General features: G+C 64.4%; 234 protein-coding genes, 3 tRNA genes, 1 other RNA gene and 1 pseudogene (2 of these 239 cut by a window edge). 90 read left to right on the top strand and 149 right to left on the bottom strand.

All coding sequences use genetic code 11. The annotated features are described in order from the left end of the window. A protein-coding gene (locus tag ABG82_RS02585) for an ArsA family ATPase (protein ID WP_043078488.1) crosses the window boundary here: on the top strand, nt 1-562 show its 3' portion. Its footprint begins 560 nt before the window's first position; only the last 562 of its 1,122 coding nucleotides appear in the window; its start codon lies off the left edge, out of view; the stop codon is at nt 560-562. 94 nt (nt 563-656) lie between these two features. On the opposite strand, the gene ABG82_RS02580 is transcribed toward ABG82_RS02585, so the two are convergent. Continuing rightward, nucleotides 657-974 carry a WhiB family transcriptional regulator gene (locus tag ABG82_RS02580; RefSeq protein ID WP_005086942.1) on the bottom strand — a complete coding sequence of 106 codons (318 nt, stop codon included), beginning with the start codon at nt 972-974 and terminating at the stop codon, nt 657-659. 258 nt (nt 975-1,232) lie between these two features. On the opposite strand from ABG82_RS02580, the gene ponA2 reads away from it, so the two are divergent. From ponA2 to ABG82_RS02545, 7 genes are all read left to right on the top strand, one after another. Further along, on the top strand, nt 1,233-3,656 hold the full coding sequence (gene ponA2, locus ABG82_RS02575; RefSeq protein ID WP_043078487.1) for a transglycosylase/D,D-transpeptidase PonA2: 2,424 nt from the start codon (nt 1,233-1,235) through the stop codon (nt 3,654-3,656). Nucleotides 3,657-3,729: 73 nt separating this feature from the next. Then, nucleotides 3,730-4,692, top strand: coding sequence for a metallophosphoesterase (locus ABG82_RS02570; protein ID WP_043078528.1), 963 nt, complete (start codon nt 3,730-3,732; stop codon nt 4,690-4,692). Nucleotide 4,693: 1 nt separating this feature from the next. Continuing rightward, the gene (gene cds1, locus ABG82_RS02565) at nt 4,694-5,764 is read left to right on the top strand and encodes an L-cysteine desulfhydrase Cds1 (protein ID WP_043078486.1); all 1,071 of its coding nucleotides are present in this window, start codon (nt 4,694-4,696) and stop codon (nt 5,762-5,764) included. A 168-nt stretch (nt 5,765-5,932) separates the two neighbouring features. Further along, nucleotides 5,933-6,006 (top strand) — tRNA-Pro (locus tag ABG82_RS02560). A gap of 69 nt (nt 6,007-6,075) precedes the next feature. Then, nucleotides 6,076-6,219 carry a hypothetical protein gene (locus ABG82_RS28520; protein ID WP_005092105.1) on the top strand — a complete coding sequence of 48 codons (144 nt, stop codon included), beginning with the start codon at nt 6,076-6,078 and terminating at the stop codon, nt 6,217-6,219. Nucleotides 6,220-6,288: 69 nt separating this feature from the next. Next, nucleotides 6,289-6,876 carry a hypothetical protein gene (locus tag ABG82_RS02550; RefSeq protein ID WP_043078485.1) on the top strand — a complete coding sequence of 196 codons (588 nt, stop codon included), beginning with the start codon at nt 6,289-6,291 and terminating at the stop codon, nt 6,874-6,876. Between the two features lie 154 nt (nt 6,877-7,030). Next, nucleotides 7,031-7,747 (top strand): GNAT family N-acetyltransferase, encoded by a 717-nt coding sequence (locus tag ABG82_RS02545; protein WP_043078484.1) that lies wholly within the window; start codon nt 7,031-7,033, stop codon nt 7,745-7,747. A gap of 2 nt (nt 7,748-7,749) precedes the next feature. On the opposite strand, the gene ABG82_RS02540 is transcribed toward ABG82_RS02545, so the two are convergent. The 3 genes from ABG82_RS02540 to ABG82_RS02530 form a co-directional block, all read right to left on the bottom strand. Further along, complete coding sequence (locus ABG82_RS02540; RefSeq protein ID WP_043078483.1) at nt 7,750-8,232, bottom strand: hypothetical protein; 483 nt, start codon at nt 8,230-8,232, stop codon at nt 7,750-7,752. A 44-nt stretch (nt 8,233-8,276) separates the two neighbouring features. Further along, nucleotides 8,277-8,969 (bottom strand): Rv0518 family GDSL lipase, encoded by a 693-nt coding sequence (locus tag ABG82_RS02535; RefSeq protein ID WP_043078527.1) that lies wholly within the window; start codon nt 8,967-8,969, stop codon nt 8,277-8,279. A 72-nt stretch (nt 8,970-9,041) separates the two neighbouring features. Beyond that, entirely contained in the window at nt 9,042-10,277 is a 1,236-nt protein-coding gene (locus tag ABG82_RS02530; RefSeq protein WP_043078482.1) for an acyltransferase family protein, read from the bottom strand. A 195-nt stretch (nt 10,278-10,472) separates the two neighbouring features. On the opposite strand from ABG82_RS02530, the gene recC reads away from it, so the two are divergent. The 7 genes from recC to ABG82_RS02495 all read left to right on the top strand — a co-directional run bounded on the left by recC (nt 10,473) and on the right by ABG82_RS02495 (nt 22,549). Continuing rightward, the gene (gene recC, locus ABG82_RS02525) at nt 10,473-13,706 is read left to right on the top strand and encodes an exodeoxyribonuclease V subunit gamma (RefSeq protein ID WP_043078481.1); all 3,234 of its coding nucleotides are present in this window, start codon (nt 10,473-10,475) and stop codon (nt 13,704-13,706) included. After that, the gene (recB, locus tag ABG82_RS02520; protein WP_043078526.1) at nt 13,703-16,948 is read left to right on the top strand and encodes an exodeoxyribonuclease V subunit beta; all 3,246 of its coding nucleotides are present in this window, start codon (nt 13,703-13,705) and stop codon (nt 16,946-16,948) included. The genes recC and recB overlap by 4 nt, the downstream gene beginning before the upstream one ends. Beyond that, on the top strand, nt 16,945-18,639 hold the full coding sequence (gene recD / locus ABG82_RS02515) for an exodeoxyribonuclease V subunit alpha (RefSeq protein ID WP_043078480.1): 1,695 nt from the start codon (nt 16,945-16,947) through the stop codon (nt 18,637-18,639). Before recB ends, recD begins: the two co-directional genes overlap by 4 nt. Nucleotides 18,640-18,706: 67 nt before the next feature. After that, nucleotides 18,707-19,591: an HNH endonuclease gene (locus tag ABG82_RS02510; protein ID WP_043078479.1), complete on the top strand. Its 885-nt coding sequence runs from the start codon at nt 18,707-18,709 to the stop codon at nt 19,589-19,591. An 83-nt stretch (nt 19,592-19,674) separates the two neighbouring features. Next, a complete protein-coding gene (locus ABG82_RS02505) occupies nt 19,675-20,280 on the top strand; it encodes a hypothetical protein (RefSeq protein ID WP_043078478.1) in 606 nt (201 codons plus the stop codon). Nucleotides 20,281-20,318: 38 nt separating this feature from the next. Next, entirely contained in the window at nt 20,319-21,143 is an 825-nt protein-coding gene (locus tag ABG82_RS02500; RefSeq protein ID WP_043078477.1) for a DNA-3-methyladenine glycosylase family protein, read from the top strand. A 92-nt stretch (nt 21,144-21,235) separates the two neighbouring features. Then, nucleotides 21,236-22,549: an HNH endonuclease signature motif containing protein gene (locus ABG82_RS02495; RefSeq protein WP_043078476.1), complete on the top strand. Its 1,314-nt coding sequence runs from the start codon at nt 21,236-21,238 to the stop codon at nt 22,547-22,549. Here the strand turns inward: ABG82_RS02495 and ABG82_RS02490 are convergent. After that, a complete protein-coding gene (locus ABG82_RS02490) occupies nt 22,546-23,244 on the bottom strand; it encodes a class I SAM-dependent methyltransferase (RefSeq protein ID WP_043078475.1) in 699 nt (232 codons plus the stop codon). The two genes, ABG82_RS02495 and ABG82_RS02490, sit on opposite strands and share 4 nt — an antisense overlap. Nucleotides 23,245-23,506: 262 nt before the next feature. On the opposite strand from ABG82_RS02490, the gene ABG82_RS02485 reads away from it, so the two are divergent. Genes ABG82_RS02485 through ABG82_RS02465 form a run of 5 tightly spaced genes read left to right on the top strand, consistent with a single transcriptional unit; the run spans nt 23,507 to nt 28,644 of the window. After that, entirely contained in the window at nt 23,507-24,550 is a 1,044-nt protein-coding gene (locus ABG82_RS02485) for a membrane protein (protein ID WP_043078474.1), read from the top strand. After that, nucleotides 24,550-25,197 (top strand): DUF4129 domain-containing protein, encoded by a 648-nt coding sequence (locus ABG82_RS02480; RefSeq protein WP_043078473.1) that lies wholly within the window; start codon nt 24,550-24,552, stop codon nt 25,195-25,197. Before ABG82_RS02485 ends, ABG82_RS02480 begins: the two co-directional genes overlap by 1 nt. Continuing rightward, nucleotides 25,194-26,333: a DUF4350 domain-containing protein gene (locus ABG82_RS02475; protein ID WP_043078472.1), complete on the top strand. Its 1,140-nt coding sequence runs from the start codon at nt 25,194-25,196 to the stop codon at nt 26,331-26,333. Before ABG82_RS02480 ends, ABG82_RS02475 begins: the two co-directional genes overlap by 4 nt. Further along, nucleotides 26,330-27,295, top strand: a complete 966-nt coding sequence (locus ABG82_RS02470; RefSeq protein WP_043078471.1) for an AAA family ATPase — start codon at nt 26,330-26,332, stop codon at nt 27,293-27,295. Before ABG82_RS02475 ends, ABG82_RS02470 begins: the two co-directional genes overlap by 4 nt. After that, on the top strand, nt 27,295-28,644 hold the full coding sequence (locus tag ABG82_RS02465; protein ID WP_043078470.1) for a DUF58 domain-containing protein: 1,350 nt from the start codon (nt 27,295-27,297) through the stop codon (nt 28,642-28,644). The genes ABG82_RS02470 and ABG82_RS02465 overlap by 1 nt, the downstream gene beginning before the upstream one ends. A gap of 3 nt (nt 28,645-28,647) precedes the next feature. Here the strand turns inward: ABG82_RS02465 and ABG82_RS02460 are convergent, their stop codons facing one another. After that, on the bottom strand, nt 28,648-29,640 hold the full coding sequence (locus ABG82_RS02460; protein WP_043078469.1) for a stage II sporulation protein M: 993 nt from the start codon (nt 29,638-29,640) through the stop codon (nt 28,648-28,650). A gap of 71 nt (nt 29,641-29,711) precedes the next feature. Between ABG82_RS02460 and ABG82_RS02455 the strand changes: the two genes are divergently transcribed. After that, complete coding sequence (locus tag ABG82_RS02455) at nt 29,712-30,500, top strand: RDD family protein (protein WP_234708040.1); 789 nt, start codon at nt 29,712-29,714, stop codon at nt 30,498-30,500. Here the strand turns inward: ABG82_RS02455 and ABG82_RS02450 are convergent. Next, on the bottom strand, nt 30,407-31,639 hold the full coding sequence (locus tag ABG82_RS02450) for a cation:proton antiporter (RefSeq protein ID WP_043078467.1): 1,233 nt from the start codon (nt 31,637-31,639) through the stop codon (nt 30,407-30,409). The two genes, ABG82_RS02455 and ABG82_RS02450, sit on opposite strands and share 94 nt — an antisense overlap. Before the next feature lie 4 nt (nt 31,640-31,643). Beyond that, nucleotides 31,644-32,018: a hypothetical protein gene (locus ABG82_RS02445; protein ID WP_043078525.1), complete on the bottom strand. Its 375-nt coding sequence runs from the start codon at nt 32,016-32,018 to the stop codon at nt 31,644-31,646. Between the two features lie 151 nt (nt 32,019-32,169). Between ABG82_RS02445 and ABG82_RS02440 the strand changes: the two genes are divergently transcribed. Next, entirely contained in the window at nt 32,170-32,895 is a 726-nt protein-coding gene (locus ABG82_RS02440) for a PadR family transcriptional regulator (protein WP_043078466.1), read from the top strand. Nucleotides 32,896-32,942: 47 nt separating this feature from the next. On the opposite strand, the gene glpK is transcribed toward ABG82_RS02440, so the two are convergent. The 8 genes from glpK to ABG82_RS02400 form a co-directional block, all read right to left on the bottom strand. After that, nucleotides 32,943-34,460, bottom strand: a complete 1,518-nt coding sequence (gene glpK, locus ABG82_RS02435) for a glycerol kinase GlpK (protein WP_043078465.1) — start codon at nt 34,458-34,460, stop codon at nt 32,943-32,945. Then, nucleotides 34,453-35,256 carry an MIP/aquaporin family protein gene (locus ABG82_RS02430; protein WP_043078524.1) on the bottom strand — a complete coding sequence of 268 codons (804 nt, stop codon included), beginning with the start codon at nt 35,254-35,256 and terminating at the stop codon, nt 34,453-34,455. The genes glpK and ABG82_RS02430 overlap by 8 nt, the downstream gene beginning before the upstream one ends. Nucleotides 35,257-35,386: 130 nt before the next feature. Next, a complete protein-coding gene (locus tag ABG82_RS02425) occupies nt 35,387-36,265 on the bottom strand; it encodes an SDR family oxidoreductase (protein WP_043078464.1) in 879 nt (292 codons plus the stop codon). 29 nt (nt 36,266-36,294) lie between these two features. Beyond that, the gene (locus ABG82_RS02420; RefSeq protein WP_043078463.1) at nt 36,295-37,146 is read right to left on the bottom strand and encodes a MaoC/PaaZ C-terminal domain-containing protein; all 852 of its coding nucleotides are present in this window, start codon (nt 37,144-37,146) and stop codon (nt 36,295-36,297) included. 16 nt (nt 37,147-37,162) lie between these two features. Beyond that, complete coding sequence (locus tag ABG82_RS02415) at nt 37,163-38,368, bottom strand: lipid-transfer protein (RefSeq protein ID WP_043078462.1); 1,206 nt, start codon at nt 38,366-38,368, stop codon at nt 37,163-37,165. 195 nt (nt 38,369-38,563) lie between these two features. Beyond that, nucleotides 38,564-39,133: a TetR/AcrR family transcriptional regulator gene (locus ABG82_RS02410; RefSeq protein ID WP_043078523.1), complete on the bottom strand. Its 570-nt coding sequence runs from the start codon at nt 39,131-39,133 to the stop codon at nt 38,564-38,566. An 80-nt stretch (nt 39,134-39,213) separates the two neighbouring features. Then, nucleotides 39,214-40,380: a hypothetical protein gene (locus tag ABG82_RS02405; RefSeq protein WP_043078461.1), complete on the bottom strand. Its 1,167-nt coding sequence runs from the start codon at nt 40,378-40,380 to the stop codon at nt 39,214-39,216. Then, nucleotides 40,377-40,676, bottom strand: coding sequence for a hypothetical protein (locus ABG82_RS02400; protein WP_043078522.1), 300 nt, complete (start codon nt 40,674-40,676; stop codon nt 40,377-40,379). The genes ABG82_RS02405 and ABG82_RS02400 overlap by 4 nt, the downstream gene beginning before the upstream one ends. A 194-nt stretch (nt 40,677-40,870) precedes the next feature. Here ABG82_RS02400 and ABG82_RS02395 point away from each other — a divergent pair, with 194 nt between their 5' ends. Continuing rightward, nucleotides 40,871-42,346, top strand: coding sequence for a glutamate-cysteine ligase family protein (locus ABG82_RS02395; protein WP_043078460.1), 1,476 nt, complete (start codon nt 40,871-40,873; stop codon nt 42,344-42,346). Here ABG82_RS02395 and ABG82_RS02390 read toward each other — a convergent pair. From ABG82_RS02390 to ABG82_RS02360, 7 genes are all read right to left on the bottom strand, one after another. Next, on the bottom strand, nt 42,343-42,894 hold the full coding sequence (locus tag ABG82_RS02390) for a hypothetical protein (RefSeq protein ID WP_043078459.1): 552 nt from the start codon (nt 42,892-42,894) through the stop codon (nt 42,343-42,345). The genes ABG82_RS02395 and ABG82_RS02390 overlap by 4 nt on opposite strands. Before the next feature lie 112 nt (nt 42,895-43,006). Further along, a complete protein-coding gene (egtE, locus tag ABG82_RS02385) occupies nt 43,007-44,095 on the bottom strand; it encodes an ergothioneine biosynthesis PLP-dependent enzyme EgtE (RefSeq protein WP_043078458.1) in 1,089 nt (362 codons plus the stop codon). Further along, on the bottom strand, nt 44,092-45,042 hold the full coding sequence (egtD, locus tag ABG82_RS02380; RefSeq protein WP_174544348.1) for an L-histidine N(alpha)-methyltransferase: 951 nt from the start codon (nt 45,040-45,042) through the stop codon (nt 44,092-44,094). Before egtD ends, egtE begins: the two co-directional genes overlap by 4 nt. 2 nt (nt 45,043-45,044) lie before the next feature. Further along, a complete protein-coding gene (egtC, locus tag ABG82_RS02375; RefSeq protein WP_043078456.1) occupies nt 45,045-45,725 on the bottom strand; it encodes an ergothioneine biosynthesis protein EgtC in 681 nt (226 codons plus the stop codon). 1 nt (nt 45,726) lies between these two features. After that, nucleotides 45,727-47,022, bottom strand: coding sequence for an ergothioneine biosynthesis protein EgtB (gene egtB / locus ABG82_RS02370; RefSeq protein ID WP_043078455.1), 1,296 nt, complete (start codon nt 47,020-47,022; stop codon nt 45,727-45,729). Next, on the bottom strand, nt 47,019-48,269 hold the full coding sequence (gene egtA / locus ABG82_RS02365) for an ergothioneine biosynthesis glutamate--cysteine ligase EgtA (RefSeq protein WP_043078454.1): 1,251 nt from the start codon (nt 48,267-48,269) through the stop codon (nt 47,019-47,021). Before egtA ends, egtB begins: the two co-directional genes overlap by 4 nt. 35 nt (nt 48,270-48,304) lie before the next feature. Next, on the bottom strand, nt 48,305-49,084 hold the full coding sequence (locus tag ABG82_RS02360; RefSeq protein ID WP_005063198.1) for an SDR family NAD(P)-dependent oxidoreductase: 780 nt from the start codon (nt 49,082-49,084) through the stop codon (nt 48,305-48,307). A 58-nt stretch (nt 49,085-49,142) separates the two neighbouring features. On the opposite strand from ABG82_RS02360, the gene ABG82_RS02355 reads away from it, so the two are divergent. Next, nucleotides 49,143-49,583 (top strand): nuclear transport factor 2 family protein, encoded by a 441-nt coding sequence (locus ABG82_RS02355; protein ID WP_043078453.1) that lies wholly within the window; start codon nt 49,143-49,145, stop codon nt 49,581-49,583. On the opposite strand, the gene ABG82_RS02350 is transcribed toward ABG82_RS02355, so the two are convergent. Continuing rightward, a complete protein-coding gene (locus ABG82_RS02350; RefSeq protein ID WP_043078521.1) occupies nt 49,552-50,439 on the bottom strand; it encodes an LLM class F420-dependent oxidoreductase in 888 nt (295 codons plus the stop codon). The two genes, ABG82_RS02355 and ABG82_RS02350, sit on opposite strands and share 32 nt — an antisense overlap. A gap of 42 nt (nt 50,440-50,481) precedes the next feature. On the opposite strand from ABG82_RS02350, the gene ABG82_RS02345 reads away from it, so the two are divergent. The 4 genes from ABG82_RS02345 to ABG82_RS02330 are packed head-to-tail and all read left to right on the top strand — an operon-like array spanning nt 50,482 to nt 54,671. Further along, nucleotides 50,482-51,876, top strand: coding sequence for a sugar porter family MFS transporter (locus ABG82_RS02345; protein WP_043078452.1), 1,395 nt, complete (start codon nt 50,482-50,484; stop codon nt 51,874-51,876). Then, nucleotides 51,861-52,763 (top strand): N-acetylglucosamine kinase, encoded by a 903-nt coding sequence (locus ABG82_RS02340; protein WP_043078451.1) that lies wholly within the window; start codon nt 51,861-51,863, stop codon nt 52,761-52,763. The genes ABG82_RS02345 and ABG82_RS02340 overlap by 16 nt, the downstream gene beginning before the upstream one ends. 14 nt (nt 52,764-52,777) lie before the next feature. Further along, nucleotides 52,778-53,791, top strand: coding sequence for an SIS domain-containing protein (locus ABG82_RS02335; protein WP_043078450.1), 1,014 nt, complete (start codon nt 52,778-52,780; stop codon nt 53,789-53,791). Between the two features lie 7 nt (nt 53,792-53,798). Further along, on the top strand, nt 53,799-54,671 hold the full coding sequence (locus ABG82_RS02330; protein ID WP_174544326.1) for an N-acetylglucosamine-6-phosphate deacetylase: 873 nt from the start codon (nt 53,799-53,801) through the stop codon (nt 54,669-54,671). On the opposite strand, the gene ABG82_RS02325 is transcribed toward ABG82_RS02330, so the two are convergent. From ABG82_RS02325 to ABG82_RS02310, 4 genes are read right to left on the bottom strand one after another with little or no spacing between them, the layout of a single operon-like run. Then, a complete protein-coding gene (locus ABG82_RS02325) occupies nt 54,668-55,303 on the bottom strand; it encodes a sensor domain-containing protein (protein ID WP_043078449.1) in 636 nt (211 codons plus the stop codon). The genes ABG82_RS02330 and ABG82_RS02325 overlap by 4 nt on opposite strands. A gap of 9 nt (nt 55,304-55,312) precedes the next feature. Then, the gene (locus tag ABG82_RS02320) at nt 55,313-55,975 is read right to left on the bottom strand and encodes a sensor domain-containing protein (protein WP_043078448.1); all 663 of its coding nucleotides are present in this window, start codon (nt 55,973-55,975) and stop codon (nt 55,313-55,315) included. Nucleotides 55,976-56,018: 43 nt separating this feature from the next. After that, a complete protein-coding gene (locus ABG82_RS02315; protein ID WP_043078447.1) occupies nt 56,019-56,945 on the bottom strand; it encodes a PfkB family carbohydrate kinase in 927 nt (308 codons plus the stop codon). 50 nt (nt 56,946-56,995) lie between these two features. Continuing rightward, the gene (locus tag ABG82_RS02310) at nt 56,996-57,658 is read right to left on the bottom strand and encodes a sensor domain-containing protein (RefSeq protein WP_043078519.1); all 663 of its coding nucleotides are present in this window, start codon (nt 57,656-57,658) and stop codon (nt 56,996-56,998) included. Nucleotides 57,659-57,804: 146 nt separating this feature from the next. Here ABG82_RS02310 and ABG82_RS02305 point away from each other — a divergent pair, with 146 nt between their 5' ends. Together ABG82_RS02305 and ABG82_RS02300 are read left to right on the top strand one after the other, a co-directional pair. Beyond that, on the top strand, nt 57,805-58,374 hold the full coding sequence (locus tag ABG82_RS02305) for a hypothetical protein (protein WP_043078518.1): 570 nt from the start codon (nt 57,805-57,807) through the stop codon (nt 58,372-58,374). An 85-nt stretch (nt 58,375-58,459) separates the two neighbouring features. Further along, the gene (locus tag ABG82_RS02300) at nt 58,460-59,074 is read left to right on the top strand and encodes a methyltransferase family protein (RefSeq protein WP_043078517.1); all 615 of its coding nucleotides are present in this window, start codon (nt 58,460-58,462) and stop codon (nt 59,072-59,074) included. Here ABG82_RS02300 and ABG82_RS02295 read toward each other — a convergent pair. Beyond that, the gene (locus ABG82_RS02295; RefSeq protein ID WP_043078446.1) at nt 59,058-60,383 is read right to left on the bottom strand and encodes an ammonium transporter; all 1,326 of its coding nucleotides are present in this window, start codon (nt 60,381-60,383) and stop codon (nt 59,058-59,060) included. The genes ABG82_RS02300 and ABG82_RS02295 overlap by 17 nt on opposite strands. A gap of 136 nt (nt 60,384-60,519) precedes the next feature. On the opposite strand from ABG82_RS02295, the gene ABG82_RS02290 reads away from it, so the two are divergent. Then, nucleotides 60,520-61,653 (top strand): nitronate monooxygenase, encoded by a 1,134-nt coding sequence (locus tag ABG82_RS02290; RefSeq protein ID WP_043078445.1) that lies wholly within the window; start codon nt 60,520-60,522, stop codon nt 61,651-61,653. A 35-nt stretch (nt 61,654-61,688) separates the two neighbouring features. On the opposite strand, the gene ABG82_RS02285 is transcribed toward ABG82_RS02290, so the two are convergent. The 5 genes from ABG82_RS02285 to ABG82_RS02270 all read right to left on the bottom strand — a co-directional run bounded on the left by ABG82_RS02285 (nt 61,689) and on the right by ABG82_RS02270 (nt 65,084). After that, a complete protein-coding gene (locus ABG82_RS02285; protein ID WP_043078444.1) occupies nt 61,689-62,339 on the bottom strand; it encodes a sensor domain-containing protein in 651 nt (216 codons plus the stop codon). Beyond that, nucleotides 62,339-62,977, bottom strand: coding sequence for a sensor domain-containing protein (locus tag ABG82_RS02280; protein WP_043078443.1), 639 nt, complete (start codon nt 62,975-62,977; stop codon nt 62,339-62,341). The genes ABG82_RS02285 and ABG82_RS02280 overlap by 1 nt, the downstream gene beginning before the upstream one ends. 62 nt (nt 62,978-63,039) lie before the next feature. Beyond that, on the bottom strand, nt 63,040-64,503 hold the full coding sequence (locus ABG82_RS02275) for a catalase (protein ID WP_043078442.1): 1,464 nt from the start codon (nt 64,501-64,503) through the stop codon (nt 63,040-63,042). A gap of 23 nt (nt 64,504-64,526) precedes the next feature. Further along, complete coding sequence (locus ABG82_RS28115) at nt 64,527-64,691, bottom strand: hypothetical protein (RefSeq protein WP_155772765.1); 165 nt, start codon at nt 64,689-64,691, stop codon at nt 64,527-64,529. 42 nt (nt 64,692-64,733) lie between these two features. Further along, a complete protein-coding gene (locus ABG82_RS02270; protein WP_043078441.1) occupies nt 64,734-65,084 on the bottom strand; it encodes a DMT family protein in 351 nt (116 codons plus the stop codon). 56 nt (nt 65,085-65,140) lie between these two features. Here ABG82_RS02270 and ABG82_RS02265 point away from each other — a divergent pair, with 56 nt between their 5' ends. Further along, complete coding sequence (locus tag ABG82_RS02265; RefSeq protein ID WP_043078440.1) at nt 65,141-65,974, top strand: alpha/beta fold hydrolase; 834 nt, start codon at nt 65,141-65,143, stop codon at nt 65,972-65,974. Here ABG82_RS02265 and ABG82_RS02260 read toward each other — a convergent pair. The 7 genes from ABG82_RS02260 to ABG82_RS02230 form a co-directional block, all read right to left on the bottom strand. After that, the gene (locus ABG82_RS02260; protein ID WP_043078439.1) at nt 65,971-67,026 is read right to left on the bottom strand and encodes a tetratricopeptide repeat protein; all 1,056 of its coding nucleotides are present in this window, start codon (nt 67,024-67,026) and stop codon (nt 65,971-65,973) included. The two genes, ABG82_RS02265 and ABG82_RS02260, sit on opposite strands and share 4 nt — an antisense overlap. Next, nucleotides 67,023-68,237 (bottom strand): ATP-binding protein, encoded by a 1,215-nt coding sequence (locus tag ABG82_RS02255; protein WP_043078438.1) that lies wholly within the window; start codon nt 68,235-68,237, stop codon nt 67,023-67,025. Before ABG82_RS02255 ends, ABG82_RS02260 begins: the two co-directional genes overlap by 4 nt. A gap of 27 nt (nt 68,238-68,264) precedes the next feature. Continuing rightward, complete coding sequence (locus tag ABG82_RS02250) at nt 68,265-68,765, bottom strand: tetratricopeptide repeat protein (protein WP_043078437.1); 501 nt, start codon at nt 68,763-68,765, stop codon at nt 68,265-68,267. A gap of 63 nt (nt 68,766-68,828) precedes the next feature. Beyond that, the gene (locus tag ABG82_RS02245; protein WP_043078436.1) at nt 68,829-69,995 is read right to left on the bottom strand and encodes a DUF4185 domain-containing protein; all 1,167 of its coding nucleotides are present in this window, start codon (nt 69,993-69,995) and stop codon (nt 68,829-68,831) included. 58 nt (nt 69,996-70,053) lie between these two features. Continuing rightward, nucleotides 70,054-70,548, bottom strand: a complete 495-nt coding sequence (locus tag ABG82_RS02240) for a hypothetical protein (protein ID WP_043078435.1) — start codon at nt 70,546-70,548, stop codon at nt 70,054-70,056. Nucleotides 70,549-70,615: 67 nt separating this feature from the next. Next, entirely contained in the window at nt 70,616-71,650 is a 1,035-nt protein-coding gene (locus ABG82_RS02235; RefSeq protein ID WP_043078434.1) for an aspartate-semialdehyde dehydrogenase, read from the bottom strand. Next, nucleotides 71,647-72,912 carry an aspartate kinase gene (locus ABG82_RS02230; protein ID WP_043078433.1) on the bottom strand — a complete coding sequence of 422 codons (1,266 nt, stop codon included), beginning with the start codon at nt 72,910-72,912 and terminating at the stop codon, nt 71,647-71,649. The genes ABG82_RS02235 and ABG82_RS02230 overlap by 4 nt, the downstream gene beginning before the upstream one ends. A gap of 85 nt (nt 72,913-72,997) precedes the next feature. On the opposite strand from ABG82_RS02230, the gene ABG82_RS02225 reads away from it, so the two are divergent. After that, nucleotides 72,998-73,600 (top strand): nitroreductase family protein, encoded by a 603-nt coding sequence (locus tag ABG82_RS02225; protein WP_043078432.1) that lies wholly within the window; start codon nt 72,998-73,000, stop codon nt 73,598-73,600. A 28-nt stretch (nt 73,601-73,628) separates the two neighbouring features. On the opposite strand, the gene ABG82_RS02220 is transcribed toward ABG82_RS02225, so the two are convergent. From ABG82_RS02220 to ABG82_RS02195, 6 genes are all read right to left on the bottom strand, one after another. Next, a complete protein-coding gene (locus ABG82_RS02220) occupies nt 73,629-74,366 on the bottom strand; it encodes a hypothetical protein (RefSeq protein ID WP_131676273.1) in 738 nt (245 codons plus the stop codon). An 86-nt stretch (nt 74,367-74,452) separates the two neighbouring features. Continuing rightward, nucleotides 74,453-74,746, bottom strand: a complete 294-nt coding sequence (locus ABG82_RS02215) for a hypothetical protein (protein WP_043078430.1) — start codon at nt 74,744-74,746, stop codon at nt 74,453-74,455. A gap of 48 nt (nt 74,747-74,794) precedes the next feature. Next, nucleotides 74,795-76,162, bottom strand: a complete 1,368-nt coding sequence (locus tag ABG82_RS02210; protein WP_043078429.1) for a flavin monoamine oxidase family protein — start codon at nt 76,160-76,162, stop codon at nt 74,795-74,797. A 70-nt stretch (nt 76,163-76,232) separates the two neighbouring features. After that, on the bottom strand, nt 76,233-76,838 hold the full coding sequence (locus ABG82_RS02205; RefSeq protein WP_043078428.1) for a TetR/AcrR family transcriptional regulator: 606 nt from the start codon (nt 76,836-76,838) through the stop codon (nt 76,233-76,235). A gap of 13 nt (nt 76,839-76,851) precedes the next feature. Then, on the bottom strand, nt 76,852-77,781 hold the full coding sequence (locus ABG82_RS02200; RefSeq protein WP_043078516.1) for a hypothetical protein: 930 nt from the start codon (nt 77,779-77,781) through the stop codon (nt 76,852-76,854). A 92-nt stretch (nt 77,782-77,873) separates the two neighbouring features. Continuing rightward, the gene (locus ABG82_RS02195; RefSeq protein WP_043078427.1) at nt 77,874-78,911 is read right to left on the bottom strand and encodes a hypothetical protein; all 1,038 of its coding nucleotides are present in this window, start codon (nt 78,909-78,911) and stop codon (nt 77,874-77,876) included. Between the two features lie 187 nt (nt 78,912-79,098). Between ABG82_RS02195 and leuA the strand changes: the two genes are divergently transcribed. Further along, nucleotides 79,099-80,925 (top strand): 2-isopropylmalate synthase, encoded by a 1,827-nt coding sequence (gene leuA / locus ABG82_RS02190; RefSeq protein ID WP_043078426.1) that lies wholly within the window; start codon nt 79,099-79,101, stop codon nt 80,923-80,925. Nucleotides 80,926-80,996: 71 nt separating this feature from the next. Here leuA and ABG82_RS02185 read toward each other — a convergent pair whose 3' ends face one another. Next, nucleotides 80,997-81,239 (bottom strand): type B 50S ribosomal protein L31, encoded by a 243-nt coding sequence (locus ABG82_RS02185; RefSeq protein ID WP_043078425.1) that lies wholly within the window; start codon nt 81,237-81,239, stop codon nt 80,997-80,999. Then, nucleotides 81,239-82,435, bottom strand: coding sequence for a ribosome hibernation factor-recruiting GTPase MRF (mrf, locus tag ABG82_RS02180; RefSeq protein WP_043078424.1), 1,197 nt, complete (start codon nt 82,433-82,435; stop codon nt 81,239-81,241). The genes ABG82_RS02185 and mrf overlap by 1 nt, the downstream gene beginning before the upstream one ends. Before the next feature lie 131 nt (nt 82,436-82,566). Between mrf and rpmB the strand changes: the two genes are divergently transcribed. From rpmB to rpsR, 4 genes are read left to right on the top strand one after another with little or no spacing between them, the layout of a single operon-like run. Next, nucleotides 82,567-82,803 carry a 50S ribosomal protein L28 gene (gene rpmB / locus ABG82_RS02175; RefSeq protein ID WP_005063156.1) on the top strand — a complete coding sequence of 79 codons (237 nt, stop codon included), beginning with the start codon at nt 82,567-82,569 and terminating at the stop codon, nt 82,801-82,803. After that, entirely contained in the window at nt 82,803-82,967 is a 165-nt protein-coding gene (gene rpmG / locus ABG82_RS02170; protein ID WP_030095992.1) for a 50S ribosomal protein L33, read from the top strand. Before rpmB ends, rpmG begins: the two co-directional genes overlap by 1 nt. A gap of 1 nt (nt 82,968) precedes the next feature. Further along, nucleotides 82,969-83,274: a 30S ribosomal protein S14 gene (rpsN, locus tag ABG82_RS02165; protein ID WP_043078423.1), complete on the top strand. Its 306-nt coding sequence runs from the start codon at nt 82,969-82,971 to the stop codon at nt 83,272-83,274. Continuing rightward, a complete protein-coding gene (gene rpsR, locus ABG82_RS02160) occupies nt 83,274-83,522 on the top strand; it encodes a 30S ribosomal protein S18 (RefSeq protein WP_043078422.1) in 249 nt (82 codons plus the stop codon). Before rpsN ends, rpsR begins: the two co-directional genes overlap by 1 nt. A 10-nt stretch (nt 83,523-83,532) precedes the next feature. Here the strand turns inward: rpsR and ABG82_RS02155 are convergent, their stop codons facing one another. The 5 genes from ABG82_RS02155 to ABG82_RS02135 all read right to left on the bottom strand — a co-directional run bounded on the left by ABG82_RS02155 (nt 83,533) and on the right by ABG82_RS02135 (nt 88,432). Beyond that, nucleotides 83,533-84,663, bottom strand: coding sequence for a serine hydrolase domain-containing protein (locus ABG82_RS02155; RefSeq protein ID WP_174544325.1), 1,131 nt, complete (start codon nt 84,661-84,663; stop codon nt 83,533-83,535). Nucleotides 84,664-84,697: 34 nt separating this feature from the next. Beyond that, entirely contained in the window at nt 84,698-85,681 is a 984-nt protein-coding gene (locus ABG82_RS02150; RefSeq protein ID WP_043078420.1) for a DEDDh family exonuclease, read from the bottom strand. Between the two features lie 35 nt (nt 85,682-85,716). Beyond that, a complete protein-coding gene (locus tag ABG82_RS02145; protein WP_043078419.1) occupies nt 85,717-86,898 on the bottom strand; it encodes an acyl-CoA dehydrogenase family protein in 1,182 nt (393 codons plus the stop codon). Further along, nucleotides 86,895-87,911, bottom strand: coding sequence for a phosphotransferase family protein (locus ABG82_RS02140; protein WP_043078515.1), 1,017 nt, complete (start codon nt 87,909-87,911; stop codon nt 86,895-86,897). The genes ABG82_RS02145 and ABG82_RS02140 overlap by 4 nt, the downstream gene beginning before the upstream one ends. Nucleotides 87,912-87,985: 74 nt before the next feature. Then, complete coding sequence (locus tag ABG82_RS02135; protein ID WP_162269181.1) at nt 87,986-88,432, bottom strand: MarR family winged helix-turn-helix transcriptional regulator; 447 nt, start codon at nt 88,430-88,432, stop codon at nt 87,986-87,988. Between the two features lie 238 nt (nt 88,433-88,670). On the opposite strand from ABG82_RS02135, the gene ABG82_RS02130 reads away from it, so the two are divergent. The 3 genes from ABG82_RS02130 (at nt 88,671) to ABG82_RS02120 (ending at nt 91,301) form a co-directional block, all read left to right on the top strand. Beyond that, nucleotides 88,671-89,246: a hypothetical protein gene (locus ABG82_RS02130; RefSeq protein WP_043078417.1), complete on the top strand. Its 576-nt coding sequence runs from the start codon at nt 88,671-88,673 to the stop codon at nt 89,244-89,246. Nucleotides 89,247-89,322: 76 nt separating this feature from the next. Next, entirely contained in the window at nt 89,323-90,591 is a 1,269-nt protein-coding gene (locus tag ABG82_RS02125) for a Mur ligase family protein (RefSeq protein ID WP_078343755.1), read from the top strand. Then, nucleotides 90,588-91,301, top strand: coding sequence for a type 1 glutamine amidotransferase (locus tag ABG82_RS02120; RefSeq protein ID WP_043078416.1), 714 nt, complete (start codon nt 90,588-90,590; stop codon nt 91,299-91,301). Before ABG82_RS02125 ends, ABG82_RS02120 begins: the two co-directional genes overlap by 4 nt. Before the next feature lies 1 nt (nt 91,302). Here ABG82_RS02120 and recR read toward each other — a convergent pair whose 3' ends face one another. Together recR and ABG82_RS02110 are read right to left on the bottom strand one after the other, a co-directional pair. Then, nucleotides 91,303-91,911: a recombination mediator RecR gene (gene recR, locus ABG82_RS02115; protein WP_005063138.1), complete on the bottom strand. Its 609-nt coding sequence runs from the start codon at nt 91,909-91,911 to the stop codon at nt 91,303-91,305. After that, nucleotides 91,904-92,248, bottom strand: coding sequence for a YbaB/EbfC family nucleoid-associated protein (locus ABG82_RS02110; RefSeq protein ID WP_043078415.1), 345 nt, complete (start codon nt 92,246-92,248; stop codon nt 91,904-91,906). The genes recR and ABG82_RS02110 overlap by 8 nt, the downstream gene beginning before the upstream one ends. 165 nt (nt 92,249-92,413) lie before the next feature. On the opposite strand from ABG82_RS02110, the gene ABG82_RS02105 reads away from it, so the two are divergent. Next, nucleotides 92,414-93,169 (top strand): Rv3717 family N-acetylmuramoyl-L-alanine amidase, encoded by a 756-nt coding sequence (locus ABG82_RS02105; protein WP_043078414.1) that lies wholly within the window; start codon nt 92,414-92,416, stop codon nt 93,167-93,169. Here the strand turns inward: ABG82_RS02105 and ABG82_RS02100 are convergent. Genes ABG82_RS02100 through ABG82_RS02090 form a run of 3 tightly spaced genes read right to left on the bottom strand, consistent with a single transcriptional unit; the run spans nt 93,166 to nt 95,675 of the window. Continuing rightward, the gene (locus ABG82_RS02100) at nt 93,166-93,606 is read right to left on the bottom strand and encodes an SRPBCC family protein (protein ID WP_043078413.1); all 441 of its coding nucleotides are present in this window, start codon (nt 93,604-93,606) and stop codon (nt 93,166-93,168) included. The two genes, ABG82_RS02105 and ABG82_RS02100, sit on opposite strands and share 4 nt — an antisense overlap. Nucleotides 93,607-93,646: 40 nt before the next feature. Further along, nucleotides 93,647-94,468, bottom strand: coding sequence for an enoyl-CoA hydratase/isomerase family protein (locus ABG82_RS02095; RefSeq protein ID WP_043078412.1), 822 nt, complete (start codon nt 94,466-94,468; stop codon nt 93,647-93,649). 13 nt (nt 94,469-94,481) lie between these two features. Then, nucleotides 94,482-95,675, bottom strand: a complete 1,194-nt coding sequence (locus tag ABG82_RS02090; RefSeq protein WP_043078411.1) for an acyl-CoA dehydrogenase family protein — start codon at nt 95,673-95,675, stop codon at nt 94,482-94,484. Between the two features lie 91 nt (nt 95,676-95,766). Between ABG82_RS02090 and ABG82_RS02085 the strand changes: the two genes are divergently transcribed. The 5 genes from ABG82_RS02085 to ABG82_RS02065 all read left to right on the top strand — a co-directional run bounded on the left by ABG82_RS02085 (nt 95,767) and on the right by ABG82_RS02065 (nt 101,413). Continuing rightward, the gene (locus ABG82_RS02085; protein WP_174544324.1) at nt 95,767-96,438 is read left to right on the top strand and encodes a TetR/AcrR family transcriptional regulator; all 672 of its coding nucleotides are present in this window, start codon (nt 95,767-95,769) and stop codon (nt 96,436-96,438) included. Then, a complete protein-coding gene (locus ABG82_RS02080) occupies nt 96,425-97,399 on the top strand; it encodes a phosphotransferase (protein WP_043078410.1) in 975 nt (324 codons plus the stop codon). Before ABG82_RS02085 ends, ABG82_RS02080 begins: the two co-directional genes overlap by 14 nt. After that, on the top strand, nt 97,396-98,670 hold the full coding sequence (gene eno / locus ABG82_RS02075; RefSeq protein WP_043078409.1) for a phosphopyruvate hydratase: 1,275 nt from the start codon (nt 97,396-97,398) through the stop codon (nt 98,668-98,670). The genes ABG82_RS02080 and eno overlap by 4 nt, the downstream gene beginning before the upstream one ends. Before the next feature lie 65 nt (nt 98,671-98,735). Then, nucleotides 98,736-100,106 (top strand): FAD-binding oxidoreductase, encoded by a 1,371-nt coding sequence (locus ABG82_RS02070; RefSeq protein ID WP_043078408.1) that lies wholly within the window; start codon nt 98,736-98,738, stop codon nt 100,104-100,106. Continuing rightward, on the top strand, nt 100,103-101,413 hold the full coding sequence (locus tag ABG82_RS02065; protein WP_043078407.1) for a class I SAM-dependent methyltransferase: 1,311 nt from the start codon (nt 100,103-100,105) through the stop codon (nt 101,411-101,413). Before ABG82_RS02070 ends, ABG82_RS02065 begins: the two co-directional genes overlap by 4 nt. Here ABG82_RS02065 and ABG82_RS02060 read toward each other — a convergent pair. After that, nucleotides 101,410-103,425, bottom strand: a complete 2,016-nt coding sequence (locus ABG82_RS02060) for a DNA polymerase III subunits gamma/tau (RefSeq protein WP_043078406.1) — start codon at nt 103,423-103,425, stop codon at nt 101,410-101,412. The two genes, ABG82_RS02065 and ABG82_RS02060, sit on opposite strands and share 4 nt — an antisense overlap. Before the next feature lie 95 nt (nt 103,426-103,520). Here ABG82_RS02060 and ABG82_RS02055 point away from each other — a divergent pair, with 95 nt between their 5' ends. Both ABG82_RS02055 and ABG82_RS02050 read left to right on the top strand, forming a co-directional pair. After that, entirely contained in the window at nt 103,521-104,255 is a 735-nt protein-coding gene (locus ABG82_RS02055; protein WP_052511041.1) for a hypothetical protein, read from the top strand. Nucleotides 104,256-104,289: 34 nt separating this feature from the next. Then, a complete protein-coding gene (locus ABG82_RS02050) occupies nt 104,290-104,946 on the top strand; it encodes a hypothetical protein (RefSeq protein WP_043078405.1) in 657 nt (218 codons plus the stop codon). On the opposite strand, the gene ABG82_RS02045 is transcribed toward ABG82_RS02050, so the two are convergent. The 9 genes from ABG82_RS02045 to ABG82_RS02005 all read right to left on the bottom strand — a co-directional run bounded on the left by ABG82_RS02045 (nt 104,943) and on the right by ABG82_RS02005 (nt 114,780). Continuing rightward, entirely contained in the window at nt 104,943-106,226 is a 1,284-nt protein-coding gene (locus tag ABG82_RS02045; RefSeq protein WP_043078404.1) for an aminotransferase class I/II-fold pyridoxal phosphate-dependent enzyme, read from the bottom strand. The genes ABG82_RS02050 and ABG82_RS02045 overlap by 4 nt on opposite strands. 49 nt (nt 106,227-106,275) lie before the next feature. Then, nucleotides 106,276-106,370: signal recognition particle sRNA small type (gene ffs / locus ABG82_RS02040), an RNA gene on the bottom strand. An 8-nt stretch (nt 106,371-106,378) separates the two neighbouring features. Then, nucleotides 106,379-107,680 (bottom strand): HNH endonuclease signature motif containing protein, encoded by a 1,302-nt coding sequence (locus ABG82_RS02035; RefSeq protein ID WP_062826678.1) that lies wholly within the window; start codon nt 107,678-107,680, stop codon nt 106,379-106,381. A gap of 76 nt (nt 107,681-107,756) precedes the next feature. Next, entirely contained in the window at nt 107,757-108,707 is a 951-nt protein-coding gene (locus tag ABG82_RS02030; protein ID WP_162269180.1) for an amidohydrolase family protein, read from the bottom strand. Between the two features lie 5 nt (nt 108,708-108,712). Continuing rightward, nucleotides 108,713-110,569, bottom strand: a complete 1,857-nt coding sequence (locus tag ABG82_RS02025; RefSeq protein WP_043080475.1) for an anthranilate synthase family protein — start codon at nt 110,567-110,569, stop codon at nt 108,713-108,715. Further along, nucleotides 110,566-111,201 (bottom strand): isochorismatase family protein, encoded by a 636-nt coding sequence (locus tag ABG82_RS02020; protein WP_043080476.1) that lies wholly within the window; start codon nt 111,199-111,201, stop codon nt 110,566-110,568. Before ABG82_RS02020 ends, ABG82_RS02025 begins: the two co-directional genes overlap by 4 nt. A 3-nt stretch (nt 111,202-111,204) precedes the next feature. Continuing rightward, nucleotides 111,205-111,963: an SDR family oxidoreductase gene (locus ABG82_RS02015; RefSeq protein ID WP_043080477.1), complete on the bottom strand. Its 759-nt coding sequence runs from the start codon at nt 111,961-111,963 to the stop codon at nt 111,205-111,207. Beyond that, complete coding sequence (locus ABG82_RS02010; RefSeq protein ID WP_043080478.1) at nt 111,957-113,138, bottom strand: 3-deoxy-7-phosphoheptulonate synthase; 1,182 nt, start codon at nt 113,136-113,138, stop codon at nt 111,957-111,959. The genes ABG82_RS02015 and ABG82_RS02010 overlap by 7 nt, the downstream gene beginning before the upstream one ends. A 16-nt stretch (nt 113,139-113,154) precedes the next feature. After that, entirely contained in the window at nt 113,155-114,780 is a 1,626-nt protein-coding gene (locus ABG82_RS02005) for a carboxylesterase family protein (protein ID WP_043080491.1), read from the bottom strand. Between the two features lie 313 nt (nt 114,781-115,093). Here ABG82_RS02005 and ABG82_RS02000 point away from each other — a divergent pair, with 313 nt between their 5' ends. Then, nucleotides 115,094-116,380 (top strand): IS701 family transposase, encoded by a 1,287-nt coding sequence (locus ABG82_RS02000; protein ID WP_043080479.1) that lies wholly within the window; start codon nt 115,094-115,096, stop codon nt 116,378-116,380. On the opposite strand, the gene ABG82_RS01995 is transcribed toward ABG82_RS02000, so the two are convergent. From ABG82_RS01995 to ABG82_RS01960, 8 genes are all read right to left on the bottom strand, one after another. Next, nucleotides 116,276-118,003 carry a helix-turn-helix domain-containing protein gene (locus tag ABG82_RS01995; protein ID WP_043080492.1) on the bottom strand — a complete coding sequence of 576 codons (1,728 nt, stop codon included), beginning with the start codon at nt 118,001-118,003 and terminating at the stop codon, nt 116,276-116,278. The two genes, ABG82_RS02000 and ABG82_RS01995, sit on opposite strands and share 105 nt — an antisense overlap. A 252-nt stretch (nt 118,004-118,255) precedes the next feature. Beyond that, nucleotides 118,256-119,638, bottom strand: coding sequence for a class-II fumarase/aspartase family protein (locus ABG82_RS01990; protein WP_043080480.1), 1,383 nt, complete (start codon nt 119,636-119,638; stop codon nt 118,256-118,258). Next, on the bottom strand, nt 119,635-121,563 hold the full coding sequence (locus tag ABG82_RS01985) for an FAD/NAD(P)-binding protein (RefSeq protein ID WP_043080481.1): 1,929 nt from the start codon (nt 121,561-121,563) through the stop codon (nt 119,635-119,637). The genes ABG82_RS01990 and ABG82_RS01985 overlap by 4 nt, the downstream gene beginning before the upstream one ends. Next, entirely contained in the window at nt 121,564-122,769 is a 1,206-nt protein-coding gene (locus ABG82_RS01980) for an FAD-dependent monooxygenase (protein ID WP_043080482.1), read from the bottom strand. Between the two features lie 34 nt (nt 122,770-122,803). Next, on the bottom strand, nt 122,804-124,369 hold the full coding sequence (locus ABG82_RS01975) for an AMP-binding protein (protein WP_043080483.1): 1,566 nt from the start codon (nt 124,367-124,369) through the stop codon (nt 122,804-122,806). Next, a complete protein-coding gene (locus ABG82_RS01970; protein ID WP_043080484.1) occupies nt 124,366-124,914 on the bottom strand; it encodes an SRPBCC family protein in 549 nt (182 codons plus the stop codon). The genes ABG82_RS01975 and ABG82_RS01970 overlap by 4 nt, the downstream gene beginning before the upstream one ends. Nucleotides 124,915-125,037: 123 nt before the next feature. Then, a complete protein-coding gene (locus tag ABG82_RS01965; protein ID WP_043080485.1) occupies nt 125,038-126,012 on the bottom strand; it encodes an NADPH:quinone reductase in 975 nt (324 codons plus the stop codon). Nucleotides 126,013-126,078: 66 nt separating this feature from the next. Further along, nucleotides 126,079-127,473, bottom strand: coding sequence for an alpha/beta hydrolase-fold protein (locus ABG82_RS01960; protein ID WP_078343750.1), 1,395 nt, complete (start codon nt 127,471-127,473; stop codon nt 126,079-126,081). Between the two features lie 117 nt (nt 127,474-127,590). Between ABG82_RS01960 and ABG82_RS01955 the strand changes: the two genes are divergently transcribed. Beyond that, on the top strand, nt 127,591-128,769 hold the full coding sequence (locus ABG82_RS01955; RefSeq protein ID WP_043080486.1) for an MFS transporter: 1,179 nt from the start codon (nt 127,591-127,593) through the stop codon (nt 128,767-128,769). A gap of 5 nt (nt 128,770-128,774) precedes the next feature. Continuing rightward, nucleotides 128,775-128,860, top strand: a tRNA-Ser gene (locus ABG82_RS01950). A gap of 263 nt (nt 128,861-129,123) precedes the next feature. Here the strand turns inward: ABG82_RS01950 and ABG82_RS01945 are convergent. The 19 genes from ABG82_RS01945 to ABG82_RS01855 form a co-directional block, all read right to left on the bottom strand. After that, a complete protein-coding gene (locus ABG82_RS01945) occupies nt 129,124-129,483 on the bottom strand; it encodes a hypothetical protein (RefSeq protein ID WP_043080487.1) in 360 nt (119 codons plus the stop codon). Then, the gene (locus ABG82_RS01940; protein WP_043080488.1) at nt 129,480-129,761 is read right to left on the bottom strand and encodes a hypothetical protein; all 282 of its coding nucleotides are present in this window, start codon (nt 129,759-129,761) and stop codon (nt 129,480-129,482) included. Before ABG82_RS01940 ends, ABG82_RS01945 begins: the two co-directional genes overlap by 4 nt. Continuing rightward, nucleotides 129,761-129,910, bottom strand: coding sequence for a hypothetical protein (locus tag ABG82_RS28515; protein WP_165589744.1), 150 nt, complete (start codon nt 129,908-129,910; stop codon nt 129,761-129,763). The genes ABG82_RS01940 and ABG82_RS28515 overlap by 1 nt, the downstream gene beginning before the upstream one ends. Beyond that, on the bottom strand, nt 129,907-130,164 hold the full coding sequence (locus ABG82_RS01935; RefSeq protein ID WP_043080489.1) for a hypothetical protein: 258 nt from the start codon (nt 130,162-130,164) through the stop codon (nt 129,907-129,909). Before ABG82_RS01935 ends, ABG82_RS28515 begins: the two co-directional genes overlap by 4 nt. Nucleotides 130,165-130,173: 9 nt before the next feature. Further along, nucleotides 130,174-132,150 (bottom strand): hypothetical protein, encoded by a 1,977-nt coding sequence (locus tag ABG82_RS01930; protein ID WP_043080490.1) that lies wholly within the window; start codon nt 132,148-132,150, stop codon nt 130,174-130,176. A gap of 1 nt (nt 132,151) precedes the next feature. Beyond that, nucleotides 132,152-132,637, bottom strand: a complete 486-nt coding sequence (locus ABG82_RS28860; RefSeq protein ID WP_234714548.1) for a hypothetical protein — start codon at nt 132,635-132,637, stop codon at nt 132,152-132,154. Beyond that, nucleotides 132,637-133,038, bottom strand: a complete 402-nt coding sequence (locus ABG82_RS28855; RefSeq protein WP_054175754.1) for a hypothetical protein — start codon at nt 133,036-133,038, stop codon at nt 132,637-132,639. Before ABG82_RS28855 ends, ABG82_RS28860 begins: the two co-directional genes overlap by 1 nt. Further along, nucleotides 133,035-133,526, bottom strand: a complete 492-nt coding sequence (locus ABG82_RS01915; RefSeq protein ID WP_043080600.1) for a hypothetical protein — start codon at nt 133,524-133,526, stop codon at nt 133,035-133,037. Before ABG82_RS01915 ends, ABG82_RS28855 begins: the two co-directional genes overlap by 4 nt. 55 nt (nt 133,527-133,581) lie before the next feature. Then, nucleotides 133,582-133,992: a hypothetical protein gene (locus ABG82_RS01910; RefSeq protein WP_043080593.1), complete on the bottom strand. Its 411-nt coding sequence runs from the start codon at nt 133,990-133,992 to the stop codon at nt 133,582-133,584. 14 nt (nt 133,993-134,006) lie between these two features. Next, a complete protein-coding gene (locus ABG82_RS01905) occupies nt 134,007-134,603 on the bottom strand; it encodes a hypothetical protein (RefSeq protein ID WP_131676377.1) in 597 nt (198 codons plus the stop codon). Between the two features lie 29 nt (nt 134,604-134,632). Next, entirely contained in the window at nt 134,633-136,504 is a 1,872-nt protein-coding gene (locus ABG82_RS01900) for an FtsK/SpoIIIE domain-containing protein (protein WP_155772764.1), read from the bottom strand. After that, nucleotides 136,504-136,833, bottom strand: coding sequence for a hypothetical protein (locus ABG82_RS01895; RefSeq protein ID WP_043080545.1), 330 nt, complete (start codon nt 136,831-136,833; stop codon nt 136,504-136,506). The genes ABG82_RS01900 and ABG82_RS01895 overlap by 1 nt, the downstream gene beginning before the upstream one ends. 711 nt (nt 136,834-137,544) lie before the next feature. Then, nucleotides 137,545-138,435 (bottom strand): DUF2637 domain-containing protein, encoded by an 891-nt coding sequence (locus ABG82_RS01885; RefSeq protein ID WP_043080543.1) that lies wholly within the window; start codon nt 138,433-138,435, stop codon nt 137,545-137,547. Between the two features lie 34 nt (nt 138,436-138,469). Further along, nucleotides 138,470-138,919 carry a hypothetical protein gene (locus ABG82_RS01880; RefSeq protein ID WP_054432145.1) on the bottom strand — a complete coding sequence of 150 codons (450 nt, stop codon included), beginning with the start codon at nt 138,917-138,919 and terminating at the stop codon, nt 138,470-138,472. 20 nt (nt 138,920-138,939) lie between these two features. Continuing rightward, a complete protein-coding gene (locus ABG82_RS01875) occupies nt 138,940-141,603 on the bottom strand; it encodes a bifunctional DNA primase/polymerase (RefSeq protein ID WP_043080541.1) in 2,664 nt (887 codons plus the stop codon). Further along, nucleotides 141,600-143,477 (bottom strand): DNA polymerase, encoded by a 1,878-nt coding sequence (locus tag ABG82_RS01870; RefSeq protein ID WP_043080540.1) that lies wholly within the window; start codon nt 143,475-143,477, stop codon nt 141,600-141,602. The genes ABG82_RS01875 and ABG82_RS01870 overlap by 4 nt, the downstream gene beginning before the upstream one ends. Before the next feature lie 86 nt (nt 143,478-143,563). Further along, entirely contained in the window at nt 143,564-143,761 is a 198-nt protein-coding gene (locus tag ABG82_RS01865; RefSeq protein ID WP_043080548.1) for a helix-turn-helix domain-containing protein, read from the bottom strand. 1,277 nt (nt 143,762-145,038) lie between these two features. Beyond that, nucleotides 145,039-145,671 (bottom strand): hypothetical protein, encoded by a 633-nt coding sequence (locus tag ABG82_RS01860; RefSeq protein ID WP_052511153.1) that lies wholly within the window; start codon nt 145,669-145,671, stop codon nt 145,039-145,041. A gap of 443 nt (nt 145,672-146,114) precedes the next feature. Beyond that, nucleotides 146,115-146,813, bottom strand: coding sequence for an MT-A70 family methyltransferase (locus ABG82_RS01855; RefSeq protein WP_078343368.1), 699 nt, complete (start codon nt 146,811-146,813; stop codon nt 146,115-146,117). An 86-nt stretch (nt 146,814-146,899) separates the two neighbouring features. Between ABG82_RS01855 and ABG82_RS01850 the strand changes: the two genes are divergently transcribed. Continuing rightward, nucleotides 146,900-147,652, top strand: a complete 753-nt coding sequence (locus ABG82_RS01850) for a sensor domain-containing protein (RefSeq protein WP_234708096.1) — start codon at nt 146,900-146,902, stop codon at nt 147,650-147,652. Between the two features lie 14 nt (nt 147,653-147,666). On the opposite strand, the gene ABG82_RS01845 is transcribed toward ABG82_RS01850, so the two are convergent. From ABG82_RS01845 to ABG82_RS01815, 8 genes and pseudogenes are all read right to left on the bottom strand, one after another. Beyond that, nucleotides 147,667-147,927 carry a hypothetical protein gene (locus tag ABG82_RS01845; RefSeq protein ID WP_043079804.1) on the bottom strand — a complete coding sequence of 87 codons (261 nt, stop codon included), beginning with the start codon at nt 147,925-147,927 and terminating at the stop codon, nt 147,667-147,669. A gap of 286 nt (nt 147,928-148,213) precedes the next feature. Then, nucleotides 148,214-149,689, bottom strand: coding sequence for a hypothetical protein (locus tag ABG82_RS01840; RefSeq protein WP_043079805.1), 1,476 nt, complete (start codon nt 149,687-149,689; stop codon nt 148,214-148,216). Between the two features lie 6 nt (nt 149,690-149,695). After that, the gene (locus ABG82_RS01835) at nt 149,696-150,007 is read right to left on the bottom strand and encodes a type VII secretion target (RefSeq protein ID WP_043079806.1); all 312 of its coding nucleotides are present in this window, start codon (nt 150,005-150,007) and stop codon (nt 149,696-149,698) included. 65 nt (nt 150,008-150,072) lie between these two features. Next, nucleotides 150,073-150,483, bottom strand: coding sequence for a hypothetical protein (locus tag ABG82_RS28850; protein WP_234708106.1), 411 nt, complete (start codon nt 150,481-150,483; stop codon nt 150,073-150,075). A 360-nt stretch (nt 150,484-150,843) separates the two neighbouring features. Further along, nucleotides 150,844-151,074: pseudogene (locus ABG82_RS29125) on the bottom strand (DNA adenine methylase); the annotation flags it as partial. Nucleotides 151,075-151,099: 25 nt separating this feature from the next. Further along, nucleotides 151,100-151,474, bottom strand: coding sequence for a hypothetical protein (locus ABG82_RS27455; RefSeq protein ID WP_131676320.1), 375 nt, complete (start codon nt 151,472-151,474; stop codon nt 151,100-151,102). 146 nt (nt 151,475-151,620) lie between these two features. Further along, complete coding sequence (locus ABG82_RS01820; protein ID WP_043079807.1) at nt 151,621-152,175, bottom strand: recombinase family protein; 555 nt, start codon at nt 152,173-152,175, stop codon at nt 151,621-151,623. A 207-nt stretch (nt 152,176-152,382) separates the two neighbouring features. Then, nucleotides 152,383-152,700: a hypothetical protein gene (locus ABG82_RS01815; protein ID WP_234708097.1), complete on the bottom strand. Its 318-nt coding sequence runs from the start codon at nt 152,698-152,700 to the stop codon at nt 152,383-152,385. 94 nt (nt 152,701-152,794) lie between these two features. On the opposite strand from ABG82_RS01815, the gene ABG82_RS01810 reads away from it, so the two are divergent. Continuing rightward, nucleotides 152,795-154,042, top strand: coding sequence for a site-specific integrase (locus ABG82_RS01810; RefSeq protein ID WP_054173164.1), 1,248 nt, complete (start codon nt 152,795-152,797; stop codon nt 154,040-154,042). Between the two features lie 211 nt (nt 154,043-154,253). Continuing rightward, nucleotides 154,254-154,916 carry a hypothetical protein gene (locus ABG82_RS01805; RefSeq protein WP_043079809.1) on the top strand — a complete coding sequence of 221 codons (663 nt, stop codon included), beginning with the start codon at nt 154,254-154,256 and terminating at the stop codon, nt 154,914-154,916. Here ABG82_RS01805 and ABG82_RS01800 read toward each other — a convergent pair. From ABG82_RS01800 to ligD, 3 genes are read right to left on the bottom strand one after another with little or no spacing between them, the layout of a single operon-like run. Further along, entirely contained in the window at nt 154,913-155,419 is a 507-nt protein-coding gene (locus ABG82_RS01800; RefSeq protein WP_043079810.1) for a hypothetical protein, read from the bottom strand. The genes ABG82_RS01805 and ABG82_RS01800 overlap by 4 nt on opposite strands. Beyond that, a complete protein-coding gene (locus ABG82_RS01795) occupies nt 155,416-156,675 on the bottom strand; it encodes a glycosyltransferase 87 family protein (RefSeq protein ID WP_043079811.1) in 1,260 nt (419 codons plus the stop codon). Before ABG82_RS01795 ends, ABG82_RS01800 begins: the two co-directional genes overlap by 4 nt. Beyond that, on the bottom strand, nt 156,675-157,703 hold the full coding sequence (ligD, locus tag ABG82_RS01790) for a non-homologous end-joining DNA ligase (RefSeq protein ID WP_043079852.1): 1,029 nt from the start codon (nt 157,701-157,703) through the stop codon (nt 156,675-156,677). The genes ABG82_RS01795 and ligD overlap by 1 nt, the downstream gene beginning before the upstream one ends. Before the next feature lie 18 nt (nt 157,704-157,721). Here ligD and ABG82_RS01785 point away from each other — a divergent pair, with 18 nt between their 5' ends. The 3 genes from ABG82_RS01785 to ABG82_RS27450 are packed head-to-tail and all read left to right on the top strand — an operon-like array spanning nt 157,722 to nt 161,139. Continuing rightward, nucleotides 157,722-158,786, top strand: coding sequence for an ATP-dependent DNA ligase (locus ABG82_RS01785; protein WP_043079853.1), 1,065 nt, complete (start codon nt 157,722-157,724; stop codon nt 158,784-158,786). Further along, nucleotides 158,783-159,649 carry a tRNA glutamyl-Q(34) synthetase GluQRS gene (gene gluQRS / locus ABG82_RS01780; RefSeq protein ID WP_043079812.1) on the top strand — a complete coding sequence of 289 codons (867 nt, stop codon included), beginning with the start codon at nt 158,783-158,785 and terminating at the stop codon, nt 159,647-159,649. Before ABG82_RS01785 ends, gluQRS begins: the two co-directional genes overlap by 4 nt. A gap of 44 nt (nt 159,650-159,693) precedes the next feature. Further along, nucleotides 159,694-161,139 (top strand): ABC transporter substrate-binding protein/permease, encoded by a 1,446-nt coding sequence (locus ABG82_RS27450; RefSeq protein WP_078343372.1) that lies wholly within the window; start codon nt 159,694-159,696, stop codon nt 161,137-161,139. Here the strand turns inward: ABG82_RS27450 and ABG82_RS01765 are convergent. Then, nucleotides 161,136-162,365 (bottom strand): cytochrome P450, encoded by a 1,230-nt coding sequence (locus ABG82_RS01765; protein WP_043079813.1) that lies wholly within the window; start codon nt 162,363-162,365, stop codon nt 161,136-161,138. The two genes, ABG82_RS27450 and ABG82_RS01765, sit on opposite strands and share 4 nt — an antisense overlap. 47 nt (nt 162,366-162,412) lie before the next feature. Further along, nucleotides 162,413-163,633 (bottom strand): tRNA guanosine(34) transglycosylase Tgt, encoded by a 1,221-nt coding sequence (tgt, locus tag ABG82_RS01760; protein WP_043079814.1) that lies wholly within the window; start codon nt 163,631-163,633, stop codon nt 162,413-162,415. A 53-nt stretch (nt 163,634-163,686) separates the two neighbouring features. On the opposite strand from tgt, the gene ABG82_RS01755 reads away from it, so the two are divergent. From ABG82_RS01755 to ABG82_RS01740, 4 genes are all read left to right on the top strand, one after another. Then, entirely contained in the window at nt 163,687-164,238 is a 552-nt protein-coding gene (locus ABG82_RS01755) for a DUF4334 domain-containing protein (protein WP_043079815.1), read from the top strand. A 47-nt stretch (nt 164,239-164,285) separates the two neighbouring features. Then, a complete protein-coding gene (locus tag ABG82_RS01750) occupies nt 164,286-164,714 on the top strand; it encodes an SRPBCC family protein (protein ID WP_078343373.1) in 429 nt (142 codons plus the stop codon). 48 nt (nt 164,715-164,762) lie between these two features. Further along, nucleotides 164,763-165,230 carry a hypothetical protein gene (locus ABG82_RS01745; RefSeq protein WP_131676322.1) on the top strand — a complete coding sequence of 156 codons (468 nt, stop codon included), beginning with the start codon at nt 164,763-164,765 and terminating at the stop codon, nt 165,228-165,230. 116 nt (nt 165,231-165,346) lie between these two features. Then, entirely contained in the window at nt 165,347-165,661 is a 315-nt protein-coding gene (locus tag ABG82_RS01740; protein WP_043079817.1) for a DUF732 domain-containing protein, read from the top strand. A gap of 237 nt (nt 165,662-165,898) precedes the next feature. Here the strand turns inward: ABG82_RS01740 and ABG82_RS01735 are convergent, their stop codons facing one another. After that, nucleotides 165,899-167,140, bottom strand: coding sequence for a site-specific integrase (locus ABG82_RS01735; RefSeq protein ID WP_054431210.1), 1,242 nt, complete (start codon nt 167,138-167,140; stop codon nt 165,899-165,901). Between the two features lie 102 nt (nt 167,141-167,242). Here ABG82_RS01735 and ABG82_RS01730 point away from each other — a divergent pair, with 102 nt between their 5' ends. The 4 genes from ABG82_RS01730 to ABG82_RS01710 all read left to right on the top strand — a co-directional run bounded on the left by ABG82_RS01730 (nt 167,243) and on the right by ABG82_RS01710 (nt 169,856). Then, entirely contained in the window at nt 167,243-167,560 is a 318-nt protein-coding gene (locus ABG82_RS01730; RefSeq protein WP_234708098.1) for a hypothetical protein, read from the top strand. A gap of 183 nt (nt 167,561-167,743) precedes the next feature. Further along, complete coding sequence (locus tag ABG82_RS01720; protein WP_016341626.1) at nt 167,744-168,307, top strand: recombinase family protein; 564 nt, start codon at nt 167,744-167,746, stop codon at nt 168,305-168,307. 183 nt (nt 168,308-168,490) lie between these two features. Then, entirely contained in the window at nt 168,491-168,850 is a 360-nt protein-coding gene (locus ABG82_RS01715) for a hypothetical protein (protein ID WP_041927473.1), read from the top strand. Between the two features lie 10 nt (nt 168,851-168,860). After that, nucleotides 168,861-169,856 carry a DNA adenine methylase gene (locus ABG82_RS01710; RefSeq protein ID WP_078343374.1) on the top strand — a complete coding sequence of 332 codons (996 nt, stop codon included), beginning with the start codon at nt 168,861-168,863 and terminating at the stop codon, nt 169,854-169,856. Between the two features lie 61 nt (nt 169,857-169,917). On the opposite strand, the gene ABG82_RS01705 is transcribed toward ABG82_RS01710, so the two are convergent. The 3 genes from ABG82_RS01705 to ABG82_RS01695 all read right to left on the bottom strand — a co-directional run bounded on the left by ABG82_RS01705 (nt 169,918) and on the right by ABG82_RS01695 (nt 173,829). Further along, on the bottom strand, nt 169,918-170,550 hold the full coding sequence (locus ABG82_RS01705) for a hypothetical protein (protein ID WP_043079818.1): 633 nt from the start codon (nt 170,548-170,550) through the stop codon (nt 169,918-169,920). A gap of 778 nt (nt 170,551-171,328) precedes the next feature. Further along, nucleotides 171,329-173,482 (bottom strand): TPR repeat region-containing protein, encoded by a 2,154-nt coding sequence (locus ABG82_RS28840; protein ID WP_234708099.1) that lies wholly within the window; start codon nt 173,480-173,482, stop codon nt 171,329-171,331. A 50-nt stretch (nt 173,483-173,532) separates the two neighbouring features. After that, nucleotides 173,533-173,829, bottom strand: a complete 297-nt coding sequence (locus ABG82_RS01695) for a hypothetical protein (protein WP_043079859.1) — start codon at nt 173,827-173,829, stop codon at nt 173,533-173,535. Nucleotides 173,830-174,961: 1,132 nt separating this feature from the next. On the opposite strand from ABG82_RS01695, the gene ABG82_RS01690 reads away from it, so the two are divergent. The 7 genes from ABG82_RS01690 (at nt 174,962) to ABG82_RS01660 (ending at nt 183,622) form a co-directional block, all read left to right on the top strand. After that, nucleotides 174,962-177,709 (top strand): phage/plasmid primase, P4 family, encoded by a 2,748-nt coding sequence (locus tag ABG82_RS01690; protein WP_054429057.1) that lies wholly within the window; start codon nt 174,962-174,964, stop codon nt 177,707-177,709. Between the two features lie 34 nt (nt 177,710-177,743). Continuing rightward, nucleotides 177,744-178,589, top strand: coding sequence for a DUF2637 domain-containing protein (locus ABG82_RS01685; protein ID WP_043079820.1), 846 nt, complete (start codon nt 177,744-177,746; stop codon nt 178,587-178,589). Nucleotides 178,590-179,265: 676 nt separating this feature from the next. Further along, on the top strand, nt 179,266-179,601 hold the full coding sequence (locus ABG82_RS01680; protein ID WP_041927452.1) for a hypothetical protein: 336 nt from the start codon (nt 179,266-179,268) through the stop codon (nt 179,599-179,601). Further along, on the top strand, nt 179,598-181,820 hold the full coding sequence (locus tag ABG82_RS01675) for an FtsK/SpoIIIE domain-containing protein (RefSeq protein ID WP_041927800.1): 2,223 nt from the start codon (nt 179,598-179,600) through the stop codon (nt 181,818-181,820). The genes ABG82_RS01680 and ABG82_RS01675 overlap by 4 nt, the downstream gene beginning before the upstream one ends. A gap of 5 nt (nt 181,821-181,825) precedes the next feature. Next, nucleotides 181,826-182,434: a hypothetical protein gene (locus ABG82_RS01670; protein WP_234708100.1), complete on the top strand. Its 609-nt coding sequence runs from the start codon at nt 181,826-181,828 to the stop codon at nt 182,432-182,434. A gap of 9 nt (nt 182,435-182,443) precedes the next feature. Next, on the top strand, nt 182,444-183,004 hold the full coding sequence (locus ABG82_RS01665; protein ID WP_043079862.1) for a hypothetical protein: 561 nt from the start codon (nt 182,444-182,446) through the stop codon (nt 183,002-183,004). A 312-nt stretch (nt 183,005-183,316) separates the two neighbouring features. After that, nucleotides 183,317-183,622, top strand: a complete 306-nt coding sequence (locus ABG82_RS01660; RefSeq protein WP_043079821.1) for a hypothetical protein — start codon at nt 183,317-183,319, stop codon at nt 183,620-183,622. 20 nt (nt 183,623-183,642) lie between these two features. Here ABG82_RS01660 and ABG82_RS28405 read toward each other — a convergent pair whose 3' ends face one another. Further along, on the bottom strand, nt 183,643-183,855 hold the full coding sequence (locus ABG82_RS28405) for a hypothetical protein (RefSeq protein ID WP_131725098.1): 213 nt from the start codon (nt 183,853-183,855) through the stop codon (nt 183,643-183,645). A gap of 112 nt (nt 183,856-183,967) precedes the next feature. Here ABG82_RS28405 and ABG82_RS28775 point away from each other — a divergent pair, with 112 nt between their 5' ends. Genes ABG82_RS28775 through ABG82_RS01640 form a run of 4 tightly spaced genes read left to right on the top strand, consistent with a single transcriptional unit; the run spans nt 183,968 to nt 186,742 of the window. Beyond that, entirely contained in the window at nt 183,968-184,147 is a 180-nt protein-coding gene (locus ABG82_RS28775; protein ID WP_043079863.1) for a hypothetical protein, read from the top strand. Beyond that, the gene (locus ABG82_RS01650) at nt 184,147-186,138 is read left to right on the top strand and encodes a hypothetical protein (RefSeq protein ID WP_234708101.1); all 1,992 of its coding nucleotides are present in this window, start codon (nt 184,147-184,149) and stop codon (nt 186,136-186,138) included. The genes ABG82_RS28775 and ABG82_RS01650 overlap by 1 nt, the downstream gene beginning before the upstream one ends. 11 nt (nt 186,139-186,149) lie before the next feature. Next, nucleotides 186,150-186,422 (top strand): hypothetical protein, encoded by a 273-nt coding sequence (locus ABG82_RS01645; RefSeq protein ID WP_043079823.1) that lies wholly within the window; start codon nt 186,150-186,152, stop codon nt 186,420-186,422. Next, nucleotides 186,422-186,742: a hypothetical protein gene (locus tag ABG82_RS01640; RefSeq protein ID WP_165589737.1), complete on the top strand. Its 321-nt coding sequence runs from the start codon at nt 186,422-186,424 to the stop codon at nt 186,740-186,742. Before ABG82_RS01645 ends, ABG82_RS01640 begins: the two co-directional genes overlap by 1 nt. A gap of 272 nt (nt 186,743-187,014) precedes the next feature. Here ABG82_RS01640 and ABG82_RS01635 read toward each other — a convergent pair. Further along, a tRNA-Ser gene (locus ABG82_RS01635) sits at nt 187,015-187,102 on the bottom strand. Between the two features lie 353 nt (nt 187,103-187,455). On the opposite strand from ABG82_RS01635, the gene ABG82_RS01630 reads away from it, so the two are divergent. Together ABG82_RS01630 and ABG82_RS01625 are read left to right on the top strand one after the other, a co-directional pair. After that, the gene (locus ABG82_RS01630; protein WP_043079824.1) at nt 187,456-187,752 is read left to right on the top strand and encodes a hypothetical protein; all 297 of its coding nucleotides are present in this window, start codon (nt 187,456-187,458) and stop codon (nt 187,750-187,752) included. Nucleotides 187,753-187,942: 190 nt separating this feature from the next. Further along, entirely contained in the window at nt 187,943-188,230 is a 288-nt protein-coding gene (locus ABG82_RS01625) for a hypothetical protein (protein ID WP_043079825.1), read from the top strand. 62 nt (nt 188,231-188,292) lie between these two features. Here ABG82_RS01625 and ABG82_RS01620 read toward each other — a convergent pair whose 3' ends face one another. Continuing rightward, on the bottom strand, nt 188,293-188,751 hold the full coding sequence (locus tag ABG82_RS01620) for a nucleoside deaminase (RefSeq protein WP_043079826.1): 459 nt from the start codon (nt 188,749-188,751) through the stop codon (nt 188,293-188,295). Continuing rightward, nucleotides 188,748-189,278, bottom strand: a complete 531-nt coding sequence (locus ABG82_RS01615) for a tRNA adenosine deaminase-associated protein (protein WP_043079827.1) — start codon at nt 189,276-189,278, stop codon at nt 188,748-188,750. The genes ABG82_RS01620 and ABG82_RS01615 overlap by 4 nt, the downstream gene beginning before the upstream one ends. 71 nt (nt 189,279-189,349) lie before the next feature. Between ABG82_RS01615 and ABG82_RS01610 the strand changes: the two genes are divergently transcribed. Further along, nucleotides 189,350-190,309, top strand: coding sequence for a prephenate dehydrogenase (locus ABG82_RS01610; RefSeq protein WP_078343375.1), 960 nt, complete (start codon nt 189,350-189,352; stop codon nt 190,307-190,309). Here the strand turns inward: ABG82_RS01610 and ABG82_RS01605 are convergent. From ABG82_RS01605 to ABG82_RS01580, 6 genes are all read right to left on the bottom strand, one after another. Then, nucleotides 190,306-190,854 (bottom strand): putative glycolipid-binding domain-containing protein, encoded by a 549-nt coding sequence (locus ABG82_RS01605; protein WP_043079828.1) that lies wholly within the window; start codon nt 190,852-190,854, stop codon nt 190,306-190,308. The two genes, ABG82_RS01610 and ABG82_RS01605, sit on opposite strands and share 4 nt — an antisense overlap. Nucleotides 190,855-190,941: 87 nt before the next feature. Beyond that, nucleotides 190,942-191,694 carry an ABC transporter permease gene (locus ABG82_RS01600; RefSeq protein WP_043079829.1) on the bottom strand — a complete coding sequence of 251 codons (753 nt, stop codon included), beginning with the start codon at nt 191,692-191,694 and terminating at the stop codon, nt 190,942-190,944. Then, nucleotides 191,691-192,344: an ABC transporter permease gene (locus ABG82_RS01595; RefSeq protein ID WP_043079830.1), complete on the bottom strand. Its 654-nt coding sequence runs from the start codon at nt 192,342-192,344 to the stop codon at nt 191,691-191,693. Before ABG82_RS01595 ends, ABG82_RS01600 begins: the two co-directional genes overlap by 4 nt. A gap of 1 nt (nt 192,345) precedes the next feature. Next, nucleotides 192,346-193,452 (bottom strand): ABC transporter ATP-binding protein, encoded by a 1,107-nt coding sequence (locus tag ABG82_RS01590; RefSeq protein ID WP_043079866.1) that lies wholly within the window; start codon nt 193,450-193,452, stop codon nt 192,346-192,348. Between the two features lie 4 nt (nt 193,453-193,456). Continuing rightward, nucleotides 193,457-194,389 (bottom strand): ABC transporter substrate-binding protein, encoded by a 933-nt coding sequence (locus tag ABG82_RS01585; RefSeq protein WP_043079831.1) that lies wholly within the window; start codon nt 194,387-194,389, stop codon nt 193,457-193,459. Nucleotides 194,390-194,452: 63 nt separating this feature from the next. Then, nucleotides 194,453-195,073, bottom strand: coding sequence for a TetR/AcrR family transcriptional regulator (locus ABG82_RS01580; protein WP_043079832.1), 621 nt, complete (start codon nt 195,071-195,073; stop codon nt 194,453-194,455). A gap of 59 nt (nt 195,074-195,132) precedes the next feature. Here ABG82_RS01580 and ABG82_RS01575 point away from each other — a divergent pair, with 59 nt between their 5' ends. From ABG82_RS01575 to ABG82_RS01560, 4 genes are all read left to right on the top strand, one after another. Continuing rightward, entirely contained in the window at nt 195,133-195,915 is a 783-nt protein-coding gene (locus ABG82_RS01575; RefSeq protein WP_043079833.1) for an SDR family oxidoreductase, read from the top strand. Beyond that, on the top strand, nt 195,912-196,994 hold the full coding sequence (locus ABG82_RS01570) for an NAD(P)H-dependent amine dehydrogenase family protein (protein ID WP_043079834.1): 1,083 nt from the start codon (nt 195,912-195,914) through the stop codon (nt 196,992-196,994). Before ABG82_RS01575 ends, ABG82_RS01570 begins: the two co-directional genes overlap by 4 nt. A 102-nt stretch (nt 196,995-197,096) precedes the next feature. Then, nucleotides 197,097-197,477 carry a LapA family protein gene (locus ABG82_RS01565; RefSeq protein ID WP_043079835.1) on the top strand — a complete coding sequence of 127 codons (381 nt, stop codon included), beginning with the start codon at nt 197,097-197,099 and terminating at the stop codon, nt 197,475-197,477. Between the two features lie 20 nt (nt 197,478-197,497). Then, nucleotides 197,498-198,799 carry a threonine/serine exporter family protein gene (locus ABG82_RS01560; protein WP_043079836.1) on the top strand — a complete coding sequence of 434 codons (1,302 nt, stop codon included), beginning with the start codon at nt 197,498-197,500 and terminating at the stop codon, nt 198,797-198,799. Here the strand turns inward: ABG82_RS01560 and ABG82_RS01555 are convergent. Then, nucleotides 198,789-200,024, bottom strand: coding sequence for an acyl-CoA dehydrogenase family protein (locus ABG82_RS01555; protein ID WP_043079837.1), 1,236 nt, complete (start codon nt 200,022-200,024; stop codon nt 198,789-198,791). The genes ABG82_RS01560 and ABG82_RS01555 overlap by 11 nt on opposite strands. 49 nt (nt 200,025-200,073) lie before the next feature. Between ABG82_RS01555 and ABG82_RS01550 the strand changes: the two genes are divergently transcribed. Beyond that, nucleotides 200,074-200,757, top strand: a complete 684-nt coding sequence (locus ABG82_RS01550) for an SHOCT domain-containing protein (RefSeq protein WP_043079838.1) — start codon at nt 200,074-200,076, stop codon at nt 200,755-200,757. Between the two features lie 17 nt (nt 200,758-200,774). Next, nucleotides 200,775-201,446: a histidine phosphatase family protein gene (locus ABG82_RS01545; protein WP_043079839.1), complete on the top strand. Its 672-nt coding sequence runs from the start codon at nt 200,775-200,777 to the stop codon at nt 201,444-201,446. Here ABG82_RS01545 and ABG82_RS01540 read toward each other — a convergent pair. The 5 genes from ABG82_RS01540 to ABG82_RS01520 all read right to left on the bottom strand — a co-directional run bounded on the left by ABG82_RS01540 (nt 201,443) and on the right by ABG82_RS01520 (nt 206,096). After that, nucleotides 201,443-201,955 carry a hypothetical protein gene (locus ABG82_RS01540; protein ID WP_043079840.1) on the bottom strand — a complete coding sequence of 171 codons (513 nt, stop codon included), beginning with the start codon at nt 201,953-201,955 and terminating at the stop codon, nt 201,443-201,445. The genes ABG82_RS01545 and ABG82_RS01540 overlap by 4 nt on opposite strands. Then, complete coding sequence (locus ABG82_RS01535) at nt 201,952-203,823, bottom strand: alpha/beta hydrolase (RefSeq protein WP_043079841.1); 1,872 nt, start codon at nt 203,821-203,823, stop codon at nt 201,952-201,954. Before ABG82_RS01535 ends, ABG82_RS01540 begins: the two co-directional genes overlap by 4 nt. Next, complete coding sequence (locus ABG82_RS01530) at nt 203,823-204,116, bottom strand: hypothetical protein (RefSeq protein WP_043079842.1); 294 nt, start codon at nt 204,114-204,116, stop codon at nt 203,823-203,825. The genes ABG82_RS01535 and ABG82_RS01530 overlap by 1 nt, the downstream gene beginning before the upstream one ends. A 66-nt stretch (nt 204,117-204,182) precedes the next feature. Next, nucleotides 204,183-205,772: a GMC family oxidoreductase gene (locus tag ABG82_RS01525; RefSeq protein ID WP_043079843.1), complete on the bottom strand. Its 1,590-nt coding sequence runs from the start codon at nt 205,770-205,772 to the stop codon at nt 204,183-204,185. Nucleotides 205,773-205,871: 99 nt separating this feature from the next. Next, a complete protein-coding gene (locus ABG82_RS01520; protein ID WP_043079844.1) occupies nt 205,872-206,096 on the bottom strand; it encodes a hypothetical protein in 225 nt (74 codons plus the stop codon). A 113-nt stretch (nt 206,097-206,209) separates the two neighbouring features. Here ABG82_RS01520 and ABG82_RS01515 point away from each other — a divergent pair, with 113 nt between their 5' ends. Then, nucleotides 206,210-206,803, top strand: coding sequence for an acyl-CoA-like ligand-binding transcription factor (locus ABG82_RS01515; RefSeq protein ID WP_043079845.1), 594 nt, complete (start codon nt 206,210-206,212; stop codon nt 206,801-206,803). Next, nucleotides 206,800-207,351, top strand: a complete 552-nt coding sequence (locus ABG82_RS01510) for a GNAT family N-acetyltransferase (RefSeq protein WP_043079846.1) — start codon at nt 206,800-206,802, stop codon at nt 207,349-207,351. Before ABG82_RS01515 ends, ABG82_RS01510 begins: the two co-directional genes overlap by 4 nt. On the opposite strand, the gene ABG82_RS01505 is transcribed toward ABG82_RS01510, so the two are convergent. From ABG82_RS01505 to ABG82_RS28835, 5 genes are all read right to left on the bottom strand, one after another. After that, entirely contained in the window at nt 207,348-207,776 is a 429-nt protein-coding gene (locus ABG82_RS01505; protein ID WP_043079847.1) for an SRPBCC family protein, read from the bottom strand. The genes ABG82_RS01510 and ABG82_RS01505 overlap by 4 nt on opposite strands. A gap of 340 nt (nt 207,777-208,116) precedes the next feature. Next, nucleotides 208,117-208,437, bottom strand: a complete 321-nt coding sequence (locus ABG82_RS01500; protein WP_043079848.1) for a hypothetical protein — start codon at nt 208,435-208,437, stop codon at nt 208,117-208,119. Then, on the bottom strand, nt 208,437-208,580 hold the full coding sequence (locus ABG82_RS28510) for a hypothetical protein (protein WP_165589736.1): 144 nt from the start codon (nt 208,578-208,580) through the stop codon (nt 208,437-208,439). The genes ABG82_RS01500 and ABG82_RS28510 overlap by 1 nt, the downstream gene beginning before the upstream one ends. Next, a complete protein-coding gene (locus ABG82_RS01495) occupies nt 208,577-208,831 on the bottom strand; it encodes a hypothetical protein (protein ID WP_234708102.1) in 255 nt (84 codons plus the stop codon). Before ABG82_RS01495 ends, ABG82_RS28510 begins: the two co-directional genes overlap by 4 nt. A gap of 5 nt (nt 208,832-208,836) precedes the next feature. Further along, nucleotides 208,837-209,526 carry a hypothetical protein gene (locus ABG82_RS28835; RefSeq protein WP_131726378.1) on the bottom strand — a complete coding sequence of 230 codons (690 nt, stop codon included), beginning with the start codon at nt 209,524-209,526 and terminating at the stop codon, nt 208,837-208,839. A gap of 235 nt (nt 209,527-209,761) precedes the next feature. Here ABG82_RS28835 and ABG82_RS28830 point away from each other — a divergent pair, with 235 nt between their 5' ends. Both ABG82_RS28830 and ABG82_RS28825 read left to right on the top strand, forming a co-directional pair. After that, entirely contained in the window at nt 209,762-210,055 is a 294-nt protein-coding gene (locus tag ABG82_RS28830; protein ID WP_234708103.1) for a hypothetical protein, read from the top strand. Between the two features lie 83 nt (nt 210,056-210,138). Next, the gene (locus tag ABG82_RS28825; protein WP_131726384.1) at nt 210,139-210,396 is read left to right on the top strand and encodes a hypothetical protein; all 258 of its coding nucleotides are present in this window, start codon (nt 210,139-210,141) and stop codon (nt 210,394-210,396) included. Between the two features lie 404 nt (nt 210,397-210,800). On the opposite strand, the gene ABG82_RS01485 is transcribed toward ABG82_RS28825, so the two are convergent. The 15 genes from ABG82_RS01485 to ABG82_RS01415 all read right to left on the bottom strand — a co-directional run. Then, nucleotides 210,801-211,280, bottom strand: a complete 480-nt coding sequence (locus tag ABG82_RS01485) for a hypothetical protein (RefSeq protein ID WP_052511118.1) — start codon at nt 211,278-211,280, stop codon at nt 210,801-210,803. Continuing rightward, nucleotides 211,280-211,486, bottom strand: a complete 207-nt coding sequence (locus ABG82_RS01480; RefSeq protein ID WP_054173166.1) for a hypothetical protein — start codon at nt 211,484-211,486, stop codon at nt 211,280-211,282. Before ABG82_RS01480 ends, ABG82_RS01485 begins: the two co-directional genes overlap by 1 nt. 197 nt (nt 211,487-211,683) lie before the next feature. Continuing rightward, nucleotides 211,684-212,166, bottom strand: coding sequence for a hypothetical protein (locus ABG82_RS01475; protein WP_043077339.1), 483 nt, complete (start codon nt 212,164-212,166; stop codon nt 211,684-211,686). 56 nt (nt 212,167-212,222) lie between these two features. After that, nucleotides 212,223-212,795, bottom strand: coding sequence for a hypothetical protein (locus ABG82_RS01470; RefSeq protein ID WP_043077340.1), 573 nt, complete (start codon nt 212,793-212,795; stop codon nt 212,223-212,225). Further along, a complete protein-coding gene (locus ABG82_RS01465) occupies nt 212,792-213,433 on the bottom strand; it encodes a hypothetical protein (protein ID WP_043077341.1) in 642 nt (213 codons plus the stop codon). Before ABG82_RS01465 ends, ABG82_RS01470 begins: the two co-directional genes overlap by 4 nt. Next, nucleotides 213,430-215,754: a P-loop NTPase family protein gene (locus ABG82_RS01460; RefSeq protein ID WP_054175737.1), complete on the bottom strand. Its 2,325-nt coding sequence runs from the start codon at nt 215,752-215,754 to the stop codon at nt 213,430-213,432. Before ABG82_RS01460 ends, ABG82_RS01465 begins: the two co-directional genes overlap by 4 nt. Further along, nucleotides 215,751-216,083, bottom strand: a complete 333-nt coding sequence (locus ABG82_RS01455) for a hypothetical protein (RefSeq protein ID WP_043077342.1) — start codon at nt 216,081-216,083, stop codon at nt 215,751-215,753. The genes ABG82_RS01460 and ABG82_RS01455 overlap by 4 nt, the downstream gene beginning before the upstream one ends. 724 nt (nt 216,084-216,807) lie before the next feature. Then, entirely contained in the window at nt 216,808-217,686 is an 879-nt protein-coding gene (locus ABG82_RS01450; protein ID WP_043077343.1) for a hypothetical protein, read from the bottom strand. Between the two features lie 34 nt (nt 217,687-217,720). Then, nucleotides 217,721-217,993, bottom strand: a complete 273-nt coding sequence (locus ABG82_RS01445; RefSeq protein ID WP_043077344.1) for a hypothetical protein — start codon at nt 217,991-217,993, stop codon at nt 217,721-217,723. Nucleotides 217,994-217,995: 2 nt separating this feature from the next. Further along, nucleotides 217,996-220,449 carry a phage/plasmid primase, P4 family gene (locus tag ABG82_RS01440; RefSeq protein ID WP_043077345.1) on the bottom strand — a complete coding sequence of 818 codons (2,454 nt, stop codon included), beginning with the start codon at nt 220,447-220,449 and terminating at the stop codon, nt 217,996-217,998. Next, nucleotides 220,449-221,123, bottom strand: coding sequence for a hypothetical protein (locus tag ABG82_RS01435; protein ID WP_043077346.1), 675 nt, complete (start codon nt 221,121-221,123; stop codon nt 220,449-220,451). Before ABG82_RS01435 ends, ABG82_RS01440 begins: the two co-directional genes overlap by 1 nt. 74 nt (nt 221,124-221,197) lie before the next feature. Further along, the gene (locus ABG82_RS01430) at nt 221,198-221,383 is read right to left on the bottom strand and encodes a helix-turn-helix domain-containing protein (RefSeq protein WP_043077347.1); all 186 of its coding nucleotides are present in this window, start codon (nt 221,381-221,383) and stop codon (nt 221,198-221,200) included. 909 nt (nt 221,384-222,292) lie between these two features. After that, a complete protein-coding gene (locus ABG82_RS01425) occupies nt 222,293-222,733 on the bottom strand; it encodes a hypothetical protein (protein WP_054431211.1) in 441 nt (146 codons plus the stop codon). Between the two features lie 138 nt (nt 222,734-222,871). Further along, the gene (locus tag ABG82_RS01420; RefSeq protein ID WP_131676246.1) at nt 222,872-224,101 is read right to left on the bottom strand and encodes a hypothetical protein; all 1,230 of its coding nucleotides are present in this window, start codon (nt 224,099-224,101) and stop codon (nt 222,872-222,874) included. 352 nt (nt 224,102-224,453) lie between these two features. Next, nucleotides 224,454-225,110, bottom strand: partial view of an MT-A70 family methyltransferase gene (locus tag ABG82_RS01415; protein ID WP_052510969.1) — the 3' portion only. 60 nt of this gene lie beyond the right edge of the window; only the last 657 of its 717 coding nucleotides appear in the window; the start codon falls outside the window, past its right edge; it ends in the stop codon at nt 224,454-224,456.

Genomic DNA, 225,110 nt, shown 5'->3' with positions numbered 1-225,110 from the left:
CGGCCTGGGCCGCATCGTCACCGGAGCTGTGGGGCTGGCGATGAAGGCCCTATCCACGGTGCTGGGCTCCCAACTGCTTTCCGACGCTTCAATGTTCGTGCAATCCCTGGACTCGACGTTCGGCGGGTTCCGTGAAAAGGCGGATCGCACCTACGAATTGCTACGTCGGCGCAGCACCCAGTTTGTTGTGGTGTCGGCCGCCGAGCCCGATGCACTGCGCGAGGCGACCTTCTTCGTCGAACGGCTCACCCAGGAGGGCATGCCGCTGGCCGGCCTCATCCTCAACCGCACCCACCCCACGCTGTCGAGTCTGACCGTTGAGCGGGCTGTCGACCTCGCCGACAATCTCGACGAATCCGGCGAATACAGCCTGCCCGGAGCGGTGCTGCGGATCCACGCCGAGCGGGCCGCGACCGCCAAGCGGGAAATTCGGCTGCTGTCGCGCTTCACCAGCGCCAACCCGACGGTGCCGATCGTCGGGGTCCCTTCGCTGCCGTTCGATGTCTCGGATGTGGATGCGCTGCGCGCCATCGCCGATCAGATCACCGGCGTCGCTTCCTAACCCGGATACACGACCCAGATACACGTCGAGTGTCGACTTTCCGGGCAGAAGTTCGTGAGAACTGCCCGGGAAGTCGACACTCGTCGGAAAAGAGTTAGACGGCGCTCTTGTGCTTGCGCTGCGCGGCGAAGAAGTCAGCCCACGATTCCACCTCGGGGTGCGCCTTCAGCATCGCGCGACGTTGCCGTTCGGTCAGGCCTCCCCAGACACCGAACTCCACTCGGTTATCCAGCGCGTCGGCGCCACATTCCATCATCACCGGGCAGTGGCGGCAGATGACCGCGGCCTTGCGCTGTGCCGCCCCTCGCACGAACAACTCGTCGGGATCGCCCTGTCTGCATCTGGCCTGGGAGACCCAGGCAATGCGAGCTTCTCCACCATCGATCGATACCGCCGTATGCAGAGCACTCATGGCTGGCCGTGAAGCTGACACTGGCAATCCCTTCTGTCACGAGTAGCCCATAAGAGGCGTGGGCCACAGTCCGCTTGGTGTGTAACTTGAATCACACCGTGAGATCAAGCTAGTGGTCAGGGGTTCTCAACGCAACACTTGATCGGAATTTTTTGGGACGGTTGTGCCGACAACGTCTTTTCATCGCCCCGCGAAGGCCCCGCGTTACCAACCAACTACCCCGCAGACACCTCTGGGGATGCCACGTACCCTGTGCCTATGCCAGAACGCCCACCTCAGGCCGTCACCCTCGCGAAGCTCGCGGGCTGCGGACTTGTCGCGGCCGTGGTCTTGGCCGGGCTGATGTTCCCCTTCGCGGGCGGGTTCGGGCTGGCCTCCAATCGCGCGTCCGATGTGGTGGCCAACGGCTCCACCCAGTTGCTTCAGGGCGAGGTGCCCGCGGTTACCACCGTGGAGGACGCCAAGGGCAACAAGATCGCCTATCTCTACACACAGCGGCGCTTCGAGGTTCCGGCCGACGAGATCGCCGACACCATGAAGCTGGCGCTGCTGTCCATCGAGGACAAGCGCTTCACCTCTCATAACGGTGTCGACTGGAAGGGCACGCTGGGCGGCCTGGCTGGATACGCGTCCGGCGACGAGGACACCCGCGGTGGTTCGACCATCGAGCAGCAGTATGTGAAGAACTATCAGCTGCTGGTGGTGGCCAAGACCGATGCTGAACGCAAGGCAGCCATCGAGACCACCCCCGCCCGTAAATTGCGCGAGATCCGGATGGCGCTGCGGCTGGACCAGACCTTCACCAAGCAGGAAATCCTGACCCGATACCTGAACCTGGTGTCCTTCGGTAACAACTCCTTCGGCGTGCAGGATGCCGCACAGACCTATTTCGGCGTCGACGCCAAGGACCTGAACTGGCAGCAAGCCGCGCTACTGGCCGGCATGGTGCAGTCCACGTCGGGGCTGAACCCCTACGTCAATCCCGAACGCGCGCTGGCACGCCGGAACCTGGTGATCGACACGATGATCGCCAACGCCCCCGAGAAGAAGAGCGAGCTGCTGGCCGCCAAGGCACAGCCCCTCGGCGTGCTGCCCCAGCCCAATGAGCTGCCTCGTGGCTGCATCGCCGCGGGTGATCGCGCGTTCTTCTGCGATTACGTCCTCGACTACCTGGCCAAGTCCGGCATCAGCAAGGACCAGGTGATGAAGGGCGGATACCTCATCCGCACCACCTTGGACCCGGACGTGCAGAACTCGGTGAAGCAGGCGGTCTCGCATGTCGCCGATCCCGGTCTCAACGGGATCGCCAACGTCATGAGCGTCATCAAGCCCGGCCAGACCAGCCATCCGATCTTGGCGATGGCCTCCAGCCGCACCTATGGCCTGGACGGTAGCGCCTTCCAGACCATGCAGCCGCAGCCCTTCTCCCTGGTCGGCGACGGCGCCGGGTCGATCTTCAAGATCTTCACGGTGGCCGCGGCCATGGATATGGGGATGGGCATCAACACCGTCCTCGACGTGCCGCCTACCTTCGCGGCCAAGGGCCTGGGCAGCAGCGACGGATCCAAGGGCTGCCCCAAGGACAACTGGTGCGTGAAGAACGTCGGCAACTACCGCTCCCCGATGAGCGTCACCGACGCCCTGGCGACCTCGCCGAACACCGCATTCGCCAAACTCATCCAGTCAATCGGCGTGTCCAAGGCCGTGGACATGGCGGTGAAGCTGGGGATGCGTTCGTACGCTGAGCCCGGAACCGCCAAGCCGTACGACCCTGAGGGCGACGAGAGCCTGGCCGACTACATCAAGAAGTACAACCTGGGCTCGTTCACGCTCGGCCCCATTCAGATCAACCCGCTCGAGCTGTCCAATGTGGCCGCCACCTTGGCGTCGGGCGGCAAATGGTGCCCACCCAACCCGATCGACAAGGTCTTTGATCGCCACGGCAAGGAAGTGCCGACGACGGTGGAGGCCTGCGAGCAGGTGGTGCCCACCGGACTGGCCAACACCTTGGCCAACGCCCTGAGCAAGGACGATCAGCCCGGCGGTACCGCCGCCGGTTCCGCCGGTTCCGTCGGCTGGAGTCTGCCGCTGTCCAGCAAGACCGGCACCACTGAGGCCCACCGGTCGTCGGCGTTCCTGGGCTACACCAGCAACCTGGCCGGGGCGAGCTACATCTACGACGACTCGACCACACCTGGCGATCTGTGCTCTTTCCCGCTGCGCAAGTGCGGTGACGGAAATCTGTACGGCGGTAACGAACCCGCACGTGCCTGGTTCGAGGCCATGAAGCCGATCGCCGACAACTACGGCCCCACCGTCCTGCCGCCCACGGAGCCGCGGTACGTCGAGGGTGGTCCGGGATCCAAGGTGCCCAGCATCACCGGCCTGCGCGAGCCCGAGGCGCGTGATGTCCTCAAGAAGGCCGGATTCCGGGTCGCCGATCAGGCCAGCTCGGTGAACAGCACGGCGCCGTTCAACGACGTCGTGGGTACCAGTCCGTCCGGGACCACCATCCCGGGCTCCATCATCACCATCCTGTTGAGTAACGGAATCCCGCCGGCTCCGCCACCCATTGTCTTCCCGGGCATGCCGGGTGCCCCACCTGGGGAAATGACCACCACCATCGTCAACATCCCCGGCTTGCCGCCCATCACGGTGCCCGTACTGGCACCGCCTCCGTGATCCGTACGAGAAATACGCCACGTTTTGTGCAGGTGATCGGGGGTCCCTCAGCTTTCAGAGTTACCCTCGGATGATGAGCACGTCGTTGAACACGGTTATCAAGCGGGCGGCCGCCTACTCGGCAGGTTCGGCCGCGCTTGGCATCGGGTACGCGTCGATCATCGAACGCAACGCGTTCACCGTCCGTGAGGCGACGATGGATGTGCTCGATCCCGGCGCTTCCCCGCTGCGGGTGCTGCACATCAGTGACATCCACATGCGGCCCGGCCAGCGCCTCAAGCAGGCGTGGCTGCGCGAGCTGGCGCAGTGGCAGCCGGACCTGGTGATCAACACCGGCGACAACTTGGCACACCCCAAGGCGGTGTCGTCGGTGGTACAGGCTCTGGGCGATTTACTTTCCGTCCCAGGCCTTTTCGTGTTCGGAAGCAACGACTACTTCGGTCCGCGCCTGAAGAATCCCGCCAAGTATCTGTACAAGAGCCACGAGCGCAAGCACGGCGAGCCGCTGCCCTGGCAAGACCTGCGGGCCGCGTTCACCGAGCGCGGTTGGCACGACATGACCCACACCCGCCGCGAGATCGAGGTCGGCGGAGTGCGCATCGCGGCAGCCGGCGTGGACGACCCACACCTGCACCGGGACCGCTACGACACCATCGCCGGCATGCCTAACCCACTGGCGACGTTGCGGCTGGGTCTGACGCACTCACCCGAACCGCGCGTGCTGGACCGCTTCGCCGAAGACGGCTACCAGCTGGTGATGGCCGGACACACCCACGGCGGGCAGCTGTGCCTGCCGTTCTACGGCGCGATCGTCACCAACTGCGAGCTGGATCGCTCCCGGGTTAAGGGCCCCTCGCGGTGGGGTTCGCATATGCAGCTGCACGTCTCGGCGGGTATCGGGACCTCGCCGTTTGCCCCCATGCGATTCTTCTGCCGTCCGGAGGCGACGCTGCTGACCCTGGTGCCGGCGCGCACCGGCGGCCACGAGGCCGACGCCGAATCCGGTGACCGGTCGCCCAGCGCCACCGTGCAGTGACGTGAGCCGCGCATGGGCCGATAACGCGGTCCGTTTGATCGAGGCGGACGCCCGCCGCAGTGCGGACACCCATCTGTTGCGGTACCCGCTGCCCACCGCGTGGGCCGACACCGTCGATGTGCAGCTGTACCTCAAGGACGAGTCGACGCACATCACCGGCAGCCTCAAACATCGTTTGGCGCGTTCACTTTTCCTCTACGCACTGTGCAACGGGTTCATCGGCGAGAACACCACCATCGTGGAGGCGTCGTCCGGATCGACAGCGGTCTCGGAGGCCTACTTCGCGCAGCTGCTCGGGTTGCCGTTCATCGCGGTAATGACCGCCTCGACCAGCCCCAGCAAGATCGCCTTGATCGAATCACAAGGCGGGCGTTGTCATTTCGTTGACGAAGCGCAGCAGGTGTATGCCGAGGCGCAGCGGCTTGCCGACGAATCCGGTGGGCACTATCTGGACCAGTTCACCAACGCCGAACGGGCGACCGACTGGCGTGGCAACAACAACATCGCCGAGTCGATCTTCACCCAGATGCATCACGAAAAGCACCCGCTGCCAACGTGGATCGTCGTCGGCGCGGGCACCGGTGGCACCAGCGCGACCATTGGCCGATACATCCGATACCGGCGCTACCCCACCCAACTGTGCGTGGTGGACCCCGACAATTCCGCGTTCTACCCGTCGTATCTCGCCAGACGTGATGTGGTGACCGGCATTTCGTCACGGATCGAAGGCATTGGGCGCCCCCGGGTGGAGCCGTCGTTCCTGCCGACGGTGGTGGACCGCATGGAGCAGGTGGCCGACGCGTACTCCGTGGCCCTCACCCGTCACGCCAGCGCGGTGCTCGGCCGCAAGGTGGGCGCGTCGACGGGAACCAACCTGTGCGGGGCGTTCCAGCTGATCTCGGAGATGGCCGCCACCGGTGTGGGCGGTTCCGTGGTGACGCTGCTGGCCGACAGCGGCGATCGGTATGCCGACACCTACTTCAACGACGACTGGGTGGCAGAGCAGGGCTTCGATCTGCTGGGCCCGTCGGTGCGGCTGGCGGAGTTCGAGGACTCCGCCCGCTGGGACTGATCCCCTCCTTAGACGGCCCCGAGCAGACGGCCCCGAGCGCCACGTTAGGCCCGCGATACACGGCGTGTTTCCGTGCGCAACGCCGCGCTCGATGGCAGGTCACAGGCCCGCTGATCAACGCATTCGCGACCAGCGGGCCCGATGCGATACCCTTGCGAGGCTTCAAAGCGGGGTGTGGCGCAGCTTGGTAGCGCGCTTCGTTCGGGACGAAGAGGTCGTGGGTTCGAATCCCGCCACCCCGACGCTAGAAGTTAAGGCCCGGCCAGGGACTCCCGGTCGGGCCTTTTTCATTGGCATGACATGGTGGGGGCATGGATGTCTCTGCACTCGCGTCGCATCCCGTTGCCCTTGCGGCGGTCGCCATCGCGTTGCTTTTCGCCTGGAAGCTGCGCAAGGCCGTGATGCTGATCGGTGTGCTGGCAGCGGTAGTCCTGCTAGTTGCCCTGTATCGGTAACAGCTAAGCCGGAGCGCGCGACATTTCTTTCGGTAAGGTTTGTCAAAACCCGACGAATGGGAGCTTTACATGAAGAAACGCCTCGTGAGCGCTGGCGTGATCGCGCTGGCCGCCGCACTCAGTGGGCCTGCTGCCCTGGCCGCCGCGGCCCCGGCCGACGAACAGCAGATCAGGGACATCGTCGCTGGTGAGGCGGCTGCCATCAAGTCGCTCGACAACGCCAAGCTCTCGACGTTCTTCTGCGACAAGTTCCGCGGCGTGGTGGCCTCCAAGACTGCCGATGATCAGATCCCCCCGCTGAGCCAGATCGCCGGCTACGGGCCCGGGATGATCAACGCCGTGGCCTCGGCCGCCGGTGTCTCCGGCCCGACCACCCAGGCACTGACCACCGCGATCCAGAACAACGACGACAAGGCTTACCGGTCGTCGTTCCACAACGCGGCCCGCGAGGTACTGGCCGGAGTGAACTACAACGTCTCCGACGTCAACGTCACCGCTCCGACGGCCACCGCGGACGTCACCGCGCAGGGTCACGATGTCACTGCGAACCAGCAGCGCGAGTTCGTGCAGGAGAGCGGGAAGTGGAAGGACTGCACCGACCCGGAGAAGCGCCCTCAGACCTCGGGCAACCCGCTGCTCACGTCGCTGCTGAACTAACGCGCTAGCAGCTAGCTCAGGCCGCCCGTGTCCGCCAGGACACGGGCGGCTTGTGTTGTCAGTGCCCAGTCAATATTCGTTGGCGCCGGCAAGGCTAGATCTCTACCCTGGATCCGTTTGTGCCATAACCGATTACCTTGAACAGATAGAGCCGATGCCCGACTTCTCCCCGATCATCACCGATTTCTGGCACGCCTACGTCGGTCGCGGCGCAGTGCTGAGGGAAAGCGCCGACTTCCGCCTTGCCGTCAGTCAGGAACTCCACGAGGACACCGAACTGATGGTGCTCCAGACGGTTGCCGGTCAGACCAGCGTCATCCTCACGCCCGAACTTGCCACGCGTGCCGGATTCAGCGAGTCCCAGCCACTTTCGGAGGCAGAATTCCGGACCAGCCTCGACAAGGCGGGTCTGGCACTGCACGGCGCGGACAACCTGTTCTACTTCACCAACGAGGCCCGCGACGCGCTGGTCGCCGAGTTTCCGACCGGTGACATCCGCCAGCTGACGGCCGACGACAAGGAAATCTTCGCGGCGTTCCAGTCGGCTGCCACCGAAGAAGATCTGGACGATGCCCAGGTGGAGTTGGATCACTGGGCCGTATTCGGGTCCTTCGACAATGGCCGCCTGGTCGGAGCATCCAGCACCTATCAGTGGGAAGACGCACCCATCATGGATCTCGGGGTGCTGACATTGCCGGTGTTCCGGGGCAAGGGGCACGCCCGACGGCTGGTGCGCGCGGCGTTTCGGTACGCCTGCACGCAGGGCTACGAGCCGCAGTACCGCTGCCAGCTCGACAACGCGGCATCGAGCGCGTTGGCTCCCGCGGCCGGACTCACCCTGTTCGGCACCTGGGACGTGATTGCCGGCTAGCGCTACCGGGCGGTCACCGGCATATCGATGGTGTCGGATTTACCGTCTCGGTCGGCGATGACCAGTTTGGTGAACTGCCACCAGCCGCTGTCATCCGGGAGCGACCGCGGCGCTTCGAAGGTCAGCATCACGTCCCGTCGGGTAGTACCGCCCGTCGCGCAGTCGGGTACACAGTCCTTTGTCGCACGCACCGCCTTCCCGGTGGCCCGCTGCTGCGTCCAGCTGTCCCAGGTGATGTCGACCAGCATGTCGCCGGCATCGGCGGGAGTCAGCACGATCTGGGCCGGTTTCTCCTCGGGCTGCCGCGTCACCGGATTCCAGTAGACGCCGCCCGGCGGGACCACTCGATGGGAAGTCTCGGGGGACGCCGCCGGGGTGGACGCGGCCGAGGTGGACGCGGACTCCTGCCCTGAAGGCGATGCGCCGCAACCCGCAAAAACAAACGCCGACAAGGCAATTCCGGTCGACAACATGAGCTGCGTCATGTTCAGACCGTACCAGCGAACTGGCGATAACTGTTGGCCCAATCTCAGAGACGGCGGGTCAGCCGGGTGCCGATGAGCGGGGCGATCTTGTCGGCCAGGTAGGCATGACCGGCATCGTTGGGGTGCACCCCGTCGGAGCCGATCAGCTCCGGGCGCCCGACGAACCACCGTTCGGCCAGTGGGTCTATCCAGGCGGCACCGACCGCGCGGGCCTGTCCGTACAGGATGTCCCGCAGCTGGGTCACCACCTCGGGAACGTCGGCTGTCGGCCAGGGCGGCCCGATGACCAGCAGCTTGGCCGCGGGCGCCATGCGCCGCGCCGACTCCAACGTGCTGCGGGTGGCCTCGGTGTACGCGTCGGGGTCGACGCCCTGATCATTGCGCGATCCGAAGAACACCACGAGCTCGTCGTCCGGATGCACGACGCGACCGGTCAGGTCGGCGAAGACGCTGCCATGGTCGCCGCGCACGCCGTATCCGGCGCGGCCCTCGGCAGCCACGTCCGCGGTGACGCGCACACCCTCACGGCCCAGAATGCGCCAGGCCAGCGACGTCCATGACTTGGCGCCAAGGCCACCTTCCTTGGTGCCTGTGGTGTAGGAATCGCTGACCACCGCGACATGGTTCAGACCCGATCCGGAGTAGGCGAGCCGATACGGCCGCACCGGCGCCGGCCGCTCTGCGACCACGCCAAAGAGAAACGCGAATGCGATGATGAACGCGGCCAGACGGACCACTGCTACCTCCACTGTCCCCAGCATTTTACGGGCACGCAAACCCGACTGCGGCACAGCGTTATTCGTTTGAAACTATCGACTCGTTACACCGGTCGACACCGGCTCCCGATCGGGATCCGTCACATCCGCGGGCACCTGGTGTTTACGGCCATTGTGCGGAACATGGTGATCGGTGATGGCGGGCTTGGTGACACCGATCATGCGGCGCATCCACCGTCGCCCAGGTTCCTCCACCCAGTGATAGAGCGCCATGGATAGTGCCACCGCCAGCGCCAGCAACCCGATGACGATCCACCCGCCGCCGGGATCGAGCAGCGAAAGCTCGAACTGCTTGGTGGCCCACGTCCAGGAGACGTGCACCAGCTCGTGGACCATGTACAGCCCGAAGGAGATCTGGCCGCCATAGACCATGACGCGGGTCGAGAGCAGGGTTGGCAGCGGGCCGATGCCCACGGACAAGGCCATCACCAACGGCACGAACAGCGCGTCCACGACGCCGCTGCTGTCAACCACGCCAGAGATCGGGTGGGCGTCCAGGAAGTACAGCGCGCCCACGATCGTCGCCACGATCAGCAGCGCGACGTAACCGGCCATGTGGCGGGAGCGGTGTGACAGCTTGAGCCGGCTCACGGCCGCGCAGGCAAGGGCACCGGCCGTGAACTGCATGACGATGCGCGGTAGCCAGCTCCATGGGGTGTAGAACTGCCCGGTCAGCAGCAGGAGCATCACCGGCGGCAGCGAGGCCAGCACGGCCAACACCATGAGGCTGCGGGCCCGGGTGGCGTGCGCCATCCGGAAGATGACCAGGACCAGTCCACCGAAAAGTAGGTAAGCCAGCCATTCGGCGCTGATGGACCAGGCCGGACCGTTCCAGCTGGATAGGTCGAAGTACGGCCGGAACCACAGCTGCACCATGAACAGCTGGCGCACGTAGTTGGTGGCGTCGAAGGTATCGATGCGTTCGGGGACGTGCCCGACGTGCATGGTGAAGATGACCCACAGCGCGGCCAGGTGCATGGTGACCAGGTAGACGGGCCAGACCCGTGCCAGCCGCAGCCAGAGGAAGTGCAGCGTCTCCCGGGTGGACCAGCGGTGGCCCATCCTGTCGAGGTAGTTCCACGTCAGCACGAATCCGCTGAGGATGAAGAACAGGTCGACGCCCTGGGCACCGCAGTTGAGGATGGGGTTCAGCGCGGACCGAAATGCTGGGGCGGCCTGTTCCAGGAGCGGGCGGAAGTGGAAGAGCACCACCCAGAACGCAGCGATGATGCGCAGACCCGTGAGGGCCTTGATCTCTCCGCCGCGCACAACTCTCTCCGTCAAGCTCGCTACCAGCTCTTTCGCGCTTCTTTGCGATCAACCGGTCGAGCACGCCTCCCCGCGACCCAATTCCGGCGTACTTCGGAGACTAACAGCGCAGGCTGCCAAAGCCTGAATCTGCGACCCGCCGCCATGGCGCACGTCCCCGCTGTCAGGTCGGTCCTGGGTTCTATCGTTGCGACGATGGCACTTCACCTGCGCCGGGCCGAGCGGACCGACATGCTCGCCGACGGGCTCGCCCGGCTGCTGTCCGAACCTGCCGCGGACCCCTTTGCGCAGGAGTTGGTGCTGGTGCCGGCCAAGGGCATCGAACGGTGGCTGAGCCAGCGGTTATCCTGTCACCTCGGGGTGTGCGCGGGTGTGCGATTCCGCAGCCCGCGCTCGCTGATCGCCGAGATCACCGGCACGGCGCAGGACGATCCATGGTCGCCCGAGGCGCTGGTCTGGCCGCTGCTCTCGGTGATCGACGAGCACCTGGATGAGCCCTGGGCGAGGCCACTGGCCACTCATCTCGGGCAGTTTGAGGCCGGTGAGGAACGTGAGCTGCGCCAGGGCCGCCGCTACGCGGTGGCGCGCCGGCTCGCCGGGCTGTTCACGTCCTATGCCCGCCAGCGCCCGGAGCTGTTGATCTCCTGGCTGGACGGCGACGCCGTCGAACCGGACCTGGCCTGGCAGCCGCCGCTGTGGCGGGCACTGGTTTCGCGTGTCGACGCCGTCCCTCCGCATGTCCGGCACGGCCAGGTACTGGCGCGCCTGCGGGAGGCACCGTCGGACCTGCCGGCACGAATCTCCCTGTTCGGGCACACACGACTCCCGGTGACCGATATCGAATTGCTCGACGCACTCTCGACGCATCACGATCTGTACCTGTGGCTGCCACATCCCAGTGACACGCTCTGGCACACATTGTGCGCGGAGCACGGCGCAGTACCCCGGCGCGAAGACACCGGGCACCGCGCGGTACGCCATCCCCTGCTGGCCACGCTGGGACGGGACGTGCGCGAGCTGCAGCGCGCCCTGCCACCGTCAGTGTCTGACGAATATCTGAGTGGCGCAACATTTTCCGACACCCTGCTGGGCTGGCTGCAATCCGACCTAGCGGCCGACCAGATCCGTCCGGAGGGGCGGGTGCTGGCTCCCGGCGACCGATCCGTGCAAGTGCATTCCTGCCACGGTCCCGCGCGTCAGATCGATGTACTGCGCGAGGTGCTCCTGGGCCTGCTGGCCGACGATCCCACGCTGGAACCCCGCGACATTCTCGTCATGTGCCCGGACATCGAAACGTATGCGCCGCTGATATCGGCCCGCTTCGGTCTCGGTGAATCGGTGCCCGGCGCCCATCCGGCCCATCAACTCCGGGTCCGGCTCGCCGATCGAGCTCTGGTGCAAACCAATCCGCTGTTGACGGTCGCCGCGCAGGTACTGGCGCTGGCCAGCGGACGGGCCACCGCGAGCGAGGTCTTGAACCTCGCGGAAACGGCGCCGGTGCGCACGCGATTTGGTTTCTCCGACGACGACCTGGACGCGATCACCGCGTGGGTGCGGGAGGCGAACATCCGCTGGGGATTCGACCCCGGGCATCGCACGCCCTACGGCGTCGATTTTCTCCACAACACCTGGCGTTTCGGTATCGACCGAGTGCTGGCCGGGGTGGCGATGTCCGAGGACTCGCACGCGTGGCTGGGCGCCACGCTGCCCCTCGATGATGTGAGCAGCAACCGGGTCGAGCTGGCCGGCCGCTTCGCCGAATTCATTGCGCGGCTCCACACGACGGTGACGTCACTGAGCGGTGCCCGGCCCCTCGATCAGTGGCTCACGGCGTTGTCCACCGGCATCGAGGCCCTCGCCGAGGACGCGGAGGACTGGCCCCGCGCCCAGATGCTGCGCGAGTTCGCCGAGATCCTTGCGCAGGCTGATCCGGTCTCGTTGCGGCTCAGCGATATTCGTGCGCTTCTGGATCGCCACCTGGCGGGCCGCCCCACCCGCGCCAACTTCCGCACCGGGACACTGACGGTCTGCACCATGGTGCCCATGCGTTCGGTTCCGCACCGGGTGGTCTGCCTGGTCGGGCTCGATGACGGCGTGTTCCCCCGGCTCGGCGCCGTCGACGGGGATGACGCACTGGCCCGTGACCCGAGGACCGGTGAGCGCGATATCCGTTCCGAAGACCGGCAATTGCTGCTCGACGCGATCGGTGCTGCCACCGAAACCCTGGTGCTCACCTACACCGGCGCCAATGAGTACTCGGGGCAGGCCCGTCCCCCGGCGGTGCCGCTGGCCGAACTGCTCGACGCGTTGGACGTCACCACCCCACAACCGGTTCGGTCGCGGGTGCACGTGACACACCCCTTGCAGCCGTTCGATATTCGCAATGTGACACCGGGCGGTGTGATTCCCGCAGTCCCCTTCACCTTCGACACCACCGCGCTGACCGCGGCCCGCGCGGCCGCGGGTGCGCGGGCGCAGCGGCCCCCGTTCATCTCCGGTCCGCTACCCGCACCGGCCGTGGCCGACGTGGCCTTGGCGGACCTCGCCACGTTTTTCAACCACCCCATCAAGGGGTTCTTCCGGGCCCTGGACTACACCCTGCCGTGGGATGTGGACGGGGTCTCCGACGATATGCCGGTCGAGATCGACGCCCTCGAAGAGTGGACGGTGGGTGACCGCATGCTGGCCGACATGCTGCGCGGCATGTCGGCCGCCGACGCACAGCAGGCCGAATGGCGCCGCGGCACTTTACCTCCCGGCCAACTCGGCTGGCGGCGCGTCTCCGAGCTGCGGGACCGTTGTGCGGCGCTGGCCGAAGTGACCAGGGGGTACCGCACCGCCGATACCCGCGCCTTCGACGTCGATATCAATCTCGGTGATGGGCGCCGCCTTACCGGCACGGTATCCCCGGTGTTCGATGAGCGGCTGGTATCGGTCACCTATTCGCGACTCGATGCCAAACATCTGCTGCAATCGTGGATTCCCCTGGTGGCGTTGACCGCCCATGACCCGCGGCCCGATTGGTCGGCGGTGTGCATTGGCCGCGCCAGGCGCGGTCCACAACCGCTGGCGCGCACCCTCGGGCGACCCGGCAACGCGGTGGACGTGCTGCGTGACTTGGTGGCTGTGTATGACGCGGGGCGCCGCGAGCCGTTGCCCTTGCCGCTAAAGACCTCCTATGCGTGGGCGCAGGCCCGCCTCGATCGCGACGATCCCGAGTTGCAGGCCGGATACCGTTGGCGTTCCGGAAACTTCCCGGGCGAGGACGCCGATCCTGCGGTCGAGCGCGCCTTCGGAAAGGGTGTCTGGTTGCGGCATTTGATGCAGCCGCTGCGGTCCGGCGAAGAGACCGAGGGCGAAACGAACCGACTCGGAGCGTATTCCGCGCGGTTATGGCTGCCGCTGCTGCGGGCGGAGCGTGGCTCATGAAGCGATTCGACCTGCTGGGGCCGCTACCCGCCGAACGTTCCACCACTGTGCTGGAGGCCAGCGCGGGGACCGGAAAGACGTTCGCGCTGGCGGGTTTGGTCACCCGGTACGTCGCCGAGGGTGTCGCAACGCTGGATCAGATGCTGCTCATCACCTTCGGACGCGCCGCCAGCCAAGAACTCCGCGACCGGGTACGCGGCCAAATCGTAGATGCCCTGCGGGCTTTCGAGGATCCGTCGACGGCCTGCACGGATCTGACGCGGTATCTGACCTTGGCCGACCAGGAGTTGAGGCAACGACGACTACGGGACGCTCTTGCGGGTTTCGACGCCGCGACCATCGCCACCACCCATCAGTTCTGCCACATCGTGCTCAAATCCTTGGGGGTCGCTGGCGACAGCGACTCAGACGTCACGCTCGTGGAGAACCTGGACGACCTGGTCTGTGAGATCGTCAACGACCGTTATCTGACGCATTTCGGCAAGGAGCGTGACACTCCGCCGCTGAGCTACCCGGGGGCGTTGCGCCTGGCCAGAGAGGTGGTGCGCAATCCGGCGACACAGCTGCGTCCGCGCGAACCCGAGGCCGATTCGTACGCACTGGCCGCGCTGACCTTCGCCCGGGATGTGCTGGAGCAGTTGGAAATCCGCAAGCGCCGCCGCGGCATTCTGGGATTCGATGATCTATTGACCCGGCTGGCCACGGCACTGGATGCCCCGGATTCGCCGGCGGGGGCACGGATGCACCAGCGGTGGCCCATCGTCATGGTGGACGAGTTTCAGGACACCGACCCGGTGCAGTGGCAGGTGCTGGAGCGGGCCTTCTCGGGCCGCTCCACGCTGGTTCTGATCGGCGACCCCAAGCAGGCCATCTACGCGTTCCGCGGCGGTGATATCGACACCTATCTGCGTGCGGCGGACACGGCCGGCGATAAGCAGACGCTAGGCACCAATTGGCGCAGCGATGCCGCGTTGGTCGAGCGGCTACAGGCGGTGCTGCGGGGTGCACAGCTCGGCGGTCCGGACATCGTGGTTCATGATGTCCAGGCGCATCACCAGGGGCATCGACTGGCGGGGGCCCCACACAACGATCCGTTCCGGCTACGGGTGGTGTCGCGAAATCGGGACGGCATCAAGGTCATTCCCATCGCCGATCTGCGGCGCAACATTGGCAAGGATCTGGCCGCCGATATCGGGGCGTTGCTGTCCAGTGGGGCGACCTTCGACGGTCGCCCGGTGCGGGCCCGGGATATCGCGGTGATTGTCGAGGCCCACAAGGATGCGCGGGCCTGCCACACCGCGCTGGCCGACGCGGGGATTCCGGCCGTCTACACCGGCGACACCGACGTGTTCAGTTCCGATGCCGCTCAGGACTGGTTGTACCTACTGGAGGCGTTCGATCAGCCGCATCGCCCCGGTCTGGTGCGCGCCGCCGCGGCGACGGTGTTCTTCGGCGCGACGGCGGAAACCCTTGCCACTGGCGGTGAATCGCTGACCGATGAGATCGCGGGAACCCTGCGAACCTGGGCGGGAAGAGCCCGCGAGCGCGGGGTTGCTGCGGTGTTCGAGGCAGCCCAGCTGGCCGGAATGGGCAGACGCGTCCTGTCGTGGCGCGGCGGTGAGCGAACCATGACCGACCTCGCTCATTTGACCGAGCTGTTGCAGGAGACGGCACACCGCAATGGTTTCGGACTGGCCGCGCTGCGCGATTGGCTGCGCACCCAATGCTCGGAGGGTGGGGCCGAGGCAGAACGCAACCGGCGCCTGGACAGCGATGCCGCCGCCGTGCAGATCATGACGGTCTGGGTGAGCAAGGGCTTGCAGTTCCCCATCGTGTATCTGCCGTTCTCATTCAATCGATATGCCCCGGAACGAGATTACGTGCTCTACCACGAGGATGGGGAACGTTGTCTGCACATCGGAGGCAGGGAGGACCCTGATTATTCGATGGCCGATCTGGCGGGCCGCACCGAGGCGGCCCGTGATGCCAGCCGGCTTACGTATGTGGCGTTGACGCGGGCACAGTCGCAGGTGGTGGCCTGGTGGGCGCCGTCCTTCGATGAGCCCAACGGCGGACTGTCCAGGCTGCTACGTGGGCGCGCTCTCGGGAATCCATCGGTGCCCGACAAGTGTTCTCCTGCCAAGATTTCCGATGTGGACGCGCTCAAGCGATTGCGGGCATGGGAAGCCGAGGGTGGCCCGAAGATCGAAGACGCTCTGGTCGCCGGATTCGTTCCCGCCGCAGCAGCATCGATTTCCGAGGATCTCGGGGTGCGGGTGTTTGATCGGCCGATCGATACCGCCTGGCGGCGCACCTCCTATTCGGGGCTGTTGCGTGCCGCCGAAGAGTCGGGGGTGTCCAGCGAGCCGGAGATCGCTGAGCTGGACGACGAGGTGGATGACATTCCGTTGCGTTCCACCCCAACCGGCGCCGACGTGCCCTCGCCGATGGCGCAGCTCCCTGCCGGGGCGGCGTTCGGTTCGTTGGTGCACGCCGTGCTGGAAACCACGGATCCGTTGGCGCCGGACCTGGTCGCGGAACTGCAGTCGCAGATCACCCGGCACGCGGAGCGATGGCCGGTGGAGGTTCCGACGGCAGAGTTGGCCGCGGCGCTGGAGCCGATGCACGACACTCCGCTGGGTCCCCTGCTGCCCGGCGTAACGCTGCGTCAGATCGGGCTGCGGGATCGTTTGTGCGAGCTGGATTTCGAGTTCCCGTTGGCCGGCGGTGACGCTGCCGGAGGATCGTTCGCGCGGCTAGCCGACGTGGGCGTGCTGCTGGGCAAGCACCTCGCTGCCGACGATCCCCTCGCGGTGTACGCATCACGTCTCACCAGCGCCGGGCTGGGAGCGCAGAGCCTGCGCGGATATCTGTCGGGTTCCGTGGATGCGGTGCTGCGGGTTGGCTCGCGATACGTGGTGGTCGACTACAAGACCAACTGGCTGGGTACCGGCGACGCTCCGTTGACGGCGGCTGATTACTCGCGACCGCGCATGGTCGAGGCCATGTTGCATTCGGACTATCCCCTGCAGGCGCTGCTGTACAGCGTGGTGCTGCATAGGTTCCTGTCGTGGCGACTACCGGGGTATCGACCGGAGGAGCATCTGGGCGGTACCGCATATCTGTTTGTGCGCGGGATGTGTGGCGCGAATACCCCGGTGGTGGAGGGGCATCCGGCCGGGGTGTTCAGTTGGCAGCCGCCCTCGGCGTTGGTGGTCGCGCTGTCGGAGATGCTGTCATGAGCTTGGTGGAAGCGTTCGGTGAGATTCTCGAACCCGCGGATGTGCATGTGGCACAGCGGTTGACGGCGTTGGCATCCGAGACCGACGAATCGGTGGAGCTGGCGATCGCGCTGGCGGTGCGGGCACTGCGCGGCGGGTCGGTGTGTGTGGACTTGCGCGCGGTGGCGGCGCAGGTGGATGTGCCCTCGCTGCCGTGGCCCGATGCGGATACCTGGTTGGCGGCGGTACGGGCCAGCCCGCTCGCGGGTGAGCCGCCCGTGCTGCGGCTTTTCGGCGAGCTGCTGTACCTCGATCGGTACTGGCGCGAGGAACAGCAGGTGTGCGAGGACGTGCAGGCCCTGATGGCCGCCGCACAACCACACTCCGAAGTGCCCACCTATGAGCGACTTTTCCCACCTGGATTCGAGGAGCAGCGCGCCGCTGCCGATATAGCGCTATCGCAGGGCCTGACCGTGCTGACTGGCGGGCCGGGCACGGGCAAGACCACCACGGTGGCGCGGCTGTTGGCGCTGCTGGCCGAACAGGCATCATCGGCGAGCGCCGCGCCGCTGCGCATCGCGCTGGCAGCACCGACAGGCAAGGCCGCGGCCCGGCTGCAGGAAGCGGTGCAGCTGGAGGTCAACAAGCTGGATGCCGTCGACCGGTCGCGGTTGGCTGGGTTGCAGGCGACCACGCTGCATCGTCTGTTGGGGTCGCGCCCCGACACGTCGTCCCGCTTTAAACATGATCGCGGAAACCGGTTGCCGCACGACGTGATTGTGGTGGACGAGACGTCGATGGTGTCGCTGACAATGATGGCGCGGTTGTTGGAGGCGGTGCGCCCGCAGGCCCGGCTGCTGCTGGTGGGTGATCCGGATCAGCTGGCCTCGGTGGAGGCGGGCGCGGTGCTGGCCGATCTGGTCGAGGGCCTGGGGTCCGAGCGAGTGGCGGCACTGCGCACGTCGCACCGTTTCGGTGCGGCGATTGGCGCGTTGGCGGCGGCGGTGCGTGACGGAGACACGGATCGTGCGCTCGAGGTACTGGCGTCTGGAGATCCCCATGTCGAGTGGTCGACGGATTCAGATGGGCTGCGCGATGCGCTTGTCCCCCATGCGCTTGCACTACGAGCGGCGAGTCAGGCGGGTGACGTCGCGGCGGCACTGGCCGTGCTCGACGAGCACCGGCTGCTGTGCGCGCATCGGCACGGACCATTCGGGGTCACGCACTGGAACCGACAGGTGGAGCGGTGGATCACCGAGGAGACGGGCGAGCCGCATTGGGCGGCCTGGTACGCGGGACGCCCGATTCTGGTGACTGCCAATGACTATGGATTGCGCCTGTACAACGGCGATACCGGCGTGACGGTGGCCGGGCCTGATGGCTTGCGCGCAGTGATCGGCACGGCGTCGTTCGCGACCAGCCGCCTGATTGAGGTGGAGACCATGCACGCCATGACGATTCACAAGTCACAAGGCAGCCAGGCGCATGAAGTGACTGTGTTGCTGCCCGCGGAGGATTCCCGACTGCTGACGCGCGAGCTGTTCTACACCGCAGTCACACGCGCCAAGGAGCGCGTGCGGGTGGTCGGGTCCGAGGCCGAGGTGCGGGCCGCGATCCAGCGGCAGGCGGTGCGCGCGTCGGGGTTGGGGCGGAGGTTGCGTGGCAGTCGGGATGTACACATCGAATCGATACACACTCGGCAGGACTCTTGATCATCCTGAAGTGCGTTAACAGTTCATCTCGACGCCATGCGACTACCACCCATGGCAGACTCTCACCATGGACAGCGAGGTGGAGCGGCATCTCCGCCAGATGATCTTTGATCGGCTTACTGAGATCACCGCCGACCGTGGCGCGATTACGCGGTCAGAGTTGGAGTCTCTAGAAGTCAGCAATCAGGTCCGACGTGTCATTGACCGTAACCGCGGCATTTGGAATCCACGGGACCTCAACGCGACCCTTTCCGTCGTATCGAATCCGAAAGGGCCATACGCGGATACACATTTTGGTGATTCCCTTTTTGGGTACGACTACGAGGCCGGTAGCACAGATGGCTCCAATCGCAAGCTGCGGCGAGCCTATGAACTGGAACTACCCATCATTTTGTTGCGTACTATCCGGGCAGGGGTATTCGTACCTGTCTTTCCCGTTTACGTCGTAGCCGACGACATGCCCAACCGCAGATTTATCCTCGCGCTGGACGAGAGTCTGCGATCCGTCCCCGACCCCCTACATCTGAGCCCTCTCGAACGCGCTTACGCCGAGAGAACTACCAAACTCCGACTTCACCAGCCCGAGTTTCGCGGAAAGATTCTGTTGGCCTATCAACAACAATGCACCGTTTGCACGTTGAGACACGGCAAGCTCCTGGACGCTGCACACATCATCGGAGATCACAAACCCAACGGATCACCGATCGTCGAGAACGGACTTAGCCTTTGCAAGCTCCACCACGCCGCCTACGACACGAACCTCTTAGGCATATCGCCCGACTATGCGGTGCGTATCAATCGTGAGCTAATGGACGAGGTGGACGGCCCTATGTTGCGGCACGGTCTTCAAGAGATGGACGGACGTACATTGGCGCTCCCGACACGCATCGTTGACTACCCGTCTAAAGATCGTCTAGCGGAGCGTTTCGACGAATTCCTCACAGCTGGCTGACCGTCAGCCCACCTCCTTCGGCCCCCATCCGGCACACTGGCATAGAACGCCATGACCGCAGCCGTGCTAGGACAGATACCCAGATGACGCAACCGCAGTACCCCCAGGGCCCGATTCAGCAGACCCAGCCGCAGCAGTACCCCACGTACCAGCAGCCCAATCCCTACGGCCCGCCTCCCAGCGGCTACGCCCCTGCTCCCAAGCCGCCCCGGCCGCCCCTGACCCCGCAGCAGAAGGCGCTGGCCATCGTCGGCGGCTCGCTCGGCGTCTTCCTGATCGCCCTGTTGGTCCTGGGCCTGACCACCAACTCCACCCCGCAGAGTGTCAGGACGCACGCCTCCGACCAGATCGTCGACTCGCCCCGCTCGTCCGGCTCCAACAACGAGCAGGACGTCAAGGCGATCAAGCAGACCATCTCCGGCATGGCCGAGGCCGCCAAGGCCAACGACTTCAAGAAGATGCTCACCTTCTTCTGCGCCAAGTACCGCGAAGCGTTCAAGGACATCGCGGGCAGCGGCCAGGCTCCCGATCTCAACGCCCTGACCAAGTCCGACAACGGGCCGTCGAAGATCACCGGCCTCGATATCAACGGCGACAACGCGGTCATCCACATCACCGACGCCAAGGGCAAACACGATATCGAGTTCAAGAAGGAGACCAGCGGCTGGAAGTTCTGCCCGAAGGCCTAGCGGCCCCACTCATCCGCGAGTGGATTCCACCGTGGCCGTTGGATATTGCCCGCACCCTCGGTATCCACCGCCGCGGCTCGGCTGACCCCACATACCGGGTCGCACCCGGCGGAGCCATCACCCGGGGCTCCTACACCCCCGACGGCCCCGGGGTGCTGACGATCTCGCGTGAAAACAAAACCGTCATCGGCCGCGCGCACGGTGACGGCGCCGCATGGCTACTCGATCGCCTGCCACGCCTCCTCGGCGCCGATGACGAGCCCGAAGCGCTCATACCCAAACACGATGTGATTGCCCGGCTGATCCAGGCCGCCAAGGGCGTCCGCCTCGGCGCGACCGATCGCGTCTGGGAGGCACTGGTACCCGCCGTCCTGGAACAGAAGGTTCCCGGCGCCGAAGCCTGGCGAGCCTGGCGGCATCTGCTCAACCACGTGGGCATCGAGCTGAACGGCGCCAAAGCGCCACCACCGCAACGGCAATGGCTCGACATCCCGTCCTGGGAATGGCACAAGTCCGGCGCCGAACCGGTCCGAATGCGCACCATCCGCGCTGCCGCGAACATCGACGTGGAGACCAAGCCCGAGCACCTGACCTCGATCCACGGCATCGGACCATGGACCGAGGCCGAGATACGGGTCCGCGCCCTGGGCGATCCCGACGCCGTTCCTGTCGGCGACTACCACATTCCCTCGCAGGTGGGCTTCGCCCTCACCGGCCACAAAACCGATGACGCCGGCATGCTGGAGCTTTTGGAACCCTATGCCGGGCAACGCTATCGAATCATCCGGCTCATCGAGCTCGTCGCGCCGAAACCCGCCCGGCGCGGGTCACGGATGCCTGTCCGCGAATACCGCAACTTCTAAGATCCGACAAGCGGTTCGGCGAATTTGTGGATAGCCATCGCGGTTGTGGATAACCCCGGCCAGCTGTCGGTCGTCGTCCATAGCCTGCAGGTATGAGTCCAATCGACGATCTACTGACGGCGGCAACGGCTGTCGTCGAGTCGTCGTTTGATGAGCTCAACAATCCCGAATTGCTCTCGGCGCTAAGGCAGCTGGAGATCGCACAGCGCAAGATCACTGCGGCCTCACACACACTCGCCGCCCGGCTAGTGCAACGCGGTTCACCGGTCGCATTGGGCGGTACGTCGTTCGCGGAAGTGCTGGCACGGCACCTCTCGATATCTACCGCAACCGCCCGGCGCCGCCTCGCTGATACCGCACATCTCGGCCCGCGGCGTGCATTGACCGGCGAGCCCCTACCACCTGCACTTCCGCATGTCGCCCACGCGTTGCGAGAGGGCCGCCTCGGTGACGAGCACGTGCGGATCATCCGCAGGTTCTTCGACGTATTACCCGACGTGGTCGACGCCGACACCCGCGAAGCCGCCGAGGAGCGGCTGGCGTCAATGGGAACCGAATTCGGCCCGGAACAACTCCGCGCGGGCGCCGATCGGATCGCCGCCCTGATCAATCCCGATGGTCAGTTCTCCGATATCGACCGCGCCCGCAGACGGGGCATATCGATCGGACGCCAGGGAGCCGATGGGATTCTGCTGGATCCAGAGACCCGGACCTATCTCGACGCGGTGCTGAGCAAGCTCGCGGCGCCAGGTATGTGTGATCCTCGTGATGAATCCCCCATGACCGAAGGTGAACCCGACTCAGCGGCTGCCGAGCGAGATACACGAACTTCCGCCCAACGAAACCACGATGGGCTGCGAGCGTGCCTGCGCAGCATCTTGGCCTCGGGCAAGCTCGGCACACACCACGGACTACCCGTCACCGTGGTGGTCTCGACAACCCTGAGTGAGCTGCAAGGCGCGGCCGGGCGTGCGATATCAGGCAGCGGCAACCTGGTACCTATCCCCGATCTGATCCGGATGGCTGCCCACGCCTTCCACTACCTCACAATATTCGGCGACGACGGCCGCCCGCTACACCTCGGGCGGTCCAAAAGGATCGCCACCCCAGATCAGCGAATCGTGCTACACGCCAAGGATCGTGGCTGTTCGGCACCCGGATGTACCGTGCCCGGCTACCTATGCCAGGTTCATCACGTCGACGATTGGCGCGACGACGGGCCGACCGACATCGACAATCTGACCTTCGCCTGCGGCCCACATCATCGGCTGCTCCAGCAGGGCTGGACCACCCGAAAACGCCGCAGTGACGGGATTACCGAATGGATTCCGCCGCCGCATCTCGATACCGGCCAGTCCCGCACCAACGACTACCACCACCCTGAGCGGTTCCTCCTGGACTTCTAGCCCGCCAGGTGCGCCGACAGCAGCCACGCGGCCACCGATGCCCGCCCATCTGGCTCGACCTCGTGCCGGGCGAAGCCCCGCGCAACACCGGGTTTGAATCCGTTGAAGTTCGCGTAGATCTTGGCCGGACGTATCTCATCGATGGACCAGTACTTCGAAACCACGTCGCGCAGTTCATTTTCGGTGACAGCATTGACGGGTGATTCCGCCGGGAAGGCCGCGCGGTCGAATACCAGCACGTAGTAACGCGCCCCAGGCGCGGCGGCACGAACGATCGAACGCTGGTAGCCCTCACGGAGCTCGACGGGCATCGAGTGGAACAGCGTCGAATCGATGATGGTGTCGAAACGCCCGTCATATCCGGTGAATGCCGAGATATCGGCCACCGCGAAGCTGGCATTCTCCAATCCGCGTTCGGCCGCATAACCTTTCGCCAACTCGATGGCTTTGGGCGAGGAGTCCAGCCCAACGGTGGTGTGCCCCACCTCAGCCAGATACAGCGAGGTCGCTGCCTCACCGCACCCGGCGTCCAACACCTCGCCACGCACCTTGCCCTCGGCGATCAACGTCGCGATCTCAGGCTGCGGCTCACCGATGCTCCACGGCGGCCGCGCACCCAGGCCGTCGGGCGACTCGCCGCGGTACGCGGCATCAAACGCGAGATCGAATTCTTCTGTGGTGGTCTTGTCAGTCATGACCCTAGAATGTCAACTCACCTGACATATGTCAATAGGCTTGACATTAAAACGGAAGGCAATTGCCAGAAACGCTCCCAGCCGCCAAAATGGAGAAATGAGCAACGACGAGGGGGGCGTCACTCCGTCTCCGCTACCCCCGGGACCCCCGGCCGCCTACCCTCCTGCGGCACCTGGCTATCCTCCTGCCGGCGCGGCTGGATATCCGCCGCCGGGGTTCGGATATCAGCCCCCGCCGCCCGGATACCAACATCCGCCGGCGGTGCCCTATTGGGTGAGGCCGGAGCCGCCTGCCCTAAAACCAGGAGTCATCCCCCTGCGGCCGCTCGACCTTTCCTCGCTGTACAACGGTGCCATCGCGGCAATCCGCGCCAATCCCAAGACCACCATCGGCCTCACCGCCATCATGGTCATCGTCAGTCAGCTGCTGATCTTCGGAATCCAGGCGGCACCGGCCACGGCCGTCCTGACCGGCGCGGCAAACTTTGATAGGAACACCGAGGACTCATTCGGCGCGGCGTTTGGCCTCGGCTACGTCGGCGGCCAGGTGATCGGCGCCGTGGTCACCTCGCTGGTCACCATCATCCTGAGCGGAATGCTGACCGTGACCATCGGCCGATCCGTCTTCGGTGAACGCACCACCATCAAGGAAGCCTGGCAGCGCGCCAAACCTCGTATCTGGGCCCTGCTGGGCGTGGCCCTTGTCGAACTGGTGCTCTTCGCGGTCGTACTCGGGTTCGGTGTCGCCATAGTGGCCGGCCTGGCGTTGACCGTGGGCCCCCTCGGCGCGATCCCCGTCGGATTACTACTGGCTCTCGGCTACTTTGCCTTCTACCTCTATTTGATCCCCGTGTTCAGTCTTGTTCCGTCAGTTCTCATTCTGGAACACCAGAGCGTGTTCGGTGCGGTCGGCCGATCAGTTTCCCTGATACGCAAGGGTTTCTGGCGCCTACTGGGCATTCTGCTGCTCACCAGTGTCATCGTGGGGTTCGTAACGACGATCATCGGAATGCCCTTCGTCCTTGTCGGGGAAGTCGCCGCATTCGCGGGCGGCGATACCCACAATCTCGGCCCCAAGATGCTGATCATCTTCGCCATGGCCGCCATCGGCGCCGTGATCGCGCAGGTCATCTCCCTGCCCTTCAAGGCGGCAGTGAACGTGCTGCTGTACACGGATCAGCGGATGCGTACCGAGGCACTGGATCTGGTGTTGCAGACCGAGGCCAGAACACGCGAACGCCTCGGCCAGCCGGGCATCGACGCCGATTCCCTCTGGCTGCCCACGCGTCCCCCGGTTCAGGTGTAATGCCGGCCATCGACATCGACCGCGACTCGGCGGCCGAAGCCGCCCAACGCGAACTCGCCAAACCGATCTACGAGCACCCCTCACCGATTGACCGCCTGATCAACTGGATCCTCGATCACCTCAACTACCTGGAGTTTCGGGCCGGTCAGCTGCCCGGCGGCTGGTTCACCATCCTCGTGACCGCACTCATCGTGATCGCGGTGGTGGTGTTGTTGATCCGCATCGCGCGCCGTGCGGTCCGAACCAAGGGAGGCGCCGACTTCGGGCTCTTCGAATCCGGTGAACTCACCGCCGCCGAACACCGGGCTACCGCGGAACTCGCCGCATCCCAGGGTGACTGGACGTCGGCCATCCGGCACCGCCTGCGTGCCGTGGCGCGCCAGCTCGAAGAGCGCACGATCCTCACCCCGGTTCCGGGCCGCACCGCCAATGAGCTGGCGACCGATGGCGCACGCGAATTGCCGTCACTGGCGGCGGAATTTCGTGCCAGCGCCGAGATCTTCAACGACGTCAGCTACGGAGAACGCCCGGGCACCGAACAGTCGTACCGCAGAATCGCCGAACTGGATGACCACATCCGCGACGCCCCGGTCCTCGTGTCCGGCGCGGAGTCCGACGCGACGACGGGCTGGGAGGCAGTGCGGTGACGACGGCTACCGCAATATCACCGCGCCTGCGGGATCGGTGGCGCACCTGGCTGTGGGTCATCGCCGCCCTGGCCGCCATCGTGATTACCGGGCTACTGCTGGCCAAATCACCTCGGCCGGAAGGCTACCTAGACCCCGAAGCCGTGACGCAGCGCGGCGGGCACGCGCTGGCGCAGCTGCTTCGTGACCGCGGTGTCACCGTCACGCGTGCCACCACCATCGACGAGGTCCGCGCCGCCATGAGTCCCGACAGCCAACTGTTGGTACTGGACAACGGGCACCTCTCCGACACCATCCTGGACGCTCTGGTAGAGCTACCGGGTGATCGCCTGATGCTGGCCCCCTACTCCGATACCCGCACGCGACTGGCCTCGCAGGTGCGCGTCAGCTCCTATCGCAGCGACGAACTCGTCGAGCCCGACTGCGATCTACGGGAAGTCCAACAGGCCGGCACGATTCAGACCTATCTTGGCCCCACATACACATTCACCAACCCGGGACCCGGCCGCGTCAGCTGCTACGGCGGCACACTGTTGCGCTACCGGGACGGCAACCGCACCATCACCGTGCTCGGTGACGACACCCTGCTGTCCAACAAGCAACTGGACAAACAGGGGAACGCCGCGCTCGCCATGAATCTGGCCGGGAGAACCTCGCATCTGGTTTGGTACATCCCCGAACGGCCCAAGGTCGGTACCAGCGCCAAACCGAAATCGATGGGCGACTTGATCCCGGACCAGGTGAGCATGGCCATCTGGCAGCTCTGCCTTGTGGTGTTACTCGTTGCCCTGTGGCGTGGCCGCCGTTTGGGTCCCGTTGTTGCGGAAAAACTTCCGGTGGTCGTGCGGGCCTCGGAAACCACCGAGGGTCGCGGCCGGCTCTATCGGTCCCGCCGCGCCCGCGACCTTGCCTCCGATTCGTTGCGCGAAGCGGCCAAGTACCGAATCGTGCGCCGGCTCGGCCTGCCGGTCGACGAGGCGCCGCAGGTGATCACCACCACCGTGGCGCAGCGAACCGGAGGCAATCCTCACGAAATCCACCATGTGCTGTTCGGCCCCGTCCCTTCGGACGATCAGCAACTCACCAATCTGGCTCGGCAACTGGATATTCTAGAAAGGCAGGTCCGCGACTCGTGACCCAGGCAACTATCACCGAAGACGCCGCACGCCATGCCCTGGCCGCATTGCGTGAACAAATCGCCACCGTGGTCGTCGGCCAGGATTCGGTGGTCAGCGGCCTGGTGGTCGCGCTGCTGTGCCGCGGACACGTACTACTCGAAGGTGTGCCCGGTGTCGCGAAAACCCTTTTGGTGCGCACACTCTCGGCAGCACTGTCCCTCGAATTCAAGCGTGTGCAGTTCACCCCCGACCTTATGCCCGGGGACGTGACCGGCTCCCTGGTCTACGACGCGCGCACGGCGGCATTCGAGTTCCGCGCCGGTCCGGTGTTCACCAACCTGCTACTTGCCGACGAGATCAACCGCACCCCGCCGAAAACACAGGCGGCACTGTTGGAAGCCATGGAGGAACGCCAGGTCACCGTCGATGGCACGCCGCGTCCGCTGCCCGATCCCTTCATCGTCGCGGCTACCCAGAACCCGATCGAATACGAGGGCACCTATCAACTGCCCGAGGCCCAGCTGGACCGCTTTCTCATGAAGCTCAATGTTTCCCTGCCCGAACGTGATCAAGAGATCGCCATCCTGGAGCGGCACGCGCACGGGTTCGATCCCCGCAACCTGTCACAGGTGACACCGGTAGCCACCGCCGCCGATCTAGCGGCCGGGCGCGCCGCGGTCGGCCGGGTTCTGGTGGCTCCGGAAGTGCTCGCCTACATAGTCGACGTGATCCGCGCGACCCGACAGTCGCCCTCGCTGCAACTCGGCGCGTCCCCGCGCGCGGCGACCGCACTGCTGGCGACATCGCGCGCCTGGGCGTGGCTTTCCGGCCGAAACTACGTCACGCCAGACGATGTCAAGGCCATGTCCCGACCGACCCTGCGTCATCGCCTCGGTTTGCGCCCTGAGGCCGAACTGGAGGGCGCCACCACCGACCGGGTGCTCGACGGCATTCTCATCACCGTGCCGGTGCCACGCTAGTGGTTCTCACCGGACGCGCGGGACTGGCGGCGTTGCTCGGCGCGCTGCTGATCCTGTTGTCTCCGTGGCCTGTTCGTTTGTTCTGGCTGTTGCTTTTGACGCTCGTACTGTTGATCGCGGTCGATATCGCCGCCGCGGCCAGCCCACGGCGACTCATCTTCACCCGGTCCGGACCCGATTCCATCCGGCTCGGCGAATCCGCCGATATCGCCTTGGCGATCCAGAACCCCGGCCTCCGGCTGCGTGGTTGGGTACGTGACAGTTGGGCGCCGAGCATGCGTGCGGCACCGCGCGCGCACCGCGTGGATCTGCGTTCCGGTGAACGCGGTCAGGTCATCACCACCCTGCGTCCCCTGCGCCGTGGCGACCACAAGCCCGCGGTCGTTACGGTGCGCACGATCGGGCCACTCGGCATCGCCGGACGACAGGGGCGCCATGATGTGCCGTGGCAGCTGCGGGTGTTGCCACCGTTCCTGAGCCGCAAACACCTGCCGTCCCGGCTGGCCAAACTACGCGAGCTTGAGGGTGCCATCCCTGTGTTGATTCGCGGCCAGGGCACCGAATTCGACTCTCTGCGTGAATATGTCGTGGGGGACGACGTCCGGTCCATCGACTGGCGCGCGAGCGCGCGCCGCAATGATGTGGTGGTCCGTACCTGGCGCCCGGAACGCGATCGGCGCATCCTCGTTGTACTGGACACCGGCCGCACCTCGGCGGGCCGCATCGGTGTCGATCCGACATCAGGCGATCCGTCGGGATGGCCCCGGCTGGATTGGGCGATGGATGCCGCCTTGCTGTTGATGGCACTGGCATCTCGCGCGGGCGACCGGGTGGACTTTCTGGCCCACGACCGCGCGGTGCGGGCGCAGGTCTCCGGAGCTTCGCGCAACGAACTGCTGCCCCTGGTGGTCAACACGATGGCTCCGCTGGAGCCCTCACTCGTCGAGTCCGACGCCCGCGACTTGGTGGCCACCATCCGCCGCAAATCCCGGCACCGCTCGCTGATCGTGCTGCTCACCGACCTGAACCCGGCCGCATGGGAGGAGGGACTGCTACCGCTGCTGCCCCAGTTGACCACTCATCACCATCTGCTGGTGGCGGCGGTCAGCGATCCCCGCGTGGAAGAGATGGCGATGCCCGAAAACTCCACGGGTCCAGGAAACATCAGATCCCTGGATGTCGAGCAGGTGTATGACGCCGCCGCTGCCGAACGGACCCGTGGTGGGCGCCGCCGCATCGTGACGCTGTTGCGGCATCAGGGCGTCGAAGTCGTCGACGCACCACCCGATGAGATCGCCCCGGCGCTTGCCGACCGTTATCTGTCGCTGAAGGCCTCGGGTCGTCTTTGACGCTCAGGAAGCCGGGGCGTAATCGGGGGCGTTCTCGATATCGCCGGATTCATTGGCGGCCACCCCGCGCCGGCCCAGGACGACCACATACGCCAGGAACAGCGCCTCGGCGCTCACACCGATTCCAACGCGCACAAAGGTCGGTAGCGGCGACGGGGTGACCAGTGCCTCGATGAGGCCGCTCACCAGCAGCACCGCTACCAGCCCGCCCGCGACCGACATCACGGCGCGGCCCTGCTCGGCGAGTACTTGGCCGCGTGGACGGTCACCCGGATCAATCACCTTCCAGCCCAGGCGCATTCCGGCGCCGGCGGCCAGGAACACCGCCGTCAGCTCCAACAAGCCGTGCGGAAGGATCAGGCCGAAGAACACGTCACCGCGTCCCGCCGCGATCATCAATCCGCCGGCCACACCCACATTCGCCGCGTTCATGAACAGGACGTACGGGATGGGAAGCCCCAACAGCACGGCAAAGATGATGCACTGCGCCGCCACCCAGGAGTTGTTGATCCATACGTGCAGGGCAAACGCCGCGGCCGGATGCTCGCTGTAATAGTTTTCGAAGTCCTCGTTGACCAGCTGCGCGATCTCATCGGGTGTGCCGATCACCGATTGCAGCTCCGCTGAATGCATCACCCAGATACCGACGGCAACGGCCACCACCATCGACGCGACCGTGGCACCCAGCCACCAACGCCAGCTGCGGTACGCGACCACCGGAAAGGACACCGTCCAAAAACGGATGAAGTGACGCCACAGCGGGGCATGCTCGCCGGTGACCGCCGACCGCGCCCGGGCAACCAATGTCGACAACCGCCCGACTAGCGCCGGATCGCCCGAGGCCGACCGCACCGTGGACAGCTGTGTCGACACCTTCTGATACAGGTCGACCAGCTCATCGATCTCAGCACCAGTCAACCTTTGCCTGCGCCTGACCAGCTCTTCCAGCCGGTCCCATGTCCCCCGATGGGTGGCGACAAATGCGTCCACGTCCATCTGGCAAATACTAGTAGTCTCGATACATGTCGGAGCTGGTGACGGGTGATGCGGTCGTCCTGGACGTCAAGGTGGCCCAGCTTCCCGTTCGGGTGGTGTCGGCGTTCATCGACATCTTCGTCCAGCTCATCGTGCTGTATGGCGGCATCTTCGTGGTCGCGTTCTCGCTCTCACAGTTCGACGTGGCGCTGGTGGGAGCGCTCAGCATCGTCTACTCCGTGTTGGCCCTGGTGGGTTATCCGGTCATCTGGGAGATGTCCACCCGCGGACGATCCCTGGGCAAGATGGCCATGGGACTGCGGGTGGTATCCGACGACGGCGGCCCGGAACGTTTGCGGCAGGCCATCATCCGGGCGCTATCGGCCGTGGTGGAGATCTTCATGTTCATGGGTGCGCCCGCGGTGATCACCAGCATGGTGTCGCCCACCGGCAAGCGGCTCGGTGACATCTTCGCGGGCACCGTGGTGATCAGCGAGCGCGGCCCCAAACTCCCGCCGCCACCGGTGATGCCACCGCAGCTGGAGCAGTGGGCGCAGAGCCTACAGCTGTCCGGGCTCACCAGCGATCAGGCCAACTTGGCCCGCCAGTTTCTCAACCGTGCCGGCCAGCTGGCGCCGCACACCCGCGATCAGATGCTCTACCAGATTTCCACCGATGTGCTCGCCAGCATCGCACCACCACCGCCGCCGGGCACCCCGCCACAGTTCATGCTGGCCGCGGTGCTGGCCGAACGACACCGCCGGGCCTTGGCGCAGCTGCAGCCGGCCTACCCCGCAGCGCCGCCGCCGCCCGCGCCACCAGCAGCACCGGAACCCTCCGAGTCATCCACGGGAACTTCGGGTTTCGCCACTCCTGACTGATTCCCGAAGGATGTCTTCGCGTACAGCGAGCCCCCGATGGTTGCCGCGGCGATTGTGACCAGTGCACCGAGGATGAGCGCGGAAGCCTCACCGTGAATCAGTGACTGCTGCTGCTCACCGATCGCTGCCGCCGCGATGGGCACTCCCAACTGCGCCGCGGCCAAGGCACCCAGGGGCAGCGGTTGACCGAAGATCCGGATAACCAGATGTGCCAGCACTGCCGCGGCCCCCAGGCCCAGCCCCAACAGGATGAGTTTGGGGTTCTCACCGAGCTCGCGCACATGCAGTGACGCTCCCAGCCACACGAAGAACAGCGGCGAGAAGAAGCCCTCAGTGAATCCGAAGAGCTGTTTGGCGAGCCGGTGCGGTTCCCCGATGCCCGCGACGACGAGGCCAAGAGCGAACCCCGCCAACATGATCGACACATGGGTCTCTACCGCCAGCGCGGCAAGCCCGAACACGATGGCCAGGCTGATGCGCAGCTCCATCGCCACCCGGCGCTGCTTGGAGTAGTCGTGGAAACGGTCCAGCTGCCCAGCCTGATCGAGTGCGCGCAGGATAACGAAGACAATGCCGGCGCACGCCGCCACCGCCACCGCACCGACCGCGGCACGAGGGGCGTGCTTGAGGTCGATCACCAAGGGCAACAAGACAATCGATGCGGTATCGGCGATCGCGACCTGCGCGGTGGTGATCAACACCTTAGGACCACCCAGGCCCAGCGAATCGATGACCGGCAGCACCAGCGCCGCCGACGAGGATGCGATGAGCACCGCGTACAACGGCGCGTGGCCGGTGTGGAAGACATTGGCCAACAGCACACCCAGCACCGCGGCCACCGCGCCCACCACCAGAGCGCGCAGCACCGCCTTCGGTAGCGAGGCCCTCATGGTCTTGTCACCCACCGGAACATGGGTGCCCGCCACGAACATGACCAGCGCAAAGCCCACATCGGCGAACATCTTGAACGTGGGGTCGAACGCGTCGATCCAGCCGAATCCCGTGCGTCCGATCACGATTCCGGCGAGCAGCTCCCCGATGACGACAGGAATACGCAACCGCGTGTTCAGCGCGAGCAGCGGACCCACCAGGCCGACGATGACAATGACCGCCAGCGTCGGAAATCCGAATCCGGTCATAGGGCTATGCCCAGGAGACCAGATGGCATGGAATATCGGTGTTTTCGTCGGTCAGATAGCTCGCGCACACCCGGTGGTAGCCGTCCGCGATCTCTAGCCGCGCCCCGATGCGGGCGTCGCCGCGCACCAGCAAGATCGGAGACAACGACTTGTCTTTGGCGATTTTGGCCAGGTCTCGGGCCACGTGGGCATTGGTTTTGGGCAGCATGTCCAGGTGCGCGGCCCGCAGGATGTCTTTGGCCTTGCGGTACTCCAGCGTCGCATTACGCAGCGCCTTGACCGTCCGCTTCACCACATCGACCTCGCCGACCAAGGTCAGGTAATCGGTGGCCGCTTGGTAGTCGTGATCCTCGGGCTTATCCAGCCAGTTCACCGTCATGGCGGTCACCCTACGGCGGCTAGCTGGGAGGAGCCCCGAAACGCCGCCAAATCCCGCCGCAAAAGTTTTCGTTGCATCACGATCGGTTCCGATATATCGTTATCTATCGAGAGGCGAGAACAGCTTCTCCCCATTACTCAAGGAGAGACACATGACTTCCCACGAAGAAAGGGCCGAACAGTTTCGGCCCGACACACCATTTGGTTTTGGATTCGGCTTTGACCCCACCGGTCGCGGATCGGGCCTACGTGGCCGCCGTCACGGCGGCCGACGGCACGAGTGCGATCCTCATGGCGAATTCCGTGAGCAGGCGTGGGCGGGCCGTCGCGGCCCCGGCGCCTTCATGGATCGCGGATTCGGACCCGGTTTTGGCCGCGGTTTCGGGCCGGGCTTCGGATTCGGTTTCGGTGAACAACCGCGTGGCCGGGGACGGGGACGTGGCCAGCGCGGCGACGTCCGGGCCGCCATCCTGGCGCTGCTCGCCGAACGCTCAATGCACGGCTACGAGATGATCCGCGAGATCGCCGAACGCAGTAACAACATCTGGCGGCCCAGCCCCGGCTCGGTCTACCCGACACTGCAACTGCTCGTCGATGAGGGACTCATCGCCGAGACCGAGGGCAGCGGCAGCCGCAAACAGTTCGAGCTCACGACCGAGGGCCGTGAAGCCGCGGACAAGCTGGACACCCCGCCCTGGGACAAGATCAACGAAGACGCAGACCCGTCGGTGCTCGATCTTCGTTCGGCGCTTGGCCAGCTGATGGGCGCTGTCGCGCAATCGGCGCACGCCGCCTCACCCGAGCAGCAGCAGCGAATCATCGAGATCGTAAATTCTGCGCGCAAGCAGGTCTACGGCATCTTGGGCGAAACCGACTAACCGCCCGCATGTTCCACCACTAGGCCCCCGGCTCAACAGGCGGGGGCCTAGTGCACGTCCACCCAGTCGAGGGTGCGTTGTACGGCCTTCTTCCATCCCGCGAAGCCCTCGGCTCGCTTCTCGTCCGTAATCGAGGAACTCCAGCGCTCGTCTTCCTGCCAGTTCCTCCGCAGGTCGTCGGCGTCCTTCCAAAAGCCCACGGCCAGTCCGGCCGCGTACGCCGCGCCCAGCGCGGTCGTCTCGGCGACAACGGGTTTGACGACATCCACGCCCAGGGTGTCCGCCTGGATCTGCATACAGAGCCGATTGGCGGTGATTCCACCATCGACCTTGAGCACCTCCATGTGCACACCCGAGTCCGCCTCCATGGCCTCGACCACTTCGCGGCTCTGGTAGCAGATCGCCTCCAGCGTCGCCCGCGCCAGATGCGCGTTGGTGTTGAAACGAGAAAGCCCCACGATCGCGCCTCGCGCGTCCGAGCGCCAGTACGGCGCAAAAAGACCCGAAAAGGCAGGCACAAAATAGACTCCGCCGTTGTCCTCGACCTGACGGGCCAAATCCTCGCTTTGTGCGGCACCGCTGATGATGCCCAGTTGGTCGCGTAGCCACTGCACCGCCGAACCGGTCACCGCGATGGATCCCTCCAGCGCATAGACCGGCTTGTTGTCCCCGAACTGATAGCAGACGGTGGTCAACAGCCCGTTGCGCGAATGCACCAGTTCTTCACCGGTGTTGAGTAGCAAGAAGTTTCCGGTGCCGTAGGTGTTCTTGGCCTCCCCGGGGCTCAAGCACACCTGGCCCACCATCGCGGCCTGCTGATCGCCGAGGTCGCCGGCGATGGGCACCTCGCCTCCGAGCGGCCCCAGCTGCGTGGTGAATCCGAAGGGCTCAACCGGTGACGACGCCTTGATCGGCGGAAGCATTTGACGCGGAATGGAAAAGAATGACAGTAGTTCGTCATCCCAGTCCAGGGTCTCCAGATTCATGAGCATGGTGCGGCTGGCGTTGGTGACGTCGGTGACGTGCACGCCGCCGCGGATGCCGCCGGTGAGATTCCAGATGACCCAGCTGTCGGGGGTGCCGAAGAGCGCGTCACCGTTCTCCGCGTCGCGCCGCACCCCGTCGATGTTCTCCAGAATCCATTGCAGCTTTCCGCCGGAAAAGTAAGTGGCAGGAGGCAATCCAGCCTTATGCCGAATGATGTCGCCGCGCCCGTCCCGGTCCAGTGCCGACGCGATCTTGTCGGTGCGGGTGTCCTGCCACACGATGGCATTGCAGTACGGCCTGCCGGTGTGGCGGTTCCACACCAGCGTGGTCTCACGCTGATTGGTCACCCCCACGGCGGCCAGGTCACTGGCCGACAGTCCGGTCACATTCAGCGACGTGGCGAGCACTGACCAGGTGCGTTCCCAGATTTCCACGGGGTTGTGTTCCACCCAGCCGGCCCGTGGCAGTAGCTGCTGATGTTCCAGTTGATGGCGACCCACCTCCTCGCCCCGGTGGTTGAAGATCATGGCACGCGTGCTGGTGGTGCCCTGGTCGATCGATGCCACGAAATCAGCCATTGGCGAACTCCTCGGGATACGACGGTGATTGGGTTACAAGATCTTCTGCGGGTAAGAACGGTTCCACCAGGTACCGGTACAGCGCGGCGCCCAACAAGCCACCTATGAGCGGCCCGATGATTGGCACCCACCAGTACTGTGCGCCGTGCTGGTCCAGGAAGGCCGTATCGAAACCGGTGAGATAGGACGCGAGCCGGGGGCCGAAGTCACGGGCCGGGTTGATCGCATACCCGGCGATGGACCCCCAGGACATGCCGAGAGCCACGACCACCGCACCGATCGCGAACGGTGTGAGGCTTTCGGGCATGCGGACATTTCGCCGATCTGTGATGGCGAAGATGAGAAACAGCAGAATGGCGGTGCCGATGATCTGATCGCGCAGCCCACCCCACAGGCTGACGTCGAGCGCACCGTTACCCGGCAGTGTCGAGAAGACCCCTTGCGTCGCAATGGTGTGCTTGGGATCAACGGCCGACAAGACCGTTCCGTAGTTCCACCGGACCAACAGCGCCGCCACGAAGGCTCCGGCGGTCTGCGCGAGGATGAAGGGAGCCACCTGTTTCCAGGGGAATCCGCGGAAGGTCGCCAGGGCCACCGTGACGGCGGGATTGAGGTGCGCGCCGGATATCCGCCCGGCGGCGAAGATGCCGAAAGTGACGCCCATCCCCCAGGCCCAGGTGATGGAGTTGTGATTGCCGTAGTCCTCATCACCCGCGGTGACCACCTGCGCGACGACGCCCACCCCGAACAGGATCAGGATCAGCGTGCCGACGAACTCCGCGGCGAGCTGGCCCATGTTCCGCATATCAACGAATCTAGGTGCGGGCCGCGCTGGGCACACCCCGAAACGCCGAACAGACGCTTACCGCGCGTGCCTTCCGGCCTTTTCGTGCGGCAAGCGTCTGTTCGCGGAAACTAGCGGTTGGCTACTTCCAGGGCTCGACGCTCTCACGTACCAGGTCGATGCTCCACGGCCCGTCGGTCTCGGCAGTGTCGGTGACCGACCAGCCCTTGAGCCGCTGAATGGAGCCACCGGTGACCTTGAACACCTGACCGGTCCACGGATTCTTCTCGGTGCTCAGGTACGCCACCAGCGGAGAGATGTTGGCGGGGCTGAACATATCGAATTGTCCCTCTTCGACGGGCGCCGCGAAGATCGCGCCCATGCCGGGGGTGGCCAGGGTCAGCCGGGTACGCGCGACCGGCGCGATCGCGTTCACCTTGACCCCGTACCGCTCCAGTTCGGCGGCCGCGACACAGGACAGCGCCGCGATACCGGCCTTGGCTGCACCGTAGTTACCCTGGCCCGGGTTAGGCAGTGTCACACCGGAATCCGACGCCGTGTTCACCACGGTGGCCTTGATATCGGCTCCGGCCTTGGCCTGGGCCTTCCAATATTCGGCGGCGTGCCGAAGCACCGCAAAGTGCCCCTTGAGGTGCACCTGAATGACCGCATCCCACTGGTCCTCTTCGAGACCGGCGATGAAGCCGTCGCGAAGGATGCCCGCGTTGTTCACAACGGCATCCAGCTGACCGAAGGTCTCGACGGCCTGATTCACCAGATTCGAGGCGCCGGCCCAGGTCGAGATGTTGTCCGTGTTCGCAACGGCTTTTCCGCCCAGAGCAGTGATCTCGTCGACCACTTCCTGCGCGGGCCCGGCGTCAGAGCCCGATCCGTCGTTGGCGCCGCCGAGGTCGTTGACGACCACCGACGCACCTTCCCTGGCGAAGAGCAGCGCATGCTCACGACCGATGCCACGTCCGGCACCGGTGATGACCGCGACCCGTCCGTCAAGTTGTCCCATGATGTCTTTCCCTCTCTTGATGCGATGACTTAAGCGATTACGGCGTGGCCGTTTTTGATGACGAGGTCCTCACCGACATTGGTCTCGTAGGAGAAGGCGCCGGCGGCACCGTTGCCCCAGAAATTGGTGGTGATGTCCTGTCCGGGCAGCACCGGCTTGGCGAACCTGACCGCCAGCTCCTTGAGACGCTCGGTGCGCGAGTCGGCCAGCTCGGTCAGGGCCGCCCACGAGGTAAATGCCATGGTGCACAACCCATGCGCGATGATGCCGGGCAGTCCGGCCGCCACCGCGGCATCGTTGTCCAAGTGGATCGGCATGGGGTCACCCGCCGCGGGCCCGTAGCGGAACGTCTGGTCGTCATCGACGTGCTGCGTCAGGGTCGCCGCGGGAGCGTTGGCCTTGACCGTCTCGTCCAGCACGAAGTTCGGCCCGAGCTCGCCCCGGGTCTCGCCCACGTCGTACTTGCGGAAGAAGAAGGTCACGTACTGTTCGTTGACCAAATCACCTGCGGCATCACGTGTTTCGGCATACACCGTGCCACGGGTGCCATTCTCCATGCCCTCGTAGCCGATCATCTTCGACTTCGCCACCAGGGTGTCACCGGGCTTGATGGGCCGGTGGAACTTGAAGAACTGTTCGCCGTGCACCACACGCGGGATCAGCTGGTAGGGCACCACACTCATGGTGGTTCCGACGAGCGACTGGAAGATCGGCACGATCGCGAAGACCGGCGCGGCCACCTCGCCCTTGCGGTGCTCTTCGATCGGGTCGTTGGTGGCCTCGGCGTAGGCGACCAGCCGGTCCTTGTCGACCTCGATGGTCTCCTCGGCACCCCACTGGTCCAGTCCGTCATTGTTGAAGGGGTACTTGGTATCAGCCATTATCTGCCAGCCCCTTTCAGCGGTTGGCCGGCTTGTACGCGGTGACCACGCAGGCGCCGCCGAGACCAAGGTTGTGCTGCAGAGCCACCCGCGCGCCGTCGACCTGACGCTTGTCGGCTTCGCCGCGCAACTGCCAGGTGAGCTCGGCGCACTGCGCCAAACCAGTGGCGCCCAGCGGGTGCCCCTTGGAGATCAAACCGCCGGACGGGTTGACCACCCAACGACCGCCGTAGGTGGTGTCGCCGTTATCCACCAACTTGCCGCCTTCACCCTCAGCGCACAGTCCGAGCGCCTCATAGGTGATCAGTTCGTTCGCGGAGAAGCAGTCGTGTAACTCGATGACATCGACATCATCGGCCGAAATCTGGGCCTGCTCATAGACTTTCTGCGCCGCGAGCTTGGCCATGTCGAACCCGACCAGCGTGATGGCCGATCCGGATTCCAGGGTTCCCGGGATATCGGTGGTCATGGCCTGGCCCACGATCTCCACCGCGCGGTCGCCCAGGCCGTTCTCCTCGACGAACCGCTCCGAGGCCAAGATGGCCGCGCCCGAACCATCGGAGGTCGGCGAGCATTGCAGCTTGGTCAGCGGGGCGTAGATTTCCTTGGCGTCCAAGATGTCCTGCAGGGTGTACTCCTCTTGGAACTGCGCATAGGGGTTGTTCACCGAATGCTTGTGGTTCTTGTGGCCGATCTTCGCGAAATGCTCGGCGGTGGTTCCGTACTTCTGCATGTGCTCACGCCCGGCAGCGCCAAACATCCAGGGCGCGGGCGGGAAAGCGAAATCAAACAGCCCGGCGAGTGCTTCGATATGCCGTTGCATCGGCTGTTCACGGTCGGTGAAAGTGGCGCCCAGCGACCCGGGCTGCATCTTCTCGAATCCGAGGGCCAGCGTGACATCGGCAAGTCCGCCACGAATGGCCTGTGCCGCGTTGAACAAGGCCGTCGAGCCCGTCGAGCAGTTGTTGTTGACGTTGGTGACCGGGATGCCGGTCATCCCGAGTTCGTACACAGCCCGCTGACCGGAGGTGGACTCGCCCGCGCAGTACCCGACATACGCGGCTTCGACCTTGTCGTAATCGATGCCGGCATCGGTCAGCGCTTTGGTGCCCGACTCCTTGGCCATGGCCGGATAGTCCCAGCCTTCACGTCGTCCGGGTTTCTCGAATTTCGTCATCCCGACGCCGATGACAAATACCTTTTCGGGGGCCTTAGAGGGCATCGTTCCAAGCTCCTTTTGCGCACTTCGATGGGGGCTCCGCCAACGTAACATACGTTCCATTCTGAATGTAAGAGTGCGATACAAACGTATCGCCTGGCTTCGGGAAAGTACGACCACTGAAACGATGTACTCGGTGAACACCCGTCAAACGCGCCCAGAACAGCGCGCCGAATTTACCTACAGTGCGGTTTGTTTCTAGGCGTCGGGCAACGGTGCGCGAAGCCGCAGCTCCAGCATCTGCTTGGCCCGCAACCAGCGACGATCACGAGTTTCCTGAGACGCGGTCAAGCTGCTGACGAGCAACCCGCGAATGATGTCCATGGCCAGCAACCCAAGGTCGCGTCGCTCTCTGGGCGAGCCCGCCTCATCGTCACCCAGCACGTTGAGGGCCGACAGATTGTGCAGCACCATCTTCTCGAACTGATCCAGATGTACACGCAGATCCGGTTCGGTCCGCGCCGCGATCAGCAGTTCCACCACCGCGATGAACAACGGCCCCTGGTGGATACGCCACAACACATCGAGATAGCGCTCGATCGGATCCGCGGACTGATCCATGGCCATCAGCTCTTCGAGTACCGCCTGGGTGCGCTTAAACGCAAGGTGGCGCACCGATTCGGCCATCAATTCCGATTTGGACTGGAAGTGATGGATCAACGCACCGCGGGTGACACCGGCACGACTCGCGATGCGCGAGGTGGTGGTGCCCGAGTACCCGAACTCGACAAGGCAATCGATGGTCGCCTCGAGTAACCGGGCCCGCATCGCCGCCGATCGCTCTTCCTGAGTGCGTCGCGGCGTGGGCATGCCCACATTGCACCACAGTCAGGAGAACCGAAAACCAGCTATCGGCCGGTGACCTGATGGAAGATCTGTGAGGCCTGCGCCTCATACTTGGCGTAGGCGTCGGGGAAGGCCGAGCGCTGAACCGCCTGCGCGGCTTGCGCAACACTCATGTCCTGCCAGCCGGAGACCTTGACCAACTGGTCGTAGAACTTACCGGCGGACCGCGACGGATCCATCAAATCGGCTGTGGCTCCCCAGCTTTGACGCTGCTGGAACGGGCCCACCGAGTCATGGTCATGTCCCACACCGTCATTGGCGAGCATCATCGAATCGGGCACGGAAGAGTTCGCGAGACTACGCAGACCCGACTCGGTGAGCGCGGTGGCCAGCGCGATCTGAATGGCCTCCGGCGAGAGTCCGCGACGCAGACCTTCTTCGATGATCTTGCGCGCGACTTCCATCTGCCCGGCGTCGAGATTCATGAACACCGATGGGCCCGAGGGACGTAGCGACGGGGCACCCGTGTTGGAGTAGCTACCGTCGGGCGCACTGTGACCGCCGCCGCCGTGACCGCCGCCGAAACCACCACCACCGTGGCCGCCCCCACTGCCGCCACCGAAGCCGCCTCCGCCGCTGCCGCCACCGAATCCGCCGCTGCCTGCGCTCATGGACGCACCCGCCGCACCCCCGCTGCTAGCGGGCATGAACGCCGCGGGCTGGGTGCTGGCCGAATTGTGTTCCGCGTCGACTCCCGCCGAGGCCTTGCGCAGATCGTTCGATGAGGCGCGATCTGATTCCTCCAGCGACTTCAGGGCCTGCCGAATCTCGTCGGTAAGCCGCCGAGCCTCGGCCTGCAGATCCCTGTTGCCTTCGGGCGCGGTGACGGTGCCGTCGTCGGCCACGTGCAGACCCTTGGAGTTGGCCTCATCCACCAGCGACATCACCTTGTCGCGGGCCGCGGTGAGCGCTGAATGCCCGCCACGGACAGCGTCGGCGACATTGCTGATCGCGAACGAGAGCCGGTTCGTCGAGGACTGTTCGTTCGACGCCTGGTCGTAGGCGGATTGGAAGGCCTTGCCCTTCCAGAACGACTCGGCCGAATCCAGATCTCGGACGACTCCGTCGATGGACAGGTCAAGATTCTTACTGGCGTCCTCGATGGCTTTGGCGGCCGCGTCCAAGTTCGCGACATCCCATCCGCGCAGCTGCGAAATTGTCGGTCTCACAGCCGGACCTCCCCGGCCCGGGCTACCCGCTTGCCGTTGACGGCGTCCTGACCCGTCAACGAACCCGAGCTGCTCTGCACAAAGTTCGAGATGCTCTCGATGCGTTGAGACGCGCCGCCGCCGGCGCGCTTGAGCGCAGCACTGACCGCCCGCAGCACCTCGGCGAACTCGGTGCCGGCCACCGCGTTGGCTGCCGCCTCGAAGTCGACCTCGGGAAACGCGTCCTTGGCACGGCCTGCCACGCGGCTTGCCAGCCGTGCCATCTCAGCACTGTTGGCCTTCATGGTGTCGTTCATAGATACCTCCCCAAGGAACCGGTCCTGCGCGCACGTGACGGCGCGGTTCATCGCCGGAATGTGCCTCTGATCAGATACGACGGCCCTAGTGCTGATTCGGTTCCATGTTTTTCAACCTTTTTTCGGCAAATCCGCGGGGGCCGTCTACGAGCAAATCACCAGGTCCAGGTCCCGGTGTAAGGAACAATACGGCCATGGGCGACGAAGTCGCGCACACCCAGTTCACCGGTGAGCACCGCCGGGCCTATCGCACCAAGGTGCAGAACTGCCTGGACGTGTTCGAGACCATGCTCGCCGAGTCCAGATTCGACGTCGAGCGGCCGCTGACCGGCATGGAAATCGAGTTCAACCTCGTCGACGCCGACTATCAGCCGGCAATGACGAACACCGACGTCCTCGCCTCCATCGCCGACCCGGCCTTCCAAACAGAACTCGGCGCCTACAACATCGAGATGAATGTGCCGCCCCGCGCGCTGCCGGGCTCGGCCGCCCTCGAACTCGAAGAAGAGGTGCGGACCAGCCTCAACGCCGCCGAGCAACGTGCCGGAGAGCGCGGAGCACACATAGTGATGATTGGCATCCTGCCGACAGTGATGCCCGAAGACCTCGACGGCGCCTGGATGAGTCCGTCCTCTCGATACCGGGCCCTGAACGACGCGGTGTTCTCGGCGCGCGGCGAGGACATGCAGATCGACATCACCGGCACCGAACGGCTCAGCGTCCGGTCACCGTCGATAGCCCCGGAGTCGGCGTGCACGAGCATTCAGCTGCATCTGCAGGTAGCCCCCGATGACTTTGCCGCCAACTGGAACGCCGCTCAAGCGCTGGCGGGAGCCCAGCTGGCGCTGGCGGCCAACTCGCCGTTCTTCTTCGGCAGGTCCTTATGGGCCGAGACACGCATCGAGCTCTTCACACAATCCACCGACACCCGACCGCAGGAGCTCAAGGTGCAGGGGGTGCGCCCCCGGGTGTGGTTCGGCGAGCGCTGGATCACCTCGATCTTCGACCTGTTCGAAGAGAACGTCCTGTACTTCCCGTCCCTGCTACCGGAGATCTCCGAGGAGGACCCCGTCGCCGAACTCGCGGCGGGCAGGGCGCCACGGCTGCAGGAGCTGCGGCTACACAACGGCACCGTCTACCGCTGGAACCGGCCGATCTACGACGTCGTCAACGGCACCCCACATCTGCGGGTGGAGAACCGGGTACTGCCCGCGGGACCATCGGTGATCGACGTGATGGCCAATGCCGCGTTCTACTACGGGGCGCTGCGGGCACTGTCCGAGGACGACCGCCCGGTCTGGACGAAGATGACTTTCGCTGCGGCACAGGACAATTTCCTCGCGGGTGCGCGGTACGGCACCGATGCCACGCTCTATTGGCCCGGGTTCGGCGAGATCACTGCCGACGAGTTGACGCTGCGGCACCTACTGCCCATGGCCCATGAGGGGTTACAGCGCTGGGGCGTGGCGCCGCAGGTGCGCGACCGCTATCTCGGGGTCATCGAGGCGCGCGCGAAGTCGGGTATCAACGGCGCGGCCTGGCAGACCCGAACTGTCAGTGCCCTGGAGCGGCGCGGCTTGAACCGCAAGGAGGCTCTCACCGAGATGCTCCGAATGTACTGCGGGCACATGCATTCCAATGAGCCGGTGCATACGTGGGAGCTGATCTAGCTTGTGGGTGCCTCACCGATATAAGTCACCGACGGGCTGACAATAAATTGGACGGCCGCATAGGCTCCGCCTGCGCCCTTCCACGTCCCGGATTTGAAACAGTAGACACCGCCGGAATCGGTGATCGCACACGTCGTTGTATCGCCGTAGCCCGTTGCCTGCGTGACCGCTATGTAGTTGTTACGCGGGATGACTCGTTGTGGGAGCCCGCCCGGATTGATGAATCTGGGCTGCTGCGTTTGATCGAAGTGCGGCTGCGAGTCCCCGGTGAACCACCCGATCTGATTAGTGCCCGACGGAGCACCCGGTATCGAGCCGGTGCAACCGAAACTGCCATCTGCCCAGATCCCGCAGTTCAGCCCAGTCGGTGTGCTGAACCAGAAATCATCGTCACTGGACGGGAGTCGGTAACCCTCGAAGTCGATCTTCGTGTAGCGGCCGATATCCGGGTACGGACTCTTAGCCGGCTCAGCCACGGCCGAAACCGGCACTCCCAGCAGTCCCCCGACTGCGAGCGCGCCAGCCGCTAGGGCGAGCGGTTTACGCATTTCGAAACCCCCACATTCAGATGTTGCTATCAGCACTACCCCCGCAGTATATGAGGGAGAATACTCGCTGCGCGGTTCAGCTTGGATGACGTCCTGGGATGGCCACGAACGTCTAGCTCGCGTTGAGCGAGAGCGCCCCTAGCGCCTGCGCCACCAGCTCCAACTCCTCATCCGTGCCGTCGACATGCGGGCTAACCCGCAACACCGGCTTGGTCATCTCGAACGGTGCCCGGATCGTCTCCGCCCCCGTGGTCACGATCGCGTGTTCCTCGATAAGACGCGCCCGCACCGCGACAACGTCGACATCATCGAGCGGCTCCAGCGTGGTGATCGCGCTGGGCTCGTCCACAGATTCCACCACCCGCCAATCCTTGAGATCCCCCAGGATCTTTCGGGCCGATCGCCCACGCTCTACCAGCGCGGCCTGAACCTGTGCGGGGCCAGCCGCAAGATGCTGGCCCACCGCGACGGACAAACCTACCCAGCCCGCGACGTGTGCCTCGACATGCCCTGCCCACTGCGGAATCACGTGTGCAAGAGCAGGGTTGACGGCAAGAACACCCACACCGCGCGGTCCGGCCAACCACTTGCGTGACGGTGCGTACATCGCGTCCGCACCATGGGTGCAGTCGATATGCCCCAGGGCCTGCGCGGCATCCACGACGATCGGAACCCCGGCCGCACGCGCCAACGCCACCACCTGGGCGGCGGGTTGCACGGTGCCACGGTGGCTACCAACAACGGTGAAGTGCACCAGGTCGACCTTCTCGCGCCGCAGGAACGCTTCAATCCCCTCAATGTCGGCCCGGCCGTCCCCGTCCACCGGCAGCCACGCCGGAGTAAATCCGAAGTGGTGCATGATCATCAGGTTCGGACCGAATTCGCCTGGCAGGCAGGCGATAGTGCGCCCTGCGCCGGCGGGCCACCCTTGTAGAAGCGTGCGCAGAGCATCGGCCGCGCCCGTGGTGAACTGCACCTGCGCCTCGGCCATACCCGTCAGCTGACGCACCGCGGCACGTCCCGCGTCCAGAACCGGTGCCGCCGCCTCCTGCGCGACATATCCACCGATCTGCGCCTCATGCTCAGCATGCTGAGCCACCGCCCGGATGGTCTCGACACTCTGCCGCGAGCAGGCGGCCGAATCCAGGTGCACACCGAGTACCGGCGGCCGGGCTTGCCGCCACTGGTCGCGCAGACTCACTCCTTCACCGCAAGCGATAGCCCGAAGTCGTTGGCATCATCGGTCCACCAATGTGTCTGGCGCAGGCCCGCGTCTGCCAGCTCGCGTGCCACTCCCTCACGACGGAACTTGCACGAGACCTCGGTCAGCATCATCTCCCCCGCCGCAAAATCCACTGCCAAATCCAGAGCTTCGATGGTAACCCGCTGCGCGCGCGCCGAACGCAGCCACATCTCCATGCGCTCCTCATCGCCGTTCCACAACGCGACATGCTCGAAGGCGTCCAGCTCAAAATCGGCGTCGAGCTCCCGGTTGATCACCGCCAGCACGTTGCGGTTGAAGGCCGCGGTCACCCCGGCGTCGTCATCGTAGGCGCGCACCAGGCGTTCGGTTTCCTTGACTAAATCCGTTCCTAGTAACAGCATTTCACCGGATTGAAGCGTCGCGGCGACATCTGCCAGGAACCGCGCACGCGGCTGCGTAGTCAGGTTGCCGATTGTCGATCCGAGAAAGGCCACCAAGCGCCGCCCCTCGCGCGGAATGCGCCCGAGGTCCTGCTCGAAGTCGCCACACACAGCACGCACGCGCATCCCCGGATACTCCGTGACCAGTGCGTCGCCCGCGGCGCGCAGCACCCCGGAATCCACGTCGAAAGGTATAAACGTGCTGGGGCTCAACGCATCCAGCAGCATCCTCGTCTTTTCGGAGGTGCCGCTACCAAGTTCCACCAGGGTGTCGGCGCTGGAAGCCGCCGCGATGTCCGCGGCGTGTGCGCGCAGCAGCCCTGCCTCGGTACGGGTGGGGTAGTACTCGGGGAGCCGGGTGATCTCATCGAACAGATCACTACCCACCTCGTCATAAAACCATTTAGGAGGAAGCGATTTCGCGTCTGCAGTCAACCCTTGGCGGACATCACGCCGCAGCGCCTGCGCTGCCGCGCCAGACGCCAAGTGGTTCTCCAGAGTCATGGTCATAGTGAGGCCACCTCCACCTTCCCATCGCGTACCCGCACCAATCGCCGGTCGGGGATATCGACCCAGGACGGGTCGTCGTCGTACGGTTCACTGGCCACCACCACACCGTCGGCGGTCTCCAGGATCGACAGAGTGTCACCCCATGTCGTGGCGATCAATTCATTTCCGTTGGCCGCCAAGATGTTCAGCCGAGCCCCCGGGTCCGCGGAGCCGATCTGCCGCACCGTCTCACCCAGATTCTCCGGGCCCGACGCGAAGACCCGCGCCGCGAGAATCGCGCTGTCCACCACCGATTCGGCACCAGATACCTCGCCCACCGCACCGCGGTCGACGATTCCGTTGTGCGACAACAGCCATGTCCCGTCGGTGAACGGCGCGGCGGCCGACTCGTCGATGGGCATCCCTACGCTGGCGGACCGAACGGCCGCCACCACACAGCCGCTACGCAACACCGGCGCCACCGAGGCGAAGGACGCATCACCCCACAGTGGCCGCGCGCCGCGCCACCTGCGGGGCGCACCATCGGCGAAGAATCCGGCGCCCCAGCCGTCGGCGTTCACCAGCCCATGTTTTTGGCGCCGCGGCGAATAGGACTGCACCAAAAGACCGTGCGGTGGCTCCAGCATCAGCGAGGACAAGGACCTCGGCTCACCGAGCCAGCCCAGATGACGACACATGTCAGACGTCCCAGGCCAGACGAACGCCACTGAAGATCTGGCGGCGGATCGGGTGATCCCAATTCCGGAAGCTGGGTCGCATGATCGACGGGGCCACCGCCCACGAGCCGCCGCGCAGCACCCGATAGTCGCCGGCCCCAGAACCTTCGAAGAACGGTTCGCTGTACTGCTGGTAGATCATTGGCGTGAAACCGGGCCACGGCCGCAGCGGCGACGTTGTCCATTCCCACACATCGCCCAACATCTGCTCGGCACCATAAGCCGAGGCCGACTCCGGATAGGCCCCCACCGGCGCCGGCCCGAGGGCCCCTCCGCCGAGATTGGCCAGCTCACCGCTCGGTGGTGCGCTCCCCCACGGAAAACGTCGCCGCGCAGAGATTTCCGGATCCCAGACGCAGGCTTTCTCCCATTCGGCCTCGGTCGGAAGTCGCGCACCGGCCCAGGCCGCGTAAGCCTGGGCCTCGTGAAAGGTGATGTGCTGTACCGGCTCCTCGGGCACGATCTCCAGCTCGCGGCCAAACCGGGTCAGCGTGCCGCCGTGGTTCCAGAACTTGGGCGCCGTCAGGTTCTCCGCACACCGGTGCGCCCAGCCGATCTCGGTCCAGAATTCCTGACGCCGGTATCCACCCTCAGTAATGAATGCCGACCACTCGGCATTGGTCACCGGCACCCGGCCAATCCGGAAGCTCTTGAGATGCACCACATGCGCGGGCCGCTCATTATCGAGCGAGAACGGCTCATCGACGGCGTCAACGCCCAGTACAAACGGACCCTCCGGAACCAGTACCGACGTGCCCGCCACACCAGCCCGTCCAGGCGGCAGCGGGTCGGTGCGCTCCAGCAGGGCGGCACCGCGGCGAATCGACAAGGCCTGCATCATCGTTTCGTCATGTTGGTGCTCATGGCTCAGCACCATGGCGTACGCGAACTCGGCCGCCTCAGCCGAACCATCGGACGGCAGTGCCTCCAACCGGTCCAAGACCCGGCCGCGCACCTCGTGACAGAAGGCACGGGCCTGCGCCGGCGACAGCAGCGGCAGTTGCACCCGGCTGGCCCTGGTATGCCGGAATGCGTCATACAGCGACTCGATGTCCCCCGGCAGCATGCCCGGCCGGTGCGGGTCACCGTCACGCAGCAGCCATAGCTCTTCCTGTTGCCCGATATGCGCGAGGTCCCACACCAAGGGGCTCATCAGCGGGTCGTATTGACGATGCAACTCGGCGTCGTCGTGGTCGGTGATCGTCAACGTACGGGTCCGTGCGGCCGCGAGGTCCCGCGCCAACTCTTCGCGGCTCATCGCGACGCTCCCGAGAAAGCCTGTTCCACCCCGTATTCCGCGACGTTGTCCACGAAATCGTCTGCCGGACATCGGCCTTGTTCAACGCGTTCCAGCAGGAATTCCATGTCTGCGGCCAACTCGGCCGGTGCCACCGCGCAGGCCGCCGAGACCAACCGCTGCCCGGCCGCATGCAGGGCAGGATCCTCTACACCGATGCGTGCCGCCACGTCCCACGCATCACCCACAGGTTCGACGGCCTCCGCGGCAATGTCGGAGACCTGCGGGTGGTCAAGGGCGGCGACGGCCGTGAATGCCAGCGCGGGCCACCACCAATCCGGTGCCGCATCCAGATACCGCAGCTCCAACCAACGGCGCGGCCGCACCGGAGGAAACAGCGTGGTCAGGTGATAGTCGAGATCTTCGGTCGTCGGAGCCCGCCCGCCTAGCGACACGGTCCCGTCAACCCAGGATTGGAAGGGCACATGGGTGACAACCGCATCCGCGCCGTCCTTGTTTCGCACCAGCATCACGGGCGCGCGCAGGGCATATTCGGCCCAGGACTCGGCCGGATCGGCGCCGATCTGGACGGGAGCGCAGCGCCGCGGGTCCAGGTTGTCCCAGATCCACTGTCGAGTGTTTTGCCTGCCGGTACGACGACCGGCGAGCATCGGTGAGGACGCCGACAGCGCCGCCATCGTAGGACCGATCCGTTGCGCCAACACAAGTCTGTCCCGCCACTGGCGCGGGGTCCCGGATTGCACATTGACCTGCAATGACGCCGTGCAGGTCATCATCTGCAGCGCGGTTTCGCCGTATCCCACGGCGCCGAAATGGCTGGCCATCGCCGCGTACCGGGCGCCAGGATTGACGCGCTCGGGTGTGCGCAGCGGGTCGGTGCCCAGGCTGGCGAGCGCGATCCCGGCATCACGGTACGTCGAGGTCAGGATCTCGTGATCGGCTCGCATCGAGGAGATAGCGGACCAGACATCGGCATGCGGAGGCCCGGAGAGCTCGACGGCACCGCCCGGTTCAAAGGTGATCGCACTGGATCCGGGCAGGTCAGGAACCGAGTCAGCGACTTCATGGAGGCGTTTCCAGGTGACTCGGCGGTGCGGAGCCGTCAGCTCGACGGTATGAGATTCCAGCTCCAGCCCAACCGCGCCGACATGTGCGTCGGCGAAGGCCTGCCGAGCAATGTGCTCGGCAGCCTCGTCGTGCCCCGACAGGGTTCGGCCTGTGTCAGCCTCCGTCGCCGTGGTGGCCATCTCTCCAATGTTCCATAGGCCACCGACAAGTTGCTCTACTTCGGCTGGAGGCGGGCTCCACCGTCGATACGAATTGTCTCGGCGTTCATGTAGCTGTTGGTGACAAGCTCCAGGGCCAGCGAGGCGAATTCTTCGGGGTTACCCAGGCGCTGCGGGTACAGCACGTTCGGCGCCAGGCGGTCCTTGAACTGTTGCGCGGACTCACCCTCACCGTAAATCGGGGTGTCGATCAGACCCGGTGCGATGGTGTTCACGCGGATGCCGACGACCGACAGATCGCGCGCGATCGGGAGGGTCATGCCGACGATTCCGCCCTTGGACGCCGAGTACGCGGCCTGCCCGATCTGACCGTCGAAGGCCGCGACCGAGGCGGTGTTGACGATGGCGCCGCGCTCACCGAACTCGTCAACCGGCTCTTCCTGGCTGATAGCGGTCGCCGCGAGGCGGATCAGGTTGAACGAGCCGATCAGGTTGATGCCGATGACCTTGGAGAAGATGTCCAGCGAATGCGCCGAGGCGTACTGGCCGTCCTTGCCGATGGTGCGACCCGGCCAGCCGACGCCCGCGCAGTTGATGAGTACGCGCACCGGGCCAAGCTCCTTGGCAGCGTCGACGGCGGCGATGCCGTCGGCCTCGCTGGTGACATCGGTGTGCACGAAGGCGCCACCGAGTTCCTTGGCCAGAGCCTCACCCTTTTCGTCCTGTACGTCGGCGATGACGACCTTGGCGCCCTGTGCGGCGAGCAGGCGAGCAGTTGCGGCGCCCAGACCCGAGGCGCCACCCGTGACGATTGCAGACACACCATTGATATCCATGGCCGCACCATAACCGATCGGTTGGTTGGGAGATCGAGGCCCCATAGGCTTTGCAACCGTGACCGATGACCGACGCGCCATCCAGGATCTCGTCGCCCAGTACGCCAGTGCTGCCGACGGCCGCGACGTCGAGGCGCTGGTGACCTTGTTCTCCGCCGATGCCGAGTTGGTGCGCCCTTCGGCCCTGCTCCGTCGGGGTGATTCGGCTGTTCTACGGGGCCGCGAGACCATCGCGGATTCGATTGTCGCAGCGCTCAAACCGCTGTACGCGACGTATCACCTCATCGGGCAGCACACGGCGGCCATCGATGGTGACAGCGCGACGGGGGAGGTCTACTGCATGGCACACCACATCTACCTTCGTGGCGACGAGTACCGCGATAACACGATGGCGGTGCGCTACCTCGACACCTACGCCCGCGAACCCGCGGGCTGGGTCTTCACCCGCCGCGCTCCGGTGGTGGTGTTCAGCGAGGACCGGCCAGTTCGAGTCGGGTAGCGCACTCGGCCATCTCGTCGAGCACCGCCTCCAACGTGGTGGCGCGCCGCGAGGCCGAGAGCAACATCCGCCCCGCGCCCGCGTGAGCCGCCTGATCCAATGCTGCCTGGTCCACCCGATGTAGACCATGGCCCAGTACAAGATCGACGCCCGCCGGATCACGACCGGCATCAGTTGCCGCCACGCGCATGACGCCCACCGCGCGGGTCAGATCGTCGCCGACCAGACCGAGTGGCTGAAATCCGCTGCCCAGCCGGCCCGCACGTCTCGCCGCCGCCATGCTGTGCCCGCCGATGTACAGCGGAACACCATGCGGTTGAATCGGTTTGGGATACGAGTAGGCATTGTGGAACCGGTAGAACTGCCCGTCATAGGTGGCGGGACCGTCGGCCTCCCACAGCGTGCGCATCACCGCGATGGCTTCATCGGTCGCGGCGCCACGACGATCGAAGTCGCCGCCGCAGGCCTCGATCTCCTCGCGCATCCAGCCGACGCCCAGACAGATCCGCAACCGCCCGCGGCTGAGCCTGTCCAGGGTGGCCAGACGCTTGGCCAGCACCACGGGATGGTGGTCGGGTAGCACCAGTACGCCGGTGGAGAGCCCCAGCGTGGTGGTGGCGGCCGCGACGAAGGACAACAGCTCCAGCGGGTCGGGGATGTCCACATCGTCGGGCAGATGCGACTGCCCCGTCGGTGAATAGGGATACTCGCTCTGGGTGTCCCCGATGACAACCGCATGCTCCACCACCGAGATCTCGCTGAATCCCAGCTGCTCTGCGGCACGAGCGAATTGGAGGATATTGTCAGGCTCAGCGGTGATTCCAAGCTCCACGGGAGCGACGACACCGATCTTCACAAGCAGCCTCCTGACATCACCTGCCACCATAGGATCTCGCGAATGAGCCTGATCACCGACCTCCGGTCGACATCGCGTTTGGGTGTGATGGTGGCCGTGACCGCCGCGGCCGTGGGGATCATCTACGGGTACGACTCATCCAACATCGCGGGTGCCCTGCTGTTCCTCACCGAAGATCTGCGTCTTTCCACCCACGATCAGCAGGTGGCGGCCACTGCTGTGGTGGTCGGAGAGATCTTTGGCGCACTCATCGGCGGGCCGCTGTCCAACAAAATCGGCCGCAAGCGATCAATGGTCCTCGTGGCGGCGACATTTGGTGTCTTCTCGCTGCTATCCGCACTGGCAGTCGACCTGAATACCCTTGCCGCCGCACGATTTCTACTCGGCCTGACGGTGGGTGTCTCGGTCGTGGTGGTTCCCGTCTTCGTCGCCGAATCGTCCCCCACCAAGATCCGCGGCTCAATGTTGGTGCTCTATCAGTTGGCCTGCGTCACCGGGATCATCGCCGGGTATCTCATCGCCTGGGCGTTGTCCTCGACCGGCAGCTGGCGGCTGATGCTGGGCTTGGCCGCCATACCGGCCGCGTTGGTGCTGGTAGCGCTGATCAAGCTCCCCGACACGGCGCGCTGGTACATGATGCGCGGTGACCGGGTGCGGGCACGCGAGGTGCTCAGCACCGTGGATCCGGATATCGATATCGACCATGAGCTCGACGAAATCGCCGAGGCGCTGCAGGCCGAAGGCGGAGGTTCGGTGCTGGCACGGCTGCGGGAGATGATCACCGCCCCCTACCGCCGAGCTACCTTTTTCGTTGTCGGCCTTGGCTTCTTCATCCAGATCACCGGTATCAACGCGGTCGTCTACTACGGGCCGCGGATCTTTGAGGCCATGGGCATGTCGGGATACTTCGCCAAACTCGGCCTCCCGGCGCTGGTCCAGGTGGCGGCGCTGTTGGCGGTTTTCGTGTCGATGTCGACCATTGACCGAATGGGCCGGCGACCGATTCTCATGATCGGTATCGGCATCATGATCGTTGCCGACGCATTGCTGGTGGGGGTGTTCGCGGCGGGCGGGTCATCATTCGGTGGCGTGCTGACAGTCCTCGGATTCGTGGGAATCGTGCTCATCGCCGTGGGGTTCACCTTCGGATTCGGCTCCCTGGTGTGGGTGTACGCCGGCGAAAGCTTTCCCGCACGGCTGCGTTCCTACGGGGCCAGCGCCATGCTCACGTCTGACCTGGTGGCCAACGCCGTTGTCTCCATGTACTTCCTGACGCTGTTGACAACCCTCGGCGGAGTCGTCGCCTTCGGGGTCTTCGGGGTGCTCGCGGCGGTGGCGCTGGTATTTGTGTACGTACTGGCGCCGGAAACCAAGGGACGCAACCTCGAGGAAATCCGGCACTTCTGGGAAAGCGGGGGCGCGTGGCCCGAGGCGTAACGGTAGGGATCGACATCGGCGGGTCCAAGACCCGCGCGGTTGCCGTGGCCGATGGCCGGGTGATAAGCGACGCGCTGGCCGGTAGTGCCAACCTGCAATCGGTCACCGCGGACCAGGCGAAAGCCGCGTTCGCCGACATCTTCTCCCGGCTGGACCCCGATGCCATCTCTCGGGTGAGTGCCGGATCGGCCGGTGTGGATACCCCGGAGGGCGCTGAAACCTTGGTCGGACTGTTGCGCCCCTACGCGCCCCACGCCGACATCACCGCCGTGCATGACACGCAGTTGATCTTGGCGGCGGGCGGCTTGTCCGCAGGTATCGCGGTGATATCCGGCACCGGTTCGGTCGCCTGGGGAAGACGCGCCGACGGCACCACGGCGCGCGTTGGCGGCTGGGGTTACCTACTCGGAGATGACGGCAGCGGCTACGGTGTCTCGAGATCGGCCGTGCGGCACGCACTTGCGTTGTCCGACAGGGGAGATCCGCCGGACGCACTCTCCCGGAGGTTCGCCGCCGAATGCGGCATCACCGAACCCGCGCAGCTGCTCGACCATTTCTACGCCCACTCCGAGCGGCGGTACTGGGCGAAGATGGCGGGGCTGGTTTTCGAGCTCGCCGCCGCCGGCGACCCGGCCGCATTGGTGATCACCAAGCAAACAGCCATCGACTTGGCCGCCCTGATCGAGGGAGTCTGCATACGATTGGGGCCCGGGCTACCGGTGGTGCTCGGCGGCGGCCTGCTGGTCAACCAGCCAGGCCTGGTCGCCGATATCATCGAACGTACACGTACCTCTGGTGTTTCGGATATTGCTGTGCTGCAACGTGAACCGGTGTTCGGAGCGTTGGCCCTAGCCGGGGTCAACGTCGATGGATTGGAGAACGCATGACCGCGGGGACGCATATGGCTGACGAGATCCGTCAACAGCCGACCGTATGGGCGCGACTGCTCTCCGATGGCCGCGCGGCGATCTCGGAGGTAGCAGCGAAGATCATCGAGTACAGACCCCGGTTTGTGCTGTTTGTCGCGCGGGGCACCAGCGATCATGCCGCGTTGTACGGCAAGTACCTCACCGAGATCATCTGGCAGGTTCCCGCCGGACTGGCTTCACCGTCAACCATGACGACCTACGGTGCCAGGCCTGATCTTTCGGGAGTGCTGGTCATCGGGGTCAGTCAATCCGGCGGCTCGCCAGACCTGGTGCAGACGCTCACGGTCGCACGCCAGCAGGGCGCGCTCACGGTGGCGGTGACCAACGCCGCACGCTCTCCATTGGCCACCGCGGCCGAGCACCACGTCGACGTGCTCGCCGGGCCCGAACTCGCCGTCGCGGCGACCAAGTCCTACACCGCACAACTGTTGGCGCTCTATCTGCTGCTGACCGATGTGGCGGGCCGGGACAACACGGCCGCCGAGTTGCTCCCCGAGCGCGGCGAGGAGATCCTGCACAGCGCCGTCGTGCAGCAGCTGGCCACCCGTTACCGCTTCGCCTCACGCCTGGTCACCACCGGGCGCGGCTACTCCTATCCGACGGCGCGTGAAGCCGCTCTCAAGCTGATGGAGACCAGTTACCTTTCTGCTCAGGCATTCTCAGGCGCGGATCTGCTGCATGGACCGTTGGCGATGATCGACCCCCAGGTGCCGGTAATCGCCATCGTGCCCGATGGCGTCGGCGGCCGGGCCATGAACGACGTGCTGCACCGGCTGGCCGGACGCGGCGCCGACGTCTGTTGCATCGGATCGGTCGACGCGGTGGCGGCGACCGGACTGGGCGTGACCCTGGAGCCCACCCTTGAGGAGCTCTCCCCCATGCTGGCCATCATTCCGCTGCAGCTGCTGGCCATGCAGCTGGCGATCGGTCGCGGCGAAAACCCGGATGTGCCAAGAGGTTTGTCCAAGGTGACCGAAACACTGTGAAGCACCAGTGACCGCTTCCGGATTTTTCGACATGCACGTGCACGGCGGGGGCGGCGCGTCATTCGGCGACGATGCCGATGCCAATCGGGTTGCCGCCGCCTGGCACCGGGCACACGGCACCGACGGCATGCTGGCCAGCCTGGTCACGCTGGCACCCGATGACCTACTCGGTGCCGTCCGCGTGCTCGCCGATATGACCGGCACCGAGGGAATCGCCGGTATTCATCTGGAAGGGCCGTGGCTTTCGCCACGCTACGCCGGCGCTCATGATCGGCGACTACTGCGCGAGCCGGACCTCGCCGAGTTGGAGCGGCTACTCGATGCCGGCGACGGACATATCGCGATGGTCACCATCGCCCCGGAGCTGCCGGGCGCGATCCCCGCCATCGAACTACTCTCCGCCCGGGGCGTGGCCGTCGCCGTGGGACATACCGACGCGACATATGAGCAAACGTTGCAAGCGATTTCGGCGGGGGCGACGGTAGCCACCCATCTCTTCAACGCGATGCGACCGGTCCACCATCGCGAGCCCGGACCGATTCCCGCGCTGTTGGAGAGCCCGGAGGTAACCATCGAACTCATCGCCGACGGGGTGCATATCCATCCCGCGATCTACCGCATGGTGCTGGCCACCGTCGGTCCCGACCGAATTGCCCTTGTCACCGATGCCATGTGCGCGGCCGGAATGCCGGACGGCGCCTATCAGCTCGGTCAACTGCCGGTCAGGGTCGCCGGCGGTGAGGCGCGGCTACCGGACGGCACGATCGCGGGTAGCACCGCGAGCATGGCCGAACTCCACCGATTCGCCGAAACGCAGGCGGGCGCCCGGATCGCGGCGCTGCAAACATCCGTCAATCCCCGGCGCGCGGTGGGTATCTAGGCGGCGTCGTAGCGGGGTCTGATGATCTTCGCGATGCGCTGCAGGCGTTGGTAGCTTTCCGGGCCGGCCGAGCACGCGCGTAGATCGGTCGTGGTGTTACGGACACTGGACAGCAGCCGAGAGCAGGACATGCGGGCTCCGTCGCTGGTAATCATCACGTAGGAGCCGACCATCGCGTCGCCGTCCCGTTGCAACGACCCGACCACATACCGCCACTGGGCAGAGTCGTGCACGGTCTGCTTCGCGCACTTGCGCCACATGTTCATCTCCGTGGAGGCGAAGTCCCGCGCCTCGTCGTCCGTGGGGTAAACAGCGACGCTTTGTGCTACCTGGACGTTCCACGGCGAGCTGTCCTGCAGATACTGATTGTGCGCGGCCATGTATGACCCCCGGTCATAGGTGGCCACCGACGGACGGATCACACTGCCGCAGTCCGGCCTGTCTGTGGTGAGGTCCTCGAGTGCGCTGTATCGATCGACGACAGGAAAGTCGGCGTTCATCACCGAGGATGCCTCGTCCGGTGTGACCATCAAATCGTCGATCGCGGCGGGCAGAATCGGCGAGCCCTGCTCGGCAGCGGCCGGTGCCGCGAATGCCAATGCCCCCGATAGCACGATCGTCACTACCGACATCCTCATGGTCTATACCTCCCATACTCGCGGACCGGCGATCTTCATCAACTCGAACGCACGCTCCCCATCACTCTTGGAAACCGTTGAACACGTGCGGATATCGATGGCGACATTGCGTTCGCCGAGCAGTACATGCTGGCACGACGCGTGTGCCGAATCGTTACGGGTATAGCCGACGGCCAGCACGTTGTCGACCTGGGTTACGTCTCGGACGTCCGCGGTCGATTGCAGCGTAGAGCCGTCGATCGCCAGCTCGGAGACATCGACCGTCTGGTGCTCGCACTTGCGCCAGCGATCGGCCTCGCTACGCGCGAAGTCGCGGGCCTCGTCATCAGAGCTGAAGACCGCCACACTCTGATCCACCAAGGTGAACCAGCCCGGGTGATCCCAAAGCGCCTGCGAGTGTGCGGCCGTGTAGGGCGCCCGGTCGTAGCTCGACACCGAGGCCAGCACCACACTTCCACAGTCCGGCCTATCGGTGTCCAGGGCGAAAGTGGCGCTCTGGTGTTGCGTATTGGGCAGGCCAACACCCATCACCCGCTCGGCTTCCCGTTGGGTGAGCATGAGGCGGTCGATGGCCGACGGCGGCACGTGGGGCGAGGGTTCGGCGCCGGCCGTGGCCGGGGCCACGATGCCCAACGCCACCAGCAGGGCCCCCGCCATCGAACGCATGCGCTCCCCCTCGCCTCGGCCTCCGATTCCTGTGTATTGAACTCTAGGACCGCGTGCGGCGCAGCTCGTTGGCCAGCTCCACGGCATCGGGCGGCTGTGCTCCGTGTCTGGTGCAGGTGATGGCCGCGGCCACCGCCGCACGGTGCAACGCCTCGGGCAGATCCAGCCGGCTCCGATAGAACCCGTCAAGGAAGGCGCCGGAGTAGGTGTCGCCGGCACCGACGGTGTCGACGACGGTCACCGGGTGGGCTGGGACGTGCAGCGGCGATGGTTCGCCCCGCCGGAACGCCAACGAGCCCTCCGATCCGCAGGTGATCACCGCGATCTCGATGCGCGGGTGCTCGTCGAACCAACCGCCCACGGTGTCCCGTACCGACACACCCGGGTACAGGTACTCGAGGTCGTCGGTGCTGGCCCGGGCCACCTGCGCGATGGACAACCACGGGACGAGCCGTTCGGCGTAGGTTTCCCGGTCCGCGATGAGGGTGGGCCGCACGTTCACATCGAATGTGAGCGGGATGTCCGCGTAATGCCGCAGGATCCATGCGCGCACCTCGTCACGTTCACTCCAGAGCACGCTGGCGATCGAACCCGCCCAGATCGCCACCGGAGCATCCACCGGATCGGGAAGTGACTTGATCACAACATCATTGGCGGTTCCCCGCCAATAGAACTGATATTGGGCGGTCCCGTTTTCATCGATGTCGGCAACGGCCAATGTCGCTGGCAGCTCATGCCGCATGACCAACGACTGGTCGACCCCCGCCTCGGCAAGCTTTTGTACGCACTGGCGCCCGAACGCATCACGGGACACATGAGTGAGCAAGGCGGCCGGCGCGCCCAATTTCGCCGCGGCAATCGCGGTGTTGTACGGCCCACCACCGGGTACTGGCCGCCATAATCCACCGGTCGCCGGAACCAGATCAACGAGCGTCTCGCCGCAGACAACGATGCTGCCTCCACTGGCCACGAGTCCGAGATTACCCGAGACCAGTTTGGTGACAGCACCTTCCGCCGCAGCTAGGCCCTGGCCACGCGGGGCAGCAGAGCCTGGATGAGGTCGAGGGCACGGTTGCCGTCCCGCTCCGCGCATGCCCGTACGTCGATGGCCACGTTTCGCAACGGCGCGAGCGCGTGCTGGCAGTAAATGACTCCACCGAAATCGGTCGGCCACGTGTAGCCGACCACCAGAACCTCTTGTACCTGGACGATATTGCGCAGCTGCACCCACTCACGACTCGTGCTTCCGTCCGGCTGCGGCAGGAGGGAGGTGACCCGCTGGTTCTCGCAGGCGCGCCAGCGATCCGCCTCGCCCAGTGCGAAATCTGTCGCGTCCGACCACTCGGGAAAGATCACCATGCTCTGTTGCACCAGGCGAAGCCAGCCGGGCCTGTCCACAAAGGACCGGAACCGCCCCGATAGGTAATTGGACGATTCATAGCTCGCGGCCGATGCGAAAACCACACTGCCGCAATCGGGCCTGTCAGTGCGGTCCGACACCAGCCCCGCCCAATCCGCGGACACCTGCATGCTGGCGCCCATGACGGGGTCCACATCCCCGGACGCAAGCATCAGGCCGGGCAGCGCTTCGGTCTGCACGGGCAGCTCGTCGGGATTCGCCGACGCGGTGCCCGCGGACGCCACCGCCATCGTCATCGCCAGCACGCAAAACAGCGACGCCACCCCCAGGACAGTCCTCATAACTGCAGGAGCCTAGATGAGTGGCGCCCTGCCGCTTACCAAGACAAGCTCTATCCCTGCGTATTTCGCTCGGCACCACGGGCAAAACTCGGTGGCAGGCGCCCGCGTCGACACTTATGCTGCCAGCCGTGTCCCAGTCCCGAATCGATGATGTTGTCGCAGGCGCGCTGACCTGGACGGAGGTCGATCTCGTCGACATCGATGACTCCTCCTCCCGACCTATTCGGGATGCGTTGGAGGAGTTCGGGATCAGGGTGCACTATCACCCCATCGGGCAACCCCGCCATATCGTCTCGGCACTGGGAAGTACGCGGCCGGTCGCCCCGTTTGTCATCCTCGGCTGCCACGGCGATGAAGGCCGAATCCTGCTCCCCGAGCTCGGTGAGCCCGTCGCCTCTGCACAGCCGTTCAACGGACTGATGGGCCCGGACGAGGTACGCCGGCACCTGCGGCTTGCCGGAAGTTTCGTGGTGTCCCTCGGATGCGAAACGGGGAGCCCCGAACTCGCAGAGGCATTTCTGGACACGGGCGCCGCCGGCTACTTCGCACCCCAGGAGGCTCCCGACGGGCACGCGGCCTTTCTTGTCGCGGTGCTCTTCTTTTACGAATTGACCGGCGGCAAGACCGTGGCGGAGGCGGCGCAGCGAGCGCGTGAGTACGACGGCGCGACAAGCATGTGGCGGCTCTGGTCACCGTAGTCCCCGCACCTCAGCACGCTGGGTGTTGACACCGGCACCTACATATTGTTCTATGCGAATGTATGCATTCGTAGAGAGGGCGCTCATGGCCATGGCGGTGCTTGTCCTGTACCTGACGTTCGTCGCCGCGGGGCTCGGCTGGAAGAGCTACCGCCAGTGGCGCGCGACCGGGTCCACCGGTTTCCGCGGATTCCACGGCCGCCCGGGTTCCCTCGAATGGCTCGCCGGGGTGGGCTTCATCGCCGCGATACTCGTTGCCCTCCTCGCCCCCATCCTGCAGCTCACCGGCCTCGCCACTCCCCTTGCCGCGCTTGATAACCGGCCGGTCCAGGTCGCCGGAATCGTATTGGCGGCGGTAGGACTCGTCGCGACGATAGGGGCACAACAAACGATGGGCGAATCCTGGCGGGTTGGCGTCGACACCCAGGAAACCACCGCGCTGGTCTGCGCCGGAGTCTTCGGCTGGATACGCAATCCAATTTTCACCGCAATGCTGCTGTTCGCCACGGGGGCGGCACTGATGGCGCCGAACCCCCTGGCCCTCAGCGGTTTCGCACTACTGGCCGCATCCATCGAGCTGCAAGTGCGCGTCGTCGAGGAGCCCTACCTGCTGACAGTGCACGGCGCCGCCTACCGTGAATACGGATCGCGGGTCGGTCGATTCCTGCCCGGAATCGGCAGGTTCACCGCCCAGGGTTGATAAGGCCACCGCCACGGGTGGTGGCCAACTCGTACGCCGATTCCGCGTGCTCGGCGTCGTCCAGACCGTCGGACTCGTGCTGCGGGTGCGACCGGATGCCCAGGGAATGCCGCAATCCCAGGCCGATGAGCCCGGTGACCGCGACCGAATAGACAAGTACGGCGACCACCCCGACCAGCTGCAACCAGAGCTGATGCAGCCCACCGCCGTACAGCAGACCATTCACGCCGGCAGGTGCGGCGGCACTGCCGACGATACCGATCATCAATGTTCCGACAATGCCGCCGACCAGGTGCACACCCACCACGTCCAGCGAATCGTCGTATCCCAGGCGATATTTCAGCTCAATGGCGAGGGAGCTGACCGCACCGGTCACGGCACCGATAACCAGCGCGCCGATCGGGGTAACCGCCGCGCACGACGGTGTGATGGCCACCAGGCCGGCCACCACACCCGAGGCCGCACCGAACGAGGTCGGCTTGCCATGCCGAATCTTTTCCACCAGCAGCCAGCTGGCCATCGATATCGCGCCTGCCCCAAGGGTGTTGGCGATGACCAGCGCGGCGGTGCCGTCGGCGGCCAACGCCGAACCCGCGTTGAAACCGAACCAGCCGAACCACAGCAGCCCAGCTCCGAGCATGACGGCGGGCAGGTTGTGCGGGCGCATCGCCTCTCGCGGCCAGCCGCGCCGCTTACCCAGGACAATCGCCAGCGCCAAACCGGCGGCACCCGAATTGATCTCCACCGCGGTGCCACCGGCGAAGTCCAGAACACCCAGATTCGCAAGCCAGCCACTCTTGTCGGCGGTGGTGCCTTGCACCGCGAACACCCAGTGCGCGACCGGGAAGTACACCAGGGTGGCCCACAACGCGGTGAAAGCGATCCACGGCAGGAAACGCATGCGGTCGGCCACCGCGCCCGCGATGAGGGCGACGGTCACCATGGCGAACCCGGCCTGGAACATCACGAACACCAGAGCCGGAATCTTCGTCGGCCCCCACAGTGGAACCGACGACGCCTTGTAGTCGCCCTCGAACAAATGCTGCAGGCCGGCGAACTGGAACGGATCGCCCAGCAGACCGCCCCCGATATCGGTACCGAAGGCCATCGAGTACCCGAAGAACACCCAGAGCACCCACACCACGGCGACGGCCGAGAAGCACATCATCATCATGTTCAGGACGCTCTTGGCGCGCACCATGCCGCCGTAGAAGAAGGCCAGTGCGGGGGTCATCAGGAGCACCAGCGCGGCGCTCGTCAGCACCCAGGCGGTATTGGCCGCGTCCGGCACTCCCATATGCGGAAACATGCGCTGGCTACTCCCGGCTCGTGCGATTAGGTCAGCGTGAGTGTAGGGAAGCCACTACCGGCATGTGCAGGACCTCATCTAAACTAGAACACGTTCCAGTTTTCCGACGCGCCCCATCACCCCTACAGGAGCGGCAATGCATACCCCCATCTGCGACGAGCTCGGCATCGAGTTCCCGATTTTTGCCTTTACCCACTGTCGCGACGTCGTGGTCGCGGTGAGCAAGGCCGGCGGCTTCGGCGTGCTCGGCGCCGTCGGATTCACCCCTGAACAGCTCGAGATCGAGCTCAACTGGATCGACGAGCACATCGGGGATCACTCGTACGGCGTCGACATCGTCATTCCCAACAAATACGAAGGCATGGACGCCAACATGTCGGCCGAAGAGCTGACCAAGATGCTCCAGTCGATGGTGCCGCAAGAGCACCTGGACTTCGGCCGCAAGCTGCTGGCAGATCACGGCGTACCCGTCGAAGAGGGCAACGACAATGCCCTGCAGCTGCTGGGCTGGACCGAGGCCACCGCGACACCCCAGGTGGAGATCGCGCTGCGCCATCCGAAGATGACGCTGATCGCCAATGCGCTGGGTACACCCCCGGCCGAGATGATCAAGCACATCCACGACGCCGGCCGTAAGGTAGCGGCGCTGTGCGGCTCGCCCAAGCAGGCCCGCAAGCACGCCGACGCTGGGGTGGACATCATCATCGCCCAGGGCGGCGAGGGTGGCGGGCACTGCGGCGAGGTGGGCTCGATCGTGCTGTGGCCGCAGGTGGTCAAGGAGATCGCGCCGGTGCCGGTACTGGCCGCCGGCGGCATCGGCAGCGGCTACCAGATTGCCGCGGCACTGGCCATGGGCGCGCAGGGCGCGTGGAGCGGCTCACAGTGGCTCATGGTGGAAGAAGCCGAGAACACCGCGGTGCAACAGCAGACCTACGCCAACGCCACCAGCCGCGACACCGTGCGCAGCCGATCCTTCACAGGTAAGCCCTGCCGCATGCTCAAGAATGACTGGACCGAGGCCTGGCAGACCGAGGGCAACCCCGAGCCGCTGGGAATGCCCTTGCAGTACATGGTTTCCGGGATGGCAGTGGCCGCCACACACAAGTTCCCGGATCAGACGATCGACGTCGCGTTCAACCCGATCGGTCAGGTTGTCGGGCAGTTCACCAAGGTCGAGAAGTCAGCCGCGGTCATCGAGCGCTGGGTCCAGGAGTACCTGGAAGCCACCAATACGCTCAACGAGCTCAATGAGGCCGCGGCGTCGGTCTAAAACCGGATCGAGCGGTACCGGCCTGGGCCAATCTTCTACTGGCCCAGGCCGTTCTGCATGGTGTTGGCCAACACATTCACCGCGAGGCTGCCATTGCCCGGCTGGCAGACCTTGGCCTGCAGCAGCACGTTCTCACGCCTGCGCGTCTGGGTGAAGCAGCGGCGATCAACGCCCGCTTCTTCCTTCACCCACGCGGCATCGGTGGCGCCCGGCGCCGGACCGGTGAATGTCCATACCTCGCGCCGGCCGTCCTCTAGGAGCAGCGTGGCCGTCTGCCCGGAACATCCCCGGGTGCGGTCCACCACCCGGTGATAGGCCCGGTCGGCAGCATCGTTGTTGGCGAACACTCCGATCGATTGCTTCACCAAATGCGTTGCATCCGTGGCGGAATCTTGCGTTGTCGCGCCACGGAACGACGCCAGATCCGGATCGGCGTACACCTCATCGAGGCCGATATCGGACCAGTTATTGCATTCCGGGATGTCCACCGAGAATGCCTGGAACGGCTGCGTGAACTCACTGTGGGAACCCAATTGCACACCCACGACATTGCTCACCGACCCACGGGCGAGCACCGCGTAATTGACCACACCCGGATCAGACGGGCCGGCTCCTGCCGCCGGGGCCGCCATGAGGCCGAGGGCCGCTGTCGCCACCGACATCAGCGCTATCCGAGTCATCGCCATCACACGCCCGCTTCCATCGCATCGGCAATACGCGTCGCGGCGCGCTCCCCATTCCCCGGCGAGCACACCTTCACCTGGAACAAGGCCTCCTGCCGCGCACGCATCTCTACATAACACGTGCGGTCGTTGGCGCTATTGGCCATCGACCAGCCGGCGGCACCATCGGCGGAGTTCCCTTGCGTGAATGTCCATGTATCCGTTACACCTTGGTCGTCGGTGACCTTGATCGGGTGCCCGTAGCAATCCGACATGAACAGCAACGCCACCACCGGATCAACCGCGGCAATTCTGCTGTTGAATACGCCCACAGCCTGTTTCACCGAGTACCGGGCATCTGACGCGGACTTCTGCGATGAGCTGCCCTGGTATGCGACCAGCGTTCCCGGGTTTCCATTGAAAACCTGGTCCAGCCCGACATCGGCGAAGTCCACGCAACTGGGCTCACTCACCTGAATACCGGTGGAGGGGGCACTGAGGCTCCGCGAGGCCTGCAGCTCGACCCCCACGATCTTGCTGACCGCGGCAGGTTTCTGCAGGACACTGTCGATCGCCTCGGGGCCTATGGCATGCGCCTCGGGCGCCAGCGCCAAGGCAATCACCGGAACTACCGCAAGAAGCACGCGTACGCCGTTGGACATGTCACGAGCATACGGAAGGCGCCGGCCCTCCCAAGGAGGAACCGGCGCCTACTGAAATTCACCTACTTTGCGTCTAGACCTGCACGGACGCCCTCTTCGACAGTCTTACCCAGCTCGGGGTCAACGCTCTTCCAGTACTCGAAGACGCGCGAGAGAACGGGCTCGGAGACGCCTCCCAACACGTGACCGACGATGTTGCCGGCCAGCCGTGCACGTTGCTCGTCATTGAGCACCTCGCGCACCAGCGTTCCGGCCTGCACGAAATCCCCATCCTCTGCGTGCTGGATGTACCCGGCGCGCACCGCGGTGCCGTCGAACTCCCATACCCCGCCGTCACCGGCCGCCTCGGGATCCGCGTGCGGCCCGCCAAAGGAATTGGGCGCGTACACCGGCACTTCCGGATCGTTGAAGTGGTAGCGCATCGGCCCCTCCTTGGAGTAGGAGTTCACCGCCGCCGCACGCGGCGCGTTCGGTGGCAGCTGGGCGTAGTTGGTGCCGATCCGGTAGCGATGTGCGTCCGCATAGGCGAAAACGCGACCCAGCAGCATCTTGTCGGGCGAGAAACCAATGCCGGGAACGATGTTCGAGGGTTCGAAGGCGGCTTGCTCAATCTCTACGAAGTAGTTCCGCGGGTTGCGGTTAAGCGTCCACTTGCCGACCTCGATCAGCGGGTAGTCCTTCTTCGACCACACCTTGGTGAGGTCGAAGGGGTTGAACCGATAGTCCGCCGCCTCGGCCACCGGCATGACCTGCACATGAAGCGTCCAGCTCGGAAAGTTGCCTTCCTCGATGGCATTCCACAGGTCGCGACGGTGGGTATCGGCGTCCGAACCCGCCAATTCATCCGCCTCTTGCTGTGTGAGGAAACCGTGCCCCTGATCGGTCTTGAAGTGGTACTTGACCCAGAAGCGCTCGCCCTCGGCATTGACCCACTGGTAGGTGTGCGAGCCATATCCGTTCATATGCCGGTAGGTCTTGGGGATGCCGCGGTCACCCATCAACCAGGTGACCTGGTGCGCGGTCTCGGGACGCAGCGTCCAAAAGTCCCACTGCATGTTGTGGTCGCGCAGTCCCGAACCGGGCAGTCGCTTCTGCGATCGGATGAAGTCGGGAAACTTGATGGCATCGCGGATGAAGAACACCGGGGTGTTGTTGCCCACGAGGTCGTAGTTGCCGTCTTCGGTGTAGAACTTCACCGCGAATCCACGCGGGTCACGCCAGGTGTCCGGGCTGCCCTGTTCCCCAGCGACTGTCGAAAAGCGAACCAGTGACTCAGTTTTCACGCCCGGCTGGAACAGCTTGGCCTTGGTGTACTTCGAGACGTCAGCGGTGATGACCAGCTCGCCATACGCACCGGCACCCTTCGCGTGCACGATGCGCTCGGGTACGCGCTCCCGGTTGAACTGGGCAAGCTTCTCGATCAGGTAATGGTCATGGAGCAACACCGGGCCCTGCGTACCCGCGGTCAGCGACTCGTCATCGCTCTCGACCGCGATTCCGGTATTGGTTGTGGTGCGGTTGGACATGCGAAATCCTCTCGGCTTGCGGGCTACTTGGACTGGCACCCCACCCGGCGCGCACTGGGCTGCGACTGCTCAACAGTCGAATAAAACTGCGCACCAAGCACATCAAGCGCTGCTCGGCGCAGCGCCGTGATCCGCAGTCCCGCCCGGCGCAGGCGTGCGCCGGAAGCGGGGGGCCGTACTGCGGTCACTCCCCCAGTATGCCTCTTTTCTAGACTGAGTCAAGAAAAGGTTTAACCAAGAGGTCCATTAATGACGAAGTACGCCCCGGCAGCGATGAGAGCAAAACCAACGAAGTGATTGAGCGTGAGCTTCTCGCCCAGATACCAGACCGCGAAGCCAAGAAACACCGTCAGGGTGATGACCTCTTGCATCGCCTTGAGTTCGGCGCCGGAATACACCTCACTGCCAAGCCGATTCGCGGGAACTGCCAGACAGTACTCAAAAAACGCGATGAGCCAGCTGACCAGGACCACCACCCACAACGGGTGGTCCTTGAACTTCAGATGCCCGTACCAGGCAAAGGTCATGAAAATGTTCGAGCAGATGAGCAGCACCGGCGGCAGCAATCTGGCGGCAATCATGTCCACATTCTGTAGATCTTCCCTGTCAATCGTCCACAGCCGCTAGCCTGCTGCGCATGGGCAGCGACGCATTGCACGACCGATACGTCCAAAGCTGCCTCGGTGGGTTACATGTACGGATCGGGGGCGAGGGGCCCGCGATCCTCTTTTGGTCCAGCCTGCTGATGACCGGTTCGATGTGGGCCGACCAGGCCGAGTACTTCGCGGGCGGCTACACCGTGATCCTCGTCGATCCGCCCGGCCATGGCGACAGTCAATCACTGAGCCGAATGTTCCGCTTCGAGGATTGTGCGCATGCCATCGAACAAATCCTCGACACACTCGGCATAGAGCGCGCGCACATCGTCGGTAACTCGTGGGGCGGAATGATCGGCGGTACCTTTGCCGCCGGGTATCCGCACCGGGCGGGAGCATCGGTGTTGATGAACGCCACCGCGTCGCGGGCCAGTACCCGCCAGAAGGTCGAGTTTCGGCTGCTCACCGAGGTTGTTCGGATCCTCGGCCGATTCCGCGAGCCACTCACCACCCGTGCCGTGAGGGCTTTTGCCGGGCCGACCAGTCTCCGCGAGCGTCCACGCGTGGAGCAGACCATCCGCGCCGGGCTGCGCGACCTCAACGTTGACTCGGTGTACTGGGCGGTCAACAGCGTGGTTCCGGCGCGGCCCGATCAGCGTGAATTGTTCGGGCGCATCACCACGCCCATCCTGGTGATCGCGGGGCGCGAGGATCCGACGTTTCCGGTCGGGGAAACCGAACTCATGGCCGACGCCATCCCCGGGGCCGAGTTCGTCATCATGGAAAGCACTGGGCATCTCGCGGCGTTGGAGCGCCCCGATGAGGTCAACGCCCTGATCGACGAGTTCCTCAAGCGGCACCCGATCGAGGATTAGCCCACAAAATCCGCGACCAAGCGCAGCGCGAAGACGATCATCACCGGCAGCGCGATGAACGGCAGCGCCGCTTCGGCAGCGGCCCGTGAACCGATGAGTGCGACGATGAGTAGGCACAGAGCGATCGCCATAGCGGCTCCAACGCAGAAGCTGATCAGTTTCGATCGCCGCAGGCTCGCCCACAGTGCCCGGGCCGAGTGCCGTGGCACGCTCAGCACCATCCACACCGGCAGCGCTATCACGGCGACCGCGAGCAGTGCCGCGATCATTCGCGCGGGAAGAGGCAACTGCTGGTTGCCATACCGGGTGGCCACCGCGGCCGACGCACCCAGGATTACCAAGGCCAGGAAGTTCACCGGAGTCATCACGCTGACAACGCGATTGAAAACCTCGGAGACGCCCGCCCGCACGTCATCGGCCCGGCGGATGTCCATGGCGCCCAGGTCCAGATAGGCCCGCAACGCGCTCGCCAACCGCCACCGCCGCGACTGCGCTCTGCCAACGTTTTCCATCGCCGAGGCATTGCCCGGGTCGATACGCAGAGCTGATCGAAATTCCTTGAGAGCCTTACCCTTCCATCTCCGCATCCCGATGATCTGACCCCGCAGATTACGATAGGAAGAATCATCCGGATCGATACGAAGCGCCTCATCGATGGCGGCCAGCGCCGCTCGTTTATGCCTTCGCGCGTACAGCACCACCGCCATCATGTAGTGACTGGACGCCCGGTTCGGGTGCATCCGCACCAGGTGCTGCGCGGCCGCCATGGCGGGCATCTTGTTCCAGCCGCGCAGCAGCACCCAAATGCGGATTCGTTGGGCCTGGCCATTACTGGGATCGAAACGCAGTGCGTTATCCGCGTACCACATCGCCCCGGCATGGTGTCCAACTTGTAGATCCAGGTACGCACCGGTGGCCAGCAGATCGGGCGTGTCGGGCCATCGCGTCAACGCATCGGCAAGGTGAGCCCGAGCGGTGTCGTACTGGCGTATCCCGATCAATTCTTCAATCATCAACGAACGAGCCAGCGGTGTGTCGCCGGCTGATGTCATCGCGATCGCCTATTACGCAGGTACTTCGCCAATTCGTCGTAGCTGCCATCGGAGTTGGAGAACTCGACGACGTTGCGCGCGGTGTCGAACCAGCCCCCGGCGCTAGGACCCACTTGCGCAATGGCCGTGTCGATATCCGCCATCCGCACTGGCCGTACCTGTCCACTGCTGATCGAGTCGGCCATCGCGAATTGTGTTGCCGTGTTGCAGATATGGGCCAGATCGGCACCGGACCTGCCCTCTGTGCGCTTGGCAATCGATTTGAGATTGATGCCCTCAAGCGGCCGCTCACGCAGGTGGTATTTGACGATAGCGACACGCGCCTCCTCATCGGGTAGCGCCACCAAGATCATGCGGTCAAACCGGCCGGGCCGGCGTAGTGCGGCATCCACGTCCCACGGGTGATTGGTGGCACCCAGCACGTACAGTCCCTCGTTACTCTCCGTCGCCGGATCAAGCTCCGCGAGAAGCTGATTCACCAGCGGTCGAAGCCCCGAGCCGCCCGAAAGCTGGGACCGGCGATGCCCCAGCGCGTCGAGCTCGTCAAAAAACAGCACGCATGGGGTGTTCCGGCGCGCGATTTCAAAGATCTCGTGCATCCGCTGCTCACTCTGCCCAAAGATCGGGTGCATGACGTCCGAGATGCCGACGGGATAGAAATTGGCACCCAATTCGCCAGCCACCGCGCGGGCCAGGAACGTCTTGCCGCATCCCGGCGGGCCGTACAGCAGCAGACCGCCCCTTGCCGACACGCCAAAGGCCTTGACCAGCTCGGGGTTACGCAACGGCCCGAACAAAGACAGGTCCAGCTGTCGTTTGACATCGGCCATCCCGCCGACGTCCGAGATTCGAACCTCGGATTTCTCCAACGCTCCCACATCGTTCGGCCCCAGGGGCTCAGGCTCTTCTTCAACGAAGGCCGGCCGGACGATATCGGCCACTTGATCCTCGGCTGCCGACCAGTCGAAACCTGCCGCGGCGGCGGCAGGCTCAGGAGCCGGCGAGTTCAGACCGGCCGAGCACGCGGCAAGCAACTCCAGTGCCTTGGTGTCTCCCGGCGACTGTTGCAGCGCGACGGTGCAATGGTTGAGCGCCTCGGCGAATCGGCGGCGCTGAACCAACAGCTCGATGACACGCAACCGCAGTGCCAGAACGTCCGGGCTTGCCTCCACGGCAGCCAGCATTTCGGCGATCACAGCGTCGTCGGCCACGAAATCCCTCCCCCAGCGATGGTGCGCTCAGTAGAGATCGTTGTCGAGGCTCTTCGCCAGACGCATGTCGGCGAAGGCCCCTTCAAGATCACCGAGCTCGCGCCGAAGAATAGCGCGCATTGCCAGCGCGTCGGGAAAGTCCGGATTGATATCAAGCGCTTCATCGATGGCGGTCAGCGCTTCATTGGGTTTGCGGGCACCGTTGAGCGCCCAGGCGTGCACGTAGTGGTTAATGGCATCGTGACTGCCGTATCGCACTGCGGAAAGCGCGCATTCGATCGCGTCGAAGTGCCGGCCCATGCTGCCGAGGCAATAGGCAAGGATCCGCCAAGACCGGGCGTCCTTGTGCTCAAGCTCCAGTGCGTCATTGGCGAGACGCAGCGCCTCGCTATCGTCTCCGGACGCCAGGGCCTCGCTCGCGCGAGTTGCCAGCTCTTCAGCGTCCACAGAACCGACCGTACGCGAACCTTGATCGTTGGTTATCCACTCATCGGCGGCGATGTCGATTAAGGTTCCGCTAGCAATCATCGAGGCCCATCGTAACCAGCTGTCATACGGACGTCGACAACTCTGGTAACAACCGAATGTTAGTTAGCCCACACCGGCCCGCAGCGGATTCACCGCGAATTCGATCACCCGATAGGGAGCGTGATCGCGTGAGTCGGTGTTCCACTGGCTGACGTAGATGCTGAGCCGATCCAACGTCGAGTCCGGGCCGATGTAGCCGCCGTAGGGCTGAGCCAAGGTGTTGTCCCACGACTCAGGCAGCTCGTCGGCGACGGCGGGCCAGGCGCCGGCATTCACCACCGTCGTAACCGGTACCGCACCGAGCCGCGTTGGACTGTCGGCCACCCGCACCTCAACATTGCCGGTGGTCTGGTTGAAGTACGACAGCACCGCCTGCCCATCGACCATCTTCATGCTCATCTCGCCCAGGTGATCACCCCACAGCGGCGTCGGGGAACGCCCCCAGGCTCCCTTGCCTTGCGCGTCGACGCCCCAGCCCTGCCACGTCGAGCGGTCGGTGAAAGTGTCCGGCTTGGCCCGGTACAGCACCGCGGGCAATGAGCGATCGAATGCGTCACTGACGACGTACACCCAGCCCTTCGGCGACTCCTGGGTCCACAACGGGTCGTAGTAGCCGCTGATCTGTGTCTGCTGACCGCCCGCGTAATCGCCCGGCCGCACCGACCCCGGTACGGTCGCCCACCCGGCACGGAACGGGTCCGGCCGCACCAGCCGTGTCGATTGCGGGATCAGATTCTTGGTGACGGCCACCAACAACCAGTTGGTGCCGTTGATGTCCACGACGCCGGAGGGCAGCTGAGAGAAGCCCGGCGGGGCCGGATCGGCCAGCAGCGGGCGGTCGGTACCCAGGACGCCGGAATGCCGGACACCGGATACGCCGGGAACCGACTCGGTGTCGACACGCAGCGCGACCGGCGAGTGCCATCCGCCGTACCCCACGCCCTGCCCGGCAAAGCTGTCACCGCAGATCTGCAGCATGCCGCCGGTAAAGACCATGAACTCACACAGATCTGTCGCGCCCAGGTTGTAGTCGGCGGTGGCGGTGCCCGTGCCGGCGACCGGCCCGATACGTACTACCTCGCCGGGATCAAGGGGCGGCGAAGCGGGCCGTAATGGATCGGCCCCAGCGGGCGCACCGGCGAGCAATCCGGTGACGACAAGCGTTGCGGCAGTTACCAACACCGCAATCGGCCGCACGCGCATCTCCCGTCCGGCACCACCCGGTGCCACTGAGCCCCAAAGCTCACAGGGTAGTCAGTGACACCGTGCGCGGCTCGCGATGGGCCAACTACGGGCGGGGCGGCGCGACCGGCCCCGGCGGCACCGTGATGGTCACGCTCGGCGGCTGGCCGGTTGGCGGCGTGCGCTGCCAGCCCGGATTCGCGGGATTGTCGCTGTCCCGGTCGCCGCGCTGATCGCGCCCCTCATGTCCATCGCGGCCGCCATCGCGACCCCAGTCTCGCCCGTGGTCACCATTCCAGCCACGGTCGCGGTCTCGGTTCCAGTCACCGCCACCGCGAGCCATGCCGGCATCGGGTCCACCGTGACGGAACATCATCGCCGCCCGGTCACGATGCTCGCCATGGTGGTGGGTATGCGCGCCCACCATCAGGCCGGCACCGAACGTCGCGGCCAGCACACAGGCACCGCCTGCGGCAACCGTCGCTATCGACAACACCTTGCCGAGGTTGCGGGACTTCTTCGGGGCCGGCTCCGCGGCGGCAACCGTGGACACGGCAGGCACCGGTTCAGTTGGGTTTTCGGGTATTTCTGCATTTGTCATGCCCCGAGAATGACTCGGTAAGCCTGGACTCTCCGCAGGAAAACCCTGTGAACTTCCCGTGAGTCAGTTAGCCGACGAGTAGCTCGGCGATCTGAATCGTGTTGAGCGCCGCACCCTTCCGAAGATTGTCACCGGAAATAAACAGCGCCAGACCACGATTGCCGGGAACACCTGGGTCTTGACGGATCCGGCCCACCAGGGAGTCATCGGCACCCGCCGCCGCCAAAGGCGTTGGTACGTCAGCAAGGGTGACACCGGCCGCGGTACCGAGCAGCTCGGTGGCCTGCGCCGGGGTCAGCTCATGCTCAAACTCGGCATTGATCGACAGCGAGTGCCCGGTGAAGACCGGCACTCGCACGCACGTGCCGCTCACCAAGAGCTCTGGAATACCCAGGATCTTGCGGCTCTCATTGCGCAACTTCTGATCTTCATCGGTTTCACCGGAGCCGTCGTCGACCAATGACCCTGCCAACGGGATTACGTTGAAGGCAATGGGCGCAACATATTTCACCGGCTCGGGGAAGGTGACCGCGGAGCCGTCATGCACCAGCTGCTCACTACCGTCGATACCGGCACGCACCTGGGTGGCCAGCTCCTCCACGCCCGCCAAGCCACTGCCCGACACTGCCTGGTAGGTCGACACGATGAGCCGGGTAAGCCCGGCTGCGTCGTGCAGCACCTTCAAAACCGGCATCGCGGCCATGGTCGTGCAGTTCGGGTTGGCGATGATGCCTTTGGGCAGCTTGACGCCCCGCACATCACGGTCGAAATTGACCTCCGAGACCACCAACGGCACATCCGGGTCCTTGCGCCAGGCCGACGAGTTGTCGATGACCGTGACACCCGCCTCGGCGAACCGCGGGGCCTGCACCCGGGACATGGTGGCCCCGGCGGAGAACAGCGCGATGTCCAGGCCCGCTGGGTCGGCCGTCTCGGTGTTCTCGACCTCGATCTCCTGGCCGCGGAACGTCAACTTCTTGCCCTCGGAGCGGGCCGAGGCGAAGAACCGCACCGAAGAGGCCGGGAAGTCCCGCTCTTCCAACAGCTTTCGCATGACGGCGCCCACCTGACCGGTGGCACCGACAACAGCAATACTGGTCATCGCCCGGTCCCCGCGTACACGGTGGCTTCCTCTTCGCTGCCCAGATCGAAGGCGTTATGGATGGCCTGCACCGCGGCGTCCAGCTCATCGTCCTTGACCAGCACCGAGATCCGGATCTCGGAAGTCGAGATCAGCTCGATGTTGACGCCCGCCTCCGCCAGCGCCTCGCAGAAGGTGGCCGTAACACCCGGATGGCTGCGCATACCCGCACCGACCAGGGACACCTTGCCGATGTGATCGTCGTAGAGCACCTGCGAGAACCCGATCTCGTTCTTCAGCGAGTCCAGCTTCTCCACCGCGGTGGGCCCGTTCTCCTTGGGGCACGTGAAGGTGATGTCGGTCTTGCCGTCCTCCACCTTGGAGACGTTCTGCAGCACCATGTCGATGTTGATCTCGGCGTCGGCGACCGCACGGAACACCTTGGCGGCATAGCCGGGTACGTCGGGAATGCCGACGACAGTGACCTTGGCCTCGCCGCGATCGTGCGCGACACCGGTGAGAATTGCTTCTTCCACGGGAATGTCCTCCATTGATCCGCTGACGATCGTGCCGGGCTTGTCGGTGTACGACGAGCGCACGTGAACCGGAACGTTGTATCGCCGGGCGTACTCCACACAGCGCAGCATGAGCACCTTTGCCCCGGCCGCCGCCATCTCCAGCATTTCTTCGAAACTGACCTTGTCGAGGCGGGCCGCGTTCGGCACGATCCGCGGATCGGCGGTGAAGACCCCGTCAACATCGGTGTAGATCTCGCATACGTCGGCCTTCAGCGCGGCGGCCAGCGCGACGGCAGTGGTATCGGAGCCACCACGCCCGAGCGTGGTCACGTCCTTGCTGTCCTGGCTCACACCCTGGAATCCGGCGACCAGGACCACCTGGCCCTCGTCGAGCGCGGTCCGCAGACGCCCCGGAGTGACGTCGATGATCTTGGCGCTGCCGTGCTTGCCGGTGGTGATGACGCCGGCCTGCGAACCGGTGAACGAGCGTGCCGAGGCGCCAAGTGAGTGGATGGCCATCGCGACCAGGGCGTTGGACATTCGCTCGCCCGCGGTGAGCAGCATGTCCAGCTCACGGGGCGGAGGCGCCGGGCAGACCTGTTGAGCCAGGTCAAGCAGCTCGTCAGTGGTGTCGCCCATCGCAGATACAACCACGACAACGTCGTTGCCATTCTTCTTGGTCTCGACGATGCGTTCGGCGACCCTGCGGATGCGTTCGGCCGTTGCGACCGACGATCCGCCGTACTTTTGGACGACGAGCGCCACGGCATACCTTCCTGCAGTTCGGTCAAGGTCGGTCAGACCCCGGCCCTCAGGATAGAGGGTCGGACAACTCGATAACCTGGCCCGCATGGGCAACCCCACCGAACGCATTGCTGACACCACGGTTCCGATCCAGCCGCTGATCGCCTCGCGGTGGAGTCCGCGGAACTTCGATCCGGACGCCGATCTCGCTCCAGAAACCCTGACAGCCCTGCTCGAAGCCGGTCGCTGGGCGGCGAGTTGGGGCAAGCGTTTCCCGGTCCGGTACATCGTGGGGCGCCGCGGTGACGCCACCTACGCGGCTCTCGCCGATGTGCTGAATCGCGGAAACTCTTACGCAAAAGTTGCGGCGGCACTGGTCCTGGTCAGCACCGACCTGGGTGACGACGACAACACCGCGGTGTACGCGACGGTGGACACCGGTCTCGCCATCGCCCAGCTGGGGGTGGAGGCCCGGTCCCACGGGCTGCACACCCACCCGATGGCGGGCTTCCGGGTGGACGAGGCATCTGCCGTGTTCAACATCCCCGAGAACGTGCGGCCCATCGCGGTTGTCGCAATCGGGTCCGTACTGGACAGCTACGAGGGCGCCGAGGAGTCGACCGTCGAACGCGACCACGCACCCCGGCAGCGCCCCGCGCTCAGCGATATCGCGTTCGCGGAGCGCTGGGGTAACGCGTACGGCGGATAGGCACGGAGCGCCCGGAACTGTCTCCGGGCTAGCGCGCTGAGTCCCGGAAGATCAGGCCCGACTTATCGGCCAGATCGCGGAGTTTCCCGCAGCTGGTGGTGGTGCCGCCGTATCCGATACCACTGCCGGCCGCACGGGCCATGACCGTCACCGACGCCCTGCGCTTGGCATCGCGCGCATCCTCGATCAGGTTCCCGGCCGAATCTCGTTTGTAGAGGGGGTCTCCCAAGAGGACCGCCGCTTTGCATCCCACAAACTGTTGCGGAACCTCGTTGTAATAATAGTCAATTCCCTCGCGCCGAACCGTGGAATACCCCTCCAGTTCCAGCAGGCCCAGGTACGAAACATCAATGCCCACAGAGTATTCCATGCCGGCATCGTCGGGAGTTTCCAACGAGAAGGCGCACTCGAACGGAAAGTCGCCATTCGCACTCCCGGCATCCTTGTCCTGGCCTAAATTTCGGACTTTGTCCGGGTACTCCTTCAGGATCTCGCAGGGATCGCGTTCGGCAAGCTTGCTGGGATAGGCACTCAACGCCGTGCGGACAGGAATCCCATGCGGCATCCGCTTGGCGATTGCGGTGGCGACGGGCAACCCAATCGTGCATATGCCCAGTCCGCTATCATCGAATTCGTGGACCACAACCTGCAACAAGGGTTGCTTATCGCCGGTCAACTCCGGAGCTCCGGGCAACTTGTCGAGGGCCAACGGTACTTCGTATACGCATTCGGACAGTGACGATTCATAGACCTTGGCGTCACCCATGTCATACACGAGTCTTTCGAACCTGCTCTGCACTGTCGAGTAGATCAACCCGACCTGTACTCGAATATCACTGTGGCCCGGCACTTTTAATTCGATTTCACATTCCCAGAACCGGAAGTCGACGGCACCGGGCTGACCGATACCGCTGAGTGCGTCACGGAACCCACACGATCGATGCGGCGCAGGGCGCGCGTGTACGCCAGCCGTGTCTTGTCCGTGGCGCTCCACTGCTGGCCGTACTCCGGAATCTCGCCCACGAAGAGCACATCCGCGCCGAGATCCGGCTCAGGGCCCGATACCGCGCCCGGCACCACAACCGTGCATGCCGATAACAGGCACACCCAGAAGACCAAAACCGCCCCGAAACCCCACCCGCGCACCCAGGCAGCTTGCCAGATAGTCCGCTGCTACGCAGTCGATTTCAGGCATCAAAGTGCGGCAAGTACCTCATCGGCCGCTTGCCGGCCCGAGAGGATGGCGCCCTCCATGTAGCCGTTCCAGACGTGCGCCACCTCCGCTCCGGCCCAGTGGATGCGGCCGACGGGCGCGGCGAGTGCTTTGCCGTATTGAGTCCACACCCCGGCACCGAGCCGTCCGCCGTAGCAGCCCCGAGTGAATTCCTCTGCCGTCCAGTCCTGTTCAACGACGTCGAACGGTTCAGCAGCCTGGGGGCCGAAGTACTTCACCAGCGTGTCGACGATGATCTGGCGCCGCTCCGTTACCGATAGCTCGGCCGCTGTGCGTGCATGCGCGCCCTCCAGGAAACCGACCAGCACTCCGCACGAAGCATCCGGTGGCGAGTTGTCCATGACGGGATTGAACGCGTCGTCGAGGCTGGCGACGAATCCGCTCAAGCCGTCTTCACGCCAGAACGGCGTGGGATATCCGACTTGGAATTTGATCACCGCACCGGCGGGGATCTGCTGAGTCAAACCATCGCGCGACGCGGGCAACGCCGGTAAGTACCGGATCCGTCCGGCGAGCGTAGGCGGGATTGCGACGATCACCTGCCGGGCGGTGACCACTCCGATGCTCGACGCGTCGGCGTCCTCGTACGACACCGCCACGCCCTCATTGTTCTGGGAGATGGTGCGCACCACGGCCCCGAGCTGCACGCTGTCCCCGAGTTCTGAGGCCAGCCGTTCCGAAATTTGGTGCGTACCGCCGACCACACGACGTTCCTGCGCACCGCCTCCCAAAGACAGCAAGGTTTGCAGACTGTTTCCGGAGGACTTGAGGTAGGTCAAGAAATGCAGCAGTGACATCTCCGACGACTCGGCGGAGAACACAGCCGGGACGACGAAGCGGAAAAACCGCAGAGCAACGGTATCGGTGGTGTTCTCGGTCAACCACGAGTCAAATGTCTGCCGGTCCAGGTTGTGCGCGTCGGGTGCCTGCCACGGGGCCTCGGGAGGAACGGTCGCGGCCAGCTCCTCGACCCTGGCCCATAACCGGCCCACCTCGAGTAGATGTTCGGCCGGGATGCCGAAGTACTCGTCGCTGTAGCGAATACGCTCACCGTCCAGAATCGTCAGCGAGTCACCCGATTCATAACTGGCGAAGGTCTCCAGCCCAAGTTCCGCAACCAGCTCAAGCACGGTGGTTTGGGTGGGCCCGATCCACTGACCGCCTCGCTCCACGGGCACACCGTTGCTCAGAAATCCGCCCAGATTGCGTCCCGCGACCCGGTCGCGTGCCTCAAGCACACGAACCGACTTTCCCGCGGCCACCAGCTTGCGCGCCGCGGACAGCCCCGCAAGACCGGCGCCGACGACGACAACGTCCATCTCTACCATGACATCTCCTTAAGTCAGTCGTATGACTGACTTAAGAGTAAGCGGCTGTCCGACTCATCGCAAGGCGCTGCTACGCGGGGGTTACGGACGCGAGGGCGATCAGCATCTCGGTAAGCGACTCCAAATCCTCTGCCGAACGCTCCGGGTTCGGGTCGACGATGTGCTGCATGATCAGCCCATCGACCCCGGCCACCAGCACCCGGGCCAACCGGTCGAAGGAGACCGCGCAACGCTCGCCGGCCCGGCTCGCGGCCTCTCTGCACCAGAGGGCGACGTTCTCGGTGTATCGCTCGTACTGCCAGGCCGGGAGATTCTCCAAGCCGGGAGTGCGCAGGGCATGGGTGACCAACTCAACCTGGACCAATTGCAGCTTGAATTGGTCGTCCACCAGCTGCGACCAGAAGTTGCGCGTGCCGCGGCGGATCGCATTGTTCAGGCCGGTCTCGGACTCCGCGGCACCGCGCAGTACTTGGGCGATCTCCCCCACGATGTCCTCAATGACCGCCTTGAGCAGTCCCTGCTTACTGGGAAAGACGTACTGAAGAGTTCCCAGCGGGATACCTGCCTCAGCGGCGACCGCACGCATCGTGGTGCGGCCCACCCCCTCCCGCATCAAGACGACCCGCGCCGCGGCAACCGCCTCCTTGGTGCGCTGCGCCGACTCGACGTATGGCATCAGAAAGCTCCTCTCAGTCGAACGAACCGCGAAAGATCCGAACCGCCTTGTCGATCATCGCCCGGGCGGATCCGCAGTCGCCTTTCCCCAACGAGAAGCTGAGCACCTCGATGAAAACCCGCTCCGGTGAGCTGCTCTCCTGGATGGCGCCGCCCGGCACATCGCGGGCGTACAGCGGCTTGCCCAGACGCACCATGCTGGTACACATACTGTCGTCCTGGCCGTGAAAGTACTCGACGCCATCCCGGACTTCCGCACGCAACCGCGACGGCGGATCGACACCCGATCTGATGGTCAGCTCAAATTGAGTATCGATGTCTTGCAATGAGAACCGGCACGCGTACGGATCGCCGAAGAGTGACGACCTCACCTCGTCCGCTTGCCCCGGGTACTCCCCAAGGATTTCGCACGGATCACGCTCGGCCATCTTGATGGGATACGCGCTCAACGCGTCGCGCACCGGCATATCGGCGGGATTCATCCCGGTCAGCACACCGATAACAGGTTGTGCCATTTTGCAGTTCGGCCCCAGCGCGCTGCGAGAACCATCGACGACCACCACGCGCAACGCCGGCGTACCCACCTTGGTCACCTTCGGCGCGCCCGGAAGCTTGTCCAATGCCACGGGAAACTCGTACACGCACGTCCCGGCGGTGTGATAGATCGGTGTTCCGCCGAGTCTGAACTCGGGTTCCTCACGCGAGTAATCACCCAACATCAGCGACAGCCCCACACTGGACGGGTTCGCCGAACCCGCGACCTTGACGGACCCGAAGCAGCCTCCCACGTCCCCGGAAATGTATGTGGGCGCGCCAATATCCTTGAGTTTCAACAAAAGACCACAGGGATCCACCCGCCGCAGCGCCCGCAAGTAGGCCAGTTGCGCGGTCTGCCTCTCGTTCAGGTTCTGGCCGTACCTCGGCACCGCACCCTCGAACAACATCTGACCGGTGGGCGCGGGCAGACTCCCGGTGGGGGTACCGGAGACGACGGTGGTGCATCCTGCGATCGCCACCAGCGTGGCGACCAGCAGTGCTACCGGGCGGATTTTGCGAATAGCCGCACCGCCTTGTCCAGGATCTCCCGCATATGCCCACAGTCCTTGCGATCTCTGCCGGTGTAGGCGCTGGCCACCACGGCGGGGAAGTACGCGTCAGCGTCGGTGTTGGCCGCCCCACCACCAATATCTCTGGGGTACAGCGGATCTCCAACCAGCGCCAGCGCATGACACCCGGCGAGCCGCGACGGGTCCTCATTCTGGAAGTACGTCACACCGTCACGCGTGGACTTGGTGTAGGCATCAGGAAAGTCGTCCACGCTGCTGGTGAGCCGCACGGTGTAGTTGATATCGGCATCCGGAAGCACGAAGTCACAGCCAAAGGGGTCACCCAACAGGTCGATCGACACCTCACGCGCCTTGCCCGGGTACTCCGCCAAGATCTCGCATGGGTCCCGTTCGGCCAGCTTGATGGGGTAGGCGCTGAGCGCAGAACGCGGCTGCAACCCGGAGGGGAGCTGCTTGACGATTCCCGTCACCACCTGTCTGGCGATTCGGCAATCCGGATCCGAATACTCCTCCGATCCGTAGAGATACGCGGAGACCGACATCATGGCCTGCAGCGTGGGGCTCGACGGCGCTCCCGGCAGCCGTTCAAGTCCGAGCGGGACCTCGTATCCGCACTCGTCTCCGGTCGCGTAGACCGGAACGGACCCCACCCGAAAAGCGGCGGAGTCGCCGCGTTTGTCCTGCATCGAGTACTCATAGGACACCTCGGTCAGACTGGGGTCGCCGGTCACTTTCACGCTGGCATAACAGATCTGAAAGTCGCCGACGACCTGTCCCGGGTCGCCGAACTCCTTGAGACCGGCCGCGAACCCACAGGGGTCCACCCGCCGCAGCGCCCGTGCATAGGTGAGCGTCGTCGCTTCCTGCGCGTCCAGCTTTTGGCCGTAATCCGGCGGTCCGCCCTGGAAGAAGGAGTCGGCTCCGGGCGCGGGTTCGCCTCCGTGCGCCTGCCCTGCGACCGTGCGTGTGCAGCCGGTAGCCACCAGCAGAATCGCCAGCGCCGCCATCCCCCTCCGTACCCACATGCTCTCCGAGCTTGCCAGATGAGTAGGCCGCTCGCGGCTGGTAGAGTCCCCTTCTATGCAGCGGACGCTCCTCCTCCGACGCCGCGACAGGGTCTGATCCAGACCGGCTTCCTGTCGCGGGTTGTTGGCGTGCCGGTCGAGATCCCCCTCAAACTCCCGGAGCCTTCCCATGACTAGCTTCTCCTCAGACGAGTTCAACTACACCCCCCGCAGTGTCGTTACCCCAAACGGCCCCCGGGCGGCCGGCCAACCGGCCTGGAACACCCAAAAGAACAGCTCGATGCCGGTACACCGGTACCGCTCCTTCGCCGACGAGGTAGAGAAGATCGAGCTGCCCGACCGCACCTGGCCCGACAAGGTGATCACCCGCGCACCGCAATGGGGCGCCGTCGACCTGCGTGACGGCAACCAGGCCCTGATCGATCCGATGAGCCCGGCGCGCAAGCGCCGGATGTTCGATCTGCAGATCCGGATGGGCTTCAAGGAAATCGAGGTCGGTTTTCCGTCGGCCAGCCAGACCGATTTCGACTTCATCCGCGAGCTGATCAACGAGAACGCCATCCCCGACGACGTCACGGTCCAGGTACTGACCCAGTGCCGCCCCGAGCTGATCGAGCGGACCTTCCTGGCGTGCGAGGGCGCGTCCAAGGTGATCGTGCACTTCTACAACTCGACGTCGATCCTGCAGCGCCGGGTGGTGTTCCGCGGCGACAAGGACGCGATCAAGAAGATTGCCACCGACGGCGCGCATAAATGCGTCGAAGAGGCCGCGAAATACCCCGACACCCACTGGCGCTTCCAGTACTCCCCCGAGTCCTACACCGGTACCGAGCTGGAGTACGCGGTGGAGGTGTGCAACGCCGTCGGCGACATCATCAAGCCGACTCCGGAGAACCCGATCATCTTCAACCTGCCGTCGACGGTGGAGATGACGACCCCCAACGTGTACGCGGACTCCATTGAGTGGATGAGCCGCAACCTGGCCCGCCGAGACTCGGTGATCCTGAGCCTGCACCCGCACAATGACCGTGGAACAGCCGTCGCCGCAGCGGAATTGGGCTTCCAAGCGGGCGCCGACCGCATCGAGGGCTGCCTGTTCGGCAACGGTGAGCGCACCGGGAACGTCTGCCTGGTCACCCTGGGACTGAACCTGTTCAGCCGTGGTGTCGACCCGCAGATCGACTTCTCCAACATCGACGAGATCCGGCACACCGTCGAGTACTGCAACCAGCTGAAGGTCCCCGAGCGGCACCCGTACGGCGGCGATCTGGTCTACACCGCCTTCTCGGGCAGCCACCAGGACGCCATCAACAAGGGCCTGGATCAGATGAAACGCGATGCGGATGACGCGAATTCGGATGTAGACGACATCCTGTGGCAGGTGCCCTACCTGCCCATCGATCCCAAGGATGTCGGCCGCAACTACGAGGCCGTGATCCGCGTCAACTCGCAGTCCGGCAAGGGCGGCGTCGCCTACATCATGAAGTCTGATCACGGACTGGTGCTGCCCCGCCGGCTGCAGATCGAGTTCGCACAGTCGATCCAGCGCATCACCGACGGTGAGGGCGGCGAGGTGAACCCCAAGGAGATCTGGGACGTCTTCGCCGAGGAGTACCTGGCACCGATCACCCCGCTGGAGCGCATTCGCCAGAAGGTGACCGCGTCCGAAGAGGATGGCGGCACGGATTCCATTGCCGCCGTGGTGAAGATCGACGGCAAGGAAACGGAAGTCAACGGCACGGGCAACGGTCCGTTGGCCGCCTTCGTCGATGCGCTGGCTACCGTGGGCTACACCGTCAACGTCTTGGACTACTCCGAGCACGCCCTGAGCGCCGGAGACGACGCGCAGGCGGCCGCCTACGTCGAGGCCATGGTTGTCGGCCCGGACGGCGGTGAGGCCCAGACGGTCTGGGGTGTCGGTATCGCGCCGTCCATCACCACCGCCTCACTGCGGGCCGTGGTGTCGGCGGTCAACCGTGCTGCTCGTACCCGCTAGCGCTCACTTCGAACGCGAGCCTGGCGCGGATTCTTAGTCGAATTCCCGCGTCAGGCTCGCTCTCGATCCGGTTAGCGAGTCCCGTACCGGCGGCGGAACTTCTCGACCTGACCGGCGGTATCCACGATTCGGCGATCTCCTGTCCAAAACGGATGGGAGTCCGCGGTCACCTCGGCGGTGATCAAAGGATATTCCTGCCCCTCCCACTCGACGGTGCGCGTGCTGGTGACCGTCGAACGGGTCAAGAACATCTTGCCGGTGGTGGCGTCCTGGAAGACGACGGGATGGTAGTCGGGGTGGATTCCGGGTTTCATCAGTGGTTCCCTTCTGTGTTGTGGTCGCCGTAGGAAAGGAAGGCCTCAGCCTCAGCCAGGTGCTCGCACGGATCCTCATGCCAGTCGCCGAACGGGTCCTCAAACTCATCCCATTCTGCGGGCCTTGCCATTTCGTCGTCAGTCAACAGCGCGCCGCGTAGCGCGTCGAGCACCTCGACGCTGTCGGCACCGCAGACCAGCACCGTCATCGCATTGTGGCGATCCCCGAACTGGTAGTCCCACATGAGGTCGGCGAATGCCCGGCGCTCCAGGTCGACCCGCCGCACCTCTGTTGAATCCATTGCCGCTAGCCACTTTCCAGCAGCAGATACCCTCAACCCGCCCCCGGCGGACTCCAGCCACATGGCCTGCTGGTCCTGGGTCGCCAGCCAGAGCCGGCCCCGGGTACGAATCACGCCGTCGAGCAGCATGTCAATGGCGGCATGCAGCCGCAGCGGATGAAATGGTCTGCGCGCGTTGAATTCCACCAACGCGACGCGACCGTCGGCTGCCAGCGAGGGCTGCCCGGCAAGCAGCGCGCCATGGGGATTGTCGGCACGGCCACACCGTGCGTCGTCCTCCAGGTGGTCGAGGGCCTGTTCGACGCGACCGACGCGCGCGGTGATGCGCGCCCGTGGCGCCAAACGCCGCAACACCGAAAGCACCTCGGGTTCGGGATTGCGCACCAACAGCACGTCGGCGAACTCGGCCTGACCGATCACCACTTGCGCCACCGTGCGGCCATCCGGGAGTTCATCGTCGCCGAGCGCCTGCTCCATCCAGTGCGCACTGTCGACGCAGCTCACCACTCCGGCGATCTTGACATCGCGCGCCGCCGGCCCGTCGATGAACCCCGGACCCACACGGACGGGCACGGTGTTGATCGCCCAGCAGATTGGGTCCGCTTCGAGCCAGTGATCCAGATGCAGCACGATCCTGCCCACGTCGTCGCGCCGATGCAGCTTGCGTAGGAGCACCAGGAGGTCGTCGCGGATGGTGCACGAGACACAACCATGGGCCAGCTCCAGAACGGTCACTTGAGGAGCCCGGACGCCACCACCGGATACAACCGATCGCTTCACGATGTGCCCGTCGAACCGGTGCGTGACGACCACGGTTCCCGGGTCGCGCGCCAAGGTCTGCACGACCGCATCGGTGTCGGTCTGCCCGGACACGAGTACCACCGGCGTGCGCATGACTCTCCCTTTCCAGCACGTTTGCCGCTAAATGCAAACGATTTTCATTACTACTGCGTTCACGGTACAGTCTCGAACAGCACTTGTCGAAAATGATTCCCATTACCAAATGGGTATGAATGGAGCTTCCCTTGTCCGCACACTGCGAGGTGACCGGGCGGTCGCCGGGCTTCGGCAACGCGGTATCGCATTCGCACCGCCGCACCCGCCGCCGCTGGTCACCAAATATCCAACTCAAGACCTACTACCTGCCCTCCGAGGACCGGCGCATCAAGCTCCGGGTGAGCGCCAAGGGCATCAAGGTGATCGACCGTGACGGTATCGAGGCCGTGGTAGCCCGGCTGCGCGCGCAGGGACGGAAGTTCTGATGGCACGCAACGAAATTCGCCCCATTGTGAAGCTGCGGTCCACCGCGGGCACCGGATACACCTACGTCACCCGCAAGAACCGCCGCAACGATCCGGACCGGATGGTGCTGCGCAAGTACGACCCAGTAGTGCGTAAGCACGTGGAATTCAGAGAGGAGCGCTGAGATGGCCAAGAAGTCGAAGATCGCCAAGAACGAACAGCGCCGCGCCATCGTCGAGCGCTATGCCGAGCGGCGCGCGGAACTCAAGGAGATCATCCGGCAGCCGTCGAGCACCCAAGAGCAGCGCATCGCCGCGCAGGCCGAGTTGGCTCGCCAGCCACGCGATGCCAGCGCGGTGCGACTGCGCAATCGCGACGCCGTCGACGGCCGGCCGCGCGGGTACCTGCGCAAATTTGGACTGTCCCGCGTGCGCGTCCGTGAACTAGTGCATGACGGGTCGCTGCCCGGCGTGCGGAAAGCGAGCTGGTGATGGCTCCCAAGACCACGCGCAATCGTCGCGCCAAGCTGGTCGACACCAAACCTGCCAAGCCCAATCTTTTTGCCAAGTTGGGTGTTTCAGAGGTTGACTATAAGGACACGAACACCCTGCGAATGTTCTTGTCCGAGCGCGGCAAAATCCGGTCACGCCGGGTGACGGGCCTGACGGTACAACAACAGCGTCAGGTCGCGAACGCGATCAAGAACGCACGCGAGATGGCGCTGCTGCCCTACGCCTGATCAAGCCGAACTACCGCGGCTGCGGAATCGCGTTCTCCAACAAGAACACATGATCCGGGCTGATCACCTTGGTGATCGCGGTGCCGAACAGCGTGCTGGGCTGCGCCGGCTGCTTGGCCACATCGGTGTTGAGCAAGGCCACCACCGTGGTCTGCTCGGCAGGCGAATAGATGGCCAGGGTCTGATAGCCGGGGATGCTTCCGTTGTGACCGATCCATCCCCGCGCGTCGAAAATTCCTAGGCCATAACGAATATCGTCGGGAACGGGCGGCATGGCCACAGTCTGCAGCCGTTGTTCCCGGGTATCGGGCCGCAGGAGCGCGCCGGTGGCCAGCGCGGGCACCCAGATCCGCAGGTCGTCCAGCGTCGAGATCATGGCACCCGCCCAGGACGCCCAGGACGGGCTCCAATCGGTGCTATCGATGATCGGCCCTGTCGGCGTCAACTGCGTATAGCCCTGCGCATGCGGATCCGGGATCGCGTTGGTGTCCGGAAAACTGGTGTGGCTCATGCCGAGTGGCTCGGTGATGTGATCGCGCACAAAGGCAGGCAGCGGCTGCCCGCTGACCTTTTCCACCACCTGCCCCAAGAGCACCGCATTGGTGTTGCTGTACTCGTAGCCCTGCCCCGGCGGGAAGTTGGGCGGCTGCGCGAAGGCGTAATCGAGCAGCTGACGGGTGCTGTACTGGCGGCGCGGATCGGTCTCCAGATCACGGCTGAAAGCCAGCGACATCGAGTAGTTGAAGAGCCCGCTCTGCATTCGGGCCAGGTCACGCAGCGTGATCTTGTCAGCGTTCGGCACCTTGGCGACATACTTGGCAATCGGATCGTCAAGTCCGATCTTGCCCTCGTCGACGAGTTGAAGCACCGCCGTGACCGTGAAGGTCTTTGTGACGCTACCGATCCGGTGATAGAAGTCCGGCCGCATCGGCGCCCGGGTCGTCGTATTCGCGAGTCCGAAGGTCCGCACATACTTGCCCTTGGGACCCCACACTCCGACGATGGCGCCCGGTACCGCGGCGCGCGCCAGCACCTCGTTGATGGCGGTATCCAGCTTGGTAGCAGTCTGCGCGTCCAAGTCGGCGACGGTGATGGCCGAATGCCTCCCGCACGCGCCGACCAGCAACGCAACCGTGAGCATTACAGCGAGGATTCGACGCATCAGGGTGTGTTCATCAAAACAGCGAGTACTGTGCTCCGGCGCGACTGGGAACCGTGAATTGTTCGATATCCGTACCGCCGACCACGCGCCGCACCTCGGTCATGAATGTCTCGTCATCCAGCAACGGAACACCCAGCGACCGTGCGTGAAATCCCTTACCCTGCTCCGGGTTTTCCTGATTGCAGATCACCAGTGAGGTGTCCTCGTCGACCGTGTCGGCGTAGGCGAGACCGGCCTGCATGAGCTGTTCGATCAGTTCCTCGTGGGTGCGGGCCACCTCGGAACTCAATGCCACACGCATGCCTTGCACCAACGGCTGCCCGGCGGTGTACGGACCGGGATTCAGCCAGTGGCACGGCTGGCGTGACGCCACCGTCTTGAGCGAGCGCAGCTCATCGTGAGTGACGCGACCGTTGGGCCAGCGCTTGCGCGTAGTCTCACGGATCGGCAGCCAGGTGCCGCGCGCCCGTGCCCGCTCCAGCACCTTCGGCAGCACCTCGGCCAGTACGCGGGCATCGTCATAGGCGTCGTGCGCCTTGAGCTGCTCGACACCCCAATGCGCGGCAAGGGTTTCCAGACGCAGGTTCGGGGTATCGAGGTTGAGCCGGCGGGTCAGCTCGACGGTGCACATCACGGCCTCGGTGGGCAGCTCGGCTCCGGCGAATTCGGCCTCGGCCGCCAAGAACGAGTAGTCGAAACCGACGTTGTGGGCGACCAGGGTCCGTCCCCGCAGCAGCGCGATGAGGTCCGGTACGACATCGGAGAACTCCGGCTGGCCCTCCAACATCTCCGGCGTGAGTCCGTGCACATGCGTCGGCCCCGGATCGACACCCGGATTGAGCAGGCTCACCACACTGTCGGTGACGGTCCCATCGGCGTCCAGCGCGAGCGCCGCGACACTGATGACACGCGCCCGACCTGGCTGAAAACCGGAAGTCTCCAGGTCAACCACCACCCACTTGGGGCTATGGTCGGGCATCTGCCCCCAGATCGGCATGACTGAAGGATGACATGCGGGACCGACAAGCCGCTCTAGGCGCGCGGGGTGCGCAGCACCTGACGCCCGATGGCGTACTTGTGCACCTCGGTCGGGCCGTCGTACAGACGGAAGGCACGCATATCGCGGAAGATCATCTCGACCGGCGTCTCGTCACTGATGCCGATACCGCCGAGCACCTGCACACACCGGTCGGTGACCTTGAACAGCTCCTCGGACACGAACGACTTGGCCATCGAGCTCTCGTGCCGCCCCTTGGCGCCGTTGTCCATCATCCAGCAGGCGTGCCAGATGGTGAGCCGACATTGGTGCAGCGCGATCTCATTGTCGGCAAGCATGAAGGAGACTCCCTGGTGCTCGCCGATGGTCTTACCGAACGAGGTCCGGGTGCGCGCGTAGTTCACGGCGATGTCCTGAGCACGGGCGGCGGCCCCGAGCCAACGCATACAGTGCGTCAACCGGGCCGGGGCGAGCCGCAGCTGCGCGTACCGGAAGGCCTGGCCGGTCTCCCCGAGCAGCGCCTCCCGCGGCAGCGTCAGATTGTCGAACCGCACCACAGCGTGCCCCTCGGCATAGTTGCGGTCCATCGTGTTCATGATGCGTTCGATGACAATCCCTTCGGTCTCGCCATCGCAGAGGAACAACGTGGGTCCCTCGGGCAGGTGATCGTTGGCCTCCAGGTTGGCCATGATGATCCATGTCTTGGCGCCGCGGGCGCCGGTGATGAGCCACTTACGGCCGTTGATGACGAAATTCTGGCCGTCGAAGGTCGCCGACGTCTTGAGCTGCGACGGGTCCGATCCGGCACCGTCAGGTTCGGTCATCGCGAACGCCGAACGCTGGTGCCCCTCGATGACGGGCCGCAGGAACTTCTCGGACTGCTCTTCGTTGGTGATCTTGCCGAGCAGGAACATATTGCCTTCATCGGGCGCGGCGCAGTTCATGGCGATGGGGCCCAGGGTCGACCATCCCGCCGCCTCGAAGATCACTGCCTGGCCGATGTGTGAAAGACCCCAGCCACCATAGGATTCCGGCGCCTGAACGGTGAGTAGTCCGGCGGCCCGCGCCTTTCCTACCAACTCGTCGCGCAGCTCTTCGGTGGGTCCGTGTGCGGTCAGGCGAGGGTCGCGCTCATAGGGAATCACGGTTTCGGTGACGAACTCGCGTACCCGCTGCGCCTTAGCGGCCAGCTCTTCCGGAATGCTGAAGTCGATCATATTTCTCCCTCGGTGAATTGTGTTGCCGCCCAGTCAAGAACGGACATGGCGATGTTCTGGAAGTCTGGGTAGTCCGCACCCACCAAGTCACCGGACTGCCATTTGCGGAACAGCTGCATCCACGCGACGGCAAGACGAAGCCGCGCACAGGCCACGTGCCACTGCAGCGGCCGTGGCGTCATGCCTGCCGCCGCGAAGTAGGCGTCGATGACATCTTGGCGTTTGACGAAACCTTCTGCCGTGGTGGGCATCTGATTGACTGCTTGCACCTCGCGCGGATCATCCGGCCCCATCCAGTACGACACCAGAATCGCGAGGTCGAACAGCGGACAGCCGCGGGTGGTCATATCCCAATCGATGATCGCTTTGGGCGACAACGTGTCCCGGTCGACGAGCATGTTGTCGAGCTTGAGGTCCATGTGCAGCAGCGTGACCGCCGTGGGCTCGGGAATCTGCTCCGCGAGCCGCGAGGTCAGGTCCGTGACAACACCGGGCAGGCCCTCCGGCCAGACCGCGTGCGCCCGGCGCGTCCAGCCGGTGAGCTGACGCTCCAGCAGGCCCTCGGGTTTACCGAGCTCACCCAATCCGACGCTCTCGGGTGCCACCCGATGCAGCGAGGTCATCGCCTCGATGAGGGTGGCAGTGATACGCGCCGGGGCGTCCACGGGCAGATCCGGGGGCAGCTCTCCACCGATCACCAACCCTTCCCGGTACTCGATCAGCTGGAAGGGCGCGGCCAGCACGTCCATGTCGTCGCAGTACAGCAGCCCGCGCGGGGCCAGCGTGAAGCCATCGTTCAGCCGCGAGAGCACCCGCCATTCGCGGGCCATGTCGTTGGCGCCTTCGGCAATCGGACCCGCGGGCGGGCGGCGAAACACCGCCGGTTGCCCGTCGAGGGTGACCAGATAGTTGAGGTTCGCCCTGCCGCCGGCGAATTGTTTGACCACCGAGGTATCGAGCGTGTGTCCCTGCCGCGTCACCCACGCCGAGAGCGCAGCCCAATCCTGCGGCATCGTCTCTGATGTGGCGCGGAACACACGCGTTACCCTAGCGGCTAACCCAACCGACTGGTTGGAAGGGCGGCCACTCACTCATTTTCGCCCGCGGTCTCGATCAGCCGCCCCAATATTCGCCGCAGTTCGCGCTGATCGTCGGCGCCCAATCCGCCGAACATCTCGTCTTCCGCGGCCCAGATCGCCTGTTCCACCCGGCTGAGCAGCGCCTTGCCCTTGGCGGTGACCTTCGCCGGCAACGCCCGACCCGAGGCGGGCACTGTCGGCCGGGAAACCAGCGAAACATTCTGCAACCCGTTGAGCACCTGATTCATCGCCTGCGCCGAAACATTGTTCTCACGCGCCAGCTCGGCACTGGTCCGCCCGGGGCTCTCATTGAGCATCCGCAGGCACATGAATTCCGGCATGCCGAGCCCTAGTGGCCGCAACGCGGCGAGCACTCGCGGGCGCATCACAGCGCCGGCCCGGAACATCAGGTAACCGAGCGGCTCGACCTCATCGGATTCACTCATCGCAAGCATCCTGGCACGAACCTCACAGCAGGGTGCGGAAACCCCTGGTCTCCGCACACCCTCGGCCGATTCCGCCTGGTGAGCGATCGAGCCCTTGCCCCGCAAGGGATTACCTATTCATACGCAATTCTCAGCCAACTCATATCAAGAACCTTGACATAGCCGATTCGGCGCAGGTATCAAGGAGATTGATACAGGTTCAGCCGACGACCGGCCGGCTGCCTGATCATCAAAAAAGGAGAGTTAGATGTCTGATTCATTCGCAGGCTTTGAAGGGCCCGGTTCCGGTTTCGGCGGATTCGGTGGGCCTGGATTTGGTGGACCCGGCTTCGGCGGACCGGGATTGGGCGGCCCCGGATTCGGCCCCGCCGGCTTCGGCTTCCGCATCAAGCGCGCCGTCACCGCTTCCCTGCTGCTCGACGGTCCGGCCAGCGCGGCGCAGATCGTGCAACGTGTGTCGGACACATCCGACGGCGAGATCCTGCTACCCGAGCCAGTGGTCGAGCGTGTCCTGGAGCGGTTGGCGCACAAGGGTGTTGTCAAGACCGAGGACGGCGTAGCGGCGCTGACAGAGTTCGGCCTGAAGGTGCTGGCGAAGCGCGGCATCACCAGCCACACGGCGCAGGCGATCCGCGCCAAGGTCTTCCCCAAGCTCATCAATGTCCTCAAGCTCCGCTCGGGCCTGGCCGAGATCGCCGGCCTGGCGCGCGTTATCGCACTGACCGGCACCGACGAGCAGAAGGAGAAGCTGGCCGAGGCCGGCACCACCCTCCTGGCCACGGTGAATGAGGTCAAGCGGTCACTGCAGAGCGCGGTTGCCTAAAGGGCAATCCCGATCGCCCGTGCGGCCGTCCCCTCCAGCCGCACGGGCGATCCACCGCCTCCCATAAACTGCGCGAATGCCCAACGAGCATCTATCGCCGCGCGGCCGGGTCGCACTCGCTGCGGGCTCCGCCGCGCGCTGGGCATCCCGGGTCAGCGGTCGGGGCGCGGGCTCCATGATCGGAGGGCTGGTCGCGCTCAAGCTGGACGGCTCGGTTCTGGCGCAGCTGGGCCGCGGCCGCCGCACAATCCTGATCACCGGCACCAATGGCAAGTCCACCACCACTCGGATGACCGCCGCCGCGCTGGCGACCGTGGGACCGGTGGCCACCAACACCGAGGGCTCCAACATGGACGCCGGTCTGGTCGCCGCGCTGGCCGGCACCCGTGAGGCCGAGGTCGCGGTGCTCGAGGTCGACGAGATGCACGTGCCGCATGTCGCGGACGCGGTCGACCCGGCGGTCATCGTGCTGCTCAATCTCAGCAGGGACCAGCTCGACCGCGTGGGCGAGATCAACAACATCGAACGCACCCTGCGTAAGGGGCTGTCCCGCCACCGGGACGCGGTGATCGTCGCGAACTGCGATGACGTCTTGATGACCTCGGCCGCCTACGACAACCCCAATGTCGTCTGGGTCGCGGCAGGCGGCGGCTGGGCCGGCGACTCGGTGAGCTGCCCGCGCAGCGGAGAACTGATCATGCGCGACGGAAACCGTTGGTACAGCACGGGAACCGACTTCTCCCGGCCCGACCCACACTGGTGGTTCGACGACGACCGCATCTACGGCCCTAGCGGAATCAGCCTGCCCATGTCGCTGACCTTGCCCGGCACCGCGAACCGGGGCAACGCCACCCTGGCAGTGGCCGCCGCCGTCGAGCTGGGCGCGCGTCCGGGCCCCGCCGTCGACGCGGTATCAGCCGTCGATCAGGTCGCAGGCCGCTACCGCAGCATCGACCTGGGCGACCACACTGTTCGGCTGCTGCTGGCCAAAAATCCGGCCGGCTGGCAAGAGGCACTGTCCATGGTGGACACCGACGCCGACGGGCTCGTCATCGCCGTCAACGGGCAGGTGCCCGACGGCGAGGACCTGTCCTGGCTGTGGGACGTCAACTTCGAACACTTCGCCTGCGACAACGAGGAATCCCCCGTGCCTCCCGTCGTCGCGGCAGGAGAGCGCGGCACCGATCTGGCGGTCCGGCTTACCTACGCCAGCGTCACGCACACCCTGCAGCACGATCCGGTACAGGCAATCAAGGCCTGCCCACCCGGCAGGGTCGATGTCATCGCGAACTACACCGCCTTCCTCAATCTCAACCGTGCGCTGGCGAAAGGTGGTGCGGTATGAGCGAATCCACCGTTCGCGTGGGTCTAGTCCTGCCCGACGTCATGGGTACCTACGGCGATTCCGGCAACGCCGTCGTGCTGCGGCAGCGGTTGCGGATGCGCGGTATCGACGCCGAGATCGTGGAGATCACCCTGGCCGATCCGGTGCCCGATTCCCTGGACGTGTACACGTTGGGCGGGGCCGAGGACTACGCCCAGCGCCTGGCCACCCGCCACCTCATCGCGCATCCCGGATTGCAGCGCGCCGCCGAGCGTGGGGCGCCGGTGCTGGCCATCTGCGCGGCCATCCAGGTACTCGGGCATTGGTACGAGACCTCATCCGGAGAGCGCGTCGAGGGGGTCGGCCTGCTGGATGTGACCACCAGCCCCCAGGACGCGCGCACCATCGGCGAATTGGCCGGGGTGCCGATCATGGAAGAACTCCAAGACACCCTGACCGGATTTGAGAATCACCGTGGCGGAACGGTTCTGGGGCCGGATGCAGCACCTTTGTCGAGGGTCTCACGCGGCGCGGGAAACCGCGCCGGCGACGGCGCCGACGGCGTGGTGCAGGGCAGTGTGATCGCCACCTACATGCACGGGCCCTGCCTGGCCCGCAACCCCGAACTGGCAGACCTGCTGCTGGCCCGGGCCATGAACGTGCCCGAGCTGACCGCCCTGGACCTGGATGAGATAGCGCGACTGCGCAGGGAACGCTTGTCCGCCAAATGATTTAGAGCGGACGGCGCCCGGAGAGCGCGCGGCCCAAGGTCAGCTCGTCGGCGAATTCCAGATCTCCGCCCATCGGCAGGCCGGAAGCAAGTCGAGTGACCGTCAACCCGGGGAAGTCCCGCAGCATCCGCACCAGGTAGGTCGCGGTGGCCTCGCCCTCGGTGTTCGGGTCTGTGGCGATGATGACCTCGGAGATGGAGACTCCGTCCTCCTCGGTTCCTATGCGGGTCAACAACTCCCGAATCCGCAGCTGGTCCGGCCCGACGCCCGAGAGAGGATCCAGCGCCCCACCGAGCACGTGATAGCGGCCGCGGAATTCGCGGGTGCGCTCGACGGCCTGCACATCCTTGGGTTCCTCGACCACACAGACGAGGGCGATATCGCGGCGTGGGTCCGCACATATGCGGCAGCGCTCCTTATCGGAGACGTTCCCGCACACCTCGCAGAACTGGACCCCGTCGCGCACGCGCGTCAGGGCCGCGGTCAATCGATCGATATCAGGCGCCTCCACACCCAACAAATGGAAGGCGATGCGCTGCGCGCTTTTGGGTCCTACCCCGGGAAGCTTGCCCAGCTCGTCAATGAGGTCCTGGACCGGGCCCTCAAACACCGGGCAATCCCAGCCCTCCGCCAAGGTCTCCGAGGCCGCCTGCCAGTGGGCCCAGCCGCTGTGTGGCCAGCTCCTGGGTCTTCGACGACAGATCGGCGAGAGCACCGATGATCAGATCCTGCAGAGTTTCCACGTCCTCCGGATCGACGATCTTGGGATCGATCTGGACGTTGGTCACCTCACCGCTGCCCTTACCGGTGATGCGCACCAAGCCGCCGCCGGACTCCCCGGTGACCTCGGCCGCCGCGATCTGCGCCTGAGCAGCCATCAGCTGCTGTTGCATCTGCTGTGCCTGCGCGAGCAGGGCCGACATATCCGGGGCGCCTCCGGGTTGCATGGGTCTCCTTAACAGACGGGTATCAACTTGGTCACGCTCGCCGGGCCTCGGCGGGTCGTCAACAAGGGTAGCTGCCGTCGGGGCTACCGTGGCCACGTGCGAGTGACTTTCTGGCGCGCCGCGGGCCTGGCTGGGACGGCGCTACTGACAGCGGCATCGGTCTCGGTGCTGCCCGCCGTCACACCGTCTGCGTCCACCATCTTCAGCGCGAGCGCGGCACCCGGCGTCGCCGGACGCATCGTCGTACTGGATCCCGGACACAACGGTGCCAATGACGGCTCGATCAACAACCAGGTGCCCGACGGCCGCGGCGGCACCAAAAGCTGTCAGACCAGCGGCACCGCCACCGACGGCGGATACCCCGAGCACACCTTCACGTGGAACACCGTGTTGCTCATCCGACAGCAGCTGACCCAGCTGGGTGTGCGCACGGCCATGACCCGCGGTGACGACAACAAGCTCGCGGCGTGCATCGACAAGCGTGCCGAGATCGAGAACGGCTACAACCCCGACGCGGTGGTGAGCATCCACGCTGACGGCGGCCCGGCCGGTGGCCACGGCTTCCACGTCAACTACTCAAGCCCACCGGTGAACGCCGTGCAGGGTGAGCCCACACTGCGTTTCGCCAAGACCATGCGCGACAGCCTGCAGGCCGCCGGCCTGACGCCGGCGACGTACATCGGTACCGGGGGCCTCTACGGCCGGTCCGATCTGGCGGGCCTCAACCTCGCCCAGCACCCGAAGGTGCTCGTCGAGCTCGGCAACATGAAGAACGCCCAGGACGCCGCGATGATGACCAGCCCCGAAGGCCGGTCCAAGTACGCACAGGCCGTGGTTCAGGGCATCGTCGCGTACCTCAGCGGTACCGCGCCCGCCGCGGAACCGGCCCCGGCACCCGAGGCCGCTCCCGCCGGCGGCTAGCCCTTTTCTACGACCTGCTTCAGATTGCCCAGCACCTCAGCCTGAATCTTCTTGAGTCCCAACGGGGCAAAGGTCTTCTCGAAGAATCCCTTGATACCGCTGCCGCCGGTCCACTCGGTCTTGGTGGTGACAGAGGAACCGGCTCCGGCGGGTGCGACAGTCCAGCTGGTCACCAGGGTGGAGTTGGCGTCCTTCTCGATGACGGTGTGTCCCGCCACGCTCACGCTCGACTTGATGTCGCGCACACGCGACTCGGTGGCCTGCAGTTTCCAGGACGCGACGGTGCCCTCACCCTGGCCACCCTCAAGCACCTGGTAATCGCGGTAGTGGCTGGACAAGATCTTCGGGCGCACATTCTGGTAATCGGCAACCGCGGTGAGCACTGCCTCTGGCGTCGCGTCGATCAACACCGAGCTGGACGCACTGACCTGACCCATGAGTTCTCCCTTTGGTTCTACTACTGGTTGTAGTCGCAGTCTAGGGGTCACCCACCAGATCGCCGAGGCCACGTTCCCCCTCCAGCGTCTGGCCGCCTCGTCGCAGAAAATGCTCGATGCGGCGGGTGCTGTGGGCGTCGGCGAACGCGGCAACAATCGCTGTGCGCTCGGCGGCCAATCCCGGTTCCAGGTCGCTGGCCAGCGCATCTACCGTGGCCTTGGCGCCGGCGATCAGTTCCAGCGGATTGACAGCGATACGGCGGGCGAGCCGATTCACGAACCGCCACCCCTCATCGGGGTCCAGGGCACGGTTCACCCAGCCGTATTGCTCCGCCAGGTCGGCGCCGAAATCCTCGTGACCCAAAATCACCTCAAGCGCCCGTGCCCGGCCCATCTCCCGCACCAGGTGTTGCGGGCCTGATCCGGCGGGCACGATGCCCAGACCGGTCTCCACTTGATTGAAAATCGCCCTGCCGCGAACCGCGAACCGCATGTCCAGGTTGAGCAGGAACTCACTGCCGCCGCCCGCGACCCTGCCCTCGATGAGGGCGATCGTCGCCTGCCGCAAGGCCCGAAAGCGGCCCACCAATCGCTGAAAGGATTCGACCGAATCCGGGGTACGTGCCGAATCCTTCTGCAGAATCTCGACATTCAGGTGGGCGATGAAGAAATCCGGGTTGGCGCTGCCGAACAGCACCACCGTCACGTCGTCGCGGCCCGAGAGCCAGCGGGCCAACCGTGACAGGCTCGACATGAGCGGCCCGTCAAGGAGATTGAGCTCGCCGTGGTCGAACAGTACGGTCAGCACGCGATCCTCGAGCGCACAACGCAACCCGGCGAGCTCGGGCACCTCGGTGTTCACGAGCCGGCGCTCATCAGAACGCGACGGATCCCGGCGGCAGCCCGAGTTCCACCCGCCCGAACAGCTCGTAGGCCGAATCTGTGTCGTACACAACGTGTGTGGACAAAGTGTTCACGTCACGTAGGTGACGCTGCAGCGGCGAGTCCTCGTATTGCGCGGACGCTCCGCAGGCCTCGACCGCCTCACCGATGGCCTGTTTACACACCTCCACGACGTAGGCACAGTTGCGGCGCACCCGCACCCGATCCTCCGTCGTCAATCCCGCGCCCGAACGCAGCTTGTCCTCCACATTCCGCACTGTGTCCAGCAACAGAGCCCGGGCAGATTCTGCTTGTGCGGCAACATGTCCCACGCGACGGTGCGCCGTCGCGAGCTTTGACTGTTCCTGCATCGAGTACCGCATCACCCGGGTTTTGATCTTCTCGGTGAACAACTCGGCGGTACCCAGCGCCATCCCGACCGCCGGTGCGGCCGCGACATTGGAGAGAGCGCAGAACAGCGGTATCCGGTAGATGGCGGACCCGTGCAGATCGGCGGACGGCGACTGCCCCCGCGCCAGCGGACCGAATTCCTGCACACGATGGTCGGGAACGAAGACATCGTTGACGGCGATATCCATGCTGCCGGTGCCGCGCAGGCCCGAGGTGAACCAGGTGTCGATGATCTCCAGCTCGGCCCGCGGCACCATGAAGGTGCGCAGGTCAGGGTATTTCGGCGGCTCCGCATGCTGCACCACTGCGGCGACGGACGCCCATGACGAGTGCCACACACCGCTACCGAATTGCCAACGCCCCGTTATTTTGTAGCCACCCTCGACCGGGGTGGCGATACCTGAAGGTGACCAGCTGCCCGGAAACAGCAAGGGGGAACCGGCCGGCACCGACCCGAACATCTCGTCTTGCAGCTTCTCCGGGAACAGCCCGGCGAGCCAGTTATGAATCCCGTAGATGCACAAGATCCATGCGGTCGAGCCGCAGACCTTACCCACTTCGATGACGGCACTCACCAGGGTCTCCAGGCTTGCCTCGTCGCCTCCGTAGCGTCGCGGCGCCATCAAACTGAAGAGCCCCGACCGGGACAGTTCTGCGATGGTCTCATCGGGCATCCGCCGCAGGCGTTCCGCTTCCAGAGCCCTGGCGCCAATGGCCGGAGCGAGCTCACGTGCGCGCTGAACGGCGTCGGGCTGCACTGCTGTCGAACTCGTCATCAAAACCTCGCAACCTGCGCAATCATTAATGGATGACACACGACCGGACCAAACCTGAATTACGATTCAGGTTTAATGTAGCCTTGGCGGCGTGGTGATGTCCAGCGATTCAGCGAGCCCGTCCGCTGCCACCGATCAGCCCTCGACCCAACGCGGCCGCAGCACCCGCCGGGCCTTGATGGACGCCGCGCGCGAGGTGATCTCCCGCGTGGGATACCCCGAGACCCGGGTCGTGGACATCACGACCGAAGCGGGGAAGTCGGTCGGGGTCTTCTACAACTACTTCACCGACAAGGCCGAGCTGCTACGCACCATGGTCGACGAGTTCCGTGACGACGCCTACCGGCGCGGGGACACCGTCGCATCCAGCGATCGGGCGCCGCACGACGTCATCAGAGATATCGTCACGGTGTACTGGACCACCTATCGCGAGCACGCACCGGTTCTCTCCGGGGTGTTCCAGGCCGCACAGATCGACCCCACGTTCGTGGACTACTGGCGCAACCTACGCGCCCCGGCGCGCACGATGATCGCCAACAACATCCGGCATCTGCAAACGCGCGAATACTGCCCCGGCATGGATCCCGACATCACCGCCTCGGCGATCGGGGCCATGATGGACTACTTCTGTTACGTCTGGCTGGTCGAGGGCGGCGAAAGAGGGCGCAGCTCGGTGACCGACGAGGAGGCCATCGACACACTGGCCCGCATCTGGTTCAACGCGCTGTGGTGGAAATCCGAAGGCGCACATGGCACCACCTGACTGGGTGGTCGCACTTCTCTCCCGCGCCGAACTCACGCCGTCGGAGGTGCAACCACTGACCGGAGGAGTGTCTTCCGACGTATGGCGGGTGTGGTTGAGCTCTGGGGATTCGGTGGTGGTCAAGCGTGCCGTGGAGCGGCTGCGCGTATCAGCGCACTGGGTAGTTCCGCTGGAGCGCAATACCTTTGAGACACGCTACTTGACGGTCGTGTCGAAGATCGTTCCGGCCTTCGTGCCGGAGGTTGTGGTGGCCGATGAAGATCTGCACGCGTTCGCGATGGTCGATCTGGGGCCTGTTCCGTCCTGGCGGGAGGATCTGGCGGCCGGACGCATCGACCCGGAGGTCGGCACGCTACTAGGCACACGCCTGGCCGCCGTTCATTCCCACACTGCCGGCGATGGCGCCACCGCAGGCGAATTCGCATCCGACGAGCTGTTCGACGCGCTGCGGGTCGAGCCGTATCTGCGGTACCCAGCCGAACACATGCCTGAACATGCCGCCGTCTTATCGCAACTTGCCGACGACCTGGCCGGTACACACATCGCGCTGGTGCACGGGGACGTGAGTCCAAAGAACATCATTGCCACGGATAGCGGGCCGGTATTGACCGACGCCGAATGCGCCTGGTACGGCGACCCGGCCTTCGACTCCGCCTTCTGCCTCAATCATTTACTGCTCAAACGCATATGGAAGCCGCAGCACCGCGATCAACTGCGCCAGACAAGTACCGCGTTCCTCTCCGCGTACCTGCGGGGCGTTACCTGGGAGCCGCCGGACGCAACAGCGGCCCGCATCGCGCGGCTCCTGCCCGCGTTGGCGTTGGCCCGCCTCGATGGGCGCTCGCCGGTGGATTACCTGTCTGGTGCGCAACGGGATTCATTGCGCGTTCGCGCGGGAAGAGCCCTGCATGAATCGGACACCGATCCCTGGGCCGTCACACAACAGTTGGAAGGGTTATGACCGGAACACAGATCAGCGGTGTACATGCCCGGCGCGTATGGGACTCGCGGGGGCGGCCGACCGTGGAGGCAGAGCTGCGCCTGGGCGACGGCAGCGTCGGCCGTGCGATCGCTCCGGCCGGCGCATCCCGAGGCAGCGGTGAAGCCACCGATTTGCGCGACGGTGGCCCGGCCTTCGCCGGGTACGACGTGACCGGCGCCGTGAGCGCGGCGCGCGGCCTGGCCCAGCATCTCGTTGGCGTCGATGCCACGGACCAGCAGGCCGTCGACGCCGCCCTGTCCGCCGCCGACAGTTCGGCCGAGTTCGCGGCCATCGGCGGCAACACCGCGGTGGCAATATCCATGGCCGCCGCCCACGCCGCTGCCGCATCGCACGGAATTCCCTTGTGGCGGTATCTGATCGGCGATCGTCAAGCCGCTATGCCGTTGCCGGAGATTCAGGTGATAGGAGGGGGTGCGCACGCCGCGCGCCGTACCGATGTCCAGGATTTCATGGTGGTGCCCGCCGCCGCCGACAGCATCGAGCAGGGGCTCAACTGGGTAGCGGAGATTCATCGTGCTTGCGGAGCAATACTTTCCGAGCGAGGCCGACTTGCCGGAGTTGCCGACGAGGGTGGCTGGTGGCCGGTGGTGGATTCCAATGAGGACGCGCTGGAGTTGCTGGTGACTTCCATCGAGCGCGCCGGGTTGCAGCCGGGAACCCAGGTCAGCATCGCACTGGACATCGCGTCGAGCGAGTTCGGCAGCGGCGGCCGCTACCGCCTTGGGCTCGACGGAGCCGAGCTCGACTCCGACGCGTGGTCGGAGATTCTGATCGGCTGGATCGATAAGTATCCAATCGCGTCCATCGAAGATCCCCTGGCCGAGGACGATCCCGGGGCGCTGGCCGCCTTCACGCAAGCAGTGGGACATCGCGTCCTGGTTGTCGGAGATGACTTCACGGTGACCGACGCCGCGCGGGTGCGGCGAGCAACCGAGGCCGGCGCGTGCAACGGCCTACTGGTGAAGCCGAATCAAGCGGGAACACTCACTGCCGCCAAGACTGCGCACGACACCGCTCACGACTGCGGATGGGACACCATCGTCTCCGCGCGGTCGGGCGAGAGCGAGGATGTCACCGTCGCGCATCTGGCAGTCGGATGGGGCGCCGAGCAACTCAAGGTGGGCTCCATCACCAGATCCGAACGCACTGCCAAGTGGAACGAGCTGCTCCGCATCGACGAACAGCTTGGCGGAGCGCCGATTCGGCTGGGGAGATTGACCCTCGGTTAGTCACGCTCGGTCCCGAATCAAGATCTCGGGTGCGGACCGCCCGGAACCGGGCTAGCGTAGGAATTGTGCCTATCGCATTGGGATCGGCGCACGCCGAGGGAGTGGACCGGCTACTGCGAAGTTACCGGGCCATACCCACGACGGCGACTGTCCGTTTGGCTAAGCCCACGTCAAATCTGTTCCGTACGAGGGCAAAGTCGACTACACCGGGCCTGGATACCTCGGGGCTCACCGGTGTCATCGACGTGGACACCGTCAACAGGACGGCCGACGTGGCCGGTATGTGCACGTACGAAGACCTGGTCGCGGCCACACTTGCGCACGGGCTCTCACCCTTGGTGGTGCCGCAGCTCAAGACCATCACCCTGGGCGGGGCGGTAACCGGGCTGGGTATCGAATCAGCATCCTTCCGCAACGGACTTCCGCACGAGTCCGTTCTCGAAATGGACATCCTCACCGGCTCCGGTGAGATCGTCACCGCGGCACCAGATCGTCATCCGGACCTGTACCGCGGATTCCCCAACTCATACGGCACGCTCGGCTACTCGGTGCGACTGCGCATCGAACTCGAACCCGTTGAACAGTTCGTTGCCCTGCGGCACATCCGCTTCCATGACCTCGCCGAGCTGGTGGCCGCCATGGAGACGATCGCGGGCTCGGCTTCCTACCAGGGCGAACCCGTCGACTATCTGGATGGGGTGGTGTTCAGCCCCGATGAGTCCTACCTGTCCCTGGGTACCCGAACTGCGGTTCCGGGCCCGGTGAGCGACTATACCGGGCAGCGCGTCTACTACCGATCCATCCAACATCCGCATGGAATCAGCAACGACCGGCTGACAATTCACGATTACCTGTGGCGCTGGGACACCGACTGGTTCTGGTGTTCCAGGGCATTCGGTGCGCAGAACCCGCGCATCCGCCGGCTGTGGCCGCGAAAGTACCGGCGCAGCAGCGTGTACTGGAAGCTGATCGGCCTGGATCAACGCTATGACATCGCCGACCGTATCGAGAGGTTTAACGGGCGCCCGGCCCGGGAACGTGTGGTGCAGGACGTCGAGGTGCCGATTTCACGCACCGAGGAGTTCGTACGCTGGTTCCTCGATGAAATACCGATCGAGCCGGTATGGCTGTGTCCGTTGCGGTTACGCGACAACGCGGGGTGGCCCCTGTATCCGATACGGCCGGGACAGACGTACGTCAATATCGGATTCTGGTCCTCGGTGCCTGCCGGCTCCGAAGAGGGAGCGACCAACCGGCTCATCGAACACAAGGTGAGCGAGCTGGGCGGGCACAAATCGCTGTATTCCGAATCCTTCTATACACGTGATGAATTCGAATCGCTGTACGGCGGCGAGCACTATCGGACGTTGAAGAAGACGTACGACCCGGATAACCGATTGCTGGATCTTTACGCGAAGGCGGTGCGGCGACAATGACCACAACTCAGAACAAGAACGAGCGCGGAGCGAACGGCAAGCTGTCGCTGGCGGAAATCTTGGAGCTCATGGCCGCCGGAGATCTGCCGCTGCGTTTCAGTGCGTACGACGGCAGCAAGGCCGGGCCCGAGAACGCGGAACTGGGCCTTGATTTGCTGACACCCCGCGGCACAACGTATCTGGCGACGGCCCCCGGTGATTTGGGACTGGCCCGTGCCTACGTCTCCGGCGATATCGAGATGCAGGGAGTCCACCCGGGCGACCCCTATGAACTGTTGAAGGCCATGGCCGAGCGGCTGGATTTCAAGCGGCCGCCGGCCCGCGTGCTAGCCAACATCGTCCGGTCGATCGGCTTTGAGCACCTGCGACCCATCGCACCGCCCCCACAGGAGGCGTTGCCCCGCTGGCGGCGGGTAGTCGAGGGGGTCCGACACAGTAAGACTCGCGACTCCGAGGCCATCCACCATCACTACGACGTCTCTAACACGTTCTACGAGTGGGTGCTTGGCTCGTCCATGACCTACACATGCGCCTGCTATCCCCGCGCCGATGCCAGCCTCGAGGAGGCGCAGGAGAACAAGTACCGGCTGGTGTTCGAGAAGCTGGCACTCAAGCCTGGTGACCGGCTGCTGGATGTGGGCTGCGGATGGGGCTCAATGGTCCGGCACGCCGCGCGGCGCGGGGTACGAGCCACCGGTGTGACGCTGTCGGCCGAGCAAGCGGCGTGGGCGCAGAAGGCCATCGCCGATGAGGGGCTGGCGGATTTGGCCGAGGTTCGCCACGCCGACTACCGCGATATCACGGAGCGCGACTTCGATGCCGTCTCGTCGATAGGGCTCACCGAACACATCGGTATCGCGAACTACCCCTCGTACTTCCGGTTTCTGCAGTCGCGGTTGAAGACCGGGGGGCTATTGCTCAATCACTGCATCACCCGTCCGGACAATCGAACCTCGGCTGTCGCAGGGTACTTCATCGATCGCTATGTCTTTCCCGATGGGGAACTCACCGGCTCCGGCAGAATTATCACCGAGATGCAGAACGTCGGCCTTGAGGTGCTACACGAGGAGAACCTGCGCCATCACTATGCGTTGACCCTCAAGGAATGGTGCGCCAATCTCGTCGAGCACTGGGATGAGGCGGTCGCCGAGGTGGGCGAGGCCACCGCGAAGGTGTGGGGGCTGTACATGGCCGGTTCGCGACTGGGCTTCGAACGCAACGTAGTTCAGCTACACCAGGTGCTGGCCACCAAACTGGACGAGCGTGGCGGTTCCGCGCTGCCACTGCGCCCGTGGTGGCAGCCCTAGCTGGGATCGATCTTGCGCGCGCCCAGCTCGTTCTGAAGTAGTTCCAGCGCAACCTCTTCGGGATCTCGCCGTGGCCCCGCCTCACTCTGCCCGGCCTCGGCGAGCATCTGCTCTTCCTCGTCCTCGGGTGACGGCGGCTCGGGCTCCGGTTCGGGAACAGGCTCGGGTTCGGGCGTTGGGCGGCTAGGCCTGGTCACCACCCGCGGGGCGGCCTTGGCAGGACGCGAGGCCGCTGACGGTGTCGCCGCCTCGGCACTGCCTACATCACAGCGGATCTCCCAATTCACACCGAGGGCATCCCGCAACGCCTCACGAATAACCTCGGCGTTGCGCGACTCGGTGATGCGCTTGGCCAATGGCGGCGAATCATGGGACAACACAAGGGTGTTGCCCTCGATGGCGCGCACGGTGGCACCCGACAGCATGACCTCGGTGGTGCGGCTCCGGTCGCGAACCTTGGAGCGGATCTCCGCCCAGGCATTGCGCACGGAAGTGGTATCGAGAGCACCGGGCTGACGCGGGGCGGGCTCAGGCTCAGGTTCCGAGACCGCAATGGGTTCCGGCTCAGGCTCGGGGACCGCGATGGGCTCCGGCTCAGGCGTGGGAGGCACTGGTGCCGGTTCCGGAGCGGGCTCAGACTCTGGCTCTGGCTGAGGCGCAGGGGGCTCAGGCGTCGGCACGGGTGGTGCAGGGGTCGGCGCAGGTGCCGGTGCCGGGGGCGCTGGCGTCGGCGTGGGGGGTTCGGGCGCCGGAACCGGAGCGGGCGGTGCCGTAGCTTCGGCAGCCGGGGCCGCAGCCGCCTGAGACTTACGGACAAAACGCGGCGCCTCCCCAGCGCCGCCGGCCTCCGGTACCGACATGTCCAGGCGCTTCTCGATACGCTCCACACGTTGCAGCACAGCCGATTCGGCATCGGTGGCCGAGGGCAGCAGCAGCCTGGCGCAGGCCACTTCCAGCAGCAGTCGCGGCGCCGTCGCACCACGCATCTCCCCCAGCCCCGCATGCAGCACCTCGGCATACCGGGTCAACGTAGCGGGCCCGATGCGCTCGGCCTGTTCGCGCATGCGCTCGAGCACATCCTGCGGCGCGTCGACCACGCCACGCTCCACCGCATCCGGAACAGCCTGCAGCACAATCAGATCGCGGAAACGCTCCAGCAGGTCGGTGCCGAAACGGCGCGGATCGTGTCCGGCATCCATCACCCCCTCGATGGCCCCGAACACCGCGGCGCCATCCCCTGCCGCCAGCGCGTCCACCGCGTCGTCAATCAGCGCGATATCGGTGACACCCAAGAGCGAAAGTGCCCGCTGATAGGTGACACGTTCTTCGTCGGCGCCGGCAAGAAGCTGATCAAGCACCGACAGCGTGTCACGCGGGGACCCGGCACCGGCCCGGATCACCAGTGGATACACCGGATCGTCGACGGCTACGTTCTCCTGCGCGCAGATGCCCTCCACGAGCGTGCGCATCGTCTTGGGCGCCAGCAGCCGGAACGGGTAGTGGTGAGTACGCGACCGGATGGTGGGCAGCACCTTCTCGGGCTCAGTGGTGGCGAACACGAAAATCAGATGCTCCGGCGGCTCCTCGACGATCTTGAGCAGCGCGTTGAAACCCGCCGTGGTGACCATGTGCGCTTCGTCGATGATGAAGATGCGGTAGCGCGATTGAGCGGGCGCATAGAAGGCACGGTCGCGTAGCTCACGGGTGTCGTCAACGCCACCATGGCTGGCGGCGTCGAGCTCGATGACATCGACGTTGCCCGAACCATTGGGTGCCAGTGCGACACACGAATCGCACGTTCCACACGGCGTCGAGGTGGGTCCCTGCACGCAGTTCAGGGAGCGCGCCAGGATGCGGGCCGAGGACGTCTTGCCGCAGCCGCGGGGTCCGGAGAACAGATAGGCGTGGTTGATCCGGCCGGCATCAAGGGCAGTGGTCAACGGTCCGGTGACATGCTCCTGGCCGACGACTTCGGCGAAAGTCGCCGGGCGATACTTGCGGTACAGGGCCACGGAGAGCAAGGGTACCGGCGCCCACAGACTGTTCTACCCGGCTCCCTCGCGAACAAACGGCCACACGGGGTGATCTTGTTCGCTAAAGTCCGCGCATGAAGACACGTTGCATTGATGTGAGCACTGTGTTGGCGGTGGGCGCGAGTGTGTTCGCACTCGCATTTACCTCCGCTTGTTCCAAGGAATCCAAGGAATCGCCGGACAATCAATCGGCGCCGTCATCAAGTTCGCAGCAGCCGGCCACACCGACCGTGAAGTTGCCCGCGGGCCCGGCGGCAGCGCTGTTGCTCACCCGTGAAGACTTCCCCGCAGCGGAGGGGAAGTTCACCGTTGAGGACAGGGCACAGCTGGATAAGGAAAAGACCGGCAAGCCCAAGCCGGAGAAGGTCAATCCGCCCGGATGCTACGACTTCATCTCAGAGGGAGACGGCGACTACGACCGGGCGCGCGCCAAATACGAGGCCGATACCGTGACGGCGGAGAGCAGTGTCGGACTCGGTATCAAGCAGTCGTTCGATGACCTTGCCGCGCGAGCCCAGGAATGCGCATCAGTGCAGATGGAGGGTGACGGGGTGGCGATGAAGGCGAAAGTCTCCATCGCAGACCTACCTGGTGCCGCCGTCGAGGCCAAGCTGGTGAAAATCGGTGGACTTCTTGGACCCGACGGCGATCAAATCGGTGTCGAATCACATATCGCGGTCGCGCACCCTCGGGGAACGACCGTCAGGATCGAGGTCGACCGATTCATCGATCCATGGACACCCGAGCAGGACACGTTGGTGTTGGATCTACTCAACAAGCAGATCGCCAAGGTGCAGAACGCTCCCTAAGTGAATCCGCTCCAACGGTTGAGGGGGAAGCCCTGTGGCTCGCGTACTGCACATCGGCGCGATATCTGCTGCACTGCTCATCGTCGCGGCGTGCACCAACGTCGTGGACGGCGAGGCGAAGACGGATGGCTCACCCGGCCTGCCCAAGGGCGACCCCGCCAAGCTCCTGCTGCCGCGCCAGGACTTTCTCGACGGCTCCGGCACCTACAAGGTCCTCAAGCAGCCGGGCTCCGACGGCCCCAGCGTGAGCCCTGTCGAGTGCAACATCTTCGTCAATCACGACAGCGTGCCCTTTGAGCAGGCAGCCGCGCAGTACGAGGACGGGGCGATCAGGGTGGACGTCGTGGTCGGCATGGGTGTTACCGACTCGTTCCACACCCTGGAGGAAAAAGCCGGGCGGTGTGCGTCGGTGACGCTCGATCTCGACGGGGTTGAGGGGACGGGCAGCGTCAAGATCGAGAAGGTCTCCGGGACCTCGGTGGACACGGTCGAATCCGTGTTCACCGGTAGCCTGGGTATGGACGGCGAGCAGACCGTCGAACTCACCATCAAGACGCTGACCGCGCAGACCCGTGGCGCCACAGTGACCGTCAAGGTCTTGCACGCCATGGAGCCATGGTCCAGCGATGACGACAAGCTGGCATTGACGCTGCTCAACAAGCAGGTCGCCAAGGTGCAAAACGCACCCTAGGCGCCGCGCTCCAAGAGCTTTTCGGTCGCCGCCAGCAGTGCGCACGTCGCGAGTCCGTCGACGGCGGCGCCGACGGTCTCTAGCGGCGGGAAAGTGGGCGCCAGCCGAATGTTCTTGTCATCCGGGTCATTTCGATACGGGAATGTCGCGCCCGCCTCCGTGAGCGCAATGCCTGCTTCCTTTGCCAGCGCGACGGTGCGCTTGGCAGTGCCGTCGAGCACATCGAGGCTGATGAAGTATCCGCCCTTGGGCTCACTCCACGACGCGATCTTGCTCTCGCTCAACCGGTCGTCCAGGATCTCAAGCGCCAGTTCAAATTTGGGTGCCAGGATCTGCTGATGCTTCTGCATGTGCAGCTTCACGCCCTCAGCGTCACCGAAGAAGCGCAGGTGCCGAAGCTGGTTGACCTTGTCGGGCCCAATGCTGCGCTTGCCCGCGTGCTGCAGATACCACGCGATGTTGGCCAGCGAGCCGCCCATGAAGCTGACGCCCGCACCGGCGAAGGTGATCTTGGAGGTAGACGCAAAGATCAACGGGCGGTTGGGATGCCCAGCCGTCTCGGCGAGACCCAGCAGATCCACATTCCGGACGAAATCGTGCGTAAGCGTGTGCACGGCGTAGGCGTTGTCCCAGAACAACCGGAAGTCTGGTGCCGCCGTGTGCATCTGGGCCAGGCGACGGGTCACCTCCCAGGAGTAGACGGTGCCCGTCGGGTTGGAAAAGACCGGCACGGTCCACATGCCCTTGATGGCCGGGTCGGAGGCGACAAGTTCCTCGATGAGGTCGACATCGGGACCGTCCTCGCGCAGCGGAACCGGGATCATCTCGATACCGAAGGATTCAGTGATCGCGAAATGCCGGTCGTAGCCGGGGGCTGGGCATAAGAACTTGAGTGTTGACTCTTGGCTCCAAGGGCGCGGCGAGTCGACGTTGCCGTGCAGCAGCGAGTACACGATCACGTCGTGCATCAACGAGAGGCTGGCGTTGTTGGCCGCGATCAGGTTGGGCGCGGGAATGCCGAGTAGCTCACCAAAGATGGCACGCAGCTCGGGGAGTCCGTTGCCGCCGCCGTAGTTGCGCGTATCGGTGCCATTGCCGTCGAGGTAGTCGCCCTCACCAGGCAGCGCGAGCAGACCGTTGGACAGGTCAAGCTGCTGGGGCGCAGGCTTGCCTCGGGTGAGATCCAGTGACAGACCCTTGGCCTTGAGCTGACTGTAGTTCTCCTGTTGCAAGCGATGCTGAGCTGCGAGTTCGTCGGAACCGAGCGACAGGAATGACACGGCTTTCCCCTATTCGCCCCTGTGGGGCATCCGGAGGGCGCGATCTTCGGAAAGGGGACCCCGCGCACCCGCCAGAGCCCGTTGACCCTTGCTGCCTTCCAGCCCTGGGGGAGTTCACAGGATAGACGCCGCGCGGGGTCCGGCCTCCCAGTCTAATAGGACGGGGTCAGCTGTCTTTCCTCCCCCAGCATCAACTGCGGTGGAGGTATCCATTCGGTGGTCCCATCTGGTCGTTTTCGGGTGTTCCAGCCGTGGCCCAGGAGGCGGTGGTGGGGGCCGCAGGCGAAGGTGAGGTTGTCGATGTCCGTGGGGCCGCCGTGGGCCCATTCAGTGATGTGGTGGACTTCGCAGAGGTATCCGGGCACATGGCAGCCGGGGTGGGTGCAGCCGCGGTCGCGGGCGTGGAGCACGAGGCGCTGTTCGGGGGTGGCGATGCGTTTTGAACGTCCGAGGTACAGGGCGCGGCCGTTGTCATCGAAGATCGCTAGGTAGTGGTGGGCGTGGGTGGCCATCCGGATCAGGTCGCGCATCGGCAGGCGGGTGCCCGCGCCCGTCATCGCGATTCCGGCGCCGTCTTCCAACTCTTTGAGTGTGGTGGTGATGACGACGGTGACGGGTAGTCCGTGGTGTGAACCCAGCTCTGCGCTGGCCAGGGTGGAGCGCAGGGCTGCGCGTAGGGCGTCGTGGTGGCGTTGCGCACTGCTGCGGGTGTCGCGTTCAGCGGCCTCGGGGGCTGGTTCACCGTCGACTAGGGGGCTTTGATCGTTCGGGTTGCACATGCCGGGGGCGGCGAGTTTGGAGAACACCGCATCCAGGTAGGCGCGGGTCTCTGGATCCAACAAGCCACTAATGGCTGACATGCCATCAAAACCCTGCGGCCCGATACTCACCCCGCGCCGGCGCGCCCGATCCACATCAGAAAACTGCCCGTCCGGGTTCAGTAGGGCCATCATGCGGTCGGCACCGACGCGCAGCGCCTCGGGCCCAAACTGGGTGGCCATCACCGCCAGCTGTGCTTCGGCCGCCTCCCGTGTGGGGGCATCGACCACTACCGGGAGCCGATCGAAGAACTGCCGGATGATCCGGACATGTTCCTCACCGATATCGCCGCGTTCAAGGGCCACGGCCACATTCGGCAACACCGGCGCCAGCTGCTCACCGGTGATCGCGCGCCGCGGCGCCAGCTGCTCGGCATCGGCGATCCGGCGCCGCGCCGCCCCCTTACCAATATGCAACCGCCGCGACAACACATCCGGAAACGACGTGCCCCCAAGTTCCACCGGGGAGGCTTGCCCGGTCACGGCGGGGATCAAACCCAGCCCCCGCGACGCTAACCGGCGCGACACCACCTCCAGGCGCGCCAACACCGCCAAGGCTTCAGCGGCCGTCAGGTCCTCGATCGACTCAGCGCAGAAGGCATCAACCGCCACCTCCAACACCCCGATCGAACTCATGTTCGAATACTAACCGCAGCCACCGACAAAACCACCCCCGCTTTGTGGCGGGTGAAACTATTGGGGCGAAAGGGGTTTAAGGGCTCCTCAACCCCAATAACTCCGCGCCGTTGTGGTCGAGAATCAACGACGCATCTTCGGCAGACACACCATCCTCGATGTAGGTCGCCGAGCTGACGTACCGCGCACCGCCTTGGTACGGGAAGTCCGAACCGAATACCAGCCGGTCGGCACCCAGGGACTCGACGGCCGCTCGCAACGCGGGCGTGTGGTCATGCCCCACGGTGTCATACCAAAGCCGGCGGGCCGCATCCTTGGGCGCTTCAGGGCACTGCGTCGCTTCCCATTCGGTGACCTGCCGGTCCGCACGCTCCAACACCATCGGCAACGCTCCACCCAAATGACAGGTCACGATCTTCATGTCCGGATACCGCGACGGAATGCCCGCCACAATGAGGTGCATGATCGCGACGGTGTCTTCGATCGGAGCTCCGATCGACCAGGTCAGCGAGTGATCGGTAATCAGCGACGATTCCGCGCCGCACCCAGCCGGGTGCACGAAAAGGATTGCACCCCTTCGGTTCAGCTCCTCATAGAGCGGGTCGAAGATCGGGTCGGCGATGGATCGACCGAGTACCGAGGTGGTGATCGACGCGCCAAACATGTCCAGCTCGTCCATCGCCCGCGCCAGTTCGTCCAACGCGGCCGGGATGTGCGGCAGCGGTAGTGACGCCAGCGCCCGGAATCGCTCCGGATACTCACGGGAGAGCTTCGCGTACTCGTCGTTGATAAACCGCGCACTTGCCACGGCAGCCGTCTCGTCCTCGAAATGCGGCGATGCCGGTGTCGCGGTAAGGATCTGCAGGTCAACGCCCGCCTCATCCATCAACGCGAAACGACCGTCCAGATCGTCCCGCGTGGCCCCAGCACCCAGACCACGATGGACATCGGTGCCGGGACGCCCATAACTGTCCAGCAGCGAAAGGTACTCGTCGGACCACAGGTGAGCGTGTATGTCGATGCGCACACTTGTCATGCTAGTACCGGGACCCCCGTCGCCAGCGGAGTCAACAGCTCCCCGAAAATCCCGACACCGTCCCGGGTCAGAATGGATTCGGCGTGGAACTGGATCGATGCGAATCGCTTCGCGCGCAACGCATGCACCTCACCCGACGCGGCATCCGAACTGATCTGCACCCGGCCCGCCGCGGTGTCCACCCACTCTCCGCCGGTCACCGCGGCGAAGGTGTTGTAGAAGCCGACATACCGCTCGGTGCCGAACAGGTCGATCTGCCGCTGCACACCCTGATTCGGCTGCTCCCTGCGCCTGATGGGTAGGCCCAGTTGCCGGCACAGCACCTGATGACTCAGGCAGATGGACAGGAACGGAACACGCTGTGTCAGCGCGGTCTTCGTCAACGCGGTAAGCGCCGCGATCTTCGGCACATCAATCGCCGTCGGATCGCCCGGACCAGGTCCCAACACCAAGAAGTCGTGTGATCCGAGGTGGATATCCTCATCAAACCTGCGGATATCGACCCGCAATCCCAGGGCCCGCAGCTGCAATCCGATCATCGAGGTAAATGTGTCCTCGGCGTCGACCACCAGCGCGGTGCGGCCCGCCAGATTCACGGCACTCTCCACCGACCCATGACCCAGCCAGAAGGTTCCGATGCCGGTGTTGCGACTGGCCAGAGCCTCGGTGACCCGGGGATGGCTACGCAGCTCACGTCGCGTCGTCAGTACCGACAGCAAACCCGCTGCCTTGCTGCGTGTTTCGGCCGCCTCGCTGGCCGGATTGGAATGCCGAACGATGGTGGCGCCGGTACCGGCCGCCAGGGCTCCATCGGGGGAGATCTCGGCGGTGCGAATCAGAATCGCGGAATCGAGCTGCCGCCTGCCGGTCGCATCGGTGCTGACCAGCGCCGCGACGCCACTGTAATACCGGCGCCCCGCGGGTTCGTACCGCTGGATGACGCGGCACGCGTTCTCCAGCGGGCTCCCGGTCACGGTGGGTGCGAACATGGTCTCGGCCAAAATCTCTCGCGGGTCCCGATCCGTGATACCTGAAATCAGATACTCGGTATGCGCCAACCGGGCCATCTCTTTGAGATACGGCCCTTGTACCTGACCACCTTCGGGGCAGATACGAGCCATCATCTTCAGTTCCTCGTCCACCACCATGTAGAGCTCATCGGATTCCTTGGTGTCGGCAAGGAATTCCATGACGGCGTCCAGGCTGGGGCCGTTGGCCTCGTACCGGTAGGTGCCGCTGATCGGGTTCATCACCGCCAACGAATCCTGCACGCTGATATGGCGTTCGGGCGTGGCACCGATGAAGACCTGCTCCCCGGTGTTCACCAGGAAAGTCCAGTAGGCACCCTTCTCACGCTCCAGCAGCCTGCGGAAGAGCGTCAGTGCGGTATTGATCGAGTAGTCGTGCAGCTGGACCAGCAGGTTGCGCTTCAACACAAAATTCGCGCCGGCACCCTGGCCGATCTCCTCGGAGATGATCCCCGCCGCCAACCGCGCGTACTCCTCGTCGTCTATGTCGAAATCGCTGTGGCCCACCACTACCGGGTGTTCCGGGATGCGATCCAGCACCTGCGACAGCGGTGCCTTGTCCTGCTGTTCGATCGCGAGCGCCAACAGCGGAGCACCGTCATCGGGAGCCACAAATCCCCGCTCGACGATCTGCCGGTACGGCACCAGCGCCAACAGGTCATGCCCCAGGTGCTCATCCCGCAACGGCAGGTCGGCGATGCGGTCGACGGCGGTCACCGCACCGGTGAAGACGTCGACACTATCGGGCGCACCGGATTCCGGACGGTACAGCAGTGCGAACGGTCCGGCTTGTCCGGCCAGTACCCTCCCCAGCAGATCGCTCATGTCAGCACCTCATCCGTGACGGTCAGCACGGCGCACCGCCGAGCCGCGTATTCCAAAGCCATCCAGTGTGATTCGTCATCAAAGTCCGCGATCGCATCGGCGACCAAGAAGGTCTCGATATCGTGGGTGAAGGCATCTACCGCAGTCATCAACACGCCAACATGCGCGTAGACGCCACAGATCACCAGTTGGTCGCGCCCGGCCGCGTGCATCCGTTCCAGCAGTGCGGAACGGTGAAACGCGCTGTAGCGCCATTTCGTGAACACCCAGTCCCCCGCGTCCGGAGCGATCGGGTCGACGATCTGACGATGTTCCTCGTCAACACGCATCCCCGGGCCCCAGAAATCCTTGAGCAAGCCGCGCTGTTCCTGAGTCATGCTGCCGGGCTGTGCGGTGTAGGCGATCGGGATGCCCGCGGCCACGCTGCGATCACGGATGGCCGCTACATTGCTCACCAGCTCGGCACGAAGCGAAACAGGCAGCGGTGCCAGGAAATAGCGCTGCATGTCATGAATGAGCAGCACCGCGCGCTCTGGGTCGATCTGCCAGTTCGCCGTGTTGGCCGGGAGCAGATCGGCAGTCGGCAGCTCGTACTCGGCGATGATCGGAATACCGCGTGTCACGGTGGTCATTGGTCAAACCCCTAGTGTCGCGCCGCCATCAACCACCAGCGTGTGCATGGTGATGTGGGCAGCTTGGTCGGAGAGCAGGAAGGCCACGGCATCGGCGATGTGCTGTGGCTGGGCAACACGCCCCAAGGGAATCCCGGGCTTGTAGTCGTCAAGGCTTCCGGCGACCAGGCCGGCATCGGAGGAATCACCGAGCATCGCCCGCAGCATGGGGGTGTCCGTGGATCCGGGTGCCACCACGTTACAACGGATTCCGTACTCGGCGAGCTCCAGGCCGAGGCTCTTGGTGAAGGCGTTGGCGGCCGCCTTGGATGCCGCATACGCCGTCATGCCCTTGCGGGCCACCAACGCGGCGTTGGACGCGATGGTCACGATGCCGCCCGCACGGCGCGGAATCATGTACCGCGCCGCCTCACGGCTCAGCACAAAGGGCGCACGCACATTCACGTCGAAGGTGCGTGCCCAGTCGGCATCGGAAAATTCGACCGCCGCACCGGTTCTGAGCACACCTGCCCCGTTGACCAGTGACGTGATGGGACCTATCCGGGATTCGATATCGGCCACACCTACCGCCACCGCGGTGTCGTCGGTGATGTCGAGGACCTGCCCGACGATATCCAGCCCCTCATCGGCGGCGTATTCCACCAGCTGCTTGATGGCCACCTCATCGATGTCCACCGCAACCACGCGCTCGTCGCGGCGCGCCAGCGCGGTGACCACGCGGGAACCGACTCCGCCACCCGCGCCGGTGACCACCGCTACCATGCGGACACCACCTCAGTGGCCTGAGCGGTGTTGAGGCGCGGGTCGCACAGTGTCGAATAGCGCTCACCGACTTCGTGATTCTGCGAGCCGTCGAAGACGCACTCGACCACATCGTCCGGTGTGGCCTCGAGGTGCAGCCCGCCGGCATGCACATCCGCATCCGCGAGAACCTCACGGAAGCCGCGCACCTCATCGATGGCCGTCTGCACGTGACGCGTCTTGTACCCCGAATCCGTCGACACCGTGTTGGCGTGCAGCGGATCGCACAGCCAGATCACCGGATGTCCGGAATCACGCACGGCGGCGACCAGTTCGGGAAGTTTGTCGCGCACCGCCGCGGCACCCAGCCGGGCGATCAACGTCAGCCTGCCGCTCTCACGCTCCGGGTCCAGCTTCTCGCACAAGGCAAGCAGATCCTCGACAGTCATCGACGGGCCCACCTTGCACGCCACGGGATTGGCAATGCGGGAGAACAATTCGACGTGCGGCCCATCCAGATGCCGGGTCCGGTCGCCGATCCAGGGCCAGTGGGTGGAGGTGAGCACCATGCGGTTCTCCCCATCGCGGCGCAATTGGGGCACCTCGTAGTCGAGCAGCAGCGCCTCATGCGATGTCCAGACCGGCGGCTCGATGACCGACAGCGAGGAAGGCACCCGCCACCCCAGGTGACCCATCACCCGGTTCGCCGCCCAGTATCCGGCCAGCATCCGGTCCGGGTTGGCGCGGCGATGCACCGGATGGGGCTGCGGGCTGTTGACGAGATGCCCACGGAAAGAAGCCAGCTCGACACCGTCGACGGTCTCGGTGGGCTTGGATCGCGGCTTGGCGTACTGACCGCCGATACGTCCGACGCGCAGGACCGGCCGGTACGTCTTCATCCGCATGGCGCCGGCCAGGACATTGAGCAGCGCGACCTTGCGAGCCACGTGCGCGTCGGTCGACTCCTGCGGATCCTCGGCGCAGTCGCCCGCCTGGATGATGGTGGCGCGGCCCTGCGCGACGGTGCTCAGCAGCGTGCGCAGGGTCCGAATCTCGTCGGCCCCGACCAGTGCGGGCAGCTCGCTGAGTTCCGAACGCACCCGTTCCAGGTGTACGTGGTTCTCCCAGACCGGCTGTTGCACAGCGCGTCCGGTATCGAGCAGCAGTGATGGCGCAGTCATTCCCGTGATCTCCATTCGTTTGATTTCTGATTCACTTGCCCCACTGGACTGCGTCGAGAACGCCCAGCTGCGTGGTCTTGGTAGGTGCGGTGATGGTCCCGGATCCGTCGCGCAGCACGAGCTGGCGCAGGTCATGGTCGACTGGATTCCATTGCGGGAGCCGGGGACTGGCCGGCGGCTTGCCGTGTACGAACTCCGCCACCAAATCCATGAAGGCTGCCGAGGTTTCCTGTTCCTTAGGCCCATCGCCGAACTTGGCCACATTGGCCGGATGTGCGTACGTACCGAACAGGAACGGCGATGTCGACTCGTGCGGCACACCGAAGTACGGCGGCTTGACCGGATGCGCGTACTCCATCAGATACAGCGGCGCACGCCGTTCGGCAGCCGCGCGGCGGGTGAAGGCGAGGATGTCGTGGCGGATCAGAGCATCTCCCCACAGTTCCGTCCACAACGACAGCGGGTCGGCGGGGCGCCCATCCTGCTTCGCTGAATCCGTATACAGAGCGACGGCATCGGCGACCACCGCATCAGACACCGACGGCACCCCCTGCTCCAGGATGTCCCGGAACGCGGCGTGCAGAGACGCGGCGTCGGTGGGCTGCGCCTGCGGTTCGGGTGCGTTGGGTCCGGTGAAGAACGCACCCTCGGTGCTGGTGTAGATCGAGATGGTGGGGATATCCGGCAGTGGCTGATTGACATCGAAAGCCGGAAGCAGCACCGGATCCAGCACCGGCCCGCGGTACTGGCGACCGCTGCGGACCACCCGCTGCGACCTTGGCTGCGCGAACTGCGCGACCCACCAGTCGCGAATCCGATCCGCCGGCACGCCCTTCAGATTCTTCACCGCGACCCCCTGGGCGGCGGCCAGCGCATCGAACGTGGCGGTGGCGTCCTCCGGGGTCAAACTCAGGTACGGGCTCCACACATGCGCCTGGCTGATGCTGATGATCCGGCGCAGCAGCGGCCGTGTCTGCGGATGCAGCGATAACTGCCAGGTACTCGCACCACCCGCCGAGGTCCCCACCAGCGTGATGTTCCCGGGATCGCCGCCGAATGCCCTGGCGTTCTCACTGACCCAGTGCAACAACGCGATCTGGTCTTGCAGACCCCAGTTGGTGTGCAGCCCGGTGACCGGGTCTTCGAGAGCCGGATGGCCGCAGAACCCGAAGGCGCCCAGCCGGTAGTTGAAGTTGACGACGACCGCACCGGCGCGTTCGGCAAGAGCGGCCCCGTCATAGACAGGAAGGCTGCCCGCACCACGGGACCAGCCGCCGCCGTGGATGTAGACGATCACGGGCAGCTTGGCGCCCCCGTCCACCGACGGTGTCCATACATTGGCGTACAGGGCGTCTTCCTGGAGCACCGGATCACCACCGGCGGGCTGAATGAAGTCGGACCCGAACCGGGTGGCGTTCAAGGTATCTCCCCACGGATTCACCGGCCGGGGAGAACGGAACCGATTCTCTCCCGTCGGCGGCTGTGCATAGGGGATGCCGCGGAACACGTGCACCGTGCCGGTGGTCTCACCACGAATCGCACCCGCAGTCACCGAAACTTGCGGGTCCGCCGCGCGAGCCTGGGAGCCGCAACCGGCGAGCGCCGCCGCGCCAGCCAATGCAAAAGTCGTTCCTAGCAACGCACGCCGGGTGATCACCCCTCTATCTTCGGGATGCGGCATCGCCCGCCAAACAATCGCGAATTCAATTCGTCAGTTCGGAGACAATCCGTCAGGTCGACCCCTCTGACCACCTATTGCGCCACCTAATCACTCAGGCCGGAACGAACGTTTAGCAGGTCAGCGGGTTGTTTACCAATCAGTCATCTTGCATTAGTCCACCAAGGTGGGTGTAGCGGGGCACCCGCATAGTCCGTCACTTTGTGTGGCGCCAATACCTGTTCCTCAGCCGAGATCTCGCCCATTCTTGGGTCGACATTGAACATCCGCTAATTCATCGAGGTGCGTCAGCATGACTTCTGCGACCAAGACCCAGGCCGCGACCGATCTGTTCGATACGCGCCCGCGCGTCAGCTCGGTCGACGCCATGGCATCGGTAGCCGCGCATGTATGCCCGGAGGTGCTGCGATCACTGCCACGCTGCGATCAGCGCGCCAAGGGAGAGGACTATGTCACCGGCCTGCTGAAGGTGCGCGGGCGCAAGTCGGCGCGGAACATGGCGGCCACCATGGGCCAATCGATGGGTCGCGAAGTGAGCGAGCAGAACCTGCACCACTTCGTGAACAGCTCTACCTGGGACTGGTGGGCGGTGCGCCGGGATTTGACCTCGTACCTCACCAGTGCGTATCACGCGGCCGCGTGGGTGGTGACCCCCATGCTGATCCCCAAGGCCGGCGTGCACTCGGTGGGTGTGGATCGGCGTTACTGCCCCCGCGCCGGACGCGCGGTGAACGGCCAACTGGCCCTCAGCGTGTGGCTCGCGGCCGATGGTTTCGCGGTTCCGGTGAGCTGGCGGTTGCACCTGTCGCAGCCCTGGCTGGAATCCACTACCAAGAAGTCCAAGACCTCCATTCCCGAGGACTACCCGCTGGAGTCAGTGAGCGGCTGCGCGCTGTCGTCGTTCCAGGAGTTCGTCCGGGTAGCGCGTCCCGCGAAGGCGCCGGTGATCTTCGACCTGCTCGGCGCCAACGGCACCGACCTCGCGCAGCTCTTCGGGACCCTCACTCACCAGGTTGCGACCACACGGGTGCCCAGCGACCTGCAGCTGCAGGTGGTCGATCCGGCATTCGCCGGCTACCAGGGCCGCGTACTGCCCGCCGCCCAGATTGTGCAGGCCACCAAGGGCTCACGACGCACCGAGCAGTACGTCTACCAGGGACGCCGTCACCTGATCAGCATCGCCAAGGTGCAGTTGGCCGACCCCGCAGCGGCACGTTCCCGGACGCCGCTGACCCTGGTCGGGATGACTCCCCTGGACCACCCGCGTGCGCGCACCGAACTCTGGCTGACCAACGACCCCGAGTTCTCCACGTCGTCGCAGGCACACCAGGTGGCCTTGGCCGATCACGTACAGCAGGGATACCTACACCTGGCCAACCGCATGGGTATGCAGGACTTCGCGGGCCGGTCGTTCACCGGATGGCACCGGCACGCCACACTGGTATCCATCGCCGCGACGGTCGGATGCCTGGTATCACCCGGTCTGGCGAGTGAGCAGCGAGCCTCTCACTTTCCACAGCTTGATGGCGAGCTGCGTGTCCAGGAGCCGCTCGGCATCCTGCCACCCTTCGCCAAGTAGCTCGTTCACCCGATCGAGGCGGCGGACCACGGTATTGGGGTGGGTGTGAAGGATTTTCGCGGCCCGGGTGGGGCTGGCGCCGACGGTGAAATACACGTCGAGCGTCTGGAGCAGATCGGTGTCACGGTCCTCGTCGTAGTCGATGACGGGGCCCACCATCGATCTGACGAAACCCTCCACATCCTGGTGGCGCGAGAGCAGCACCCCCAAGAATCCCAGTTCGTTGGCGGCGGCTGCTGTGCCGAGAGCACCCAACGCGCTCATCGCGTCCAGACATCGCATCGCGTCTTGATAGGTCTCTTCGATGGACTCGATCCGATCCGACGGCCCGGCCGACGACACCGTGACCGGCATCCGCAGGTGTGCGGTGGTCTCGTCCCACACCGTCTGGGCGGTGCGGCCCGGATCCGTTCCCGGAATGAGTAGCACCACCACCTCGTCCTGGGTGGCCCGCAACCCGCCCACTCGCGAGGCGAACGAAGCCGACCACAGTGATGCCCGGTCCAGCCCACCACGTTCTGGCCGCACGATGACGACGACATGCGGCTGGTTGAGATCCAAAGCCAAACGGCGGGCGTATATCTGGACCAGCCTGCTGTCGCGCTGGCGATAATCCAGCACGTCATGCAGCAGGTCATTGCGCAGCTGCGACACCGACAGCGACATCCTGTTGTCGCCACACATCACCACCGCCGCAGTGGTGGCCAGATCCTGAATCTTCAACGGGTACAACGAAACAAGACCATCATCGAGGCTGGCCACGGATAACTCGCCATGGTAGTCATCACCGATGGTCAGCGCCGTGGTCAGGATGCCGCGCGCCTCGGGTTTCCATTTATAGGAGGCGATCTCGGAGCCGTCATGCCCCGTCACACGCATCGCGACGCCCAGCTGCTCTCCCGCGGTGAGGACGAAACCGTCCATACCGGCCGGACCGGCACCGGTGTCCAGCAGGACGGTCCGCAACTCGAGGCGACGTTCCAGGGCACAGATTTGTGCTGTGTTACTGGAGAACTCGCTTGCCCGCGCCAGCGCGATACCCGCGAACGAGCACAGGCTCGCGAACAAGGATCTCTCGGCGGGGCTGAAGCTGCGCACCGTGCGCGACCCGACATAGAGGTTCCCGAAATGCTGTCCCTCATGCTCCATCGGCATGACCATCAGGCTGTGTACGCCTTCGGAGCGCATGGCGGCATCACCGTGGCTGGCTCTGCTGAACCTGGTGTCGGACGGGTAATCCGCGGTCCAGACCGGGCCCTGCCCCGGGCGATACAGGCTCACCAGCCCAACGTCGTCGCCGATGGGAAAGAAGAGTCCATGATTGATCGCCGTGGTGGGCCCATCGACGTAGCGCACGTGGTGTCGTACCTCGGTCCCCGAATCATCGCGCACCGAAATGAACGAGAAATCGGCGTCGAGCATGATCCGCGCCCGTTTGACCAGGGTGGTGGATGCCTCGTCGAGATCATGGCAGCCGAGCAGATCGATACCGACGCCCACCAAGTTGGACAATCGTGCCTCGCGCTGGTTCTGGCCCTCGATGAGACCGTAGATGCGCTCGGCGTATCCGCGGGCCCGGTGCAGATCCGTCGCGCTCCAGGGCGGCGAGGATTCGCGGGCCATCTCTTTGAGCCGGGCCTCGAATACGTCAGGAGCCGTTCCGGAGGCCAGTAACCGGAGCACCGAGAGCGCCGAGTGGCCAACACTCGGAACCCCTTCGCGCGCCCCACTCACCTGTATGTCAGTCAATCCCAACTACCCGTCTGCCGTGTGTGCGTGGCAACGGTAAGGGCGGGGTATGGCACCGTCAAGACTCTTACGCGCGAACAGTTCGCAAAGAATCAAGCTGAGCAGAAGTTCACGCAGGTGGCCTTCTCAGAAACGTGGCGCGATTGCCTCCGCAACCAGCTGACCTGCCGCTCCTGTGTAGGTGGCAGGGTCCAGCAGTTCATCGATCTCGACCGCACTCAACCACGCGATGATCTCGGGCCGGGCCAGACTTGCCTCGCGCAAACTCAGGCCACGCGCGACAGCCTCATCCACCACCTCGGTGACGACGGCCTTGGCAGGGCCTTTGCCCAGCTGCGGGGTCAGTGCCGCCGACAGCCGCTCCGCCGAAGGCTGCCCGCCGAGCAAGGCCAGGTTCTCCGACATGCGGTCAGCACGCACCTGCAGGCCGCGGCTCAGCTCCACGGCGGTCTGGGCCGCGCCGCCGGTAAGGCGTAGGCACTCCCGCACCACCAACCATTCGGCGTGCCAGCCACCGGCCGATCGCTCGTCTTCGCTGAGCAGCGACTGCGTCAGCACGACGCTGAGCGCCGGAACCTGCAGAGCCGCCGAGCGAATCATGGTGGCCAACACCGGATTTCTTTTATGTGGCATCGCCGACGACACCCCCCGGCCCGGCGGGGCCGGCTCGGCCACTTCCGCGATCTCGGTGCGGCTCAACGTCAACACATCCACCGCGAACTTTCCGAGGGCCCCGGTCACAAAGGCGGCAATGCTGCCGATATCCGCGATCGGGGCGCGTAGCGCATGCCACGGCAGTCCAGGTACGGCCAAACCCGTCGTGCGGGCGAATGCAGCGGTCAGTTTCTCGACGAACGCCGCGGGATCGGCGCCCTGCGGTCCCGCGTACGCGAGATATCCGGCAAGCGTTCCCGCAGCACCCCCGAGCGACACGGGAAGCGCATCCGCCACCCCGAGTACACGCGCGCGCGCCTCCAAGATCAGCTCGCGCCACCCGGACACCTTGAGCCCGAACGTCGTCGGCACGGCCTGCACCGCCAGCGTGCGGCCCGCCATCACGGTGCCACGGTGCTCCACCGCCAGCTCGGCGAGCGCCGCGCCCACATAGCCCAGGTCCGCCGCGATCAACTCCAGTACCCGCTTGGCCACCATCATCGACCCGGTATCGAAAATGTCCTGGCTGGTCGATCCACGGTGGACGTAATCGGCGGCACTCGGCTCGATCTCTCCCACGACCCGGGTCAGCTCCTTGATCAGGCCGACGACAGGGTTCGCCGTCTCCCGCGCCGAGAGCGCTACCGCGCGGACGTCGATATCGTGTGCAGCCGCCGCCTTGGCGATGACATCAGCCGCCGCTCGCGGCAGCACCCCGATATCGGCCTGCGCGCAGGCCAGCGCAACCTCGGCGTCGAGCATCGCCTGCAACCAGGCCGCGTCGGCCAGTTCGGCCTCGGCGACGGTGCCCGCGCTGACCGGCGACAACAGCCCGGCATCCAGGAACCCGCTCACACCAGCACCCCGTGATCACCCACATCCGCAGCCGGCGTGGGTGCCGATGCCAACGCGGCCCGCGCGATGGCATCGGCGTCACCGAGTGTCACCGAATCCACACCGGGTCTGATCCCGGCGGCGGTTACCCAGTGCACCGATTCGGTGGGAACGCCGTAGGCGAACCGGCGCGGATGCACTCGCCCGTCGGCACCGATCAACCGGTACGGGCGCTCGGTGACCGCCAATCCCTTTGTCTGATAAGCGTTATTGTCGTCCGTGGGAATCTCGTACTGTCGGCACTGGCCGGTCTCCTGCAGGAACACCAGCAGCGGATCGCTGCTGCGGCGCAGGTCGGGTTCGTGTAAACGTGCCTCGATGAGACTGCGGGTGCGCACCACCGACCCTGGCACCAGCGGCGATTCGATGACCACCGCGGGATCGTGAGTGTCGAATCGGACCTGCATACGCGGCCCCACCAAATGCATGACGCCCGCCTCCACCAACGCGATGATCTCCTCGATCCGTTGGGCCGGAGGCCCGATCGACAAGAACGCGTTCAGCGGCGTGTACCAACTCTCCAATTCGTCCCGGTAGGACTTTCCATCCAGGCCGCCATGGTCCACCGCCAGCCGGATCTCATTGCGCAAGTCCCGCAACACGTCCAGCGCGGCCTTCACCGGCCCGTCGACATTGCCTTCCCGTGCCATGACGACATCGGCACGCAGATGCTCCAGAATCCACGCGGTGAAATCCTCGGGATCGCTGAACTCACGCTCGCCCCACGGGCGGTCGAGATCATCCCATTTCCAGACGATATCAAGCAGATCGTGCTCGGAAAGCACCGTGGACAGCTCGGTCTCCGGGGCATGGAGGTACCGCTCGGCGAAGTCGTGCGCGGGTATGCCGCGCTGGGTCAAATGCCGCTCGTAATAGACACATTCCACCTCGCGGGCGATGAGCGGCCAAAGGTCGCGGCGGAATTGCAGCAGCCCACCCAGCTCCTCGCGCAGCCCGGCGATGCGCTCGACCGTGAGCAGCCGGGGGAAGTAACGACCCGAGGATCCCTTCTGGTTCTCGCCGCGCGCGTGGTAAGGAATGCCCCGGCGCGAACTCGCGTACAGGACGGGTTCCTGTCCCGAGGGGCGGTACACCAGGCTCGCCCCGTCCCGCACGAACTTCCCGCCCCGGCCCACCGTCAGCAAGGCCATGTAATCGAAGAAGTTCAGGCCCAAACCGCGAACGGCCACGGGCTCACCGGCCTTGATGGCCGAGAGGTCAATATCGGCCGGATTGGCCGGCGTGACGTAGGTGAGCCCGTGGATGCGTGCGAGCGAGGCGGCGCGCGCCTCACCCGGGCGCAGCCCCGCAGGCACATGGCCGACCGCGAGAATGACGGCCTTGAGATCGTGCAGGCGAGTTCCGTTCTCCAGCCGAACGCCTTGTGGGCCATCGATATCGCCATGAGTATCGGCCAGCGCCACCGCGCGAGAGCGGTGCACCCGAACCGTCACATGCTCGGGCGCCCAACCGACAACGCGAGCGAAACTATCACTGAGGTAGTGGCCGTAGAGCGCGCGCGTGGGGTATGAGTTCGAGCGCAACGTGCGCGCCTCTTCGATGGCCTTCTCACCACTACGCGACGGATCGCCCAACAAGGCAAGGCTTTGCGCCCATTCGAAGAGCGTCGGCCCGGGCTCGATGGGGCCATCGATGGCCACGCTGTCGTCGGTGAAGACGGTGATCTGCGACGCGACAGTGTTCATCAACAGATGCCAGGACTGGTTGGTACGCCACACCGATCCGGCACCGGGCGAATAGGGGTCCACCACGTGCACGATGATCCTGTCCGCGCTGGGTGCGTGACGTTCGTTGGCGCACAAGCGTTCCAGCACCGCCAGCCCGCGCGGTCCCGCACCGATGATGCAAATCTGATGATCCGACATCTATCGCACCCCCGCCGTCGACGTCACCGCGGCCAACCCGAAGTCGGTGTCGCCGTGCATCCAGGCCAGCGCCTCATGCAGATCTGAATCACGCATGGCGCCCAGCTTTTCGTTACGTTCCATGGCCGCGTCCCCTGCGGCGTGCCAGATGCCGATACTGGCGCGGGCCGCCAGCGTCACATCTGCGGTGCGGTCGCGCCGCGCTTCGGCAAATCGGGCGAATCGGCCCGGGATGCGATCGGGGTCGGCACCGATCAGCGCGCCGAACACCACAGCGTCCTCGAGCGCCTGACTGGCGCCCTGCGCCGCGTAGTGCAGCATGGGGTGCGCCGCATCCCCCAGCAGCACCACGCGCCCGTCGGACCACTGCCGCACCGGGTCACGGTCCACGAGCGCCCAGGACCTCCAGTCCCGGCCCAGCTCGAGCAGGCTGCGAGCGGTCCCGCGCAACGGTGCCAACTCGTGGAGCACCCGGGCCTCACTGACCGAGACTCCCGAGAACGCCTCCGTAGCACCGTCGGTGCGGCTGGCCGCCAGGTTGAGCAGTGAACCGCCGGCGATCGGATAGGTCACCAGGTGGCATCCCGGCCCGGTCCACCAGGTGACCGAGTTGGATTGCAGGCTCTGGCCGACCTTGTCGATGGGCACCGTGGTGCGGTAGACGGTTATCCCGGCGACCCGAGGTTCGCCATCGGCAAGCAGGGTGCGCCGGATGGTCGAATTGATGCCGTCGGCTCCGACGAGGCCGTCACCTTCGACACTGCTGCCGCCTGCAAGCAAAGCGCGCACTCCCGCGGCATCCTGTTGGTATCCGAATACCTCGCTGCGGCTCCGCAGTTCGATGCGGCTATCCGCCTCGCACGCACTGACCAGAATTCGGTGCAGCTCCGCGCGATGCACAACCAGGTAGGGGCTGTTGAATCGGTGCTGGTAATCCGCACCCAGACTCATGGTGTTGATCAAGCGGTCGACGGTGGCGTCGAACAACCGCAGCGAGTCCACCCGCACGCCGATGTCTGCGATCTTGCCGCCCAGACCCAACAGCTCAAGTGCATGTAATCCGTTGGGAGCAAGCTGGATTCCTGCCCCGATTTCAGCGAATTCACGAGCCCGCTCCAGCACCACCACCTCGTTACCCGAGGCGGCAGCGGTCAACGCGACGGCTAACCCGCCGATGCCGCCGCCGATCACGATGAGCCGGCTCATCACCGGGCTCCATTCTCTTCGCGCAAGCGGCTCATCAGAAGGCCCCCGCTCCGATACGTGCCGACAGTTCCAGTCTCTTGATCTTCGTGGTGGCCGTCTGCGGAAGCTCATCAAGGCGCAGCTGTAGCGGCGGCGCCATCGGCGGCAGCTGCGCTGCTGCCGCATCCCAGGCGTTACGGTTGAGCGGCACATCGTTTTTCGTGCACACCACGGGCTGGGCAAGTCCATTAGGGCCGGAGACGATGATCACCTCGGTGAGCTCATCGACGGCCAGGAACAAACGATCCTCGGCCGCCAAGGTGCTGCCGAAGCCCTCGATGAGATCGACCTCGCGATCAAGCAGGTGGATGCAGCCCCAGCGGGTCCGGTAGCCCACATCGCCCATCCGCCACCAGCCGTCGTCGAGCTGCTTCTCGTAACGCTCCTGCTCACCCAGGTAAGTACGAATCCGCCCGTCGGTGCGTACCTCGATGTAACCGGGGTTATCCGGTGACGGCGGCTGACCGTTACGCGACACGATCCGCACATCGGTCATGCCCGGGAACGGATAGCCGACGCACCGCCCGTCGGAGTCGGCGGAGCGGAACCGGCTGAAACCGCGGGCCACAATGGGCCCGACCTCGCTTTGGCCATAGAGCTGCCCGAACAGCGGGCGCCGACGCTGCGAGGCGGACAGCAGCGTGCGCACCGTGCGCGGATGAATCGCGTCGAAGGTGCTGCTGAAGTACTTCACCGAGGCCAGCGGGCGGCGCGGGTCTTCGGCCAGCGCCTCCCAATTGATGAACGTGTTCGGGTGAGCCTCAAGGATTCCAGGCTTGACGCGCAAGAAGATCTCCGCGGCGTGCTCGGGCTCGTCGTCAACCAGCACCACAACCGGGAAACCGCGCAGAATCGCGATGGCCAGTGCGGTCACCAGCCTGGAATGCACGAAAGAAACGTGGATGACGATGGGTTCGCGCCGGCGCACCAGCGCGGCGACGGCGGCCTGCGGGCGGTACCTTGCCTCGAAGGTGAAGTTGGTGTGCACGGCCAGCTTGGGCACGCCGGTGGTGCCGGAGGTGTGCGTAATGAGCGCGGGGTCGTGCGGGCTGGGGATGACCGCGGGGGCCGGCGCGGCGGGCGTCAACCCCGAGAGCGTCACGGCCTGAGGGTGCTCGCCCTCGGCGAGCAGGATGCGTGACGTGATGTCGGCGATGGACTGACCGGCCAACTCTCCGTCGAGCTTGGCCGCGTCGGTCAGCAGCGCCGGGTTACCGACGCGTGCGATCAGGGTGGCCACCGTCTGGCCATCCAGCTTGGGGGACAACAGCACTGGTACCGCACCCACGCGCGCCGCGGCACATGCCGCCAGCGTGATGTCGAAGCCGTCCGACTTGTGGATGACGAGTTTCTCCCCGGGGACAACTCCGGCGGCACGCAGCCGCCGCGCGATGTCATCAACGGCAGCTGCCACCGCCGCGATGGTCGCGGTGCCCTCCAATTGCGGAGCCAACGACGGCCGGTGGTCCAGGGTGAGGGTGTTGGCCGGGTACCGGCGGGCAGCGCGCTCGAAGAGCGTGCCGAGCTTGATGCCACGGTTTCCTATGCGCTGCAGTATCATTGGGTTGCTCCAGCTTCCTGGGCGATATTGGCCTCCTCGGTGATGCGTGCGATCGCGTCGACCGTGGCCTGCATATCGACGCGGAGCTTGTCACCCCATTCACGGACAAATCGCTGCTTACCCTCTTCGTCGAGGTGCGACATGATCTCGGTGATGCCTTCGGTGGGCTTGCCCATCCGGTAGTGGTGCCGCAGGGTCGATCCGCCCTCGGCCGGGTCCACAAAGTAGCTCCAAACACTCTCTTGCAGTTCGCCGGAACGGTTCAGGATGGACCAGCTGAACTGAGTCGGCGCTTGCGCGGCGACGATCTCACTTTCCGTCTGCCATCCTCCACGCACCACGGGCGCCCAGGCAACGACATCGGTGGCACGGTTGTTGTTTCCGCGGAAGCGGGCGCCAACCTGGCCCGGTTCGCCGGATATCCACTGTCCACCAATGCATTCGGGACTCCATCGACCACTCTCGGGGAGGTCGCTGACCAAGGCGTACAGCTCGTCGGGGGATGCGGGGCAGAAGGCGCTGGTTTCGATTTCGAAGAGGGTCACGCATCAAAGGCTGGCACCGGCGCTGAGGGGCAGCGATGTATCCGCGAAAGGTCCGTCAAGTTGATTTTCGGGTCCGTCAAGTCGGTACGGCGATGACAGTAAACACCTGGTTGCGGGCAGGAATCAGGCGGGGAGCAGCACCAGCCGGGTGCCGCCCATGACCTCGGTCTCGATGCGCCGATGCGCCCGTGCCGCTTCCGAAAACTGCATGAGATCAATGGCGTTCGGCGATATCTCGCCTGAGGCCAGCAGCAGCGCGGTGCGCCGCGCGGCGTCGGCGAGCTGACGCACGGTCGCCCTGGACATGACAAACCCGCGAATGGAGCCGCTCTTGCGGTACAGCGGCCCGAGCGGTACTGGTCGCTGGGTGTCCGGCGTCCCGTCTCCCGACAACAGCACGATCCGGCCATGCGGCGCAAGCAAATCGACCGCTGTGGCGACGTCGTTGACACCCGAGGTATCCAGGTAGACATCGATGACGCCGTGGTGTGCCTTGCGGACCGACGGCACCCAGTCCGAGGTGTAGTCGTACACCTCGGCGGCTCCCAGCGCTGCGCATCTGTCCAGACTGCGTCCCGATGCCACCGCGATGACCCGCGCACCCGAGCGGACCGCCAGCGCTACGGCCACCGACCCGACATTTCCGCCCGCGCCGAGGATCAAGACCGTTTCCCCGGCCTTGATCTCACCGTATTCGACGGTCGCCAGGTAAGCCGTGGAAGCGGGGTGGGCGACCGCGACCGCGGTCAGCGGATCTACCCGCGCCGGCAACTCGTATAATCTTTCTGCCGGGACCGCAGCCAATTCTGCTGTGGCACCTTGCCTTCCGTCGTACCCGAGGCTGCTGCACCACACCCGATCCCCCGCCCGAAATCCCGCGGCGGCATCGGCGACAGTGCCCACCAGGTCACGTCCCACCACAAACGGCAACGGAATCTCGGTGAGGTACGAACCCGACCGTACGAACGTATCGACCGGATTGACCGCGACCGCGTCAACCCGCACAAGCACTTCACCCGCGCGTACGACCGGTTCCGGAAGCGTGCCGTACCTGATGTTTTCTGCTGGTCCTCGCTGCTCGATATAGGCGGCGCGCATGCACACATCTTGCGGTATGGCCGAGCCCCTCACAACGTGACGGATTGCGTTGCCAATGATTGCGATTCACGGCCCTGAAGCGGGCAGCGATATCCGCGCGACGCCGGGCGTACCGAGCCGCCCGGCGATCCAGGGAAAGGCCTGCGCAAAGGCCTCTTGCGCGTACACCCAATCGTGGTTGCCGGTACGCCGCACCACCGCGCACTCGATTCCAACCGATTGCGCGGCCTCGCACAGCCGGCTCGCCGCGACGGGGCCGGTCAGCTGCTCCTGGCCTGCTCTGATCTTGGCGGTGGTCGAGACGTCCAGCCAGCCCGCCACATCTTGATACCGTCCGTGGCTACGCATCGCCGACAGTGTGTCGAATCGGCTCCACTGGTCTTCGTCACCGCCGTAGAGCCGCTGCACCGTCTGATCCTTGGTGCCCGCGTTGGGCGTGAGGTCGCCTGCCATATCGACGAAGGCGTGGAAGAGCTCCGGGTGGGTGATCGTCAGATCGGCCGCGCAGGTCCCACCCATTGACCAACCCACCACACCCCAGTCGACGGCGTTTGTTCCAAACTCTGAATTCACGTACGGAACAACCTCTTTGGTGATGTGATCGGCAACGTTTCCGCGCGGCCCGTTCACGCATTCGGTGTCGTTATTGAACCTGCCCCCGGTGTCGACGAAGACCAGTACCGGTGCTGCGCCCTGATGAGACTGCGCGAAGCGATCCATGGCGGCCGCCGCGTTGCCCTGACGCACCCAGTCAGCCGGCGTCGACCACGCCCCGGAGATCATCACGATGGCGGGAAGCGGCGGCGGCGCGGGCCGCGCGAACCATGCGGGCGGCAGATAGACGTACTCGGTGCGGTGCCGAAATCCCGACTCATCCGCGGAAATATCGACGGGAACAATCCGTCCGGTTGCCGTGGTGCCCTTGCCTTTCAGAACCCGCACCGTCGCCATGTCTGCCTCGTTGGGCAATGGACCGGCGGTCACCGCCGCCCAGGCCAATCGCAGCGTGTCGTAATAGTCGATCCACTGATTGAGCACGGTCGCGGCGGCGATCAGACACAGCGGCACTGCCAACACCATGGCGCCGCGCCGTGGCCAGCGCGTGCGCATCCAGCCCGCGATCAGCACCACCAATGCCACTGCGGCCAAACCGATCCACACCCACAGCAGGATTGGCGGAGGGTTATCCGCCATCCCCTGCGAGGTGATGTACCAGTACGCCAGCGCGCCTACTGACACACCGCATAGCAAGGCGCTGGGCACCCACACCCGCAGCCAGCTCCGGGGCCGGCGGTAGAGGCCGATAGCCACCGCCAACGCGGCCAGAATTTGAATCGCTACCGGCAGCCAGCCGTGGATGAGCGAAGGACCCGCGTAGAGCGGATTGTTCCGCGCATACGCGGGCAGCTCGGCCAGCACCAATGTCCCCGACGGCGGCACGCCCCGAATTGTCGCCGCCATTCCTGAAAAAACATCCTCGCCATTCTGGAGAATCGCTGGGAATCAGTGGGTCTCGGACGTGACGGACAATGCCACTGATGGTTGCCGCCGCGCCCGCGCCCGGCCAATAGTGCAGAAGTGACGCGGGTGGTCCTGATCGTGCTGTGCGCGCTGCAGGTCACCATGCAGCTCTATGTGTGGATCCCGATCCACGACGCCGTCTCTGCCTCCTACGCCGGGCACAACATGACCCCCGCGCTGTCTGCCGCACTCTTCGGCTACGCGGCGGGCTTCCTCCTGTTCGGGCCCGTCACCGACCGGTTCGGCCGTCGTCCTGTGCTGCTCACCGGGGTGACCGCGATGGCCGTCCTCACCTTTCTGGTGCCCTTCGCGCCGACACCCGCACTCTTCGGATTGCTCCGGGTGCTGCAAGGTTTCGCCGGCGGCGCGTTCTCGCCGTCCGCACTGAGCTATCTCGGGGAGGCGCTGCCGCGACGGACGGCGACCACCGCGATCGGCGCGGTATCCACCGCCTACCTGATGGCGGGTGTGCTTGGCCAGGTGATGGCTTCCGTCATCACTGACGCACGGGGTTGGCAATGGCTCTTCTGGGTGAGCGCCGCCGGGCTCGCGGTCAACGTCGCACTGCTGGCGCTCGTCATGCACGAGCAGCGCGGCGGTGATCCCTCTTCCCGGGTGATATCCGGCTTCGCCGCCCAGGCCCGCCTGTTGACCCGGGCCGACATCGCGGTGCCGCTGGTTGCGGTCTTCGTGCTGATGTTGTCGTTCGTCGCGATGTACACGGGCTTGGCCACCCAGCTGGTGGAGGCGTTGCACCTGCCCGAGTCCATGGGCACCACCATTCGGCTGGCCGGCATTCCCGGCATGTTGGTGGCCCCGTTCGTGGGGTCATGGGTGAGCAAGGTCGGCACCGACACCGGGGCGCTGGTCGGTTATCTGCTGGCTGCGGCCGGGCTGGCGGTCGAAGCGCTGGGAGCCACCTCGGTGCCGATCATCATCCTCGGCAGCAATATCTTCGTCGCCGGCATCGCCGTCGCCTCCACGGCGATGGTCACCATGTTCGGCGATCGGGCAGCTCCCCGGCGCGGGGCGGGCACCGCGCTGTACGGATTCACCGTCTTCCTGGGCGCCAGCTCGGCTCCCTACCTTGCGCACGCCCTCGGGTTCCGTCCGCTGCTGGGTGTCCTGGTTGCCGCGCTGATCGGCGGAGCAGCCCTAGTGGCCAGCTCACGACGGGTATCGGGGCCGGTCAAGGCAGTGGTGGACATCAGCACCCCGTCCAGTCCGCTACCATGACCGACGGAGGATTCGCCTAGTGGCCTATGGCGCTCGCCTGGAACGCGGGTTGGGTTAATAGCCCTCAGGGGTTCAAATCCCCTATCCTCCGCAGGTCAGGGGCGGTTTTCGAGCAAATCGGGAGCCGCCCCTGAAACATCAATCCCCCCAATTCCCCACATTAGGTGCCAGGACGACGTGGGGTCTTGGTGCAGAAAGAAGCCCCCGTGGACATCCACGAGGGCTTCTTGGGTTCTCGTCCTTCCGTCACTGCTCGATGCGCTCGTACTCGACTCCCTGCTCATCGAGCACATCCCAAACGGGATGCTCCGAGCACCCGCACTGACTGTTCTTCTCCATCACTTCTCTCCTTCTCTACCCGCGAGGCTTCACCTGAAGCTCGCCCGATTCCCAACCGTGCACCGCTCGCTGCTCGGCGGCTTCGTGCTGCGCGACGAACTCCCTGAGCAGCTCGGCGTCATGCCTCAATGTCGCCGTGACCGCGCCGACGTTCTCTTCCGCGTGATCAAGCACCCCCGCCAGCGCGCTCCCCATCGGCTTGAACACGGGGGCCACCCGCCCATCGCGGGTGTACAAGCTCCCAGACCGCGCGACCACCGATTCCACCTTCATCCGCTGAGCTGCCAGGCCAGCTTCCAGGTCGTCGGCCCGCCCGTCCAACTGTTGTGCGAAGCTCAGCAGGGCCTCTGGGTCTACCTGCAACAGGTCGGTCATCGTCGGGCCTCCCTCACCGTCCCGAACTTCTGACCGCTCTCGTGGTCCTGGCCGCTCAGCCCCTCGGCACCACTCGCACCAACATCCCCTACGTGAGCCAGCTCGGCCAGCACCTTCCGTGTCTCCGCCAGCGCGTCGGTCAGGATCCCCGCGTGACTCGCCCTTATACCGACCGCACTCACGACAGGCAAAGCACCCGCCGCCGACCGCGCCGACTGCGCAGTGGCTCGGTGGAGCTGCACGATGGGGTCACCCGTTGTTGCAACTGTTGATGACATCAGTCCTTCTCCTTCTTCTCGATGACATAAGTTCCATTCGGCGCGGCCAGCCACTGTGCTTTCAACGACTCGGCTGCTCGTGCACTCGCGGCACGGGAGCGCTCGGACAGCTCGGCGGCGCGCTGCCCCAGCGCCTCTTGGGTTCTCATTGACCTCGCCCCAGCTCAGCCAGATTGTCGAATTTTCCTAGCGCAAGGTCGATTTCGAAATCGAGTTGCGCGTTGCTCGCCCGCTGCATTCGGTCGAGTTCATTCATCGCGGACATGAACTCCTCGTGTGCGGTCGGGCGGTTGACCCAATCAGTCGCCTCGATGCACACGAACACGGCATCGAGCGCCACGCGCCGTTCCGCCGCACGGGCGTACGCCGCTTGGATTGCCCGACTTTGCTTCGGTGTATACATCTTCTCTCCTTATGCCGCTTGTGATTTCGGTTCTACAAGTCCCAGGTACTTCTCGCTGGCGTACACGGCGTCGCCCCAGCGCCCCTCGCTCATCGACTCGGCGGCGTCCGAGAGATACCAACGACCCAGCACCTCCAGGTATCCCGAGGGCTGGACGCCGACCCACCGACTCCCTCGGAGCCGAGAACTCTCCACGTCCAAGTCCGAGCATCCCGCCGAGCCAATCGCCGCACGTGCGAACACCCTCATGGCTTCACCCACCTCCACGTCATCCCGACCACGAGACACCTTGCACGGCAACAGTTTACCCGCCCCAACTAACTCCTGGTATTGCTCGGGGCTCTGGTGGTTCTCGTCGGCGGGCAGGGTGCTCAACATGCTTTGGACTTCCCATCCACGGGGAATGAGCGACTTGATTTTGTCGGTGACCATGATGCTTCCCGAAAGGTCGGAACTGGCTGGTGCATTGGGAATCTCGTCCAACGGGAGGACTCCCGAGGGCAAGAGAACGCCCTCGGGGTGGATGGAGATGGCATCCGCTGTCACGTAGACCGTGCGGGATTCCAGTCCCTTCTTGATGGTCGCCACAGCTAGGGGCGGAGTCCATCCCGCGCCGTCGAAAGCTTGACGGAGGGTGCCCAGCACGCGGTGCAGGCGTGCCATGTGTTCGGGGAGGTCAACGATGAAAAGGGCTGGTACAGAGAGGGGCTCGGGCTTCGGGAGTTCCACGCCAGGGGCGAGTCCGTAGTTCCTCTGAATCCAGTTCAGGTCGGCGGCGGGACCACGAGTCGGGGTCTGCTGGGACGCAGCAGGCGGAGCGGCTGGTGCCGCCTGGGGTGCGGGTTGCGTGACAGCGGGCGTGGCGAGACCTCCGCCTCCTCCGATGGGCGCGAGCCCTGGGGTCATGGGAGTCATGGGTGCCGTGGGAGACGTGCCAGGCACGCCAGGGGTGATGCCCGTAGACGCGGGGGTGCTCGGCGTGATCGTGCTCGGAGCCGCCGTGGAGAGTTGGTGTGCCGTGGCACTGGACACGGCGGTGGTGATGGTCTCTGCCGCAGCGGCGATGTCTGGCAGCGAGATGTTCGGGATGTTCGGGAGCCCAGCGGGTTTCGGTGGATTGGGGCGCTCGGTGGGCTGGTGAGCTTGCGGGCTCGGCGTGCCTGTGTTCGGGGAGGAGGTGTGCGGCGTGGAGGTGCCCGTGGTCGGGGTGCCCGTGGGGGTACTCCCCTGCCCGCCGATGAGGTTGGCGAGAGTGGAGTGTGGGGCGGCTGGCGCACTCGGAGCACTTGGAGCGCTTGCTCCGCTTGGTGATTCGGCGGTCGATGGGCTCACGGCGCGGGGCATCGGGGGAAGCTGCTGCGGCTCGACGGCGGGAGCATTGGGGTCACCCGTGTAGGACGCGGCGGACATGTGGGGGTCGGGGCGTTCGGGTGTCGGTGCTGTGGAAACACTTGTGTAGCTCGGACTGCGGGAAGCGCCAGGGTCACCCGCGAGCGAGTGCCCAATCGCGTCCAAGTCGGCTGTGAGAGTGCTCGCGACTGTGGCAATGTCACTGTGGTACTTGGTGATTAGGTCTGCGGATGACGGGGGGACGAGGGTGCCGTGGAGTTCAGAATCCAGGGCGTCGCGGATTTCCGGCGTGGCGGTGCGGACGAGATGACGGATGTGCCGCTTGGCATCCAACACTTTGACAGCCGCGTCCTCCATCCAAGCGGAAATCGTGGTGAAGTTTCGGCTCTGTTCGCTCAACTGCCTTGCGGCAGCACTATATCCACTGGACACCGCGTCAGCGGTCTTCCCGTGCTCATCACCCATCTTGGAGCCAGCGTCCGTCGCACTCTCGGACTGCACGGACGCAGCGGTCGAGGCGTCTTCGGCGGCGACCTTCGCTGTGTGGTACGAGTTCTCGCTCTCAGACGGCCAGGAATCCCCGACCAGAGAGTAAGGGTCGTCCATGGGCTTCTCAAGGTCATGCTGTGGTGCCATCTCAGATGCACCTCTCGGGGTAGTCGCCGTCCAGTGCTGAATCCGAGACATCATGCCCCGCTTGCAGTTCAGCCTTGACGTGTTGGACGTAATCGTTGAAGTCGTCTTGTGCCCAGGTGTCTGTAGGGTTGTTGGCTTTGATGATTCCCCCACGGGTCTGCGACAGCCATTGCGTCAGCCACCCGAGCTTGGTTCGCACCCAGCCCACGTCTCCTGGGCTTTGCACGCCAGCAAGCTGCTTCTCCACACTGTCATGGTCTGGCAAGGAGAGTCCAGGAGGCGTCGCTCCGCCTCGTTCTCCGGGGTAGTCAGGGCACGGCGGCAGCGGGTGCTCGGCCCACACAGCCGCCGCGTCCACCAGAGCACGAGACGGAGCCGTGGTGCTGATCGTGCTCGACAGCGGGGCTGTGGGAGTGCTCGCTCCCGAGCACCCGATGGTGCTTGCCCCCACGCCGAACGTGAGGGCAAGCACCGCCAGGGATTTCATCACTTTCCGCTCTCCTTCGTGTAAATCCATCCTCGAACATCGACACCCCATGCCGTCGAGAGGGCATCCACAACGCACACGTTCTCGGTCGAGAGCGCCATGAACGCGCGGCTCCAGGGCTGGTCGGTGGGGATGCGACGGTACGCCGCTCCTGGAACGTGCGCGGGAACTCCCTCACGGATGGCAGCCAGCACGACATCTTTCATGTCCGCGTACTTACCTGGTGCCGTGGCTGCCTGAGCCGCGCAGTCGTCAGGAACAGACCGTGTGTGTTCCCGGGGAGCAAGACCAGGGCTCGCCGAATGCACCTCACTCGAACTCGGGGCGGTCACGGGCGTCGCGCTGCATGCGGAACCGAGCAGAGCAACAGCCGTGATTCCCACAGCCAACTGGAGTTTCATCGTCCCTCACCCTTCAAGTAAGAGATGCGGAATCCCTCGGGGGCCTTGCCCTGGAGGGCGAGGCCGCTAGCGTTGATTTCGGCCTTGAGCGATGCGCGGCGCTGGGCGATGGCACCCTTGAAATCGGTGGTCACCCCATTGGGATTGTCCGCCTGCTCGGTGCCCTGACGAGCCAAAAGGGCGAGGTCACGCTTCCCTGCGAGGGCTTTCATGCGCGCGTCGTAGACAATCCTGACACCCTGCTCCGAGTCAACACCAGCGCCTGGACGGTTCATGTTGAAGATGGCACAGGGGTTGTCCTTGAGCCAGTTATCTCCGATGAGACCGTGCGGGTCGCTGGGCTTCGGGATGTCGGTGCAACCCTGCTCGACGGGGAATACGTCGGGCAGTGGGCCTTGAGCCTCGGGAGCGCTGGTGTGGCTCCCGCACGCGGACAGACCGACCGTGAGCGCCAGCGCCGCGCTGGCGGCGACCATGTTCTTCTTCATCTTGTCATTCCTTTCTGCGACTGGTCGGTCTGGTCGAATTGTCTGGGCGACTGGTCTATTGGGGCTGCTGCCTCAGCGAGGACAGCAGGCTCCCGCCCGCTGGTGGCGCGGGCTGAGCTGGTGCAGAGACGGGCTCGACGGCGTGGGGATAGTCCTCGTCCTCGTCGAAGTCCTCGTCGTCATCGAAGTCCTCGGGGTAATCCGCCATCGAGTTGACGTGCTGCTCCAGGCGGTTCCCCTCTTTGTAGACGGTGCTCATGGGGATAGCGAAGGAGCCCAGGCACACCAGACCGCCGACCGCCGCCACCGCGACTGCCCACGTGGGTGTCGGGTGATTGCTCACGGCAATTGCTGTGCCGATGATTCCAACCAGCAAGCCGATTCCTGCGGGCTTGTACCAGCGGTCAGCGAGGTCGTCGCTGCGCTGATTCATCACCTTCCACATCATTTCTTCGTCTGTGCTCATCGTTCTTTCCTTTCCTATGCAACTTCTGATTTCACGTACTGCTTGTTCCACTCGCTCGCGCGTTCTGGCAGCGCCCAGCCGCTCGGCAGTCGCATCTCGCGCAGCGCAGCGAGAGCCGAGTTCTCGACCTTCCGTCGTGTCGGGATCCCCGTGATGACAGCACCCGCAGCGGCCACGCCGACAGTCGTCAAACGGAACTCTGGCTCGACATCATCTGGTCGCCAGGCGTCCCGCACAGCCTGCTCCAGCGCGCCGAAGTCTCTTGGGGGATATTTCCGTCCGCCACCGAGAAGCCACGACACCAACGCCATGGCCGACACTTCACACACGGGGATCCTGGCCTCCACAAGCCGTCGCTGAATCTCCCCGGCGAGCATCATGCGGCGCGGTGCAGACGTGTCTTTCCGTGCGTCTCCCATGCTCGGTTTCATCATCACGACCAGTTCGGGAACACCCGACCGCAGCACCGATTCCAGTGTCAGTTCGGCTGTCGTCAGCGTCCGAGCAACCTGGTGCATCACGTCGAAGTTGTCGATGCGCGGTGCACGCACGAACTTGGTGACGGGGCTCGGAGCGCCCTCGACGAATGCGGCGACGGACACTCCAGTCACTACACAATCAAGTCCGACAACAAACCTGCTCACAGTGAGAACCCCTCCACTCCAGTGCTTCCCGTGTCCTCGTCGCGCTCGACCGCAGGGGGCGTGACAGCCCCTTCGGGCTGCTCGTCGGTCTCGCGCGCGGTGGGACGTGACACGACTTTTTCGGTTCGGTTGAGGAGCCGTGCAGCCACGGCGGACTGGTCTTCGACGGGCTCGCAGCGGGACAGCTCGGAGTCCAAATCAGCGGGGTCGCGATAGCCAGCTTGGAACAGGACGATTCCGAGCCCTTCCGTTTCCATGACGCCGCGACCTTTGTTGGACATCAGGATTTCCGTAGGATCTGGCGCGCCAGGTGCCTGGCGACCAAGGACAGTCACTGCCTGCTCAGGCGTGCTCACACGGAAGCAAATCTTGAGTGCAGCGTTGTCTCTGATGACAGTGGGAACCGAAGTGGCATCGGGCTTTTGAGTCGTCAACACCACTACAACACCAGCCGAGCGGCCCTTCTGGATAAGTGTCCGAACGAGCTTGCGGACTTCATCGGAAGCATTCTTCTCCTCTTTGTCCATGCCCGACTGGTCCAGCCACGTCTGGCACTCATCGAGCACGATGAACACGGGCTTCACGTCGAGCTTGTTCTTCTGCTCAGCAGTCAGATTCCAAAAGTTGTTGGCTCCCAGCACCGAGTACATGGCCTCGGCCCGCGCGGTGCGCAGAGCGTCCAGCTTCCGCAGAGTTTCGAGCGGAGCGGCGATGTCGCCCGACCTGTCGTACGTGCTGGAAATATGACGGAGGGGGTGCAAGTCGAAGCCCGACTTCCCGTCGAACACGTGCAGTTCGGCTTTCCCAGCCATTCCGGAGAACACGGGCAAGAGGCTCGCTGTCTTTCCGCTGCCGGGCACACCACCAACCACCAGGCCGCTGGAGCCGTTCCACGTAATCCATGCCTCGTCGCCAGACTCGGTGATGCCGAGCAGGCTTCGCCCCCTCTCGGCGTCGAAAAGTCCCGAGTCGGGAGTAGTGCCACTGAACGGGTCAACGTCGTTGAGATGCAGGACGACTTCGCCGCCGTCACCGTCCGAAATCCGCATGTTGTCGGCTGCGAGCCCCGCCGCCTTGAGCCCCGCGCGGAGTGCATCAGCCTTGGCGTTCCAGTCCTTCGCGGAGCGGCCAGGCTGATGCGCGAACGTGAGGCGCAGTCCAGTGCGCCCCACACGAACGTCCGACAGGCTCGGCACTGATGTGATCGTGACTTTCCGCTCAACGACCCCATACGTGCCTTGCACCGATTCGGTCGATGTGCTCGAAACGGTGATCCCAGCGGCTTCCAGCAGTCCGGCGAGCCAGGTGTCGTCACGCAGCCGCTCAAGAATCGAATAGCGCTGCGCCACCTCGGGAAGCAACGAAATTGTCTGGTCACTCCATCCGATGAAACTCGCATCGTGCGCCAGCTCGGGCAGCTCGCTGGAGATGACCGCTGGCGCAAGGTCGGACTCAGCAACTCCTCCACCCGCGCGCAGAACAAGCATCGGCCCGCCCTCGCGGCTGTCGATTCCAACTCGCTGCGCAAGCCCACTTGGCATCGCGGCTTTCACATGCCACACCCAGGTCGCGGGACGACCGAACCCCGCGCCGCTATACCGAGTCAATGGAGTCGAGAGAACACGACGCTCCTCGGAGGTCGCCTGACGCACAATCTCCGCGACCGCCTTCTCAATGTCCTGGCGCGCTCGAAGCTCGATGGCCGCGAGCCGCTCAGGCAGCTTTTCCCACTCGCGCTCGGCTTGGTCGGCGTCGCGCTCAATAGCGTCCAGGCGCGCGTCAGCGCGCTTCACGCCGCGCTGCCTCATGAAGTCTTCCCAGCGCTCGGCACGACGAGCCATCGCGGCCCTCTTTTGCTGACGCGTCATCACACCCACCGCTCCGTCTGCTCGGCGCGGACGCGCGCCACCGCCGCGTCAACATTCCGCTGGGCCTCGCGACGAGCGCGCTCGACCGCGCGGCGCATCTGCTTGTTCGCGTCACGCTGCGCCGAGTTCACTTCTTGCTGCACGTCCATGCGCGCCGAACGCGCGGCCACGGGACGAGCCCGTTCGACCCTTGCCGATGCACGGCCCTGGAGTCCCATCCACACGAGAAGTCCAGCGACGGTCAAGAATCCGAATCCGATGAGCGGATAGTCACCGACCAGTCCGAGACCCAGGAAGGCCAAGACAGCAGCTCCAACGAACTTGCCCATCTGCGCACCTCCTGGCTCTCCGAGGGCTCTTTGCCAGACCCCTCTTCTCTTAATCCGACGAACGGAGTTAGAGGAGTTCGTCGTTAATAAGTCTAATCAAAATCTTTGCCATGTCAACCCTCAATCCCACCAATCCCGGTGCGTACCAGCACTTCCCGTTACTCTGGCATTAACACCACACTTTGCTATTGGGTCAGAAATACCCGCTGAACTGGGGAAACGAGGAGTGCGGAGGGGATGAAAGGTGCGGGGAGCTGGGTGTTTTCGCAGGTCAGAGTGGTTGAGGTGGAGAAGGGCTGGAAGGAAAAGGCCAGGTCGCTGGAGGGATTCGGTGGCCAGAAGGTTCGCCGCGAGCGCCGTGCCGTGGCTGCGCCACGGTGCGGTGGGAGGTTCGGCAGGTGCTGGGTGGTTTACGGAACGGGGATACGGGTGGCTGAGAGGCGTTCTGGGGCGGAGGAAATGGGCCGTCAGGTGGCCTTACGGCGGGCGTTATGAGAGGGCTCGGGAGCGGGCGTGCGAGGGGCGCTCGGATGGCTGTAGAAGGGGTTCTCTAGCAGGGCATATGGGAGTGTGCTCGATGGCGTGAGCGAGGGTTCTCGGAATCTTACGGCCCGTCTTACGGAGCCTCTTACGACCAGTCTTACGCCTCGTCTTCCACGCGGTCTTACGTTTTCGGGGCCACCAGCGGGTCAGGCGGTCGGGCAAAGAGGCTCAGGAGACGGCTTGGAGTCCGTGGCGGCGCTGGGACTCGGCTTCGGAAAGCACTTTCGTCACGACCGAATGGTGGACTCCCGCCCGCTCGGCCACGATGTTCTTCCGTGACTCCGACTCGGCCAATTCGAGGATCCTCGCCACGACAGCGACGGGTTGGCGCACGGCCTTGGACTCCACAATCCTCTCGGCCAGCGCGACCGTCTCGGGCGTGGGATTCGGCGCGTCAGGAGCCACCTGGGGCGCGCTGGACGGCGCGGGACGCGGTGCGGCGGGCGCGCCCGGAGAGGCGGGACGCGGCGCGAGAGGCGCGGTGGTGGGTGCGGTTGAGGGTGCTTGGCGCGGCGCGGTGGGTGGTACGGGGACTTTGCTGACCTGGGGTTGCGCGGCGCGCTGAGCCAGGCGCATGGCGCGCTCGTCGGCCCCACTGAGAGGACGCAGCACGACGAGGGCCACGGAGGACACGGCGATCCCCGCGTCGATCGTCAACGGGAACAGCCAGGCCAAGCGCGGGCTCAGACCACCCGCGAGCGCGACGCCGAGCAGGCCCGAGTAGGACAGCACGGCGGCGATGAGTGCCAAGCTGGCGGTGACCGAGACGGCCAGGATGGCGGTGCCGCCTGCGTCCCGCCAGGATGCTGCGGAGCGTGCTCGGTGCATCTTGCCGACGCGGGCAAGCACGGTCACCGCGTGGATGCTGATGAGCGCAATCAGCGGCGGGATGAGATACACCGAAAGCCTGATGAGGGTGGGAGGGATGTAAGCCAGCAAAGCATGAGCCGCGTTCCCCAGCAGCGTGAGTGCGGTGGCTCCGATGAGCCAGCGCCAGAAGAAGCGGTGTGCCTTGGCGCGTTCGGCGTCGGACTCGGCGCGGTCTGTCAAGGTGCTCATGGCACTGATTGTTGTTGGGCTGGAGGGGGTTTGACTACTCATGCGGTGTCACGTCCCCGTTGTTGAGGGCTTCCTCGATGACCTCGCGGACTATTTGCCGTTGGAACGCGGGCCACGTGCCTCGCTGCGCGGCGATGCGTACATCCAGCTCGTCGCGGAGCCGAGTGACTTCGGCGCGCAGCTCCTCGACGGCCCGCTCACCGCCGCGCAGCCTGGCCTCGTGCTCGGCCCGCTCAATCAATCTTTCGATGTTGAACGGGCGGAACCAGGCGTCTGGGCCAACTGCCAGTATTAGCGCCGCGCCGCCGCGCTTGGGCGCAAGTGGCACATCCCAGCCTGTGGGGTCGCACAGCGAGCAGGTGAGCCGCCCGTTGGCGTTGGGGGCCAAGCTCGCGCCGCGATATCCGCACCGTTGGCACCGTTCGGGTGCGAGTCGGTCGGCGCGGCTGGTGATCCTGCCGTCGATGAGTTGATGGGTCGTCATGGTGTTCACTCTCCTTCTTTTCAGGCGCTCTGGAAGGCGACGACTGTCGAATAGGTGGTGCCGTCGAAGACGAGCAGGCCGCTGTCGGCCAGTTCTTGGACGGCGTGACGGAACAGATGTCGATCTCGACTCGCGAGGGTGCGGCGCAGTGCGGCTCCTGCTGTCGGACCGTGAGCGGCCAGGTGCTTGCGTAGTCGTGTGGCGACACGTTCGACTGATGCGGCGGTGGCGTCGGCCTTGGAGGCGTCGGCGGCGGCGTAGGCGATGCCGTTGCGCCGTCCCGTCTCGCGGGCGTCGGCGTCGCCGGACTCTTTGAGTTCGGCCCAGACTGCCGAGAGCATGCCGAGGTGGATGCGCACGAAGACCCCGGCGGCGTCCCAGTCCTCGTCGGTGGGTTCGCTGCGTCCGTGCAGGATCGCCAGTAGCGCCATCACCCGCAGCCGTGTGAGGACCGTGTGATTCTGGATGGTGCGGGCGGTGTGCTCCTCGCGCTCTTCGGGGCTCATACCCAATGTGGGAACGTAGCCGCGTGCGGCCAGTGTGTCGCGTTCGGCGCGGATCTGCGCCATGTGGGCGCGGGCTGCTGCAGGCCAGGGAATGACGTGTGGGGCGGGCAGCACCTCCCCGTCGTCGGCGTCCCCGGGCGAGACGAACTGTGGCCCTGCCGAGGGGAACAGCGGCAGCGTCGGCGTGGGCACCGAGGAGGGCGTGGTGCGTGAACGCAGGTCAGCGGACACCGGCAGCAGCGGGAAGCGTTGCGGTGTACCGCCGCTGATTTCTGCCGGGGTGAACATCGCGGCCATGTGCGAAGGCTGGGCTCCCATGGTGACCGCGAACCGATACGAGCCTGCTTTCAGCGTGGCTTCACGGTCGGCTTCGGCAGTCACGTTCGAGGTGGCATCACCTGACAGCAGTTCGCGTAGCACCGAGCCTGTCTTGCTTCCGGCGCGGTAGAAGTCCGCCATGAAGCTGTCGATTTCGGGTGCGGCCACGAGCATCGTGTAGCGGTCACGCACGCGAACCTTCAACTTCTGCTTGGTCTGCGGGTCGGTCTCAGTCTCGGTATGCACATACTTCTTGACCCACCCTTGTCCGGTGCCCGCACCGACCACCAAGCAATCCGGCGGAAGCACCGCCTGCATGTGCCGCAGAATCTGGGACTTTCCCGCACCGGACTCGCCCACCAGGACGCACGCGAAGTTCAGCGAACCGCCCTCACCGAGAGTGCGCGGGGCCGCACCCGACGCCGTGGGCAGCACCACGTGGTGCGGAACATAGGTGCTCACGTGCGCCAGCGCCACACCAAGCTGCGCCCACGCCGACACCCCTTCTGTTTCGGCGTCTTTGGCAAGCCACTGCAGGATCGGCGAACGGTCCCAGAAATCCCCTTCGATAGCGGGAAGCTGCGACGGATGCAAGGGCTCCACACCGAACGGGTTCTTCTCGACGGCAGAGTCGGCCTTGACGGACTTCTCGTTGTCGTTGTCGTCGGGCACGACCGACAGATGCGCTCTCTTGGCGGCGAGCTTCTCACCCAGCTTGCGGCCCAACTCGGCTCCCAGGACGGGTAGGTCAACCTCTGGCGCGGCGTCCACAATGCCGAGCTGAGTCTTGGCCTCGGGAATGGACAGTCCTTCCATCGCCGCGACGAATGCCACCTTGGACCAGGTGCGTTCGCCGCCCAGCTCGGCGGGTCCAGCATCGCTGTAGAGGTGCAGCGCACCGACCTTGCTCGATTCCCCGAGGGCATCGCATGCGGCCTCGTGTGCGACCGCCGATTTCGCTCCCGCCACGTTCTTGCCGGGGCGGGTCCACGTCGAGCATCCGCATGTCTCGGTGTTGCCGGTCGGTGTCCAGCCGCGCGGTTCAAGCAGTGCGGCCCACGCGGTTCCGTCTTCCCATGCCGCCACTGCCTCCGAGCGGGTGTCCTGGCCGTCGCGCTGTCCCTCGACACGGGTGGGTTTGGTCAGCAGCTCAATGAGCCAGATGGGGGCTTCGGTGATCCCCGAATCCAGGTAGACATACGGGCCTTCGGCGCGTGTAGACGGTGGCAGCAGCGCGCCCTTACCGTGTCCGACCATGACGACGTATCCGCCACGACCCTGAGATTCCTTCTCGTCCTTGGTCAGTGGTTCCGAGTAGCTGCGCAGCGATGCGGGGTCAACACCGTCAGGCAGTCGCAGCCACAGATGCCCTGCCTGGCCGTCGTGCTCCAAGCGTCCGTCATCGTCACGCTGTCCGGGTGTGCGAACCGTGACAGGCGGAAGGATGTCGCCGTGCGATGCCCACAAGGCTTGCGCGGCTGCGACATCGCCCGCATTGTCCATGTCCACCAGCACGTAGCGCGACCCGCCGATGTGAACGCCGAGATTCGGGGTGATGCCCTGCTCGGCAGCGCGTTCCAGCAGCTTCTTGGCACGGGCGACGTTCCGCGTTCCCGAGTACCAGCCCGCCTTCACGGTGCCGTCACCGCGCAGATGCGCGCTCGTTTTGGCGTCTGCGCGCTTCATCGCCTCAGTTCGAAAGTCCAACGGAGTCTTGCCGTTCGGCTCCACCAACACGACCTCGACGCCCGCCTTGATGAGATGTCCGGCATACGCGGCCAGGTCATGTTTGTCGCCCGCGTTACGGCTGGCCAGCACCGAGGCCAGCGGGTCGGTGGTGGTCTCTCCAGTGCCGATCACAGCTCGTCCCCTTCTTCTTCGATGTCGAACGTGGTGAGGTCGGTGCTCTTGCCGGGCTTGCCCCAGCGCGCACCCAGCAGCTCGGGCTCGGCCCGCAGGGTCAGTGGCAGGTCACCGACGTGCTCGACGAGTCGCGCGGGCGCTGTGGCCATGATTTCGGCGACTTCAGCCACCACGGCGGGATCGCCGTCCACCACCAGCTCGTCATGCACGGCCAGCATCACGTGCTCACCCAGGCCACGCCGCGCAATCTCGTACAGTGCTTCGGCCATCAGGTCATAGGCGCTGCCTTGCACGACGTAGTTGGTGCCGGTGTAGGACTTGAGCTGGCCGTTGACCCGTGTGATGGGGATGGTGCGCCCGGACAGTGTGGTGACGTGCCCGCCGTTGGCGGTTCGGGTCATGTTGGCGATGAGCCCCTGCACCCCAGGCATCGAGGAGAAGATGCTGTCCCGCAACGTGACTGCATCGTCCACGGTGATGCCCAGGGTGCGCGCCAGGCTGGTCGGTCCCTGTCCGTACTGTCCGGCGAGGATGACGACCTTGGCGATGTCGCGCTCGACACCCGCTGCCTCGACCGCCAGGCTGTAGGGGTCCAAGCCGTCGTGGATGGCGTGCAGCAGTCCGGCGTCCTGGCCGACGGCTGCCGCGACCACGACTTCGATGCTCGACCAGTCAATCGACACCAGACCCTTGTCGAACGGAGACAGCAGGATGCCCCGTGCGGCAGCAGGGAATTGCTGCAACGCGGGGTCGGAAATCGACATGCGCCCGGTGCGAGCGGCCATCACGTTCACCGTGGGGTGCACCAGGCTCGTCGCCGCAACCGACTGCGCGATGGTGTCCAGGTAACCGAACGTCTTCTCGGCGCTGCGGACGGTCAGGTAGTCCGCGACCTCGGGGACGCGATTGGCCAGGCTCTTGAGGAGTTTCTTGGCCGTGGAGGGCTTCCCGGTGCCCGTGCGTTCCCAGTGGGCGTCGATGAGCCCCGCGTCCTGCAGCCACACCGACATGGTGTTGGGCGCGCTGGCCTTGATTCCCGCTGCGTCCAGACGTGCCGTCCGCAGCTGAATGTCCACGCTGTAGCGGTCGCGGAACGCATCGGCGTAGCCCAGGTCGGCGGGTAGCCCGGCAGCCGTGCGGCGCACCATCATCCGCATGATCGCGGTCTCGCGCTCCACGAGACGGCGCAGCTCAAACTCATCCACCGCCCAGAACGGGGCCTTGCTCGCCAGTCGGCGCAGCTCGCCGATCAGGGGGTCGCACAGACGCGCTGTCACGGACACGTCGGCCACTAGGCCGTCCAGGTACCGCGCACGCGACAGGTCAGCCTCGCGGTACCACTTGCCCGCCGACCAGGTGCCAGGAAGGTCGGACCATGGCGACGGCGCTGCGGGGAGTCCGAGCAGCCGTGTGGCGCACGCGGACAGGGAGTTCTGACCACCGGGGTTGGACATCCGAGCGACGGTCAGAGTGTCGTACACGCGGTCCACTGTGGACTCTGGGAGCAGGCCCGCGCGCATCAGGATCGGAGCGTCGAACGCGCCGTTATGCAGATGCAGCTCGGTAACACGGTCGAGGGTGTCTGCGATGAGGTCAGCTTGGCGGGGGTCGCGGGGATCGAGGATGACCACCGTCTGCCCATCGGCACTGCCGATACCGACGCACTTGATGCGCCAGCGGTCGGCGGGCGCGACGCCGTACGTTTCGATGTCCACCGCGACGTGCTCGCCCGCCAGAATCGCGGGAAGCAGCTCCTGGGCCGCGTGCACGCCTACACCGACCTGCACACGCGCACCCGCGACCTCGCGAACCTCTCGCACATACGCGGGAACCGCTGGCACATCGGGTGTTACGCTGGAAATGTCGAGCACAGAAATGTCCTTTGTGTGTGATGGCGAGTAGGTCCGACTTTCCGTTTCTCAGGCGGCGAGAGTCGGGCCTACTGGCGTTTTAGGCGTTACGCGCTCGCAGGTAGGCCGTCGATGTACTCAGCCAAAGCTGCGCTAGTGAACTTGAACTCGCGGCCATCACGAACGGCACGCAACGCGCCCGCTCGGCGCAGCTCGTCTACACGGCGTGCGCTCGTGGAAAGGAACTCGGCAGCCTGTTCACGGTCGAACAGACCGCGCGGGGCGAGTGCGGCTAGCGTTTCCATCTTCTCTCCTCGTTCAAGAGTTGCTACTTGCAGCTTCTCGGTACCCCCCATGTAACCACCTGGAGTGCTGGAGTCAACCTCAAAACGGCACGTAGATAAGGTGTTAAGGTCGCTTGTAACACGAGAAATAGGACCGAACACCCACTCTGTTCTGATTTGCTGAAATGGTGAGGGGGTGCTCGGCGGATATGCGGCCAGAGGGGGAGGCAGGAGCTTGCGGTCGCAAAAGGCCGAGGTCAAAGGCGCTTCCCCGCAATGAGATTGCCTGTTACGCTCGCGAAAACACTTAAATGGCAAACCATTTCGTGTAGTGTGCTGGCCATCAACAACCTGACTGCCCTAAAACGGAATTGTGACCTTCATCACATCTGCGACGGCGCGGGGGCGTTTCCCGTGTTACCAGGCGTGCAACAAAACCCCTGGCCGACAACACATATCGAGAGGGGTGCCGCAGGCGATCCGTACCAGCAGGGGGCCTACATGTGGCCATGTCGCCCCACGGGGATCGTGGCCGTATGTGGCCGTCGAGCGCGGCCCTACCCCTCCCACAGGCGACCATCTACGCGGTGGACATTTGCCGCAATCCTGTCATTTTCACATCCGAGCTGGTCAGCGCGACACGATGCCTGACGGAGAGCGTGCTAGACGCAGGGGTGGACATCGCAAACCGCTGGGGTGGACATTAGCTCGTCCACCCCATAAAATCACCATCTAGCTGCAAGTATTGCGCGAAAACACCGTTTGCCACAGGGGGTGGACATGGGGTGGACAATGTCCACCCCTACCGCCCATCCCCGCCGTCGAACCAACACCCTTTAAGAAATATAGATACATAGTAATATATGCATATGTTGTATTTTTATATAGAGAGCCAGGGCTGCGCGGGCTCGGCGGCGCGCACAGAGGGGGTGGACATGTCCACCCCTGTCCACCCCCCTGTAGCGAACTATCGAGTCACATGGAAATCGCCTCTTGCTGCACATATGCAGAAATAACAGGAGTTGGGTAAATGTCCACCCCCATGTCCACCCCTGTCCACCCCCCACGCATAGCGCACCAATCACCAGGCCGCTATCGGCCTTGAAGAGCTTGAATGCGGAAATAACAGGATTTCAGCAAATGTCCACCTCCCAAGGCGTGGACATTCCTAACCATGGTCGCCAGCCAGGCTCGCCACCGCAAAACCCCCGTTGAGCTGGGAACACCCCGTCTGCCTATCTGAGCCGTGCGCAGAGAGTTACTGGCGTTCCCGCGCTTCACGCGCCTACCCATGGTCGTCAGTTTTTGCGTGGCGCGCTCATGTGCCGCCAGATCGCGTGATCGAGCACCGTAGAGGCAACCTCAAGTTCCTTCGCGACATCCGTTACAAGTTCAGCGACTTCCTCTGCGGAAACTTCGCGGTTAACCGCCTGGGCGACAAAGCGGGTCACCAGCGTGTCCGCCTTCACCCCGTCATGGCCCAACAGCATCAAGAAATACGACCAGGTGACCGTACCCAACCCTTTCGTCCCCACGTAGGCACCCCGGTGGCCAGGACTGTCCCGCACATCGCGGGCGTGCACCGCACCGGAAGCTGCAAGCCTTCCTGCCGCGTCCACAATGGCCACAGCCTTAAGCACCCCACCCGTGCTCTGACGGTTCCCCAGTACCTCTGCAAGAGCCTGAGCATCCACAGCCGCCAGCACCCGCAAATCGTCCCACGGAGCGCGATCACTGAAAGCCTTCTTGTACCTGCCGATAGCGCCCCGCACCCCTGTATCGGCAGATGTGCCATAACGGGCCTGAATCGAGAGCACCGCATCAATCAACGCCAATTCGATTGCACCCGGCCAACCATCGGGAACGTGGTCGAACGACGACGGCAACTCCGCACGAACACGCGCCAACAACAACGCAACCTCGTCCGACATCGAATCCCCTCACTCTCCGAGGGAACCCGACACGTCCCCCCCTGCACGAAACGCTAGCCCTTGAACACCACCCCTGTCCGCGCTTCCCCGAAGTGTCACTCCGAGAACAACACTGGGGCCACACCTCGCCACCGGACCCTCCCCGAACACCCACACCGCTAAACCCCCAGCTCAACACCATCTCCCCGAACACCCGCACACCGGGGTCAGCCCACCCGAACACCAAAACCCCAGGTCAACCCCACTTCCCCCACGGCGAGCACGGTTTTCCGCCGTCCGGTATGTACCGGACACCCTCATCCCACCTCAACCACGCGGTTGAGATGGTCACCCCTCCACGAAAACCCGTCTACCAGCCCTTTTTGCTTTACGGGGTGACTTGGAGGTGTCCGGGGAGGCCCCGGACTCTCCGACGTGGGGTGAGCGGGCTTGTCGATCCCCCCTCAACTCCCAGCCAGCGCGGCCCTGCGGTACCGCTTCCGACACGCCTCACTGCACCACAGCCGCCGCCGACCTGTGCTCGGCTGACCCAAGTCCCCCTGGCATACAGGGCACCGCAGCGGGTGTCTTTCCGGACGAAAACGTCCGGAAACTCCCGCCGCCTCGTCGCCCCAAACGGTCCACTCGGCCCGCCCCTCCCGTGCGAACAACTCCAGCCGAGGGCCAGGCGAAGCCTGCTCAATCAAGTGATATGCCTCGGTCGGTTTCCGACTGTGCTCGCGCCTCCTGGATGTGATCACATTCGTCATCGAGCGTGCCCCTGGCAGCGTCCTCAAGCTCCCCCTGACACCAAATAACAGCAGCTCAGTGGCATTGCGGAAATAGAAGCCAACGCCCGAACCATCGGGCTCCCCGTCCAGCCTTGTTTTCAGCCACGTGATGCTCGTAGTGTATCGAAAACCCCAGTGCTGCATCACTTTTAGCCCATCTGGCAACATCGAGGACGGCACCCAAAGGTACAAATGTGCGTCCTGCGCGGTTACGGACGGCACTGGGAGAGCGCAAATCTCGTCAAGGTGCATGGTGCGATAGCGGTGCCTCAGTCCACTCTCTGGCGACATACCCGCACGACGGTTACCGAAACGCCAGGGCGGGTCAGCGAGCACGGTGCGGAAGCCGCCAGGGACGGTCGGGAGGGGCATGGAGCTAGCTTCCTGGCTCCGATCCTGCTGGTCACGCGCGACACGCTGGCGCGCCCCTGGTGGTGTCCCCGACCTACCATCAAGCTGTGACCCGTACCGTTCTCTCCACCGTCGCGCTCCTGACTGCCGTCGCGCTGGCCGGGTGCTCGGGAACGGTCGAGGGGCAGGCGGTCAAGCCCAGCGCATCGGCGCTGGGCATTCGGTCCATCAACCAGGTGTTACCGGACATCACCGAGTTAGCAAAAGTGCTCGGATCGCCGATGAAGGTTGGTTACCCAGACGGTCAACCCGGTGGTGCCGATATTCTCTCTGGCGGTTTCAAAGGTGCCGAGCCTGCCGAGTGCGTTCCGGTGAAGCTATCAGGCGCTCAGGGAACGTACCAGGGCGCTCGTGTCAAATCTGCTGTTGTCATCGAGTGGGAGACCTCAACAGAACTGAAAGCTTTTCCCCGCCCGTTCTTTTCCGTACAAGCCGCAGTCGTCGAGTTGGGCTCCCACGGTGATGCCCGCGACCTGTATGCCAGGGCTTCCACTTTGTGGCAACGCTGTCAGGGCAAGACCATCGTCACGCATGATGTTGCCGTGACAGGAGAGACTTTCGCCGACAACATCACACAGGTGTCGGATGCCAAGGGAATGCTCACCGCCGTCGATGTCCAGTCGGCCGTGGGCACCAGTACCAGCCCCAACCGCTATCAGAGGGCGTTTACCGCTGTGTCAGAGTACCTAGTGGACGTTAGAGTCGTAAATACCGCTTGGCGCACAGGGGATTCAATGAATCCCGACAACGCCGTCGCAGTAGCTCAACTCATTGCCAGTCGAATCTCTTCGCCTTCATAGCCGTCGCCCCTTGCCTAGATGAGCAGCAGCGCGAAGCTTGTCACCTCGAACACAATCAGCCCCGTACCGGCCGCGAACATCCCTACCGCGACGTATCGCGCTCGCTCGCTGAGAAAGAACACGATCATCCCGAGCAAGATGGGGGTTACGAAGGCGAATACCCACAGAACCGCCGCTGATGCAACGCCGAGTGCTGTTCCTGAAAGCAGCCCTACAACCAGGTGGTAGGGGTGGAACCCTGCCCTTCCGTCGGGTGATGCCTGTTGTTCGGTCACCTCAATACCGACAGCAGGGCAATAGTGAACAATGCGGCAGTTCCGCTGGATGGTGCCAGCACAAGTGCCACCCCAGCGGTTCTGAGCTGCGAATTTCCACCCCGGCGATACAACATCAGCCCGATTACCACAGGAACAACAGACACAAGCAGTACCACTGCTACTCCGACGTTCCAGCTCGGTGCCGACGATGAAACAGCCGTAATCCGAAGTGCAACAGCCCAGTACACTCCAGCCATCACCGCAGAAAGGAATGTTGCACGGACCCACTTAGATGGGCTGTCCACTACTTCTGCCCAATCGGGTCGATAACAGGAATGGTGGGTGCGTCCGATGGCGGTCCCAAGGGGGTAAGCGCCGGTGGGATGCTGATCGTTGGGGGCAGCGCGGGCATAACGGGCGGTACGTGCGTGCCCGGACCTGGCGGTAACGGCACTGCGTGCGGGAATTCATTGGATGGGACGATGCTCGTGAACGAACGCGGGATTGACCCGTCTCCGATGTAGTGAGTGGGCGGCGCGAGCCCCGTCAGCGGTCCCCATGCGTCGTCGCGAATCTGAGGCCATTCCTGAAGGACGGGGGTCCACTGACCGCCGGGTGTCATATGATTCGCCTCGAACGCCGGGAACCACGTCATGTTCGCACCGACACGTGGACCATCGGGTCCGGGCGCAATACCCAGATTCCCATTGACACTGATATAGCTGTCTTTCGCGAGGTTTTGGCCACCCACTGAAAACGGGTCCGCAGTGTTGTAGTAAATGAGCACGGACTTATCGCTCTTCTGCACAGCACTCACCTCAGGTATCCCCGCCTGCGCTTCCCCGGTAGTCATGTTCACCGATGGATTCTGGCGCGCGACGATTACCCCGTTCTCGTAGTCCACCAGTATCGACACTCGCGAATCTTCAGGCAGCGACTTGGGATTGAATCCTCTGTTATCACCTGCATTGAGATCACGCGGAGGCCATTTCGTAGGGTTTGGAGCTATTACGTCCTTGCTCGGGATAAAGAAGTTGTTTTGAAGAACCCCCTGACCAGGAGACGGCTCGATTTTGGCGACCGCTATTCGGGGTGGGGCTCCTTTATTTTTCGGGTCGTAGCTGTGCGGGTCCATTGCAGCAGCCGTCGCCCAGTCGGCGGGAGTGGTCGGTGCCCGCCCGAACAGCTCCTTGAACGCATCCGATTGATTACGCCGTCGCTCGGCATTCCTGGGATCCAGTCCTGGACGTGTCGGGGTACCATCACTCAAATCGGGCACGGGCGTCCCCGTCGCGGTCGCTATCGCCCTTGCCAAATCGGCGTCCAGAGCCGCTCCAGCCGCAAGCACTGCTCCGACCTTCGTTTGCATCTCGGAGACCTTTTTTGCAATCCGTGCCGCTTCCTCGTCTTTCAGATAGGACGTATGCGACGGGGCGGTCACCTGGTTAGTGACATCGTTGATGTCAACGGCGGGCTGCGCGTACGCCTCGTCGAAGATTTGTCCGATGCGTTTCGCCAGGTCTTCGGATTCGCCGTGGACACGCTCCAGGTCGTCAGCAGCCTTGCGCAGATCCTCCGCCTTGGCCTCGTGGTCGCGTGCGCTCGCCTCCTTGCCCGCCCGCGCGGCCTCCCCGCCATGCCCCTCCCAGGTGGACGCCTTGTTCAACTCTCGATAAAAAGCGGCAGAATTGGCATGGTTCTTTGCCGCATCAGCGGTCGCTTTCTGTAGCGATTCGACCTCGGGCGGCAACTCCCGCAACTCTTTCAGGTTCAGCGTCATCCCAGCTCACAGCCCTGACCCGACATCACCGATGTTGTCAGCACTCCGACCATCGGTACGCTCGTAACGACTCGCCGCTTCCCGATCTCCCTCGGCATGCGCCGCAAAACCCTCACCGAACCGCACGCCGTCAGACTCCCAGACCGTCAGCATCTCGGGCAACGCGGCAGCAGCAAGACCAGACCCCAATCTCACCTGCCCTGCCTGCGAATGTGCCGACCGATGACTCGTTGAAAACGTCTCAGCGTGAGCATCCAGACGGTCGGCAGCCGCACGGAACTCGTACGGATCAACCCGCAAGGGTTCAACACTCGGCATCGCGCACCCCCGTCAAGGTAGTCAGTTAGGCGCACAATAACACCGCGAGCTGGCGGTCCGAGTCCCTAACCCGCCACCTCGTCGTCCTCGACCTCCACGCCCTCAATATCCCGTCGAGCACGCCACCCCGCGATCCTGCACGCCTCGCTGCACCAGCGCCGCCGACGCCCCCGTTTGGGATGCCTCAGAACCGCCGAGCAGCCCACGCAACGGTGTTGCATTTCCGTAACACCAGCTGACTCCTGTAACGGAAATTCCCCCTCGCCGCCCAGCCCCTCCAGCGGCCTGTTACTCCACAGCACCTCGACCCGCCGACCGTCCCCAGAGCCCTGGCTCGTCAACATCGGAATCTCGTAGCGGTACCAGCCCCCGAGTATCCCGTCGTACAGCGCCGAGCTGTACCCGCTCACGACAACACTCGCATCACACGACAAGCACGCCTCCAACAACTCGCGATGAGCCCTATCACTTCTCATCTCAACTCTGTACTCCCCGCCGCGCCGAATCCCCCTGTCCACCACGTAAGGCGGGTCCACATAGAGCAAGGTGTCCCGCGCCCCTCCGTATGCCTCGACCAGCTCCACCGCTGGCCTGCACTCCAAACTCACACCCCGAATCCGCTTGGCTGCCTGAGCAATTCGACCCGCATACCTTTGCAACACGACAGGCATCGGGGTGGACACGGGCCGCAAGTCATGCCTCCACCCTGTCCGCGTGAGGCTCCCCGACCGCCCTTGCGTCAACGCGACGAACACCCGCCGCGCGATTTCCAGCTCATCCAGTTTGCTCGAAATCTCTTGCGCTAGAGTCCTTTCAGCCCGCGAGTGAGGGGTCAGGGAACACACACGTTCCAGCTCGTCGGGCCTGTCGCGTAACACTCTCCAGAACGTCATCAAATGCCCGTCGAGGTCGTTCACCGTCTCCTGGCGGGAGGGCTTCTTGGCGAGCAGGAGGGCCAAGCTACCCCCGCAGACTTCGATGTAGTGTTTATGTGCGGGTAACACCGCAGCCAGCCTCGGAGCTAACCAGGATTTTCCGCCGAAGTACGGAACTGGACTTCTCGTCACCTGGCAGATGTTACCGGGACATGCTTCAGCTCTTGGGATTTCCGCACCCGCACGTCACCTCGCGCTCCCCGACCGCTCCGCACTGGAAACACACGACGTACCAGGGTGTGTCGGCCTGGTCGTCGCCTGACAGTCCATCCCACCAGTCCCGCCAGGCGGGCACATCCCCGACTGGCACCGCGTGGATGTGTCTGCCTGGCAGTATGCGGGGCTCGTCTCGCACACCTGCCAGGATTCTCGCAACCTCGATTTCAGACAGCGGTGACCAGGACATCGAGTCCATCGAAAGCACCTCGTCAATCCGCGCAATGACGTCAATGATGTCGCCGCCCTCCCCGAGAGGCTGCCCGCCCTCGGGCTCGGGACGCCACTTCTCGGCTTCCCCAGCAGCCCAACGCAATTCGCTAGCCGAATCATAATCACCAAACCCCTCGCACCATGTGGCTGCCTGTCGCGCCGTTTCGGGCGTTAACACTTGCTCTCGCAAAGTGCGGAACAGGCTCCAGCCGCCCGTGACGATGACCCACTCCCCGACGACCGCCGCTCTCAACTAGCTTCTCCCAGAACGCGATACAGCGTGCTTCTCCCAACCCCCAGGCTCTCGGCCACCTCGGACACCCTGTGCCCAGCACTTACCAAGGTTCTCGCCTGTTCGACCTGGCCCGTCGTCATGGCCGCTGGCCGACCGATACGGGCTCCCCGAGACCGTGCTGCTGCGAGGCCCGCCTGCGTCCGCTCGATGATGAGCGCCCGCTCGAACTCCGCGAGAGCCCCGAACACCGACAGGATGAGCCGACCCGATGCCGAGGAGGTGTCGATGCTCTCTGTCAATGAGCGGAGATGAATCCCCCTGGCGGACAGGGATTCCACCAACTCCAAGAGGTTCTTGAGGGAACGCGCTAATCGGTCCAATCTCCACACGACCAAGGTGTCACCCGAACGCAACATCGACAGGCAGCGGTCGAGTTCGGGGCGAGAAGACACCGACCCGCTCACGCCCTCGTCTACGAACACCTGCTCCACCCCGGCCGCGTGGAGTGCGTCGAGCTGCAAGCCCGTGCTCTGCTCGACGGTGCTCACCCGCGCGTACCCAATCAGCATGCTTTCTCCGTCTCTAAACCCTCTCTCACCCGCATTACGGGAATCTCGTTGTGGGACAAGGTTTCGGGACCGCAAATGTTGAGGTCGGGGTAACACGGGCTCTCGGAGCCGAGTAGTCCTGGAACTGTTCGGTTCTGGGACAAGACGAGACTGGTGTAGAGGGCGGCAATGGTGAGTCGCTCGTCGGGAGTCAAGGGTGCTTCCGAATCAGACATCCGACTCCACCGCCCCGACATACTTGTTCACGAGTCGTGCCCAGCACCAGCGCAACTCGCCCACAGCGGCTTCCCGCGCGGCGTCTGCGCACATGGACAGCGCGGGATCCTGACTGTCGGCGGCGTGGCGGGACTGGAGGGTGCGAGCAGCCTGGAGCATGCGAGACCAGCCCGTGGTCAGCGCTGCCCATGCCTCGGCGTGATCAGCAGCCGAGCACCGCTCGGCGTCGGGGCCATTGAGCGCGCGGGGTTCGTCGAACGAGTCGGCCAGGCTCATGAGATGGCTTCGGATGGTGGGGTTTTCGGACATGACTCGACGCTAGATGGACTGGGCGACACGGGCAATCAGCTCGGCTGCACGTCCCCGCGCAGGTCAGGTGGGGTGCCCGCTAGGCTGTCCTGCTATGGCGCGAATGAAGGGCGAGCCCACACGCTATCCAGGTATCGAGAAGATAGCTACACCTCGTTTCGAGAGAGGTTATGGGTACCGAGCCCGCGCGGATGCCCGTGCGGTCGGCGGCGGTCAGCCCGAGAAAACATTTGAGACTGTCTCGGAAGCGCGCGACTGGCAAGCCACCACTGAGGCAAAGGTCGCGGACGGGACTTTCATCGGCAAGAACCTGCTCACCGTTGAGCAGGCAGTGGCACAGTGGCTTGAAGGTCAACGGGGAGAACGTAATACGAAGAGCGCGCGGCAAGCGGCACTCGCTCCTGTCGTGACCGCGCTGGGTGACCGCCGCGTCCAGTCCGTCACCAAGCAGGACGTGGAGACTCTGCTGAGGCAACTCATCGACGGGGAGGTCGAGGGGGTGCAGAAACGCTCAGTGACATACACGAACACGACCCGTACGAAGTGGTCGGCAGTATGGAAAGACCTTGTGGCACAGGGTGTTCTCCCCCGAAATGTGGTCGAGCTAGTCCAACCTTTCAAAGCCAATGACGTTGCTCCGAGCGACACACCCAGTGGCGGCGGGGATGAAATCGACATTCGGCGAAGACTTACCAACGAAGAGATTCGGGCGCTCATCGACGCACACGCTCCCCGCGTCGGGACTGCGAAGGGCCGTACGGAACGGGTCAGGCTACGACGAGGCACGTTCATAGAGCTGGCGCTACTCGGGCTACGGCGCGCCGAACTAGCGGGGCTGCGATGGTCATCTATCCGCGACCTCGACGGCGATGAACCGACGCTTCGTGTTAACCGAACCCGCGTCCCCGTGACGGGAGGAACGGAAGAAAAGAACAAAGGGAAGACGGGCTCCGCGCGCCGAACCCTGCTCCTTCCCTCTGAGACTGTTCAGGCTCTCCGTCGTCACCGCGAGCTGCAAGCGGGTGATCGTGCACGCTCAGGAAAGAGCTGGAAGGGCGACGCCGACTTGGCCGTGCTCGCCAAGGACAACGGTATCGGGCTCTCCCCGTCGAGCTTGGATACCTGGTGGCACGAGTCGATGGAAGCGGCGGGCATTGCGGGGTACCGACTTCACGACATGAGGCACACAGCAGCTTCGCGGCTGCTCTCGGCGGGCGTCCCCTTGATGGATGTCGCCACCTGGTTGGGGCACGCAGATGGCGGCGTTCTTGCTCTGCGCGTCTACGGGCACACTGATCCCGCCGATTTAGGCCGAGCGGCGGCAGCCCTTGGTCGCCCGTGACTCCCCCTCAGAAGTCCCCACAAAATCCCCACAATAGGGGAGCCATTTCTCAGGAATGCCCTGGACACCTACCCTGCCCTATCTGTGAGAAATGGCTCCTGAGCGGGAAATACGGGTCGTGCTACCCTTCTGGAACGCGGGTTGGGTTAACAGCCCTCAGGGGTTCAAATCCCCTATCCTCCGCCACTGCAGGACCGCATCAAGGAGGGCAATGGCTGCCGGACGCCGGACGGCGACCATCGCTTTGACCAGCAGCCATGCCGCTCTCTCCTTGATCGCGGGACTGCTTTTTTTCTTTTTCGCGTTGCCCCGCTGGCCCGAGTTGAACGGCGCTACCGGCCACTCTTTCGGCACCGGGATGCGCATCATCGCCGGCGTGCTGCTGGCGGCCGCGGGGGTACCGGCTCTGCTCTCCTGGCGGCGGACCCGCAGGCCCGAGTTCGCGACGCCACAGTTGGCGCTGACATTGCGCGCCGCATCCTTCACCGGTCATTTCCTCGCCGGTGCCCTGATCATCGGTACCGCGATCGCCGAAATTTGGCTGGACCTGGATCGCTTCGGCATTTGGGAGTTCGCGGTGTACGGCGCCGCCGCGGCGATCGGCCTCCTGGCTTTCTCGGCCTACCAGCTGGCCGTCGTGGCCGAGCGCCCCGCACCGGCGCCCAAGGCCCGTCCGGCCAAGAAGAAGACCGTCAAGGGGGCCAGCACCTCCGACAAGCCTGAAGCGCCAGACGAGCCTGAGGCAACTGAGCCTGCCGGCGAGGCGAGCGCAGACGCTGCTACCGAAGACCCGGATAACGAGGACGCGGATACCGAGGAGAAGGTGCTCGAACCGGCCCGCGGCCTGCGGAACCGTCGCACCCCGCGGTCCTAACTCGCGTCTTTACCTCGCGCGGACAGCACCAGAACCGACCCGTCTTTCGGCGCGAAGGCCTTGACCTCCCAGCCGCCCTTGTCGGTCTGGGTGGACAGCATGCGGTCCAGTTCATCGCTGCGCTCGAACTGGGCGGAGGACGGCACCCCTGTATCCAGCGTCTTCCACAGGCGAGGCCTGGAGGCCAGCACCATGCTCGAACGGAACGGCGCCACATACGCCGCCAGCTGCTGCGGCGGCATCTCGATGATCGCGTCCACCCAATACGTGGTGTTGGGGCCGGGCAGGGGCTCATCGCTGAAAAAGCCCTGCACCCACTCGCCCGTCACCGGCCTGGGCAGCTTGGGAAAACGCTGCTCCAGCGGGTCCGAGTCATAACGCACCGGCGACGCCCCGGTTTGTTGCGGCGTGTACGACGGCTCGGTGGGTTCGGGCTTGTCCCATACCGAACAACCAGTCACCGCGAACAGCGCGACGGCACAGGTAGCCGCCCAGCGTTTCATTCCTGCACGGTACCGGCACGCGGGGATCTGGTCGCCAATACCCACATCGCCACCATGAGGAACAGCAACGGATACAGGGCGGAGTCGAAGACCCTTTCGGCACGCGACATGTGCGCAATGACGGCATCCCAGCCGGTGATGTACGACTCGAAATCGGGGTTCAGCCGCATCGCACGCACGTACAGGCCCCAGTACCACCACATCGACACCAACGCCGCGATCACGGCCGTGGCCGCGGCCCACTGCCATCTGGCCCTGCCCTGGGCTGTCATGACCTGGTTGACCAACAACACCATCAGCGGCACCGTCCACACCCAGTGATGCGTCCAGGCCAACGGCGAGACAACACAGCCGACCATGCCGACAACGGTGATCGCGAGCAACTCTTCGCCGGACCGATGCGCCCGCCACGCGGCCGCCATCCCCAGCAACGCCGCGCCGCCCGCGAGCGGCACCCACAACCACGTCGGCATGGGCTGCGGCAGATAGATGTTGGCCAACACGCCACCAATCGATGAATTGGCCGGATGGTCCAGCGAGCCGATGTGCCCAGTGGTGCGCACCGCGCCCAACCAGTAATCGGACGAATCAGAGGGCAGCACAATCCATCCCAGCAGCACGGTGCCGACACCTGTCGCGGTCGCGGCCGCCACGGCGCGCCACTGGCGGGTGATCAACAGGTACGGCACAAAGATGACGGCTGTGAGCTTGACTCCGGAGGCAATACCCACTGACCAGCCGCGCCAGCGGGCTCCCTCCGGACGGGTCAGGTCCCAGATGATGAGCACTGCCAAAACGAGATTCACCTGCCCCTGCCACAGGGTGCCGTGAATCGGCTGAATTTCCCAGGCCACCAGGTTCATTCCCACGCAGGCGGCGGCCAGCGGCGCATTCGCGACGAATCCCAGGACCCGCCAACAGCGCCAGATGATGGCGAACAGTGCCGCCAGATTCACCAGGAACCAGATGAACTTTGCCGCCCCCAGCGATACAAAACCCAACGGAGCAAAGATCATTGCCGCAAAAGGGGTGTAGGTGAACCATCCTGCGTCGGGTATTTCCTCGGCGTACAACAGTTCTCGATGCAAGATCCGCAGCCCACCGAAGCGGTAGGTCATCAGATCGCCACCATTACTGAACAATCCGAAGCTATTCGGGGCGTTGAGTGGTATCAGCCAATGCTGCAGCAATACGGCGACAACTCCGGCAGCCAACCACAACCCAGCCGTCCGCCACGACATCCTGCGGACCGTCACTACTGCTTCCTATCGGTATCCCGGGACGGCTGAACGCGTTTCGGTTCTCCCGGCATCTTCGGGTAGTTGGGCGGATAGGGCATATCACCCAATCCGTTCGCCTCATCCCGTTCTACCATCTCGAGCAGCGGCTCTATCGACTGCGGCAGATCGTCCATATCCGCCATGGGGTCTGGCCGTTTGCGCAGCAGCTCGGGAACGGTCGCGATGGTGAAATCATCGGGTTCGGCATCGACGAGTTCGTCCCACGTCAACGGGGTGGAGACAGTGGCGATGGGGGTGCGTCGCACCGAGTACGCCGAGGCCATGGTGCGGTCGCGGGCGTTTTGGTTGAAGTCGATGAAGATGCGCTCCCCGCGTTCTTCCTTCCACCATGACGTGGTCACCTGCTGAGGTGCGCGGCGTTCCACCTCGCGGGCCAGCGCGATACCGGCGCGGCGCACCTCGATGAAGTCCCAGCGCGGTTCGACGCGCAGATACACGTGGATACCGCGGCCCCCGGATGTTTTCGGATAGGCGACAAATCCCAGTTCGTCCAGCAGCGGGCGCAACACATCAAGCGCGACCGCCTTGGCCTCGTCGAATCCGGTTCCCGGCTGCGGGTCCAAGTCAATGCGCAGCTCATCCGGATGATCCAGATCCGGGTAGCGAACCTGCCACGGATGCATCGTCACGGTGCCCATTTGCGCCGCCCACACGATCGCGGCGGGCTTGGTCACCCGTAGCACCTCGGCGGTGCGCCCGGAGGGAAAGGTGACTTCGCAACTGTCCAGGTAATCAGGAAAGTGCTTCGGCAGCCGCTTTTGGTAAATCTCTTCGCCGTCGATGCCGTCGGGGAAGCGCTGCAGATGGGTGGGACGGTTTCGCACCGCGCTCATCATCGGACCCAGCGCGACGGTCCGGTAGTACTCCGCGAGATGGCGCTTGGTGCCGCCCTCGGCCCCCAACTCAGGGAAATACACCTTGTCAGGGTTGCTCAATCGGACGGCGATGCCGTCGACATCCAGTTCCTCGGCGGGCGTGGGCATTACCGTCATCATATGGGAATGGACCTGCCCGTCATGCCGCCAATCGCGCCAATGCTCGCCAAACCTGTCGCAAAAATTCCGGCTGACGCCTCCTACGAGCCCAAGTGGGATGGGTTCAGGTCGATCGTGTTTCGTGACGGCGACGAGGTGGAGCTGGGCAGCCGCAACGAAAAGCCGCTGACCCGGTACTTTCCCGAGCTGGTGGCGGCGGTTCGCGCCGAACTACCACCGCGATGTGTCATCGACGGCGAGATCGTGATCGCCACGGCGGCAGGGCTTGATTTCGAGGCACTGCAACAGCGGATCCATCCGGCAGATTCACGAGTCAGGCTGCTGGCCGAGCAGACGCCCTCCTCCTTCATCGCGTTCGATCTGCTGGCACTGGGCGACGAGGACTACACCGTGCGTCCGTTCAGTGAGCGGCGCGCCGCGCTGACCGGCGCGCTGTCCGGGGCCGGCACCTCGATCCACCTAACCCCCGCCACCACCGATCAGGCCGTGGCACAGCGCTGGTTCGAGGAATTCGAGGGCGCCGGCACCGACGGCCTCATCGCGAAGCCATTGACCATTGCCTACCAACCCGACAAGCGGGTGATGTTCAAGATCAAGCCGGAGCGAACCGCCGATTGTGTGGTCGCCGGATATCGGGTGCACAAATCCGGGAACGACGCCATCGGATCGCTGCTACTGGGGCTGTACCAGGACGATGGCGCACTGGCCTCGGTAGGCGTGATCGGCGCGTTCCCGATGGCCGAGCGCAAGCGCCTGTTCCAGGAGCTGCAGCCATTGGTCACCGCTCTGGAGAATCATCCGTGGAACTGGGCCGCCCACGAGGCCGGCGAGCGCACCCCGCAGAAGAACGCCGGCTCTCGCTGGAACGCCGGTAAAGATCTGTCCTTCGTCGCGCTGCGCCCGGAACGGGTGGTGGAGGTGCGCTATGACCATATGGAGGGCGTGCGGTTCCGGCATACCGCGCAGTTCAACCGCTGGCGCCCGGACCGCGAACCCAGATCGTGCACGTATGAACAGCTTGAGCGGCCGATCGCCTTCAGCCTCAACGATATTGTTCCGGGCCTGGTGTGACGGGAGCCGGACGCTTCGCACCGAGCCCATCGGGTGACCTGCACATAGGAAATCTGCGTACGGCGCTGTTGGCATGGCTGCTCGCGCGCTCGACGGGGCGCCGGTTCCTCATGCGGGTAGAGGATCTGGATACCCGCACCAGCTCCGCGGTGGCGCAGCGCCAGCTGGCCGACCTCGCCGCCATCGGCGTGCGGTGGGAGCTGCCCGTGGTGTGGCAGTCGGATCGCACCCACACCTACGACCAGGTGGTCTCCTTGCTCAACTCCCACCACTTGCTCTACGAATGCTATTGCAGCAGAAAAGATATCGCCCAGGCCCCGACGGCACCGCATTCCGCACCCGGCGCCTATCCGGGCACCTGCCGCGACCTGCCGGAGTCCGAACGTGCCCAGCGCCGCGCACAGCGCCCGCCCGCGTTGCGGCTGCGCACGGAAAATGCCCCGTTCACCGTGCACGACCTGTTGCACGGTGAATACACCGGTCTGGTCGACGATTTCGTGGTGCGCCGCGGCGATGGGGTCACCGCCTACAACGTCGCGGTGGTGGTCGACGATCACGAACAGGGTGTCGATCAGGTGGTGCGCGGCGATGACCTGCTGGCCTCCGCGCCGCGACAGGCCTATCTGGCTGGGCTGCTGGGTTATCCGGTGCCGTCCTATGCCCATGTTCCCCTGGTGCTCAACACCGCGGGAGCCCGCCTGGCCAAACGCGATGGTGCGGTGACCATTGCCGATCTCGGTGCGGATCGGGCGTTCGCGATGATCTGTGACTCGCTGGGATACACGGCAAGCGATGCCGCCGATCTGCTGGCCCAATTCGATGCCGGGCACATTCCACACGAGCCGTGGATATACCCGGGCTGATCCGAAGCTGCCTGAAGGTGCGCGAAACGTGTTAGCCTCCCGCGGTGCTTCGTGCCATCGTGCTTGCGCTTCTCGCACTGATGGCGGTAGCCGGTTGCGCCGGCCCCAGCCAAGAACCGCTGCGCGTCGGCACCGAGGGCGTATACGCGCCGTTCAGCTTTCACGATGGGCGTACCGGCGAGCTGACCGGCTACGACGTGGACGTGGCCCGCGCTGTCGGTGAGAAGCTGGGTCGCCCGGTGGAATTCGTCGAGATTCCCTGGGACGCGATCTTCGCCGGGCTGGATGCCGAACGGTTCGACGTCGTCGCCAACCAAGTCACGATCACCCCGGCACGCAAAGCCAAGTACGACCTGTCCACCCCGTACGCCGTCGGCGAGGGCGTGATCGTCACCCGCGCCAATGACGACACCATTCACAGCCTGGCCGATGTCCGGGGCAAGGTGGCGGCTGAAAACGCGACGAGCAACTGGTCACAGCTCGCCCGCGACGCCGGCGCCCGCGTGGAGGCTGTGGAGGGCTTCACGCAATCCATCACGCTGCTGAGCCAGGGGCGGGTCGACGTCGTGATCAACGACAGCATCGCGGTCTACGCCTACCTGGCCAGTACCGGCGACCCTGCCGTGAAGATCACCGGGACCACCGGCCAGCGCAGCGAGCAGGCGTTCGCGGCCCGCAAGAACAGCGGCCTGCTGCCCGATCTCAACAGGGCCCTGGACCAACTGGCGGCCGACGGAACTCTGACCCGCATCTCGCAGAAGTACCTCAAGGCCGACGCCAGCGGGTCCACCAAAGACCAAGCTATACAAAATAATTCCGGTAAGGTCGGTTCCAACACCCAGCTGGTACTGGATAATCTGTGGCCCATGGCGCGTGCCATGCTCACCGTCACCCTGCCCCTGACCGCCATCAGTTTCGCGATCGGGCTGGTGCTGGCTCTGGGGGTGGCGCTGGCCCGGATGTCCGATCATCGCCTGATATCCGGTCTGGCCCGCGTCTACATCTCGATCATCCGCGGCACGCCGCTGCTCTTGCAGCTGTTTCTGATCTTCTTCGCACTGCCCGAGTTCGGGGTGAAGATAAGCCCGTTCCCCGCCGCCGTCATCGCGTTCAGTCTCAACGTGGGCGGCTATGCCGCGGAAATCATCCGCTCGTCGATCCTGAGCATCCCCCGCGGGCAGTGGGAGGCCGCCTCCAGCCTGGGCATGAGTTACAGCACCACGTTGTGGCGCATCGTCATTCCGCAAGCCAGCAGGGTGGCGATACCGCCCCTGTCGAACACATTGATCTCACTGGTGAAGGACACCTCGCTGGCCTCGGCGATTCTGGTGACCGACGTGATGCGTACGGCGCAGGTGGCCGCCGCGCCGACCTTCCAGTTCTTCACGCTGTACGTCACCGCCGGGGTCTACTACTGGATCGTCTGCATGGCGATGTCGGTCGTGCAGGACCGGCTGGAACAGCGTCTGGAGAAGTCGGTCGCGCGCTAGCCGATGCTCACCGGAAGATCGGCGAGCCCGCGCAGCGTGACATTAGGCCTGTAGGTGGGCTCACCGATAAGCCGGGCTTCCGGGAACCGCGCGGTGATCGAGCTCAATGCCCGCTTGGCCTCCAGCCGGGCCAGCGGAGCACCCAGACAAAAGTGTGGTCCATGCCCGAAGGCCAGGTGCTTGATCTCGGCACGGTCAGGATTGAAGACGTCCAGGTCGGGACCGACCTCCGGATCGCGTTGCGCGGCAGCGAGCATCAACAGCACCCACTCTCCACTGGGCAGTGTGAAGTCGCGAATGGACATGTCGCCCTCGGCGACACGGGCCACCATGTGCACCGGCGGGTCGTAGCGCAGCGTCTCTTCGACAACCAGGGGCGCGCGATCAGCGTTCTGTCCCAACAGCTTCCACTGCTTGGGAGCACGCAGCATGGCCAGTGAAGCGTTGGCGATCAGGTTGACGGTCGTCTCGTGTCCGGCGATGAGCAGCAGGGTGCAGGTGGAGATGATCTCCTCCTCGGTGAGCTGATCACCGGCCTCTTCCACCTGGATCAGCGCGGACAACAGATCGTCACCGAGATTGCGCCGCCGTGCCGCGATGAGGTCGACGAAGTAGTCCCACATCCAATGCGCGGCCCGGAACCGTTCGTCCATGTTGGCGGGCGACTGTCCGGTCAACGCGTACACCGGGTCCAATCCCTGGGAAAGCAGCGCCGAGGCCCTGCCGAACTCCGGCTCGTCCTCGATGGGGACCCCTAGCATTCGGCAGATCACCGCGACGGGCAGCGGGTATGCGAAATCCGTGACCAGATTGAAGGTTCCGCGCCGGGCGATGTCCTCCACCAGCTGATCCACCAGGGTCTGGATATCTTCGGCCATCGCGTTGATTACCTTGGGGGCGAACGCCTTCGAAGCCAACTTGCGCAACCGGGTGTGGTCGGGAGCATCCAGCCCCAAGAACGAGGGCTTGCCGACCAGGTTGGGATTCTGCGCAAGCTGTCGTTGGACGATCTTCGACTTGCGGCGGTCCGACGACGCCTGCGGATGGCGCAGCACAGCATTGCAGTCCGCGAAAGTTGCCAGCACGCTTACGCCCATCTCCGGCGGGTGCACCGGACCGGCCTGTGTCTGCTCGACCAACTGCCGGTAGACGGGGTACGGATTCGCACGATTGGCCGGGTCGAGCACCTGAAGCAGCAGAGTGCCCGGGTCGGTCGTAGTAGGCATGCGTCCAGTGTGCGTCGGGATGCTGAGATGCGCCTGAGCTTTCTTGCTCAGCGGTAGTAGCGGCCCAACGTGTCTTCCCGCAGCTCATCGAAGCAGCCGTCCACGATGCTGGCGCGGATGCGGTCGACCAGTCCTATGGTGAACCGCTCGTTATGGACGGTGGCCAAGGTGGAGGCCAGGATCTCCTTGGCCTTGAACAGATGGTGCAGGTAGGCCCGCGTGTAATGCGCGCAGGTGTAGCAGTCACATTCGGCGTCGATGGGCGTGAAGTCCCGGCGGTACCTGGCGCCGGTGATGTTCACCCTGCCGTCGCGGGTGTAGACGGCGGCGTTGCGTGCGACCCGCGACGGAGACACACAGTCGAAGGTGTCGGCCCCCGCCGCGACCGCGGCGAAAAGATCGTCGGGCTCACTGATCCCTAGCAGGTGACGTGGCTTGTGTTCGGGCAGTTCGGATGTCACCCAACCGACGATGGTGCCGAGATTCTGCTTCTCCAGCGCGCCACCGATGCCATAACCGTCAAACCCCCGGCCCTGCGCACTGGCAAGGGATTCGAGCCCGCGTGCCGCCTGCCGCCGCAGATCCTCGTACTGCGCGCCCTGCACCACGCCGAACAACGCCTGGTAGGGCTTGTCGGCACGCTCCCGCGTCAGCTTCTCGTGTTCGTCCAGGCAGCGCTGCGCCCACTCATGGGTGCGCTGCACCGAATCCTCTTGGTACTCGCGGGTGTTGATTAGTGTGGTGAGCTCGTCGAAGGCGAACATGATGTCGGCTCCGAGCTGGTGCTGGATCCGCATGGACACTTCGGGGGTGAACCGGTGGGTGGACCCGTCCAGATGTGAGGTGAAGGTGACGCCCTCGTCGTCGACGTGAGCGAGCTTGTCCTTACCCGCGACCGTGACGTCGTCGGCCCTGGCCCTGTTAACGTCCATCGCCATCACCTTGCGTGCGCCGGACCCCAGCGAGAGCACCTGGAACCCGCCGCTGTCGGTGAACGTCGGACCGGGCCAGTTCATGAACGCGCCCAGGCCACCGGCCTCGTCGACGATGTCCGGGCCGGGCTGCAGATAGAGGTGGTAGGCGTTGGCAAGCACCGCCTGCGCGCCGAGCGCGGCCATGGTTTCCGGCAGCACCGCCTTGACGGTGGCCTTGGTGCCCACGGCGATGAACGCCGGGGTCTGGATGTCACCGTGCGGGGTGTGGATGACACCGGCCCGGCCCGCGGTGCCGGGCAAGGTGGCGTCAATGGAGAAGTACTGGTCAGTCATCGGAGGCTATTTTGCCCTGGGCGCGTCGCATGCCCGGGTCGTAGGCTCGGCTCATGACAACGACGTCGGATCTTCTCGCGCTGGAGCAGGGCACCACTACCCAAGAAGCCCTGGCGTTCTTCGACAATTTGGAGCCGGTGCGATCAGCGGATGTGATCGGCCAGCGCTGGCATGGTGGCGAGGTGCCCACCGGGCATTCGATGGACGGGATCCTGACGGTGTCGGGCTGGTATGGCAAGCAGTTCGACGACGTAGATCACGTGCATCCGTTGCTGTTCAGCGATGGTGGCGGCGATATCTTCGCGGTGGATCCGATGCTGGCGCCGATGGGACTGGCGGGCCGGATCAGCGGACTCACCGAATCCCCGATGGTCAAGCGCACCTCACCGACAGCGCTGTCCGCACTCAAGCCGCTGATCAGGACCAACAAGCACCGCGCCCGGCTGCGCGACATCGAATTCCGTGGCGCTGTCAGCGCGGCCATGGTCTACGACCACAAGGCGATCATCGACCACTTCCGCAAGGTCGATGACGCGACATTGCTGGGCATCATGGACCTGCGCGATATGGACCAGCCGTACTTTTTCACGCTGCGCCGAGACTGAGATCCGCGGCCGAGCACCATCTACGCTGCCCGGGTGAGGCCGCCGGCATGATCTTGTTCGAGCGCTCTTTCGTTCACCCGCCGCCACGGGTGTGGCAGGCGATGGTCGATCCCGATCTGTGGTCACTACAGACCAACGGGTTCCGGCCCGAGGTCGGCTGCAAATATCGCATCACCCATCCCGCCATCATGGGCACCCGGCTGCTGGGCACCGGCCACTGCACCGTCGTCGCCGCCGATCCGGGTGAGCTGCTGGCGGTCGAGTTCACCGGGGCGGTGCGGGCGGGCGATCCCGCGCACTGGACCATCAGCCACAGTCTTGCCGCCCTGGACGGCGGTACCACCCTCACGACGTATCTCGATGGCGTCGATTTCAACGATCACTCCGAGAAGGTGCTCCTGCGCGTCGTGACCGACAGCACCGCGCGGTCATTGCACGTGCTGCAAGAGCGACTCAACCGCACCACCGGGTGCTAGCGCGCGTGCTGTACTTGTAGCCGAGTCAGCCCGAGGGGGGTCATGTTCATGAAATTCGCGCTAGGCGTTGCGCTGGCGGCGTCCTTGATCCTGAGCGCGCCGAGCGCACTGGCAGACGATCAGGGGTGTCAGCAGTACTACACAATCCGCCCGCAGCTGGCGCAGGCTTCCGCTATGTTCCACGACGAACGCCAGGGAATCACCGACCGCGAACTCATCGGCAAGCTTCTCGACGGCGGACTGCCGCCACGTCTGGTGAAAGATTGGGCGGACATGCTGAACCAGCACGCCTTCATTTACACCATGGCCGAAGGCAAGGGATCCGACGTCAACGTCATCGCGGCCATGTTCGATCAACGCAACGCCCTCAATGAGATGACGGTGAGCCTGGACTCCCGCGGTCAGACAGACCTCGCGGCCCCTGCCCCACCGGAAGTTCGCGCGAAGCTGGAGAAGAGCTTCTCGCACGGTGCCACCGCCAATACCCGTCTGCAGCAGCTATGTCCCGCGGGATAGCACCCACCGATTGACACCTCACAATTTCTTCAAATCCCCTGTGAGGATGCTGTGCAACTGCCACACTTCCCTCCGGATATTTCCGTACAACACTCTGGGGACCGGGGGTTCGATCGATGTTCAAGGCAATCGTGGTGGCGGCTTTCGCACTGGCAATGTCGAGCGGAGTGGCGCATGCCGACGCTCTTGACGACCAGTATTTGAAGCTGCTGGCCTCGCACGGCATCGAGGGCGACCCCGAGCAGTTGATCTCCGCGGGCCATGACTCCTGCGATGCCCTGGATCAGGGGCGTATCGGCTTTGGCATGAGCCCGTACGGTTTTGCGGTCATGAAGATCACTGGCCAGCTGATGGCGCAGGGTCTTGCGTCGCAGCAGGTGTCTCAGCTGATGCACGACGCCAACACCGTGTACTGCCCCGGCAAGGCCTGAGCGCCGGCCGCTGCGCCCAAAAAAATACCCTCTGATTGCTTCTAGCAGTCAGGGGGTATTGGCGGTGGCGGAGGGATTTGAACCCTCGGACGGGGGTTACCCGTCACACGCTTTCGAGAAGGGTAGTCGAAAGCATATTTCCCGCTCAGGAGCCATTTCTCACAGATAGGGCAAGGTAGAGGTACTGGGCTTTCGTGAGAAATGGCTCCCCTACTGTGGGGATTTTGTGGGGACTTCTCACGGAGGTCCGAGCGCTGCTGCGGCCCTCCCTAAGTCCTTTGGTTCGGTGTGTCCGTACACGCGCAGAGCGAGCACGCCGCCATCGCCGTGACCCAACCAGGTGGCCACGTCCATGAGCGGCACACCAGCGCTGAGGAGCCGCGAGGCTGCCGTGTGCCTCATGTCGTGAAGCCGATAGGCGCTGATCCCTGCCGCGCCCATCGCCTCATGCCACCAGGTGTCCAAGCGAGTCGGGGAAATAGGCTTCCCGTTGTCAGCCGTGAGCACAAACAGGTCGTCGTCGCCCTTCCAGCTCTTTCCCGAGCGGGCACGATCAGCCTCTTGCAGTGCACGATGACGACGGAGCGCAGTCACAGTCGCGGAGGGAAGAAGCAGGGTCCGTTTCGCGGCAACCGTCTTGCCTCTGCTCTTTTCCTCTGTGCCTTCTGCTGTAGGTATGCGCGTCCGTTCCACACGCAAGGTCGGTTCGTCGCCGTCGAGGTCTCGTATGGCTGACCAGCGCAGACCCGCTATCTCACCGCGCCGCAGACCGAGCAGAGCAAGTTCGATGAACGTGCCTCGACGCAGCCTGACGCGCTCCGCGCGACCCTTTGTAGTCCCGACACGGGGAGCGTGGGCGTCGAGGAGAGCCCGAATCTCTTCGTTGGTAAGTCGCCGCCGAATGTCGATTTCGTCCCCACTGCCACTACTTGGTGTGTCGCTCGGAGCAACATCATTGGCCTTGAATGGCTTCACCAGCTCGGCTACATTTCGTGGTAAAACTCCCTGTGCCACAAGGTCTTTCCACACGGCTACCCACTTCGCGCGTGTGACGTTCGTGTAGACCACTGACCGCTTCTGGACGCCGTTAATCTCCCCAGCAATCAACTGGCTGAGCGTGTTCTCCACGTCCTGCTTGGTGATGCTCTGCACACGGCGCTCTCCCAGTGCGGCCACCACAGGGGCGAGGGCGTTCTCTCGCGCCGTTTTCGTATTCCGTTCTCCGCGTTGACCGTCGAGCCACTGCTCGACGGCCTGCGCAACGGTAAGCGGGTTCTTGCCGATGAAGGTGCCATCCGCGACCCGCGCTTCGGTCGTAGCTTGCCAATCCCGCGCCTCCGCGACTGTTTCAAATGTTTTCTCTGGCTGACCGCCGCCGACCGCGCGGGCGTCCGCGCGTGCTTTGTACCCGTAGCCGCGCTCGAATCGCGTAGTGGACACCTTCTCGATGCCTGGATACCGTGTTGGCTCTCCGCTCATCCGCGCCATAGCAAGACAGCCTAGCGAGCACTCATCTGACCTGCCAGGGGACGTGCAGCTCTCTCGCTTTCCCTTGTCACCCAATCGTTCTAGCTTCAGAGCATGCCCGAAAATCCCACCACGCGAACGCAGCTCATGGCTCTGGCCCACCTGTTCGACGAACCACACCGTCTCACCGCGCCCGACGCCGAGTTCTGTTCGGCTGCTGATCGTCCCGAGGAGTGGGCGGCGCTGAGCGTCGGGTGGTCTCGTGTCGTCGGCGCTGCTCGGGTCATCCAGAGCCGTCACAAGCTGGACAGCGAGGATGACGTGCTGTCCCAGTGCGCCGATGCCGCACGGGAGGCTGCTGTGGGTGAACTTCGTTGGTGCTGGGCGCGGTTAGTGCATCGGTACGTCGAAGGGATGAGCGCTGATGCCTGAGACCGAAGCTCCCTTGACCGTCGATGAGCGGCTCATGCTGGCTTCCCTGTATCTCCGTCTCACATCTAAAGATGTGTTACGCACACGACAACACCCCCAGGGCGAAGGGAACAAGCAGGTCGAGCGGTCTCACATCCTGGTATCACATCATCTGTCGCACAACATGTCTCATCAGGACGCCTCGTGAGCACGGCGACTTATGTCCGAGTGAGCACGGGTCATCAGTCCATCGAGCAGCAGCGCGATGCCCTCACGGCGGCGGGAATCAAGCCCGACCGCGAGTTCATGGATGTGGCATCTGGTCGTGCAGGCAGTGAACGGCCTGGGTGGGCCGAGTGCCTGGCGTGGCTCAGGGAGGGTGACGTGCTGGTGGTCGCGGCGGTGGACAGGATTGGGCGTAGCGTGCGTGAAGTGGCCACGGCCCTTGCCGATTTGACCGAGCGCGGGATCGCATTGCGGAGCCTGCGGGAGGGCGTGGACACTTCGACTCCCACGGGGCGAGCGGTCGTACAAATCATGAGTTCGATTGCCGAGCTAGAGCTGGAACTCGGGAAGGAGCGGCGTGTGGCTTCACGGGAGGCCCGCGTCTCTCGGGGGCTCCCTGCCACCCGTCCGCCGAAACTCACTGGAGCGCAGCGAGAAAGGTTGGTTCGTCTGTACTCATCGGGTGAGCCCGTGGCCGAGTTGTGCGGGATGTTCGGTGTGTCCAGGGCAACCGTGTTCCGTTATGTGAAACAGGCGGGATGAGCCGATGGCGCGAGGGCCAGGGTTCTCCGCGCGAGGGCGGCTCCGAGGCGGAGCCTTGGGGTCGTCCGAGAAGAGCGTACGGCTGGGAAGGTGCGGTGGCGGGGAAAACCCGTCACGAGGCCCCATTAAAACCCGTCACGGTCGGGAGGAGTTTCCGGACGAAAACGTCCGGAAACGTGAGTCATGGATGAGCTGATTTCACGGATTGACGAGCTGGTGGATGACGAGAGCTTGGATGACTGGCAGTACGGCTGGTCGGATTCGATGCGGTGGGCTCCAGCGGGCGTCGAGCTGCCGAGCGGAGTTTGGGACGATCAGCCCGATGCCGAGCTGGACTCTGGGTGGGATTACTACCCAGACACCCAAGTCCACGTCATCCCCGTTGAGCAAGTTGGCGAGTGGATGGCGTGCCTGGAGACCCTTCCTCCCGCCGAACGTGGCGACATCCAGTGGTACGTCGTGTGTTTCCAGTGCATGATGGCTGGGGAGCACTCGGTGGATTGTGGTTGCGGAAATCCCAGCTCCGAGAGGGATTCCCGGTAACATCGGCCAGGTGACGCGCTCCCCAGTTCCTTATTTCGGTGGTAAGTCCTGGTTGGCCCCGCGCCTGGCTTCGGTGTTACCCCCGCATAAACACTATGTGGAGGTCTGTGGTGGTTCCCTGGCTCTCCTGCTGGCTAAGAAGCCGAGCAGGCAGGAGACCGTGAACGACCTGGACGGCCACCTGATGACCTTTTGGCGGGTGTTGCGTGACCGTCCTGACGACCTGGAGAGAGTGTGTTCCCTGACTCCGCACAGTCGGTCGGAACGGACACTGGCACAAGAGATTACGAGCGAATTGGATGAGTTGGAGATTGCGCGGCTGGTGTTCGTTGCGCTAACACAGGGGCGTTCGGGCTCTCTGACCCGCACGGGATGGCGGCATGATTTGCGGCCCGTGTCCACTCCGATGCCCGTCGTGTTGCAGAGGTACGCGGGCCGAATTGGGGCTGCTGCCAAACGGATTCGTGGTGTGAGCTTGGAGTGCCGTCCTGCTGTCGAGATGGTGTCGGCGTACGGGGGTGATAGGGGGACACTGCTGTACGTTGACCCGCCGTACGTCGTGGACAAGGGGATTCGGCGGGGCGGGGAGTACAGGGTGGAGATGCGGAGTGATGGGGCGCATCGGGAGCTGCTGGAGGCGTGCCTGTCGGCTGACGCCGCTGTTGTGGTGAGCGGATATGGGAGCGAGTTATACGACTCGATGCTCGGGGACTGGTACCGCTGGGAGATTCCGATGGTCACCAGCCAGGGGTCTGGTGATGGTCGGCGGACTGAAGTTGTGTGGTCGAATCGGGCGCTGGAAGGGCTGGGAGAGGGCTCGGGAGGGGCCGCTATTTCGTCAATTGAAGGCGGTCAGATTGACGAAATAGGCACCCGTTGCCCTGGCTGTTTCGCGGTGCTTCGTCAACCGAAACGAGGTCGTCGGCGGGTGTGGTGCTCGGCGTCGTGCCGAACTCGGGGGTGGCAGGTACGGCGCGATGTTGAGGACGACGAGGCCGCTGGATGACCAAGTACCGAACAATCGTTGCTGATCCACCCTGGCGGGCGGTCGGCGACGTGCTTGGGGTCTAGTCCGGGCTATTTGTGCCTATCGGCGCAAGTACAGCTTTGCAGAATGCGATGAGGCTGCCACGCTCGCGGTACAGGCCCTGAGCAGCGACGAGAACTGCCGCGAGCATGAGCGCTGAGAAAACGGCGATATAGAACTGCGTGCGTTGACCACTCGGGTTAGCGAGGTTGACCAGGAGCAGTCCGGCCAGAGAGAAGGGCACCAGCCCCAGGGTGGTGATGAACCATCCGCCGAATACCTCGATGGCCTTGCCGAAGCCCCCGAGCAGGCCCTCTACCCAGTTATTTCGAGCTAGTGCCAGCCCGATGTAGATGAAGGCTGCACAAGTGGAACAGATGACTACGAGCAAGAAATAGGTGACGAGGGCTTGCGCGATGGTGTTAACGGCAAAGGGTGCAGTGAGGGCGTTCGGCGGTAGGTTGTTGGCGGACTCGGTGAAGGTCTGCACGAAGAGCGCTGAGGTGCACAGTAGGGATAGCAGTGCCACGCACTCGATGAGCTTGCCGCCGAACTTGGTCCACCGAGACTCTGAGAGTCCGACAACCTTGGATAGCAGCATCATCGCGGTGTGTCCGATGGTGAGGACCGCCAGCATCTTGCTGACAACAGACCACAGGTCAGGGTCGTTCATGGTGCGACGATAGAACGGGCTGTCGTGCCGACACTTACGGCGCGCCGTGGCTACGCCTTGCTTCCCTCCGGCCACCCAGGATCGGGCGGAAGAGTCGGTGGGACTTCCTCGTATTCGCCTGGATGGAAGTCTTTGGGCGTTCCTGGCGCTAGCTTGTCGCAATTCAGGGTCGGCTCGATGAGCGGGTTGTAGTCGAAGACAATCCATGTACCGAACACGTTGTCCGTTGGGCGGTTAGCCGTACCCTTTTGGTTAGGTGGGGGAGAATGCTGTTCCTGTGCACTCAGTTTCGGGTCGGGTCCGAACGTGAGCCACACACCTGAGCTAATGAGAGCGTCGCTCTTATACCGACCATCTGGGGTTTGGTTAGCACTCCGCGAGTAGTACCGGCAGACGCCAGCCTTGAAACGATCTCCCTGTTTGGTCAGCGAAACTACCTCACGGTAGTCGGTACCAACGGATATTCCCCTGCTCGGGGTAGTGCCAAATACCTCATCGACTTTCTGAGAGTCGTTCAAGGCGTGTTCAAACCCCGGGTATCCTCCTACCCGAAGTGCGGTTGTCGGACCACCCGTGGTTGTTTGTGCAGCGGTAAACGACTCCGTCATTGCACGGATAAACGTGCCTTCCGGCGACATCAGATCGACAGCCTGCGTCGGCATCCAGTGGACTGTGCTGTGGTCCAGGTTTTCTGGCGGGGCAGGCTGTTTGGGCGCCTCGCCATGCGTACATGACGTGAGGAGCGCGGCGGCGAGGGCAATTCCCACGGAACAGAGCTTCACCACTGATGTTTGGCCCCCATGCCTTCTTGTGCCAACCAATGGTCGATACTGAGGTTGTAGTCGCGCGGCGCAATGTCCTTGAACCAGTTCGATAATTTGACCTGTGCATCTGCTTTCAGTCCGGGGTTAGCATCGGTCGCTGCTGAATTGAAGTGCCCGTCTTGGATGAACCTACCGATGCTTGGGTCATGCGCGATTTCGGGGTGCGCTTGGAGCATGGCGTCCAGAACACTTGTGTGATAGGACATCACATCGCCCACGCTTCGTGCTTGTGCTAGGTCTTGGGCGAAGCCATCGGGGAGTTGGGCTCCTTGTTGTTGGAGCTGTTGCACGATGTCGCCGACAGTGAATACCTTGTCCACGTTCGGAACCCAACCCACGACATCTTTAATGGCTTTGAGGCTGGCGGGGTCGGGGTGCTGCGCCACCGAATCAGCAGCACCGTCGAGCATGCCTTGTGAGAGCCGTCCCGCCGCATTGAGGTCAAGGTCACTGCCCGTTCTCGCGGCGTCGTTGAGAAGCTGCTGGTGCTGAGCCTGAGCTTGCTCGTTGATGATGTCGCCTGCATATTGGCCCTGGTCGAAGGTGGAAACCATGTCACGGAACTGGGATGCTTTCTCGAACGGCTGGATGCCAGGATCGTGGCGGTGTGTTGGGTCGGGGTCGGCGTACTGGCTCAGATATTCGCCTTGGACGTGTGCGGACGTTCCTGCCATTTCAGGGTTGTTCTGGGCGAAGTTCCCGCCGCCTGGCATGCTCTGCAGCTCAGGCTTGTGTTCAGCCATCCAGTGACCTTGGGCGTTGGCGGTTTCGGCACCCATCTGTGAGTGGTCGCCTGTCCACTGGACGACATCATCGACCTTGCCTGATTGGTCACCCCAGTTTCCTTCCATGACACCGCGAATGAATTTCTCGCCCTCGGTGGGCTCGCCGGTGACGATTTCGTGCACGTCCACATGGTCTTGCGCGGCGCTGTGATACACGTCCGCCATGGCATCGCGCAACGAACCATGGGCATCGGAAGTCAAATGGACAGGATTGCCTGTGTGACTGTCGATTTCGGCATCGCTGTATGCCGTGGCCGCATCAAGCATCGACCGCCCTGCTTCGGAGCCGTTTAGATAGCCGCCCGCGCCCTCGAAAATCTTTGCCACGTCTTGCATCTGGCCGACACCATGAAGTTCGATGTTCGCCGCCCCTGCCTTATCGGCGGCTACACCAACTCCGAGTGGACCACTACCAATCCTGTCGGTGCGTCCCAGCTCGCGCGCAATACTGTCGGGCAGGTTCACGCGGGAACCATTGGTGGGTATGAAGTTTTTCTTGGTGTCTTCGGTGACACCGCTGGCGTTGGTGACGCCCGAACGCACTTGGTCGTTGGACACCAGTGCGAAAGCGCGGGTCATGGCGTCGCGCTGCTCGGGAGGCAGCGAGGCTTTGATGGCTGCGATTTCAGCGGGGGTCTTGCCGTCGAACGAGTGTGCCAGTTGGTAGAGGTATTGCATACGGTTGGAGCCGATGTCGATTTTCCCGCCTGCGGCAAGGGTTTTGAGGTCGGCATCAGAAAGGGTGGAGGCGGCCTGCACGCGGGCCAGCACGTCCTGTTCCCACTGGGTGCCGCCCTGCAAGTACGCGCCGTCGTAGTGCCCATCGGCGGCTGTGAGTCCACCGATGGGATTGTATGAGGTGTTTAGCTCGGTGGCGATGGCCCTGATTTCGGTCTGGGCTTCCCGCTCGGCAGCCCACCATTTGTCGTACGCGGCTTGCAGTTCCTTGGTTACCCGCGCGGCCACGTCCTGGGCCTTGGCGATGTCCTGCGGTCGAGCCCTTGGTGGCGTTATCCAGGTGACAGTGCAATCCTCGGCCACGGCATAGCCGTGCGAGGTCATGTCGTCGTGAATCTGCACCGCTGCGCTGTGGGCTTCTTTGACCTTGAACGACAACGTGTTCAACGCCTCCGAGCCCGCGTCGCGTCCATGCTGGGTGACTCCGTACAGCATCTTCTCGTCGGCGGCGGCGGTGTCCTGGGCCGCGCCAGCGGCCTTGCCCTGCCAATCGGAGCCGCCTGGCCGGTCGATAGCGCGTTTGTAGTGCTGGCCGTCCTGCTGTATCTCGGTCAATGCCGAGATCGCCAGCCGTAGCCCTGCCATCGAGTGCTCGGGGTCTGACGACAGCAGTAACCGCAGGGAACGCCCCGCCATCAGTGGGCCGTCCGCGACAGGCCGCCCGTTGATCTGATCAACTGGGTGACATGTTCCTCGGTGTCGCCGAAGCCGTTCTTGGCCTGCACCGACCAATCAGCCACATTGGTGCACCGGCCCGCGAACGCCCGTTGTAGTCCAGGAATCGCTTGGCTCAGCAGCTCACGCACAGCCACTAATGACGGCGCTTCTCCGTCCTCCACCGTCGCCGGGTTCGCCGCCTTGCCGTACAACTTCTTACCCAGCGTGTTCAGCTCCGGGGACAGCTTCCCTAGAGCCTCCAAATCGACCTTCAACTGTTCGTCTGACATGAACACCCCCATGCAGTGGAAACGTGACTGAGAGACACCCTAACGGCTGCGAGAGTGCATAGCCAGGGACTCGACAATCCCAGGTCTGCGGGCTGACAGCGTGTCGCGCTCACCAGCAGGATCGCCACCGTGAAAACTGACCTCATGAACCTCCCCACCACCCCTGGCGGCTTCCGCACCGTCCTGGCCGACCCGCCGTGGAGGTTCGGTAACCGCAGGTCAGCGGGTGTTTCCGCACCCGAGTGTCCTGTTGGCGAGTGTGTTGCATCGAGCACAACGGCAAAAACGGCAGTTCTTGGCCACAAACTCTATAGGGTAAAAATGCGTGCTCTTTGTAGCTGTCACGTCCCCTAAACCCCGACATCGCGCGTCTGGAGGGGGAGGAAGTGTGTGTTTTTTCTGTATAGGGGTTAATGGCTGAAAACTGCCGTTTTTGCCGTTGTGCTTAATGCAACAGTTGGAAAGTGTGGTTGAACTGGGCTTTTCGGTGCCTAAGGGTATTGGTTGAGTCGGCGGAGATGCTGTTTCGGCCTGGCAGAAACGCCTATGTGACTGGCAAAAGTGGCCATCCACCCCTCCAATGTGACCAGCATCACATGCTTGCTGGTAGCTCATCCACCCCTGGCTGGCTCGGGTCTCGGCGCGGTCGATTTCCGTAAGATTCTTTGCCCAGTTCGGCCTCGGGATTGAGCCTCTTCTCAGAGGGTTCCGTAAGATTTCCGCTCCCGCCCGTGCGGATTCAGCAATCAAAAATTCCACCACGGGACGTGCAAACACACTGGTGGTGCGTCATTTTCAGTTGCATATGGGCAATCTGGAGCTAACGTTGATGGTATGGATGATGACGTTGACCTGCTACTGGGGGTCGGTGCTGCCGCAGCTCGCGCCGGTCGCACCCGCCGCGCGGTTCACGCGGCTATAACTGCTGGTCGGATACCCGCTTTATCAGTCCCAGTCGGCGGTGGACGCAGGGTCTGGCTCGTCCGTCAAGAGGACGTGGACAAGACCTGGAAGCAGAAGCGAAAAGTCGCCGCCTAACCCTGAAAACAAAATCAAGGCCAGCATCCCCGCCTGGAAACGAGCGCTGACCTTGACACCGAACACGAGAGAGTCCGACATGACCACTGTAACAGTGGATTTGCCAGCACAGCCACTCAACGAGAAGGACGCAGGCACCCTGATCACGGGCGCGGCATGCACCTCCGAGTTCCTTGCCGCGAACGAGCACTTGGTGCGATCCGTGGAGACCAGCATCGACCTTCGTCTCGGCCCTGACCGTACGCCGTGGGAACACTTGAAGTCCCGCCCACAGGGGATCCTCTTCGGCTGGCATCCACTCGACGGCGGCGAGCCCCGCTACCAGTTCCGCTCGGACAACCCCGCCGAGGGCGAGGGGAAGTACCAGTTCGAGCCTGCGCCGCGCGCCGCCAACCACGGCCTCGTCCGTGCGGGCGCTGACGACGGTCCAATCGCTCTCGTGGAGGGCTTCAAGAAAGCTCTCGCGGTCGCTTCGGTGCTCGCGGAGAGCGGCGACACCGACACGTGGGTGGTCGCGCTCCCGGGGTGCTCTGCGTGGTCTGTAGGCGGCTGGAGCCCCGACATCTCGCTCGTGCAGTTGGTCGAGGATCGTCAACTGCTGGTTTGCATGGACGCCGACGCCGCCGTGAACGCGTCGGTCTACGAAGGTGCTGAGCGGCTCGGCTCTGCGCTGTCGAACGCCGATTCCATCAGCTACGTCCAAGTGCCCGGTGGGGGAAAGACGGGTGTGGATGACTACTTGACGGTTCTTCCCATGGATAAGCGTGTGACGGCATGGAGTCGATTGGTGGTCAAGGCGACTGCTAAGCCCGCCGCTCGTCGTCCGAAAGCTAAGAAGGACACCGGACCGAAGAAGAGTCTCGCGCAGCAGCAGGCCGAGCTTTCCGAATCTGTTGAGCAGGCGTACCAATTCGTCGCGGGCCGAGTGAAGCTCCCACCGCGCCTCGATGGCGGGGTGTGGCTCCGCGAGGGCGGTGGTCTCGACGCCGACATGCTTGTCCGGGTCGTCGCCGAAAGCGACATCGCGCCGATTGCTCTGGCTGCGGACGGCACGGTGGCGGTGTACCGACACGGCGTCTACGACACCTCTGACGCTGGTTTCCCTGCGCTGGTGTCCACTCTGCTGGGCGCTCACTTCACGACAGGTCATCTGGCGAACGCCACGGCGAAGGCCACGGCGATGTTGCACGCGGCGGGGCTCAAGCTGCCCGATCTCGCGCCTCATCAGATGCTCAACGTCCGCAACGGCATGCTGGACTTGAAGACTCTGGTTCTGCACCCGCACGACCCGAAGTACCTGAGCGCGCGGCAAATCCCGGTGGACTGGAACCCGGACGCGACGGCTGCCCACTACGAGGACTGGCTGGCCGACCGTGTGGGGCCGTTCCAGGTCGAGTTGGTGGAAGAGGGCATCTCGCAGTTCCTCGACCCGAGCCTCACCCCGGCCAGGGCGCTCTTCCTGTTCGGCCCGTCGCGCTCGGGCAAGTCCACGATGCTGCGCCTTGCCGAGAAGCTCGCCGGGGGCGACGAGTTTGTCTCGGCGCTGACCTTGCAGCAGCTGTCCGAGGACAAGTTCAGCGCCGCCGAGCTGTACGGGGCCGCGCTGAACATCTGCCCGGACCTGCCCAAAGACCATGTGGACGACCTGTCGGTGTTCAAGCGCGTGACGGGCGACGACAAAATCACCGCCAACCGCAAGTACGGCAAGTTGTTCAGCTTCCGGGCGAACGCGCTGTTCCTGTTCTCGGCCAACACCATCCCGACTATCTCTGTCGCGGAAGGGGATGCGTATTTTGCGCGCACCGTGCCCGCCGCGTTCCCCAAGTCCTACAAGAACCGTGAGGATCCTTCAATCGAGAAGAAGCTCCGCGAGGAGCTTCCGGGGATTTTGGTGCGCTGGGCCAAGGCTCGCCAGCGCCACATCCTCTCCGGATACCAGTGGCAGAAAGCCCACCCGGCGGTCACGGCGCATTTCGAGTCCTCGTCAGATCGTGTGGCGCAGTTCGTCGGCCAGTGCTGCGAAGTCGGTGTGCGCTCGATGGCCAAAGCGGTGGGCGGCAGCACCGTCGTCCGCCGTGAGCGCGGCACGGGAATGAGCGTCGAAGACTCCTGGCTGGTCGGAGAGCCGCTACCGATTAAGAGCCTGTTCAATGCGTTCAACACTTTCCGTACGGGTGAAGGCCAGTCCGGCGGAATGAACTTGAAGACATTCCGCTCACGCATCGAAACCCTCCCCGGTGTGCGAGAAACACGGAACATTGCGGGCGCGCGCGTTCTCAACATCACGGTCAAGCCCCAAGAGGAATGGGGAGCCCGCGCCGACACATATGGCACGTTGATTCCCCTGCTCTTCCCGAACGACGACGGTGGGGACGACACGGACACCCCAGGCAACGTCACGCCTATCAGGGCCGACGTAGCTGTGACACCGCCTCCCGCGCCAGCGCCGAAGCCGACCCCGGCGGCACCCGCAGCTGCGGCCAAGGGGAAGCCGAAGGCCAAGGCCGCGCCCGCCAAGCCGAAGCCCGTCCCGACCGTCCACTACAACAGCGCTCCGTCCGTGCCGACTTTCGATTCGGCGGTCGATGAGCTGCTCCACAAGCTCGGACCGGACGCGAAGTTCCGCCCGTTCAACATCGACCAGCTGACCGAGCGGGCCGAGGCCGAGGCCCACGCGGAGGGCGGGCTCCCCGCCGTCGAGGAGCTGCGCTCCCAGGTCACCAAGCTCCGCGACGCGCTGGACGAGCGGCTGGCCCGGACAAACATTTGGGGAATCACCAGTAGGAGCGACTACCGCAACCAAGGGGACGTGACGGGCCGTGACTAGTCAATTCCCCTCCAGGACAGGAACACTGAGCTACATGAGCACGATCCTCACGTCCACGGAACTCGCGCAGCGGCACCACCGCGCGGCGGTGCGATTCTTCTGGGTTTGGTTAGCTGGCGCGACGGTAGTGTCCCTCTCCGGGAACGTCGCCCACGCAGCACTCACCGCGTCCGAGTCCACCAGGTGGCTCGCGGCAGCGGTCGCGGCAGTGCCTCCCACAGTGTTGTTGGCGTCGGTTCACGGCATCGCCGTGCTTGCGAAAACTTCGGCTTCCGGGCGGGTGTATCGCGCCGCCGTCGTAGCCACGACGGGCCTCGCACTCGGCGCGTTCATGTTGAGTTTCGTCGCGCTGCGCGACCTCGCAGTCATCGCGCACATCCCGCGCCCGCTCGCGTTCGTCTTGCCGTTGGTCATTGATTTGGCCATCGCCGTCGCGACCCTGGCGCTGGTTGCGGTTGGAGATAAACCGACGCGCCGCGCCTCTCAGCGCGCCGCGCAACCACAGGTCAGCAACCCTCGCGCGACCCCCACCGCGCCGCGCCAAGCCCTCTCCACCACATCCCCGAGCGCGCCCACCGCGCCGCGCTCCACCACCCCGGCCGCGCCCGTGACTCCGCGTCCCGCGCCGCCCAACGCGCCGCAGGAGGCTCCTGACGCGGCGGCTCCCGCGCCCGAGACGGTCGCGCTGGCCGAGAGGATTGTGGAGAGCAAGGCCGTTCGCCAGCCCGTCGCCACGGTCGCACGGATACTCGCGATGGCTGAGTCGGAGAGTCGGAAAAACGTGGTGGCCGAGCGGGTCGGCGTGCACCACAGCGTGATTTCAAAAGTTCTGGCTGAGGCCGAGCGGGAGCGCCGCCACGGCCTCGTGGCTGTGTCCTGAGCCCTTTGCCCGACCGCTCGACCTCCCGAATGCTCGAAAACGTAAGAGCCACCTTCAGATACCCCGTAAGACGGGCCGTAAGCAGCCACGTAAGGTCGCCCGTAAGATTCGCGAGACCCTCGATTTCGGGTGAGAGCACACTCCCATATGGCCTGCTAGGGAACACGTTTTACGGCCTCCCGAGCACCTCTCACACACCCGCTCCCGAGCCCCTCTCGTAACGCCCGCCGTAAGGCTCACTGACGGCCCAATCCTGGAGTGCCATAAGACCTCTCGGCCACCCGTCTCCCCAATCCGTAAGCCGACCAGCACCCGCCGAATCTCCTCACCGCACCGAGTCTCCGACTCGGCATGATGACTCGCGGCAACTCTCTGGCCCCCGAGAACCCCAGTGACCTGGCCTTTCCCTCCCTCGGCGCTCAGCCCCAACCCCTTTGAACTGCGAAAACATCCAACCCCTCGCACCCTCCGCATTCCTCGTTTCCCCAGTTCAGCGGCCTTTCTGACCCATTAGCAAAGTGCAGTGTTAATGCCAACATAACGGAATGTGCTGATACACACCGGAATTGGTGACATTGAGGGTTGACATGGCAAAGATTCTGGGTTTATAATCTCAATTAGCCCCAGGTCAGCCGCTCCGCGCCCGCCCTGGTAGCTAGCCCGAAAGGAGGTTGACGTGGGAAAGCTGATTTTCGCTGGCCTGCTGGGCTTTTCGGGACTATCAGTCCTTTCCGACTATCCCGTCGTCGGGTTCGGCCTCCTGGCCGTCGCCGCGCTCCTCGTATGGATGTCATTGCAGGGCCGTCGTTCTTCTCGGCCTGTCTCCCATGCTCGTCCGACCGAGTGGGCGCAAGCGCGCCAGCAGTCCCAGTTGGAAGTGGCCCGCGCCGAGCGTGAGGCGCGTGCCGTGGTGCGTCGCGCGGTTCGCCAGGCCGACAAGCGCGGCCAGGCCGCTGTACAGCGCGCCGCCGCGCAGGTGCAAGCAGAGCAGGGTTCGGGGTGGTCGGCGTGAGCCGCGATGCGCGCCGCGCCGCGCTCGCCCGCAAACAGGAGCGTCGCCAGGATTTCATGTGGCAGCGTGATGTTCGGATGTCCGACGCGAACGCGCTCGCGGTGCTCAAGGACTCCGAGAAAGCAGATGTCGAGCGCGAGAGGCTCGCCGAAAAGCTGGAAGCTATCGCCCAGCGTGCCGCAGTGGACGCGCAGCGTGCGGTGGCCGAGCGCGACAAGGTGTGGAGCGCCGAGGAGAAGAGGATCCTCACGCAGGCCAGGATCGTGCGGACTGGCGGCTCGGCGGGCATCCCGCCAATCTGGCTCACTCACTGGCGCGCGACGCTTCCCGTCTCCCTCGCTACGCGGCTCGGAGTGTCCTCGTCTGAGAGCGGGCCTGTGTTCGCCCTGCGCCCCGGCGGCGGGATTTCCGAGAGTGACGTGATTTCGTCAGTTGTTCGCCAGGAGGCCCCCGAGCTTGCGAGTGACGTGGCGTTCATCGGCTGGGCAGACGGTGTGGAGTCGCTGCTGCCCGACATCGCTCACAGGTACGCGATGCTCGAAAGCGTTCGTGACGATGCTTGGCTTGCGCGGCTTTTCGAGGCGGCTGGGGTGACCACGACGGAGACCCGCGTGGAGGCCGTGCAGGGCGAGTACGGCGTGTATGAACGCAGGGCCACTGTGGTCGATGTGCCCGCGCTGGTGGCCGCGAGCGTCGATGAATCAGGTCTGGTTCTTCGGTTCGCGCACCGCACTGGCGATGCGGCGGACAAGTGGACCAGGGGCTTGTCAGCGTTGCGGTCTGGTTTCTCCGCGTCGGGCGTGAAGGCCGAGAATCTGCGGGTTCTCGACGGACCCGCAGGCAGCATCGAGCTGCGTTTCGAGGACGCGCCCGATGTTTTCCCGAAAGCGCTGGCACCCGAGCCGCCGAGTGTTCCCGTGGGCACGGTGAGCGAAGCGATAGCGCGGTATCACGCCGCCGAGTGGGTGATGGGCGTTGATGCCCGTGGCCAATGGCTGACCTATCCGCTGGCTGACCACCCGCACGCATTCATCGTCGGCGGCACGGGCGGCGGCAAGTCTGTTTGGGTTCGCACGCAAATCGAAATGCTTCGTGCGGGGTACCGCGATCCCCGCACGGGCGGGGATGCGGGCGGCGGCTGGCGGCTGTTCGTCGCTTCGGGCAAGCCCAGCGACTTCGCGGGCCTTGAGGGCCTTCCGGGTATTCAGATGGTTGCGACGGACACCGCGCAACTGGTCGTGATGCTGCAAGCGGTCAAGTCCGAGATGGACCGCCGCATCGCCGCAGCCGCACAGGCGAAGCGGGAAGGAAAAGGCGCGACAGCCTTCGACTTCCCGCCCATCGCCGTCATCCTCGACGAGTTCGGATACCTGGGCATGGGCATCGTGAGCCAGTACGGAACCAAAGGCTTGAAGTGGTTCCGACTGCTTGTGGATTCTCTTCTCCGCGTTGCGCGGGAGACTCGAATCCATGTTGTGCTGTCCACGCAGACCGTGCGCAAAGAGCAGTCCGATCCCGCGAGCATTCCAGGATCCTGGCAGGCGAACATCTCTATGGCGGTGTCGCTCGGCAACCCGGACGACAGCGAGACTTTGAACAACGCTTTTGGTGCGGCCACCCGTGAGCGCGCCGCGCAACTTGGCCCTCGCCTGGTCGGCCACAAAGGGCGCGGCATGACTGGCGACGAGCTGGGCAAGAAAGTCATCATCTTCCAGTCGCTGTACGGATGGAGCCCCGGCACCACATCGCTCGACCCCCAAGCTGACCCGAAAGTGGCTCCACCGACTCCCGAGGTGCGCCGTGCATGGGAGCAGTGGGAGCCCATCAGCTCGTCGGTTCCGTGGCTCGCGCCGAGACTGGGTATCCAAGCCGCATCACCCGCCTGGTCGGACGGCGACCTGGAAGAAGTCGCCCAGACACCCGTCGTCCCGCTGACTGACCGCGACGGCATCCTCCGCCCTGGCATGGAGACATGTGATCCCATGAGCCCCGAGTGGCTCGGTGCGCAGACAGCCAGTATCGCCACGGCGGCAATCGACTTCGTTGACGCGGACTCGGAAACATGGGACGTGACAGCACTTTCCACGACCAAGGCCGAGCCCGCCAAGCCTGCTCGAACACCCAGAAGGCGGGCAACTCCCGCTCCCACGAAGAAGGAAGAAACCGTGACTTCCGACCCCGTGCGGGAGACCCCGCGCACCGACTTGGACGGGTGGTGATTGTCATGTCTCGCAGCGTTATCGCACTTGATGTCACGGTCACCGCCGTCAGCATCGCGCGTGTCGCCGAGGGTGAGCCCGTGCCGTCCACGGGCCTCATCGTGGCCCCGCCGAGCGGGCGAGACTACTCGCTGTCGGCCACCCGCGCCCGCACGGACCACACCGCCGAAATGGTGCTCGATGCCGTGCTCTCTAGGGGATTGCCGACCCTCGTAGTCATGTCGAAACTGACTCTCGGTGACATGAACCGCGACCCATCGGGTGGGCGCAGAGCAGCACTCTGGTGGGCCATCACGGGTCGCCTGCTCGACGCGGGGATCCCCGTGGCCGAGTTGGCCACGGCCACAGCACAAAAGTGGCTGTGCGGCCACGGCGCGGTCGGGCATCGGGGATATGTGGCGCTCGACCGTGCTGTCCGCGACACATGGCCGAGCGTGCGCGACCGTGGCGAAACGTATCGGATGTCCGCAGTGGCCCTCGCGGCTGCTGGGTGCGCAGTCGTGGGAATCCCGACCGCCGTGCCGTGCACGGACGCACGGCTGAAAGCCCTGAGCCCGATGGTGCTGCCGAGCGGGTGGCGCTTGCCAGAGACGACGAAATCAGAAGTGGCATAGGAGGAAATGATGAACTTCAAGAGAATTGGCGCAGCCGTGGTCGTCGCGGGAGCCCTGGCTTTTCCGTTGGCCGCGTGCGGGAGCAGCGCTCCGCCAGCGCCCACGGCGACCGCCGCGCCAACGACCCTCAGCAGCGGATTCCGCGACAGCTACTGCAACATCAACTCCAGCACGCGCAAGGCGTGCGAGCAGCACGACACCGAGGCAGCGAAGCCACCTGCGCCCGCGCACCCCGCGTCCAGTGGACTGCCGTGGTGGAGCTGGCTCCTGATCGTGCCAGCGGGACTCATCGCCGCGCTCGTCATCGGACTCAAGCTCCTGGAGTGGAGCGACGAGCGCACCATCTCGCGCGCTCAGGCGCGGGTAGCCGAGCTGGACGCTCGCCCTCGCTCCGTCCAGGACTACGACGACTGGGCCGAGGACGACGAGGAGGACTACCCGTACGAGGACGAGCTGGACGACGGGTTCGAGTACCCCACAGCCACCGACCCCGTGCCTGCGCCAGCACCGTCCACCCCACCAGCGGGCGGTGGGAGCTTGCTGTCCTCCCTGCGCCAGCAGTCCCAGTAGACCTCGACCCAGACAATTCGACCGACCGACCATCAGAGAAAGGAAAGAAGAAATGAAGAACACCAGGATCCTCGCGGCCACGGCAGCGAGCCTCGTGGCGGTCGGTCTACTGGCCGCACCAGCCGCGCTGGCCGACCCGACCCCAAGCCCAACCCCAAGTGGCGACTACTCGCCCGTGCGGATTCCGGGATTCTCGTGTGTCGATGCGTGGGATTTCGATACATGCATCGCTAGTGCTGGGAAAGACTTGGGGCAGCCCCCCGCGTACCTCGTCCACACGGCTTCCCCAGCCTGGACAGGAGGTCAGGGACGATGAAAAGCCTTGTCATCACGGGCATCACGACTCTCGCCCTGCTCGCCGCACCGCAGGCCGTGGCCCAGGCCGACCCATCGGGCTGGTGTCAGTGGAACCCCGAACTCGGGTCGCACTCGTGCGATTACATCGTCAGCCCAGGCGAGGATGAGCCCGTCCACACATGGTCTGTTCCCGACTGGTGTCAGTGGACTCCCGAGCTGGACACGAGCCAGTGCGGCCTGGTAGTCGGGGTGCCTCCGCACGGCACGCTCATCAGTGAGCCAGGCGATTGGTCTCAGCCAGAAATCCGCACCAAGGATTAGCGTGTGTCCATGACTACCTATCAATCCCGGACGGGCACAATGAAACTCGTGACGCTGGTCGTCGCGGCCAGCGTGGGACTGGTGGGGTGCTCCGTGCACCCCACCACCCCCTCGGGGTCGAGTTCGGCGGGGCAGACGAGCAGTTCGGTGAGTGCTCGGGCGCTGGTGGACGTGAGCGCCGTGTGGGCTACCGAGCCGCTGCCAGACTGCCCGAAGCTGCCGATTGTTTTCAACGGCGATGCACCGCAGGGAATTACACTTCCAGACAAGGCGAGCGTTGCAAAACAGCTTGCGGGAGTTCGCAGTCCAGCGACAGAAACATGGGTACGGACGAAGCTCGGGTGGGTGACGCAGGCTCTAGCCATTACCCGCGCCGACATTAGTGACCATCCGACTGCCAGTGACGCGAATATGGCTGAGGGCAAGGGGTTTGAGCGGTACGTGGCTCATGTGAAGAGCGAGCTGTTGGACGGGCATGACATCGCAGACCCAGTTGACGGTGACTATCCCGAGGGGTGCCGATAGTGACTCCAATACCAGACCTCCAGAAGCCCACGGATGACCCATACTCCCTGATCGGGCATTCCTGGCCAACCGAGAGTGAGCAGTCCTACCGCTCGGCAGAGGTCGCCGCAGGCGATGCCTCGACAGCCGCGTCCGCGCAGGCGCAAAGTGCGGCGGACGCAGAGTCCAAGATGGTCGATGAGAGAGGAAGAACAGCGGAGTCGGTATCGGGCGGGTACGCCTCGGTGTCAGAACAATTGGGCGAGCACGCCCGCAGTCTCACCACCGTCTCTGCATGGATGACCGATGCCGCAACCAAGATTGAGGGAGCCAAGCGCCGTATCCGACAACTTGTATCCACAGGCACAAGCGAAATCCGTGATGCCTTCAACTCCGAACTTGCGGGCACCCCCGTTACCCCATCATCGGCCACCCTCACCGACCACTACCGTGGTGAAATCGGCTCTGTGGCGGCAACACTCGCGACAGAATTGGACGGTATCGGGCACTCACTCGTGGGTGACCCTGGCGCATCTCGCACCCCGACTTATGTCCGCGCGGCTGCATCCGCGACTCCCACCGTCGAGCAGGCGGCTGTTCACCACAGCATCACGGGGGAGGGGCCTCACGTCGAGCCGCAGCGCTTGCCTGAAATGCCTCGCGCCACGAGTACCCTATCGAGTGCCGAATCGCCCAGTGTGCCAGGGACGCCCAGCACGCTAAGCGCGCCGACGCATGCCATGAATCCCACACTGGCCAATCTCGTCTCAGGGAGTGGCCCATCGGGCAACACCACGGCTCCGAGCGGAACTGGTTCCTCGCACGGCTCGGCGTCGGGCACCACCAGCGCTCCCGCTGGTCAGCAGCAGGTTCCCCAACCGTCCGAGCAGCACCAGACCACGAAATCACCAGTGCTTCCGCGCATTCCGTCCATCGAACTCCCGAACATCCCCACAGCTGCAGCGGACATCGCCACGGCGGTCACCAGCTCGGTAGGACATCAGCTCCCCGTCGCAAGCGCGGTACCCGCCACGCCGACTGTTCCCGTGTCCACGGGCATCACACCTGGCACCAGTGGCGCACCTCCCATGAGCCCCGTGACTCCAGGAGGGCTCGCGCCCATCGGCGGGGGTCTCACCCCGCCACCCGTCACCCAGGGCGTTCCCACGTCTCAGGGGACACCAGCCCCGTCCAGCCCAGCGGCTCCCGCTCCTGCCCAGAGTCCACCACCAGCTCGTGGCCCCGTGGCCGACTTGGCTTGGCTGCAACGGACATACGGCCTGGCTCCTGGCCTCGACCTCCCCAAGTCCGAGACCACCTACATCCCAGCTCTTTTCATCTCCGAGCTGCCCGATGGCGAGGCTCATCTGCACCTCGTGCTGGCCACGCTCCGCCAGCAGTTCGACCAGTCCAACTGGTCTCAGCCCCTCACCGTCGCCAGCATCAGGCGGGGCCTGGAGCACAGAACCGTCTACGTGACAGCGGACGCCCTATCCATTCATCCCCATGATGTTCTCCTGCCCCACGGGGTCATCCCGCTGGACGAAATGCCCAACACGCCAGCCACGTCCGAGCTGGCTGGCTCCCTCATGGTCACCGACAAACTCACCTCCCTCATCCCCCGTGGATGGGCCATCGAGCAGGTGCTGAGCACCGTTCCGGGCGGGGAGAGCAGCCAGACCGTCGAGCAGTACCAGGCACTCGTTGAGGGCGGGGAATTATTGGCTTGCAAGGTATTTCGTGGTCGTGATGATGTGACGGATGATGAAGCTCTGTCCACTTTCGCTCGTGCGTCGATTGGGAGCACGGGATGCAGCGAGTTGGATGTCGAGTCGGCTCGGCTTCGGTCGGCCAGGTGGGTCGGCACGCAGCCCACTGGGTATCTCGATGGACTCGCCAGGTGGTATCTCTCGGACGCCGCAGAAGCGATGAGCTGGGGACGGTGGGGAGAAGCCGTGTACGCCAGCCAGAAGTACACGAGTCTCAATCAATCGAGAAGGCAAGTGGCATAAGGAGATAGAAGATGAAGACGATTCCCGATTTGAAGACCGAGGGGCTCCACCCCGACCACGCGGACATCCTGGAGCACAGTCTGGCCCATGCCCGAGCCCTGTTGGCCGAGGCGCAACAGGGGCCACTCGATAGCCCCGACCCGCTGGTCGATGGGGCCGACCGCCGTCCGACGAAGGAGGCGGCGGGTAACGGGTCATCCGAGGGCCAGCGGGCGGGATCCCCGTGGGAGGCCGACGTGGTGACGAGCTGGGTCAGTCCCAATCTCAAGAGAGGAAAGAAGTGATGTCAGGAACAGTCGCAACGAGCGGTGACCCTGTAGTTCAGCTCCATCGTGGAGTCGCGCAGTCGGCGCGGGAGGCGGTGAGCGCCTTGCCCACGGTGTCGTCGGTGGGCATGAGAGCGGGCCATGCGTCGATTCTGGAAGCCGCGTTGGCGGAGACTCGGAAGACGCTGGGGGAGCTGGCTCGGGTGGGGGATGTGGGAGCTGCTGGTGCTGAGGCGCTGGGGGATCAGGACTCCGAGAACGCGGGACGGTTCGGTGGCTGGGATTCCCCCGAGATTCAGGTCAAGGGTGAGCCGCACGGGGAGACGAGAGTCATCTGATGAGGAAGGAGGTGATGGCGGTGGAAAACCAATGTGGCTGCGAGGCGCACCCTGCGTGGGCCGTGCTGGACGAGCTGGGAGTCGAGTACGAGCGCGTTGAGCAGTGACGAAAGGCTGGAACCCAAGAAGCCCTCGTGGATGTCCACGGGGGCTTCTTTCTGCGGTAACTCTGCACCAATTCCCCACGTCATTCTGGCACCTGATGTGGGGAATTGGGGGGATTGATGTTTCAGGGGCGGCTCTCGAATCTCTCGAAAACCGCCCCTGACCTGCGGTGGCGGAGGGATTTGAACCCTCGGACGGGGGTTACCCGTCACACGCTTTCGAGGCGTGCTCCTTAGGCCGCTCGGACACGCCACCGCCGAGAAGACTACAGGCAGCAAGGCCCTATCCCCCAATCGGTTGATCCGGCTATCCGCCGCCGCCCGCGCGTGACCGCAGATGAAAGTGCTTTATCGCACCCGGGACCGGCAGTGTTAGCAACACACCCCCCATATGCATGAGAACGCATGGCTGACAGAAAACTCCCAGCGTGCTCTACGAAAACAGCGGCGCGGCTCTCAGGAATGTGGCTTTCCATCTTGCTTGTGCAGGTTCTCGTTGACATCACGGCGGCCGCCTCGTCGGGGCGGGCGGACGGCGTGCGGCAGCAATGCCACAACGGCATCGGCACGAAGGAGATCGACTCAATCACGATGGGAAGGCCCTGACCAATGAGAATCCTCGTAGGCATCGCTGCCTCGGCAGCCATCGCGGCCGGCGGACTTGGCCTCGCGGCCACCGCCAACGCGGCACCCGCCATACCCGCTCCCACGTACCACTGGTGCCCGGGCGAGTTCTGGAATCCCATCTGGGGATTCAACTGGGAATTCGGAGAGTGCCACGACGACTGGCACCGCGATCGCGACGGCGACCGGCATGACCGCGACTGGCGTGGTGACGACCGCGGCGACTGGCACGACCACGATCGTGGCGATTGGCATGATCACGGTCGCGACTGGAGGCCGTAACCACATCTAGCTCGCAAACAATCCCGCCCGCCGGAACACCCCCGGCGTGTGGGATTGTTTGCTATTTGAGACCGACTCGTTGTCGACGAGATCTGTTTCATGCGCGAAACTGCATGAATAACAGCGTATTTACAGCATTTTGTACGAATAGAGGGCACGTATTGCCAGTTAACAATGCTTTGCTGATGCCGTGAAAATACTCGTTGGAATTGCCGCATCCGCTGCCATCGCCGCAGGTGGACTCGGGTTGGCCGCCACTGCCAACGCCGCGCCAGCACCGGCCCCTAACTACCACTGGTGTCCCGGTGAGTTCTGGAACCCGATCTGGGGTTTCAACTGGGAAGGAGGCGAATGCCACGACGACTTCCACCGCGACCGCGATGGCGACGACCATGGCCGCGACTGGCGACCCGATGATCATCGCGATGACCATGGACCTGATCGTGGACCCGACCGCGGCAACGACTGGCACCGCTAGGACTCCCTAAATACGGCCCGTCCGGCGCGAGACCCGACCCCTGATCGCGCCGGGCGGGCCACTTATCTTTTCGCGGCGAAGAACTGTTCCAGCAGTGCCGCGCACTCGTGCTCCAGCACACCGCCTCGCACTTCGGGGCGATGGGCCTGACGGCGATCCCGCACCACATCCCACAGCGATCCCACAGCCCCGGTTTTGGGCTCCCACGCCCCGAACACCACCCGGTGCACTCTCGCGAGAACCAGAGCCCCCGCGCACATGGTGCACGGCTCCACGGTCACCGCCAGGGTCGCCCCCTCCAATCGCCAACCGTCACCATGCTTGGCGGCAGCCTCCCGCAACGCCAGCACCTCCGCATGGGCCGTCGGATCGCCAAGGCGCTCACGTGCATTGGCGGCGCGCGCCAATTCGGTTCCGTCGGCGGCATAGATCACCGCGCCAATCGGCACGTCGTCGGCACCCGCCGCGCGGGCGGCCGTCAGCGCGGCGCGAATCAGCGCCTCATCGTCGGGAAATGTCACCGATCCAGCTTGTCGAGCACCGCACCGAACTCATCGGCGAAACCCATGCGGGCGGCGATCATGCCGAGCTGCTCGTCGGGGTAGAGATCGGTCTCACTGAGGATGACGCTGAGCACCGGCTCGGGCAGACCTATATCGGAAAGCAGGCCCAGATCGCCTTCTTCCCACGGATCAACCTCGTCGAGCTCATCAGGATCGAGCTCCGGGACAGGAACATTCAGCCTGTCAAGAACCTCGACGGCGATGTCATAGTCGATGGCGGCCGTGGCGTCGGAAATCAGCAGATGAGTCCCCGACGGCGCAGGCCTGATGATGATGAAGAATTCCTCGTCAACATCCAGCAGGCCGAAGACCGCACCGGCGCTGCGCAATTCACGCAGCTCGGTCTCGGCCGCCGCCAAATCCGTGAGCGCCCCGGCCTTCAGCGAGGTGACCCGCCAACGACCTTCCTCACGCACGACGGCCACACCGAAGCCCTCCAGGCTCTCGGCACTGGGCCCTGCGGCCTTTGCGCGCTGTGCGTCCATGGGCAATACGGTAATGCCACACCCCGTGTTGTGACCACAACCCATTTGGTCACGTATGCCAACCTGATGAGGTGAACGTCGCCGAACACGACCACCAACGCCCCCCGATCTGCGTACTTGGCCTCGGGCTCATCGGCGGCTCGCTCATGCGCGCGGCCACCGCCGCCGGCCGTCACGTCTGGGGATACAACCGCTCCGCCGAGGGCGCCGACGCCGCACGGGCCTCCGGGTACGACGCCACCGCCGACCTGGACCTGGCCCTGCGGCGGGCCCGCAACGCCCAGGCTCTGATCGTGCTCGCAGTACCGGTTCCGGCTTTGGCCCCGCTGCTCACCCGCATCGCGGAGCTGGCTCCCGAGTGCCCACTCACCGACGTCACCAGTGTGAAATCAGCTGTCCTGCAAGAGGTGTCCGAACACGGCTTGGCGCACAAATTCGTCGGCGGCCATCCCATGGCAGGAACCACCGAATCCGGCTGGAGCGCCGGGGACGCCCAGCTCTTCCGCGGCGCCACCTGGGTGGTCAGCGTCGATGACGGTGTGGATCCGCAGGTCTTCGCCCAGGTGACCCAACTGGCCCTGGATTGCGGGTCCGTGGTGGTTCCGGCGCGTTCGGATGAACACGATTCGGCGGCGGCGGCCATCTCGCACCTGCCACATCTTCTCGCTGAGGCGCTCGCGGTGACCGCCGACGGAGTACCACTGGCCTACTCCCTGGCCGCCGGCTCATTCCGGGACGGCACCCGGGTGGCCGCCACCGATCCGTCGCTGGTGCGCGCGATGTGCGAATCCAACCCCCATGGCGTCCTCCCCGCCCTGGAAGAGGCCATGGCGCTGCTGGCAGCCACCTGGAACACCCTGAACGCCGAGAACTCGGTGGAGCTACTCGTCGAGGCCGGCCATGCCGCGCGCCAGCGCTATGAGGCGCACGAACGGTTCGATATCAGCGGCATCAGCCGGCACGACGCCAACTGGCGCGAGCGGCTGGCCGAAGCCGGCCGGGCCGGCGGCGTGCTGCGGCAGGTGCCCTAGATCCGGACGGCCAGTCCGGGGTACTCCAGCAGAAAGCCTTCGTCGTCGACAGTGACGGTGGTGTCCGCCACCGGCGAGACAACCTTGATGCCGGTGCCGTCGTTGCGGTAGCTGATGGTGGCGGGGCTGACCCCCAGATCCGGCAGGGTCACGTAGACCACAGGCAGCACCGCGCTGCCTTCCTGCTGGTAGAGACCGGTGCGACGGATCGGCAGCGCGTTGAAGAAGGGGCTGAACACCACATCGACGTCGAGCGCGCCGTCGAACGCGGAGCGGGTGGCGCCCTCATGGTTCTGCACGGTCCACATGCCCTCTTCGTCCCGGGCGATCGACAGCTGGCGTTCCCGCTCGGCAACTGTGGTGGACAACGACAGCCGATTGGTGGAGCCGGTTTCATCGGTCACCAGGTCATATGAGGCGCTGAACGCGGGGTGGGCGTCGGACGCGCCGGCTACAAAACGGCCATGCGCACGGATACGGCGGCCCGATAGTTGGACCCTGGTGGATTCCATGCGCGACGCGTCGTGGGCGCGCCAGGTCAGCACGGCAGGCCCAGTCGCCTCGGGGGTATTCACCCGTCTACCGTAGGCGACCGCGCAAATTGGCTTCCTCTTGAGCCCCTAGCGGCCGGGCTAACCCGGCGAGCGCGGCGTTGCGCCCGCGGACACGCCGCCATCCGGGTACCGAACGTGTCCTTCGCGATCCGGCAGGACGGGCACCGGGCGCAGCCGTCCGGTGCCCGGGACCGACAACCACACCGCGAGAGCAAGCACCGCGTCGAGCAGCAGCGCCAGCGCGGTCACCATGATGGCGCCGACCAGCGCCAGATGGAACTGCCGGACCTTGATGCCGTCGATGAGATACCGGCCGAGCCCGCCCAGACTGGCGTAAGCGGCCACGGTCGCGGTCGCGACGATCTGCAGGGTCGCCGTGCGCAGCCCGGACAGAATGAGCGGCAGCGCGTTGGGCACCTCGACACCGAACAACACTTGGCGCTGCGTCATCCCCATGGCCCGGGCCGCCTCCACCACGGTGCGGTCCACATTCGCGATGCCCGAGTAGGTGCCCGCCAGGAGCGGCGGCACGCCCAACAGCAGCAGCGCCACCGTAGGGGGCACCAGGCCCAGCCCCCACAGCAGCACACCCAACAGCAGCACGCCCAGCGTCGGCAGGGCCCGCAGCGCGTTCACCGCGCTAACCACCAGGAAGGTGCCACGACCGGTATGCCCGATGAACAACCCCAGCGGCACCGCGATCACCACCGCCGCCAGCAGCGCCATCGCGGTGTATTCCAGGTGCTCGCCGATCCTCACGCCCAGGCCGCTGGTGCCTGTCCAATGAGAAGCGGTGCCTATGTAGCTCAGCGCGTCGGAAAGAAAATTCATGCGGCACCAACGGCCTTCGTTGCCCTGGCCCACGGCGTGGCCGCGCGCCCCAGCATCACCAGCAGTGAGTCCACCATGACCGCCAGCAGAAAAATCGCGACGATACCCGCGATAATCTGGCTGCTCTTGTTGGCCTGGTACCCCTCGGTGAACCAGGTTCCCAGGCCACCGATACCGATCACCGAACCCACCGAGACCATCGAAATATTCGTGACGGCAACCACTCTCAACCCTGCCACCAATACCGGGACGGACAGCGGCAACTCGACCCGGACCAGGCGGGCCAGGGGCCGGTATCCCACCGCGGTGGCCGCATCCCGGATCTGCGGGGCGATGGCATCCAGCGCCTCCGGCACCGCGCGGATGAGCAGCGCCGTGGTGTAGAGCGTGAGCGCCACCATCACGTTGGCCTCATCGAGTATCCGGGTCGGAATGATCAACGGTAACGCGACGAACAATGCCAGCGAGGGAATGGTGAACACGACGCTGGCGATCACCGTCGTCACCCGCCGCGCGACGCGGTGCCGATGAATCAATGCGCCCGCGGGGATTGCGATAACCAGCCCGATAAGAATGGGTACCAGCGACAGCCGCAGGTGGATCAACGACAACTGCCACGCGTCGCCGAGATGAGTGAAGAGGTAACGCATCTCACCGCTGTCCGTTGCGGCGCTGCCGGTCCAGTGCCATCAACACATCGTCACCACGGACGCCGCCGCGGACGCGCCCGTCGGTATCGACCGCCACCCCCAGTCCGCACGGCGAGGACAGCGCGGCGTCGAGCGCCTGCCGCAGGGTTCCGTCCGGAGCGAACAGTGAGCCTCCCGCAATCACACTGTCATACAAAGACTTTCCCGATCGGTAGACAGCCACGCCGGCATCGTCCATCCACCCGTACGGAGTGCCGTCAGGATTACAGACAAGTACCCAGTCACCTGGCGCGATGGTGAGATCACCGATCTGCGGCTCACGTACCTGTCTGATCTCATAGAGCGGCACCTCACTCGCCTCATGAAACTGTAGGCCTCGATAGCCGCGGTCGCGCCCGATGAATCCGGCCACGAAATCACTTGCCGGATTGGATAACACACGTTCAGGCTCATCGTATTGCTGCAGCACACCGCCGGGCCCGAAGACCGCCACCTTATCGCCCAGTTTGACGGCCTCGTCGATATCGTGTGTGACGAAGACGATGGTCTTGTTGAGCTCGGCCTGGAGTCGTTGCATCTCGGCCTGTAGGTCGTCGCGCACGTTGGGGTCCACGGCGCTGAAGGGTTCGTCCATCAGCAGGATCGGCGGATCGGCGGCCAGCGCCCGTGCCACCCCCACACGCTGCTGTTGGCCTCCGGAAAGTTGCGCCGGATACCGGGTGGCCAGTTTTGGATCGAGCCCCACTCGCTCGAGTACCTCGAGCGCGGATTTCCGGGCCGTGCGCCGGGATTCGCCGCGCAGCACCGGCACAGTGGCCACATTGTCGATAACGCGCTGGTGCGGCATCAGACCGGCGTTCTGAATGACATACCCGATGCCCAACCGCAGTTTGACTGGGTCCACCGTCCGGACATCCGCTCCGTCGACGGTCAGCACACCCGAGGTGGCGTCGGTCATCCTGTTGATCATCCGCATCGAGGTGGTCTTGCCGCATCCCGACGGCCCCACAAACACGGTGAACGATCCCTTGTCCACGTGCAGGTTGAGATCGTCGACCGCTGTGGTCCCGTCGGGGTATTGCTTGGTGACGTTCTCGAAGGTGATCAAGCGGTCACACACCTATCGGTTTGTCGAAGCCCTTGTCCGTCAACCATTTCTGTGCCGCTTCCTTGGGGTCGACACCATTGTTGCCGGATACCGCCGCGTTGAGGCCGGTGAGGTCCTGGGTGGTCAATCGCGCCGACAGCGCGTCGAGCACCCTCTTCAATTTCTCGGACTTCTTCTGCGCGTTGACCAAGGGCACCAGATTGCCCGCCGGAAAGGTGAACTTGGGATCAGCCAAAACCACCAGGTCATGCTCGGCGATCGCCGGCGAGGTGCTGAAGATGTTGGCCGCCGTGATGGTCCCGTCCACCAACGCCCTGACCGTCGCCGGGCCGCCGCCGTCACTGATGGCTACGAACCGCGACTCTGGGATGTCCAAGCCGTAATTGGCTTTCAGCCCGGCCAGACCGACGCTGCGATGCAGGAATTCCGAGGGCGCCCCGACCTTCACTTCCTGCGAGTGCGCCGCGAGGTCGCCGATGGAACGCAGATTCCACTTATCCGCTGTCGCTCGGGTGACGCACAACGTGTCGGCATCCGATGCCGGTGACGGAGCCAAGATGTCCAAGTCGCCATCCAGCCTGCGCAGCAGCGCAAGTTCAACGTCATCGGGTTTGGTAGCGGTGGCTTCCGGATCGAAGTAGCGCAGCAGGTTTCCGGTGTAATCAGCGATGAGGTCGATCGAATGGTCCTTGACCGCCGGGATGTAGGTTTCCCGGCTACCGATGCCCAGCTGCTTGGTGATGTGAAAGCCATTGGTCTGCAATATCTGCGCATACAGCTCGGCTACGGTCTTTGATTCGGGGAAGTCCGCCGAGCCGACGATCAAGGTGTTCAGATCGCCCGAAAGCGGGCCTCCACCCAGGGGATTGGCGCTGCCGCAGCCACCGAAGACAAACGCCGCCATGACGGCAGCGAGCACTCGTGCGGCCCTGCGCATCCTCCGACAGTAACCGGGCAACCGTTCACCCGCCTGGCATTGCCGTCAGGAAGATTGCGGTGGCTAATCGGATGGCTGGGCGGCCCCGGGGCTTTCACCCGGCCCTGCCAGTAGCTCTGGCAAATATTTGATCACAGCCTCCGCCTGCTCGCCGGGTAGCAATTGCCGGGCGAGCATATTCGCTCCGATGATCATGAACATGACCGCGTTGGCCCGGTCCTGCGCGTCCTGCTGATCAACCTCGGGACGCTGCGCGCGCATCACCCGTGACAGCAGTTCGGCACCGGTGGCGCCGAAGCTGCCCCACAGGGCCTGCCCCAGCTCGGGATCGGTGCGCATCTGGCCCAGCAGGCCGGGCGCCGCCGCGATGACATCGGGACGCTGAAACAGTTCGGCTGTGTACGAGCAGGATTGGCGGACCCAATCGCCAACCCCCGCGGCGGCACTCATCTCCTGAGTGGGAGCCGTCCACCCGAACACCGCCTCGAACACCAGGTGCGCACGAGACGGCCACCGTCGATACAACGCCGGCTTACCAACCCCGGCCCGATCGGCGATCGCAACCATGGTGGTGGCCTCCCACCCCTGCTCCGTCAGGAGCTCGCGCGCGGCAGCAAGCGCCTTGGTGTCGATGTCGGTGCTGCGGCGGCGGCCCCTGCCCAGAGGCATCTCGTCGGTACTCATTGCAAATATCGTAACACTGTGTAACGTTGAGGCGTGGGTCACAGACAGAAGGGCGGCCGATGACAGGGCTTCTTTCCGGAAAAACGGTGGTGATATCCGGTGTGGGTACCGGGTTGGGGCGCGAGGTCGCGCTGAAAGCGCACCAGGACGGCGCGAAGGTGGTGCTCGGCGCCCGCACTCAAGAGAACCTCGAAAAGCTGGCCGCCGAACTGGATGGGTCGGGCGGTACCGCCGCCTGGGCGGTCACCGACATCACCGACGCGTCCGCGTGCCAGGGCCTCATCGACACCGCCGTCGAAAAGTTCGGCGCGGTGGACACACTGGTCAATGTCGCTGCCAAGGAGGACGTGTTCGGCGGTATCGAGGGCGCGGATCTGGCGCAGTGGCAGGCCATGCTGAACACCAATGTGGTCGGCACGCTGCAGCTCGTTCAGGCCGCCGTACCGCAGCTGAAGAAACAGGGCGGATCGGTCGTCTTCATCGGTTCGCAATCGGCCTTCCATCCACAGTTGCCGCAGTCCGCCTACGCGACGTCCAAAGGGGCCCTGCAGAACGCGATGTACCAGCTGGCAAAGGAGCTGGGGCCGCACAAGATTCGTCTCAACATGGTGGTACCGACGTGGATGTACGGGCCGCCGATTCAGCTGTATATCGGTCTGGTCGCCCAGCAGCGCGGCATCACTCAAGAGGAAGTGCTAGCCGAACTGACCGCCAAATTTCCGTTGGGCGAGATGCCCGCCGATGAGGACGTCGCCGACGCGGTGGTGTTCTTCGCATCCGACCGGGCCCGGATGGTGACCGGGCAGACACTATTCGTCAACGCAGGAGAGTTTTTCGCATGAGCGACAAGTATCCCGTCATCGTCTGGGGCACAGGAGTTGTCGGCAAGCTGGTGATTCGCGAGCTACTGGACCATCCGGTCTTCGAGCTGGCCGCCGTCCTGGTGCACGATCCGGCCAAGAACGGCGTGGACGTCGGCACCCTGGTCGGTGGCCACCCGGTCGGGCTGGCCGCCACCACCGATATCGATGCCGCGCTGGGCACCGAGGGCACCGTCGCCTACTTCGGCCCCACCGCGCAATACGCGTTGGAGAACATCGACAACATGTCCCGCGCGCTACGCAGCGGGCACAACGTGGTCTCCACCGCGATGACGCCATGGGTGTACCCGCAGGTGTGCCCGCCCGAGATGCTCGCCGATATCAAGCAGGCCTGCGACGACGGTCAAACCTCCTGTTTCACCACCGGAATCGACCCGGGTTTTGCCAACGACTTGTTCCCGATGACGCTGCTCGGCGTAGGTGGACGCGTGGATTCTGTGCTGGTACAAGAGCTTCTCGACTACCAGTACTACAACGGCGATTTCAGCACCCCGATGGGCCTTGGCGCCCCGATGGATCAGCCGGCGGTGCTGGAAATCCCCGAGGTCCTGATCCTGGCGTGGGGGCACACGATTCCCATGATCGCCGATGCCGTCGGGGTGAAACTCGACAAGATCGACACCGTCTACGAAAAGTGGGCCACTCCAAGCGAGATCAACTACGGGGCCGAGCCCAACACCGGCACCATCGCGGCGGGGCATTGCGCTGCCGTGCGGTTCGAGATCCGCGGCTGGGTGGGCGGTGAGCCCAAGATCGTGATCGAACACGTCAACCGGATCACCAACGACACCGCGCCGCACTGGCCGCGAGCGCAGTCCGTGGACAACGACGCCTACCGCATCGAAATCAAGGGCAGCCCGAACATCACCCAGGAGACCGTCTTCCGTGATGAGCGCAGCGGCGACGGAGCCATCGGCGGCTGCCTGGCTACCGGAATGCGAGCCATCAACGCAATACCAGCGGTTATCGACGCTAAGCCAGGCTTCCTGACGCCGCTGGATCTTCCTGTCATTGCGGGCCGAGGCACTATCCGCGCCTGACCTGCGTGGAGGGTCGGCCTTTCGCGGCGGCAAGTTGGTCTCTTCCGCGAAAGCCGGCCTCCTACGCTTGCAATCATCGCGGATGTAGCAAATGATGAACTCATGACCAGTGACCCCGGTACGGCACCGGACTCTCCGGTTGCCGACTCATCAACCGAAATCCCTGTCGGGGAGCAGCCGCCCCTGCCCGCGAACTCCGTGCCCACCAGACCGAAGAAAAAAGAGGACGCGGTCACGCGGACTCGCGCGGCGGCCACGTGGACCGGCGTAATCCTCGGCCTGCTCATCCTGATCCTGCTGCTGATCTTCATCACTCAGAACATGAACCCGGTCACCACGACGTTCCTGGCCTGGCACCTCAATCTCCCGTTGGGAGTGACGGTGCTCATCGCCGCCGTCGCGGGTGCGCTCTTGACGGCACTGGTGGGAATCGTGCGCATTATTCAGCTCAGGCGTGCCGCGAAGAAGAACCTGCGGGCCTGACCGCCGACTAGAGTCGGCGCATGACAGCGCTGCCCCGGCGTGGACGCGCGCTGGCTCTTGTCCGCAAGACCCTCAAGGACAAGCCGGTACCGCTGGCTGACGCGAAGAGTTTCCCGGACGCCGAAGTGGTCACCATGCTGCGCATGCTCGGCATCGCGATGCTGGAGGTCGGCCAGCCCACCAACCTGGTGCTCGCCAAATTGCATGACATCGCACCGCAATACACCGACAAGGAGCTGCGGGCGGTCGTACTGCCGACCGTGCTGATCATCCAGATCGACGGTGTCACCGGGCAATTGGAAGTCGAGGAGTCCACCCGCAACACCGCGCAGTTGGATCAGGCCGGCCACATCGACGCCATCGCGGATATGGCTGTCGCCGGCGCCATCGCACCCACCGACGCGATCGCGCGGATCTACCAGATCAGATGTCTGAAGCCACGTTTCGGAGCCCTCGTCACCGTCATGGGCCACACCATCCTGACACTCGGCTTCGGGTTGGCATTGGCTCCCACATCCTCGGCTCTACCCGCATATCTGGTGCTGGGCCTGATCGTCGGCGTGCTGATGCTGGCGACCAATCCCATGCCCACCCTTGCCGCCACCATGCCGGCCGTCGCCGCCTTCGTGGTGACGGTGATCAGCACGTTCATCGTCGCGAACGTGCCCAGCGAGGGGCTGGCACGCGTGCTGGCCCCCGCCTTGATCGCGGTGTTGCCCGGCATGACGCTGACCATCGGCGCACTGGAGCTGACCAGTACCCAGCTGATGGCGGGTTCCACCCGCATCGTGTACGGAATGGCGCAGTTGATGCTGCTGGCGCTGGGTGTGGTGATCGGCGTGAAAGTCGCTGGACCACCGGAACCTTCGCCGCTGGGCCCCCCGCTGGGCAGTTGGACGATCGCGCTGGCGGTGCCGGTGATCGCCGTCGGGTTCTACCTCTATAAGTCAGCGCCGCGTGGATCGCTGATCTGGCTGGTGTTGGCCATCGGCGTCGCCATGCTGGGGCAACGACTCGGCGGCTTGTTCCTTGCCCCCGCGATGACGGGCTTCATCGGAGCGGTCGCTGTTGTTCCCTTCGCCCTGTTCGCGGCCCGGTTCAAGGGCGCCCCGTCGGCAATTGTGTTGTTACTGGCCGCCTTTTGGTGCCTGGTACCGGGGGCGCTCAGTTTTGTGAATGTCAGTGAGGTGGCCGCGACAGGTCATGCCAATCTCACCGCGCTGCTGGACACGTGCATGGCGATCTTCTCGATCGCGCTCGGCCTGTTGGTGGGCGCGAGCCTGCATCGCGGCATGCGCTACGCACTCACCGTCACTCGCTAGCGTATTTCGCCAGTTCGATGCGGGCGACCACGCCCCGATGCACCTCGTCGGGGCCATCGGCCAACCGCAACGCCCGCGCGTTGACCCAAGCAGCCGCCAACGGGAAATCATTGGAAAGTCCTCCGCCGCCGTGGATTTGGATTGCCATATCAATGACCTGCTGGGCCATGTTGGGGGCAGCGACCTTGATCTCGGAAACCGCCGACAGCGCGCCCATGATGCCCACGGTGTCCAACAGCCACGCCGCATGCAACACCAGTAGCCGCGTCTGGTTGATCGCGATGCGCGCGTCGGCGATGCGCTCACGGTTTCCGCCCAAATTGACCAAGGGTTTTCCGAACGCGGTGCGATCCAGCCCGCGTCGGCAGGCGTGCTCCAACGCCACTTCGGCCAGGCCGATCAGCCGCATCGCATGATGCACCCGACCCGGCCCTAGCCTGCCCTGCGCGATCTCGAATCCCTTGCCCGGCCCCGCGATGAACGCATCAACCGGGAGCCGCACATCCTCGAACGAGACCACGCCGTGCCCGCCGGGCTCATCGTAGAAGCCCATGGTGGGCAGCATTCGTTCGATGGTGACGCCGGGGGTGTCCACCGGGACAAGCACCATGGAGTGGCGTGCGTACCGGTGCGCGTTGGGGTCGGTCAGCCCCATGAAGATGATCACCTTGCAATCGGGGTGGCCGACACCGGTGCTCCACCATTTGCGCCCGTTGATCACCACCTCGTCGCCGTCGATGACAGCGGTGGCCGCCATGTTCGTGGCATCCGAGGACGCGACGTCGGGTTCGGTCATGCAGAAGGCCGAGCGGATATCGCCTTCCAACAGCGGTTCGAGCCACACCTCTTTCTGCTCTTGACTGCCGTATCGGTGCAAGACCTCCATGTTTCCGGAATCCGGTGCATTGCAATTGAATACCGTGGGCGCGAACAATGACCGGCCCATCTGCTCGGCCAACGGCGCGTACTCGGAATTCGATAGCCCGCCACCCAACGCGGGATCGGGCAGGAAGAGGTTCCACAGACCCGCGGCACGAGCCTTCGTCTTCAGCGCATCCAGCCCGGAGGGGACCTGCCACAGCTCGGCGGTCGTGCCTGCGCGTGCACCCAATAACTCGTCGTGGTGGGCCAGCACCGCGCGCTCCACCGGCATGATTTCCCCGTCGATGAACTCGCGGACGGCGGTGGTCAGTTCGGCGGCACGGGCAGACGGGGCGAAGTCCATCTGTCCGATGCTATGAGGTACGGGCGCGGCGCGTGACAGACTTCGCCGCATGAGTCGGAGCCGCATAGGCCTGCTGGCACTCAGTGCTGTAACGGTATGCGGTGTGGCGGGCGTGATCGCCACGCTGATCCTCAATGTGTTCGTGCTCGACAAATTCGACGCCTACGGCGAGGTGAGAATTCCGGGCACCACACAGCTGGAACTACCCGCCGGCGAGGTGACCGTCAGCTTCCACTCCTGGGTCTCGGGCGACAACGGACTGCCCATCCCCCAGCTCGGCATGTCGATCTTTCCACCGGCCGGACTGGCCGAGCCCCAGGTACGCGAGAGCATCGGGGGCTCCACAACGGTCAACGGAGATGCGCACCGGCGGGTATGGGTAGTGCAGATCCCGGCCACCGCCACCTACGACGTGCAGGTGGACGGGGATATCAACGGATTCGTCAACCCACGCCTCGCATTCGGGCACGGTAGCCCTTACTGGTATCTGACCTGGCTTTTCTCCGGGCTGCTGGGAGTCGCGATGCTCGGTTGGATCGCATACGTGCTGGCCCGATCGCGAACCGGTCGCCCCGCGCCAGCTACGGCCCCACACACGGCAAGCCCCCACTTCCCCACCGACGACGGTGTGCGCATCGAACAGTTGAAGTCTCTTGCCGCCCTGCGTGATTCCGGTGCGCTCAGCCAAGCCGAGTTCGAGGCGGAGAAGCGCAGGGTCCTCGATGGTGACTAGTCGATACGATTCCTTGCATGGGCGTCATTTACCTGGTCCGGCACGGTCAGGCTGCCAACTACTCGAGCAGCCCCGATAGCCCGCTGACCGGCACCGGGCAACGGCAGGCCGACACCGTGGCGGCCGAACTCGCGCGGCGCGGCCTCGGCGGCGTCCGGGTCCTGCACGGCGGCATGAAGCGGCAACGCCAGACCGCCGAGGCGATCGCGCTGGCATTGGGGAGTGCGCCGCAGCAGGACGACCGCTGGGACGAATACGACTACAAGGAGATCGTCGGCAACGCACGGATGCGCCGGCTGGCATCGGTCAGCACCGTCAAGAGCCTCGCTAAGGGAAACACCCAGGCCATCCTGGAGGATGGCCTGGCACAGTGGGCAAGCACCGATTCGTCCGGCGAATACGCCGAGAGCTACACCCGATTCCAACAGCGAGTATTGGCCGCCATGGCCGACGCCACCGCACTCGACGGCGACACCGTGGTGGCCACCTCGGCCGGTGTCATCGGCATGATCGTCGCGGACCTGTGGAGCGGAGACGTCTCGAATTGGCTTACCGCACAACGTGTAGTAATCAATTCCTCGATCACCTCACTGGTCAACGGTAAGCGTGGGGTGAGCCTGCTCGCCTTCAACGACCACACCCACCTGATCGGTGATGGCGGCAATCGCGATCTGGTGACCTACCGCTAGCCTTCGTTGGCGCAGGGCGACATCACGGTGACCTCGAACAGATCTCGCCCGCCCGCTGTGGTGTAGGCCCGGGCGCCCACCACATAGCCGCGCGCGTCGTGGTACGTCTTGGTGTTCGACGGTTCCGGGTCGGGCCGGGTCCATGGCTGGCGCTCAAATCCCTGAGCCGCAAGCGAATCCAATCGTCCCATGGCACCATTGATCAACTCTTGCCCAGGGTTGTCCACCCACCACTGGCGGCGCACCTTCCACGGCGGCCCATCGCTCATCAACGATTCCTTGTTGGTCAGGCAACCGACCTTCTCCACGCGATCCGGGCTGGGATCCACCTCCTGCCCGGAGACGAGCGAAACGTAACCGGCGGTGATCCGCGCGGCTTCGGTGACCGTCAACGTGATGGGTTGCATCGTGTCCTCACTTGTCGTTTTCGTCGACCCGGTGCCCGGTCCTTCGCACGCGGTTGCCGACGCGAGCGCCAGCAGAGCCACAATCGTTGTCAGAGGCCTCATTTCACCTGAATTCTCTGGCCGTGTTCCGGATGATCGGTCACTCTCGGGTTGTCCCAGGGGTGCTGGCGCCGGTCAACGGTTCCCGGATCGTCCCATGGGAGATTGGGCACCTTGGCGCCTGCCGCCGCACGTGATTGGTCCCACGCCTCGGCCCGGAAGTTTCCGTCATCGCCGACATTGATGTCCACGTAATTCGTCTGGATGCCCCGCTCCACATACGCCGTCGCCTCACCGCCGCCGATCACTGCGGCGATGTTGTGGAAGGCATCCGAATTCGGGTCATCCCAATAGCTTCCGTGACCATCGGGGCCCACGATGACCTGATTCGGATGCTTGCCGAATTCCCCGTAATAGCCGGTGTCGAGCCGCGTCACACCGGGGATCTTGTCCGGGTCGGTCGCCGACGGCAGTCCGCCCAGCGGGTTGCCGACCCGTCCTTCCACGTTGTGCGGTATCCCCGGGATCTGGTCCACACCAGGGATATCGGAGAGCCGCACATCACGCGGCAGGGACTGCACGAGCGCGATCGGATCGCCAGGTGCCGTCATGGAGTAGCGCTGCACATTGGGATTCGGGTCCGTGTACCCACCGGGCAGAATGCCCGTACCCGCCGACGACGCGTGCAGAATGCGGTCGGCACGCAGCCCCATCTGCTCGGCCGTTCCCACGATGGCGCCACCGTACGAATGCCCCACGTATGTCACCGGTGTTCCCGGCGCGTTCTGCCCCACCGCCCGGTCCACCTCATGACCGAAGTCGACCAGCTTCGGCGCCATCGCCGCCGCGTAGGAGGGATCGGCCGCCTTGTCGAGCCCCTGGGGGAAATCGCCGCCCAGATACAAGAAGATCGGCGATCCGCTCTCCTTGGCCAGCTTGACCGCCGACTCGTGGTTGGAACCGCTCCCATTGAGGTTGGTGTTGGTACCGGGGACGATCACTCCGACGCCGTTGATGCCCGGCTTGATATCGCCGATCATTTCGATCATGCGGCCGTTGCCCTGGGTGGAGAACATGACGTACTTGCGGTCCACCAGGTAGTCCCCTGGACCGGCATCGGCGGGCCGGGTGACCAACGGATCTTCCATCGGTTTGAGCATGTCTTGCAGCTGGTTCACCCTGGCCTGATCGGGTGGTTGTTTCTGTAGTTCGTCGCTGAGCGCGTTGCGGATGTTGATCTCGTTCGCCGCGATCCTGGTGTCGAAGGGAACCCCGTCGCTGTTGCCCATCACCTCGGGGTTGGCGATCACCATGGCGTCCACAACGTCCGGGGACAGCGTCGCCAAAAAGGCCGCACGCTCGTCGGGACTCATCTTCGCGACACGGTCCACCAACGCGTCGGGATCGACCCGTTCTCCCGACGGGAGCGTGACGTCGGGTTGCCCGTCGCGCATCTTGTCCAGGTCGTCGGCGGCTTCCCGAAGCTTCTTGCCGTACATGTCGTCCAGGCGCGCGAGCTCGTCGAGACCGGACTGGATCCGGCGCTGGTGATCGGCGGCGGCCTGAGCCTTCTTGGCATCGGGATGACTGACCTCGCCGGTATCGGTCACCGTGAATCCCTCGGCGATCGCGCCATCCACGTCCTGCAGGGTGAAGTCCTTGGCGTGTTTGAGGGTCCGCGCGGCGTCCTCAGCGTCATCGGAAATGCGATTCAACACATTTCGGACCTCACGGCCGTGATCGAGTTCCTGATCGACCTTGATCTTCGCCGCATCATGCGTCTTGCCGTACCAGCCCGAGGCATCGTTGAACACCCGGTCGCAGGAGTCCAGCGACGCGTCCAGAGTCCGCGCGTTGTCGCGTGCCGCGTCGGCGGCCTTGCCGAGCGCGTCGAGATTCCAACCGCGCAGTTGGCTGATGGTCGGGCGCATCAGCGTGGCTTGAGCGCGTCGAAGGAACTTGCCGTCGTCACGTCCTGGGTCGTCACGTTGGCCGAGAAGGTATCGACCAGACCAGCCATATCGGAGAACCTGCGGGCAATCGACGACATCGCCTTGATGCCGGGCGAGGCGGTATCGCGGATTGCCGCGAGCACCTCGCTGCCCGCTCCTGAGGCATCCTCGAATGCCGACCAGGGCATGTCGTTGATGTGCAGGGTCTCGCCCAGCCATGTCTTGGAAATGGCCGCAAGCTCCTCGGTGCGCACACCGAACGGATCGGTCATCGTTCCCCTCCGCTAACTCCTAGCTGCAACTTTATCGAGTTAGACGTTCGCGGACGAGATTCGGTTTCACCGTTGTGGAGAAAGTATGAGATCTGCCGCCTTCTCACCAAGCAACACCGACGGAGCGTGGGTGTGCCCGCGGATAAGGCTGGGGATCACCGATGCGTCGACTACTCGTAACCCCTGCACACCGCGGACGGCGAGTTCCGGGGTCACCACGCTGGCCTCGTCGGCACCCATCCGGCAGGTTCCCACCGGGTGATACAGCGTGTGCGAATTGTTCTCCAAGGCGGCCACCAGTGTCGCTTCCAGATCAGCACTGGGATTGCGCGGCCGCAGGATCTTGCCCAGTACCGCACGCATCGACGGGGTCTCGGCAATGCGTGCGGTGGTCCGCAGCCCGAACATCATGGCGGCGCGGTCCCGTCCGGCGGGGTCGCTCAGGTAACGCGGGTCGATGCGCGGCTTGGCCAGCGGATCGGCTGAGGTCAGGGTGATCTCGCCGACGCTTTCCGGCTTGAGCAGGATGGGACCCATGACAATGGCGTGCTCCGTGGCCTCGCCGAGACCCTCATCGAAAAATGGTGCGGGCGCGAAAATCAGCTCCAGATCCGGCAGGGCGAGGTTGGGATGACTGCGTAAGAACCCATACGCTTCACCGACATTCGAGGTGAGCATGCCGCGGTGCCGCAGGAAGTAGTTGGCCAGCTGCATCGGCTTCTCCGCACCGTACAGCGAGTCCGCCTCCACCGCGTACCCCACCGGACAGCACAGATGATCGAGCAGATTCTGGCCCACCTGCGGGGCATCATGAATGACCGGTATTCCCAGCTCGCCAAGACGTTTGGCATCGCCGATTCCCGAAAGCATCAGCAGTTGAGGCGAATTGATAGCGCCTCCGGACAGGATGACCTCGCGACGCGCATGCACGGTGTGCGTGATGCCGTCGCGCACGTACTCGACTCCGACGGCGCGCGTGCCGTCGAACAGGACCCGGCGTACCTGAGCATCGGTGACAACGTTCAGGTTGCGCCGCCGCAGACCCGGCTTCAGATAGCCGTCCGCGGTGCTCCATCGACGGCCACCGCTCTGACACACCATGGTCTCCGAGAATCCCTTGGGTTCAGGAGTATTGGCCCGTTCAACATCAAACCCGGCTTCCTGGACCGCCTCCAGCCAGGCGGCGGTGCTGGATCGCGGGCTGCGCTGCTTGGAGATCTTCAGCGCGCCGTCGGTGCCCTCGTCGCTCTCAGTCGCACCTTCCACCGCTTCGATGCGCTTGAAGTAGGGCGCGATATTCGCGAACGACCATTGCTCACCGGCGACGGCGGCCCAGTCGTCATAGTCGGCCGCAAAGCCTCTTACCCACATCATCGCGTTCATGGACGACGAGCCGCCGAGCGTCTTTCCTCGGGGCCAATAGATTTGGCGGTTGTTCAGCTGGGGCTGGGGCTCGGTGAGGTAGTCCCAGTCGACGTCGCTGCGGAAGAGCTTGGAAAACGCGGCGGGAATATGGATTCCCATGTCCTTGTCCTTGGGTCCTGCCTCCAGCACCAGCACCTGGTCGTCGGTGCGTTCGGAGAGCCGGGTGGCCAGCGGTGCTCCCGCCGATCCCGCGCCCACAATGACAAAGTCAGCAGCCAGGTCCTCAACCATGATGGGGACGGTAGCGGACTGGACACCATGTGGGACAGCTTCTGGTACGTGGCGTCCCACTTGTGGCGGCCACGGCCGTCTCACCGCGGTCCCCTGCGTCTACGGGTACACCCGGTAGCAGTTGGTCCCACCGATGCCCAGCACGTACACGGTGTCACAGCGCGTAAAGCTGCCGTCGGACCCGAAGTCAGACTCGCAGGTACCGCCGCCGTTTCCCCACACCACGACCTTGCCGCACGGCGCCGCGGAGGCGGGGCCGGCCAACGCGACGCTTCCAGCTGCCAAAACCGCAGCGACACCCACAGTGGCTAGAAGTTTCCGCATGTCAGTTGCCTCTTCTTGATGCTCCCGGCCTCACCTCGATGCCGGATATACACCTAGAACGCTTCCGCTTTTGGAAAAGTTTCCTCAATTGGAAGGTTTGTTACCATGGCCACATGCCATCGACCAGCGGCCTGCGCGAACAGAAGAAGTCAGAGACCAAGCTGGCCTTGAGCCGGGCCGCCCTCGAGCTGGCGCTGGACCGGGGAGACCTGGCGGCGGTGACGGTCGACGACATCGCCGACGCGGTGCGCGTCTCGGCACGCACCTTTCGCAACTACTTCACCAGCAAGGAAGACGCCGTGCTGTTCTCGCTGCGCGGCATCGAGGACCACGCCGTCACACTGCTGCGGCAGCGCCCCGACGATGAGCATGTCGTCGACTCACTGGAGGCCGTCATGCTGGATCTGGCCACCTCCGAGGCGTTCAGCACCACCGTGGCCGTCACCCGGTTATCCGCGCAGAATCCAGGCCTGGCAGCACATGACGCCGCCCGCTCCGACGACGTGGGGACCGTTGTACTCACAGAAGTCAGCCGGCGTACCGGGCTGGACCCCGATGTGGACCTGTATCCCCGCCTGGTCTGCAATGCCTCTTACGCGGTCCTGGCGACGGTCATCCAGCTCGCGGTATCCGATTCCGCGCTCTCCAAAGACCCCGGAGCGCTTGTCACTCAGGGTTTTCAGCGACTGCGTGACGGACTGGCATGACGGTGCGCGCCCAGCGGATCGACGCCGGTGCGGTGGTGCTGCGCAAGGCGTGTGACGCCGATCGCGACGGACTGATCGAGATCATGACGGATGCCGGGGTACGCGCGTACCTCGGCGGGCCACGGCCCCGGACCGATGTGGAGAGGTTCCTCGACGAGCGCGGTCCGCATGCGGCGACCGCGGCAGCCGGGGCCTTCGTGGTGGCTGACAAGTCCGACGACAGCTTCGCCGGGACCATCACACTCGACCGCAGACATTCAGAGCTTCCCGGCCACGTGAGCGCCGCCGCAGACGAGCTGGAGCTGTCCTACGTATTCCGGCGGGACTGCTGGGGCAGAGGTTGGGCATATCAGGCCGCCACCGCGCTGCTCAGCGCCGCTGCCGCCGCACTCCCCGACCAACCGGTACTCGTCGCGACCCAAAGCGCCAATGCGCGATCCGTCAACCTGTTGCGGCGGTTGGGGTTCGAACCGGTGTCGACGTTTGTTCAATTCGACGCCGAGCAGATATTGGCCACCGCATCGCTGCACAGCCTGGGCAGGGGCTAGGGCCGCGGCCGGTTCAGGAGCTCGGCCACTCCGTGCAACTCCCATTCCTGGAGGTCCTTGACCGCACGCAGCAGCAGCCGCTCCCCCGGATCACTGGTGTCCACCCCCGCGTTCACGACGGTCACCAGGGTGCCGCCCTCGTGCTCACGGAACGTCGTATGGCGCTCCCACCGGGCCGGCTCCCCCTGCTGCGCCAGTGCCACCAGACTCGTCACCAACCGCGCGCAGGGCACCACGTCCAGGATCTCGATGTGGAAGGTGCCGCTGAAGCGGGTTCCCATGACGGGGATCGTCTTCAGTTCGAAGGTGGTGCCGACGGCGATCTCGGCAGCTTTCTCGGGTGATTCCCACCAACTGCTCGGGTTGAGGATCGCGTCCCAGACGGCCTGGGGCGGATGCGGGAAATACCGTTCAACCCGAGTCATCTACCCCGTCCTGCGGATAAGTGCGCCCGAAGGGATTCGAACCCCTAACCTTCTGTTAGTGGTCACCCAAAGTGCCTGGTCGCACACCATAGCATCAGCACGCTTGAATCGCGCTTGACCTGCGGAAAGTGTTAATGAACCGCCGCACAAATGTGCGAGTGGTCGGCGCATTTGCGCCCACTAAGCGCCCACCTGACAACCGATGGGCGGAAATGAACTCACCAGCGCGCCCCTCCACGAGCGCCGAGCCACCCAACCCCCTCGAATCCCCGAGAATCGCCCCTCACACGAAGAAACCCCCGACCGCTGACGGTCGGGGGCTCTCGGGGATACCAGAGGGCTAAATCACCCGCACCTCGCCTGTCGGCACTCCCCTGCGCTGCAACTCCCCCGACTCCCAGCCCTCGAATCGCTCGGCGTTCTCACAGTCCTGATCTGCGAGCGCTCCCGCACCCCGAGCACCGATGTCAGCCACCCGAGCCAGCTCCGTCAGCACTTTCCGTGTCTCCCCCAGCGCGTTCTCCAGCAGCTCCGCATGACCCGTCCGCATGCCTGCCGAGTTCACGACGGGCAGCCCCGCAGCCGCCTCCCGCGCCGACTGCGCGACGCCCCTGTGGACTTGGATGATGGGGTCGCCCGTCGTTGCGATTGTTGATGACATCACTTCTTTCCTTCCATGACATGTGTTTGATTGGGCACCCGAAGCCACTGGTCTCGCAGGGCTTCGACAGCCAGGGCACTCTTGGTGCGGGACTGTTCGACCAGCTCGGCGGCGCGCAGTCCGAGCGCTTCCTGGGCTCTCATTGACGCCCGCTCAGCAGGTTGTCGTACATGCCGAGGGCGAGGTCCAGCTCGAAATCGAGCAGCGCGCTGGACGCATCCCGCATTCGGCGATGCTCGTCCATCGCCTCCAGGAACTCCACGTGCGCTGTGGGACGGTTAACCCAATCCATCGCCTCGATGCACATGAAATCGGCGTCGATAGCCACGCGACGTTCCGCCGCGCGGGCGTACGCCGCCTGGATAGCCGCACTCTGCTTCGGTGCATACATCATTCCTCCTATGCTGCTTGCCTTTTCATGTCCGAAATGGACAGGTACTTCTCGCTGGCGTACACGGCTTCTCCCCAGCGTCCCTCGCTCATAGCCTCGGCGGCATCCGCGAGATACCAACGGCTCAACACCTCCCCGTACCCCGAGGGCTGGACACCGACCCACCTGCCAGCACGGAGCCGAGCGCTCTCCACATCGAGGTCAGAGCATCCCGCCGAGCCAATCGCTGCCCGTGCGAACATCCGCAGAGCCTCATCCGCCTCCACGTCACCACGACCGCGAAACACCTTGCAGGGCAACAGCTCTTCCGACTCGACCAACTCCTGGAACTGCTCGACCGACTGGCTGTTCTCGTCGGCGGGAACGGTGCTCAACAGAGCCTCTACATCCCAAGCTCGTGGGATGCGAGCTTTGAGTTTCTCCGAGACCATGAGAGAGCCCGACAGGTCGGGATGGGTTGGCGCACCTGGCATATCGGATAGCGGGGTCACCGCATCGGGCAGGGAGACGCCCGAGGGGTGAATGGATACCCCATCCGAGGTGACGTACACCAGCTTGGTCTCGAAGCCCCGCCGAATGGTCGCCACGGCGAGGGGTTGGGACCAGCCCGACGACTCGAACTCCTGGCGCAGCGTGGCGAGCACGCGATGCAGGTGCGCCTCGGACTCGGGCAGGTCAGCGATGAATAGTGCTGACATAACGGGGGTCTCGGGCTTCGGGACTTCCACGCCAGGAGACAAGCCGTACGTCCGTTGAATCCACCCGAGGTCGGCGGCGGGGCTACGAGGTGGGGCGGTCTGCTGAGGGGCAGCGGGCGATGGGGCTGGTGTCCCCTGGGGTGCGGGTGTTACGGGCTGCGTGGCAGTGGGCGTGCCGAGACCCCCTCCGCCGATTGGACTGAGCCCTGGAGCCACGGGAGTCACGGGTGCAGTGGTGCCGCTGACACCTGGCGTGAGCCCCGTGCTCACGGGAACGCTCGGTGTGATCGTGCTCGGAGCCGTGGGGAGTTGGTGGGCGGCGGCACTGGACACGGCGGTGGCGACCGACTCGGCGGCGGCAGCGGGGAGCCCATCGAGTGGGATGGATGGGATGCGCGGAAGACCAGCGGGTCTCGGGGGCTGGTGCTGCTCGGTGGGCTGGTGTGCTTGCGAGCTCGGCGTGGTCGTGTTCGGGGAGGAGGTGTGCGGGGCACTGGTGGTCGGGGTGCCCGTGGGGGTGCTCCCCTGACCGCCGATGAGATTGGCGAGCGTGGGGTTCACGCTGTGCGTCGGTGTGCTTGGAATACTTGTGGCACTTACCGATTCGGTGGGATGAGTGGTCGTGGCGCGGGGCATCTCGGGGAGCTGGTGAGGGGCGACCTGGGGCTGGTCACCCGTGATGCCCTGATGAACCGCTGCCTGCTCGACGGTGGGCGTCATCGGCGTCGAAGCCGCGCGGACATAAGTCGGCGTGTGGGAAGAGCCTGGGTCGCCGTGAAGGGAATGACCGATACTGTCGAGGTCTACGCCGAGATTGCTTGCGGCAGTACCGATGTCGCCACGATACTTGTCGATGAGGTCACTCGATGACGGAGTTGCGGGAGTACCTTGGAGTTCAGAGTCCAAGGCGTCGCGGATTTCGGATGTTCCCACCAACACGAGGGATACTATCCGTTTCTTCGCTTTCCGAATCTCACTAGCGGCATCGGTCATCCAACCGCTGATTGCCGTCCAGTCGCGGCTCTGACCGAGCAGTTGTGTTGCAAGGTGTGCGTAGGCACCGGAAACGGAATCCGCTGTCTGCCCCTGCATTCCCGTTTCGGTTTGACGAGAAGCCTCACCAGCCGATTCAGCTTGAGCACCCGCAGTGGTCGAGAGCGCATCAGCGTCCACCTCCGCTGTGCGGTAAGCAGACTCGCTCTCGGGGGGCCAGCTCTGCTGGAGAAGATCGTACGGGTCATCCTGCGGTTTCTGAACATCAGGCATGGGAGGCATTACGCACAACCTTCCGGGAAAGCTCCATCCAGGTCCGACGCGATGTCGTGCCCGTCGCGCAGCTCCTCACGAACGTGAGTTACCCACTCCACAAACATCTCCGACTGCTCCTTGGCACCAACACCAGGGTCGGAGATGAGGTCGGCGCGCGTCGCGGCGAGTTCCTGAGTCACCCAGCCGAGTTTCGTCCGCACCCATTCCTCGCTCGCGGGGCTCTTCACACCCGCAAGCTGCCGAGCGACGCTCGCCTTGTCGGGCAGTGAGAGCCCAGGCGGGACAGAGCCGTTGAAAACAATTGGGGGCTTCGGGCAGTCAGGCAGCGGCTCGGTCTGCCACACAGCGCTCACGTCCACCATCTCGTGAGCCGCCGAGGTGCTGATCGTGCTCGACAATGGGGCTGTGGGGGTGCTCGCTCCCGAGCACCCGATGGTGCTTGCTCCCACGCCGAACGTGAGGGCAAGCACCGCCAGGGATTTCATCACTTTCCGCTCTCCTTCGTGTAAATCCACCCTCGAACATCGACACCCCATGCCGCCGAGAGGGCATCCACAACGCACACGTTCTCGGTCGAGAGCGCCATGAACGCGCGGCTCCAGGGCTGGTCGGTCGGGATGCGGCTGTACGCAGCTCCTGGAACGTGCGCGGGAACTCCCTCACGGATGGCAGCCAGCACGACATCTTTCATGTCCGCGTACCGCGTAGGTGCCTTGGCTGCTTCGGTGGCGCAATCGTCAGGAACAGACCGCGTGTGTTCCCGGGGAGCGAGCCCAGGGCTCGCCGAATGACTACTGGGACTCGGACTCTGCGCAGGCGGCTCATGCTGCGCGGAGCACGCGGAACCGAGCAGAGCAACAGCCGTGATTCCCACAGCCAACTGGAGTTTCATCGTCCCTCACCCTTCAAGTAAGAAATGCGAAATCCCTCGGGGGCCTTGCCCTGGAGAGCCAGACCAGAGTCAGTCAGCTCCTGCTTGAGCGATGCGCGGCGCTGGGCGATGGCACCCTTGAAATCGGTCTCCACGCCACTCGGAGTGCTGATCTGCGCGTTGCCCTGGCGGACCAAAAGAGCGATGTCGCGCTTTCCCATGAAGGCTTTCATGCGCGCGTCGTAAACGATTTTCGCGGCCTGGTCGCCGTCCACACCCGGACGGTTCATGTTGAAGACAGCGCAAGCGTTGTCCTTGAGCCAGTTGTCCCCGATCAGGTTGTGGGGGTCGCTGGGACGAGGGATGTCCGCACAAGCCCGCTCAATGGGGAATGGCTGCGCCCCGGGCTGAGCCTCGGGCGTGCTGGCGTGCCCGCACGCGGCCAGACCGACCACCGCTGCGCTCGCTGCCACGGCTGCGAGGATCCTGTTCTTCTTCATGTTTTTCCTTTCTTCGACTGGTCGGTCAGATGTTGTATTTGTCTGGGTTGACGGGTCTACTTCCCGCCGAGCCTGTCCATCAAGCTCGTGCTCGGGGCGGGCTGCACGGGAACGCTCGGAGTCGGCTCGGGATACGGAATGGGCTCGGAAACAGGAGTTGTCGTGATCGCGGGATAAGTCAGCGAAGGCGCGTCGTCCTCGTCGTCATCCCAGTCGTCATCGTCATCGTCGTCGGCAGTGCGCAGTGCTGCGCGGGCGCTGCTGCCGTCGTCGAGTGTCGTGCCCCACCAAAGCAATCCACCGATGGCTCCAAGAGTTCCGAGAATCCAAACCCACCACGGGATTCCGCCTCCCTCGTTCTTGGTCGCGGGACTGGGCTTGGTCGTGGTTGTCGGTGTGACGGTCACGGTGTGCGTGGCAGTCGCCGGCGGTGTGTAGCTCGGCAAGTCCTGCTCCCAGTCCTGAATCACGTCGTAGCCAGGGTCGCCTGGGTAATACGTCGTGGGTTCGGCTTGCGCCACAGCGACGCTCGACCCCGTGGACTGCTCGGTTCCGAGTATCCCCAGTGGGATGGCGACCAGAACTGCGGCGACACCGACCGTCGCGCCAAACCTTTTGATAGTCATCATGCTGATACCTCCTGAAGAGAGTGCTTCTGGTGCCACTCGGCAGCTGAGACGGGCAGTGTCCACGTGGACGGGAGAACCATCGGACGCAGGTTCTTGAGCCGAGCATCCGTCACGTCGAGCCGCGTCTCGATGCCCGCAGCCAGGCACCCGGCGGCGGCGAGACCCACTGTTGACCAACGGAATTTGTCGTTCAGACCTTCGGCGTCGATGCCAGGGAATAGGTCTCGCACGGCGCGCTCGACCGCCTCTTGCCCCTTCTTCCCCGCCTGGAAATCTCCGAGAATCCACTTGTTCAAAGTCATCGGCGGCACCTCGGCCACTCGCACGTCGGTGTCCACGAGGCGTCTCATGATCTCGCCCGAAAGCATCATTCTGCGCGGGCCGGACGGGTCTTCGTGGATGGTGCCGCAGAGCGGTTTCATCATCACCACCAGGGTGGGGAGACCACCCCTCAACACTGAATCCAGCACGCCCTCCGCAGTCTTTACGGTGCGGTGGACAGTGGCCGCGACGCTACGGTTACTGTTCGCCGAGGGCGCGGGAAGCCACATGACGGCGGGAGTCGGCTCGCCCTCGACGATCAAGGCGATAGAGCAACCACTCGTCACTGGGTCGAGTGCAATCACGTATCGGGTCATAGGGAAATTCCTCCTGTTGACGGTCGCTTCGGCTTCTCGTCGGTCTCGGTCTCCTCGACCATTTCCGTTTCCTCGACCTGCTCGTCGGTCTCGACCGACTCGGCATCGGGCAACAATCCGAGTCGAATCGCCTCTTGCCGGACAGCCGCACGGCGCTCGTCGTCGGACATGGTGGTGATGTCGGCGGGAGCGCGAGTTGGGGGCGTGACACGGCTTTTGGCGTCGTGCGCCGAACCCACGTTCTGCCCTGAATCGCCCTCGTCATCGAACGACAGCGCCGTGCGGCGCGAGCTGTTCTCGCGCTTCCCTGCCCACTCTGGGCTCCACGGGTCGAAGCGCTCCATGCCCCGTTTCACGTTCCCGGCGCGGTCGGTCAGCGCCACGATGGGGGTGGCGAGAATCTCCTTGAGGTCGGTCTTCTCCCCAGGTGTTCCAGCCCAATCGGGTCCGTCCACACGCAGTCCGAGTCGCGGGGAAAGCCACGGAACGGACGCCGAGACGGGCTCCCAGCGTTCCCACAGTGCTCGGACTTCGGGGGTGGGCGGGGCGACCTTCTTATCCGCGTCGGGCGCAAGAGAAGTCGTCCCCGGAGACCACACGTAATAACTCTGGAACTCAGTCACGGTGCCTTCGAGCACTGCCATGCCGCGCCCGCGCTTCCCAGCGATCCTGTTGCCCACCAACTCGGCACGCTCGCGCGAACCACCAGGAAAAACGGCGGGATTGTTGTAGGTCTCGGCTTCGGGCTTACCCAGGCTGATGGTCAATCCGAGGTTCGCCTGCCAACTACCTGGCACCGCTCCCGCGCCCGTCTTCCTGATCGTCTGGGATAGCAGCACCACGTGCACACGGGCTTCGCGGCCCACTCGGAGAATCCAGTCGATGTCCGTCTCGAAGTCGCTGGTGGACTTGTACATGCTCGACAGAGCCAGCCAGGTCGCGCCCCACTCATCAAGAAACAAGACAATGGGCGGATAGTCGAAAGCTCGTGTTTCACCGCGCAGTTTGGCGGCGGCGGCTTCGTCGTAACGGCGCACGGCCTCGTCCTTGACCGCCCGCACCATCACGGCGGTCTGGGCGGCATCACCCGCGACCATCGCCACCCCGGGAAGGCGGGAAAGGGTCACGAAGTCCGTGACCTTGCCCGACGAGACGTAGCACGTGAACCCGCCCGCCGTGTCCTTGCCGGTGTTCGGGTCGCGGTACCCCGTGCGGAACATCTCGATGATGCTGCGCGCCCAGACACTCTTGCCCGCGCCCGTGCCACCGACCACAAGCACATGAGGGAAGTCTTCGACAGGGAACTTGATCGTCTTGCCACGCGCATCCACACCCAAAGTCCACGCCGCGCCCTCGTACCGACGAATGGCATCGGCGTTACTCGACGCCACGGTGGACGGAGGCTCAATGCAGACCGCTGCGGGAAACGATGACGGCGCGTCATCGAACATCATCCGAACACGACCGTCGCGGTCGGTCAGACGTAAATGGATGGAGTCCATGCCTACTGCGGCGAAACCGTTTCGGAGAAGGTCGAGGTGTGAAGACCAAGACTTCGCAGAAGCCTTGGGGCTGTGCGCAAACTCGATTTCCAACCCGTCCTGGGTCACTTCGACGCCAGAAATAGAGGGAACGTAGGTCGTCATGACTTTCCGTTCGACCGCTCCGTACCGACCTTGCAAGCTCTCCGTGCTCGCTTGCGAGTCAGCGATCCCCGCAGACTCGGCCAACCTCGCGAACCAGTCGTCATCCCTCAACTTGCCGAGAATTCCGTACCTGGCGGTCACGTCCCCGTGCCACAGCTCAGCCACTGTTCCCGCCCACGACAGGAACTCGGGGTCATCGAGTAGGGAGGCATCCAGCGAAGCAAAGACATCAGGAGCCGAATCGGTTTCAGTGATCCCACCACCAGGGCGCAGCACCGCGAGCGGGCCAGCATCCAAGCGCTGAACACCGAGCCGCGCCGCCAACGACGGTGAGCACGCGGCACGCCAATGCCACACGACCAGCCCGCCGGCCAGGTTGCGCGTCGCCCCGGTGTAGCGAGTTACGGGCTGACCGAGCAGCCTGCGCTCTTCCGCGCCGTAGCGCTTGGAGACCTCGCCCGCCGCGCGCTCGGCGTCGGCTTGTGCCCGCGCCATGACCGTCCGAACACGCTCGGCGGTGCGCTCACGCTCGCTGTCGGCGGCGTCCGAATCGCGCAACAGGTCACGGTGCTGCTGCTCGACCCTGCGCTGGTCTTGACGCCACATAAATTCGTCACGGGCACTTTGCTGGCGCGCGAGCGCGGCTCGGCGCGCAGCACGGTTCGAGCCGCTCATGCGAGCCACCGCGTTTCCTGGCTCAAGAACGTCATCGCGGCGCGGAGCGCGGACTGACCCTGCTCCTCCGCACCCTCCTGGGCGGCGCGAACCATGCGCGCCGCGTCGCGCTCGGCGTTAGAGATTTCCTCGCGGGAGTCATAGCGTGCCGCCGAGAGCTGTCCGGGGCGGGTGGGCATCGAGTACGAACGGGAACCACCCGAACTCCGAACGGAGAAGAAGGCGATGAGCCCAGCGGCGGCGAGCATGACCGCACCCCACAGGGGGTACTCGGAAAGGAGCGACAGCCCCGAAAGACCCAGCAGCCCAACCAAAATCCACTTGCCCACTCGGTCTCACCACCCACCCTCCAAAAGCCATGCTCACGGGCTGGGAGCGCTTGCGCGAGCAGTTCCGTGAGCTATTAGAATTCTAACTCCAGAAACTTTGCCCTGTCAACCCAATGTTTCACTTATTCCGGTGTCCACCAGCTTGTTCCGTTACTCTGACATTAACACCACCGTTTGCTATCGGTACATAAAGTGCCCGTGAGCTGGGGTTTCAGGGATGACGGGTGACACGAGAGGGCGCAAGAATGTGGTGTTTCCGCAGGTCAGATACCCTAGATGGCAATGAGGGTGGGAGTAAATCCGACGGAAAAGTCCAGGTCAGCGGGGGTTCTCGGTGACCAGAGTGTTGCCGCGAGTCGGCGGCGGCGGGCGGAGCCTGTCGTCGTCGGGGAGGCTCGGCGGGGACTGGAGATGGAGTGCGGCTTACGGCACGGGGATGCGAGCCGCCGAGTCCCGTTATGGGGCTTCAGGATTGGGCGGTCAGGGGTGCTTACGGGCGGGCTTCCAAGAGGGCTCGGGAGCGGGCGTGCGGGTGGGACTCGAATGTGTGGAAAAGGGGTTCCCTAGCAGGGCATATAGAGACACACTCGTGCCGAGAATCAAGGGTCCGAGAAATCTTACGGCCCGTCTTACGGGCCATCTTCCAGCTCGTCTTACGCCCCTTCTTACGCGCGGCCTTACGGAATCGGGGGTTCCGAGGGTTCGAGCGGGCGGGTAGAAGGGGTTAGGAAGCCACGGCGAGCTGGCTACGGCGCTGAGTCTCGGCCTCTGCCAGCACCTTGCTCACGACCGAATGGTGGACACCCAGCCGCTCCGAGATGACGTTCTTGCGGCTCTCTTCTGCCGAGAGTTCGAGGATCCTCACCACCGTGGCCACGGGCTGCCTCACAGCCTTGGACCCCACGATTTTCTCGGCCAGCGCGGTCACTTCGGGCGCGGGAGCCGCCGCGTCAGGAGTCACCTGCGGCGCGTTGGGTGGCGCGGTGCGCGGAGTAACGGGCGCGTCCGAGGTGGTGGGGCGCGGCGCGGTTGGCGCGGCGGTGGATGTGGTTGGGGTGGTCGGGCGCGGCGCGGTGGTGGGCGCGGGACGGTTGCTGAGCTGGGGTGATGCGGCGCGTTGGGGTTGCGCGCCGACTTTCATTCGGGCCGCGAGCGGGGATGTGAGCACGAGGCCGCGTGTCGCTCCGAACACGCTCAAGTCAATGACGATGGGCGCGAGTGCGGCGAGCGGCGCGGGCACTCCGAGCGCCTCGGTGAAGGAGAAGATGCCGTAGGCCGACCATCCAAAAGCACCCACGGTGACTCCCCAGACCACGACGGACAGGAGCTTGTCGGAGGTCTCGCTGCCGAGCATCCTGCTCAGCGTGGGGAGGCCGTGAACCGCCAACATCAACAAAGTGGGAGGTGCGGCAGCCCAGGCGATTGCGAGGAGTTGGGCTGTCCCCGGCGGGACGGTAAGCCAGGCATGCCCGATGTTTCCGCAAACACTCAAGAGTGTGGAGATGGTGAGCCATGCCCACAAGAATCGTCGGTCTGACCTGAGCGTAGCGGTGCTCGCCTGGGCCTCGGCTGCCTCGGCTTCGCGGCGGGTGAGGATGCTCATAGGAGCCAGTGTGGTTGGTGCTGAAGGGAATTGGCTAGTCACTTGGTGTCACGTCCCACTGTCGGCGCGCGGCCTGCTCGATGACCTCGCGCACCGCGAGCAGCGCCGCGTGAGTCACGATGTCCACCACGCGATCACCGTGCTGACAGGTGTACCGAGTGACCAGGGCGCGTACGGTGCGACCGACCGCCTGGCTCTCTTCGAGCATCTCCGGGGTGAGTTCGAAGTGCTCAGGCTCGATGGCGCTGAACATCAATCGAGTATTGAGGGAAAGCGGTGGAAGCTGCGGGTAGTCGTCGGTCGGCATGATCAGCTCCTCCAATACTTGTTCGTCGTCGCGGTCTTGCCGACGTACTTCCGTCGCGCGTCGGCCAACGGCCTCACGTTCCCGGTGGCGGTCTCGGCCACCGCGCCCGTCAAGGGCTCTGCAGGCTCGGTTCCCGGTGGCGTCCATCCGGGGAACAAGATTTCACGCAGAGACGCCGCGCTGTCGCCACTCGACCATTCCGACTGCGGACGAACGGCAATGTTCGTTACGTCCTTGCCTCCGGCGTCCTTGCGGTCGAGCCGCGCACCGGGAATCTGCTCCAGCCGCTTGAAGAACAGCGACTTACTCATGCCCTTTCCTTGTTCGTCCGTAGTCCAAGTCTGGAATGCATCGAAAAGATTTGTCTTCGTGGCGGCGACTGGAAAACTCGGCCACGTCGGCATCGAGATGTTCACGACGGTCGGGCCGAAGCGTCGGGCTGCGGCGTCGGTTCCCGTGGCGGCTTCCTTGGCTGCCTTGGTGGCTGTCTTGACGCCGACGACGCAGCAGGACGAGATGAATCGCGCCACCCTGTCGGACTCGGCGGCGAAGTGCGTCGTGATGGACGGGTGCACTGGGAGCCACTTGAATTCCCGTGCGATGTGCGCCTGCCGAGCGCGTGCCCAGCGGACAAGAATCCCCGGAAGCTCAGTAAGCAATTCGTCCTCGACGTTCGGATTCTCAAAGCCAAGGTAGGACTTGAGGAAAGCCGCTGGCACTACACGACTCAGGTAGCTTGTGCCCTCCGAGGCCGCGACCGTCGGCAAGTTGTTGCCACTCATCAAGAACAGAGAGTTGGCCCGAAAAGTCATCATCACGCCGTACTTTTTCGACGCGGTGATCGTGTCATCGCCAGTCACACGCTTGAACACGGACAGGTCTTGCACATAGTCGGATGGCATGTCAGGGCATATGTTGATCGGCTTCCCGAACACCTCGGCGGCGGCGAATCCCTCACCGGAGAGCTGTTGCAGGCTCACTCCACTCACCTTCGTGTCACCGCCGACCATCTCCTTGGCGATGCGGAGAACGGTGGACTTACCAGTACGGTTCGGCCCGAACACGAACAGCGCCTTGCTCGGGGTGCGGCCCTCGTCGAGGAACTGAGAAATGGACTCCTCGATAACACCGACCTGGAAATCGCCCACCCGGTCGGTCAGCCACTGTTCGTAGCGGAGGCACGTTGCGTCCGGGTTCCACCGGACAGGGAGCTGACGCAACGACATGTACTTCGGGGAATGTGGATGCAGCGTCAACGTGGACAGGTCGAGCATGCCGTCTCGGAGGTTCACGAATCCCTTGTACGGAGTCCTGTCCGGCAGCCGACGATTCAGCTCCTGGCACAAGCGGATGGCTTGCAACCTCACATTCGCCACGTGAGTCTGGGTCAATCGGTCACCCAAGTAGCGACCGACGACGGAATCGAATGCCAGCCGCTCGGTGTGGTAATAGCCGTTGCCGTACACGGCGAGCAGCTCATCGCCCGCCGCCAGCGCCACCGGGGTCGTAGAGCCCAGAATGTATCGGGCGAGCGTCTCGGGCTGGAACTGCCCGGACACGGCATCGAACCACACCGACCCGTCCAGCGGCTCACCCTGAATCTTGGGCAGCCCAGTGTTTTCGTCCACATCCAAGTTGTCCAAGTCCAGACCGTCACACGCCTTCTCAGCGATGGCAGCGCGGCGGCGTGCAACGTCCTGTGCGTCCGGAACGTGCTTCTGCTTGTCCGGGCGACGTGTCGCGGGCTTGGCCGCAGACTCCGAAATCAGGGCCTCGATGGCATCCGCACGATCCTCGACATCGAGAGTCGCCAGATAATCATCAATTCCCTCCTTGGCCCCACCTGGGCACAGCAAGAACCGCGTCTTGGCGAGTGGCCCAAGAGATTTCTTGAGCCACACGCCGGCGTCGTAGACCAGCCGATTCTCATTGGCGTCCGCGTCCAACAGGATGTAGACCTCGCGGCGCGTGACCAGCCTGCGCAGCTCGGGGGCGATCACCCATCCGCCCGTGGACCAGGCGGTGCACCCCGGAACACCGATGACCGTGTGAGTTTCGCCTACCGCACACGCGGTGGCATGGGACTGCTTGGTGCCCTCCACGATGATGACTGGTGAGTCATCCCCGGCGTCAGCGCGCACACCGTAGGTGGGTGCCCAACCCTTTTCCGCAAGGTATTTCGGCAGCTCCCCTGGGTCGTCCAAGCGGAGCTGCCAGCGCACCGTGCCCTGGAGGTCACGCCAACCGAACAGGATTCCACGCGCGGAGACCTCCTCGAAGTCGGTGACGTACGCGAACGGCTGCCGAGGCATCATGTCGAGGTCAAGCTGTTCGGTGACGCTGCGGATGAGGGTGTCCTCGCGGTCGAGATACTCATCGGTGAGCCCAGCGCTGTGCAGGTACTCACGGTGCGCTGCGGTCAACGGCTGGCCGGGAAGCTCGATGGTCTCGTTCATCAGTCCTCACTCTCGATGTCGGCGGGTGGGGTCGAAAGCGGTGTCAAGTCGATCGGCTCACCCGAAGCGACGGACTCCAGCACGAGGTCGCGCTGCCCTACCGGGAAGCCGATTTCGGTCAGCATGGCCGAGAGGGCGTCGGCGAAGCCGCGATGCTCGTCGGCGCGCAAGCTCAACGCCATCACGCGGATTTGGGCGATAGCCGCAGCCAAATCCGTGAGCTGCTGCTCGGCGTCCGGCGGGCGGAAAGCAGGAAGGTGGTCGCTCTCGAAACGGTCCACCGCAGCGCTCCACGCATCCTGAACCAGAGTGGTCAGGGTCTCGCGCAAGTACGGGTCAGCAGGGTCGATGGAGCCAATGACGCGCTGGATGTCAGCAGCGAGTTGCCGGGACGAACGACCCGTGCGTGGGTGCTCATCCAGGTACCCGGTGATGGGTTCGAGCGTCCCGGAAGTCTGGATGAGTTGGTGCAGTGGGCGAAGCCACTCATGGACATCCGCGAGGATGTCGAAAGCCAAACGTCCCCAGCTTGTTCGCGACTCCGGGGCGAGTGCCATTGGCAGTACCGGCAGCTCCAGGGCAAGGCTGCGCAGCTCTGGGCGGGGCGCGAACGCGAGCGTCGCCAAGGGGCTGATTCCCGCCGATTCAACTGTTACGCTTGAAGAGTCGAACATGGTTACTCCTTTTCGATGGCAGTCCCGACTTCCGTTTCCAGGCGGGTGAGGTCGGGACTGCTGTTTTTGTCGGTCTAAGCGGCGTTAGTGGGCAGGCTGTCCACGTACTCATCCAGTGCCGCTGTCGTGTACTTCCAGCGATTGCCATCGCGAACGGCTCGGATTGCGCCCGCACGCCGCAGGTCGTCCAGCCTCCGCACGGTCATATCTAGGTATCGGGCGGCACGCTCGCGGTCTCGCAGAGCCAGCACTTCGGTCATCGGACATCTCCCTTCTACAGGTTGCTAGTCGCACGGATTTCGCACGCTTCACGTAACCACACTGTGACTCGATATCCTCACGAAATCAACTGTTACGCATTGGAATACACCCATATTGGCGTATTCTTCACGACCCGAACACTCCCCCTGTTCGAGTTTGCTAAACTATACGACATCTCACGTCGGCACACGGCAAGAAGTGGTGTCCCCAGCGGCAAATACGCAGGTCAACGAGGTAAGCGAGGTCGAATGCCACGGGAACCCCTTGAAAGACACCAAAACCGAGGCTCTGCGCAGGTGTGCCGAGTGTTAACGCCTTGCGATGCAAGATAATCGAATGTGATTCCGGTCACACATGGGTATTACGGGTCGAAACCCGCCGCGCGTTCGTGGGCGCACGGCAGTCCCGTCCCCGGACGACCGAGCCCTGGAGCAGCCACGCATCACGGAAATCGAAACCCGAGGCTGGTCAGACCTGCCCGTGCGCCAGCCAGACCAAAAAACTGACAAAACTGACACTTTTTCTCTGATTTACATGTGGTCTGGAAATTCCCTCTTTTCGATTCACGGCGTGTCGTACGGCGTGTCGCATTCGAGAGAGGGAATTTCCACAGTGTGTGTAACCCGACCCAAAACTGTCAGTTTTGTCAGACTGCCCGCTGACCTGCGGAAACAGGGCACCGTGGTGGGGTGGGGGGCGCAGCAAGGTTGTCAGCTCTGGTCACCCGGCCGCTGATCATCGCGGGGACTGCGAGCACAAAGCTCCGCGACCTGCGGATTCACCGCACACGCCCGTATGTGTTCCAGGGGTCAGCTCAAGTCCCCGCAGAACTGTCAGGTTTGTCAGTTTCCGCCCACGATGCTCTCTGAGCTGGGGATGTCGAGTCCCCCATGTCCTTGGATTGGACGCTATCGGGGGCTGGGGAGTGACTTGTTCGTGTAGACCACCGTGAAGCACAGGTTGAGATCGTGACCGGTCACACCAGAGTCACTATCGATGGCAGCGTGCAGACTCGGTGTCGGAATGGGAACCTCGGCAACTGTCTGCGACGGCAGTTGCTTGAGTTTGCGTGCTTGATCGTCGCGGTCAATAGCCGATTGGACGCGCACAGCGGCGAGATTGCGCTCGACCACGCTGGCGAAGCAGCGTGAAACTGCCTGCTCCCAGGTGTATCCACCGCTCTTCCTGCTGTCCAAGTCCACCTTGTCCTGATAGTCCTGCGCCATGTAATCGACCAATGGAGGACTCGACCAGAAGGGATCTTTGAAATCGACATATGACGGGTCTTTCCCGGAATCACACGCCACGCTTCCCAACCCGACCAGCACAAGCGCGGTTATTCCAGCCACCGTCCGCGCCGTAACGCGCATATCCAACATCAGATCCCTCCCGATTCCAGGGACTCTTGTCACGTCCCCGCCTGCACAGGACGCTACCGACCAGACCACCCCAGGTGTGCGTCATCGCTCTCGGCGCGCCGAGAGCGCTCATTTGTCGGACACGGATTCTTGCGGACATTCCTGCATCGGCACTGTCTTCATATCCGCAACACTGTGAACGCTGTCGGTTCGCACGATCTGCTCCCCTTCGCCGTCAACGAGCACGTACCCCCGCGCTGGGGCTGATTCACCGATTTTCAGGCACTGATGCGAAACCCAAGGCGTCGAGCTGACAGCAGCCGCGATGACAACGAAAAGAACAACACAGGAGAGTGCAAGAAGGATTGCATCGCTCAAATGCCGAAAGTTGGAATTGTCTTCCACGGACGCAGCGCCATCCCAAGCGTATACAATGCGTATTTTTCCGCCTACCCTTACAGCAAGCACATTAGCGCTATTCTCCGTTTCGTATTCTTCCGCTACCTCCGACATCAGCCGATAGTTAGGCAGCAGAGGAACACGGCGTCCTGCACTACCAATTTCGTCCGAAAGTTTCACCCGCTCCAAGGCGATTTGCATGGAAAGTTCAAAGGTATCTATATACCTGTAACCGCTTATATTATCGGAGCGCATCAGCACGTACGGAATAGGGGAATAGGCAGTAGCTGAGACCAAATTATCAACCCGATACGAGGAGTCCACCACTGGCAGCTCAGGGTAACCAGCTTCGAGCGCGAACTTCCACAGCGCAACCCCTGAAACCCCATCAGATTTATTCTTCAACCATCCCAAGAGCAGTCCAGTGAAGAGTGTTCCGCCCGCAACAACAACTCCATCAAGATCCCTGACTGCCACGTAGGCAATACCTATAACAGCTACCAGAATAAATGGAACGAACAGCGACAACAAAGCACCCATATCGTCGACAGTATGAAGTAAGAAACGCCTACCACGTTCGCGCTCAGCTCGACTGGAGGCATAGAAAAACCGACATGATGATGGGATAAAGAACACCATGGAAAAGGCCACTACATAGCCGCTATACGGAAGCCACCCATAAAACGAGCCCACCACCACATGAAGCCAATTACCCAAATCCAGATGTGTGACTATCAACCACGAGTCATCTATCCTCCAATGCGCCACTGAACAGACTCTGAGTACCAACAACGACGGAACGACAGCGCCCACCATAAACTTCAAGCGATGCCAAGGGCGTCGCCCCCAACCCCACTCTTCAAGTGCACGACGGAATCCCACCACGTCATCGCGCAAAGCCCCACCACTGAAGACTGGTACGGCCTCTTTGCCTGAATCCCCTATTCCATCCTCTGACATGCGCCCTGTCCGACTCCTCGCTCAGCTTGGCTAGGAGCCTAACCAGCACTCCCGACAACCCGATCCACACGCCCAACCCCGGACATCCCCGTACAACCACCCTCTAAAACACCAGGTCACACCCCATTTCCCCCACGGCGCACACGGTGTCCGGCGTCCGGGTGCTGCTCACCGAGCACGAAGAGCCCGCTGAGCAGGCATTGTCGAGTCCCCACGGGGCAAAAGTGCTGGTCAGCGGGGCTCTTGGCGGGACGGGTGTCCGGGGATGCCCCGGACTCTCGATGACGAGACGCGAGGCTGCTACCAGCCTTGTCGAGTCCCCTCAGCTCCCCCAACAGTGCACTCATACCTTTCAGTGCCCCTCGGCCATCTGGCGTTCCCGCCATGCCGCTGTTCGGCAGGCGGGGCTGCACCAGGTACCGACCGGTCCTCTGCGCGGCTTGGGAACACTCTTCCCACAGCGCCCGCAGAGCACTCCAAAACCCGTCACGAAACCATTGGAAAACTCGTCACAAAACACCCCTGATTGGTTACCCCAGACATCCCATCCGAGCCGACATTTCGAGCAAGTGCATTCCTGCAGGCCCTTCGTTTTCAGGCATCGCGAGAACACCTCCAGGTACGGCCCGGGAGACAGGCGCTGCACAAGATCAAGGAATTCAGGCGGCTTCTGCGAGTGGGCACGTCGCGGGGCCGTGAAATGCCCGCGCACACTGCGACTCAGCGTCGGCAGGGAGCCACGTACACCGAAGAGCGCTGCTTCGGTGGCGTTGCGCACATAATGACCCAGGCCCATTTGCGGTTTCACCCACGTGAGCAGCGTTTTGTACTCAAAGCCCCATGCTTCCATCACCTCGAACGCTTCCCGCAGGTGCGCATTGGTGGACCACAGATACAGATGTGCGTCGCGGGCAGCGCTATCCCGAACCACCGAAAGCTCACACAACTGCTCCACAGTCATTGTGCTGTAATGGTTCTCGGCGGCACCACGCGATTTCGTGTAATCGAA

Source organism: Mycobacteroides immunogenum (assembly GCF_001605725.1).
GTDB classification, from domain to species: domain Bacteria; phylum Actinomycetota; class Actinomycetes; order Mycobacteriales; family Mycobacteriaceae; genus Mycobacterium; species Mycobacterium immunogenum.
This window is presented reverse-complemented; position numbering and strand designations above follow the sequence as displayed.

Coding starts and splice junctions, on each gene's coding strand:
- ABG82_RS02580 (WP_005086942.1), bottom strand. CDS start 974: ATGAGTGCTCTGCATACGGCGGTATCGATCGATGGTGGAGAAGCTCGC.
- ponA2 (WP_043078487.1), top strand. CDS start 1,233: ATGCCAGAACGCCCACCTCAGGCCGTCACCCTCGCGAAGCTCGCGGGC.
- ABG82_RS02570 (WP_043078528.1), top strand. CDS start 3,730: ATGAGCACGTCGTTGAACACGGTTATCAAGCGGGCGGCCGCCTACTCG.
- ABG82_RS28520 (WP_005092105.1), top strand. CDS start 6,076: ATGGATGTCTCTGCACTCGCGTCGCATCCCGTTGCCCTTGCGGCGGTC.
- ABG82_RS02550 (WP_043078485.1), top strand. CDS start 6,289: ATGAAGAAACGCCTCGTGAGCGCTGGCGTGATCGCGCTGGCCGCCGCA.
- ABG82_RS02545 (WP_043078484.1), top strand. CDS start 7,031: ATGCCCGACTTCTCCCCGATCATCACCGATTTCTGGCACGCCTACGTC.
- ABG82_RS02540 (WP_043078483.1), bottom strand. CDS start 8,232: ATGACGCAGCTCATGTTGTCGACCGGAATTGCCTTGTCGGCGTTTGTT.
- recC (WP_043078481.1), top strand. CDS start 10,473: ATGGCACTTCACCTGCGCCGGGCCGAGCGGACCGACATGCTCGCCGAC.
- recB (WP_043078526.1), top strand. CDS start 13,703: ATGAAGCGATTCGACCTGCTGGGGCCGCTACCCGCCGAACGTTCCACC.
- recD (WP_043078480.1), top strand. CDS start 16,945: ATGAGCTTGGTGGAAGCGTTCGGTGAGATTCTCGAACCCGCGGATGTG.
- ABG82_RS02510 (WP_043078479.1), top strand. CDS start 18,707: ATGGACAGCGAGGTGGAGCGGCATCTCCGCCAGATGATCTTTGATCGG.
- ABG82_RS02505 (WP_043078478.1), top strand. CDS start 19,675: ATGACGCAACCGCAGTACCCCCAGGGCCCGATTCAGCAGACCCAGCCG.
- ABG82_RS02495 (WP_043078476.1), top strand. CDS start 21,236: ATGAGTCCAATCGACGATCTACTGACGGCGGCAACGGCTGTCGTCGAG.
- ABG82_RS02490 (WP_043078475.1), bottom strand. CDS start 23,244: ATGACTGACAAGACCACCACAGAAGAATTCGATCTCGCGTTTGATGCC.
- ABG82_RS02480 (WP_043078473.1), top strand. CDS start 24,550: ATGCCGGCCATCGACATCGACCGCGACTCGGCGGCCGAAGCCGCCCAA.
- ABG82_RS02460 (WP_043078469.1), bottom strand. CDS start 29,640: ATGGACGTGGACGCATTTGTCGCCACCCATCGGGGGACATGGGACCGG.
- ABG82_RS02450 (WP_043078467.1), bottom strand. CDS start 31,639: ATGACCGGATTCGGATTTCCGACGCTGGCGGTCATTGTCATCGTCGGC.
- ABG82_RS02445 (WP_043078525.1), bottom strand. CDS start 32,018: ATGACGGTGAACTGGCTGGATAAGCCCGAGGATCACGACTACCAAGCG.
- ABG82_RS02440 (WP_043078466.1), top strand. CDS start 32,170: ATGACTTCCCACGAAGAAAGGGCCGAACAGTTTCGGCCCGACACACCA.
- glpK (WP_043078465.1), bottom strand. CDS start 34,460: ATGGCTGATTTCGTGGCATCGATCGACCAGGGCACCACCAGCACGCGT.
- ABG82_RS02430 (WP_043078524.1), bottom strand. CDS start 35,256: ATGGGCCAGCTCGCCGCGGAGTTCGTCGGCACGCTGATCCTGATCCTG.
- ABG82_RS02425 (WP_043078464.1), bottom strand. CDS start 36,265: ATGGGACAACTTGACGGACGGGTCGCGGTCATCACCGGTGCCGGACGT.
- ABG82_RS02420 (WP_043078463.1), bottom strand. CDS start 37,146: ATGGCTGATACCAAGTACCCCTTCAACAATGACGGACTGGACCAGTGG.
- ABG82_RS02415 (WP_043078462.1), bottom strand. CDS start 38,368: ATGCCCTCTAAGGCCCCCGAAAAGGTATTTGTCATCGGCGTCGGGATG.
- ABG82_RS02410 (WP_043078523.1), bottom strand. CDS start 39,133: ATGCGGGCCCGGTTACTCGAGGCGACCATCGATTGCCTTGTCGAGTTC.
- ABG82_RS02400 (WP_043078522.1), bottom strand. CDS start 40,676: ATGAACGACACCATGAAGGCCAACAGTGCTGAGATGGCACGGCTGGCA.
- ABG82_RS02395 (WP_043078460.1), top strand. CDS start 40,871: ATGGGCGACGAAGTCGCGCACACCCAGTTCACCGGTGAGCACCGCCGG.
- ABG82_RS02390 (WP_043078459.1), bottom strand. CDS start 42,894: ATGCGTAAACCGCTCGCCCTAGCGGCTGGCGCGCTCGCAGTCGGGGGA.
- egtD (WP_174544348.1), bottom strand. CDS start 45,042: ATGACTCTGGAGAACCACTTGGCGTCTGGCGCGGCAGCGCAGGCGCTG.
- egtC (WP_043078456.1), bottom strand. CDS start 45,725: ATGTGTCGTCATCTGGGCTGGCTCGGTGAGCCGAGGTCCTTGTCCTCG.
- egtB (WP_043078455.1), bottom strand. CDS start 47,022: ATGAGCCGCGAAGAGTTGGCGCGGGACCTCGCGGCCGCACGGACCCGT.
- egtA (WP_043078454.1), bottom strand. CDS start 48,269: ATGGCCACCACGGCGACGGAGGCTGACACAGGCCGAACCCTGTCGGGG.
- ABG82_RS02360 (WP_005063198.1), bottom strand. CDS start 49,084: ATGGATATCAATGGTGTGTCTGCAATCGTCACGGGTGGCGCCTCGGGT.
- ABG82_RS02345 (WP_043078452.1), top strand. CDS start 50,482: ATGAGCCTGATCACCGACCTCCGGTCGACATCGCGTTTGGGTGTGATG.
- ABG82_RS02335 (WP_043078450.1), top strand. CDS start 52,778: ATGGCTGACGAGATCCGTCAACAGCCGACCGTATGGGCGCGACTGCTC.
- ABG82_RS02325 (WP_043078449.1), bottom strand. CDS start 55,303: ATGTCGGTAGTGACGATCGTGCTATCGGGGGCATTGGCATTCGCGGCA.
- ABG82_RS02320 (WP_043078448.1), bottom strand. CDS start 55,975: ATGCGTTCGATGGCGGGGGCCCTGCTGGTGGCGTTGGGCATCGTGGCC.
- ABG82_RS02300 (WP_043078517.1), top strand. CDS start 58,460: ATGGCCATGGCGGTGCTTGTCCTGTACCTGACGTTCGTCGCCGCGGGG.
- ABG82_RS02295 (WP_043078446.1), bottom strand. CDS start 60,383: ATGTTTCCGCATATGGGAGTGCCGGACGCGGCCAATACCGCCTGGGTG.
- ABG82_RS02290 (WP_043078445.1), top strand. CDS start 60,520: ATGCATACCCCCATCTGCGACGAGCTCGGCATCGAGTTCCCGATTTTT.
- ABG82_RS02285 (WP_043078444.1), bottom strand. CDS start 62,339: ATGGCGATGACTCGGATAGCGCTGATGTCGGTGGCGACAGCGGCCCTC.
- ABG82_RS02280 (WP_043078443.1), bottom strand. CDS start 62,977: ATGTCCAACGGCGTACGCGTGCTTCTTGCGGTAGTTCCGGTGATTGCC.
- ABG82_RS02275 (WP_043078442.1), bottom strand. CDS start 64,503: ATGTCCAACCGCACCACAACCAATACCGGAATCGCGGTCGAGAGCGAT.
- ABG82_RS02270 (WP_043078441.1), bottom strand. CDS start 65,084: ATGATTGCCGCCAGATTGCTGCCGCCGGTGCTGCTCATCTGCTCGAAC.
- ABG82_RS02265 (WP_043078440.1), top strand. CDS start 65,141: ATGGGCAGCGACGCATTGCACGACCGATACGTCCAAAGCTGCCTCGGT.
- ABG82_RS02260 (WP_043078439.1), bottom strand. CDS start 67,026: ATGACATCAGCCGGCGACACACCGCTGGCTCGTTCGTTGATGATTGAA.
- ABG82_RS02250 (WP_043078437.1), bottom strand. CDS start 68,765: ATGATTGCTAGCGGAACCTTAATCGACATCGCCGCCGATGAGTGGATA.
- ABG82_RS02240 (WP_043078435.1), bottom strand. CDS start 70,548: ATGACAAATGCAGAAATACCCGAAAACCCAACTGAACCGGTGCCTGCC.
- ABG82_RS02235 (WP_043078434.1), bottom strand. CDS start 71,650: ATGACCAGTATTGCTGTTGTCGGTGCCACCGGTCAGGTGGGCGCCGTC.
- ABG82_RS02225 (WP_043078432.1), top strand. CDS start 72,998: ATGGGCAACCCCACCGAACGCATTGCTGACACCACGGTTCCGATCCAG.
- ABG82_RS02220 (WP_131676273.1), bottom strand. CDS start 74,366: ATGGGTGACGCCAAGGTCTATGAATCGTCACTGTCCGAATGCGTATAC.
- ABG82_RS02210 (WP_043078429.1), bottom strand. CDS start 76,162: ATGGTAGAGATGGACGTTGTCGTCGTCGGCGCCGGTCTTGCGGGGCTG.
- ABG82_RS02205 (WP_043078428.1), bottom strand. CDS start 76,838: ATGCCATACGTCGAGTCGGCGCAGCGCACCAAGGAGGCGGTTGCCGCG.
- ABG82_RS02200 (WP_043078516.1), bottom strand. CDS start 77,781: ATGTTGTTCGAGGGTGCGGTGCCGAGGTACGGCCAGAACCTGAACGAG.
- ABG82_RS02195 (WP_043078427.1), bottom strand. CDS start 78,911: ATGGCGGCGCTGGCGATTCTGCTGGTGGCTACCGGCTGCACACGCACG.
- leuA (WP_043078426.1), top strand. CDS start 79,099: ATGACTAGCTTCTCCTCAGACGAGTTCAACTACACCCCCCGCAGTGTC.
- ABG82_RS02185 (WP_043078425.1), bottom strand. CDS start 81,239: ATGAAACCCGGAATCCACCCCGACTACCATCCCGTCGTCTTCCAGGAC.
- mrf (WP_043078424.1), bottom strand. CDS start 82,435: ATGCGCACGCCGGTGGTACTCGTGTCCGGGCAGACCGACACCGATGCG.
- rpmG (WP_030095992.1), top strand. CDS start 82,803: ATGGCACGCAACGAAATTCGCCCCATTGTGAAGCTGCGGTCCACCGCG.
- rpsN (WP_043078423.1), top strand. CDS start 82,969: ATGGCCAAGAAGTCGAAGATCGCCAAGAACGAACAGCGCCGCGCCATC.
- rpsR (WP_043078422.1), top strand. CDS start 83,274: ATGGCTCCCAAGACCACGCGCAATCGTCGCGCCAAGCTGGTCGACACC.
- ABG82_RS02155 (WP_174544325.1), bottom strand. CDS start 84,663: ATGCTCACGGTTGCGTTGCTGGTCGGCGCGTGCGGGAGGCATTCGGCC.
- ABG82_RS02150 (WP_043078420.1), bottom strand. CDS start 85,681: ATGCCGATCTGGGGGCAGATGCCCGACCATAGCCCCAAGTGGGTGGTG.
- ABG82_RS02145 (WP_043078419.1), bottom strand. CDS start 86,898: ATGATCGACTTCAGCATTCCGGAAGAGCTGGCCGCTAAGGCGCAGCGG.
- ABG82_RS02140 (WP_043078515.1), bottom strand. CDS start 87,911: ATGCCGCAGGATTGGGCTGCGCTCTCGGCGTGGGTGACGCGGCAGGGA.
- ABG82_RS02135 (WP_162269181.1), bottom strand. CDS start 88,432: ATGCTTGCGATGAGTGAATCCGATGAGGTCGAGCCGCTCGGTTACCTG.
- ABG82_RS02130 (WP_043078417.1), top strand. CDS start 88,671: ATGTCTGATTCATTCGCAGGCTTTGAAGGGCCCGGTTCCGGTTTCGGC.
- ABG82_RS02125 (WP_078343755.1), top strand. CDS start 89,323: ATGCCCAACGAGCATCTATCGCCGCGCGGCCGGGTCGCACTCGCTGCG.
- ABG82_RS02120 (WP_043078416.1), top strand. CDS start 90,588: ATGAGCGAATCCACCGTTCGCGTGGGTCTAGTCCTGCCCGACGTCATG.
- ABG82_RS02110 (WP_043078415.1), bottom strand. CDS start 92,248: ATGCAACCCGGAGGCGCCCCGGATATGTCGGCCCTGCTCGCGCAGGCA.
- ABG82_RS02100 (WP_043078413.1), bottom strand. CDS start 93,606: ATGGGTCAGGTCAGTGCGTCCAGCTCGGTGTTGATCGACGCGACGCCA.
- ABG82_RS02090 (WP_043078411.1), bottom strand. CDS start 95,675: ATGACGAGTTCGACAGCAGTGCAGCCCGACGCCGTTCAGCGCGCACGT.
- ABG82_RS02080 (WP_043078410.1), top strand. CDS start 96,425: ATGGCACCACCTGACTGGGTGGTCGCACTTCTCTCCCGCGCCGAACTC.
- eno (WP_043078409.1), top strand. CDS start 97,396: ATGACCGGAACACAGATCAGCGGTGTACATGCCCGGCGCGTATGGGAC.
- ABG82_RS02065 (WP_043078407.1), top strand. CDS start 100,103: ATGACCACAACTCAGAACAAGAACGAGCGCGGAGCGAACGGCAAGCTG.
- ABG82_RS02055 (WP_052511041.1), top strand. CDS start 103,521: ATGAAGACACGTTGCATTGATGTGAGCACTGTGTTGGCGGTGGGCGCG.
- ABG82_RS02035 (WP_062826678.1), bottom strand. CDS start 107,680: ATGAGTTCGATCGGGGTGTTGGAGGTGGCGGTTGATGCCTTCTGCGCT.
- ABG82_RS02025 (WP_043080475.1), bottom strand. CDS start 110,569: ATGAGCGATCTGCTGGGGAGGGTACTGGCCGGACAAGCCGGACCGTTC.
- ABG82_RS02020 (WP_043080476.1), bottom strand. CDS start 111,201: ATGACCACCGTGACACGCGGTATTCCGATCATCGCCGAGTACGAGCTG.
- ABG82_RS02015 (WP_043080477.1), bottom strand. CDS start 111,963: ATGGTAGCGGTGGTCACCGGCGCGGGTGGCGGAGTCGGTTCCCGCGTG.
- ABG82_RS02010 (WP_043080478.1), bottom strand. CDS start 113,138: ATGGAGATCACGGGAATGACTGCGCCATCACTGCTGCTCGATACCGGA.
- ABG82_RS02000 (WP_043080479.1), top strand. CDS start 115,094: ATGACTTCTGCGACCAAGACCCAGGCCGCGACCGATCTGTTCGATACG.
- ABG82_RS01995 (WP_043080492.1), bottom strand. CDS start 118,003: ATGGCCCGCGAATCCTCGCCGCCCTGGAGCGCGACGGATCTGCACCGG.
- ABG82_RS01985 (WP_043080481.1), bottom strand. CDS start 121,563: ATGTCGGATCATCAGATTTGCATCATCGGTGCGGGACCGCGCGGGCTG.
- ABG82_RS01980 (WP_043080482.1), bottom strand. CDS start 122,769: ATGAGCCGGCTCATCGTGATCGGCGGCGGCATCGGCGGGTTAGCCGTC.
- ABG82_RS01975 (WP_043080483.1), bottom strand. CDS start 124,369: ATGATACTGCAGCGCATAGGAAACCGTGGCATCAAGCTCGGCACGCTC.
- ABG82_RS01965 (WP_043080485.1), bottom strand. CDS start 126,012: ATGCGCGCCGCCTATATCGAGCAGCGAGGACCAGCAGAAAACATCAGG.
- ABG82_RS01960 (WP_078343750.1), bottom strand. CDS start 127,473: ATGGCGGCGACAATTCGGGGCGTGCCGCCGTCGGGGACATTGGTGCTG.
- ABG82_RS01945 (WP_043080487.1), bottom strand. CDS start 129,483: ATGACCGACCTGTTGCAGGTAGACCCAGAGGCCCTGCTGAGCTTCGCA.
- ABG82_RS01940 (WP_043080488.1), bottom strand. CDS start 129,761: ATGTCATCAACAGTTGCAACAACGGGTGACCCCATCGTGCAGCTCCAC.
- ABG82_RS28515 (WP_165589744.1), bottom strand. CDS start 129,910: ATGAGAACCCAAGAGGCGCTGGGGCAGCGCGCCGCCGAGCTGTCCGAG.
- ABG82_RS01935 (WP_043080489.1), bottom strand. CDS start 130,164: ATGTATACACCGAAGCAAAGTCGGGCAATCCAAGCGGCGTACGCCCGT.
- ABG82_RS01930 (WP_043080490.1), bottom strand. CDS start 132,150: ATGGCACCACAGCATGACCTTGAGAAGCCCATGGACGACCCTTACTCT.
- ABG82_RS28860 (WP_234714548.1), bottom strand. CDS start 132,637: ATGAAATCCCTGGCGGTGCTTGCCCTCACGTTCGGCGTGGGGGCAAGC.
- ABG82_RS28855 (WP_054175754.1), bottom strand. CDS start 133,038: ATGAAACTCCAGTTGGCTGTGGGAATCACGGCTGTTGCTCTGCTCGGT.
- ABG82_RS01915 (WP_043080600.1), bottom strand. CDS start 133,526: ATGAAGAAGAACATGGTCGCCGCCAGCGCGGCGCTGGCGCTCACGGTC.
- ABG82_RS01910 (WP_043080593.1), bottom strand. CDS start 133,992: ATGAGCACAGACGAAGAAATGATGTGGAAGGTGATGAATCAGCGCAGC.
- ABG82_RS01900 (WP_155772764.1), bottom strand. CDS start 136,504: ATGACGCGTCAGCAAAAGAGGGCCGCGATGGCTCGTCGTGCCGAGCGC.
- ABG82_RS01895 (WP_043080545.1), bottom strand. CDS start 136,833: ATGGGCAAGTTCGTTGGAGCTGCTGTCTTGGCCTTCCTGGGTCTCGGA.
- ABG82_RS01885 (WP_043080543.1), bottom strand. CDS start 138,435: ATGAGCACCTTGACAGACCGCGCCGAGTCCGACGCCGAACGCGCCAAG.
- ABG82_RS01880 (WP_054432145.1), bottom strand. CDS start 138,919: ATGACGACCCATCAACTCATCGACGGCAGGATCACCAGCCGCGCCGAC.
- ABG82_RS01865 (WP_043080548.1), bottom strand. CDS start 143,761: ATGGAAACGCTAGCCGCACTCGCCCCGCGCGGTCTGTTCGACCGTGAA.
- ABG82_RS01860 (WP_052511153.1), bottom strand. CDS start 145,671: ATGTCGGACGAGGTTGCGTTGTTGTTGGCGCGTGTTCGTGCGGAGTTG.
- ABG82_RS01855 (WP_078343368.1), bottom strand. CDS start 146,813: ATGCCCCTCCCGACCGTCCCTGGCGGCTTCCGCACCGTGCTCGCTGAC.
- ABG82_RS01840 (WP_043079805.1), bottom strand. CDS start 149,689: ATGACGCTGAACCTGAAAGAGTTGCGGGAGTTGCCGCCCGAGGTCGAA.
- ABG82_RS01835 (WP_043079806.1), bottom strand. CDS start 150,007: ATGCCGAGTGTTGAACCCTTGCGGGTTGATCCGTACGAGTTCCGTGCG.
- ABG82_RS28850 (WP_234708106.1), bottom strand. CDS start 150,483: ATGAGAAGTGATAGGGCTCATCGCGAGTTGTTGGAGGCGTGCTTGTCG.
- ABG82_RS01820 (WP_043079807.1), bottom strand. CDS start 152,175: ATGCTGATTGGGTACGCGCGGGTGAGCACCGTCGAGCAGAGCACGGGC.
- ABG82_RS01815 (WP_234708097.1), bottom strand. CDS start 152,700: ATGTCCGAAAACCCCACCATCCGAAGCCATCTCATGAGCCTGGCCGAC.
- ABG82_RS01810 (WP_054173164.1), top strand. CDS start 152,795: ATGGCGCGAATGAAGGGCGAGCCCACACGCTATCCAGGTATCGAGAAG.
- ABG82_RS01805 (WP_043079809.1), top strand. CDS start 154,254: ATGGCTGCCGGACGCCGGACGGCGACCATCGCTTTGACCAGCAGCCAT.
- ABG82_RS01800 (WP_043079810.1), bottom strand. CDS start 155,419: ATGAAACGCTGGGCGGCTACCTGTGCCGTCGCGCTGTTCGCGGTGACT.
- ligD (WP_043079852.1), bottom strand. CDS start 157,703: ATGCCCACGCCCGCCGAGGAACTGGATGTCGACGGCATCGCCGTCCGA.
- ABG82_RS01785 (WP_043079853.1), top strand. CDS start 157,722: ATGGACCTGCCCGTCATGCCGCCAATCGCGCCAATGCTCGCCAAACCT.
- ABG82_RS01765 (WP_043079813.1), bottom strand. CDS start 162,365: ATGCCTACTACGACCGACCCGGGCACTCTGCTGCTTCAGGTGCTCGAC.
- tgt (WP_043079814.1), bottom strand. CDS start 163,633: ATGACTGACCAGTACTTCTCCATTGACGCCACCTTGCCCGGCACCGCG.
- ABG82_RS01755 (WP_043079815.1), top strand. CDS start 163,687: ATGACAACGACGTCGGATCTTCTCGCGCTGGAGCAGGGCACCACTACC.
- ABG82_RS01750 (WP_078343373.1), top strand. CDS start 164,286: ATGATCTTGTTCGAGCGCTCTTTCGTTCACCCGCCGCCACGGGTGTGG.
- ABG82_RS01745 (WP_131676322.1), top strand. CDS start 164,763: ATGAAATTCGCGCTAGGCGTTGCGCTGGCGGCGTCCTTGATCCTGAGC.
- ABG82_RS01740 (WP_043079817.1), top strand. CDS start 165,347: ATGTTCAAGGCAATCGTGGTGGCGGCTTTCGCACTGGCAATGTCGAGC.
- ABG82_RS01735 (WP_054431210.1), bottom strand. CDS start 167,140: ATGAGCGGAGAGCCAACACGGTATCCAGGCATCGAGAAGGTGTCCACT.
- ABG82_RS01730 (WP_234708098.1), top strand. CDS start 167,243: ATGCCCGAAAATCCCACCACGCGAACGCAGCTCATGGCTCTGGCCCAC.
- ABG82_RS01715 (WP_041927473.1), top strand. CDS start 168,491: ATGGATGAGCTGATTTCACGGATTGACGAGCTGGTGGATGACGAGAGC.
- ABG82_RS01705 (WP_043079818.1), bottom strand. CDS start 170,550: ATGAACGACCCTGACCTGTGGTCTGTTGTCAGCAAGATGCTGGCGGTC.
- ABG82_RS28840 (WP_234708099.1), bottom strand. CDS start 173,482: ATGGCAGGGCTACGGCTGGCGATCTCGGCATTGACCGAGATACAGCAG.
- ABG82_RS01690 (WP_054429057.1), top strand. CDS start 174,962: ATGACCACTGTAACAGTGGATTTGCCAGCACAGCCACTCAACGAGAAG.
- ABG82_RS01685 (WP_043079820.1), top strand. CDS start 177,744: ATGAGCACGATCCTCACGTCCACGGAACTCGCGCAGCGGCACCACCGC.
- ABG82_RS01670 (WP_234708100.1), top strand. CDS start 181,826: ATGTCTCGCAGCGTTATCGCACTTGATGTCACGGTCACCGCCGTCAGC.
- ABG82_RS01665 (WP_043079862.1), top strand. CDS start 182,444: ATGAACTTCAAGAGAATTGGCGCAGCCGTGGTCGTCGCGGGAGCCCTG.
- ABG82_RS01660 (WP_043079821.1), top strand. CDS start 183,317: ATGAAAAGCCTTGTCATCACGGGCATCACGACTCTCGCCCTGCTCGCC.
- ABG82_RS01645 (WP_043079823.1), top strand. CDS start 186,150: ATGAAGACGATTCCCGATTTGAAGACCGAGGGGCTCCACCCCGACCAC.
- ABG82_RS01640 (WP_165589737.1), top strand. CDS start 186,422: ATGTCAGGAACAGTCGCAACGAGCGGTGACCCTGTAGTTCAGCTCCAT.
- ABG82_RS01630 (WP_043079824.1), top strand. CDS start 187,456: ATGAGAATCCTCGTAGGCATCGCTGCCTCGGCAGCCATCGCGGCCGGC.
- ABG82_RS01615 (WP_043079827.1), bottom strand. CDS start 189,278: ATGGACGCACAGCGCGCAAAGGCCGCAGGGCCCAGTGCCGAGAGCCTG.
- ABG82_RS01600 (WP_043079829.1), bottom strand. CDS start 191,694: ATGAATTTTCTTTCCGACGCGCTGAGCTACATAGGCACCGCTTCTCAT.
- ABG82_RS01595 (WP_043079830.1), bottom strand. CDS start 192,344: ATGCGTTACCTCTTCACTCATCTCGGCGACGCGTGGCAGTTGTCGTTG.
- ABG82_RS01585 (WP_043079831.1), bottom strand. CDS start 194,389: ATGCGCAGGGCCGCACGAGTGCTCGCTGCCGTCATGGCGGCGTTTGTC.
- ABG82_RS01580 (WP_043079832.1), bottom strand. CDS start 195,073: ATGAGTACCGACGAGATGCCTCTGGGCAGGGGCCGCCGCCGCAGCACC.
- ABG82_RS01575 (WP_043079833.1), top strand. CDS start 195,133: ATGACAGGGCTTCTTTCCGGAAAAACGGTGGTGATATCCGGTGTGGGT.
- ABG82_RS01570 (WP_043079834.1), top strand. CDS start 195,912: ATGAGCGACAAGTATCCCGTCATCGTCTGGGGCACAGGAGTTGTCGGC.
- ABG82_RS01565 (WP_043079835.1), top strand. CDS start 197,097: ATGACCAGTGACCCCGGTACGGCACCGGACTCTCCGGTTGCCGACTCA.
- ABG82_RS01560 (WP_043079836.1), top strand. CDS start 197,498: ATGACAGCGCTGCCCCGGCGTGGACGCGCGCTGGCTCTTGTCCGCAAG.
- ABG82_RS01555 (WP_043079837.1), bottom strand. CDS start 200,024: ATGGACTTCGCCCCGTCTGCCCGTGCCGCCGAACTGACCACCGCCGTC.
- ABG82_RS01550 (WP_043079838.1), top strand. CDS start 200,074: ATGAGTCGGAGCCGCATAGGCCTGCTGGCACTCAGTGCTGTAACGGTA.
- ABG82_RS01545 (WP_043079839.1), top strand. CDS start 200,775: ATGGGCGTCATTTACCTGGTCCGGCACGGTCAGGCTGCCAACTACTCG.
- ABG82_RS01540 (WP_043079840.1), bottom strand. CDS start 201,955: ATGAGGCCTCTGACAACGATTGTGGCTCTGCTGGCGCTCGCGTCGGCA.
- ABG82_RS01535 (WP_043079841.1), bottom strand. CDS start 203,823: ATGCGCCCGACCATCAGCCAACTGCGCGGTTGGAATCTCGACGCGCTC.
- ABG82_RS01530 (WP_043079842.1), bottom strand. CDS start 204,116: ATGACCGATCCGTTCGGTGTGCGCACCGAGGAGCTTGCGGCCATTTCC.
- ABG82_RS01525 (WP_043079843.1), bottom strand. CDS start 205,772: ATGGTTGAGGACCTGGCTGCTGACTTTGTCATTGTGGGCGCGGGATCG.
- ABG82_RS01520 (WP_043079844.1), bottom strand. CDS start 206,096: ATGCGGAAACTTCTAGCCACTGTGGGTGTCGCTGCGGTTTTGGCAGCT.
- ABG82_RS01515 (WP_043079845.1), top strand. CDS start 206,210: ATGCCATCGACCAGCGGCCTGCGCGAACAGAAGAAGTCAGAGACCAAG.
- ABG82_RS01510 (WP_043079846.1), top strand. CDS start 206,800: ATGACGGTGCGCGCCCAGCGGATCGACGCCGGTGCGGTGGTGCTGCGC.
- ABG82_RS01505 (WP_043079847.1), bottom strand. CDS start 207,776: ATGACTCGGGTTGAACGGTATTTCCCGCATCCGCCCCAGGCCGTCTGG.
- ABG82_RS01500 (WP_043079848.1), bottom strand. CDS start 208,437: ATGTCATCAACAATCGCAACGACGGGCGACCCCATCATCCAAGTCCAC.
- ABG82_RS28510 (WP_165589736.1), bottom strand. CDS start 208,580: ATGAGAGCCCAGGAAGCGCTCGGACTGCGCGCCGCCGAGCTGGTCGAA.
- ABG82_RS01495 (WP_234708102.1), bottom strand. CDS start 208,831: ATGATGTATGCACCGAAGCAGAGTGCGGCTATCCAGGCGGCGTACGCC.
- ABG82_RS28835 (WP_131726378.1), bottom strand. CDS start 209,526: ATGTCAGCACTATTCATCGCTGACCTGCCCGAGTCCGAGGCGCACCTG.
- ABG82_RS28825 (WP_131726384.1), top strand. CDS start 210,139: ATGAGTGGTCGTGGCGCGGGGCATCTCGGGGAGCTGGTGAGGGGCGAC.
- ABG82_RS01485 (WP_052511118.1), bottom strand. CDS start 211,280: ATGAAATCCCTGGCGGTGCTTGCCCTCACGTTCGGCGTGGGAGCAAGC.
- ABG82_RS01480 (WP_054173166.1), bottom strand. CDS start 211,486: ATGAAAGATGTCGTGCTGGCTGCCATCCGTGAGGGAGTTCCCGCGCAC.
- ABG82_RS01475 (WP_043077339.1), bottom strand. CDS start 212,166: ATGAAGAAGAACAGGATCCTCGCAGCCGTGGCAGCGAGCGCAGCGGTG.
- ABG82_RS01470 (WP_043077340.1), bottom strand. CDS start 212,795: ATGATGACTATCAAAAGGTTTGGCGCGACGGTCGGTGTCGCCGCAGTT.
- ABG82_RS01465 (WP_043077341.1), bottom strand. CDS start 213,433: ATGACCCGATACGTGATTGCACTCGACCCAGTGACGAGTGGTTGCTCT.
- ABG82_RS01460 (WP_054175737.1), bottom strand. CDS start 215,754: ATGAGCGGCTCGAACCGTGCTGCGCGCCGAGCCGCGCTCGCGCGCCAG.
- ABG82_RS01450 (WP_043077343.1), bottom strand. CDS start 217,686: ATGAGCATCCTCACCCGCCGCGAAGCCGAGGCAGCCGAGGCCCAGGCG.
- ABG82_RS01445 (WP_043077344.1), bottom strand. CDS start 217,993: ATGCCGACCGACGACTACCCGCAGCTTCCACCGCTTTCCCTCAATACT.
- ABG82_RS01440 (WP_043077345.1), bottom strand. CDS start 220,449: ATGAACGAGACCATCGAGCTTCCCGGCCAGCCGTTGACCGCAGCGCAC.
- ABG82_RS01435 (WP_043077346.1), bottom strand. CDS start 221,123: ATGTTCGACTCTTCAAGCGTAACAGTTGAATCGGCGGGAATCAGCCCC.
- ABG82_RS01430 (WP_043077347.1), bottom strand. CDS start 221,383: ATGACCGAAGTGCTGGCTCTGCGAGACCGCGAGCGTGCCGCCCGATAC.
- ABG82_RS01420 (WP_131676246.1), bottom strand. CDS start 224,101: ATGTCAGAGGATGGAATAGGGGATTCAGGCAAAGAGGCCGTACCAGTC.